This is a genomic window from Mycolicibacterium moriokaense, from assembly GCF_010726085.1.
GTDB classification, from domain to species: Bacteria; Actinomycetota; Actinomycetes; order Mycobacteriales; family Mycobacteriaceae; genus Mycobacterium; species Mycobacterium moriokaense.
In genome coordinates this window covers 2,560,486-2,791,171 of the sequence record NZ_AP022560.1, presented here as the reverse complement: position 1 = coordinate 2,791,171, position 230,686 = coordinate 2,560,486, and the positions used below count along the sequence as shown (strand labels likewise).

General features: G+C 66.4%; 201 protein-coding genes, 2 tRNA genes and 6 pseudogenes (2 of these 209 running past the window's edge). 98 read left to right on the top strand and 111 right to left on the bottom strand.

Annotated features, from left to right (window positions below; translation table 11 throughout):
• Positions 1-4,644, bottom strand: the 5' portion of a protein-coding gene (locus tag G6N43_RS13595) for a non-ribosomal peptide synthetase (protein WP_083155740.1). 453 nt of this gene lie to the left of the window's left edge; only the first 4,644 of its 5,097 coding nucleotides appear in the window; its start codon is at positions 4,642-4,644; its stop codon lies beyond the left edge, outside the window.
• 238 nt (positions 4,645-4,882) lie between these two features.
• Between G6N43_RS13595 and G6N43_RS13590 the strand changes: the two genes are divergently transcribed.
• Positions 4,883-5,743 (top strand): LLM class F420-dependent oxidoreductase, encoded by an 861-nt coding sequence (locus G6N43_RS13590; RefSeq protein ID WP_083155430.1) that lies wholly within the window; start codon positions 4,883-4,885, stop codon positions 5,741-5,743.
• Here G6N43_RS13590 and G6N43_RS13585 read toward each other — a convergent pair.
• Complete coding sequence (locus tag G6N43_RS13585) at positions 5,740-9,213, bottom strand: non-ribosomal peptide synthetase (protein WP_083155426.1); 3,474 nt, start codon at positions 9,211-9,213, stop codon at positions 5,740-5,742. The two genes, G6N43_RS13590 and G6N43_RS13585, sit on opposite strands and share 4 nt — an antisense overlap.
• A gap of 99 nt (positions 9,214-9,312) precedes the next feature.
• On the opposite strand from G6N43_RS13585, the gene G6N43_RS13580 reads away from it, so the two are divergent.
• Positions 9,313-10,965 carry a (2,3-dihydroxybenzoyl)adenylate synthase gene (locus G6N43_RS13580; RefSeq protein ID WP_083155423.1) on the top strand — a complete coding sequence of 551 codons (1,653 nt, stop codon included), beginning with the start codon at positions 9,313-9,315 and terminating at the stop codon, positions 10,963-10,965.
• Positions 10,966-10,970: 5 nt separating this feature from the next.
• Here G6N43_RS13580 and G6N43_RS13575 read toward each other — a convergent pair whose 3' ends face one another.
• The 6 genes from G6N43_RS13575 to hemW form a co-directional block, all read right to left on the bottom strand.
• The gene (locus G6N43_RS13575; RefSeq protein ID WP_163658088.1) at positions 10,971-16,130 is read right to left on the bottom strand and encodes a type I polyketide synthase; all 5,160 of its coding nucleotides are present in this window, start codon (positions 16,128-16,130) and stop codon (positions 10,971-10,973) included.
• 120 nt (positions 16,131-16,250) lie between these two features.
• Positions 16,251-16,808: a hypothetical protein gene (locus tag G6N43_RS13570; protein ID WP_133056540.1), complete on the bottom strand. Its 558-nt coding sequence runs from the start codon at positions 16,806-16,808 to the stop codon at positions 16,251-16,253.
• Between the two features lie 166 nt (positions 16,809-16,974).
• On the bottom strand, positions 16,975-17,271 hold the full coding sequence (locus G6N43_RS13565; RefSeq protein WP_133056541.1) for a hypothetical protein: 297 nt from the start codon (positions 17,269-17,271) through the stop codon (positions 16,975-16,977).
• Between the two features lie 125 nt (positions 17,272-17,396).
• Positions 17,397-18,104: an anti-sigma factor gene (locus tag G6N43_RS13560; protein WP_083150052.1), complete on the bottom strand. Its 708-nt coding sequence runs from the start codon at positions 18,102-18,104 to the stop codon at positions 17,397-17,399.
• Entirely contained in the window at positions 18,097-18,612 is a 516-nt protein-coding gene (locus G6N43_RS13555) for a sigma-70 family RNA polymerase sigma factor (protein ID WP_083150053.1), read from the bottom strand. The genes G6N43_RS13560 and G6N43_RS13555 overlap by 8 nt, the downstream gene beginning before the upstream one ends.
• A 124-nt stretch (positions 18,613-18,736) precedes the next feature.
• The gene (gene hemW, locus G6N43_RS13550) at positions 18,737-19,918 is read right to left on the bottom strand and encodes a radical SAM family heme chaperone HemW (protein ID WP_083150054.1); all 1,182 of its coding nucleotides are present in this window, start codon (positions 19,916-19,918) and stop codon (positions 18,737-18,739) included.
• Between the two features lie 137 nt (positions 19,919-20,055).
• Between hemW and G6N43_RS31045 the strand changes: the two genes are divergently transcribed.
• The 4 genes from G6N43_RS31045 to G6N43_RS13535 all read left to right on the top strand — a co-directional run bounded on the left by G6N43_RS31045 (position 20,056) and on the right by G6N43_RS13535 (position 23,345).
• Complete coding sequence (locus G6N43_RS31045) at positions 20,056-20,109, top strand: hypothetical protein (protein WP_407664912.1); 54 nt, start codon at positions 20,056-20,058, stop codon at positions 20,107-20,109.
• Positions 20,110-20,224: 115 nt separating this feature from the next.
• Complete coding sequence (locus G6N43_RS13545) at positions 20,225-21,904, top strand: nitrite/sulfite reductase (RefSeq protein ID WP_083150055.1); 1,680 nt, start codon at positions 20,225-20,227, stop codon at positions 21,902-21,904.
• A gap of 8 nt (positions 21,905-21,912) precedes the next feature.
• Positions 21,913-22,605 (top strand): phosphoadenylyl-sulfate reductase, encoded by a 693-nt coding sequence (locus G6N43_RS13540; protein ID WP_083150233.1) that lies wholly within the window; start codon positions 21,913-21,915, stop codon positions 22,603-22,605.
• Complete coding sequence (locus tag G6N43_RS13535) at positions 22,584-23,345, top strand: sirohydrochlorin chelatase (protein WP_083150056.1); 762 nt, start codon at positions 22,584-22,586, stop codon at positions 23,343-23,345. The genes G6N43_RS13540 and G6N43_RS13535 overlap by 22 nt, the downstream gene beginning before the upstream one ends.
• 4 nt (positions 23,346-23,349) lie before the next feature.
• On the opposite strand, the gene G6N43_RS13530 is transcribed toward G6N43_RS13535, so the two are convergent.
• Together G6N43_RS13530 and G6N43_RS13525 are read right to left on the bottom strand one after the other, a co-directional pair.
• The gene (locus G6N43_RS13530) at positions 23,350-24,117 is read right to left on the bottom strand and encodes a DUF1684 domain-containing protein (RefSeq protein WP_083150057.1); all 768 of its coding nucleotides are present in this window, start codon (positions 24,115-24,117) and stop codon (positions 23,350-23,352) included.
• Positions 24,118-24,134: 17 nt separating this feature from the next.
• Positions 24,135-25,205 (bottom strand): LLM class flavin-dependent oxidoreductase, encoded by a 1,071-nt coding sequence (locus tag G6N43_RS13525; RefSeq protein WP_083150234.1) that lies wholly within the window; start codon positions 25,203-25,205, stop codon positions 24,135-24,137.
• A 236-nt stretch (positions 25,206-25,441) separates the two neighbouring features.
• Between G6N43_RS13525 and G6N43_RS13520 the strand changes: the two genes are divergently transcribed.
• From G6N43_RS13520 to G6N43_RS13490, 7 genes are all read left to right on the top strand, one after another.
• On the top strand, positions 25,442-26,305 hold the full coding sequence (locus tag G6N43_RS13520) for an ABC transporter permease (RefSeq protein WP_083150058.1): 864 nt from the start codon (positions 25,442-25,444) through the stop codon (positions 26,303-26,305).
• Complete coding sequence (locus G6N43_RS13515; RefSeq protein WP_083150059.1) at positions 26,302-27,339, top strand: taurine ABC transporter substrate-binding protein; 1,038 nt, start codon at positions 26,302-26,304, stop codon at positions 27,337-27,339. The genes G6N43_RS13520 and G6N43_RS13515 overlap by 4 nt, the downstream gene beginning before the upstream one ends.
• Positions 27,323-28,132, top strand: coding sequence for an ABC transporter ATP-binding protein (locus G6N43_RS13510; RefSeq protein ID WP_083150060.1), 810 nt, complete (start codon positions 27,323-27,325; stop codon positions 28,130-28,132). The genes G6N43_RS13515 and G6N43_RS13510 overlap by 17 nt, the downstream gene beginning before the upstream one ends.
• Before the next feature lie 96 nt (positions 28,133-28,228).
• On the top strand, positions 28,229-29,668 hold the full coding sequence (locus G6N43_RS13505) for an APC family permease (protein ID WP_083150061.1): 1,440 nt from the start codon (positions 28,229-28,231) through the stop codon (positions 29,666-29,668).
• Positions 29,665-31,017, top strand: coding sequence for a glutamine synthetase family protein (locus G6N43_RS13500; protein ID WP_083150062.1), 1,353 nt, complete (start codon positions 29,665-29,667; stop codon positions 31,015-31,017). The genes G6N43_RS13505 and G6N43_RS13500 overlap by 4 nt, the downstream gene beginning before the upstream one ends.
• A complete protein-coding gene (locus tag G6N43_RS13495) occupies positions 31,014-32,060 on the top strand; it encodes an LLM class flavin-dependent oxidoreductase (protein ID WP_083150063.1) in 1,047 nt (348 codons plus the stop codon). The genes G6N43_RS13500 and G6N43_RS13495 overlap by 4 nt, the downstream gene beginning before the upstream one ends.
• A 13-nt stretch (positions 32,061-32,073) precedes the next feature.
• On the top strand, positions 32,074-33,309 hold the full coding sequence (locus G6N43_RS13490) for an acyl-CoA dehydrogenase family protein (RefSeq protein WP_083150064.1): 1,236 nt from the start codon (positions 32,074-32,076) through the stop codon (positions 33,307-33,309).
• A 108-nt stretch (positions 33,310-33,417) separates the two neighbouring features.
• On the opposite strand, the gene G6N43_RS13485 is transcribed toward G6N43_RS13490, so the two are convergent.
• From G6N43_RS13485 to G6N43_RS13460, 7 genes are all read right to left on the bottom strand, one after another.
• Positions 33,418-34,476, bottom strand: coding sequence for a sulfate/molybdate ABC transporter ATP-binding protein (locus tag G6N43_RS13485; protein ID WP_083150065.1), 1,059 nt, complete (start codon positions 34,474-34,476; stop codon positions 33,418-33,420).
• Positions 34,477-34,568: 92 nt separating this feature from the next.
• Positions 34,569-35,621, bottom strand: a complete 1,053-nt coding sequence (locus G6N43_RS13480) for a sulfate/molybdate ABC transporter ATP-binding protein (RefSeq protein ID WP_083150066.1) — start codon at positions 35,619-35,621, stop codon at positions 34,569-34,571.
• Between the two features lie 16 nt (positions 35,622-35,637).
• Positions 35,638-36,456 carry a sulfate ABC transporter permease subunit CysW gene (gene cysW, locus G6N43_RS13475; protein WP_083150067.1) on the bottom strand — a complete coding sequence of 273 codons (819 nt, stop codon included), beginning with the start codon at positions 36,454-36,456 and terminating at the stop codon, positions 35,638-35,640.
• On the bottom strand, positions 36,453-37,331 hold the full coding sequence (gene cysT / locus G6N43_RS13470) for a sulfate ABC transporter permease subunit CysT (protein WP_083150068.1): 879 nt from the start codon (positions 37,329-37,331) through the stop codon (positions 36,453-36,455). The genes cysW and cysT overlap by 4 nt, the downstream gene beginning before the upstream one ends.
• Positions 37,328-38,353 carry a sulfate ABC transporter substrate-binding protein gene (locus G6N43_RS13465; RefSeq protein ID WP_083150069.1) on the bottom strand — a complete coding sequence of 342 codons (1,026 nt, stop codon included), beginning with the start codon at positions 38,351-38,353 and terminating at the stop codon, positions 37,328-37,330. The genes cysT and G6N43_RS13465 overlap by 4 nt, the downstream gene beginning before the upstream one ends.
• 126 nt (positions 38,354-38,479) lie before the next feature.
• A complete protein-coding gene (locus G6N43_RS31040) occupies positions 38,480-38,572 on the bottom strand; it encodes an Ms4533A family Cys-rich leader peptide (protein ID WP_407664898.1) in 93 nt (30 codons plus the stop codon).
• 234 nt (positions 38,573-38,806) lie between these two features.
• Entirely contained in the window at positions 38,807-39,007 is a 201-nt protein-coding gene (locus G6N43_RS13460; protein WP_083150070.1) for a hypothetical protein, read from the bottom strand.
• 264 nt (positions 39,008-39,271) lie between these two features.
• Between G6N43_RS13460 and G6N43_RS13455 the strand changes: the two genes are divergently transcribed.
• A complete protein-coding gene (locus G6N43_RS13455) occupies positions 39,272-41,278 on the top strand; it encodes a glycoside hydrolase family 15 protein (protein WP_083150071.1) in 2,007 nt (668 codons plus the stop codon).
• Here G6N43_RS13455 and G6N43_RS13450 read toward each other — a convergent pair whose 3' ends face one another.
• Positions 41,279-42,541, bottom strand: coding sequence for a thioester domain-containing protein (locus G6N43_RS13450; RefSeq protein WP_083150072.1), 1,263 nt, complete (start codon positions 42,539-42,541; stop codon positions 41,279-41,281).
• Between the two features lie 352 nt (positions 42,542-42,893).
• Between G6N43_RS13450 and G6N43_RS13445 the strand changes: the two genes are divergently transcribed.
• Both G6N43_RS13445 and G6N43_RS13440 read left to right on the top strand, forming a co-directional pair.
• A complete protein-coding gene (locus G6N43_RS13445; RefSeq protein ID WP_083150073.1) occupies positions 42,894-43,817 on the top strand; it encodes a family 2A encapsulin nanocompartment shell protein in 924 nt (307 codons plus the stop codon).
• Positions 43,804-45,666, top strand: a complete 1,863-nt coding sequence (locus G6N43_RS13440) for a family 2A encapsulin nanocompartment cargo protein cysteine desulfurase (protein WP_083150074.1) — start codon at positions 43,804-43,806, stop codon at positions 45,664-45,666. Before G6N43_RS13445 ends, G6N43_RS13440 begins: the two co-directional genes overlap by 14 nt.
• Here the strand turns inward: G6N43_RS13440 and G6N43_RS13435 are convergent.
• Complete coding sequence (locus G6N43_RS13435) at positions 45,663-46,148, bottom strand: tautomerase family protein (RefSeq protein ID WP_083150075.1); 486 nt, start codon at positions 46,146-46,148, stop codon at positions 45,663-45,665. The genes G6N43_RS13440 and G6N43_RS13435 overlap by 4 nt on opposite strands.
• 130 nt (positions 46,149-46,278) lie before the next feature.
• Between G6N43_RS13435 and G6N43_RS13430 the strand changes: the two genes are divergently transcribed.
• A complete protein-coding gene (locus G6N43_RS13430; RefSeq protein WP_083150076.1) occupies positions 46,279-46,752 on the top strand; it encodes a winged helix-turn-helix transcriptional regulator in 474 nt (157 codons plus the stop codon).
• Positions 46,753-46,767: 15 nt separating this feature from the next.
• Here the strand turns inward: G6N43_RS13430 and G6N43_RS13425 are convergent, their stop codons facing one another.
• From G6N43_RS13425 to G6N43_RS13410, 4 genes are all read right to left on the bottom strand, one after another.
• Positions 46,768-47,817 carry a hypothetical protein gene (locus G6N43_RS13425; RefSeq protein ID WP_083150077.1) on the bottom strand — a complete coding sequence of 350 codons (1,050 nt, stop codon included), beginning with the start codon at positions 47,815-47,817 and terminating at the stop codon, positions 46,768-46,770.
• A 24-nt stretch (positions 47,818-47,841) separates the two neighbouring features.
• Entirely contained in the window at positions 47,842-49,074 is a 1,233-nt protein-coding gene (locus G6N43_RS13420) for an acyl-CoA dehydrogenase family protein (RefSeq protein ID WP_083150078.1), read from the bottom strand.
• A 42-nt stretch (positions 49,075-49,116) separates the two neighbouring features.
• On the bottom strand, positions 49,117-50,070 hold the full coding sequence (locus G6N43_RS13415; protein ID WP_083150235.1) for a LysR family transcriptional regulator: 954 nt from the start codon (positions 50,068-50,070) through the stop codon (positions 49,117-49,119).
• 75 nt (positions 50,071-50,145) lie between these two features.
• A complete protein-coding gene (locus G6N43_RS13410; protein WP_083150236.1) occupies positions 50,146-51,138 on the bottom strand; it encodes an isopenicillin N synthase family dioxygenase in 993 nt (330 codons plus the stop codon).
• A gap of 132 nt (positions 51,139-51,270) precedes the next feature.
• On the opposite strand from G6N43_RS13410, the gene G6N43_RS13405 reads away from it, so the two are divergent.
• The 3 genes and pseudogenes from G6N43_RS13405 (at position 51,271) to G6N43_RS13395 (ending at position 53,807) form a co-directional block, all read left to right on the top strand.
• Positions 51,271-51,546 carry an ANTAR domain-containing protein gene (locus G6N43_RS13405; RefSeq protein ID WP_083150237.1) on the top strand — a complete coding sequence of 92 codons (276 nt, stop codon included), beginning with the start codon at positions 51,271-51,273 and terminating at the stop codon, positions 51,544-51,546.
• Positions 51,547-51,699: 153 nt separating this feature from the next.
• Positions 51,700-52,524 (top strand): annotated as a pseudogene (locus G6N43_RS13400) (acyl-CoA dehydrogenase family protein); the annotation flags it as partial.
• A gap of 113 nt (positions 52,525-52,637) precedes the next feature.
• Entirely contained in the window at positions 52,638-53,807 is a 1,170-nt protein-coding gene (locus tag G6N43_RS13395) for an LLM class flavin-dependent oxidoreductase (RefSeq protein ID WP_083150080.1), read from the top strand.
• Positions 53,808-53,837: 30 nt separating this feature from the next.
• On the opposite strand, the gene G6N43_RS13390 is transcribed toward G6N43_RS13395, so the two are convergent.
• The 7 genes from G6N43_RS13390 to G6N43_RS13360 all read right to left on the bottom strand — a co-directional run bounded on the left by G6N43_RS13390 (position 53,838) and on the right by G6N43_RS13360 (position 61,914).
• Positions 53,838-55,073: an acyl-CoA dehydrogenase family protein gene (locus tag G6N43_RS13390; protein ID WP_083150081.1), complete on the bottom strand. Its 1,236-nt coding sequence runs from the start codon at positions 55,071-55,073 to the stop codon at positions 53,838-53,840.
• Positions 55,070-56,062 (bottom strand): GNAT family N-acetyltransferase, encoded by a 993-nt coding sequence (locus tag G6N43_RS13385; protein ID WP_083150082.1) that lies wholly within the window; start codon positions 56,060-56,062, stop codon positions 55,070-55,072. The genes G6N43_RS13390 and G6N43_RS13385 overlap by 4 nt, the downstream gene beginning before the upstream one ends.
• A gap of 31 nt (positions 56,063-56,093) precedes the next feature.
• Positions 56,094-57,329 carry an acyl-CoA dehydrogenase family protein gene (locus tag G6N43_RS13380; RefSeq protein WP_083150083.1) on the bottom strand — a complete coding sequence of 412 codons (1,236 nt, stop codon included), beginning with the start codon at positions 57,327-57,329 and terminating at the stop codon, positions 56,094-56,096.
• A complete protein-coding gene (locus G6N43_RS13375; RefSeq protein WP_083150084.1) occupies positions 57,326-58,891 on the bottom strand; it encodes an APC family permease in 1,566 nt (521 codons plus the stop codon). Before G6N43_RS13375 ends, G6N43_RS13380 begins: the two co-directional genes overlap by 4 nt.
• A 136-nt stretch (positions 58,892-59,027) precedes the next feature.
• Positions 59,028-60,413 carry an LLM class flavin-dependent oxidoreductase gene (locus tag G6N43_RS13370; protein WP_110810313.1) on the bottom strand — a complete coding sequence of 462 codons (1,386 nt, stop codon included), beginning with the start codon at positions 60,411-60,413 and terminating at the stop codon, positions 59,028-59,030.
• Positions 60,410-61,720, bottom strand: coding sequence for an NtaA/DmoA family FMN-dependent monooxygenase (locus tag G6N43_RS13365; RefSeq protein ID WP_083150085.1), 1,311 nt, complete (start codon positions 61,718-61,720; stop codon positions 60,410-60,412). Before G6N43_RS13365 ends, G6N43_RS13370 begins: the two co-directional genes overlap by 4 nt.
• On the bottom strand, positions 61,717-61,914 hold the full coding sequence (locus G6N43_RS13360; RefSeq protein ID WP_133056542.1) for a hypothetical protein: 198 nt from the start codon (positions 61,912-61,914) through the stop codon (positions 61,717-61,719). Before G6N43_RS13360 ends, G6N43_RS13365 begins: the two co-directional genes overlap by 4 nt.
• 338 nt (positions 61,915-62,252) lie before the next feature.
• On the opposite strand from G6N43_RS13360, the gene G6N43_RS13355 reads away from it, so the two are divergent.
• Positions 62,253-63,629 (top strand): FAD/NAD(P)-binding protein, encoded by a 1,377-nt coding sequence (locus G6N43_RS13355; protein WP_234810027.1) that lies wholly within the window; start codon positions 62,253-62,255, stop codon positions 63,627-63,629.
• A gap of 24 nt (positions 63,630-63,653) precedes the next feature.
• On the opposite strand, the gene G6N43_RS13350 is transcribed toward G6N43_RS13355, so the two are convergent.
• The 3 genes and pseudogenes from G6N43_RS13350 to lepA form a co-directional block, all read right to left on the bottom strand.
• Positions 63,654-64,364, bottom strand: a complete 711-nt coding sequence (locus G6N43_RS13350; protein WP_083150087.1) for a sensor domain-containing protein — start codon at positions 64,362-64,364, stop codon at positions 63,654-63,656.
• 63 nt (positions 64,365-64,427) lie between these two features.
• A complete protein-coding gene (locus G6N43_RS13345) occupies positions 64,428-65,141 on the bottom strand; it encodes a sensor domain-containing protein (RefSeq protein ID WP_083150239.1) in 714 nt (237 codons plus the stop codon).
• 13 nt (positions 65,142-65,154) lie between these two features.
• A pseudogene (gene lepA / locus G6N43_RS13340) lies at positions 65,155-67,097 on the bottom strand (translation elongation factor 4).
• On the opposite strand from lepA, the gene G6N43_RS13335 reads away from it, so the two are divergent.
• Complete coding sequence (locus G6N43_RS13335; RefSeq protein ID WP_083150089.1) at positions 67,098-67,688, top strand: type II toxin-antitoxin system PemK/MazF family toxin; 591 nt, start codon at positions 67,098-67,100, stop codon at positions 67,686-67,688.
• A gap of 103 nt (positions 67,689-67,791) precedes the next feature.
• Here the strand turns inward: G6N43_RS13335 and G6N43_RS13330 are convergent, their stop codons facing one another.
• Entirely contained in the window at positions 67,792-69,573 is a 1,782-nt protein-coding gene (locus G6N43_RS13330) for a hypothetical protein (protein WP_083150090.1), read from the bottom strand.
• A gap of 68 nt (positions 69,574-69,641) precedes the next feature.
• Between G6N43_RS13330 and G6N43_RS13325 the strand changes: the two genes are divergently transcribed.
• Positions 69,642-71,093, top strand: a complete 1,452-nt coding sequence (locus tag G6N43_RS13325) for a glycosyltransferase family 2 protein (RefSeq protein ID WP_234810028.1) — start codon at positions 69,642-69,644, stop codon at positions 71,091-71,093.
• Here G6N43_RS13325 and G6N43_RS13320 read toward each other — a convergent pair.
• Positions 71,090-71,704, bottom strand: a complete 615-nt coding sequence (locus G6N43_RS13320) for a GNAT family N-acetyltransferase (RefSeq protein ID WP_083150091.1) — start codon at positions 71,702-71,704, stop codon at positions 71,090-71,092. The two genes, G6N43_RS13325 and G6N43_RS13320, sit on opposite strands and share 4 nt — an antisense overlap.
• A complete protein-coding gene (locus tag G6N43_RS13315) occupies positions 71,697-72,125 on the bottom strand; it encodes a CBS domain-containing protein (protein WP_083150092.1) in 429 nt (142 codons plus the stop codon). Before G6N43_RS13315 ends, G6N43_RS13320 begins: the two co-directional genes overlap by 8 nt.
• Positions 72,126-72,309: 184 nt before the next feature.
• Between G6N43_RS13315 and G6N43_RS13310 the strand changes: the two genes are divergently transcribed.
• Together G6N43_RS13310 and G6N43_RS13305 are read left to right on the top strand one after the other, a co-directional pair.
• Complete coding sequence (locus G6N43_RS13310; RefSeq protein WP_083150093.1) at positions 72,310-73,329, top strand: aldo/keto reductase; 1,020 nt, start codon at positions 72,310-72,312, stop codon at positions 73,327-73,329.
• A 60-nt stretch (positions 73,330-73,389) separates the two neighbouring features.
• The gene (locus G6N43_RS13305; RefSeq protein WP_083150094.1) at positions 73,390-74,250 is read left to right on the top strand and encodes a ribonuclease Z; all 861 of its coding nucleotides are present in this window, start codon (positions 73,390-73,392) and stop codon (positions 74,248-74,250) included.
• Positions 74,251-74,348: 98 nt separating this feature from the next.
• On the opposite strand, the gene G6N43_RS13300 is transcribed toward G6N43_RS13305, so the two are convergent.
• The 3 genes from G6N43_RS13300 to G6N43_RS13290 are packed head-to-tail and all read right to left on the bottom strand — an operon-like array spanning position 74,349 to position 77,745.
• Positions 74,349-75,188 (bottom strand): transglutaminase family protein, encoded by an 840-nt coding sequence (locus G6N43_RS13300; RefSeq protein WP_083150095.1) that lies wholly within the window; start codon positions 75,186-75,188, stop codon positions 74,349-74,351.
• Positions 75,188-76,165: an alpha-E domain-containing protein gene (locus G6N43_RS13295; RefSeq protein ID WP_083150241.1), complete on the bottom strand. Its 978-nt coding sequence runs from the start codon at positions 76,163-76,165 to the stop codon at positions 75,188-75,190. The genes G6N43_RS13300 and G6N43_RS13295 overlap by 1 nt, the downstream gene beginning before the upstream one ends.
• Positions 76,165-77,745 (bottom strand): circularly permuted type 2 ATP-grasp protein, encoded by a 1,581-nt coding sequence (locus tag G6N43_RS13290; protein ID WP_407664911.1) that lies wholly within the window; start codon positions 77,743-77,745, stop codon positions 76,165-76,167. Before G6N43_RS13290 ends, G6N43_RS13295 begins: the two co-directional genes overlap by 1 nt.
• 288 nt (positions 77,746-78,033) lie before the next feature.
• Here G6N43_RS13290 and rpsT point away from each other — a divergent pair, with 288 nt between their 5' ends.
• The gene (rpsT, locus tag G6N43_RS13285) at positions 78,034-78,294 is read left to right on the top strand and encodes a 30S ribosomal protein S20 (protein WP_083150097.1); all 261 of its coding nucleotides are present in this window, start codon (positions 78,034-78,036) and stop codon (positions 78,292-78,294) included.
• A gap of 11 nt (positions 78,295-78,305) precedes the next feature.
• On the opposite strand, the gene holA is transcribed toward rpsT, so the two are convergent.
• From holA to G6N43_RS13270, 3 genes are read right to left on the bottom strand one after another with little or no spacing between them, the layout of a single operon-like run.
• Positions 78,306-79,280, bottom strand: a complete 975-nt coding sequence (holA, locus tag G6N43_RS13280; protein ID WP_083150098.1) for a DNA polymerase III subunit delta — start codon at positions 79,278-79,280, stop codon at positions 78,306-78,308.
• Positions 79,277-80,827: a ComEC/Rec2 family competence protein gene (locus G6N43_RS13275; protein WP_083150099.1), complete on the bottom strand. Its 1,551-nt coding sequence runs from the start codon at positions 80,825-80,827 to the stop codon at positions 79,277-79,279. Before G6N43_RS13275 ends, holA begins: the two co-directional genes overlap by 4 nt.
• Positions 80,824-81,639 (bottom strand): ComEA family DNA-binding protein, encoded by an 816-nt coding sequence (locus tag G6N43_RS13270; RefSeq protein WP_083150100.1) that lies wholly within the window; start codon positions 81,637-81,639, stop codon positions 80,824-80,826. Before G6N43_RS13270 ends, G6N43_RS13275 begins: the two co-directional genes overlap by 4 nt.
• Before the next feature lie 157 nt (positions 81,640-81,796).
• On the opposite strand from G6N43_RS13270, the gene G6N43_RS13265 reads away from it, so the two are divergent.
• Both G6N43_RS13265 and G6N43_RS13260 read left to right on the top strand, forming a co-directional pair.
• Positions 81,797-82,531, top strand: coding sequence for a hypothetical protein (locus G6N43_RS13265; protein ID WP_083150101.1), 735 nt, complete (start codon positions 81,797-81,799; stop codon positions 82,529-82,531).
• A 167-nt stretch (positions 82,532-82,698) separates the two neighbouring features.
• The gene (locus G6N43_RS13260) at positions 82,699-83,556 is read left to right on the top strand and encodes an alpha/beta fold hydrolase (RefSeq protein ID WP_083150102.1); all 858 of its coding nucleotides are present in this window, start codon (positions 82,699-82,701) and stop codon (positions 83,554-83,556) included.
• 4 nt (positions 83,557-83,560) lie between these two features.
• On the opposite strand, the gene G6N43_RS13255 is transcribed toward G6N43_RS13260, so the two are convergent.
• The 3 genes from G6N43_RS13255 to G6N43_RS13245 are packed head-to-tail and all read right to left on the bottom strand — an operon-like array spanning position 83,561 to position 86,804.
• Entirely contained in the window at positions 83,561-84,388 is an 828-nt protein-coding gene (locus G6N43_RS13255; protein WP_083150103.1) for a mycofactocin-coupled SDR family oxidoreductase, read from the bottom strand.
• 2 nt (positions 84,389-84,390) lie between these two features.
• On the bottom strand, positions 84,391-85,191 hold the full coding sequence (locus tag G6N43_RS13250; protein WP_083150104.1) for a mycofactocin-coupled SDR family oxidoreductase: 801 nt from the start codon (positions 85,189-85,191) through the stop codon (positions 84,391-84,393).
• Positions 85,191-86,804: a flavin-containing monooxygenase gene (locus G6N43_RS13245; protein WP_234810029.1), complete on the bottom strand. Its 1,614-nt coding sequence runs from the start codon at positions 86,802-86,804 to the stop codon at positions 85,191-85,193. The genes G6N43_RS13250 and G6N43_RS13245 overlap by 1 nt, the downstream gene beginning before the upstream one ends.
• A 129-nt stretch (positions 86,805-86,933) precedes the next feature.
• Here G6N43_RS13245 and G6N43_RS13240 point away from each other — a divergent pair, with 129 nt between their 5' ends.
• The 8 genes from G6N43_RS13240 (at position 86,934) to G6N43_RS13205 (ending at position 93,819) form a co-directional block, all read left to right on the top strand.
• A complete protein-coding gene (locus tag G6N43_RS13240) occupies positions 86,934-87,203 on the top strand; it encodes a 2Fe-2S iron-sulfur cluster-binding protein (protein ID WP_234810030.1) in 270 nt (89 codons plus the stop codon).
• 90 nt (positions 87,204-87,293) lie between these two features.
• Complete coding sequence (locus G6N43_RS13235; protein ID WP_083150106.1) at positions 87,294-88,472, top strand: acyl-CoA dehydrogenase family protein; 1,179 nt, start codon at positions 87,294-87,296, stop codon at positions 88,470-88,472.
• 3 nt (positions 88,473-88,475) lie between these two features.
• The gene (gene bphC, locus G6N43_RS13230; RefSeq protein ID WP_083150107.1) at positions 88,476-89,384 is read left to right on the top strand and encodes a biphenyl-2,3-diol 1,2-dioxygenase; all 909 of its coding nucleotides are present in this window, start codon (positions 88,476-88,478) and stop codon (positions 89,382-89,384) included.
• 3 nt (positions 89,385-89,387) lie between these two features.
• A complete protein-coding gene (locus G6N43_RS13225) occupies positions 89,388-90,851 on the top strand; it encodes an FAD-dependent oxidoreductase (RefSeq protein ID WP_083150108.1) in 1,464 nt (487 codons plus the stop codon).
• Positions 90,852-91,115: 264 nt separating this feature from the next.
• Complete coding sequence (locus tag G6N43_RS13220; protein ID WP_083150109.1) at positions 91,116-91,937, top strand: IclR family transcriptional regulator; 822 nt, start codon at positions 91,116-91,118, stop codon at positions 91,935-91,937.
• On the top strand, positions 91,934-92,872 hold the full coding sequence (locus tag G6N43_RS13215; protein WP_083150110.1) for a LipP1 family hormone-sensitive lipase: 939 nt from the start codon (positions 91,934-91,936) through the stop codon (positions 92,870-92,872). The genes G6N43_RS13220 and G6N43_RS13215 overlap by 4 nt, the downstream gene beginning before the upstream one ends.
• On the top strand, positions 92,865-93,212 hold the full coding sequence (locus G6N43_RS13210) for a hypothetical protein (RefSeq protein ID WP_083150111.1): 348 nt from the start codon (positions 92,865-92,867) through the stop codon (positions 93,210-93,212). Before G6N43_RS13215 ends, G6N43_RS13210 begins: the two co-directional genes overlap by 8 nt.
• A complete protein-coding gene (locus G6N43_RS13205; RefSeq protein ID WP_083150112.1) occupies positions 93,205-93,819 on the top strand; it encodes a Dabb family protein in 615 nt (204 codons plus the stop codon). The genes G6N43_RS13210 and G6N43_RS13205 overlap by 8 nt, the downstream gene beginning before the upstream one ends.
• A gap of 17 nt (positions 93,820-93,836) precedes the next feature.
• Here the strand turns inward: G6N43_RS13205 and G6N43_RS13200 are convergent, their stop codons facing one another.
• Together G6N43_RS13200 and G6N43_RS13195 are read right to left on the bottom strand one after the other, a co-directional pair.
• Positions 93,837-94,724: an SDR family NAD(P)-dependent oxidoreductase gene (locus tag G6N43_RS13200; RefSeq protein WP_083150113.1), complete on the bottom strand. Its 888-nt coding sequence runs from the start codon at positions 94,722-94,724 to the stop codon at positions 93,837-93,839.
• On the bottom strand, positions 94,721-96,643 hold the full coding sequence (locus G6N43_RS13195) for a flavin-containing monooxygenase (protein WP_083150114.1): 1,923 nt from the start codon (positions 96,641-96,643) through the stop codon (positions 94,721-94,723). The genes G6N43_RS13200 and G6N43_RS13195 overlap by 4 nt, the downstream gene beginning before the upstream one ends.
• 102 nt (positions 96,644-96,745) lie before the next feature.
• On the opposite strand from G6N43_RS13195, the gene G6N43_RS13190 reads away from it, so the two are divergent.
• From G6N43_RS13190 to G6N43_RS13165, 6 genes are all read left to right on the top strand, one after another.
• Positions 96,746-97,903, top strand: coding sequence for an acyl-CoA dehydrogenase family protein (locus G6N43_RS13190; RefSeq protein ID WP_083150115.1), 1,158 nt, complete (start codon positions 96,746-96,748; stop codon positions 97,901-97,903).
• Between the two features lie 10 nt (positions 97,904-97,913).
• Complete coding sequence (locus tag G6N43_RS13185) at positions 97,914-99,491, top strand: acyl-CoA synthetase (protein WP_083150116.1); 1,578 nt, start codon at positions 97,914-97,916, stop codon at positions 99,489-99,491.
• A gap of 27 nt (positions 99,492-99,518) precedes the next feature.
• Positions 99,519-100,001, top strand: a complete 483-nt coding sequence (locus G6N43_RS13180) for a polyketide cyclase (protein ID WP_083150117.1) — start codon at positions 99,519-99,521, stop codon at positions 99,999-100,001.
• Between the two features lie 6 nt (positions 100,002-100,007).
• Positions 100,008-100,868: an SDR family NAD(P)-dependent oxidoreductase gene (locus G6N43_RS13175; protein ID WP_083150118.1), complete on the top strand. Its 861-nt coding sequence runs from the start codon at positions 100,008-100,010 to the stop codon at positions 100,866-100,868.
• The gene (locus tag G6N43_RS13170) at positions 100,865-101,797 is read left to right on the top strand and encodes an alpha/beta hydrolase (protein ID WP_083150119.1); all 933 of its coding nucleotides are present in this window, start codon (positions 100,865-100,867) and stop codon (positions 101,795-101,797) included. The genes G6N43_RS13175 and G6N43_RS13170 overlap by 4 nt, the downstream gene beginning before the upstream one ends.
• 159 nt (positions 101,798-101,956) lie before the next feature.
• Positions 101,957-103,033: a hypothetical protein gene (locus G6N43_RS13165; protein WP_083150243.1), complete on the top strand. Its 1,077-nt coding sequence runs from the start codon at positions 101,957-101,959 to the stop codon at positions 103,031-103,033.
• A 101-nt stretch (positions 103,034-103,134) separates the two neighbouring features.
• Here G6N43_RS13165 and G6N43_RS13160 read toward each other — a convergent pair whose 3' ends face one another.
• The 3 genes from G6N43_RS13160 to G6N43_RS13150 are packed head-to-tail and all read right to left on the bottom strand — an operon-like array spanning position 103,135 to position 105,396.
• Positions 103,135-103,944, bottom strand: coding sequence for an SDR family NAD(P)-dependent oxidoreductase (locus G6N43_RS13160; protein WP_083150120.1), 810 nt, complete (start codon positions 103,942-103,944; stop codon positions 103,135-103,137).
• Between the two features lie 10 nt (positions 103,945-103,954).
• Positions 103,955-104,245 (bottom strand): ferredoxin, encoded by a 291-nt coding sequence (locus tag G6N43_RS13155; protein ID WP_083150121.1) that lies wholly within the window; start codon positions 104,243-104,245, stop codon positions 103,955-103,957.
• Positions 104,245-105,396, bottom strand: coding sequence for a 3-ketosteroid-9-alpha-monooxygenase, oxygenase component (locus tag G6N43_RS13150; protein ID WP_083150122.1), 1,152 nt, complete (start codon positions 105,394-105,396; stop codon positions 104,245-104,247). The genes G6N43_RS13155 and G6N43_RS13150 overlap by 1 nt, the downstream gene beginning before the upstream one ends.
• A 140-nt stretch (positions 105,397-105,536) precedes the next feature.
• On the opposite strand from G6N43_RS13150, the gene G6N43_RS13145 reads away from it, so the two are divergent.
• The gene (locus G6N43_RS13145; RefSeq protein ID WP_234810036.1) at positions 105,537-107,210 is read left to right on the top strand and encodes a 3-ketosteroid-delta-1-dehydrogenase; all 1,674 of its coding nucleotides are present in this window, start codon (positions 105,537-105,539) and stop codon (positions 107,208-107,210) included.
• Here the strand turns inward: G6N43_RS13145 and G6N43_RS13140 are convergent, their stop codons facing one another.
• The gene (locus tag G6N43_RS13140; RefSeq protein ID WP_234810031.1) at positions 107,211-107,879 is read right to left on the bottom strand and encodes a PadR family transcriptional regulator; all 669 of its coding nucleotides are present in this window, start codon (positions 107,877-107,879) and stop codon (positions 107,211-107,213) included.
• A 119-nt stretch (positions 107,880-107,998) separates the two neighbouring features.
• Here G6N43_RS13140 and G6N43_RS13135 point away from each other — a divergent pair, with 119 nt between their 5' ends.
• From G6N43_RS13135 to G6N43_RS13125, 3 genes are read left to right on the top strand one after another with little or no spacing between them, the layout of a single operon-like run.
• On the top strand, positions 107,999-108,583 hold the full coding sequence (locus G6N43_RS13135; RefSeq protein ID WP_083150124.1) for a PaaI family thioesterase: 585 nt from the start codon (positions 107,999-108,001) through the stop codon (positions 108,581-108,583).
• 31 nt (positions 108,584-108,614) lie between these two features.
• Positions 108,615-109,421, top strand: coding sequence for an SDR family NAD(P)-dependent oxidoreductase (locus G6N43_RS13130; RefSeq protein ID WP_083150245.1), 807 nt, complete (start codon positions 108,615-108,617; stop codon positions 109,419-109,421).
• Positions 109,422-109,431: 10 nt separating this feature from the next.
• Positions 109,432-110,484: an NAD(P)H-dependent amine dehydrogenase family protein gene (locus G6N43_RS13125; RefSeq protein WP_083150125.1), complete on the top strand. Its 1,053-nt coding sequence runs from the start codon at positions 109,432-109,434 to the stop codon at positions 110,482-110,484.
• A 73-nt stretch (positions 110,485-110,557) separates the two neighbouring features.
• Here G6N43_RS13125 and G6N43_RS13120 read toward each other — a convergent pair whose 3' ends face one another.
• Genes G6N43_RS13120 through G6N43_RS13095 form a run of 6 tightly spaced genes read right to left on the bottom strand, consistent with a single transcriptional unit; the run spans position 110,558 to position 114,582 of the window.
• Positions 110,558-111,391 (bottom strand): DegV family protein, encoded by an 834-nt coding sequence (locus tag G6N43_RS13120; RefSeq protein ID WP_083150126.1) that lies wholly within the window; start codon positions 111,389-111,391, stop codon positions 110,558-110,560.
• The gene (gene octT, locus G6N43_RS13115) at positions 111,382-112,107 is read right to left on the bottom strand and encodes a diglucosylglycerate octanoyltransferase (protein WP_083150127.1); all 726 of its coding nucleotides are present in this window, start codon (positions 112,105-112,107) and stop codon (positions 111,382-111,384) included. Before octT ends, G6N43_RS13120 begins: the two co-directional genes overlap by 10 nt.
• Positions 112,097-112,765 (bottom strand): glucosyl-3-phosphoglycerate phosphatase, encoded by a 669-nt coding sequence (gene gpgP, locus G6N43_RS13110; protein ID WP_083150128.1) that lies wholly within the window; start codon positions 112,763-112,765, stop codon positions 112,097-112,099. Before gpgP ends, octT begins: the two co-directional genes overlap by 11 nt.
• Positions 112,762-113,163, bottom strand: coding sequence for a ribosome silencing factor (gene rsfS, locus G6N43_RS13105; RefSeq protein WP_083150129.1), 402 nt, complete (start codon positions 113,161-113,163; stop codon positions 112,762-112,764). Before rsfS ends, gpgP begins: the two co-directional genes overlap by 4 nt.
• Positions 113,160-113,774 carry a nicotinate-nucleotide adenylyltransferase gene (gene nadD, locus G6N43_RS13100; protein ID WP_234810037.1) on the bottom strand — a complete coding sequence of 205 codons (615 nt, stop codon included), beginning with the start codon at positions 113,772-113,774 and terminating at the stop codon, positions 113,160-113,162. The genes rsfS and nadD overlap by 4 nt, the downstream gene beginning before the upstream one ends.
• A gap of 58 nt (positions 113,775-113,832) precedes the next feature.
• Positions 113,833-114,582 carry a GntR family transcriptional regulator gene (locus G6N43_RS13095; RefSeq protein ID WP_083150131.1) on the bottom strand — a complete coding sequence of 250 codons (750 nt, stop codon included), beginning with the start codon at positions 114,580-114,582 and terminating at the stop codon, positions 113,833-113,835.
• 136 nt (positions 114,583-114,718) lie between these two features.
• Here G6N43_RS13095 and G6N43_RS13090 point away from each other — a divergent pair, with 136 nt between their 5' ends.
• Genes G6N43_RS13090 through G6N43_RS13075 form a run of 4 tightly spaced genes read left to right on the top strand, consistent with a single transcriptional unit; the run spans position 114,719 to position 120,303 of the window.
• The gene (locus G6N43_RS13090) at positions 114,719-116,221 is read left to right on the top strand and encodes an amino acid permease (protein ID WP_083150132.1); all 1,503 of its coding nucleotides are present in this window, start codon (positions 114,719-114,721) and stop codon (positions 116,219-116,221) included.
• Between the two features lie 13 nt (positions 116,222-116,234).
• Positions 116,235-117,674 (top strand): FGGY family carbohydrate kinase, encoded by a 1,440-nt coding sequence (locus G6N43_RS13085; protein WP_083150133.1) that lies wholly within the window; start codon positions 116,235-116,237, stop codon positions 117,672-117,674.
• Positions 117,671-119,065 (top strand): NAD(P)/FAD-dependent oxidoreductase, encoded by a 1,395-nt coding sequence (locus G6N43_RS13080; protein WP_083150134.1) that lies wholly within the window; start codon positions 117,671-117,673, stop codon positions 119,063-119,065. The genes G6N43_RS13085 and G6N43_RS13080 overlap by 4 nt, the downstream gene beginning before the upstream one ends.
• Positions 119,062-120,303 (top strand): NAD(P)/FAD-dependent oxidoreductase, encoded by a 1,242-nt coding sequence (locus G6N43_RS13075; protein WP_083150135.1) that lies wholly within the window; start codon positions 119,062-119,064, stop codon positions 120,301-120,303. Before G6N43_RS13080 ends, G6N43_RS13075 begins: the two co-directional genes overlap by 4 nt.
• A gap of 6 nt (positions 120,304-120,309) precedes the next feature.
• On the opposite strand, the gene G6N43_RS13070 is transcribed toward G6N43_RS13075, so the two are convergent.
• From G6N43_RS13070 to G6N43_RS13060, 3 genes are read right to left on the bottom strand one after another with little or no spacing between them, the layout of a single operon-like run.
• A complete protein-coding gene (locus G6N43_RS13070) occupies positions 120,310-121,755 on the bottom strand; it encodes a vWA domain-containing protein (protein ID WP_083150136.1) in 1,446 nt (481 codons plus the stop codon).
• The gene (locus G6N43_RS13065) at positions 121,755-122,630 is read right to left on the bottom strand and encodes an AAA family ATPase (protein WP_083150137.1); all 876 of its coding nucleotides are present in this window, start codon (positions 122,628-122,630) and stop codon (positions 121,755-121,757) included. Before G6N43_RS13065 ends, G6N43_RS13070 begins: the two co-directional genes overlap by 1 nt.
• Positions 122,631-122,652: 22 nt before the next feature.
• Complete coding sequence (locus tag G6N43_RS13060; RefSeq protein ID WP_083150138.1) at positions 122,653-123,900, bottom strand: glutamate-5-semialdehyde dehydrogenase; 1,248 nt, start codon at positions 123,898-123,900, stop codon at positions 122,653-122,655.
• Between the two features lie 73 nt (positions 123,901-123,973).
• On the opposite strand from G6N43_RS13060, the gene G6N43_RS13055 reads away from it, so the two are divergent.
• The 4 genes from G6N43_RS13055 (at position 123,974) to G6N43_RS13040 (ending at position 126,721) form a co-directional block, all read left to right on the top strand.
• Positions 123,974-124,855: a ribokinase gene (locus G6N43_RS13055; RefSeq protein WP_083150139.1), complete on the top strand. Its 882-nt coding sequence runs from the start codon at positions 123,974-123,976 to the stop codon at positions 124,853-124,855.
• Positions 124,852-125,682: an enoyl-CoA hydratase/isomerase family protein gene (locus G6N43_RS13050; RefSeq protein WP_083150140.1), complete on the top strand. Its 831-nt coding sequence runs from the start codon at positions 124,852-124,854 to the stop codon at positions 125,680-125,682. The genes G6N43_RS13055 and G6N43_RS13050 overlap by 4 nt, the downstream gene beginning before the upstream one ends.
• Before the next feature lie 92 nt (positions 125,683-125,774).
• On the top strand, positions 125,775-126,092 hold the full coding sequence (locus G6N43_RS13045; protein ID WP_083150141.1) for an ArsR/SmtB family transcription factor: 318 nt from the start codon (positions 125,775-125,777) through the stop codon (positions 126,090-126,092).
• Between the two features lie 8 nt (positions 126,093-126,100).
• On the top strand, positions 126,101-126,721 hold the full coding sequence (locus G6N43_RS13040) for a methyltransferase family protein (protein WP_083150246.1): 621 nt from the start codon (positions 126,101-126,103) through the stop codon (positions 126,719-126,721).
• Here G6N43_RS13040 and G6N43_RS13035 read toward each other — a convergent pair.
• Positions 126,718-128,760, bottom strand: a complete 2,043-nt coding sequence (locus G6N43_RS13035) for an NAD(+) synthase (protein ID WP_083150142.1) — start codon at positions 128,758-128,760, stop codon at positions 126,718-126,720. The genes G6N43_RS13040 and G6N43_RS13035 overlap by 4 nt on opposite strands.
• 43 nt (positions 128,761-128,803) lie before the next feature.
• Between G6N43_RS13035 and G6N43_RS13030 the strand changes: the two genes are divergently transcribed.
• The 5 genes from G6N43_RS13030 to G6N43_RS13010 are packed head-to-tail and all read left to right on the top strand — an operon-like array spanning position 128,804 to position 133,688.
• A complete protein-coding gene (locus G6N43_RS13030; protein WP_083150143.1) occupies positions 128,804-129,343 on the top strand; it encodes a cysteine hydrolase family protein in 540 nt (179 codons plus the stop codon).
• Positions 129,344-129,378: 35 nt separating this feature from the next.
• Positions 129,379-131,709, top strand: coding sequence for a molybdopterin oxidoreductase family protein (locus tag G6N43_RS13025; protein ID WP_083150144.1), 2,331 nt, complete (start codon positions 129,379-129,381; stop codon positions 131,707-131,709).
• Positions 131,706-132,185 carry a hypothetical protein gene (locus G6N43_RS13020; RefSeq protein ID WP_083150145.1) on the top strand — a complete coding sequence of 160 codons (480 nt, stop codon included), beginning with the start codon at positions 131,706-131,708 and terminating at the stop codon, positions 132,183-132,185. The genes G6N43_RS13025 and G6N43_RS13020 overlap by 4 nt, the downstream gene beginning before the upstream one ends.
• Positions 132,186-132,208: 23 nt before the next feature.
• Positions 132,209-133,042, top strand: a complete 834-nt coding sequence (locus G6N43_RS13015; RefSeq protein ID WP_083150247.1) for an NAD-dependent protein deacetylase — start codon at positions 132,209-132,211, stop codon at positions 133,040-133,042.
• Between the two features lie 4 nt (positions 133,043-133,046).
• On the top strand, positions 133,047-133,688 hold the full coding sequence (locus tag G6N43_RS13010; protein WP_083150146.1) for a hypothetical protein: 642 nt from the start codon (positions 133,047-133,049) through the stop codon (positions 133,686-133,688).
• A gap of 51 nt (positions 133,689-133,739) precedes the next feature.
• On the opposite strand, the gene proB is transcribed toward G6N43_RS13010, so the two are convergent.
• From proB to G6N43_RS12950, 12 genes are all read right to left on the bottom strand, one after another.
• The gene (gene proB, locus G6N43_RS13005; protein WP_083150147.1) at positions 133,740-134,840 is read right to left on the bottom strand and encodes a glutamate 5-kinase; all 1,101 of its coding nucleotides are present in this window, start codon (positions 134,838-134,840) and stop codon (positions 133,740-133,742) included.
• Positions 134,837-136,282, bottom strand: a complete 1,446-nt coding sequence (gene obgE, locus G6N43_RS13000) for a GTPase ObgE (protein WP_083150148.1) — start codon at positions 136,280-136,282, stop codon at positions 134,837-134,839. The genes proB and obgE overlap by 4 nt, the downstream gene beginning before the upstream one ends.
• A gap of 75 nt (positions 136,283-136,357) precedes the next feature.
• Complete coding sequence (gene rpmA, locus G6N43_RS12995) at positions 136,358-136,627, bottom strand: 50S ribosomal protein L27 (RefSeq protein ID WP_083150149.1); 270 nt, start codon at positions 136,625-136,627, stop codon at positions 136,358-136,360.
• A gap of 13 nt (positions 136,628-136,640) precedes the next feature.
• Positions 136,641-136,964, bottom strand: a complete 324-nt coding sequence (gene rplU, locus G6N43_RS12990; protein ID WP_083150150.1) for a 50S ribosomal protein L21 — start codon at positions 136,962-136,964, stop codon at positions 136,641-136,643.
• A 158-nt stretch (positions 136,965-137,122) separates the two neighbouring features.
• A complete protein-coding gene (locus G6N43_RS12985; protein ID WP_110810315.1) occupies positions 137,123-139,843 on the bottom strand; it encodes a ribonuclease E in 2,721 nt (906 codons plus the stop codon).
• Between the two features lie 313 nt (positions 139,844-140,156).
• Complete coding sequence (ndk, locus tag G6N43_RS12980; protein WP_083150152.1) at positions 140,157-140,576, bottom strand: nucleoside-diphosphate kinase; 420 nt, start codon at positions 140,574-140,576, stop codon at positions 140,157-140,159.
• Positions 140,577-140,586: 10 nt separating this feature from the next.
• Positions 140,587-140,979 carry a DUF4233 domain-containing protein gene (locus tag G6N43_RS12975; protein ID WP_083150153.1) on the bottom strand — a complete coding sequence of 131 codons (393 nt, stop codon included), beginning with the start codon at positions 140,977-140,979 and terminating at the stop codon, positions 140,587-140,589.
• Positions 140,976-142,385 carry a bifunctional tetrahydrofolate synthase/dihydrofolate synthase gene (gene folC, locus G6N43_RS12970; protein WP_083150154.1) on the bottom strand — a complete coding sequence of 470 codons (1,410 nt, stop codon included), beginning with the start codon at positions 142,383-142,385 and terminating at the stop codon, positions 140,976-140,978. Before folC ends, G6N43_RS12975 begins: the two co-directional genes overlap by 4 nt.
• A complete protein-coding gene (locus G6N43_RS12965) occupies positions 142,382-145,036 on the bottom strand; it encodes a valine--tRNA ligase (RefSeq protein WP_163658086.1) in 2,655 nt (884 codons plus the stop codon). Before G6N43_RS12965 ends, folC begins: the two co-directional genes overlap by 4 nt.
• Before the next feature lie 92 nt (positions 145,037-145,128).
• Entirely contained in the window at positions 145,129-145,743 is a 615-nt protein-coding gene (locus G6N43_RS12960) for a DUF937 domain-containing protein (protein WP_083150156.1), read from the bottom strand.
• Positions 145,744-145,824: 81 nt separating this feature from the next.
• Positions 145,825-147,078 carry a saccharopine dehydrogenase family protein gene (locus tag G6N43_RS12955; protein WP_083150157.1) on the bottom strand — a complete coding sequence of 418 codons (1,254 nt, stop codon included), beginning with the start codon at positions 147,076-147,078 and terminating at the stop codon, positions 145,825-145,827.
• 10 nt (positions 147,079-147,088) lie between these two features.
• Positions 147,089-149,083 (bottom strand): alpha/beta fold hydrolase, encoded by a 1,995-nt coding sequence (locus G6N43_RS12950; protein ID WP_083150158.1) that lies wholly within the window; start codon positions 149,081-149,083, stop codon positions 147,089-147,091.
• Between the two features lie 64 nt (positions 149,084-149,147).
• On the opposite strand from G6N43_RS12950, the pseudogene G6N43_RS12945 reads away from it, so the two are divergent.
• Together G6N43_RS12945 and G6N43_RS12940 are read left to right on the top strand one after the other, a co-directional pair.
• Positions 149,148-150,302, top strand: a pseudogene (locus G6N43_RS12945) (FAD-dependent oxidoreductase).
• Positions 150,299-150,877, top strand: coding sequence for a VOC family protein (locus tag G6N43_RS12940; protein ID WP_083150159.1), 579 nt, complete (start codon positions 150,299-150,301; stop codon positions 150,875-150,877). The pseudogene G6N43_RS12945 and the gene G6N43_RS12940 overlap by 4 nt, the downstream one beginning before the upstream one ends.
• On the opposite strand, the gene G6N43_RS12935 is transcribed toward G6N43_RS12940, so the two are convergent.
• A complete protein-coding gene (locus G6N43_RS12935; RefSeq protein WP_083150160.1) occupies positions 150,843-151,370 on the bottom strand; it encodes a transglycosylase family protein in 528 nt (175 codons plus the stop codon). The genes G6N43_RS12940 and G6N43_RS12935 overlap by 35 nt on opposite strands.
• Positions 151,371-151,584: 214 nt before the next feature.
• Positions 151,585-151,905, bottom strand: coding sequence for a transglycosylase family protein (locus tag G6N43_RS12930; RefSeq protein WP_234810032.1), 321 nt, complete (start codon positions 151,903-151,905; stop codon positions 151,585-151,587).
• A 105-nt stretch (positions 151,906-152,010) separates the two neighbouring features.
• Here G6N43_RS12930 and G6N43_RS12925 point away from each other — a divergent pair, with 105 nt between their 5' ends.
• On the top strand, positions 152,011-152,361 hold the full coding sequence (locus G6N43_RS12925; RefSeq protein WP_133056543.1) for a hypothetical protein: 351 nt from the start codon (positions 152,011-152,013) through the stop codon (positions 152,359-152,361).
• Between the two features lie 573 nt (positions 152,362-152,934).
• Here G6N43_RS12925 and mobA read toward each other — a convergent pair.
• The 4 genes from mobA to G6N43_RS12905 form a co-directional block, all read right to left on the bottom strand.
• Positions 152,935-153,525 (bottom strand): molybdenum cofactor guanylyltransferase, encoded by a 591-nt coding sequence (gene mobA / locus G6N43_RS12920; RefSeq protein WP_083150163.1) that lies wholly within the window; start codon positions 153,523-153,525, stop codon positions 152,935-152,937.
• 10 nt (positions 153,526-153,535) lie between these two features.
• The gene (locus G6N43_RS12915) at positions 153,536-154,606 is read right to left on the bottom strand and encodes a 2-oxoacid:ferredoxin oxidoreductase subunit beta (RefSeq protein WP_083150164.1); all 1,071 of its coding nucleotides are present in this window, start codon (positions 154,604-154,606) and stop codon (positions 153,536-153,538) included.
• Entirely contained in the window at positions 154,603-156,552 is a 1,950-nt protein-coding gene (locus tag G6N43_RS12910; protein WP_083150165.1) for a 2-oxoacid:acceptor oxidoreductase subunit alpha, read from the bottom strand. The genes G6N43_RS12915 and G6N43_RS12910 overlap by 4 nt, the downstream gene beginning before the upstream one ends.
• Before the next feature lie 313 nt (positions 156,553-156,865).
• Complete coding sequence (locus G6N43_RS12905) at positions 156,866-157,870, bottom strand: LacI family DNA-binding transcriptional regulator (RefSeq protein WP_083150166.1); 1,005 nt, start codon at positions 157,868-157,870, stop codon at positions 156,866-156,868.
• Between the two features lie 159 nt (positions 157,871-158,029).
• On the opposite strand from G6N43_RS12905, the gene G6N43_RS12900 reads away from it, so the two are divergent.
• Genes G6N43_RS12900 through G6N43_RS12885 form a run of 4 tightly spaced genes read left to right on the top strand, consistent with a single transcriptional unit; the run spans position 158,030 to position 162,034 of the window.
• Positions 158,030-159,193 (top strand): phytanoyl-CoA dioxygenase family protein, encoded by a 1,164-nt coding sequence (locus G6N43_RS12900; protein WP_165761851.1) that lies wholly within the window; start codon positions 158,030-158,032, stop codon positions 159,191-159,193.
• A complete protein-coding gene (locus G6N43_RS12895) occupies positions 159,190-160,197 on the top strand; it encodes a Gfo/Idh/MocA family protein (RefSeq protein ID WP_083150168.1) in 1,008 nt (335 codons plus the stop codon). Before G6N43_RS12900 ends, G6N43_RS12895 begins: the two co-directional genes overlap by 4 nt.
• Positions 160,194-161,075: a sugar phosphate isomerase/epimerase family protein gene (locus tag G6N43_RS12890; protein WP_083150169.1), complete on the top strand. Its 882-nt coding sequence runs from the start codon at positions 160,194-160,196 to the stop codon at positions 161,073-161,075. Before G6N43_RS12895 ends, G6N43_RS12890 begins: the two co-directional genes overlap by 4 nt.
• Entirely contained in the window at positions 161,072-162,034 is a 963-nt protein-coding gene (locus G6N43_RS12885; RefSeq protein ID WP_083150248.1) for a Gfo/Idh/MocA family protein, read from the top strand. The genes G6N43_RS12890 and G6N43_RS12885 overlap by 4 nt, the downstream gene beginning before the upstream one ends.
• Here G6N43_RS12885 and G6N43_RS12880 read toward each other — a convergent pair.
• Entirely contained in the window at positions 162,031-163,221 is a 1,191-nt protein-coding gene (locus G6N43_RS12880) for a LuxR C-terminal-related transcriptional regulator (protein ID WP_083150170.1), read from the bottom strand. The genes G6N43_RS12885 and G6N43_RS12880 overlap by 4 nt on opposite strands.
• A 125-nt stretch (positions 163,222-163,346) precedes the next feature.
• On the opposite strand from G6N43_RS12880, the gene G6N43_RS12875 reads away from it, so the two are divergent.
• The 3 genes from G6N43_RS12875 to G6N43_RS12865 are packed head-to-tail and all read left to right on the top strand — an operon-like array spanning position 163,347 to position 165,177.
• Positions 163,347-164,582: a cytochrome P450 gene (locus G6N43_RS12875; protein WP_083150171.1), complete on the top strand. Its 1,236-nt coding sequence runs from the start codon at positions 163,347-163,349 to the stop codon at positions 164,580-164,582.
• A complete protein-coding gene (locus G6N43_RS12870) occupies positions 164,579-164,986 on the top strand; it encodes a nuclear transport factor 2 family protein (RefSeq protein ID WP_083150172.1) in 408 nt (135 codons plus the stop codon). The genes G6N43_RS12875 and G6N43_RS12870 overlap by 4 nt, the downstream gene beginning before the upstream one ends.
• Positions 164,983-165,177, top strand: coding sequence for a ferredoxin (locus G6N43_RS12865; protein ID WP_083150173.1), 195 nt, complete (start codon positions 164,983-164,985; stop codon positions 165,175-165,177). The genes G6N43_RS12870 and G6N43_RS12865 overlap by 4 nt, the downstream gene beginning before the upstream one ends.
• On the opposite strand, the gene G6N43_RS12860 is transcribed toward G6N43_RS12865, so the two are convergent.
• The 8 genes from G6N43_RS12860 to G6N43_RS12825 are packed head-to-tail and all read right to left on the bottom strand — an operon-like array spanning position 165,178 to position 174,503.
• On the bottom strand, positions 165,178-166,641 hold the full coding sequence (locus G6N43_RS12860) for an MCE family protein (RefSeq protein ID WP_083150174.1): 1,464 nt from the start codon (positions 166,639-166,641) through the stop codon (positions 165,178-165,180).
• A gap of 1 nt (position 166,642) precedes the next feature.
• Positions 166,643-167,758, bottom strand: coding sequence for a virulence factor Mce family protein (locus G6N43_RS12855; RefSeq protein ID WP_083150175.1), 1,116 nt, complete (start codon positions 167,756-167,758; stop codon positions 166,643-166,645).
• A 38-nt stretch (positions 167,759-167,796) separates the two neighbouring features.
• Positions 167,797-169,086 (bottom strand): virulence factor Mce family protein, encoded by a 1,290-nt coding sequence (locus G6N43_RS12850; RefSeq protein ID WP_110810327.1) that lies wholly within the window; start codon positions 169,084-169,086, stop codon positions 167,797-167,799.
• Between the two features lie 11 nt (positions 169,087-169,097).
• Entirely contained in the window at positions 169,098-170,414 is a 1,317-nt protein-coding gene (locus G6N43_RS12845; protein ID WP_083150250.1) for a virulence factor Mce family protein, read from the bottom strand.
• The gene (locus G6N43_RS12840) at positions 170,411-171,436 is read right to left on the bottom strand and encodes a virulence factor Mce family protein (RefSeq protein WP_179968002.1); all 1,026 of its coding nucleotides are present in this window, start codon (positions 171,434-171,436) and stop codon (positions 170,411-170,413) included. The genes G6N43_RS12845 and G6N43_RS12840 overlap by 4 nt, the downstream gene beginning before the upstream one ends.
• A gap of 45 nt (positions 171,437-171,481) precedes the next feature.
• Positions 171,482-172,849, bottom strand: a complete 1,368-nt coding sequence (locus G6N43_RS12835) for an MCE family protein (RefSeq protein WP_083150177.1) — start codon at positions 172,847-172,849, stop codon at positions 171,482-171,484.
• 4 nt (positions 172,850-172,853) lie between these two features.
• A complete protein-coding gene (locus G6N43_RS12830) occupies positions 172,854-173,663 on the bottom strand; it encodes an ABC transporter permease (RefSeq protein ID WP_083150178.1) in 810 nt (269 codons plus the stop codon).
• A gap of 54 nt (positions 173,664-173,717) precedes the next feature.
• Positions 173,718-174,503, bottom strand: coding sequence for an MlaE family ABC transporter permease (locus tag G6N43_RS12825; RefSeq protein ID WP_110810316.1), 786 nt, complete (start codon positions 174,501-174,503; stop codon positions 173,718-173,720).
• A gap of 502 nt (positions 174,504-175,005) precedes the next feature.
• Between G6N43_RS12825 and G6N43_RS12820 the strand changes: the two genes are divergently transcribed.
• Entirely contained in the window at positions 175,006-175,398 is a 393-nt protein-coding gene (locus G6N43_RS12820) for a limonene-1,2-epoxide hydrolase family protein (RefSeq protein WP_083150179.1), read from the top strand.
• Between the two features lie 148 nt (positions 175,399-175,546).
• On the top strand, positions 175,547-176,752 hold the full coding sequence (locus G6N43_RS12815; protein WP_083150180.1) for a TetR/AcrR family transcriptional regulator: 1,206 nt from the start codon (positions 175,547-175,549) through the stop codon (positions 176,750-176,752).
• Here G6N43_RS12815 and G6N43_RS12810 read toward each other — a convergent pair.
• From G6N43_RS12810 to G6N43_RS12790, 5 genes are all read right to left on the bottom strand, one after another.
• Positions 176,738-177,508, bottom strand: coding sequence for an SDR family oxidoreductase (locus G6N43_RS12810; protein WP_083150181.1), 771 nt, complete (start codon positions 177,506-177,508; stop codon positions 176,738-176,740). The two genes, G6N43_RS12815 and G6N43_RS12810, sit on opposite strands and share 15 nt — an antisense overlap.
• Positions 177,509-177,545: 37 nt before the next feature.
• Positions 177,546-178,640, bottom strand: coding sequence for a 3,4-dihydroxy-2-butanone-4-phosphate synthase (locus G6N43_RS12805; protein ID WP_083150182.1), 1,095 nt, complete (start codon positions 178,638-178,640; stop codon positions 177,546-177,548).
• 7 nt (positions 178,641-178,647) lie between these two features.
• On the bottom strand, positions 178,648-179,703 hold the full coding sequence (locus tag G6N43_RS12800; RefSeq protein ID WP_083150183.1) for an alpha/beta fold hydrolase: 1,056 nt from the start codon (positions 179,701-179,703) through the stop codon (positions 178,648-178,650).
• 23 nt (positions 179,704-179,726) lie between these two features.
• Positions 179,727-182,213 carry an FAD-binding oxidoreductase gene (locus tag G6N43_RS12795; RefSeq protein WP_407664910.1) on the bottom strand — a complete coding sequence of 829 codons (2,487 nt, stop codon included), beginning with the start codon at positions 182,211-182,213 and terminating at the stop codon, positions 179,727-179,729.
• Positions 182,214-182,284: 71 nt separating this feature from the next.
• On the bottom strand, positions 182,285-183,394 hold the full coding sequence (locus tag G6N43_RS12790; RefSeq protein WP_083150185.1) for an LLM class flavin-dependent oxidoreductase: 1,110 nt from the start codon (positions 183,392-183,394) through the stop codon (positions 182,285-182,287).
• 247 nt (positions 183,395-183,641) lie between these two features.
• On the opposite strand from G6N43_RS12790, the gene G6N43_RS12785 reads away from it, so the two are divergent.
• The 4 genes from G6N43_RS12785 to G6N43_RS12770 are packed head-to-tail and all read left to right on the top strand — an operon-like array spanning position 183,642 to position 188,531.
• Entirely contained in the window at positions 183,642-184,538 is an 897-nt protein-coding gene (locus G6N43_RS12785) for an enoyl-CoA hydratase (protein WP_083150186.1), read from the top strand.
• A 17-nt stretch (positions 184,539-184,555) separates the two neighbouring features.
• Positions 184,556-185,782, top strand: a complete 1,227-nt coding sequence (locus G6N43_RS12780; protein WP_083150187.1) for an acyl-CoA dehydrogenase — start codon at positions 184,556-184,558, stop codon at positions 185,780-185,782.
• A 1-nt stretch (position 185,783) separates the two neighbouring features.
• Positions 185,784-186,872 carry an acyl-CoA dehydrogenase family protein gene (locus G6N43_RS12775; protein WP_083150188.1) on the top strand — a complete coding sequence of 363 codons (1,089 nt, stop codon included), beginning with the start codon at positions 185,784-185,786 and terminating at the stop codon, positions 186,870-186,872.
• Between the two features lie 24 nt (positions 186,873-186,896).
• Positions 186,897-188,531 (top strand): AMP-binding protein, encoded by a 1,635-nt coding sequence (locus G6N43_RS12770; protein WP_083150189.1) that lies wholly within the window; start codon positions 186,897-186,899, stop codon positions 188,529-188,531.
• A 223-nt stretch (positions 188,532-188,754) separates the two neighbouring features.
• Here G6N43_RS12770 and G6N43_RS12765 read toward each other — a convergent pair whose 3' ends face one another.
• From G6N43_RS12765 to G6N43_RS12755, 3 genes are read right to left on the bottom strand one after another with little or no spacing between them, the layout of a single operon-like run.
• Positions 188,755-189,579 carry an ATP-binding cassette domain-containing protein gene (locus G6N43_RS12765; protein WP_083150190.1) on the bottom strand — a complete coding sequence of 275 codons (825 nt, stop codon included), beginning with the start codon at positions 189,577-189,579 and terminating at the stop codon, positions 188,755-188,757.
• A gap of 3 nt (positions 189,580-189,582) precedes the next feature.
• Positions 189,583-190,641 carry an ABC transporter permease gene (locus G6N43_RS12760; protein ID WP_083150191.1) on the bottom strand — a complete coding sequence of 353 codons (1,059 nt, stop codon included), beginning with the start codon at positions 190,639-190,641 and terminating at the stop codon, positions 189,583-189,585.
• Positions 190,641-191,624, bottom strand: coding sequence for a substrate-binding domain-containing protein (locus tag G6N43_RS12755; RefSeq protein ID WP_083150252.1), 984 nt, complete (start codon positions 191,622-191,624; stop codon positions 190,641-190,643). The genes G6N43_RS12760 and G6N43_RS12755 overlap by 1 nt, the downstream gene beginning before the upstream one ends.
• Positions 191,625-191,802: 178 nt before the next feature.
• Between G6N43_RS12755 and G6N43_RS12750 the strand changes: the two genes are divergently transcribed.
• Positions 191,803-192,576, top strand: coding sequence for a TIM barrel protein (locus G6N43_RS12750; RefSeq protein ID WP_083150192.1), 774 nt, complete (start codon positions 191,803-191,805; stop codon positions 192,574-192,576).
• Between the two features lie 18 nt (positions 192,577-192,594).
• Here G6N43_RS12750 and G6N43_RS12745 read toward each other — a convergent pair whose 3' ends face one another.
• A complete protein-coding gene (locus G6N43_RS12745) occupies positions 192,595-193,326 on the bottom strand; it encodes a GntR family transcriptional regulator (RefSeq protein ID WP_083150193.1) in 732 nt (243 codons plus the stop codon).
• Between the two features lie 153 nt (positions 193,327-193,479).
• Between G6N43_RS12745 and iolC the strand changes: the two genes are divergently transcribed.
• From iolC to G6N43_RS12710, 7 genes and pseudogenes are all read left to right on the top strand, one after another.
• Positions 193,480-194,451, top strand: a complete 972-nt coding sequence (gene iolC / locus G6N43_RS12740) for a 5-dehydro-2-deoxygluconokinase (RefSeq protein ID WP_083150194.1) — start codon at positions 193,480-193,482, stop codon at positions 194,449-194,451.
• Positions 194,444-195,325, top strand: a pseudogene (locus tag G6N43_RS12735) (Cgl0159 family (beta/alpha)8-fold protein); the annotation flags it as partial. The gene iolC and the pseudogene G6N43_RS12735, both read left to right, overlap by 8 nt.
• Before the next feature lie 65 nt (positions 195,326-195,390).
• Positions 195,391-196,257, top strand: a complete 867-nt coding sequence (gene iolB / locus G6N43_RS12730) for a 5-deoxy-glucuronate isomerase (protein WP_083150195.1) — start codon at positions 195,391-195,393, stop codon at positions 196,255-196,257.
• Positions 196,258-196,260: 3 nt separating this feature from the next.
• The gene (iolD, locus tag G6N43_RS12725; RefSeq protein ID WP_083150196.1) at positions 196,261-198,210 is read left to right on the top strand and encodes a 3D-(3,5/4)-trihydroxycyclohexane-1,2-dione acylhydrolase (decyclizing); all 1,950 of its coding nucleotides are present in this window, start codon (positions 196,261-196,263) and stop codon (positions 198,208-198,210) included.
• Positions 198,211-198,224: 14 nt separating this feature from the next.
• Positions 198,225-199,130 (top strand): sugar phosphate isomerase/epimerase family protein, encoded by a 906-nt coding sequence (locus G6N43_RS12720; RefSeq protein WP_083150197.1) that lies wholly within the window; start codon positions 198,225-198,227, stop codon positions 199,128-199,130.
• Positions 199,131-199,138: 8 nt separating this feature from the next.
• The gene (locus tag G6N43_RS12715) at positions 199,139-200,158 is read left to right on the top strand and encodes a Gfo/Idh/MocA family protein (protein ID WP_083150198.1); all 1,020 of its coding nucleotides are present in this window, start codon (positions 199,139-199,141) and stop codon (positions 200,156-200,158) included.
• Positions 200,159-200,218: 60 nt separating this feature from the next.
• Positions 200,219-201,712 carry a CoA-acylating methylmalonate-semialdehyde dehydrogenase gene (locus G6N43_RS12710; protein WP_083150199.1) on the top strand — a complete coding sequence of 498 codons (1,494 nt, stop codon included), beginning with the start codon at positions 200,219-200,221 and terminating at the stop codon, positions 201,710-201,712.
• A gap of 75 nt (positions 201,713-201,787) precedes the next feature.
• On the opposite strand, the gene G6N43_RS12705 is transcribed toward G6N43_RS12710, so the two are convergent.
• Positions 201,788-203,167: an MBL fold metallo-hydrolase gene (locus G6N43_RS12705; RefSeq protein ID WP_083150200.1), complete on the bottom strand. Its 1,380-nt coding sequence runs from the start codon at positions 203,165-203,167 to the stop codon at positions 201,788-201,790.
• 206 nt (positions 203,168-203,373) lie between these two features.
• Between G6N43_RS12705 and G6N43_RS12700 the strand changes: the two are divergent.
• The 4 genes and pseudogenes from G6N43_RS12700 to G6N43_RS12685 form a co-directional block, all read left to right on the top strand.
• Positions 203,374-203,784: pseudogene (locus tag G6N43_RS12700) on the top strand (rhodanese-like domain-containing protein); the annotation flags it as partial.
• Entirely contained in the window at positions 203,772-204,620 is an 849-nt protein-coding gene (locus tag G6N43_RS12695) for a sulfite exporter TauE/SafE family protein (RefSeq protein ID WP_407664909.1), read from the top strand. The pseudogene G6N43_RS12700 and the gene G6N43_RS12695, both read left to right, overlap by 13 nt.
• A gap of 67 nt (positions 204,621-204,687) precedes the next feature.
• Positions 204,688-204,957, top strand: coding sequence for a metal-sensitive transcriptional regulator (locus tag G6N43_RS12690; protein ID WP_083150202.1), 270 nt, complete (start codon positions 204,688-204,690; stop codon positions 204,955-204,957).
• A 36-nt stretch (positions 204,958-204,993) separates the two neighbouring features.
• Complete coding sequence (locus G6N43_RS12685) at positions 204,994-206,379, top strand: aspartate aminotransferase family protein (protein ID WP_083150203.1); 1,386 nt, start codon at positions 204,994-204,996, stop codon at positions 206,377-206,379.
• 73 nt (positions 206,380-206,452) lie between these two features.
• On the opposite strand, the gene G6N43_RS12680 is transcribed toward G6N43_RS12685, so the two are convergent.
• From G6N43_RS12680 to G6N43_RS12670, 3 genes are all read right to left on the bottom strand, one after another.
• Positions 206,453-208,627 carry a glutamine synthetase III family protein gene (locus G6N43_RS12680; RefSeq protein WP_083150253.1) on the bottom strand — a complete coding sequence of 725 codons (2,175 nt, stop codon included), beginning with the start codon at positions 208,625-208,627 and terminating at the stop codon, positions 206,453-206,455.
• Between the two features lie 327 nt (positions 208,628-208,954).
• Positions 208,955-209,746: an integrase core domain-containing protein gene (locus tag G6N43_RS12675; RefSeq protein WP_110810318.1), complete on the bottom strand. Its 792-nt coding sequence runs from the start codon at positions 209,744-209,746 to the stop codon at positions 208,955-208,957.
• Between the two features lie 146 nt (positions 209,747-209,892).
• Entirely contained in the window at positions 209,893-210,237 is a 345-nt protein-coding gene (locus G6N43_RS12670; protein ID WP_163658084.1) for a transposase, read from the bottom strand.
• 88 nt (positions 210,238-210,325) lie between these two features.
• On the opposite strand from G6N43_RS12670, the pseudogene G6N43_RS12665 reads away from it, so the two are divergent.
• The 4 genes and pseudogenes from G6N43_RS12665 to G6N43_RS12650 all read left to right on the top strand — a co-directional run bounded on the left by G6N43_RS12665 (position 210,326) and on the right by G6N43_RS12650 (position 216,621).
• Positions 210,326-211,731 (top strand): annotated as a pseudogene (locus G6N43_RS12665) (HNH endonuclease signature motif containing protein).
• 321 nt (positions 211,732-212,052) lie between these two features.
• Positions 212,053-214,410 (top strand): FdhF/YdeP family oxidoreductase, encoded by a 2,358-nt coding sequence (locus G6N43_RS12660; protein ID WP_083150206.1) that lies wholly within the window; start codon positions 212,053-212,055, stop codon positions 214,408-214,410.
• A complete protein-coding gene (gene fdhD / locus G6N43_RS12655) occupies positions 214,410-215,240 on the top strand; it encodes a formate dehydrogenase accessory sulfurtransferase FdhD (RefSeq protein WP_083150207.1) in 831 nt (276 codons plus the stop codon). Before G6N43_RS12660 ends, fdhD begins: the two co-directional genes overlap by 1 nt.
• Positions 215,241-215,316: 76 nt before the next feature.
• Positions 215,317-216,621, top strand: coding sequence for a nucleotide disphospho-sugar-binding domain-containing protein (locus G6N43_RS12650; RefSeq protein ID WP_083150208.1), 1,305 nt, complete (start codon positions 215,317-215,319; stop codon positions 216,619-216,621).
• Between the two features lie 204 nt (positions 216,622-216,825).
• Here G6N43_RS12650 and clpX read toward each other — a convergent pair whose 3' ends face one another.
• Positions 216,826-218,106 carry an ATP-dependent Clp protease ATP-binding subunit ClpX gene (gene clpX / locus G6N43_RS12645; RefSeq protein ID WP_083150209.1) on the bottom strand — a complete coding sequence of 427 codons (1,281 nt, stop codon included), beginning with the start codon at positions 218,104-218,106 and terminating at the stop codon, positions 216,826-216,828.
• 254 nt (positions 218,107-218,360) lie between these two features.
• On the opposite strand from clpX, the gene mmuM reads away from it, so the two are divergent.
• Positions 218,361-219,260 carry a homocysteine S-methyltransferase gene (gene mmuM / locus G6N43_RS12640; protein ID WP_083150210.1) on the top strand — a complete coding sequence of 300 codons (900 nt, stop codon included), beginning with the start codon at positions 218,361-218,363 and terminating at the stop codon, positions 219,258-219,260.
• Here the strand turns inward: mmuM and G6N43_RS30485 are convergent.
• The 5 genes from G6N43_RS30485 to G6N43_RS12615 form a co-directional block, all read right to left on the bottom strand.
• Positions 219,257-219,592, bottom strand: a complete 336-nt coding sequence (locus G6N43_RS30485) for a hypothetical protein (RefSeq protein WP_179968001.1) — start codon at positions 219,590-219,592, stop codon at positions 219,257-219,259. The genes mmuM and G6N43_RS30485 overlap by 4 nt on opposite strands.
• Positions 219,593-219,695: 103 nt before the next feature.
• The gene (locus G6N43_RS12630) at positions 219,696-220,355 is read right to left on the bottom strand and encodes an ATP-dependent Clp protease proteolytic subunit (protein WP_083150211.1); all 660 of its coding nucleotides are present in this window, start codon (positions 220,353-220,355) and stop codon (positions 219,696-219,698) included.
• Positions 220,352-220,954, bottom strand: coding sequence for an ATP-dependent Clp protease proteolytic subunit (locus tag G6N43_RS12625; RefSeq protein ID WP_083150212.1), 603 nt, complete (start codon positions 220,952-220,954; stop codon positions 220,352-220,354). Before G6N43_RS12625 ends, G6N43_RS12630 begins: the two co-directional genes overlap by 4 nt.
• 107 nt (positions 220,955-221,061) lie before the next feature.
• Positions 221,062-222,462 carry a trigger factor gene (tig, locus tag G6N43_RS12620; RefSeq protein WP_083150213.1) on the bottom strand — a complete coding sequence of 467 codons (1,401 nt, stop codon included), beginning with the start codon at positions 222,460-222,462 and terminating at the stop codon, positions 221,062-221,064.
• A 40-nt stretch (positions 222,463-222,502) separates the two neighbouring features.
• A tRNA-Pro gene (locus G6N43_RS12615) sits at positions 222,503-222,576 on the bottom strand.
• Positions 222,577-222,693: 117 nt separating this feature from the next.
• Here G6N43_RS12615 and G6N43_RS12610 point away from each other — a divergent pair.
• The 3 genes from G6N43_RS12610 to G6N43_RS12600 all read left to right on the top strand — a co-directional run bounded on the left by G6N43_RS12610 (position 222,694) and on the right by G6N43_RS12600 (position 224,887).
• A tRNA-Gly gene (locus tag G6N43_RS12610) sits at positions 222,694-222,767 on the top strand.
• 182 nt (positions 222,768-222,949) lie between these two features.
• Complete coding sequence (locus G6N43_RS12605) at positions 222,950-224,062, top strand: hypothetical protein (RefSeq protein WP_163658082.1); 1,113 nt, start codon at positions 222,950-222,952, stop codon at positions 224,060-224,062.
• A gap of 63 nt (positions 224,063-224,125) precedes the next feature.
• Positions 224,126-224,887 (top strand): hypothetical protein, encoded by a 762-nt coding sequence (locus G6N43_RS12600; protein ID WP_083150215.1) that lies wholly within the window; start codon positions 224,126-224,128, stop codon positions 224,885-224,887.
• Positions 224,888-224,964: 77 nt separating this feature from the next.
• Here G6N43_RS12600 and G6N43_RS12595 read toward each other — a convergent pair whose 3' ends face one another.
• From G6N43_RS12595 to G6N43_RS12585, 3 genes are read right to left on the bottom strand one after another with little or no spacing between them, the layout of a single operon-like run.
• Positions 224,965-225,759 carry an Fpg/Nei family DNA glycosylase gene (locus G6N43_RS12595; RefSeq protein WP_083150216.1) on the bottom strand — a complete coding sequence of 265 codons (795 nt, stop codon included), beginning with the start codon at positions 225,757-225,759 and terminating at the stop codon, positions 224,965-224,967.
• A gap of 2 nt (positions 225,760-225,761) precedes the next feature.
• A complete protein-coding gene (locus tag G6N43_RS12590; RefSeq protein ID WP_083150254.1) occupies positions 225,762-226,241 on the bottom strand; it encodes a ribose-5-phosphate isomerase in 480 nt (159 codons plus the stop codon).
• A gap of 51 nt (positions 226,242-226,292) precedes the next feature.
• Entirely contained in the window at positions 226,293-226,916 is a 624-nt protein-coding gene (locus G6N43_RS12585; RefSeq protein ID WP_083150217.1) for a mycothiol-dependent nitroreductase Rv2466c family protein, read from the bottom strand.
• Between the two features lie 172 nt (positions 226,917-227,088).
• Here G6N43_RS12585 and G6N43_RS12580 point away from each other — a divergent pair, with 172 nt between their 5' ends.
• Genes G6N43_RS12580 through G6N43_RS12570 form a run of 3 tightly spaced genes read left to right on the top strand, consistent with a single transcriptional unit; the run spans position 227,089 to position 230,515 of the window.
• A complete protein-coding gene (locus tag G6N43_RS12580; protein ID WP_165761852.1) occupies positions 227,089-227,472 on the top strand; it encodes a DUF732 domain-containing protein in 384 nt (127 codons plus the stop codon).
• 49 nt (positions 227,473-227,521) lie between these two features.
• The gene (gene pepN / locus G6N43_RS12575) at positions 227,522-230,107 is read left to right on the top strand and encodes an aminopeptidase N (protein ID WP_083150218.1); all 2,586 of its coding nucleotides are present in this window, start codon (positions 227,522-227,524) and stop codon (positions 230,105-230,107) included.
• 57 nt (positions 230,108-230,164) lie between these two features.
• Positions 230,165-230,515 (top strand): HNH endonuclease, encoded by a 351-nt coding sequence (locus G6N43_RS12570; RefSeq protein WP_244960518.1) that lies wholly within the window; start codon positions 230,165-230,167, stop codon positions 230,513-230,515.
• On the opposite strand, the gene G6N43_RS12565 is transcribed toward G6N43_RS12570, so the two are convergent.
• Positions 230,512-230,686 carry the 3' end of a DUF5130 domain-containing protein gene (locus tag G6N43_RS12565; protein WP_083150220.1) on the bottom strand. 308 nt of this gene lie beyond the right edge of the window, so the window shows 175 of its 483 coding nt (coding positions 309-483); its start codon lies off the right edge, out of view; its stop codon occupies positions 230,512-230,514. The two genes, G6N43_RS12570 and G6N43_RS12565, sit on opposite strands and share 4 nt — an antisense overlap.

The window sequence follows — 230,686 nt, the reverse complement described above, 5'->3', positions numbered from 1 at the left end:
GGTGACCTGATCCTCCTCGACGTGGTCGTATACGTCGCCGATGACGCCCACCCCGACGGCATCGCGCCAATGGTCGAGCACGCTGACGCCGGCCGCGGTGCTGAACCCGTACACCTCACGCCGTTCCTCGCGGTCGGCGATCAGGACGTCACGCAGCCTCTGGTCGGGATCGTCGGCGAACGCCGTCAACACCCGGCACAGCCACCGCACGTAGCGCTCCGCTGTGGAGCGCCGGTACAGATCGGTGCGGTAGATGACATGGCACCGGTAACCCTCGTCGACGGCGAAGAAGTTGACCGACAGGTCGGCGTGCGCGACGTCGAACGGCGGCTCGAGTGCGGTGAACATCGTGTCGCCGTCGGCGCTCGAGTCCACGAGATGGCCTGCGGGCAACGCTTCCCGTACGTGCACGACGACGTTGAAGAGCGGGTTGCGTGAGAGCGACCGCGCGGGTCGCACCGCGTCGACGACGTGGTCGAAGGGCAGGTCCTGGTTGGCGTACGCCTCCAGCGCGGTGTCGCGTGCCGCCTTCAGCACGTCGCGCAACGACGGGTTGCCGCTCAGATCGTTGCGCAGCACCACGATGTTGATGAAGAACCCGACCAGCTGATCGAGTGCCGCCTCTGTGCGGCCGGCCACCGGGGTGCCCAGCGGGATGTCTGTTCCCTCACCGGCTTTGTGCAGCGCGACGGCGACCGCCGATTGCAGCAGCATGAACTCGGTGATCCCGAGGTCCTGGCTCAGCTCGGCGAACTTCGCGCGGGTCGCCGCGTCGATCGTGAACTCGACGGCGTCGCCTTCTCCGCTCAACGTAGCCGGACGCGCGAAATCCGGTGTCAGGCCGATACCTTCCCGAAGTCCGGCGAGCTGCCTGCGCCAGTACTCGCGCTGTGCCGCGATGGGTCCGTCGGCGTCGGCCAGCAGCGCGGCTTGCCAGGCCGCGTAGTCCGCGTACTGCACCGGCATCGGCGCGAACTTCGGTGCCTCACCGGCCCGGCGGGCGCGATACGCCGTCAGCAGATCGTTGAACAACACCATCGCGGACCAGTGGTCGGCGGCGATGTGGTGGACCACCAGGGAGACCACATGCGCGTCGGGTGTCGACAGCACAGCGGCGCGGATCGGCAGGTTGCGTTCGAGCTCGAACACGTGCCGGCGTTCCTTGTCGAGTTCGGTCTGCAGCCACGCGTCGTCGGCACCGTGGGCCCGACGCACCGCAACCTCGCGACCCTCGTCGACGATCTGGTGTGGCACACCGTCGATTTCGCGGTAGGTGGTTCGCAGCACCTCGTGCCGGGCCACGACATCGCGCATCGCGTGCACGAACGCATCGGTGTCACAGGGCCCGGTGAGCTTGGCGGCGAACGGGATGTTGTTGACCGGATTCGGGCCGTCGACGCGGTATTGGAACCACATGCGCAGCTGTGACGCCGACATCTGCAGCGGGCCCCCGCGCGGGACGGCGACCAGCCGTGGCCGGCGGGATGCGACGGCCGAATCAGCGTCGATGCGTTCGGCCAGCGCTGCCACCGTGCCGAGCTCGAAGACCTCGCGGACGCCGACGTCGATGTTGAACTGGTCGCGCACCGCCGCAACCAGTTTGGTGGCCAGCAGCGAGTGGCCACCCAGATCGAAGAACGAATCGTCGGCGCCTACCCGATCCCGCCCGAGCAGTTCGGCGAACAGCTCGGCGATGCGACGCTGCGTGCCCTCTTCCGGCTCGCGGTACTCCACGCCGGAGCCGATGTCGGGTTCCGGTAGCGCGGTGCGATCGATCTTGCCGTGCGCGGTGATCGGGATCTCATCGAGCACGACGTACGCCGCGGGTGTCATGTACTCGGGAAGCGCAGCGGCAACACGGGTTCGGATGCGTTCGACGTCGACATCCTCGACGTCGTCGGCAGGCGTCAGATAGCCCACGAGGCTCTTGCCGAGGTTCGGCAGATCGCTGACGACGACGACCGCCTGGCCCACGCTGGGGTCCACGGAGATCGCGGCGGCGACCTCACCGAGTTCGATCCGGAACCCGCGGATCTTGACCTGCTCGTCGGCGCGTCCGACAAACTCGATGTCGCCGGCGGCGTCGCGACGGGCGAGGTCACCCGACCGATAGAGCCGGCCACCTGATGTGAAGGGGTCGGCGACGAACCTCTCGGCGGTGAGCGTCGGCCTACGGTGATAACCCTGCGCGACATGTGTTCCGCCGATGTAGATCTCGCCGATCACGCCGACCGGCACCGGCTGCAAGGATTCGTCGAGCAGGTGGATCTGGGTGTTGATCTTCGGCGTGCCGATCGGAACGATTCGGGTGCCCTGCTTGCCCTCGACCTTGTACCGGCTGGCGTTGATCACCGTCTCGGTCGGACCGTAGAAGTTGTGCAGCAGCGCATCGAACGTGGCATGGAACTTGTCGGCGAGCTCACCAGGCAGCGCCTCGCCGCCGATCGGCACCCGCTGCAGGGTCCGCCACTGATTGACACCGGGCAGCGACAGGAACAGACCCAGCAGCGAGGGGACAAAGTGCATCGAGGTGATGCCCTCGGTGTGCAGCAGCTCGGTGAGATAGCCGATGTCGCGCAGGCCGTCCGGACGCGGGATCACCAGGCGCCCGCCACATCCCAGCATGCCGAAGATCTCCCCCATGGAGACGTCGAAGCTCGGGGACGCCACCTGCAGTAGTCGTTCGTTCTCGTCGATCTGGTAGTCACCCTTGAACCAGACGAAGTACTCGGCGACGGGCCGGTGCGGCACGGGCACGCCCTTGGGCAGCCCGGTCGAACCCGACGTGTAGATCAGGTAAGCGGTGCTGTCCGGGCTCAGCGGCCGGACCCGGTCGGCGTCGGTCGGATTGTCGTCCCGGAAGCCGTCGAGTTCGGTGACGGCCTCGCGCAGCACGAGTTTCGGGTCGCTGTCGGACAGGATGAAGCTGAGCCGGTCCTCCGGGTAGGTCGGGTCGACCGGCAGGTACACCGCTCCCGCCTTGATCACACCGAGCGCGGTGATCACCAGTTCGGGTGACCGGTCGAGTAGCACCGCGATGCGGTCCTCGGTGCCGATACCCTTCGCGATCAGCCAGTGCGCGACCCGGTTCGCCGCCGCGTTGATCTCGCGGTAGGTGTAGTGCCGTCCTTCGTAGACCACGGCCACGGCATCCGGCGTGCGGGCGACCTGAGATTCCACCAAGGTGGCCAATGTCTGTGCATCAGCGGCGAATTCCTCGCCAGCCGATACCCGGCGCAGCCAGTCGATATCGGCGGGCGTCATCAGATCGAGTTCGCTGATCGGCTTCTCGGGATCAGCGAGGGCGCTGTCCAACAACACCGAGTAGTGCTGCACCATTTGTCGAACGAGTCCGGCATCGAGCAGCTCAACGAGGTATTCCGCCTCCACCTCGACCCCGGCGTCGTCGAACTCCACCATGAATCCCAGTGGCAGTTGGGTGAATTGCGCACGCAGGTCGGCACGACGACACGTGATGCCGGGCGGGTTGAAGCCTGCCCCGTCGGCGCCCCGCGCACCGAAGGTCACCCGGGTCATCCGCTCCGCGCCGTGCCTGCGGTCGGGGTTGAGCTCGCGGACCACGCGGTCGATGTTGACGTGCTGATGCGCGAACGCGCCGACCGTCGTCTCTCGGACATGGGCGAGGACATCGCGGAAGGTCTGGCGACGCTGCGGACGCAGCCGCAGTGCGACGGTGTTGCCGTAGTACCCGATGACGTTCTCGAGCTCAGCGCTGCGATTGAGCACCGGCGCGGCGACGAGGAAATCGTCGGAGTGCGTGTAGCGGTGGATCAGCACTCCGAACGCGGCGAGCAACACCATGTACGGGGTCGCACCGGACTCCTTGGCCAAGGCCGCCACGCGAGCGACCGTCGCGTCGGGCAACTCCAACGTGGTGCGCGCCGAACGCCAATTCGTCGGTATGGCAGAGCCGTTGGGTCCCGGAAGCTCGAGAGGCTCCGGCGGATCGGCCATCACCGTGCGCCAGTAGTCGAGGTCGTCAGCGGTCGCACTGTCCGCGTGGGACGGCACCGGAAGGGACGGGCCGAGGTCTTCACCGTTGTAGGCCCGGGTGAGATCGGCGAAGAACACCCGCCAGCAGCAGTCATCCCAGGCGATGTGGTGTGCGACCAGCAACATGACGTACTCGTCGGGTCCCGTGCGGACGAGCGTCAAGCGCAGCGGGGCATCGGCACTGAGGTCGAAGGGCGCGCTGAACTCTCGCTGCGCCAATACTTCCAGGCGCAACCGCTGAGGTGTGTCAGCCAGAGTGGACAGGTCGTGGAAGGACCAGCCGGGTGTGAGGTCGGGGTGCACGATCGGCTGCGGTTCACCGTCGGAATCGGCCGCGTAGGTGGTGCGCAGCAACTCATGGCGCGCCGACACGGCGTCGACGGCGTCCCGCAGCCTCGCCGCATCCAGTGCTCCCGTGATGCGGTACGACAGGCAGACGTTGAGCATCGCGCCGGTGGGATCGGCCATCTGAACGAACCACATGCGGCGCTGACCATCGGACATCTCGGCGCTGCGGGCGCTCTGCGGCACGGGGCTGATCGACTTCAATCCCCGTTCGGCCAACCTGCGGCGGATCAGCTCCAGCCGGTGCTCACCAAGCTCCTCGCGGGTGTCTGCGATGTCAGTCACGCGTGTTTCCACTCTCTCTGATCGTTCCGGGAATGAGACCGGCGATGCTCAGCCCCGGTGGTGTCTCGCAGCTGTGCCTGCACGCCAAACTTCCCCGAGCGTGAATTAGTGCAGGCTGTCCTAAGTAGGTGAGGTTACCCTAAATGGGCCTTTCGATGACCCCTACATGTGCCCCCGGGCGGATCGATTTTCACCGCCGGTAGCGTGGGCCGATAGTTCCCCGGGAAAGGATCGATACATGGATCTAGCAGGCATCGGTGTATGGAGTTCGCAGTTGCGCTACGGCGATCCCGGGCAGGCCGCCGAAGCCGCCGCGGAGTTGGAGGAACTCGGATTCACCGCCCTATGGATCCCGGACGTCGGCGGCCCGGTGCTCGATTCGGTCGCCAACCTGCTGTCGTCGACCAAGCAGGTGGTCATCGCCACCGGGATTCTGAATCTATGGATGCACGAGCCCGCGGAGGTGGCGGCGACGTACGCCTCGCTGACCGCTGAGCATGGGGAACGCTTCCTCTTGGGCATCGGGGTCAGCCACGCGCCGCTCATCGATTCCAAGGAGCCCGGTCTCTACCGCAAGCCACTCGCCGCGACGCGGGCCTACCTGGACGGCATCGATGCGACCGAGAACCCGGTGCCCGTCGCCAACCGCGTGCTCGCGGCGCTGGGACCGAAGATGCTCGAACTCGCCGCGACGCGGTCCCGGGGCGCGCACCCCTACCTCGTCACGCCCGATCACACCCGCTACGCCCGTGAGCACCTCGGCGAGGGACCGCTGCTGCTGCCGGAGCAGACCGTCTTCCTGACGAACGACCGCGAGGAGGCCCGCGCGGTCGGGACCAACTGGTTGCGGTCCTATCTGGCGCTGCCGAACTACGCCAACAACTTGTTGCGCTCGGGTTTCACCCAGGAGGAGCTCGATTCGGTCAGCGACCGGCTGTTCGACGCGTTGATCGCATGGGGTGACGAGGAGACCGTGCTGAACCGGGTGAACGAACACCTGCAAGCGGGGGCTGACCACGTTTGCGTCCAGGTGCTCACCGCGGACCCGCGGGAGTTCCCCCACGAGCAGTGGCGCCGGCTCGGTGCCGCGGTGAGCTAGCCGCTCGCCAGTTCGGACAGCACCTCGGCGCTCTCCATCCCGGCGACCTCCAGGTACACCTCGGCGACCATCGCGAGCCGGTCGGCGTCCGGTTCGCGTTCGACGAGTCGGTCGGCCAACTTCGAAACGCATCGCGCCGCGAACATGTCCGCGACCTTTGCCGTCGGTGTATCTAGCCAATCCCGGACCCGGGCGATCACCTGGGTCGCCAAGACGGAATCGCCACCGAGAGAGAAGAAGTCGTCGTCGACCCCGACCGTGTCGGTCGCGACGTCGAGTATCTCGGCGACAATGCCGACCAGCGCGGATTCCAGCGGCGTCGACGGGGCCCGATAGGCGTTCGCCGCAGGCGGTTCGGCTTGCGCGAGCTCTCGTGTGACGGCGTTGCGGTCGAGCTTTCCGTTCACCGTGTAAGGGATCCGGTCGGATACGACGATGATCTTGGGGATCATGTGCTCGGGCACCAGCTCGGTCAGCGCGGCGGCGACCGACTGCGAATCGAGGTTCGGATCATCGGTGCTCACAAGTGCCGCAAGCAGATCCGGCTCTCCCGGCAGCACCGCCGCGACCGCCCCGTCGACGTGCGGCACCCGCTTGAGCGCCGACTCGACGTCACCGAGTTCGACTCGGTAGTTACTGATCTTGACGCGGTGGTCGATACGACCGACGAAGTCGAGACTGCCGTCTGGCCGGTAGCGGACGAGATCGCCTGTCCGATACCACGTTCGGCCGTCGTACTCGACGAACTTCTCGGCGGTCAGGTCGGGCCGGCCACGGTAGCCGCGCGCGATGCCCCGCCCCGACACCCACAGCTCACCCGGCACCCAGTCCGGGCAGTCGGAGCCATCGGCGGCGACCACGCGGCAGACATTGTTGGGCAGCGGCGTGCCGTACGGCACCGCGGTCCACTCCGGCTCCGGATCCGCGACGTCGCAGATGGCCGCATGGATCGCGAGTTCGGTCGCTCCGCCGAGGCCGTGTGCGCGCACGCCGGGTGCGCACTTGCGCAGACCGCGGATGAGTTCGGGGCGTACCCAATCACCGCCGAGCAGCACCACGCGAAGCCCGGACAACCGCGAGCCACCGACAGGGAGCAGCATCTCCATCCAGCCGGGCATGAAATTCAGCATGGTGACGGAGTGACGTTCGACGAGCTCGGCCCACTTGTCAGGATCGCGCCGGTACTGTTCGTCGACCACGACGACCGCTCCCCCGGCGCGCAGAATCCCGAAAACGTCGACCACCGAGTGGTCGCATTCCAGCGTCGACAGCGCCAGGGTACGATCCGTCGCCCCGAGATCGAAACGGCGACTGACGAACTCGACGGTGTTCATCACCGCGTCGTGGGTCAGCTCGACACCCTTCGGCTCGCCAGTCGACCCCGACGTGAACAACACGTAGGCCAGGTCTCCTGGATCGACCGGGGTGGGTTCGGCGTCGATGTGAGCCTGCATCGCCGACGCGACGGTGAGGACCGGTGCGGTCGCCTCGGCGCGGCCGTCGCCGCAGAGCAGCACCGCAGCGACGTCGCTGGACTCGAGGATCCTGGCGGTCCGTTCGGCAGGCTGGTCGGCGCCGATCGGGAGATAGGCCGCGCCTGCGGCGAGGATGCCGAGCATCGCGGGGATCTGCCCGGCGCACTTGGGGCCGACGAGCGCGACCAGGTCGCCGGGCCGAACCCCATTGCGGCGTAACGTTTCCGCAATGGCGAGCGCACGCGTGCGCAACTCTGCATAGGTCAGGCAGCCGTCCTCGCTGAACACGGCGGGCGCATCGGGTGTCGCCAGCGCATTGCGGAAGAACCCGTCGTGGAGCGCCTCTCCACTTCGCGGCGCCGTCACGCTGTTCACCGCATGGCGCACCGCGCGTTGACTCTCGGGCACCGCGGGCGGATCGGAGGCGTCCCACGCCGCGTCGTCGGCGGCCAGCCGGGCCAGTTCCGCCACGTGGTAGGCGAACATCGCTTCGGGAACTCCTGGCCGAAACGCGGCGATGCGGACATCCCAGTTGATCATCAGACCGGTCGCCAGGGGTGTCGCCTGCGCGTCGATGAGTACCTGCGGGCCTTGGGAAATGGTCCACACCGGCGCACCGAATGCGTCGGTGACCTCACCGGCGAACAGGTCACCGAGCCCGAGCGCACTGGTGTACACGATCGGGGCGAGCGTCTGGGTGCCGCGGTGGCGGCCCAGGTCGCGCAGTACGGACAGGCCGGAGTAGCTCGAATGACGAGCGGCGTCGTGCAACGTCTGCTGCACCGCGCGGGTCCGCTCCGCGGGGGTTCTGGCCTGAGTCAGATCGATATCGAGCATCAACGACGAGGTGAAGCAGCCGACCAGCTTGTCGACATCGGGATGGAACGGCTCCCGGCCGAACATCGGCAGGTTGAGCAGGAACCGGGACCCGCTGGACCACCGCGCCAACGCATTCGAGTACGACGCGGCAACGGCCATCGCCGGCGTGCACCCACGCCGGTGCGCGGCCGCGAACAGCGCGTCGCGCGTGTCCACGTCGAAGACATGCCAGAGCCGGATACTGCGTCGGGGGTCGGCCTGTTCGGCAAGTGGAACCAGCGGCAGCGCAGGCGATTCGGGCAACTCGGGGATGCGGTCGGCCCACCACTGCCGGTCCTCGTCGGAGGGGCCGGGATCGGCGGCGGTGAGCGCGCCGCGGTATTGGCGGTAGGTGTAGCGCAGTTCGGGCAGTTCTCCACCGCGGTAGAACACCGCGAGGTCGGCCATGAAGTTGCGGTAGCTCACCGCGTCGGCGGCGTCCATGTCCATGTCGACGTGTAACCGCGTCCGCCCGTCCGGCAGCAGTGACAGGCTCAGCTCGAGCACATCGCCGTCGAGCATTTGATGCGATTTCTGGTGGCGCAGGTCTTCCAGCCGCTGCTCGGCCGCTTCCATGTCGAGTTCACGCAGGTCGTAGACGGTGACGGGTAGGTCGCGATCGCCGATCCGCTGGGTGCCGTCGGGCAGGATCTCCACACGCAACATCGGGTGCCGCGCAACGAGTTTCGCCGCCGCGTCGCGCAGGCGGTCCGGATCGACGCCGGCGCCGTCGAACTCGACGTACAGGTGGGCAGCAACGCCACCGAGTTGCTGATCGTCGTTACGGCCCAGCCACATCGCGTGCTGCATGGGCGTCAGCGGGAAGACGTCACCGTCATCTGCGTGGACGGCATCATCGACCTCGACGGATTCATCGGACGTGGACTGCCCCGCCACCAGCGCCGACCACGCGGCCACCGTCGGGGTCTCCGCCAATGCGGCGAAGTTGATGTCGATTCCCTGCTTCCGCCAACGCCCGGACAGCGACATCATGCGGATCGAATCGAGGCCGGACGCGATCAGGTCGGCGTGAGGGTCGACCTCGTCGGGCGTCACGCCGAGCAGCTCTGCGACCTCCGCGCGGACGGTGTCAAGAGAACGACCACCGCTGTTGTCTGCCCCGCCCGCAACACCCACACTGTCCTCCAAATTAGTAAAGGCTGCCCTAACTAATTCGGCGAGGCTACCTTATATTCGAGGCACCGAACACACCTACCTCGAGGGGTTACGGCACTCATGAGCACTGGTTTAGAGCCTCAGCGGAGCGATCTCACCACTGGCTTCGTGCCGTTCCCGCCCGAGCGCGCCCAGCAGTATCGGGAGGCGGGTTACTGGACCGGGCGACCGCTGGATTCCATCCTCGGCGACGCCGCCGCGGCCTGGCCGGACCGCGTCGCAGTGATCGATCCGAAGGTTTCGTACACCTTCGCCGAACTGCACGCGCGCGCCGACCGCATCGCTGCGGCGTTGGCGGATCGCGGCATCGCGGCCGGTGATCGAGTGCTGCTGCAGCTGCCCAACACGGCGCAGTTCGCCGTGGCGCTGTTCGGCCTCCTACGCGCGGGCGTGGTACCGGTGATGTGCCTTCCGGGCCACCGCTATGCCGAGCTGTCGCACTTCGCCGAAGTCAGCGGTGCGGTCGGCGTGGTCATCGCCGACCAGGTCGCCGGGTTCGACTATCGCGAACTGGCCCGCGAGTTGATGGCCGACAACCCGCGCCTGACCCACGTATTCGTCGATGGTGACCCCGGGCAGTACGAATCCTGGTCAGAGCTGGCCGATTTCGACGGCCCCGTCCCTGACCGCGCAGCCGCCGACACGAGTACGCCCGCCCTGCTTCTGGTGTCGGGCGGCACGACCGGACTGCCCAAGCTGATCGCGCGCACGCACGATGACTACGTCTACAACGCGACCGCCTGCGCGAAAGAGTGCGGACTCACCGGCGAAGACGTCTACCTCGTCGCCTTGCCCGCCGGCCACAACTTCCCGCTCGCCTGCCCCGGTCTGCTGGGGTCGATGACCGTCGGCGCGACGTCGGTGTTCACCACCGATCCCAGCCCCGAGTCGGCATTCGCGTTGATCGACCGGCACCGTGTGACGGTGACCGCGCTGGTGAACGCACTGGCCAAGGTCTGGACGCAGGCGTGCGATTGGGAACCCGTGCTGCCCACGTCGCTGCGTCTGCTCCAGGTGGGCGGTTCGCGGATGACCGCCGAGGAGGCGCGCTACATCCTGGACGGTTTGACGCCGGGACTGCAGCAGATCTTTGGAATGGCCGAGGGGATGCTGAATTTCACCCGCCCCGGCGACGATGTCGACGTCGTGGTCAACACGCAGGGCCGGCCGATGTCGCCGCACGACGAGATGCGCGTCGTCGACGAGGCGGGCCGCGAGGTCGCCCCCGGCGAGGAGGGTGAATTGCTGGTGCGCGGGCCCTACACCCTCAACGGCTACTACCGGGCCGACGAGGCGAACGCGCGGTCGTTCAGCCCCGACGGCTTCTACCGCACCGGCGATCGGGTGCGGATCTTCGCCGACGGTCCCAGGACGGGTTACGTCGAGGTCACCGGTCGCATCAAGGACGTCATCCACCGCGGCGGGGAGACCGTGTCTGCGTCCGATCTCGAGGAGCACCTGTTCGCCCATCCGGCGATCTATGCCGCGGCGGCCGTCGCCCTGCCCGACGAGTACCTGGGCGAAAAGATCTGCGCGGCAGTCGTCTTCAGCGGGCCTGCGATCACGCTCAGCGAGCTGAATCAGTTCCTCGACGAACGCGGAGTGTCGGCACACTCACGGCCCGACGTGCTTGTCCCGATGTCGACGCTGCCCAAGACGGCCGTCGGCAAGGTGGACAAGAAGAAGGTCGTGGCGCAGCTCGTGTCGTCCTGACGGTACTAGGGCACCGGAACTTCCTGCGAAACATCCGGCGCCGTCAGGAGTTCGGAGATTCGCTCTGAGACGGCCGCCGCGGTCGGGTACTCCCACAGCAGCGTCGGCGGCAGCGACAGTCCGGTCTGCTTCTCGAGTTGGCGCAGCAGCCCGACGGTCATGATCGAGTCGACACCGATCTCCACCAACGGCAGCGCGGTGTCCACGTCTTCCTCCGGCAGTCCGAGCTGGGCGGCCACCGCGGCGACCACCCGCTCGGCGACGCGCTTCGGATCGGGCTCGCCGTCGTCGCCGGCAAAGCTGTCCAACAAAGCATCCCGGATGTCCGAACCGCCGTCCTCGACTGGTGCCACGTCGGCGAGCATCGGCACCGCTGCGGCTTCCGGAAGGACCGGCAGCACAACGATGTTCGATTCGCCGTCGCGCATCGCCAGGTCCAGTGCGCGGACGGCTTCATCGGCGGCGATGGTGCCCATGCCGAGCGCGTCCAGTTGCGCCGCGACGAAGCCGGACGTCGAGCCCATCCCCAGCCCCCGCCATGCCGTCCACGCGATGCTGACGGTGCGGTCGCCGAGGCCTCGGCGGTGGCGCGCCATGACGTCGAGGAACGAGTTCGCGCACGCGTACGCCCCCTGTCCAGGGAAGCCTGCGAGGTAGCCGCACGACGAGAAGAGCACCATCCAATCCAACTGCTCCGGCGGGAACACCTCGTGCAAGGTCAACGTGCCGTCGACCTTCGGGTGCATTGCGGCCGCGAAGTCGGCGGGGCTCGTGTTGACAAGCAGCGCACCGGCTTCCACACCCGCCGCGTGGATGACACCGCGCACCGGCGGCAGATACCGCAGCGCGGCGCGTAACGCGTCGGCCGCGTCCGGCGCGCCGATGTCGAGCGGGATGATGTGCACCGACACCCCGCGCTCTTCCAACGCGGCCACGGTGCGGATCAACTCGGACTCCCCCGCATCCCGCCACTCGGCGCGTTCGAGCATGCCGGTGCGGGACAGCAACACCAGTCGTCGTGCACCGATGTCGGCGAGCCGTTGCGCCATGCGCAGACCGAGAACGCCTGTGCCGCCGGTGATCAGGTAGGTGCCACCCGCCGAACACTGCATGGGGGTACCGGTCCCCCGGCCTGCGAACGCCAGCCGCGCCACCTGAGCGACACCGTCGCGGAACACGACGACAGGATGGCCGTGCAGCGACGCCAATGCGCCGACGGGCAGGTGCGGCTCGCCGAGGTCGAGCACGCCGCCGAAGACCTTGGGGTGCTCGGCGGCAGCGACTCTGGCCAGACCCCACAGCGGCGCGTGGGCCACATTCTTGCCTTCGTGCACGCGTTCGGTCAGCACCCACATGCGCGCCTTCGCACCGTGGTCGAGGAGGTGTCTCAGCGTCCGCATCACCACATCGACCGACTGCTGGGGCGAGTCGTGGTTGCGGCACAGCACCAACACCACCGCACCGCGGTCCAACTCCGCGTCGGACGCGGCGATGTCGTCCGGACCGGCACACACCGCGTGCGGCACATCGGCGGCGACGAGATCGCGGGTCACGAAGTGCCGGGTGTCGGCATCTCCCCCGACGACGACCACGGATGACGGCCGGTCGTCGTCCCGCCACGGGACCGCGTGCCAGGTGATGTGGTGCAGCATGCGTGAAAGATCACTTCCCGCAGGGCTTTCCAGTTCCTCGAAGGACATACCCGTCAGCGACACGTGGACGGCCCCCGACTCGTCGGCGATCAGCACATCGGTCGTGGTGGTTCCCGGCCGCCGGCGCACGTGCAGGACCGCCACGGCGGGCGGGCGGCCGTACACCTGCACCCGTTCGATGCGTGCGGGCATGCGCAGTCGCGGCGGGCCGTCGAAAATGGTGGAGGCCGCAGACGTCGCCGCGTCCAGCAGCGGCGCCCATGTCGCAGGTGGCGTCAGGTAGCCGTCGCCGGCGACCCTGGCGATCAGCTCGCCCTCACCGCGGCGCAGATCGAGGATCTCCCAACCGAATCCCATCGCCGCCACGCCGAGTGTGGTCAGCGTGTCCACGACGTGGTTCGGTGTCAGCACTTCGGTGCACCGCGCTCGCGCGGCGGACTCATCGATCACCTGTCCCAGCAGATCCTCGATGTCGTCGTCGGCCGCGGCCACCGCACTGCTGTGGGTGATCCAGCCGCCGTCCTCGGCGTCGTCATCGTCCATCAGCCGTGTCGACAGAGTCAGAGCGCGGTCCTGCAGGACCACCTGGACATCGCGGGTACGACTGGGGGCGACGGGAGTGCGCAGCCGGACGTCCACGAGATCGGTACCGGACCGGTCGGAGCGGGTGTTCAGATCGGCTACGGCTCCGAGGAACGTGTTCAAAATGACTGCGGCAGGGACGATTTCCGTGTTCTGCACAGGGTGATCGCCCGGGTATGGCCGGGTGCTCATGTCCAGACGTGTCTGCCACATCGTGGACGCGACGGCTCCGGTCACGTCCATCCGCCCACCCAGCAGGGTGTGGCTGTCGACGTCGTGCACACCGCGGCCACCGGGTGGAGGTGTCGGCGTCCGCCAGAAACGGCGATGGTGCCATTGCGTGACGGGCAAGGCATCGGCCCATGGCGCGGACGCGTCAAACCCGTGCCGGACGCGAGCGCCGTTGCAGTGCAGGGTGCCCACCGCCGTGGCCACCGCGTGCAGTTCGTCGCGCTCGCGGCGCAGCAGCGGGACGACCGCGTGCTCGTCGACCCCGCTGTGCGTCAGCGTCTCGACGATTGAATGCGCGACCACCGGATGCGCGGACACCTCGAGGAACAGCCGGTGGCCGTCCTCGGCGGCGGCGGTCACTGCCTCCGCGAACCGCACGCGGTCGCGCAGATTGGCCACCCAGTAGTTCTGATCGCGCGGTGCCGTTGAGCGCGGATCGATCAGTGCTGTTGTGTACAAGGGGATCTCGGCGGGCCACGGGGTTGGCAACGCCGCGATGAGTCGACCGAGCTCGGCGGTCAGCGCGTCCATCATCGGGCTGTGAAACGCCACGTCGGTGTTGACCCGGCGGACCATCACGCCCTCGTCGGTCCAGACCCGGCAGACGTGTTCGACGGCGTCGACACTTCCGGACACCACGGTCGACGCGGGTGAGGCGCTGATGGCCGCAACCACGTCGCCGTGTCCAGTCAGCCGCCGTTCCGCTTCGGAGAACGGCAGTCGCACCAGGGCCATCGCGCCCTGGCCCGCCACCGACTGGAAGCCACGGGCGCGGTAGCACGCCACAGCGGCGCCGACCGTCAGGTCGAACACGCCTGCCGTCACGCACGCGGCGACCTCACCGACCGAGTGCCCGATCACCGCGGCGGGTGTGACGCCTCGCTCGCGCAGCACCGCGGCAAGGCCCACCTGCATCGCAAACGTCAACGCCTGCACCCGGTCTGTGCCGCCGAGCTCACCGCTGCGCAGCGCGTCGCGTGCGCTGAACCCCAACTCGGCACCGAACACCGGATCGATCGCGTCGATGACCGCGGCGAACGCGGGCACGCGTTCGAGCAGCTGACGTCCCATGCCCGACCAGTGCGACCCGTGCCCGGAGAACACCCAGACGGCGCCGTCGGCGAGCGCCCGGCCGGTCACGACGGACGGGTCGGCCTCATCGTCGGCCAGCGCGTCGAGCCCGGCCACCAGAGCGTCGATGTCCTCGGCCACCACGGCAGCCCGGACCGGCTCGTGGAAGCGGCGCGTCCACGCGGCGGCTGCCACGCGGTGGAGTCCGTGGTCGCCGGCGCGCAGGTGGTCAGCGAGCGCTCGCGCCTGCGTGCACAGCCGGGCGGAGGACCGCGCCGAAATCGGTATCACCCCCGGGGTTGCGATCGGCGAATCGACCGCTGACGCCGGCGGGGCCTCCTCGAGCAGGACGTGCGCGATCGTGCCGCCGTAGCCGTAGCTGCACACCGCGGCTCGGCGGGGCGTGCCTTCGACGCGCTGCCAAGGCTCCACCGTGGTGGGCACGCGCAGCCCGCTGGCGGCCCAATCAACCGCAGGGGTAAGGGTTTTCAGTCCAGCGGTCGGCGGGATGGCCTCGTGGTGCAGGGCCAGCGCCGCCTTGATGAGACCGACCACGCCCGCGCCGCCCTCGAGGTGGCCGACGTTGGGCTTCACCGAACCGATCCGACACGGCGCGTCGGCAGGCCGATCGACTCCGTAGACGGAGGCCAGCGCCCGCACCTCGGTGGGGTCTCCGGTCGGCGTGCCGGTGCCGTGCGCCTCGATGAAGTCCACGCTGCGCGGTGGCACGCCCGCCGATTCGCATGCGCGCGCGAACATGTGCGCCTGGGCGTCGCCGTTGGGCGACATGATGCCGACGGTGCGGCCGTCCTGGGCCACCGCTCCGCCGCGCACGAGCGCGATCACCCGGTCGCCGTCGCGCACCGCGTCGGACAGACGTTTGAGCACGACCACCGCAGCGCCCTCGCCGCGCCCGTAGCCGTCGGCGTCCGCGTCGAACGTCTTACACCGCCCGTCCGGCGCCGTCGCCCCGGCCTCGTCGAGTACCCGGGTGAGCCCGGGTCCGATCAGCGCGCTGACACCACCCGCCAGGGCCAGCGACGTCTCACCGGCACGCAGCATCTGGCATGCCTGATGCACCGCGACCAGCGACGCGGCACATGCGGCGTCCAGCGCGACGCTCGGTCCGCGGAGGTCGAGAAGATGTGACACGCGGTTGGCGATCCCGCACAGGGACGTGCCGATCCCGGTCCAGGCCTCGATGCCGGGCAGGTCCTCCATGATCAACTTGCCGTAGTCGTCGGAGTTGACACCCATGAGGACCGCGGTGTCGCTGCCCGCGAGCGTGCGCGGCGGCACCCCGGCGTGTTCGAGCGCTTCCCAACTCACCTCGAGCGCCAGTCGCTGCTGCGGGTCCATCAGTTCGGCTTCGCGCGGCGACACGCCGAAGAACTCGGCGTCGAAACCGGCGAGGTCGTCGAGGAAGGTGCCCCAGCGAGTGGTCTCCTTCAGGACGGCCGCGTTGCGAGGGTCCCGGCGCAGATACGGCTCCCAGCGCTCCTCGGGCACTTCGCGAACATCGCTTCGGCCCTCGGTCAGGAAGGTCCAGAACTGGGCGGGATCGGTGATGCCGCCGCCGAGGCGGCAGCCGATGCCGATGAGCGCGATCGGTTCGTTCGTGGCGGCCATGTCAACGAAGCCCCACACTTCCGGAAGCCTGGTCGTCTCCTACAGGCACCCCATACGGCAGTCGGGGTGGGATGAGTTCAGGCACAACCCAACCAACAGCACGCAAAAACGCACGAATAGTCATAGGAGCGCCTGCGCTTCGGCCGGCTTCACGCACCGCGAGCACTCAACCTTGCCGTCGAGCCGGTACCACTTCTTCGACCAGACCCGAACCGCCTCAGTCGCCTTCCCGCACAAACTGCTTGCCTTGAGGCTCCAACTACCATCGTCTTCAGCCCAGTCGATGACGCTGTCGTCCTCGGCCGCGGTCAGTGGAACTAGATGCAGCACACGCCCAGTACGGTTCGCGGCCCATGAGTCCCCGGGCGGAACCGGTGGCGGCATGAAGCCCCACTTCGGGCTGTGCGGGCAGTCATCGAACGGTATCTCCCGATGCTTCACCAATCTGATGTCAAAGCCACGTTCCTTGTCCCGCTTAATCATCTGGGCGTTGCCCGACATCTGCTTCCAGGCATCGTCGAGCGTGACGGTGTCGACTGTCATCACGCGCATCCCCGACACGCACCCGCATGACGCGAACATCGCCCAGCTGAGTTCACGGGCGGGAACAACCTCACCGTTCAGTTCAAAGCAAACGCCGGGAAGGAAATACGCATCTACTTCTGCGGCCCTGGTCATCAGCACTTCCCTCCGTGGCCCTCATGCAAAAGCTCAAACTTCAGTCGCCGCACCGCATCGGTGAATACTCGGTTTATTCCGCATACCTCACACCTGGACGGAAACCTTCGAGCAACCCGACCAGTGAACTGATCAACAAAACGAATCGACGGCACCGTTGAAGTAGTCATGACGCACCTGCCAGAGTGAGAACGGACAAACCCCAAATCGCGGCGGCCAGACCGCCAGCCACAATCACGCATGTCACCAGCGCCCCAATGAACGCCCCAGGGCCTATCAGGAACATGTAGACCGCCCCGGCAACGATGGGCAGGCAGCCCACGATGATTGCGATAACAGCGAGCGCAGTCATGCAACGCACCCACTTCTCAATAGCCGCCAACCGCAACCGGGCCTCCAAACGGCCCGCCTCAGCCGCAACACTAGCGAGGAGGATAGCCTTACCTAACAAATCTGAGGTCATGGCGGCCATCCTGGCACACCCGCCCCACTTTTTGAGGCCTACGCTCTGGCTACGCGGCGACGACGGGCGTGACACCCGTCACGTTTGGAAGTGCTTGCGCGGTAGTCATTTTCGCGGCAGCGGGCCTACAGGGTCTTGACCGCCAGCGGCTCGTCGGTGCCCGACACCCGGATGTCGACGCTGCGGATGTCCGAGGTGGGGATGCTCGTGGCCGCCGACAACCCGGTGGCCTCGTCGCCCGCCGGCCGCCAGGAACCGACGGTCGTCTGCGCCCCGTCCTTGGTCGTCACGACGATGTCGTAGCTCGTGACGTCACGCGACCAGGGCTTGGTGTACTGGCAGGCCCAGTGCAGCTCGGTGCCCCACTTCTTCTCCGTGACGGCGAGCTCGGCGGTCAGGCCCTCGCGGGCTCCTGGCTGCATTGGCGCCATCGCCACCGTCTGCACGGTCCCAGTCGTGCGCGGGAAGACCGTCGCGCCGACGACACCGCCGATGATCGCCAACGTCGCGGCGGCCGCGACGAACACGGCCAGTCCGGTGCGCCGCGAGCGCCGCTGTCGTGCCGCCGCCGCCGCGTAAGCCAGCGACGCGACGTTGTCACCGCGGGGTACCTCCGCGGGGCTGTCGACGATGTCGGTCAACGCGAGCGCCTCATCGCGGCTGAGGACGCTGAGAATGTCTGGCATCGCGGCGATCTCGTCGAGCTCGGCGTTCCGCTCCGGGTTCGCGGCGAGATAGTTCTCGAAGGTGCGCCGATCCTCCAGATTCAGCGCGCCGAGCACATAGGCGGCGTCCCATTCGGCGACGTCGTCGTCGGGTCGTTCGTCAGTCACGAGCAACCCCCCTTTCCTGCAACGCAATTCGTAACGCGCGCAGCGCGTAGTGAAGTCTGGATTTGATGGTGCCCTCGGGAACCTGTTCGTGGGCGGCGATGTCGGCCACGGTCTGGCCGAGGTAGTACGCGCGCACGATGGCGTTGCGATGGTCTGCCGACAGCGACTTGAGCGCGTCGGCGAGCACCCACTTGTCGACCGCGGGTCCGATCGCGTCCAGCGACGGCCGCTCCGGCAGGGTGTCGCTCTGTAGTTCGCGGGTGTAGCGGGCGCTGCGCCGGTCGTCGATGACGAGGTTGCGGGCGACGGTGAAGAGCCACGCGCGCGCCGATTCGCTCGGCTGCTCGAGAATCTCCGGCTTTCGCCAGAGCCGCAGCAGCGACTCCTGCACCACGTCCTCCGCGAACGGCATGTCACCCCTCGTCAAGCGCAGTACATAGCGCAGCAGATCCTGGCTATGGGCGTCGTGGATCGCTCGCAGTACCGCGGCTTGATCAGGATCAGTCATGTCCGATACACCCGCGTGTGCCTCGCTTTCCGTCGTCGTCGCACATACAACGGATGACCACCGCAAAAACGTTCACTGGCAATCGCAAACGCGGCTAACCGCACACTAGGTGCCGGAACCCCCGCTAATCAAGGAGAGTCCGGACCACCGCGTCGGCCAACAGCCGACCCGGGTCGGTGAGGATCAGACGGTCACCGTCGCGGGTCAGCAGCCCGTCCTCGATCACGGTCTGCGCCCGACGCCGCTCGGCATCGTTCAAGGCCGCCAGCGGCAGCCCGTCGCGCAGCCTCACCCGCAACATCACGTCCTCGGTGTGCTGCGCGCCGGAGTCCAGCTGCTCGAAGTCGGCGACCGGCAGCACGCCTTCGGCCAACGCATGCGCATAAGCGTTGGGGTGCTTGACATTCCACCATCGTGTCGCGCCGACATAGCCGTGCGCGCCCGGCCCGGCACCCCACCATTCGCCGCCGTTCCAGTAGCCGATGTTGTGTCGGCACTCGCCGCCGGGCAGGCACCAGTTGGACACCTCGTACCAACCCAGACCGGCCGCGCACAGCCGCGCATCGATCAGCTCGTAGCGGTGCGCGAGCACGTCGTTGTCGGGGGCGCTGATCTCGCCCCGGCGCACCCGGCGAGCCAGCGCCGTCCCGTCCTCCACGACCAGCGCGTAGGCCGACACGTGGTCGACCTGGGCCTCGATCGCGGCATCCACCGAACGCCGCAGGTCATCATCGGTCTCCCCCGGCGTCCCATAGATGAGGTCGAGGTTGACGTGGTCAAAGCCCGCCGCGCGGGCATCACGCGCCGCGTCGAGCGCCCGGCCCGGCGAGTGCACCCGGTCCAGCACCGCCAGCACATGCGGTGCCACCGACTGCATCCCGAGCGACACCCGGGTGAACCCGGCCGTGCACAGCTGCTCGAAGAGCTGCGGTGAGGTGGATTCCGGGTTGGCCTCAGTCGTGACCTCGGCGTCGGCGGCCAGGGTGAAGTGGCTGCGGACAGCGTCGAGCACCGACGCCAGACCCTGCCCACCGAGCATCGACGGGGTACCACCGCCGACGAACACGGTGTCGACCTCGGGCCGGGCGGACCCCAGCCGATCGGCGGCCAGGGCCAGCTCGGCGCGCAGGGCCGCCAGCCAGCTGTCGGGATTGGCGCCGCCCAGCTCGGACGGGGTATAGGTGTTGAAGTCGCAGTAGCCGCATCGGGTGACGCAGAACGGCACATGGATATAGATGCCGAACGCGCGGCCCGGCGTGAGCGCCAGGTCAGGCAGCTCGCGTGTCCCCGCGGTCCGGACTGTCATGCAGCCCAGTTTCCCAGATCGTGGGTTTCGCTCACCGTGAGCACAAATCTGGCCCGGTTAGGGCATTCGTCGCTGCCCATGGCACAATTGCGGGCGTGAAGTCCGGCCGCACCTATCCTCACCGCGTCTCGCTGGTGATGCGGCGTCATGTGGACTTCAAGCGCGTTTGTACGTGTTGTTGTCTGCCCTGACGCGCTGATTCTCGGACCCCAGCCCACCACCAACTTTTAGCTGGCCGCCGGATCTGCGCCGCCGGTCAGCCCACCGGTGACATGCGCGATCCGGCTCCACGGAGGAGCCAACCACATGACCACAGCCGAATCGAAGCCCAAGCCGGTCAAGCGTCCCCGCGGCGAGGGCCAGTGGGCGCTCGGCTACCGCGAGCCCCTGAACCCGAACGAGCAGTCCAAGAAGGACGACAACCCGCTCAACGTGCGCGCACGCATCGAGAACATCTACGCCAAGAACGGCTTCGACAGCATCGACAAGGGCGACTTGCGTGGCCGTTTCCGCTGGTGGGGGCTGTACACCCAGCGCAAGCCCGGGTACGACGGCACCTGGACCGGCGACGACAACACCGACATGCTTGAGGACTCCTACTTCATGTTGCGGGTCCGCTGCGACGGCGGTGCGCTCAGCGCGGCCGCCCTGCGCACGCTCGGCGGGATCTCGACCGAGTTCGCCCGCGACACCGCCGACATCTCCGACCGCGAGAACGTCCAGTACCACTGGGTCGAGGTCGAGAACATGCCGGAGATCTGGAAGCGCCTCGACGCCGTCGGCCTGCAGACCACCGAGGCGTGCGGCGACTGCCCGCGTGTGGTGCTCGGCTCGCCGCTGGCCGGTGAGTCGCTTGACGAGGTGCTCGACGCGACGCCCGCGATCAACGAGATCGTCAAGCGCTACATCGGCAAGCCCGAGTACTCGAACCTGCCGCGCAAGTTCAAGACCGCAATCTCAGGTCTGCAGGACGTGGTGCACGAGGTCAACGACGTCGCATTCGTCGGCGTCGAGCATCCCGAACACGGTCCTGGTCTGGACCTGTGGGTGGGCGGCGGCCTGTCGACCAACCCGATGCTGGCTCAGCGGGTCGGCGTCTGGGTGCCGCTCGACGAGGTGCCCGACGTCTGGGAGGCCGTCGTCTCGATCTTCCGCGACTATGGCTACCGGCGTCTGCGGTCCAAGGCACGGTTGAAGTTCCTGATCAAAGACTGGGGCATTGAGAAATTCAGGGAAGTACTCGAAACCGAGTACCTGAAGCGGCCCTTGATTGACGGACCCGCACCCACTCCCGTGAAGCATCCGATCGACCACGTCGGCGTGCAGAAGCTCAAGAACGGCCTCAACGCGGTCGGCGTATCTCCGATCGCAGGCCGGGTCTCCGGCACCATCCTGACCCAGGTCGCGGATCTGGCCGAGGCCGCCGGTTCGGATCGCATCCGCTTCACCCCATATCAGAAGCTGGTCATCCTCGACGTCCCCGACGACAAGCTCGACGAGCTGCGCGCCGGCCTGGACGCCATCGGCCTGCCGTCGACGCCGTCGCACTGGCGCCGCAACCTGATGGCCTGCACGGGTATCGAGTTCTGCAAACTGTCCTTCGCCGAGACGCGCAAGCGCTCGCAGGTCCTGGTGCCTGAGTTGGAGAAGCGGCTGGAGGACATCAACGCGCAGCTCGACGTGCCGATCACGATCAACATCAACGGATGCCCGAACTCATGCGCGCGTATCCAGGTCGCCGACATCGGCTTCAAGGGGCAGATGGTCGACGAAGGCAACGGCCCTGAGGAGGGCTTCCAGGTACACCTCGGCGGCAGCCTGGGCCTGGACAGCGGGTTCGGCCGCAAACTGCGCCAGCACAAGGTGCTGTCGAGCGAGCTGGGTGACTACATCGACCGCGTTGTTCGGAACTTCGTGAAACAACGTGAGGACGGCGAGCGTTTCGCTACGTGGGCGCTACGAGCAGACGAGGCGGATTTGCGGTGACGGAAACGATGTCGGAAGGCGACCTGATCGCATTGGCGGAGCGCGGCGCTGCCGAACTCGACGGCGCCAGCGCAGAAGAGCTGCTGCGCTGGACGGACGAGCACTTCGGCGGTAGCTATGTCGTCGCATCGAACATGCAGGACGCCGTGCTGGTCGATCTGGCCGCGAAGGTGCGTCCGGGCGTCGACGTGTTGTTTCTCGACACCGGCTATCACTTCGTCGAGACCATCGGCACGCGCGACGCCGTCGAGGCGGTCTACAACATCAATGTGGTAAACGTCACGCCGGAGAACAGCGTGGCCAAGCAGGACGAGTTGTTCGGCAAGGATCTGTTCGCCCGCGACCCCAGTGAGTGCTGCCGGATGCGCAAGGTCGAGCCGCTGTCCAAGGCGCTGCGCGGTTACTCCGCCTGGGTCACCGGCATCCGCCGGGTGGAGGCGCCGACGCGGGCCAATGCGCCACTGATCAGCTGGGACAAGGCGTTTGGCTTGGTGAAGATCAACCCGATCGCAGCGTGGTCCGACGAGGACATGCAGAACTACATCGACGCCAACGATGTACTCGTCAATCCCCTTGTCTTCGAAGGCTATCCGTCGATCGGTTGCGCGCCGTGCACGGCGAAGCCCATTGATGGTGCTGATCCGCGTAGCGGCCGCTGGGCGGGGCAGTCCAAGACAGAATGCGGGTTACACGCGTCGTGACGACGACGTTCACTGCCGCTCACGGGCCGCTTGTGCTCGCGGCCCACGGCAGCGTCGACCCACGTGCGGCGGCGGTGACGCACGCCGTGGCGGGCCGGATCCGGCGGCTGCGGCCTTGGCTCGACGTCCGCCCCGCCTTCCTGGAGAAGGCAGGTCCGAGTCTGGACGACGTGCTGGCAGACCTCCCCGCAGGTGTCGTGGTGCCGTTCCTGCTGGCCGACGCCTATCACGCGCGAGTCGACATCCCCGCGATGATCGACGCGTCGGGGTCGCGAGGCGAACAGGCCATCGAACAGGCTGATGTACTCGGAGAGGATCCCGCCCTGCTGTCGGTCGTGCGGCTGCGACTCTCGGAGATCGGGGTGTCCCCCGAAAGCGAGGGTCTCGGTGTGCTGGTCGTCGCGGTCGGCACGTCGAACGCTGCGGCCAACGCGCGGACGTCCACCGTGGCGCATGCCCTCAGCCGGGGCACGCGTTGGGCGGGTGCCGAGGTCGCATTCGCGACCGGACCTCAGCCCAGCGTCGCGGACGCCGCTGATCGATTGCGCGCCCGTGGCGCCCGGCATCTGGTGATCGCGCCCTGGTTCCTCGCCCACGGCATCATCACCGATCGCGTTGCGAATTATGCTTCGGCACAGGGCATTCCGATGGCCGAGCCGCTCGGGTCGCACAACCTGGTCGCCGCGACGGTACTGGACCGCTTCGACGCCGCGACTGCGACGTCAGCCCAGGCGGCCTGACGGCTTAGCGCGGGTTCTTCTCGCCGGCCTCGACGGGGACGGCCAATCTGTTCTCCGCCGGCGCTACCGGGCACGTCGCATAGTCGGTGAATGCGCACGGCAGGTTGGCGGCCCGGTTGAAGTCGAGTGTCACGGCACCGTCCTCGCCGGGCGCCGTGACCGAAAGCCCCCGGCATGCACGGTATGTCGTCACACCGCTGGTCGCGTCGGTGAACCGGATGTGCAGATTTCCGTCACGACCGGTGAACGCAAGCAGCTGCAATGGCACGTCGTCCAGTTTGAAATGGATGACCCCGACCGCCTGGTGGTGGTGCTCGAGGCCCTCGACGACGGCGCCGGTGGTCACCGGCATAGGACTGTCGAACGGCACGAATTGCCCTGGCACAACCCACTTCTCACTCGGCGGATACGCCGGAATTCCGTGATACGTCTGCAGGTGCGGCGAACGCGGGTCGTGCACGCGCAGCGCCGCAGAGCCGGTTCGGCGGATCACTTCGATGCGACGGTCGCCGTCTTCGACGAGCAACCCTGGCGCACCCTCGACCGGTTCGAGCCGTTCGGTGCCGTCGATCCCTTCGACGTACACCGCGTTCTCATCAGCGCGCCACCTACCCGGCAGGTCGCCGACGGTCTCGTAATCACCGGAGAGCCAATACAAACCGGTCAGGCTGACCCAGCCCAGCGGATCCCCGAAATACCGCTCCCGCTCACTGTGCCATTCCTGCCAGGCCGTCTCGAACGCCGATTCTGTGGCGTGATCAACCGTCGTCATCTGACATACGTCCCTTCTCAGGCCACGGCTTCTTGCCGGATGGCTTGCGCCGACAGCGGTCTGCTCGGCAGGTGTTGCCGAAGTACTGGGGCCGCCTCGGCCTGAAACAGCTCGAGACTGCGTCGTTTCTGCGCCTCGGTGACACCGTCGGTTTCGGCGCTGAGGTGGATAACCTCGTGCCCGAGCCGCGCGTGATAGCGGCTCACCTTGTCGATCACCTGCTGCGGGCTGCCGATCAGCGCCGAGCTGCGGTCGACGAAGTCCTCGATCGTCTCGAACACCACGGGAAGACCAGCGCTGCGCGCGAACGCAAGACGCGCCTCGAATGCGGGCCGATACTCCTCGATCGCCTGCTGGGAGGTCGGTGCGATGTGGAAGCCGGCGGTTCCCGCACCCACCAGGGCGTCGTTCGGGTCATGGCCGTAGAACTCCCACCTCTGCCGGTAGTAGTCAACGAGTTCGGCGTACGGCTCGATCGGATACGTCACATTCGCCGAGAAGATCGGATCGCCGTGCCGCGCAGCCAGATCCACCGAGTCCCTGCTGGTTGCGCTGCCGTGCCAAATGCGGATCTTCTTCTGTAGTGGACGGGGTAATGCCTTGGCGTCGACCAGCGGTGGACGGAAGCGACCCGACCATGTGACCCGCTCGCTGTCCCAGAGGGCCCGGAACAACTCGTAACCCTCGCGGTTGCGGTCCCACTGGTCGGCGGTCGTCACGTGGAACAACTCGGCCTGCGCCGCACCGTTGCCTTTGCCGATGATCAACTCCAGCCGACCGCCGGACAGGTTGTCGAGCGTCGAGTAGTCCTCGAACGCCCGCACCGGGTCGAGCAGGCTCAGCGTCGTGACCGCGGTGAACAGTCCGATCGTCGATGTGCGCGCGGCGATGTTGCTCAACACCACCGGCGGCGACGACGAGATGAACGGATCCTCATGGCGCTCACCGACAGCGAAGCCGTCGAAACCGAGCTCTTCGCCCAGTACCGCGTTATCGACGACCTCCTGCAACCGTTCGGCAGGACTCTTCGTCACACGTGTGCGCGGATCGCGACGATGCGCAATCAGCGTGAGCAACAAGAACTTCATCGGCATCTCCCGGCCGCGGGGATAGCTATCTCGATGGTAGCGAACGACATCGGCCACGATTTCATTCCCGAGCAGTACTTTTACGCCCCCGGCAAATAAAATTCTCCGTGATCACAGATATCCCACAGCTGCGGACCAGCCGGTACTAATACTCCAATGACCGCGCCGCTGTCTGACGACCCCTGCTGTCGCTAGCCCCTTTTCCGGTCCATCTCAGCAACAGAAGGTCGCTCACAGTGTCGGTGTTCGTAGATATCGCTCCCGACGAGCCGCAGGTCGGCTCGCCGGCCGCCGCCGCGCCTGCAGGCAAGTGGCGCGGACGGCTCACCCGCGCGGCACTGCCCCTGCTCTCGCTGGTCGTGTTCTTCATCGTGTGGCAGCTCGCGGCGGCCAGCGGCATCTGGAATCAGACCTTCGTGCCCTACCCCGCCACGGTGTGGCGCGCCTTCATCGACGTGTCCACCACGCATGACGGCGTCCGCGGATACGCCGGCTACCTGTTGTGGGAGCACCTCTACATGACCCTGCGTCGCGTGCTCGCCGGTGTCGTCATCGGCGTCGCCGTGGGCGTGGTGCTCGGCCTGATCATGGGTTCGATCAGCTGGGTCCGCAGTGTGCTCGAGCCCTGGCTGACATTCCTGCGCGCGCTGCCGCCGCTGGCCTACTTCTTCCTTCTCGTCATCTGGCTCGGAATCGACGAGGCGCCGAAGATCACGCTGCTGGCTCTGGCGGCCCTGCCGCCCGCCGCCGTGGCGACCACCGCAGCCGTCGTCGCCGCGCCGGTGGGTCTGCAGGAGGCCGCTCGGGCGCTGGGCGCTTCGCGCGCAGAGGTCATCCGCGACATCGTCGTCCCCTCGGCGCTGCCCGAGACGTTCACCGGCATCCGTCTGGCTGTCGGTATGGCGTACTCGTCGGTGGTGGCAGCCGAACTGTTCAACGGCATCCCCGGTGTCGGCGGATTGGTCAAGGACGCAAGCAATTACAACAACACCCCGGTGGTGCTCGTCGGCATCTTCGCGATCGGGTTCTCGGGGCTTGTCATCGACGGTCTACTTCGCGCCATCGAACGGCGCGCGGTCCCATGGAGAGGAAAGATATGAAATTCAAGGCCTTCAAAGCCGCAGTCGCCGCAGCGGCCGTCGCTGCGACAGCACTGACGGGTTGCTCCGTCGACAAGTCGGAGCAGCAGGCCGACAAGCCGACCATCCGGATCGGTTACCAGACCTTCCCCAGCGGGGACCTCATCGTCAAGAACAACCGCTGGCTGGAAGAGGCGCTGCCCGACTACAACATCAAGTGGACCAAGTTCGACTCGGGCGCCGACGTCAACACCGCATTCATCGCCAAGGAACTCGACTTCGGCGCGCTGGGATCCAGCCCGGTGGCCCGCGGACTCTCGGAACCGCTGAACATTCCGTACAAGGTCGCGTTCATCCTCGACGTGGCCGGTGACAACGAGGCGCTCGTCGCACGCGACGGCACCGGAATCGACTCCATCGCGGCGCTGAAGGGCAAGCGGGTCGCCACCCCGTTCGCCTCCACTGCGCACTACAGCCTGCTGGCCGCGCTGGACCAGAATGGCCTGTCCGCCAGCGATGTTCAGCTGATCGACCTGCAGCCTCAGGCGATCCTGGCCGCATGGGATCGCGGGGACATCGACGCCGCCTACACCTGGCTGCCCACCCTGGACGAGCTCCGCAAGACCGGCAAGGATCTGATCACCAGCCGCCAGCTGGCCGAAGCGGGTAAGCCCACGCTGGACCTGGCCGTCGTCTCCGACGAGTTCGCGGCCGCACATCCCGACGTCGTCGATGTGTGGCGCCAGCAGGAGGCCCGCGCCGCGAGCCAGATCAACGACGATCCCGCCGCAGCCGCGAAGGCCATCGCCGCCGAGATCGGTCTGACCCCCGAGGAGACCGAAGGTCAGATCAAGCAGGCCGTCTTCCTGACCCCCGAGGAGATCGGTTCGCCGGAATGGCTTGGCACCGACGGGAAGCCGGGCAACCTCGCCGTCAACCTGCAGAGCGCATCGCAGTTCCTGGCCGACCAGAAGCAGATTCCGTCGGCCGCACCGCTGGAGACGTTCCAGAACGCGATCTACACCAAGGGGCTGCCGGGTGTCCTCAGTCAGTGAGCTGAAGGACAATGCGCGGCAGGACAACACCCCGGCGATCCGCATCGCCGGGGTGTCCCACCGCTACGGCAGAGGACGCAACGAGGTCACCGCGCTCGGTCCGGTCGACCTCAGCATCGACCCCGGATCGTTCCTGGTTCTGGTCGGTGCGTCAGGCTGCGGTAAGAGCACACTGCTGCGCCTGCTCGCCGGCTTCGAATCACCAAGCGAGGGACAGGTTCAGGTGTCCGGCGCGCCACCCACTCCCGGCGTGACGGCGGGTGTGGTCTTCCAGCAGCCACGGCTGTTCCCGTGGCGCTCGGTCGGCGGCAACATCGACCTGGCGCTCAAGTATGCGAAGGTGCCACGGGAACGCCGGGCGGACCGGCGCGAGCAACTGCTGTCCCGGGTGGGCCTCGAAGGCACCGCCGACCGCAAGATCTGGGAGATCAGCGGCGGCCAGCAACAGCGCGTCGCGATCGCGCGCGCATTGGCGGCCGAGACGCCGTTGTTCCTTCTCGACGAGCCGTTCGCGGCGCTCGACGCGCTCACCCGCGAGCGGCTGCAGGAAGACGTCCGCCAGGTGAGCGCCGAATCGGGGCGCACCACGGTGTTCGTCACACACAGCGCCGACGAGGCCGCGTTCCTCGGCTCGCGGATCGTGGTGCTCACCCGGCGCCCGGGACAGGTGGCACTGGACCTCCCGGTGGACCTGCCTCGCACCGGGGTGGACGCCGACGAACTCCGCCGCTCCCCCGAGTACACGGCGATTCGTACCGAAGTCGGCCGCGCGGTCAAGGCCGCGGCGGCGTAATAAGACTCACGCTGACTTCAGATGTGGTGAAACGCCGGCCACCGGCCTAGCGTCCAACCGACCTATCGACTCTTCCCATCGAAGGATGGCCCCCTCATGTCCGAAATCACCGCAGCTCCAGATTCTTTAAAGGGTGAGCCCGACCCACCGGCACGCAAGCTGCGTGGCAACCTCGGCGTGGCGTCCATCGTCTTCATGGTGGTGGCCGCGGCCGCACCGCTCGGCGTGATCGGCGGTGTCGTGCCGCTGGGTCTCGCTGCGGGCAACGGCGCCGGCTTCCCCGCGACGTTCATCATCTCGACGATCATCCTGCTGCTCTTCGCGGTCGGCTTCACCGCGATGACACCCCACGTCGAGGAGGCGGGCGCGTTCTTCTCGTATGTGCGTAAATCGTTGGGACTCCCGGCGGGTATCGGCATCGCGTTCGTCGCGATCCTCAGCTACGTCGCCCTGGAAGCCGGCGTCTACGGGCTGCTCGGGCCGGCGGGTGCTGCGGTCGTCGAACTGTTCGACGGGCCGGCACTGCCGTGGTGGTTGTTCGCGGCGGCGGCCTTCGCCGTCGTGACCTTCCTCGGGTACCGCAACATCGAACTGTCGAGCAGGGTGCTCGGCGTGCTGCTGACCGCGGAGATCGCGATCGTCGTGGTTCTCGATCTCGTCATCATCGCCCGCGGCGGCGATCACGGGTTGTCGACCGGCATCGTCAACCCCAGCGCCATCGTGTCCGGATCGTTGGGCATCGGACTGCTTTTCGCAATCATCAGCTATGTCGGTTTCGAAGCGACGGCCATCTTCCGCGACGAAGCGCGCACCCCGGAGCGCACCATCCCCCGCGCCACCTATGTCGCGCTGATCCTGATCGGCGTGTTCTACGCCGTCACCAGTTGGGCATTGATCTCGGGCTGGGGTGATGACGCGGCCGTGGCGCACGCCACCGACAACGGCGCCACGTTCCTCGGCGACACCGCGGCGCGCTACATCGGCGTCATCGGCGCCGACATCATCACCGTGCTGTATTTCACCAGCCTGTTCGCCTGCATCCTGGCGTTCCACAACGTCTCTGCGCGCTACCTGTTCGCGCTGTCGCAGCGCGACGTGCTGCCCGCGTCGTTGAGCCAGCCGCACCCCCAGCACGGCTCCCCGCACCGGGCCTCGCTGTGGATCTCCGCCGTCGTCGCGATCAGCATCGCGCTCGCGGTCGTGTTCAAGCTCGACCCGGCCGCGCAGTTCTACACCTGGTTCGCCGGCACCACCACCGTCGGCATCATCGTGCTGCTCATCGCGACCAGCGTCGCGGTGCTGGTCTTCTTCGGCAAGGACAGGCGCGGTCTCTCGCAGTGGCGGGTGCGCATCGCGCCGGCGCTCGGCCTGGTCGGACTGCTCGTGTCACTGATACTCATCCTCTCCAACCTCTACACCCTCGTCGGCGGATCCAGCATCCTGGCCTGGGTCATCATCGGACTGCTCGTCGGGTCGTTCGTGGCGGGCGCCGTCGTCGGAACGAGGGTGCGCGACAACACGATTGCTCTGTCATGACGAACAGCGTGGACACAAAGACGTTGCGGCCCACCGCTTCTGCGGGCGAACGGGAGCTTCGCAAAGCACTCGGCGACGGTTGGCTCACCGAGATCGAGGTGGCGTGGAGTGATCCGTTCGGCCATGCACAGGGCAAGCGGATTCCCGCGTCGCAGTTCCTGGGCCGGGCGCTCGGCAGCGGATTCGCCTTCTGCGAAGCATCTTTGGGGTGGAACACCGAAGGCACGGTCGTCGAGTCGCTGGAACTCACCAACTGGGCCGGCGGCTACCCAGATGTGTTCGCCGTACCCGACCTCGCGACGTACCGGCCACTGCCGTGGCGTCCGCGTGTGGGTCACGTGATCTCCGATATCGTTGCCCACGATCGCAGCCCGTCGCTGCTCGACCCGCGCGCGGTGCTCAAGAGGGTGCTCGCGCGGCTCGCGTCGCTCGGTTACACCGCGAAGATCGGGGTCGAGTTCGAGCTCTATCTGCTCAACGCCGACGGCTCACCGTTCCAGGACGACATCCACGCCTACTCGCTGGAGAACGCCAACGCGCTCGACCCGTTGCTCACCGATCTCTACGAGACCTTGAGCGCCTTCACGCGTCTGGAGGGCATTCAGACTGAGTACGGCCCGGGCCAGATCGAGACCAACCTCGTCTACACCGATGCGTTGGAGGCCGCCGACGATGCGGTCCGGCTCAAGTACGCCGCCAAAGAGGTGGCGCGAAAGCACGGCAAGATCGCGAGTTTCATGCCGAAGCCGTTCACCGAACACTCCGGCAGCAGCCAGCATCTGCACATCTCGCTCTGGCGCGACGGCAAGGCGGCCTTCGCGCCGACGGACGGCGCCGAGAACGAGACCGCACTGCACGCGATCGCGGGTCTGCTCGAGCATCTGCCGTCCATCACGTTGTTCGGGGCGCACTCGGTCAACGCCTACCGGCGCTTCGTCCCCGACTCGTTCGCGCCGGCAACCGTGACGTGGAGCCGCGACAACCGCAGCGCCGCGGTGCGCTCGCTGGTCGAGGCCGACCCGTCGGCGACGAGGCTGGAGTTGCGCAGCGGCGCCTCGGACGCGAACCCGTACTGGTTGATCGCCGCCGCACTGGCTGCGGTGATCGCGGGGCTGGAGGCCAAGGCCACTCCCCCTCCCCTGGAGGGCGGCAACCTCTATACGCAGGGTGTTCCGCTGCCCGAATCACTTGGCGTGGCAGTGGAATTGGCGACCCGCGACGACACCATCGCCGAGATCCTCGGTGGCGGTTCGGTGCGTGACTTCGCGGCGCTGGCGCGCAGCGAATGGGTGGAGTACTCGAACGAGGTCAGCGACTGGGAGCGCAGGCGCTACCTGGCCCGCTCATGACCTCTCCGGGTCCCCATGTCGCCGGCCGTGCGGCTCCGCGCTTCGGCGTGTGGGCGCCGGTCTACGGCAACCACGGCGCACGCGAGCATCCACAGGACGCGCCCGACGCGAGCTACCGCCGCACCCGCGATCTGCTGCTGCGTGCCGAGGCGGCGGGCTTCGACTCGACCCTGGTGGCACAGCACGTCATTCACCCCAGCAATACCGAGGACGACGTGCTCGAAACGTGGTCGACGATCGCGGCGGTCGCGGAGGCGACCTCGCGCATCGAGCTGATCGGTGCGGTGAAACCCCTGCTGTTCAACCCGTTGGTGTTCGCGAAGATCGCCGCCAACATCGCCGACATCGCCGAGGGCCGGTTGTCCGTCAACCTCGTCACCGGATGGTTCCTGCCCGAATTGGAGGGTCTGGGACTGGATCCGCTCGATCACGATGACAGGTATGCGTATTCGCGCGAGTGGCTCTCGATCGTCACCGACCTGTGGGCGGGTAAGCACGTCGCGATCGGCGATCACGGTGGCCAGCCGGCCTTGATCCGGCCCGCACCGGCCGACCCGCCGCCGTTGTACGTCGGCGGCGAGTCCGAACCCGGCCGGGCGCTCGCCGCCGAAAAGGCCGACGTGTTCTTCATCAACGGTCGGCCGCTGCCCGACACCATCGAGGTCATCGAGGACCTGAGGGCCCGGCCGCGGGACGGCGCCCCGCTGCGATTCGGCTTGTCCGCGTTCGTGATCGCGCGCGATACGGAGGAGGAGGCGCTCGCCGAGCTGGACTATCTGCACGCTCTCGACGAGGCGGTGGACAGGCCCGAGATCTCCGGCGGCACCGACCCCAAGACCCAGATGTACAAGGTGCTCTCCGGCGCCAAGCGAATCGGCTCCAACGGCGGCACACTGGCCGGCCTGGTCGGCAGCTACGACCAGGTCATCGAGCGCATCCACGCGTTCCACGACGCCGGTATCGAGCTGTTCATGCTCCAGTTCCAGCCGATCGAGTCCGAGCTGGACCGGTTCGCGGACAAGATCATTCCCCACTTCCGATGACCATGGAGTCCCTATGACCCTCAGCCGCGAACCCGTCGCGCCGCGCTCACCGTTCACCACCGAGCCCCTCGGCGGGTCGGTGACCGAACGCTTGGCCAGGCTCCCCGAGGTCGTGGCGGCGCTGCGTCGCGAGGACCCAACCGCCGAGCGCGAGCGGGTACTGCAGTACGACGCCGTCGAAGTGATCCGGCGCACGGGTGTGCTCGCATTACGCGTCCCTACGGAGTTCGGTGGCCCCGGCGGCAGTGCGCGCGACGTGCTCAGTGCGGTGATCCAGATCGGCCGCGGGAGTTCCAATGTCGCGCAGGCGCTGCGGGCACACTTCGGCTTCTCCGAACGCCTGCTGAGTAACCGCGCGCTTCCCGCCGAACGTGCCGAGTGGTTCCCGCGCATCAACGCGGGCCTCGTCTTCGGCAACGCGATCACGGATGCGGCGGGCAGAGCGCCGTCGAGCGCCGACACCAAGGTGCTTCCCGACACCTCGGGCGTGCTACGGCTCAACGGCTACAAGTTCTACTCCACCGGGACGCTGTTCGCCGACGTCATCGCCGTGTCGGCATTGGACGCGGACGGCCGCGACGTGCAGGCCATCATCCCGGTCGATCGCGCCGGAGTCGAATTGTTCGACGACTGGGACGGATTCGGCCAGCGCACCACCGCCAGTGGCGGCACCCGTTTCACCGAGGTCGAGGTGCACGCCGACGAGGTCGTCACGGCTTCCGAGGGCAACACGCTCGGGCATGGGACCTCATTCCTGCAGCTGTACCTGGCGTCGGTGGCGGTCGGCATCGCCTACGCCGTGTTCGACGACGCGGTCGAGTATGTCCGCACCAAGGCACGCCCGGCGGCGCATTCGGTCGCGGACAGTGCGGCCACCGATCCCTTTGTCCTGCAAGCGGTCGGAGACATCTCTGCTGCCGCATACTCGGCAGAAGCCGTCGTCCTGACGGCAGCGGATGCGATCGACCGTCTGGTCGACGAGGGTCTGCAGCATGACCAGGACGCCGTCGCCGATGTCGCCGTCACGGTCGCCAAGGCTCAATTGGTGGCGGAACGGTTGACCGTCTCGGCGGCCGAGCGGTTGTTCGACACCGGAGGCGCGTCGGCCACCGCCCGCGCGCTGAACCTGGACCGGCACTGGCGCAACGTCCGCACCCTCGCCACGCATAGTCCGTTGGCGTACAAGGCATATGCCGCGGGCAACTATGCCGTCAACGGAGTCTTCCCGCCGGCAAACGGCTACTTCTGAGCGCCCCGTCACATCCGCGAGCAGACGCAAAAGCACCCTAAAACACGGCGTGTGGGGGGCCTTTGCGTCTGCTCGCGGATGTGGGCCCTGCTCACGACAATCACAGGCTCAGGCGTTCGTCAGTGACTCGTCGTCATCGGCGGCGTCTGCCACGGGAACCTTGGTGTCGTCGGGAAGTTCGGGAACCCGCGTCGCACGCACGTACACGGTGTCGCCCTCCTTCAACCCGAGGGCCTCGGCATCGCCACGGGTGATCTGCGCGGTGAACGGGGTGTTGTCCGCTGCGCTGATGAGCTCGACACGAACTTCGAAGCCCAGCATGACGATCCGCTCGATGGTGGCCCGCACCACGCCGGTGGCCTGGACGGACTGATCGCTGGTGGCGATCGCCATATCGGGATTGCGGCCGACGCGAATGTCATGCGGCCGGACCAGGGTGCCGTTCAGGGACGACACCGTGCCGAGGAACGACATCACAAACGCATTGGCCGGCTTGTCGTAAACCTCGGTGGGAGAACCGACTTGCTCGATGCGGCCCTTGTTGAGCACCGCGATCCGGTCCGCGACATCGAGCGCCTCGGCCTGGTCATGGGTCACCAACACGGTCGTCACATGAACCTCGTCGTGCAGTCGGCGCAGCCAGGCGCGCAGGTCTTCGCGCACCTTGGCGTCCAACGCACCGAACGGCTCGTCGAGCAGTAGCACCTCAGGGTCGACGGCCAACGCACGCGCCAACGCCATGCGCTGACGCTGCCCACCCGAGAGCTGGTTCGGGTAGCGACTCTGGAAGCCGCTCAGGCCCACCACCTCGAGTAGGTTGTCGACCCTGTCCTTGATCTCGTTCTTGGGCCGCTTGCGGATCTTCAGCCCGAAGGCGATGTTGTCCCGGACCGTCAGATGCTTGAAGGCGGCGTAATGCTGGAACACGAACCCGATGCCACGCCGTTGCGGCGGCACATCGGTGACGTCCTGCCCGTTGATGGTGATGGTGCCGGTGTCCGGCTGGTCGAGGCCGGCGATCGCGCGCAGCAGTGTCGACTTACCCGAACCGCTGGGTCCCAACAGCGCCGTCAGCGAGCCCGTCGGCACCTCGAAGTCGACGTTGTCGAGCGCGGCGAAGTCACCGTAGTGCTTATTGGCCCCCCGGACCACGATGGCGTTGGTCATATCATCTCCTCAGCTGGGAGCCTAGTTGCTCGTCACGCACGTCACTCGCCGGCGACTCCGGAAGAGGTGTCGACCGTCCAGTGTCACAGGCCTCAGCTGGTGAGCAGCCGCTCCGAGTCGCCGTCCTTGGTCACACGACTCTTGGACCCCAGCGGCGGGACCCGGGTGGCCCGGACGTAGACGGTGTCCCCCGCTGCGAGGCCCAATGCCTCGGCGTCGCCGCGGGTGATCTCGGCGGTGAACGGTGAATCGGTGGCGACGTCGGTGAGCTCCACGCGCACCTCGAATCCCAGCTTGACGACACGGTCGATCGTCGCCTTCACGACACCGGTTGTTTCCGTGCCGGCGTCGAAGGCGACGACGAGTTCGGGATCGCGGCCGACTCGAATGTCGTGCGGACGAACGAGTGCACCGTCCAGAGCCGACACGGCGCCGAGGAACGACAACACGAACTCGTTCACCGGCTCGTCGTACACCTCGACCGGAGACCCGACCTGTTCGATGCGACCCTTGTTGAGCACCGCGATGCGGTCGGAGACATCGAGCGCCTCCGCCTGGTCATGGGTCACCAGCACGGTGGTCACGTGCACCTCGTTGTGGAGCCGACGCAGCCACGCGCGCAGATCCTCACGCACCTTGGCGTCCAACGCACCGAACGGCTCGTCGAGCAGCAGCACCTCAGGGTCGATGGCAAGTGCCCGCGCGAGCGCCATGCGCTGACGCTGACCGCCCGAAAGCTGTGCGGGGTAACGGTCTTTGAAGCCGGCGAGACCCACGACCTCGAGCAGCTCGTCGACCTTCCGATTGACCTCGGCCTTGGGCCGCTTGCGGATTCGCAGCCCGAACGCCACGTTGTCGCGCACCGTCAGATGCTTGAACGCCGCGTAGTGCTGGAAGACGAATCCGATGCCACGCCGCTGCGGCGGTTCGTTGGTCACATCGCGGCCGTTGATCGTCACCGTGCCGGAATCGGGTTGATCGAGTCCGGCGATCGCACGCAACAACGTGGACTTGCCCGAGCCACTCGGACCCAGCAGCGAGGTCAGCGAGCCTTTCGGCACCTCGAAATCGACGTTCTCGAGTGCCGCGAAGTCACCGTAGTGCTTGTTCGCACCCCGCACCACAATGGCCAGATCGGTGGACATGCATCTTCTCCTGGGATCAATCGTCGGTCTTGGTGCGTTTGCGCTGAGCGTCCAGCACGATCTGGACCACCAGCACGGACACGGCCACTGCCATCAGCACCGTCGAAACGGTGTAGGCGCCATACGGATTGCCGAGCGTGTATCGGTCGTGGACAAGCAGCGTCAGTGTCTGCGACTTACCGGGCAGGTTCGACGACACGACCAGCACGGCGCCGAACTCGCCGAGAGTGCGGGCCACTGTCAGCACCACGCCGTACGTCAACCCCCAACGTATCGAGGGCAGCGTGACCCGCCAGAACGTCTGCCACCAACTGGCGCCCAGCGTGGCCGACGCCTCCTCCTGGTCCGTACCGATTTCATGCAGGACCGGCTCGACCTCGCGGATCACGAACGGGAGCGTCACGAAGATGCTGGCAAGCACGATCCCGGGGAACCCGAAGATGATCTTGAAGCCGAGGTTGTTCTCCACGAAACCGAACAGGCCTGCAGTACCCCACAGCACGATCAGCGCGACGCCCACAACCACCGGCGACACCGCGAACGGTAGATCGATGACTGCCTGAAGGGCGTTCTTGCCACGGAACTTTCTGCGCGCCAACACAATCGCGGTCGGCACACCGAAAACGACGTTCAGCGGCACCACGATCGCCACCACCAGCAGCGACAGCTGCAGCGCCGACTGCGCGGCGGGGGTGGTGATGGATGCCCAGAACTCGCCCAGCCCGGGACTGAACGACCGCCACAGGATCGCCCCCAACGGGACGAGCAGCAGTGCGAAGACGTAAGCGATCGCAAGGAACCGCAGCGTCAAACGGGTCGGTAGAGCGAGCTTCATCGTGCAGCCTGCTCCCGCTTCGCGGCGCGTGCGCCGAAGTACCTCAGGACGAAGAGGACGACGAACGAGATCGCAAGCAGCACAATTGAAACCGCTGCTGCGCCCGCACGGTCATCGTTCTCGATAAGCGTCCGGATCCACTGCGAGGACACCTCGGTCTTGCCCGGGATGGCACCGCCGATCAGCACGATCGAACCGAATTCTCCGATCGCCCTGGAGAATGCCAGACCCGCGCCGGACAGCAGCGATGGCGCCAGCGCCGGCAGGATGACCTTGACGAAGATCGTCAGGTTGTTGGCGCCCAGCGAGGCCGCGGCTTCTTCGACCTCGCTGTCCAACTCGAGCAGCACCGGCTGGACGGCACGGACCACGAACGGCAGCGTGACGAACGCGAGGGCCAACCCCACACCCCACGCGGTGTGCTGGATGTGGATGCCCACCGGGCTGCCGGGTCCGTACAGGGAAAGCAACACCAGGCTGGCGACGATGGTTGGCAGCGCGAACGGTAGGTCGATGACCACGTCGACCACCCGTTTGAGCGGGAAGTCGTCCCGGACCAGCACCCAGGCGATGAGGACGCCGAACACCACGTTGATCACCGTGACGATGACCGAGATGGTCAGGGTCACCCGGAACGAGGCCAGCGCCGACGGTGTGGTGACTGAGTTCCAGAACTCCGCAGGGCCGCCCTCGATCGAGGTCCACAGGATGGCGGCCAGCGGCAGCAGCACGATGAGCGACAGCCACACCACGGCGACACCCACCTGGAGGCGGGCCCCGTCGGGCCGCAGGACGCCGGCCCCCCGGCTCGGCCCGTTGTCGGAGCCGGGCTCGGGGCGGCTGGCTTCTGGATTCGGGTCGATAACCGAGGTCATCCCGTGGTTTCTGTGTAGATCTTGGTGATCGTGCCGTTCTTCTTGTCGAACAGCGCCGGGTCGACGTCGGCCCAGCCGCCGAGATCGGCGATCGTCCACAGCTTCTGCGGCGCCGGGTACTTGTCGGCGAACTGCGCCAGAACGGCGGGGTCAACCGGCCGGAAGCCGGCCTCGGCCCACAGCTTCTGACCTTCCGGGGTGAACTGGAAGTTCACGAACTCCCGCGCCTTCTCCTGGTGCTGGCTGGTGTTGACCACAGCCACCGGGTTCTCGATCTTGAAGGTCTGCGGCGGCGTGACGTGCTCGAGGTTGAAGTTGATCGCTTCGTTCTCGTACGCCAGCAGCACGTCACCGGTGCCCTGAGCGAACACGTCGGTGGCCTCACGACCCGAACCCGGGCGCAGCTTCACGTGCTGCCGCACCAGCTCGTCGACATAGGCGAGGCCGGCCGCGGGGTCCTGCCCGCCGTTGCTCTTCACGGCGTACGGCGCCAACAGGTTCCACTTCGCCGCGCCCGAGCTCAGCGGGCTCGGGGTGATGACCTCGATGCCCGGCTTCAGCAGATCGTCCCAGTCGCGGATGTTCTTCGGATTGCCAGGGCGGACGGCGAAGGTCACCACCGAACCGAACGGCACGCCCTTCTGGACACCGGCGTTCCAGTCCTCGTTGACCAGACCAGCCTTCACCAGCCGCGTGATATCGGGCTCGACGGAGAAGTTCACCACGTCGGCGGGCTTTCCGGACTCCACCGCACGGGACTGATCACCTGAGGCCCCGTAGGACGCCGTGACCTCGACACCTTCACCCTCCGGCGTGGCGGCGAATGCGGCGCTGGTCTTGCTCCAGCCCGGTTCTGGCACGGCGTAAGCGACCAGGGTCAGCGTGGTGTGCGCGTTGGAACCGCCACCCCCGTCACCCGCGACGTCGCTTGCGCCGCCGCTGCAGCCGGCCAGCACCGCCGCGGTTGCGGCGAGCGCGGCGGCTGTGCGCCAGCTCTTGAGGGGTTTGAAGGTGCTGAACATGGTGACCTTTCGTTCCTATTTCCAGGGGCGTTAGCGAGCAGTCCCGTGGCGACAGAACGACGAAGGATCGGTAGCAGGGCTCAAACCACAGCCGTCACCGACGCCATACCGCGCACGGGGATGGAGTCAGCAACAACAACAGACATCAGCGACGGCACTGAATCCCACGGCAATGAGGGCCAACACATGGCCACCCTTGTTGCCGGACGCCGTACGCATGGCGCGAAGAATAACAGAGTCTTTGCAGATGCTCAGCGTGGGCTCAGCCAACTTGCCGAGTCACCAACCACATCACGAGCACCAGGACCACCAGGATGACGAGCACCAACGTCACCCTCGACCGCGGCATCCCGCCCCTCATCGGCCGCCCTCGCTCTTCGCGCAAGCGCTCATCGGCCGCCCTCGCTCTTCGCGCAAGCGCTCATCGGCCGCCCTCGCTCTTCGCGCAAGCGCTCATCGGCCGTCCGCGTTCTCGTCGCTATGCCTCACCCGACGCAACACCCGTATCCCGTTACCCAGCGCGCCGTCGAGCACCACGGCGATTCCATACGCCAGCGCCAGCACGACCGGCATCACCACCGCGGTCTGCGCGACGAACGGCAGCCCGGAGAGCCACAGCTCCACCCCGTCCCACCAACTGAGGAAGCCGCCCATCCGGCCAGACTATTCGATGCGAAAACGGCCACGTTCCGGCTGAGACGGAGGTCCCGTGGGATCAACTTCGTCGCCGCCGCCGCGGCGGCCCACTCAGTGACCGGATATCTACGGATGGGCAGCCCCTCTACCAGGCATTTGACCGGCGTCCATCCATGGCGCTCGCGGTCCGCAGACCAAAGTCTGCCCGGCGTCGATCGCGCCGCGCCGGGACACGCAGGCGATGAGTGGACGCCGGGCATATCGGCAGTTGATGATGTCGGCATGGTTCTGCAAGACGCCGAGGCCTCCAGCGGGCCATCCAAGGACGAGTACGACGCGCCGTTGACCGTGACGGCCCCGGTGCCGTACACCTCGGGTGGGTCGTTGCGGAACCCGTTTCCGCCGATCGCCGACTACGCATTCCTGTCGGACTGCGAGAACACCTGCCTGATCTCCTCGGCGGGGTCGGTGGAATGGCTGTGCGTCCCGCGTCCCGACTCCCCGAGCGTGTTCGGCGCCATCCTGGACCGCCGCGCCGGTCATTTCCGTCTTGCGCCGTACGGGGTGTCGGTGCCCGCCGCACGCCGGTACCTGCCCGGCAGCCTGATCCTGGAAACCACCTGGCAGACCCACACCGGGTGGATCATTGTGCGCGACGCACTGGTCATGGGTCCGTGGCATGACCTCGAGACCCGCTCACGCACGCACCGCCGCACCCCGATGGACTGGGACGCCGAACACATCCTGCTGCGCACCGTGCGGTGCGTGAGCGGCACCGTCGAGCTGGTGATGAACTGCGAACCGGCGTTCGACTATCACCGCATCCCCGCCACCTGGGAGTACTCCGCGCAGGCGTACGGCGAGGCGATCTCGCGGGCCAGCCGCGACTCCGACGCGCACCCGACGCTGCGGCTGACCACCAATCTGCGGCTGGGGCTGGAGGGTCACGAGGCGCGGGCGCGCACGCGGATGAAGGAGGGCGACAACGTCTTCGTCGCGCTGAGTTGGTCCAAGCATCCGGCGCCGCAGACCTATGAAGAGGCCGCCGACAAGATGTGGCAGACCAGCGAGTGCTGGCGCCAGTGGATCAACATCGGCGATTTCCCTGATCATCCGTGGCGGGCCTACCTGCAGCGCAGCGCGCTGACCCTCAAGGGTCTGACGTACTCGCCGACCGGCGCCATCCTGGCCGCACCCACCACATCGCTGCCGGAAACACCTCAGGGAGAACGGAACTGGGACTACCGCTACGCGTGGGTGCGTGACACCACGTTCGCGTTGTGGGGCCTGTACACGTTGGGCCTCGACCGCGAAGCCGACGACTTCTTCGCCTTCATCGCCGATGTGTCCGGCGCCAACAACGGCGAGCGCCATCCTCTTCAGGTGATGTACGCCGTCGGCGGCGAACGCAGCCTCGTCGAGGAGGAGCTCCCCCACCTGTCCGGCTACGACGGTGCGCGGCCGGTGCGCATCGGCAACGGTGCGTACAACCAGATGCAGCACGACATCTGGGGCACGATGCTGGATTCGGTGTACCTGCACGCGAAATCGCGCGAGCAGATCTCCGACACGCTGTGGCCGGTGCTCAAGCAGCAGGTCGAAGAGGCCATCAAGCACTGGAAGGAACCCGACCGCGGCATCTGGGAGGTGCGCGGCGAGCCGCAGCACTTCACCTCGAGCAAGATCATGTGCTGGGTCGCGCTCGACCGCGGGTCCAAACTCGCCGAGCTACAGGGCGAGAAATCCTATGCGCAGCAGTGGCGTGCCATCGCTGAGGAGATCAAGGCCGACGTCCTCAAGAACGGCGTGGACTCGCGCGGCGTGCTGACACAGCGCTACGGCGACGATGCGCTCGATGCGTCGCTGCTGCTGGCGGTGCTGACCCGGTTCCTGCCCGCCGACGATCCGCGGGTGCGGGCGACGGTGCTGGCCATCGCGGACGAACTGACCGAGGACGGGCTGGTGCTGCGGTACCGCGTCGAGGAGACCGACGACGGGCTGTCCGGTGAGGAAGGCACCTTCACCATCTGCTCGTTCTGGTTGGTGTCCGCGCTCGTCGAGATCGGCGAGATCCACCGCGCCAAGCACCTGTGTGAACGGCTGTTGTCGTTCGCAAGCCCCCTGCACCTCTACGCCGAGGAGATCGAGCCGAGCACCGGACGGCATCTGGGCAACTTCCCGCAGGCGTTCACCCACCTGGCGTTGATCAACGCCGTCGTGCACGTGATCCGCGCCGAGGAGGAAGCCGACAGCTCAGGGGTGTTCGTGCCGGCCAACGCGCCGTCGTAGTCAGCCGACGAACGCCCGGCGGGACTGCACGTAGATCGCGAAGTCGACGACGAGCGGTGAGGGCACCGCGAGCGCGACGGGCGTCAGCCGACTGTGGGCCTCGTCGCGGGCGACACCGGTGATCACCCGTCCCCCAGTGCCGTTGGACGTCGCGGTGAGCAGGACGCCGTCGGTGCCCGGCCGGAGGCGAACGTAGAACTCCACACCCGCTTGTATCGCGCCGGCCAGTTCCGCACCGTCGGCGTCAACGAGGCTTCCCTGCGAAACTGCAAGGGCCACATCGTCTGCCGCCTCCAACCTCAGCGGGCCGACCAGACCGTCCTCATAGCTCGCGTCATCGGCGACGAGGGCAACCGCAGGCGACTGTCCGCGGGCGTCATGCGCCCCCTTGAGCAGGTAGTCGTAGAGGTGCACGATGCGATCGGGGTTGGCATAGGTGCGCGCCCCGTGGAGCCAGAAGCCGACGGTGCCGACCACCACCGGAGCGTCGCCGAGCACCACGAGCCGGTAGTACCGGTACCCGCGGCCCCCGCGGCCGTGCCGCGTCCGCGCCAGCGTCGAGCCGACGCCGAGCGGCTTACGGTATGTCCCGTGTCCCCCATGGACATTCAGACCGGACGCGGTCACGTCGCTCCACGTGACACCGTCGGACGATTTCTGCAGCAGCAGCGACACCGCCGTACGGGATACGAGTTCGACTGTGTAGCCGCCCAATTCGGGCTCGCCGTCGAACTCGAAGACGATGCCGTCGGCGCCGCGGCGCTCTGTCACCGGAGTATTGCGCGGGCGGTTGTCCAGCTTCAGATCGTTGGTGAAGCGCCAGATCGCCGCCTGCGTCGCGGCGATGGCCTCGTGTTCGGCGATGTTGGCCGCACCCAGCGGGTAGCCCGCCGCCCGCACGCGCCTGCTCAGTTCGCCGAGTGTCAACGTCGGATACGAGTTGCGCAGGATCCAGCCGACCTCGGCCTCATGGGAGCGGGTCCGCAGGTTCGGCACCGCGGCCCAGTCGGCCGCGCGGTAGTGCGACGGCCCGGTCGGGGCGTGGCCGGTGAAATCGAGCGAGTACGCGGCGATGTTCGGGTTGAGCCGGATGAGGTCGGTCCGCGCCGACGAACCGTCGGTGAACACGATGGTGTCGACGGTGTGGGAGTAGGTGCCGCCGCGGTAGCGCGTCATGCGCGAGATATCCGCCGCGTGCGCGCGGGCGTGCCGACGCACCGCCAGCGGTACGCGTGCGGGTCTTGGCAGGGAGACAACGGTCATGGCAGTCGACTTTCTGGGGTTCTGAACAGCGCGAATCGGCAAACCGCCAAGATCGGGCGGGCTTCAACGCAGGGAGAACGGCGTCAGAAAATCAACAACAACAGCAGCGCACGGCGAAGCGGTGCGCTAAGACTTGACGCTGAGGCGTCGGCTGTTGCATGCCCAATACCATACGGCATGCGCGCAAGCGGCAGTCCCCGGGTTTCGTACGCACGCCGCGCTAAACCCTGTCCGATGGCGTACTGAGCACTATTGTTGGCACGTGATACCCGGCGGGACCTCATCAGACAGCGGTCGATGTCATCGATGTTGTGGGTCCCGCCGTCCCCTCTTCAGCACCTGGAGGTAGACCATGACGTCGGCCCAGAACGAGTCACAGGCCCTCGGCGATCTCGCCGCCCGGCAGCTCGCCAACGCCACCAAGACCGTTCCCCAGCTCTCCACGATCACTCCGCGGTTCCTGTTACACCTGTTGAGCTGGGTCCCCGTGGAGGCCGGCATCTACCGGGTCAACCGGGTGGTCAACCCGGAACGGGTCGCGATCCACTCCGAGGAGGGGGCGGGTACCGAGGAGCCGCTGCCCGAGACCTACGTCGACTACGAGACCAGCCCGCGCGAGTACACGCTGCGGTCCATCTCCACCCTGCTCGACGTCCACACCAGGGTCTCCGACCTCTATTCGAGCCCGCACGATCAGGTCGCCCAGCAGTTGCGGCTCACCATCGAGACCATCAAAGAGCGCCAGGAGTACGAGCTCGTCAACAACCCCGAGTACGGCCTGCTCTCACAGGTGACCCCCGAGCAGACCATCCAGACACTGGCGGGCGCCCCGACGCCTGACGACCTGGACGCGTTGATCACCAAGGTCTGGAAGACACCGGGCTTCTTCCTGACGAATCCGCTCGGTGTCGCCGCGTTCGGCAGGGAGGCGACCTACCGGGGTGTGCCGCCGCCAGTCGTGAGCCTGTTCGGGGCGCAGTTCATCACCTGGCGTGGCATCCCGATCGTGCCGTCGGACAAGGTGCCCGTAGAGGACGCCAAGACAAAGTTCATCCTGGTGCGCACCGGCGAGGAACGCCAGGGCGTGGTGGGCCTGTTCCAGCCCGGTCTCGTCGGCGAGCAGGCGCCGGGCCTGTCAGTGCGGTTCACCGGCATCAACCGCTCGGCGATCGCGTCGTATCTCGTGACGCTGTACTCGTCGCTGGCCGTACTCACCGACGACGCGCTCGCTGTGCTTGAAGGCGCAGCCGTGGACCACTTCCATGAGTACAAGTGAGTACCGCTCGGTAGACGCTGAGAGCGACTTGCCAATCAGCGCAACCGAACTCGCCGCCTTGGCGTCTCAGCTCTTCGCTGCCAGTCTCCGTCCCGGACCCGACACTCCCCCGCAGGCGGCGCCGCTGTCGCCGCGCGGCAACGTGCCGGATGCGACGGCGGCGACGTCGACGGGCGCCACGGCGGCCGGCGCCGCACACCCTGCGACTCCGGCCCCGCCGTACCTCCCACTGACCGAGGTCTACATCCCTGCGCCGACATCACCTGAGCCCGACGGCATTCCGCAGACGGTTCCGGTGGCGCCTCGGGGCAATGCGCCCGATCTGACCACCGCCCCTTCGGGTGCGTACACAGCGCACAGCGTGCTGGACCCGTACGCGGTGCCGACCTCCGGGCTGGTGCCGACGATTCCGGGTGTGCTGGCGGGGTCGACACCGACGGCGCCGGTCGCCCCGCGCGGTTCGGCGCCCGGGTGGCTACCGGACGCCCCTACGGTCGGCGATCTCGGTTGGACGGACGCGCCTCCGGCGCCGACCGGTGACGAGGCGAATTACTACTTCCTTGCGCCCCGGGTGGTCGAGGACGTCAGCGCCGAGCCGGTGCCCGTTGCACCTGATGACCACGAGGTGTTCGACGTCAACGCGGTACGCGCCGACTTCCCGATTCTGCGCGAGACGGTCAACGGCAAGCCGCTGATCTGGTTCGACAACGCCGCGACCACGCAGAAGCCGCAAGCGGTCATCGACCGCCTGTCGTACTTCTACACCCACGAGAACTCCAACATCCACCGTGCGGCACACGAATTGGCCGCCCGCGCAACCGATGCCTACGAAGAAGCGCGGGATACCGTGCGCCGGTTCATCGGGGCGTCGAAGTCCGAAGAGGTCATCTTCGTCCGCGGCACCACCGAGGCGATCAACCTGGTGGCGTACGCATGGGGTGGCAAGCATCTCGGACCGGGTGACGAGATCGTCATCACCCATCTCGAGCATCACGCCAATATCGTTCCGTGGCAGCTGCTCTCGCAGCAGACGGGCGCGATCCTCAAGGTGGCGCCCGTGGACGATGCCGGCAATCTGTTGCTGTCCGAGTTCGAGGACCTGCTGGGCCCGCGGACCAAACTGGTTGCCGCCACGCATGTTTCCAATGCGTTGGGCACGGTCACACCGGCGAAGAAGATCGTGGAACTGGGGCATCGCTACGGTGCGCGGGTGTTGATCGACGGCGCGCAGTCCATTCCCCACATCCCGATCGACGTACAGGATCTCGGCGCCGATTTCTTCGTGTTCTCCGGCCACAAGATCTTCGGGCCCACGGGTATCGGCGTGCTCTACGGCCGCGAGGACGTGCTCGAGGAGACGCCTCCGTGGCAGGGCGGCGGCAACATGATCGCCGACGTGACGTTGGAACGCTCGCTTTATCAGGGGCCGCCCAACAAGTTCGAGGCGGGCACCGGCAATATCGCCGACGCGGTGGGACTGGGTGAGGCACTGCGATACGTGGAACGTGTTGGTATCGAACGCATCGCGGCGTACGAGCATGCGCTTCTGGAGTACGCCACGCCACGTCTGGCAGACATCCAGGGGGTGCGCCTGGTCGGCACCGCCGACGAGAAGGCCAGCGTGTTGTCGTTCGTGCTGGCGGGTCACGAACCCCTGGAGGTCGGCAAGGCGCTCAACGCGGAGGGCATCGCGGTGCGCGCGGGCCACCATTGCGCCCAGCCGATCCTGCGGCGGATGGGCCTGGAGGCCACGGTGCGACCGTCGTTCGCGTTCTACAACACCTTCGAGGAGATCGACGTGTTCATCAACGCGGTCCGGCGCATCGCCGAAGGCGAGGTCGCGGTCTAGGCAGGCACCGCGCGGCGCGCCGACAGGGTTTTCTCAGCGTACGCGCGGCCCACATCGGGGTCGCCCGTCACATAGCCGACGATGTCGGCGAGGGTGTTGATCCGCCCCGCGCCACCCCAGGTGCCGTCCGGGATCTCGTTGGTGAACACCCACACCCGGTTCGGGTCGGCAGGATATGCGCCGTTCTCGGCGCGCAGCACTGCGGAGGTCACGTCGGCGACGAGGGCGGCGCGCCGCGCGTCAGTGAACTGTCCTTCGGGCACAGATGCCACGAAGCGGTAGCGCGGTTGATCGGTGATCTCACCGGCAACGAACACCTCGGCGGGTCGATGCAGGAACACCCACGCGATCGCACGGGCGCGCTCATCGGTCGGGTCCGCGCCCTCGTGTCGCAGGAGAAGCTCGGTGAGCTCAGAGATCAGCGAGCGTTCGACGTCGGCCGCGAGTGCGCCGGCGGGGATATATGCGTCGAGCATGGGCATTGGTCCAGCCTCCTTGAGAAAGGTCCGCGAAAAGCCCTGGTAGCGGCCGGGTACGGCCACTCCGAGGCTAGGTTTATTTTATAAACTTACGATGCTGGGTTTTATTTGTCAACCCAGGTATCGTCGAAGCATGCACCCCGACCGTTTCCGCTACAGCGCCGCCAACTGTTCGATCGCCCGCACGCTGGCCGTGGTCGGCGAGAAGTGGACCCTGCTCATCCTGCGGGAGGCGTTCTACGGCCTCCGGCGGTTCGAGGAGTTCCAGTCCGCGTTGGGATGCGCGAGGAATCTGCTCGCTGCCCGCTTGAAAACACTTGTGGCACACGGTCTTCTGGAACGCATCGCCTATCAGAGCGAGGGCGGCCGAACCCGCCATGAGTATCGGCTGACCGACAAGGGCCGCGACCTGTTCCCGGCCGTGGTGGCCTTGATGCAGTGGGGTGATCGGTGGGAGGCCGACGAAGCCGGTCCCCCGGTGCACGTCGTGCACCGCGTGTGCGGCGAGCCGGTACGCGCACAGCTGACCTGCGCCGCCGGGCACGATCACCTGACGGCGCGCGACACCGAGGCCGTGCCCGGTCCGGGCGCACTCACCGTCGCGTGACGGCGGACCTCGAACTCAGCTGGCGGCGAGAGCGGGTTCGCGACTCGCGGCGTACTCCTGCCACGCGACGAGCACGGCCTCGAGCTGGGCCTCCGAATGCCTGCCCAGCCCGCACTCGGTCGATATCCCGAACTCGGGCAGGAACTCCGACGCCAGCGCCGCCCGCGCACGCGCTCCGGCGGCGCCGTCCTCGGCGTGCAGGAGACCCAGGTAGATCTCGGTGTCGGGTTCGAGTGCGAGGCCGCTCAGCGGCTGCCAGTGCGCGCGCTTGGTCCAGGCCGCAACGGTCGCCGCTTGAATCGCGTCGATGCGCCGCGACACGTGCCGGGACAGCCCGTTGGCCAGGGTGACGATGGCGGTCGCGTCACGCGGCAGGATATGCCGGCCGCCGCGGGCCGCCGCCTCCTCGTCGGGCGGATCACCCATGAACGGCGACGCACCGAACTTCGAATCGCCGTAGCACAGATGGAAAGTCAGCTCGGCGTCGTCCTGCACCCACGATGCCAGCCGTGCCGTCGCCGCGAAGATCGGCTCGAAACCACCGTACGGGTTGGGGAACCAGCCCTCGATCGTCGCCAGCTCGGTGGGCAGGTCCCATTGGATCGCGAGGTCGCGCGGAGGGATCGCCTCCTGCAGCGTCTCGACACTGTGGCGCAGCTGCTGTTCGTAGGCGTAGGCGACCTCGACCTGAGAATCCAACTCCGCGAACGAGTTCACCGCGTTGAACGGCGTGGGTATGGACACCAGGAAGCGCGAGTCGGGTGCCAGCACACCCCCCTCACGGGCGGCGATGAACCGGGCATACGACTCTGCCGCGATGGTGTGGTAGTCCAGAGCCCCGAAGGACACGGTCGAACCGGGACGCACCCGCACCTTGTTGTCGACGACGTCGACAGTCGGATTCTTGAGGAAATGGTCGGCCTGGGTCAGCACCCAGTTCGCCCGATCGCCGGGTTCGCCGTCAGGCACCCGCGTCGTACCGGGTTGCAGCCGCTCGCCGACGAGACGGAAGGCGTCATCGACGGTCGGGACGTTGATGCTGCCGGTGAGATAGAAGCCAGCCATGACGAACTCCTTTGTCGGACGGGGTCAGAGGAGGACACCGAGCCGGGGCGGCTTGGTTCCGTGCAGGGTGTAGTTGCCGAGGTGGACGTACTTCCAGCGGGCTGGATCGTGCAGCGAGTGCACCCGCACGTTGCGCCAGTGCCTGTCCAGCGCGTGCCCGCTGTCGGTCGCCGATGAACCCGCCAGTTCGAATATGCCGCTGGCGATTTCGACCGCGAACTCTTGAGCGAGCGCCTTGGCCGCGGCGACCTGCAGCGAGGCCGCGGCTGCGGACTCTCGGGTCAGCTCCGGCTCGGCAAGTGCGTCGTCGACCAGCTTGGCACCGTGCGCAAGCAGGGCCTCTAGCGCGTACAACCGGGCGGTCAACTCACCGAACCTGCGGATGACGTGCGGTTCGTCGGCGGCGCTGTCCACATTCGCCTCGAACCAGGGGCGCGTACGGGTCGTCACGAACCGCGCCCCGTCCTCCAGTGCCGCGCGAGCGATACCGATGTCGACGGCCGCGTGCAGGGCTTGGTCGAACGCACCGAGGACCGACGGCGGCGCGGTGACAGGATCGGGATCGGGCCCCTCGTCGATCACGAAAGCATCGTCGACGATGACGTGGTCGAAAACGACTTCGCCGCTGGCGGTTCCGCGCTGACCGAACGACGACCACTTGTCGAGGTTCAGCGTGACACCCGAATCCTCCGATCGGACGAACACCGTCGCGCCGTGCGACGGTTCGGTGTCGGGAATGCGGGCGGCGACGGCGATCCAGGTCGCACCGAGGGTGCCGGTCGCGTAGTACTTGGTGCCGTTGAGCACCCACGTGCCGTCCTGCTGACGCGTAACGGTGGTGAGCCTGTCGACACTCAGGCGCGTCCCCCGCTCGACGGTCGCATTGCCGAGCTGCGCGCCGGCGAGCACGTCGGCGTAGATGCGCGGCGCAGGGTCGTTGTTCTCCAGACCACTGATGGCGTGCAGGAGCACGAAATGTGCGAGCAGCAGCTGTCCGACAGCCGAATCCGCTTGCGCCAGAATGCGCAGCACTTCCACCGCGGTGGCGCGGGGCAGGCCCGGACCGCCGAAGGCGACGGGCACGATGATGCCGAGCAGACCCGATCGACCGATCTGCCGCAGTTGCTCTTCTGGCCAGGTTCCCGTGAGCTCGCGCTCGACCGCCCCCGCCGCGATGTCGACCGCCAGCGCGCGTGCGGTGGCCAGTGCCTCTTCGGACGAGGTGAGGACGGGAGTGGTGCTTTCGGTGGTGGTCATGGCGGGAACCTTAGGTTGAGGGGATATTTGGTGTAGCGGGCGTCAAGCGACGCTGAAGGGGCGTTCAGGAACGCTGTAAACCGCATCGGCACTGATGCGCGCGCTGGCCTCACGAATGAGGGAGACGAACGTCGCCAACGCGGTGCCGTCGGCGGGCCGATCGGCGGTCGCCAAGGCGATGCGGCGGACCGGCTGCCTTCCGGCCACGCGCCGCAATGCCACGTCGGTTCGGGCACCCGCCGCGGCGAGTGAAGGCACCAGTGACACACCCAGATTCGCGGCGACCAGGCCCTGCACGGTCGAGTAGTCCTCCGTGCGGAAGGTGACCGACGGGATGAAGCCCGCACTGCGGCACGCCCGCTGGAAGACCCGCACGTCGGGGCAAGCCCCAGATTCGGTGCTGACGATCCATTGTTCTCGCGCCAGCGCGGCGAAAGGCACTTCCGCCCTGGCGGCGAGACGGTGTCCCGCGGGGAGCACGACGAAGAACTCGTCGTCATACACGGGCACCGAGTGCACACCGGGAAACTCGGGGGCCTCCCCCGGCACCTCAGTGATCACCGCTGCGTCGGCCCCACCGGACGTCAACAGCTCCACGCCTTCTTCGGGGTCCGCGGATACCAACTCCACGCCGACACCCGGGCAGAGCGCCCGGAACCGCGCGATCGCCCGCGGCAGGATCGTGCCGGCGGCGCTGGCGAATGAGGCCACGCGCACCACTCCGGGATGTGCGGTGGCCAGGTGCTGGAGGTCTCGTTCCGCCGTCCTGATCGCGGCGAGGATCGTCTCTGCGTGCTCGAGCAGCCGGGTGCCCGCCGCGGTGGGCCGCACGCCGGTGGGACTGCGGACCAGCAGCGTCGATCCGATGTCACGCTCCAGCGCCGTGATCTGTTGGGAGACCGCCGACGTGGTGTAGCTCAGTGCCGTTGCGGCGGCCGACAGCGACCCGCAGCGGACGACTTCCTGCAACACCACGAGCCGGCGCACATCGAACACCCCGGCAACGTAACCGCCCGCGACGGCGTTGCCGAGGGTTGTGATCATGAGGATGAAATCGGCGTCAATAGCGCTTCAGTAGGCGCTGGCGACTCCCTTCGGGATGATGCCGTGGTGCAGTTCGGCCACGTCGGGATGTGCGCGGGTCCGCGACTTCCATGCGTTCTCGCCGTAGGTGTTGAAGATCGGGTTGTCTGGGTCGACCTCTACACCGCGCGACAGCGCCGCCAGCTCCGGGGGCAGCGTGATGATCGGCACCTTCGCGTCGAGGGAGGGATTCAGGAAAAACGGAATGGACACGCGATCGGTGTGCGGTGGTGGCGCGAGGACGCGGTGACGGGTGGCGCGTAGATATCCACCCGTGGCGACCTCGAGCAGCTCACCGATGTTGACGACCAGGGCGTCCGGCAGCGGCGGGACGTCGATCCACTGCCCCACCTCACCCTCGACCTGCAGACCGGTCGAGCCCTGCTCGAGCAGCAGCAACGTCAGCACGCCTGAATCCTTGTGCACGCCAACGCCTTGGGTCGTGTCGTTGGTGCCGGGATAGCGCACCACCTTCATCAGCGTGGCGGGCCGGTCGGCGAACGCCGCGTCAAATGTGTCCTCCGCCGCCCCCAGCGAAACGGCCCAATGGCGCAAGAGGCGGATGCCGACGTCCGACATCGTCACCGCCCAGTCTTCGAATGCAGTGCGGAACCCTGCGGGCGCCGTCGGCCACAGGTTCGGGCCCTGCAGCCGCCAATACCCCTCGGCGCCTTCGATCACCGACCGCTCGGGCCCGATGTCGATCTGCTCGCGCCAGTCGATCTTGCCGTTGGTGAGCTCTCCGCCGATGCGTGAATAGCCGCGAAACTGCGGACTTTGCAGCTGGCTGATCTTGTTCTTGGCATCGAGCGGCAAGGCGAAGAACTGTCGCGCCAACCCGAGAACGGTGTCCATCTTGTTACGCGGCACACCGTGGCCGACGAGGTAGAAGAACCCGTTGTCGTGCGCGGCTTCACGCAGCTGTGCACGGAACCGGGCCGGGTCTGCGTCGGACTCCGCGAGATCGAGAACGGGGAGCATCACGCCATTGTCGACCTGCGACACCCTCAATGCCATCTCCTTTAAACGACGCCGCACCGGCGTATAGAAACCGTTAAATCACCATGCGCCAATCTGTTGGCCGACGACTGCACACAGCCGAGCATCGTCACCATGAGTTACAGCAGCCGGCGAGCCAACGACACCTCGCGCAAGGTAATCGATACTGCGATCGGCGTCCTGGTCGGCCTACGTGGCTGCTCACCGGATCAGGCTTTCGCCGAGCTTGTCCGCGTCGTACACGATTCTGGAGTCGGGATCGGCACCCTCGCGGCAGGATTGGTCGCGCTCGCCGGCGGCGGGAGCTCGGCCGGCCACGCCGAAGCGTTCAGCGCCTGGGGCGAACTCGTGCGCCGTCGTCCTCTGGAACCCGTCGCCAACGCATCCTGACGAGATAGTCCGCGCCGCTGAAAGACTACTTCTGAGAAGAGTGGTTACTCGGTGACGCTCTCCAAGGCCACGAGGATCAACTCCGCGGCAGAGGCGGTATCGGTAGCGCACGACCTTGCGGTCGATTTCGCCGTGGGCGCGCTGACCGGGATCGTCGCCGACGTCACCACCACGTTGCGCCCGGTCGACGGCCACTTTCAGATCGACGGCACGAAGTTCTATTGCACCGGATCGCTGTTCGCGGATGTGTTCGCGGTACTGACGCGGCTCGACGACCCAGGAAACGAAAGTGGGCTGCCTCCGGACGATTACATCGCCTACGTCCCCGCGGACAGCGCCGGGATACGTGTCATCGACGATTGGGACGGCCTGGGGCAGCGGACGACCGGCAGCGGAACCGTGCGGTTCGACGGCGTCGTCGCGAGGCGTGATCAGCTTGTCCCCCGCGCCGGGGCAGTCAACGCGGCCACGGGATATGGAGCGTTTGCACAGCTGTTGCACGCGGCGATAGACGCCGGGATCGCGCGCGGCGCATTGGAGGCCGCCGCGCGCGTTGTCCGCGCACACAGCAGGCCGTGGTTCGAGGCGGGCGTGGCGCGCGCGATCGACGATCCGTTGTTGATCCAGCGGTTCGGCGAGCTCACCGTCGCCGCTGCCGAAGCCCAACTGGTCGCGGCGGGCGTTGCAGTGGATGCCACGATCACCGGTGGCGGGTCGGCGGACCCGGCCGCCGCATCGGCGAAGGCGTCACTCTCGGTCGCGACCGCCAAGATCCTCGCCGACAAAGCCGCCAACGAAGTGTCAAGCGGACTGTTCGAGGTCAGCGGGACCCGCAGCGCGACAGCCGGGTTGAACCTCGACCACTACTGGCGAGACGCCCGCACACACACCCTGCACGATCCGGTCCGCTGGAAGTATCAGCACATCGGTCGGGCGCAGCTGCACGGCGAGCCGCCACCGCTGCACGGAGTGATCTGACGCGCGTTTTGAATCGTGCCGAAGGTAAGCCGTGACCGAGTTCGGCGGTCCAACGAAGATCACGTCGTGACCGCAAGATCCGCTTCAATGCGTCCGGCCGCTAGAGTCTTCCCATGTCGGTGAAACTGCATTGGTTCCTGCCCACCTATGGCGACAGCCGGTTGATTGTGGGTGGCGGCCACGGCACTCCGGCAGGAGCAGCGCGCAGCGACCGCGACGCTTCGATCGACTACCTTGCGTCGATCGTCCGGGCGGCCGAGACGTTCGGCTTCACCGGGGCGCTGATTCCGACCGGAGCCTGGTGTGAGGACGCGTTCATCACGGCGGCACTGCTCGCCCGAGAGACGACGTCGCTGGCGTTCCTGGTCGCATTCCGTCCGGGGTTGGTGAGTCCCACCCTGTCAGCACAGATGGCGGCGACCTTCGCCAGGCACGCCCCCGGTCGCATCCTGCTCAACGTCGTGGTCGGCGGCGAGGCGCATGAGCAACGCGCTTTCGGTGATCACCTCGACAAGGATGCACGATACGAGCGGGCCGACGAGTTCCTGGAGGTCGTACGCAGGCTGTGGGCCGGCGAGACTGTGACGACTCACGGCATACACATCCAGGTCGATGAGGCATCCCTTGCCACGCTGCCGAATCCGTTGCCGCCGTTGTACTTCGGCGGAAGCTCTGCGGCGGCGGGTCCCGTCGCAGCGCGGCACGCCGATGTATACCTGACGTGGGGTGAGCCTCCAGACGCGGTGCAGGAGAAGATCGAATGGATCCGCGGACTGGCCGAAAAGCAGGGTCGCAACGTCCGCTTCGGCATCAGGCTGCACACCATCTCGCGTGACACCGCGGACGAGGCATGGTCGCAAGCGGACAAACTGGTCGACGCGCTCGATGAAGATACGGTGCGGTCAGCGCAGGCGGGTTTGAGCCGTAGCCAATCAGAGGGTCAGCGCAGGATGCTGGCACTTCACGAAGCCAACCGGGCCAACGGCACCTGGCATGACGCGCGCAGCCTCGAGATCGCACCGAATCTGTGGGCCGGCGTCGGCCTTGTCCGTGGCGGTGCCGGCACCGCATTGGTGGGCAGCCACACCGACGTCGCCGATCGGATTGCCGAGTACGCGAGAGTCGGCATCGACGAGTTCATCTTCTCGGGATATCCGCATCTCGAAGAGCTCTTCTGGTTCGGTGAGGGCGTAGTGCCGATTCTCCGCGAACGCGGACTGTTCGACGGTAGCCACCTCAACGCGGCACCCGCGTCGATACCTTTCGTCGGTGCGACCCGCTGACCTCAACCCGAAAATCGGGTTGGCACAGCGTTAGTTGCCCTGACCGCCGCGGCCCAGCGCTGCCAGATCCGGTACGGGGTCCTTGCCGTTGATCAGCCAGTCCCCAAGGATGCGCGCCTTGTATACCCGAGGGTTGTGCGATGCGAGTGTGCGCGCGTTGCGCCAATGCCGGTCCAGCGACCGGTCCTCTGAAACACCCGATGCGCCAAGCGCATCGAAGATTGCTGTGGTTGCCCGTAGGGCCGCGCCGATGATGACCAGTTGCGCCTGACTCACCGCTACCTCGGCGTCAATCAAACGCCGTTTAGCGGTTTCCTCGTCGTGTACGAGCCGCCCTTCGACGATATGGTCCAGGCTTCTCGCGCTCTGTGCGAGCGCCGCCTCTGCGGCGAACACGTCGGCCGAGACCTCCCCCACGACCTGCAGGAGTTGCGCATCCTCGGCGGGCACCGCCGTCAGCCCCTGCGGATAGTTGCGCTTGCGGTCGATCAGGGCCTCAGATCCATCCAGTAGTGCAGCCCGGGTGATCCCGGTGAGCACGGAAAGCATGGCGATCTGATAGAAGTGCGCCTGGTACTTGAACCTTTCGGCCGCTGGGAACACGTCACCGGCTTCGGCGCGGACGCGGTCATATCGAGCCGACCCGCTGGCGGTGGTGCGTTGACCGAAACCGCGCCAGTCGTCGATCAAGGTGACGCCCGGATCGTCGGCGCGCACGAGTGCGGTCACCAGAGCGCCATCGTCACCACGGCCGATCACATCCAGCCAGTCCGCGTAAAGACTGCCTGTCGCATAGAACTTCGACCCCGTGACGATCCAGTGATCGTCCTCGGCGGTCACCGTGGTTGCGATATTGGCCAGTGTCAGGTTGTTCGCCTCGGTCCATCCGCCGCCCACGAATGCACCGGAAGTAAACCGCGCGATCCACTGGTCATTGGAGTCCGACACCGGCGCGTTGAGTCGATCCTCGACAAAGGCCAAGTGGTTGCGCCAGATGTGGGACACGTTCGCATCCGCGGTCCCGAGTTCAGCGAGCAACAGAAACGTCTGTTCCAATGAGGCCCCGAATCCCCCTCGCTCAACAGGGATGCGCACCGTGCCGAATCCCGCATCGTTGAGCCAGCGGACCTGGTCGTGAGGAAAGACGCGGCCCTTCTCACGTTCCAGACTGCCCTCACCGATCTTTTCGAAGATCGGCTGAAACGTTCGTCTGAGGTCCTCGTAGCTGGCTGTGGGGCTCTGCAGGTACGTATGCGCGGTGGTCATCGCGTCTGTGCCGCGTCGATGCGATAAGCGGAACTGTTCTCGACGGCTACGTAGCCGAGGCGCTGATAGAGCAAATGGGCCTTGCTCTTGTTGTTGATATCCGTACCGAGCGAAGCGGCGCCCAGGCCACGGCGTAACGCTGCCAACCAGATTTTCCTGAGCAGGAGTTCGCCGATGCCGAGGCGACGACGATCCCGTCGCACACCGATGTAGTCGGTGTGTGCGCTGCGCTCTTCGGCGACCCCGGTACCTGCGGTGTAAGTCGACCCGAGCACATAGCCGATGACATCACCGTGGTCGTCGATCGCCGCGACACTGAAATCCGGTGCAAAGGCCCGACTCTGAATGTGGTGCGCCCACAACTCCGGTGTCTTCGACATGTTGCCGAAATGCTCCAGGAAAGTGTCGAACTGAAGTTGACGCACCTGCTCACCTAAGTCACGCTCGACTATCTCCGGCCAGCCGACCACGGTTATCCCATCGATTGCCGCGGCCTCCAACGCGTCGGGATCCTCGTCGTGCAACGGCTTGCGAGCACGAATGAATTCAGCTTCCTGATAAGCGCCCCGGCGAGTCAACGCGGAGATCGCCGACTGCTGATCCGTACCGATGATCGTCCGAAGGAACGAATCCGGTATCAACGGATTCTCTTCTGCGTAGCGCGCGACAACATCGCCGACGATGCCATCGACGAGATCTGGCGGGACGTTGGAATCGAATACGAAGTCGGCGAGAATCTCCGGCTGGACACCGTGGGGCTGATGAAGCACCGCGTATCCGCGTATCCGGCCTGTGGTATCCCGCACGACCGCGGCAGCGCCTGGGAACGCGCCGTCGAATTGTTCGGCGATGTCGCGCGAATCGGCTGCGAACTTCCGACCGCCGAGGCCTGGTGTGGTGGCGAGGAAGTCGGCGATCAAGGGATGGTCTTGTGCGGTGGCCGGGGTTGCCGTCCACTTGTCGACTTTGAGATCGTCAGCCAGCGTCACTCTGTCCTCCAGTGGGGCGCAATCGATATCGTCACGAGTAGAAGCCAGGGGACGGTGGGCTCCCGTTGAGCAGGTGGTCGCCGAGTTGTACGTGTTTGTAGTGCAACGGGTCGTGCAGGCTCAGCGTTCTGGCGTTACGCCAGAATCTGTCGAGCCCGTGTCTTGCGGCCGTCGACCGGGCGCCCGTGACTTCGAAGAGCCGACTGGAGACAGTGAGTGCGACGTCGCTAGCGTGCACACGCGCGGCGTTGACAGCCGATACCGCCTCCGCTCGTTCGCTCCACGACAATTGATCACCGCGTTGGCGTGCGGCCTCGACTGCCTGTGTCGCCCGATCCGTGAGCGACGTCGCCGACTGGACCTGCACCCACAGCTGTCCGAACCGTTCGAGGACGAGTGGATCTTCCACCGCGCTTTGATATTGCGATTCCACCCATGGGCGCCCCTTGCTGCGGGTGTAGTCGGCGGCTTCGTCGAGTGCACCGATGGCGATGCCGGTGAGAATCGAAGCGAACCCCGAGTACATGTACAGCACATCCAGACTGGCCGCCGGCGTGGACTTCTGGGCACCGTAGCCGTAGCCGATCACGTCCGTCGTGCCGACTGCGACGTCGGTCAGGGTGGCGCTTCCGCTGACAGTGAGGCGCTGGCCGACGTTGTCCCAGTCCTCGCCGAATGAGAGTCCGCGGGCCCCGCCCTCGATGTGGACTGTCGCGATCTGGCCCGAGACGTCTGCACCGGCAAGCCGGGTGCCCTCGTCGAAGACGACCCAGGCCAACAGGACATCCCCGAGTGCCGCGCCACTGGTGAACGGTTTGGTGCCGTTGAGTCGGAATCCGTCGCCGGTCTGCGTTGCCGATATCAGTGGTGGATACGCGGCTTGGGCAATGGTGCCGTGGAACAACTTGTGTTCTGCGATGCGGCGCGCCCGCTCCGTGCCGACAAATCCGTTCTCGCCGCGGGTACCGGCGAGGCTGCCGAAGTAGTGATACAGCAGCACGTGTGCAATGGATGGGTCCGCACTGGCGATCTCGCGGACCACCGCTGACACCGCTGTCCAGGAAGCGCCGCCGCCACCGAGCTCCGCCGGGATGAAGATGCCCAGCAGATCGGCGTCTCTGAGCCATCCGATCTCATCGACGGGCGTATCGCCTGCGCGGTCGCGCTCCGGCGCGGTGGCCTTGAGCTTCGCCGCCACCACGGCGGCGCTCGTCAGCCAATCCGCGGCGAGGTCGGACGACTGGTCATGCGACACGACAGCGGTCATGGGGCGACCGGCTCCTTTTCCCGTCGCGGCTCCGGGTCGTCGTCATCGGCACTGGCCGCGCTCGCGTCATCACGCTGATGTTGCAGCACCTCGACGATGCCCACCTCGGCGAGACGCTGCTGCTCGGCTTCCGACAGTGTCTGGATGGTGCCGATTCGATTGGCGACCTCAGGCCGGGTGCGCTTCAGGATCCAGTACCACGCGAGCCCTGCGAGCAGGATTGCGCCGAAGATGAACGGCAGGATGTTGAACGGGAATTCGGGCACCGGGTAGAAGTTGCTGAAGATGACGTATCCGAGGCCGACGGTCGCCCCGACCGACACCAACAGCCGCGCAGGTGTCAGCGCCTTGATCCGGTACAGCCATATCGGCGTTGCGATCACCACCAGCAGATAGCTGATGAGGAAGCCCCAGGTGGCGACGTATCCACCGTAGACGTCGAACACCAGCCGCCCGGCCGAGCTGAAGGTCGCCACCACCGAGAAGACAAGTGCCAGCAGCCCGATGAAAACCACACCGACCCAGGGGGTTTCATACTTTGGATGGACCTTGGTCAACGCACGCGGCAGTGCTCCCTCGTGCGCAAGGGTGAACAGCGACCGTGCGCCGGCGGTGGTTACCGCGGTGACGAACACGATGAATGCCACCGCGACAGCGGCACTGAGGACTTGGTTCACCCACGGCACGCCGACCACGTCCGCAAGCTGCGGCAGCACCGCCTTGTCGCCGTCGATGTCGTCGAAGAAGAGGATCTGTGGATACGTGGCGACGATGTAGAGGACTCCCAACAACAGGACCACCCGCAACAGCGATCGAGCGATGTTGCGGTGTGCGTCCTTGGCCTCTGCACCGAGCGATGCGACGCTCTCAAACCCCGCGTACGAACCCACAGCCGATACCGCCGCGATGAATGTCGCACTCACCGTGAGGTGCTTCGGGTTCCACTGTTCCCAATCGATGCTGAAGCCATACGTGATGTAGGCGCCGACGATGATCACCAGAATCGAGGTGATCGCGACCAGCTCGAAGATCAGTTCGCACTTCGCCGAAATAGACACGCCGCGGTACGGCAGATACACCGCTGCGGCCACGACGACGACCACGAGCAACAGCCTGAACCAATGATCCTCTGAACCCAGGCCGATCGAGGCGAGGAAAGAATCCAGATAAAGGACCCCGCCCAGCGTTCCTGTGGTGGCGAAGCCGATGTAGCCGATCAACAAACTGAACCCTGCAGCGTAAGCGAATCCAGGTCCGAGGCCGTTTCCGGTATATGTGCCCAACGAGCCACTGGAGACAGTGCGCTTGGCTTGGAAACTGATCGTGGCGGCAATGAGCACGACAATGGTCAGGCCGACCAAAACCGCCCAGGCCGCACCCTTTCCGGCGGCGACGAAGAGCGAGAACGGCACCACTGCGACCGCGACGCTGGGTGCGGCCGCCGCGAGGCCCTGCGCGAACACTCCCCAGAAGCCGACAGCATTGCGCTTCAGACCGATCTCCTGTGCCGAACCTAGTGCGCGACCCGAGAGCGCAACCTCCGGACGAATCGGTGTAGACATAAGAGGCCACCTCCTTGGCTCGAACTCTCGAGCCGCGCCGAGTTACCCGTGCGGCCGATTCAACTGGCGCACAGGTGATTAATGAGTTCGTTACTCAACAATCACGATGACGGAACACCGGTCATCTCGTGAGCTATCAAATCGACAGGATTCTATTTCGGCGAAACTGCGTGCCGGGGTGATCGTCGGGCAGCAGTGCCGAATCGCCGCCGAACAGGCGCTGGCGGAGAGTGGTCGACGTATCACCCTCTCGCGCGCGGCCGCGTCGCCGAAGCTCGGGCAGAACGTAATCCGCCACGTCGGCGAAGCTGCCCGGGGTCACGTGGTAGGCGATGTTGAACCCGTCCACTCCTGTGCGTTCCGCGTATGCCTCCAGCTCGTCCGCCACGGTGACAGGCGATCCGACGAACAGCTGGCCACCGAAACCACCCAGCCCACCGACGTAGTCACGCAGTGTGATTCGGTGCCGCGCGTCGGCATCATCGACGGCCGCGAGGATCGATCTGCTCGCATCGGTGTCGAACTGTTCGATGGGCCGGTCCACCCCGTACTGCGACCAGTCGACTCCGCTCAGGGCCGAGAGAAGTACCAAGCCGCCCTCGAGGTCGTGATACTTCGCGAGGTCATCGGCCTTGGCCTGAGCAGCCGAATCGGTGCTGTCGGTGACGATCTCGATCGAAGTGATGAATTTGACGGACTCTGGGCGTCGTCCGTGTGCGGCAGCACGACGTCGGACGTCATCGATGTTCGCCCGCAGCACATCCGGTCGCGGGTCACTGAGGAAGACAAGTTCGGCATTGCGAGCGGCGAACTCGCGGCCTGCGTCCGACGTTCCGGCCTGGAACAACACCGGGGTGCGCTGAGGTGACGGCTCAACGAGATGCGCACCCGGAACGGAGAAGTAGTGTCCCTCGTGGCCGATTGCATGGACCTTGGCGGCGTCGGTATAGACGCCGGCTGCGCGGTCCCGGACGACGGCATCGGTTTCCCACGAACCTTCCCACAGCTTGTAGGTGACCTCGACGAACTCCTGCGCGATGGCGTAACGCTCGTCGTGCGGAATCTGCCTGTCGCGTCCGATGATGTTGCGCGCCGCACTGTCGAGCAGCGATGTCACGATGTTCCACCCGATGCGGCCGCCGGTCAGATGGTCGAGCGTGCTGAACTTTCGCGCAAGCAGGTAAGGACTCTCGTAAGTGGTCGATACGGTGACTCCGAACCCGAGGTGGTCGGTCGCCGCCGCCATCGCCGAGACGGCGAGCAGCGGATCGGTGACCGGCGTCTGCACGCCACGGGTCAGCGCAGCAGTCGCGTCACCGCCGAACACGTCGAGCTGGCCCACGGCGTCCGCGATGAACAGTGCGTCGAAGCCGCCTGCGTCGAGCAGCTTGGCCAGGTCGACCCAGTACTTCAGATCGGTGTATTCGGAAGTGCGGTCGTGCGGATGGCGCCACAGGCCGAAGTTCCCGTGCGAAACGGTCGACATGGTGAATGCGCACAGCACGAATGGGTTCACGGTCATGCCGAAACGCGGTATCGATTGACCGGTGCGGCGAGCCCTAAGTGGTCCCGCAGCGTCCTACCCGTGTACTCATGCCGGAACAGACCGCGCTTGCGCAGCAATGGCACCACCTGCTCCACGAAATCGTCGAACTGCCCGGGCAACCCCGAATCCTGCAGCACGAAACCGTCCGCCGCCCGACCATCGAACCAGTCTTCGATGACATCCGCGAGGTGTTCGGGCGTCCCGACGACGCTTGCACCCCAACCATTCACGGTGCGGTACAGGAATTCGCGCACAGTCGGATTGCCCTCCTTAGCCAGGGCCCGGTAGCCGGCAAGCGCGGTTTGATGCGTCTGCGTGGTCTCCGGGAACGCGGAGTCCGGTACCGGGCCGTCCAGATCCGCGCCGGTGACATCAACGTCGACTTCGAGCAGCCAGCCGGCTTGGTACTCCGGGCTGAAGCATTCATATGCGGTGCGCTCGTTCCGGTGCGCTTCCTCCTCCGTCGAACCGACGATGAAGCGCAGCGATGGCGTGATGAGAGGCGCCACTCGTCCAAGCCGTTCGGCCTCGTCGTGGATCTGGCGGTAGAACTGTTGAGCGCGTTCACGATTGCCTTGTCCAGTGAAGATCACCTCGGCATGGCGGGCGGCGAAAGCCCTGCCGGTAGCCGACGATCCGGCCTGAAAGATCACTGGTTGCCCCTGCGCCGACCGCGAAGCCCCGAGCGGTCCGGTGACGTCGAAGTAGCGGCCGTGATGGTTGGGCACATGAATCTTGGTTATGTCGTGGAAGATTCCGTTGACCCGGTCCTCGATGATCGTGTCGTCGTCCCAGGAGTCCCATAGCTTCTTGACGACGTCGATGGCCTCTTCCGCTATCGCGTACCGCTCATCGTGGTCCACTACACCGGCGGCGCTGAAGTTGTCGGCCGCGGCGCGCGCGAAACTCGTCACCAGATTCCACCCTGCACGGCCACCGCTGAGGTGGTCGAGTGAGAGGAGTTGGCGCGCGAGGTGATAAGGCTGCTGCAACGTCGCCGAACCGGTGACAACCAGACCGATGCGCTCGGTGACTGAGGAGAGCGCCGCCGTCGTGGTCAGGGGCTCGAAGTCTTCCGGCGTTTTGTACGGCCACGTCGCAGACGGGCCGAAATTGAGGCCATCGGCGAAGAACACCGCGTCAAACGCACCGGCCTCGGCCGCCTGTGCACGGCTGATCAGTCCGCGACGAACCCCTGCGGTGCTGTTGTCGATGTCAGGATGACGCCACGGGCCAGCCGAGCGCGTGTTTCCGAACGCCAGCAGGTGCAGTTGCCGCGTCACGGCACCGCCTGTTGCGTCACTGACGGCTGCAATGTGCCTGCGGGATCGCCGTCCGCTTCATGAGAGAACACCAGACCGCCGAGAGCGATGATGACGACCCCGAGAAGCAGCACCACCCACGGCCAACTGCCGACAGGCTGCAACCAAGGAACGACCCCGCCTTCGGGAGAGGTCAACTCCACGTACTCGCTCACGCCTGCAGGCTAGGCGCGAACGCTCATCATGGAAGTCGCACCGCGGCGCGTGGTAGGCGAGACCGCAGGACGGCGATCGTGTTCCCTTTGAATCAGATTGGTCGCAACCGCGTGAAATCGCGGTAGTCCGTTAAAACCGCGCAGATTCTAAACAGGTCAGGTGATCCCAGCCCATCCGGCGGCAGCCGGACCTTGCCGCAGCGGACTACACTGGGATACTGGCGCTGCCGCTGGTTGAACCCCTCGGCGTAACACCGCACCGCGCCGAATGGGGACTCGTGGATCGATCGTCAGTACCTCGTCGGATCGCCGTCATCGGCGGAGGTTTCAGCGGGTCCATGAGCGCAGTGAACCTCGCACGACTGACCGACCATCCGCTGCACATCACCGTCATCAGCGACGAACCCTCGGTGGGACGCGGGGTCGCGTACCGTCTCCGGCGTCCGGAATACCTGCTCAACGTCGCGGCGCGGAACATGTCGGCGTTCCCCCACGAGCCCGATCATTTCCTTCAATGGCTGCGGACGCGATCTGAATTCGAGTCGGCCTCCGAGATCGACCTCCGCGAGCGCTTCGTGCCGCGCCAGATCTACGGCGACTACGTGCGGTCCATCGTCCAACATCATTTGCAAAGCCCCGGTGAGATGGCACCCGCATCGGCCGAGTTCGTCATCGGCTCGGCGGTCGACGTGGAACCAAGCGAATCCGGTTGTCTCGTGCGCCTCGCCGACGGATCGACGCTGAGTGCCGATCGCGTCGTGCTGGCCACCGGCAATGAGCCACCCGCGGCGCTGCCCGGAACCGAGAGTCTTTCCGAACATCCGGCCTGGGTCGGTAATCCGTGGCAGTCGTGGGAGGAACGTCTCCCGCCATACCACGGCAGCATCGTCATCCTGGGGACCGGCCTCACCGCGGTCGATGCGATCCTCACCCTTCGCGCCAAGGGATGGCTCGGCACCATCCACGCGGTGTCGCGTCACGGATGGTTCCCGCATTCGCATTTCCGCGGCATCAGGTATCCGGATTTTCCGCCGCCAGGGGTCGACGTCGCGACGCTGGGACTCGACAAGCTGCTGGCGCTCATCGAGGAGCACTGCGCAATCCTGCACGCGCGCAACGCCAATCCCGCGATCATCGTCGACAAGTTGCGGCCCCACACCCAACGCATCTGGAGCGGTTTCAGCCACGACGAACGTCTGACCTTTGCGAAGAAGCACGCGGCGCGGTGGAATGTGTTCCGCCATCGGATCGCTCCGGACATCTACTCACAGATCACCAGCGCACAACTCACCGGGCAACTGCGCGTTCATGCGGACACCATCGAGAAGTTGCGGGCATCCGCCGACAGGATCGTCGTCGACCTCGCCGGCGGTGCATCGCTTGAGGGCGACCTGGTACTCAATGCGACGGGTCCATCCACGAAATTCACTGCGACCCAATCGGTATTGCTGCAGAACCTGCTTCGGCGAGGTGCGATCGCCCCGGATTCCACCGACATGGGAATCCACGTGGACTCCGATCACACCGTGTTGACCGCGACCGGCGAGAGATCGCCCTGGCTGCTCGCCTTGGGCCCGATGCTTCGGGGCACGTATTGGGAGACCATCGCGGTTCCGGAGTTGCGCGTGCAGGCCAGACACGTCGCAGAGACGTTGCTCGGCAGCACGCACACCGAGGAGCCGGAAGGCCAGCTTCAGCTGGAATACATGATCTGACTGGTTGGTTCGCTCCGGTCAGAGCTACTTTTTGGTGACGTTGGCGACCACGTCGTTCACGATGGTCGCCGCTTCGTCGCCGATGTCGTAGCTGCACGCCCACACCTCGACGGTGATGTTGGAGACCGGCGAGAGGGCGTGCTGGCATCCCCACCCGTCCGCGTCGGATTGGATCGTGAGCTGGGTGATCAGATTGTCCTTTGCGGTGACCTCACCGAGTTCCCAGTCGTAGGTGTTGCCGCCGTCGTCCACCGAAACCGTGTAGTTGGCGCACGACTCCCATATCGCCTTGGACTTGTCGAAGAAGTTCAGCGCCTTGTCGGCCGATGGGTACAACACGAGGGTCTGTTCCACCCAGTGGTCGTTGTCATCGCCTTCTTCGCGCGCGATCTGGTCCAGCACCGCCTTCCAGCCGCTGCCGGCGTACACGGGTTCCTCGGCTCCGTAGACCGCGCCGAGGCACTCCGGCTCCGAGACCTGGTCCGAATGGTCGGTCATGTCTTCCAGTTCGCTGGTGACCTCCATGGTCCTCGCACCCATGATGGTGTTGACCTCACCGATCGTCAGCACCACGTCCTCGAGCTTCGACTCGTCCAGCGGAGCCACGTCGGCGCCCGGGTTCTGGGCCCGCGTCGCCGTGCCCGAGACGGTGGTCACACAGCCGGTGAGCAGGACGGATGCCGCGATCACGGCGAATCCGGCGGATACCCGGGTGGCTGTACCGATATTGGTCACCGCGTTATTGTGACCGACTTCCGGCCGATGCGTGCGCCACCCGACAATTCGGGGGCCAAGGCGTTACGCGGCGCCGACCTTCTCCAGCATCAGGCTCGCCACGCTCGCAGCCCCGTCCGGGCCGCTGAGACCGTTGGCGTCGGTAACCTCCACGTCCACAACACAATCCGCGGCCACCCCGAGCGCCCGCTGGGTCATCGAACCCGCGTCGTGCATGACCATCGCCGACACCATCCGGCCATCGACGGACACGTCGGTGACCCTGCTGGTTTCCTGCGCACCATGTCCGGCTTGGTCCAACACCAGCGTCTGTCCGTTGCAGCGGTGCCACCTTTCGGCCGCGGTGGCGAAGAACGCCTGCGCATCAGCCTCGGAGGCGAACTGCACGACGCCGAAGAACCCGGACACCGGTGGTTTGTCGAACGTTCCGCCCGCCCACGACTGACTCGCCACCCGCTGCACCGGACCTGCCTGGTAGACCACTCGCTGCAGCCGGTAGGCGGGGCTGACGCACTCGGCGGGGGTCGCGTCCGCTTCTCCCACGCTAGCCAGCAGCACGTCGGGGCCGCCCTGGACGCGTTGACTCATCATGCCGTTGGGGCCGAGGACGGCCAGTTCGTCGTGCGTGGGCAGGATCTCGTCCAGCGCCCTGGCCGGCGACGGTTGGACGGCTTCGGCGATGCGCACCGTCGGCCGCGCATCCTGAGTCGGTGCGCCGCACGCCGCAAGGACGACGCACGCGCTCAACGCACCCACTGTGCGAGCCGTTGAGCGCATCATTTTCAAGTACCTACTTCTTCGTCTTGTCCGCCGGGGCATCGGTGGACAGCGCCGCGACGAAGGCCTCCTGAGGCACCTCGACCCGACCTATGGTCTTCATTCGCTTCTTGCCCTCTTTTTGTTTCTCGAGCAGCTTGCGCTTGCGCGTGATGTCACCGCCGTAGCACTTCGATAGCACGTCTTTGCGGATCGCGCGGATGTTTTCGCGAGCAATGATCTTCGAGCCGATCGCCGCCTGGACCGGAACTTCGAACTGCTGACGCGGAATCAGCTCCTTGAGTTTGGTCGTCATCTTGTTGCCGTACGCGTAGGCGGAATCCTTGTGCACGATGGCGCTGAACGCGTCGACGGCCTCGCCCTGCAACAGAATGTCGACCTTCACCAGAGCCGCTTCCTGTTCGCCTGCCTCCTCGTAGTCGAGGCTCGCGTAGCCGCGGGTGCGCGACTTCAGCGCGTCGAAGAAGTCAAAGATGATCTCCCCCAACGGCATTGTGTACCGCAGCTCGACCCGCTCCGGCGAAAGGTAGTCCATGCCGCCGAGCTCGCCCCGCCGCGACTGGCACAGCTCCATGATCGTGCCGATGAACTCGCTCGGCGCGATGATGGTCGTCTTGACGATGGGCTCGTACACGGTGCGTACCTTGCCCTCGGGCCAGTCCGACGGGTTGGTGACGACGATTTCCGTGCCGTCCTCCTGCACAACGCGATACACGACGTTGGGTGACGTCGATATCAAATCGAGACCAAACTCGCGCTCGAGGCGCTCGCGGGTGATCTCCATGTGCAGCAGGCCGAGAAAGCCGCTGCGGAACCCGAAACCGAGGGCTACCGACGTCTCCGGCTCGTACGTCAGGGCGGCGTCGTTGAGCTGTAGCTTCTCCAGCGCGTCACGCAGGTCCGGGTAGTCCGAACCGTCCACCGGATACAGCCCGGAGTAGACCATCGGCCGCGGTTCCCGATACCCGGTCAGCGGTTCGGTCGCACCGTTGCGCGCGCTCGTGACGGTGTCACCCACCTTGGACTGGCGCACGTCCTTCACGCCGGTGATCAGGTAGCCGACCTCCCCCACGCCGAGGCCGTCGGACGCCTTGGGCTCCGGGGAGACGATGCCCACTTCCAGCAGCTCGTGGGTGGCCCCGGTGGACATCATCTTGATGCGTTCGCGCGGGATGATCTTGCCGTCGACCACGCGCACGTAGGTCACCACACCGCGATAGGTGTCGTACACCGAGTCGAAGATCATCGCCCGCGCTGGGGCGTCGGCATCGCCGGTGGGCGGGGGCACCTCACGGACGACGTGATCGAGCAGGTCAGCGACCCCTTCACCGGTCTTCCCCGATACCCGCAGCACGTCGGAGGGCTCACAGCCGATGATGTGGGCGATCTCGCCGGCGTAGCGGTCCGGGTCGGCGGCGGGCAGGTCGATCTTGTTGAGCACCGGGATGATGTGCAGGTCCCGGTCCAGCGCCAGGTACAGGTTGGCCAGCGTCTGCGCCTCGATGCCCTGCGCGGCGTCCACCAGCAGCACCGCACCCTCGCAGGCCTCCAGCGCCCGGGACACCTCGTAGGTGAAGTCGACGTGGCCGGGGGTGTCGATCAGGTGGAGAACATAATCGACACCGTTCACCTTCCAGGGCAGCCGGACGTTCTGCGCCTTGATGGTGATACCGCGCTCACGCTCGATGTCCATCCGGTCCAGGTACTGGGCGCGCATATCCCGTTCGGCGACCACACCGGTGAGTTGCAGCATCCGGTCGGCCAGCGTCGACTTACCGTGGTCGATATGGGCGATGATGCAGAAGTTCCGAATCTGCGCCGGCGCGGTGAAGGTCTTGTCCGCGAAACTGCTGATGGGAATCTCCTGGTGAGCGGTGTGATGGGCAGTACCAGGGTATCTAGCCGGGGCCCCGTCGACACAATCGCGGCAACCGGGCTTCGCCTAAGCTCGGGGATATGGCTCCGCCGTGGAAGACCTTCCAGAGGTTTGCGGAGAACCTGGTGTTCAACGAGGCGCCGAAGTTCATCCGCCAACAGCTGCAGTCCGAGACCGTCACACGCGGTATCCAGCAGGGCATCAGGCTCGGCATCGACGCCATCGTGGGCGCTTCGGACGAGGGGCCCCGCGCGATCACCGCGGGCCGTCCGGTGAGCCAGAACTTCGTCCCGACCGCCCACCGGGCCCGCAAGGTGGTCTACGCCCCCGACCTCGACGGCCGCGCCGACCCGGGCGAGATCGTGTGGACGTGGGTGGTCTACGAGGACGACCCGTCGAAGGGCAAGGACCGGCCGGTGCTGGTCGTTGGGCGCGACCGGGCCACCCTGCTCGGCCTGATGCTGTCCAGCCAGGACCACCACCGCGACGACCCCAACTGGGTGAGCATCGGCAGCGGGACCTGGGACTACGAAGGCAGGGCCAGCTGGGTGCGGCTGGACCGCGTGCTGGACGTGCCCGAGGAGGGCATCCGCCGCGAGGGCGCGATCCTGTCGCGCGAGACGTTCGAGGTGGTCGCCGCGCGGCTGCGCGCCGAGTACTCCTGGAGCTGACTTCCTCCCGCGAGCTGGGCCCACACCGTAGGTAAGGGAACGTGAACTCCCCCATTTCCGCGGCGTGTCGGGGGTATTAGCGTCTGCTCGCGGGGAGAAATGATCACCGTCGCAGGTAGACCGAACACGCCGAGAACCTGCAGTCGAACAACCGGACGAAACTGGGCAGGTCACGACGCACGGCCGCACCCGCGGCGGTGTTCCGCCCGACGAAGAGCAGCCGCACGTTGTCGTCGTGTACGAGACGGTCGGCAGCCTCGGCCGTCACGTCGTCGGGGATGCGTGCGGCGCTGCGGGACAGATCGGGCGGCCAGGCGTAGTACGGCAGCTCGAGCGTGTGGTCGAACAGCGTGATCTCGCCCGGGCCCACCTGCTCGACCGCGTCGATGAACTTCGTCGGCGGGCCTTCGGCCCCGACGGCTCGGCGGCGCTCGTCGTCGGTCATGCCGAAGTAGTCGCGCAGCGGGGGGCCCTCGCCGGTCAGCCCGGGATAGGCGACGTAGAGGCTGTGCGCGGCGACGAGTGCGACCAGGCCGAACACCGCGACACGCGCCGCTCGGCCGATACGCCGGTGGTCGAGCGCGGGCGCCGCGAAGGCCAGCACCAGTGCCGCGAACGGCAGGACGAAACGCGCCACCGCGGGGTCGGGCGTGGCGAGCGTCGAGGAGAAGACGAGCGCGACCAGTACCGAGCGGGTTCGGGCCGCGCGGAACAGCGCGACCGGCAGTGCTGCCAGAAACAGCAGACCGAGACCTCCGACACGCATGTCGAACGCCGGCACCGGAGGCCAGATCGTCGTCCACGAGGTGACGACGCGTTCGATGAGGTTGCCGCTCGCGCGCGGCGCGCCCGCCCCCGACGCCAGGAGTTCCGACATCGGATACCGGCCGGGCAGGTGAATCGGACCGACGTCGATCCGCACCGGCCACACCGGATTACCTTGTCGCACAATGTTGGTCACGTAGGTTTCGCCGCCGAGCACCAGCACGAGCAGTCCCGCGACGCCAAGCGTGCGCCATGAAGCAGCCCGCCACGCAACCACGACCAGTGCGGCGAACACGATGAGGGCCGCCACGGGTGTGCTCGGTTTCGAACCCACGAACAGACCGAGCGCGGTCGCCGCGAGGAGCATTCTGGTGCGGTCGACGGGCCCTAGCACGAACGCGATCGCGGTGAGCAACAGCGCCGCCGACGCGACGTCGACGTAGTTCGTCGGCAGTTGCAGAAACACCGCGGGCAGGGTCAGCCACGCCGCACCGGCCGCCGTCGCAGTAGCTGGCCGCGCCCCTTGCCCACGAGCGATCACCGCAATCGCCAGACCGCCGAGCAACCCGAACGGCAGATGACCGAGTTCGACCAGCCGGTCGTCGGGAAGCAGGGCGCGCCAGGCGACGAAGACGTTTTCGACGTTGTGCGGATAGGTGGATACGTAGGGAACATCGACGGGGACGTCGGCCAAAGTGCCGTGCTGCAGCGTGAAGTTCACGTACGGCAGGTGATAGCCCAAGGCATCGAACTGCCAGACCGGCAACAGGTAGGCCGCCATCGTCGCGATCGCCAGCCCGCCCCCGGCGACCAGCAGCACCGGCACCGTTTCGACGCTCACCGGCGGCCGCACCCGCAGCCACGGCAACCCCCGGATGTACACCGCCGCAACAACAGTCGCGGATACCACGACACCCGCACCGAGCACTACCGTCGTCGACAACGCCCCAATCGCGCCCAGGACCCGCACCCCGACAACCACGGCGCCCACGGTCAACAGCGCACCGCCCAGCAGCCGCTCACCTGCCGATGCTTTGGACGGAAACAGCAGCGCACCGAACCCGATCGTCGTGACGGCGCCCGACAGCACGGCGATCGACAGCACCGCCCACACCGTCATGACACCTGCTCGACGGTCATTCGTCCGAACCCTCCGCCACCGATCTTGAATGAATACAATCTCACGTGTTGTCTGAACAGCTCGCCTCCGCACTGCGTCGCTACTCATCAAGGCTCTCGCCGCCGCCGACGCCTGCCGTCAGCGTGCTGATCAACCTTGCGGTGCTTGCGGCTTGGGTGGCGCTGTTCCTCAACGCCTTCGGCAGGGGCGGGCTGTTCGCGTGGTCGGTCGGGGTGGCCTATCTCGCCTACGACACGCTGTTGGTCGCCTTCACGGCCTGGCAGATCCGCAATATCACCTCAGCGCGCGACAGCCCTCGCGAGACGGCCGTGCGTCTCAGCCTGTCGGTGCTGGTTGCCGTACACAACGAAGCGGCCGTGCTGCCCGCGACGGTGAAGGCGCTACTCGGCCAGGACGATCCACCCAACGAGATCGTCATCGCCGACGACGGTTCCACCGACGACACCGCCGACGTACTCCGCGCTGAGTTCGGACTGTTGCAACCGAATGTCGGCGCGAAGGCGACCGTGACGCGCGGGACGACGTCGATCGTCTGGCTCCGACTGCCCCGCGGAGGAAAAGCCCACGCCCTCAACGCGGCTCTCACCGCGACCGATACCGCCATCATCATCACCGTGGACGGCGACACACTCCTCGAAAGGCCGGCCATCGGCGTTGTGCGTCAAGCATTCTCGGCCGACCCGGACCTGGCCGGCGTAACGGGCATCATCACACCGGTGTGCCGGCCCACGGTCGTCGGGCGGATATGGCAGTTCTTCCAGACCTATGAATATGTCCGCAACTTCCTCGGCCGCTATGCCTTCATGCGCATCGAGTGCCTGCAACTGATATCCGGTGCGTTCGCCGGCTTTCGGCGCGACCACGTCATCGACCTCGGCGGCTTCGACGACGTCTGCATGGTCGAGGATTACGAACTGGTGCACCGGCTACGTCGGTACGCGGGCGAACACGGACTGCCGTGGAAATTCGAGGTTCTGGGCGGCGCGCAGGCCCGCACCGAGGCGCCGGGGTCGGCTGCGGCCTTCCTGCGGCAGCGACGACGGTGGTTCGGCGGATTCCTGCAGACGCAGTGGTGGTATCGCGCGATGACGGGCGACCGACGCATGGGTCGGTTGGGCACCGTGATGCTCCCCGTCAAAGCCGTCGACACCCTTGCGCCGATCTTCGGGCTCATGGCCCTCGGCCTGCTGATCGGGTACGCGGCGACAAGGCAAACCGACATCCTCGGTCCGGTACTTCTCGTCGTCGCGGGAAAGCTCGCCATCGACGTGGTTTTCGGCGTATGGGCCATGCGCCGCTACCGACGGTGGGTCGGCGATCCGAACCGCGGAAGCCTTGTCGGCATCGCGGCGATGACGATCGTCGAGCCGGTGACGTTCCGCCTGATGCTGCAATGCGGCGCGGTTTTGGGGTGGATCGCCTTCCTCGGCGGCGGGCAGCGCTGGGGGCGTCAACACCGGTTCGGGCTGCGAGGTTCCCACAGCGCGCCAGACGGCTAGCCCGACCGCGGCTCCCGCCACATCGGCCACATCGAGGGCCCACCATCCGGCAACTCGATCTCCCCCAACACCTCGAATCCGAATCGCAGATAGTAAGACTCGTTGCGCGGGTTGCTGTTCTCCAGATACGCAGGCACACCTTCGGCGTCGCAGCGGTCCAGGCGCGAACGCATCAGCGCCTGCCCGAAACCCGCACCGCGCACGGACGGGTCGCTGCCGATCACCATCAGATACCAATGCGGTTCCTCGGGATGGTGCTCTTCCATCAGCTCCATCACCTGCATGCTCGCCTGGGCCCGCGAGCGAAACGCCCACAGCATCACGGGCATCATCGCGAGCTGTTCAAACCAGCCCGCCTTGCGCTGACCCGGCGGATCCCACAGCGTGGCGCCACCAAGCGTGCCGTCGCGTCGGGCCACTTCCGACCCTGCGCGGGGCAGGAAATGATGGCGGGCAAGACCGGCGAAGGCTCGCGTCAGCGCCTTGAGCCGGGTCCGGTCGTCGGGCAGCATCCACGACATCACCGGATCGTCGTAGAACGCGCGGGCCAGCACCGTCGACACGTCGGCCACGTGGTGCCGCTGGGCGGGCTCGACCGCGATGTCAGCCACGGGTGATGTAGGCCTGCAGCTGCTCCTGCTGCGCTTCGAGCTCCTCCATCCGCGTCTTCACGACGTCGCCGATGCTCACGATCCCGGCGAGCCTGCCGTTCTCCATGACGGGGATGTGCCGGACCCGCTTGGTCGTCATCAGCGCGCTGAGGCTGTCGACGGTGTCGTTCGGACCGCACGTCGCCACGAACGAGGTCATGATCTCCGACACCGGCGCCCGCAGCAGCTCAGCCCCGCGCTTCTGCAGGGCCCGCACGACATCCCGCTCGGAGACGATGCCGACCACACCGTCGGGCGAAACCACCACCATCGCCCCGATGTTGTGCACGGAAAGCTCGGTGAGCAGCCCGGATACCGAAGTCTCCGGGGTGATGGTCGCCACCGACGCACCCTTGCTCCGCAATACGTCCGCGATCCGCATCGTTGCCTCCGCTCGTGACCTGCCTCACATCAGGCTAAGTCCGCGTGGCGCTGCGCGAAAGGTTTTGGCATCGGTGTCCCAAAAAACGCTGAAAGTCCCCTGTGTAGGAATAGAACGGTTGTATTCGCCGCTGCACCTGCTTGTCTCTCGCTTGTCATTCGACCGTCGACGTGAACGGAGAACCATGACGACCCCGCACTCTGCACCCACCGTCACTCTGGGTGACGAATTGGAGGTCAGTGCAATCGGTTTCGGCGCGATGGCGCTGACTCCGGTCTATGGCGAGGTGGATGACGCCGAGTCGCTGGCGACGTTGCATCGCTGCCTCGACCTCGGTGTCACCTTCATCGACACCGCCAATATCTACGGCAACGGCAACAACGAACTGTTGATCTCCCAACTTCTGGCCGATCGTCGCGATGAGGTGACGCTGGCGAGCAAGTTCGGCATCGTCGGCAATCCGGCCGATCGCGCAGCGGGCCAGCTCGTCGCGCGCGGCGACGCCGCCTATGTCCGCCAGTGCATCGACGAGAGCCTGCAGCGGCTGCAGACGGAGGTCGTCGACCTCTACTACATGCACCGACGCGACACGAGCGTGCCGATCGAGGAGACGGTCGGCGCCATGGCCGAATTGGTGACCGCCGGCAAGGTCCGCTACCTCGGATTATCGGAGGTGACGGCCGATGAGCTGCGGGCCGCCGTCGCGGTGCACCCGATCGCAGCAGTACAGAGCGAGTGGTCGATCTGGAGCCGTGACGTCGAGGTCAACGTCGTACCCGCGGCCGCCGAACTCGGTGTCGGGTTCGTTCCGTACTCGCCGCTGGGCCGTGGCTTCCTCACCGGAACCATCAGCGCCGTCGACGACCTGCCTGCCACCGACTTCCGCCGAAAGATGCCCCGGTTCAGCGACGACGCGTTCGACTCCAACCTGGCGGTCGTCGAGCTCGTGAAATCGGTCGCTGAACAACAGGGCGCGACACCGGCACAGGTGGCGCTGACCTGGCTGCGGTACCGCGCCAAAACCCTGGGAGTGACGGCCGTGCCGATCCCCGGTACCCGCCGGGCGGCCCGCGTCGAAGAGAACCTCGGCTCGCTGTCGGTGACGTTGACACCGCAACAGATCGAGGCGTTGGATGCCGCGGCGGACAAAGTGACGGGCCAACGCTTCGCCAACCTGGGGTGGGTGTCCGCCGGCCGCGAATAAGCGCCGTCGGCCTCGCCGTGTTGGTGTACCTGGTCCGGTGATTCAGGTATATCTAGCCCCATGATTGAGGTCACGCTCCTAGGTACTGGAAGCCCTATCCCCGATGCGAACCGGGCGGGCCCGTCCACCCTGGTGCGTGCCGGCGGTCAGACATTCCTGGTTGACTGCGGCCGGGGTGTGCAGCAACGGCTGACGGCCGTGGGAAGCAGCGCGGGCGCGCTGACGGCACTGCTGTTGACGCATCTGCACAGTGACCACATCGCCGATCTGGGCGACCTGATCATCACCCGCTGGGTTTCCAATTTCACGCCCGAGCCGTCCCCGCTGCTGATCATCGGTCCTCCGGGCACCGCCGAGGTCGTCGACGCCACACTCAAGGCGTTCGGGTTCGACATCGGGTACCGCATCGCTCATCACGCGGACCTCAACTCGCCGCCGCCGGTGGAGGTGCGCGAATACACCGACGGTCCGGTGTGGGATCAGGACGACGTACAGATTCGGGTGGCACCGACCGATCACCGTCCGGTGGCTCCCACCATCGGTTTTCGTGTCGAGCACAACGGCGCGTCCGTCGTACTGGCCGGCGATACCGTGCCGTGCGAAAGCCTCGACGCCCTGGCCTCCGGCGCAGGTGCGTTGGTGCACACGGTGATTCGCAAAGATCTGATCGACGCCATGCCGATGCAGCGCATTCGCGACATCTGCGACTACCACTCGTCGGTCGAGGAAGCGGCCGCCACCGCGGCGCGGGCCGGGGTGGGCATCCTGATCCTCACCCACTACGTGCCCGCCATCGCGCCCGGTCAGGAAGACGAGTGGCGCGCGTTGGCCGCCACTGCGTTTGATCGGCAGATCGAGGTGGGCGACGACCTGCACCGCGTCGAGGTCCACCCCGGGGTGTGCGCCAAACCCAGCAGCTAGTCCAGCTTCCTCAGCCGCCGAATCTGAACCTATGCCGCCGTTCCCCCGGAAATCCCGGCCATAAGTTCAGATTCGCGCCCGCACCCCACAACGCAGGGTCAGGCGAGCCGGGTGATCTCCACGACGACGTCGAGGTCGGTCGAATCTTCGCCGGAGTAGATGCCCTTGAGCGGGCTGACGTCCGAGTAGTCCCGGCCGACACCGACGCTGACGTACTGCTCGTTGATCTCGGAGTCGTTGGTGGGGTCGTAGTTCCACCAGCCACCTGTCCAGGCCTGCACCCACGCATGGCTCTGGCCGTCGATGGTTTCGTCGATCTTGGCCTTCTTGTTCGGATGGAGATATCCCGATACGTAGCGAGCGGGAATTCCCATGCTGCGCAGCAGGATCAACGTCAGATGCGCGAAGTCCTGGCAGACACCCTTGCCCTCGCGGTGCGCGTCCAGTCCGGACGAGTGCACACCCGTCGTCCCCGGCACGTATTCCAGTTCGCTGTACACCCAGTTCGCCGCCGCGATGACGGCCTCATGCGGGTCGTGATACTTGGCGATGCGTTGCCCCACCCGCGCGATCCGCTTACTGCTCGGCGTGTAGTCAGTCGGGCTCAGCACTTCGTCGAACTTGTCGACCACCGCCTCCGAATGCAGGTCGTCCCAACCCACTTCCTTCCTCGGTAGATCGTCGCGGTCGGTCTCCACCACCGACGACGACGTCACCTCCAACTCGGTATGCGGGGCGTGCAGGTCGAACGCTGTCACCGCGGTGCCCCAGTAGTCGACGTAACGGTATGACCTTGTCGCAGGGATGGTTTCGACGCGGTTGAGGATGACGTTCTGGCGCGAATCCGATCGCGGCGTCAACCGCGCCTCGTTGAACGACGCCGTCACCGGTGACTTGTATGCGTAGCCGGTGGAATGCACCACCCTCAGCCGCCACATCAGATTTCCCCCTCCTCGATGACCAGCGGGCCGTGGCGGCCTGCGTCTGTCCATGCGACCCACGGTGCGGAGTGGAAGTACTCCAACGCCAATGCATCTCCGACGTCGGCGCATGTCATCTGCAACCCCGCCAGGCGTTGTTCGAGCGATTCGAGGAGCATCCCCGGCTGGAGGAACTCCAACTCACTGCGCGCGCGGCCCAACAGCCGCTGCGTCTCCGCCGTGGCGCCCACGCGGTTGAGGGCGCGGTGATGCAGTTCGTCGAGGCTGTGCTCGGCCAGCCGCAACGAGTACATGACGGACCGCGGGAAAAGCCGGTCGAGAAGCATGAACTCGACGACCCGACCGGCGTCGAGCACACCCCGGTAGGTACGCAGGTAGGTGTCGTGCGCGCCCGCGGAACGCAGCACGGTCACCCAGGCCGGCGACGACGCGCTGTCGCCGACGCGCGCGAGCAGCAACCGCACCGTCATGTCGACCCGTTCGATCGCACGCCCCAGGACCATGAACCGATACCCGTCATCACGGCTCAGCGTCGAGTCGGCCAACCCCGCGAACATGGCGGCGCGTCCCTCGACGAACGACAGGAACTCGTGGGGCCCAAGACGTTTCGCGGCGCGCTCACGCTCGGCGAGCGCGTTGTAGGTGGTGTTGAGGCACTCCCAGATCTCGGTCGAGGTGACTTCGCGTGCACCGCGGGCGTTCTCACGCGCAGCAGAGATGGCCTCGACGATGGAACACGCCCCCTGCGTGTCGCGACCGAACGCGACGATATCGGTCAGCGACCACACGTCCAATTGTTGTGCGGGCGGCTCGATGCCCAGCACTCGCAGCAGCGTCCGCGACGTCTGGTCGGGGTCGACGCTGGAGTCTTCCAGCAGCTGGTGGACGGTCACGTCGAGAATGCGGGCGGTGTCGTCGGCGCGTTCGACGTAACGGCCGATCCAGTACAGCGATTCAGCGTTGCGGGCCAACATCATTGGCTCCTTGCCTGTTGCTGCTGTTGTTGCTGTTGACCCATCTGGGTGCCGTTCGTCGAAATCGTCGCCTGCGACTGTTGTTGCTGCTGCTGTTGTGAGCTCTCCGAACCGTTTTCGTTCTTCGTCGCCTTGGGCGCCTTCGGTAGTGACCGCACCACTTCGGCGGCCGCGAGTTCACGGTCGGCCACCGAGGCGCGCGAGGCCAGCACCCAGGTGTCCTTCGATCCCCCACCCTGGCTGGAGTTGACCACCAGCGACCCTTCCGGCAGCGCGACCCTCGTCAGGCCGCCGGGAAGGACCCAGACCTCGTCGCCGTCGTTGACGGCGAACGGGCGCAGGTCGACATGCCGGGGTGCCAGGGTGTCGCCGATCTGGGTGGGGACGGTTGACAGCTGAACCACCGGCTGAGCGATCCAACCGCGCGGGTCGCTGCGGATTTTCTTGATGATCGCGGCGCGTTCCTTTTCGGAAGCCTCCGGGCCGAACACGATGCCGTAGCCGCCGGACCCTTCGACCGGTTTGATGACGAGTTCGTCCACCCGGTCGAGGACCTCTTCGCGTTCGTCGTCGAGCCAGCAGCGATAAGTGTCGACGTTGGCCAGCAACGGTTTCTCACCCAGGTAGTACTCGATGATCGTCGGCACGTAGGTGTAGACCAGCTTGTCGTCGCCGACGCCGTTGCCCACCGCGCTGGAGATGACGACGTTGCCCGCGCGTGCCGCGTTGAGCAGACCCGCGACGCCCAGCACGGAATCGGGACGGAACTGCATGGGGTCGAGGAAGTCGTCGTCGATGCGGCGGTAGATGACATCGACCTGCCGCTCACCCTCGGTGGTGCGCATGTACACGGTGTTGTCGCGGCAGAACAAGTCGCGACCCTCGACGAGCTCGACGCCCATCTGGCGGGCGAGCAGCGAATGCTCGAAGTACGCGGAGTTGTAGACGCCCGGCGTCAGCACAACGACCGTCGGGTCGGCTTCGTTCGAGGCCGCCGCGTTGCGCAGCGCCCGCAGCAGATGCGACGAGTAGTCGCCGACCGCGCGCACCCGGTGGGTCGCGAACAGGTTGGGGAAGACGCGCGCCATCGTGCGCCGGTTCTCCATCACGTAGGAAACCCCCGACGGCGATCGCAGGTTGTCCTCCAGCACGCGGAACTGTCCCTGCGCGTCGCGCACCAGGTCGATACCGGCGACGTGGATGCGCACACCATTGGGCGGGTTGATCCCGGCGGCCTGCCGGTGAAAGTGCTCGCACGAGGTGACCAGCCGGCGGGGGATGACGCCATCGCGCAGGATTTCCTGCTCGCCGTAGATGTCGTCGAGGTAGGCCTCGAGCGCCTTGACCCGCTGGGTGATGCCCTTCTCCAGTCGGGTCCACTCGGCGGCGGAGATCACCCGCGGAACGAGGTCCAGGGGGAACGGCCGTTCCTGGCCAGACAGCGAGAAGGTGATGCCCTGGTCGATGAAGGCACGCCCCAGCGCGTCGGACCTGGCCGCTAACTCCGACGCGTCGGACGGTGCAAGCTCGGCGTATATGCCCTTGTAGGGGCCCCGAACGTTGCCCTGAGCGTCGAACATCTCGTCGAAGGCCTTGGCGTAGGACCCCAGATTGTTGTAGCCGCCGAAGACGCCTTCATGGCGTCGGGGCTTGGGGACACGGGCGCGCGGCGACCGAGTGCTGTCGGCTGGCAGGGTTCGGAGACTCACCTTTGACATGCTGCACCAACTGTCGCTTTCCGGCAGGCCAGCGGGCTCACTTTGGGCAATTACCCTTCACGCTGGTAATCTGAACCCTCGCTGCCCGCAGGTCGGGCGCCACACAGTCTTTGCAACAAGCCAACCTGGATTTACGAAGGAAAAACACGCGTGGCCAACATCAAGTCGCAGGAAAAGCGGATCAAGACCAACGAGCGCCGCAGACTGCGCAACAAGTCGGTGAAGTCGTCGCTTCACACGGCGGTCCGCGGATTTCGGGCGGCCGTCGAGGTCGGCGACAAGGACAAGGCCGGCGAGTTGCTGGTGTCGACCAGCCGCCAGCTCGACAAGGCCGCCAGCAAAGGTGTGATCCACAAGAACCAGGCCGCCAACCGCAAGTCGGCGCTGGCCCGCGCGTTCAACAAGATCTGACTTCGTCCGGCTCAGTCCTGGGCGAGCTCGGCGACCTTTCGCACCGCTGACTCCAGCGCGTAGTCGGCGTCTGCTGCTGCTCCCTTGACGTCCGCATTCAACGCTGCGACCAGTCGCACCGCCTCCGCGACCGACGCGCGCGACCACCTTCTGGCCTGCTTCTGCGCCTTCTGCACGCGCCACGGCGGCATGCCCAGTTCCGCGGCCAGCCGGTAGGGATCCCCGGACAGCGGCGCCACCCGGGCGATTGTGTGCACCGCCTCGGCCAAGGCATCGGCCAAGACGACCTGGGGCTCGCCGCTCATCATCGCCCAGCGCAGCGCCTCGGCGGCGCCCGCGACGTCACCCACGACCGCCTTGTCGGCGATGTCGAACCCCTTCACCTCGGCCTTGCCGGAGTGGTACCGACGCACGGCCGCGGCATCGACCTCGCCGCCGGTGTCGGCGACCAGTTGCGAGCACACCGACGCCAGGTCGCGGATGTCGGACCCGACGGCGTCGATCAACGCGGTGACCGTGTCGTCGCTGACCTTCACCTTGTATGCGCGGAACTCGCGTCGCACGAAGTCGGCGCGCTCGGCGTACTTCGTAATGCGGGCGCAGGGGTGGACTTGCGCGCCGATGCTCTTGAGCTTGTCGGCCAAGGCCTTGGCGCGGCCGCCGCCCGAATGCACGACGATCAGCACGGTTCCCGGCGGCAGGTCGGCGGCGACATCGGAAATGAGCGCGACGGCATCCTTGCCCGCCTCTGCGGCGGACTCCAGCACGACAACACGTTCCTCGGCGAACAACGACGGGCTGAGCAGTTCGGCGAGCTCGCTGGTGCTGACCTCGCCGGCACGCAGCCGGTCCACCGGGACTTGGGTCTCATGCGGGTCGGTGCCCGCCTGCTTACGGACGGCGCGGAGCACGCTCGACACCGCCCGTTCGACCAACAGCTCTTCGTCCCCGAGCACCAGGTGCAGGCGTACCGCGTCCTCAGTCACCCCACGATCGTGTCATGTCCGCCCGACACACCCGACACCGTCCACGCCAGCCCGGCCAGGACGGCCACGCATACGCCGATGCGTGTCCAACGCCACCGCCACAACACCACGACCGCCAGTCCCGCGGCCCCGACGATGACGGCGCCCGGCAGCCCGGACGGCATGGCGAGTGCGGCGCCCGGCACCTTCGCCGACCATCTGGCAACCGTTGACAGCCACCACAATTCGGGTCCGGTGAATCGGATCAGCAGACCCGCGCCAGCGGGCCACAGCGGGCAGATTGCCGCGGCCGCGGTCCCGAGGACGGTGATGGGTGGGATCACCGCGGCGGCGGCGAGGTTGGCGGCGATCGACACGACGCTGAACCTGCCCGACACCCCCGCGATCAGCGGGGCGGTCACGAGTTGGGCGGCGACGGCGATGCACACCGCATCGGCGAGCGGCTTGGGCCAGCCACGGTCGACCAGCCGCCGCGACCACGCCGGCGCGATGACGACCAGTGCCGCAGTCGCCGATACCGACAACGCGAAGCCGACGTCGACGGCCAGTTCCGGGGACGCGACCATCAGCGACAGGATGGTTGCCGACAACGCCGGAAGTGCTTGTCGGCGACGGTGTGACAGCACCGCCAACAACGTGACCGCACCCATGATCGCGGCGCGCAACACACTCGCCGACGGCTGGACGACGATCACGAATACGAGCAACGCGAACGCCGCCAGCACGGCCGCCGCGCGCGGACCGATCAACCCGGCACTCAACAGCACCGCACCGCACACGATGGTCACGTTCGCGCCAGAGACCGCGGTCAAGTGCGTCAGGCCCGACGTCCGGAACTCCGCGGTCGTCTGCTGCGACAGCGCCGACGTGTCCCCCAGCACCAGCGCGGGCAGCATCGCTGCCTGATCGGCCGGTAGCGCACGCCGCGTCGCCTCGGCGAATGCGGTACGGACTGCATGCGCGGCCCGGTACACCGTCGCCGCCTTGCCCCACACCGGTCGCCCTGTCGCCGACAGCACCGCAACGGTGAGGTCGGACCGCGCCGGTCGACCGATCCGGGCCCGGAAGACGACGGGACGGCCCGCGGCAAGCTCCGAAAAGGCCTGAGCCGAGCCGAACACGACGACCCTGCCGGTCGCGTCGCATCCGTCGAGTGTCCTCAAGGACGCGCGAAACATCGTGCGGTTGCCGCCCAGCGCGCGTGGGCTCTCGACAGGCGAAACCTCGACGGTGGCGAGCGTGCCGTACCGCTGGGTGATCGGATTGTTCCGCGCGGCATCGACGCGCAGCCCCACCGAGATCCCGAACGCGATGCCGACCACGAGGACCGCCAGCACACCCGCACCGATGGCGCGATCGTCGGCGCCCTCACCGCGGCCACGCCACCACCACCCCACTATGCCGGTGACCGCAACGGCCACCGCCAGCGTGAACACCAAACCTGTTACCTGCCAGAGAATTCCGGCTGCAGTGACCGACCAGCCGGTGAGCGCCGCCGGAACCAGACGCAGGTCGAGTCGTGCGACGCCCGCGTCCACCGGTGTCATACATGGACGCGGTCGCGCAGCTTGTCCAGCCGCGCCGGGCCGATGCCGTCGACGTCGCCGAGTTGGTCGACACTGGTGAAGCGCCCGTTCGCGTCACGCCAGGCCACGATCGCGGCCGCGGTCACCGGACCGATACCGGGCAAGGTGTCCAGTTGCTCGACGGTCGCGGTGTTGAGATCCACCGATTCCGTCGACGCGGCGGCGGTTCCGGACGTCGGCGGAGACTCCGCGGGCGACGCGGCCGGGCTGGCGCCGGGGCTGACCGAGCTGCCCATGACCGTCGGCTCTCCCGGTGCGGGCGCGATACCGACCACGATCTGCTCGCCGTCGGCGAGGCGTCTGGCCATGTTGAGATCGACCAGATCGGCGCCGTCGAGCGGTCCGCCCGCCGCGGTGAGGGCGTCCGCGATCCGGGCGCCCGGATCCAGCGTGACCAGGCCGGGCTTACCCACCAGGCCGACCACGCTGACGACCACCGGCTGGTCTGCCGCCGGTGGTTTCGGGCTTGCCGACGAGACCATCTGCACCGGCGGCAGTTTGGCAGAGGTCACGGGCGGAGATTCGTCGCGCGTCAGCGTGAACAGCGTCACCAGCACTGCGATGATGCCGACGCCACCCAGCGCGACGACGCCGGCGCGTCCGGGATCGGCTCGCAGTGCCGCCACCCAACTCGACGATCCATCCGACTTCGACTCTGGCAACCAACGGGACAACACCGAGTCAGGGGGAGGCTCGGCATCTGTGCCGGTATCGGGTTCGCTCTCGGCGCCAAGGCGGCGCTGGAGCCGCTCGGCGGGCAATTCCGTTCGCATGAGCCGAAGCTAGGCGCAGATGCCGACCGCATCTGCCGTGCTCGGGGACACGCGGGTCCTGCTGGGGATCAAATGGCGGTTGTGGATAACCGCGTTGTTTACGATGGGGTTCCGGCGTCCGCGTCACAGGGTCATCGCGGCACACAGGGAGTGCAGAATGGATCGTCGTACGCCGATGATCGCTGCTATTGCGTTCGCGGTGCTGTATGCCGTTGCGCTGCTGGCGATTCCAAAGTTTCCCGGCATCGACACACCGGGATACGACATCGTTTCCCACATCGATGAGCACTCCGGGGCGCTGCGGGCACAGGCACTGCTGCTGGCGTTCGGATCGCTGGCACTTGTGGTGGTGCTCGGGTATGCGCGCGAGCGGTTGACGGGCCCGTCCAGCTACGTGTTCACCATCGGCGCCGCGGCGGTGCTGATCCAGGTGTTCGTCGCGACGTGGTTCACCGCGGGGCTGGCCCTGCACCCCGGACAACTCGGCTCGGCGACCGCGCGCACGATCGCCGACATCGTGACCATGTGGGGTCCGCTGCGGACGATCGCGGGCATCATGGTCGCGATACCGATCCTGGTGGCTGCGAACGCCGGACACTTCCCACGTTGGCTGGGGACCGCCGCCGCGGTCTTCACGGTCGAGCAGCTGATCGAGACGATCACGATCATCGGTCCGCCCGGCAGTTTCATCTCGCCGGGCGGCCCTATGAACGTCTACCTCGGTGGGCCGCTGTTCATCCTGTTCTTCCTGGCGCTGGGCGTCGCACTGTCATTGGAGCAACAACGCGACGGTCAGCGTGCGATCGAGGCACCCCCGGGCTCGGGCGACGAACCGGGCGACAAACCGGAGGAGACAGCCGAACCGGAAACCGCCGAGGATCTGAAAAGGTGAACGAACCGGCGGAATGACTGCCGGCGGGCGGCACGAAATACTCAGGGTGAGGTGAACGCGCGAATCCCGTTGTCGCTCAAAGCCCACTCACCGGGACCGTGTCTGCGCCACCATGTGTCACGATGCCAGTATGGGCGACGGCCCAATGGTCGGCGACAGGATCGGTGATGACAGCGGAATTGACTTACGACAGCACGCTTCGCGAGATAACGACCGACGCGGGCGTCCTTCGTTACCACGAAGCCGGCGCCGGTTCACCACTGCTGCTGCTGCACGGCTCCGGTCCCGGAGTGACGGGCTGGCGTAATTACCGCGGCATTCTTCCCACCTTCGCCGAGCACTTCCGCTGCTTGGTGCTGGAATTTCCCGGCTTCGGGGTGAGCGACGACTTCGGCGGCCACCCGATGATCACGGCCTTCGGCGCGGTCGGCACCTTCGTCGACGCGCTCGGCCTCGACGCCGTCGACATCATCGGTAATTCGATGGGCGGTGGCGTCGGCATCAACTACGCCATCGGCCAGCCGGCCAAGGTGCGGCGGCTGGTGACCATCGGGGGGATCGGCACCAACATCTTCTCTCCGGGGCCGAGCGAGGGCATCAGGCTACTTCAGGAGTTCACCGAGAACCCGACTCGGCAGCGCCTGATCGACTGGTTGCATTCGATGGTGTTCGACCCCGCCCTCGTGACCGAGAAGCTGATCGAGGAGCGGTGGGCGTTGGCGACCGATCCGCCGACGTTGGAGAGCGCCCGACGGATGTATAGCAAGGCGGCGTTCACGCAGATGATGGCCGCGATGCGCGCATCCGACGCTCCCCTACCGTGGGCGACGATGCACAAAGTGGCCGCACCGACGTTGCTGACGTGGGGACGCGACGACCGGGTCAGCCCGCTCGACATGGCGCTCATCCCGATGCGCACAATTCCCAACGCCGAACTGCATGTGTTCCCCAACTGTGGGCACTGGGCGATGATCGAGGCCAAGGCCGCGTTCGAAAGCACCGTGCTGGCGTTCTTGAATCGCTGAGATCTCAGCGCTGGGTGCTCCCGGCATCGACCGGCAGCGTGACGGCGGTGATGTATCGGGCCTCATCCGAGGCGAGGAAAAGACACGCGTTGGCGACGTCGACAGGTTCGACCCATGGGATCGGCAGCATGTTCATCGGCCGCGCCGCCTCGGCGAATTCCTCGCGGCTGACATGCTCGAGGTCCGGCCTGAATGCACCGCGAACATGATCGTTCTGGATCATCGGCGTGTCCACATTGGTGGGATGCACGGTGTTGACCCGGATGTTGTGTGGGGCAAGTTCATTAGCGAGGGTGCGCATGAGACCGACGACACCGTGTTTGGCCGAGGTGTAGTGCGCCACCCCGACCAACCCCCGGAGGCCCGCGATCGAACTGATCAGAATCATCGACCCGGATCCGCGTTGGATGAGGTGGCCCGCGGTGGCGCGACAGGTGCGCCAGACGCCGGACAGATTCACGTCCAGCATTGTCTGCCAGGCGTTTTCGCTGAGTTCCACGGTCATCCCGCGTGACGTGATCCCCGCTGTCGCACAAACGATGTCGAGACCACCGAAGTGTTCGACGCCGCAGTCGGTCGCCGCCTGCACCGCGTCGGTGTCGCGGACATCGGCGACCTCGGTGACGATCCGGCCACCTGCTTCAGACACCAGCCGAGCTGTCTCGTCGAGGTCCTCCCGCGTGGCGGGCGGAATGATGACGGTGTCGACCGCGCCGCAGATGTCGAGCGCGATGATGTCGGCGCCCTCCTGCGCGAACCGCACCGCCTGCGCCCGCCCGATTCCCCTCGCCGCGCCTGTGATCAGCGCGACCTTGCCCTGCAATCGCCCCATGGTCACACCTTCTGCGTCAGGCCGGCGTCGACCACGAGTTGGGTGCCGGTGATGTACCGGGCTTCATCGGAGGCCAGGAACACGACTGCGTTGGCGATGTCGACGGGGTCGAGCCAGGGCACCGGTAACAGGTTGCGCGCCTGCAGGACTTTGGCGGCGTCGGCCGCCGTCGGGTTCGGCACGTCCGGACACAGACGTCGGAAGGTCGCCTCGTTCAGCACCATTGCGGTGCCCACCGCCCCCGGATGAACGGTGTTGACCCGGATGCGTTGCGGCCCCAGTTCATTGGCCAGCGTTCGGGACAGGCCCACCACCGCATGCTTGCTGGCGGTGTAGGCCGCGGAGTTGGCGGTACCGCGTAATCCGCTGGTGGAGCTGATGATCACCACCGATCCCCCGCCCTCGCCGATATGCGGCACCGTCGACTTCACGGTGTGCCACACCCCGGTCAGGTTGATGCCCAGCGTGTTCTGCCAGGCTTCCTCGGTGACCTCCCAGGTCGGTACGCCGGCGAGGTGGACACCGGCATTGGCGACGACGACGTCGAGCCGACCCAACTCGCCGACCGCGGCGTCGATCGCGGCTGACATCGCCTCGGCGTCACGCACATCGGCCGTCGCGGCGACGCATCGCCGTCCTCGCTTGCGCACCTGTGCTGCGGTGACGTCCAGCTCGTCGGCGACCTCAGCGGCGTCGAGAGCGATGACGTCGGCGCCCTCGTCGGCGAACCGTTGGCAGTGCACGCGCCCCGTTCCCTTGGCGGCACCGGTAACGACGACCACCTTGTCGTCGAGTCCCGACATCACGGCGCCTTCAGCAGGGCGAATCCCTTGTAGCCCGCGTTGACAACCTCGGTGCAGATGTCGAGGTAGGCCGCGAACCCGCCGATGAAGAGCATGAAAACTCGTGGTTTACCAGGCACATTCGCCCCCAGATACCAGGAGTTGGCCTTGGTGAACAGCGAGGCCTCGGCCCGCCGGTTCAGTTCGGCGTTCCAGTCTTCGACGGCATCGGCGGTCGCCTCGATCGCGGTGTACCCGTGGTCGTCGAGATAGGTGATGGCATCGGCGATCCAGTTCACATGGGCTTCCGCGTGCAGCACCATGTTGGCCAGCACGGCGGGTGCGCCGGGGCCCGACACCAGAAACAGATTCGGGAAGTCGTCGACGCACAGCCCTAGGTAGGTGCGCGGCCCGTCGGCCCAGTCGTCGCGCAACCTGTGGCCGTCACGCCCGACGATGTCAATCTTGGCCAGGGCGCCCGTCATGGCGTCGAACCCGGTGGCGAGCACAATCACATCGACTTCGAAACGTGCGTCGGAAGTGTTGATCCCGGTCGCGTCGATGCACTCGATCGGCGTCTTGCGCACGCTGACGAGTTTGACGTGCGGCCGGTTGAAGGTCTGAAAGTAGTTGGTGTCGGTACAGATTCGCTTGGTGCCGATCGGGTGATCGTTCGGGATCAGCAGATCGGCGAGCTCCGGATCGTCGATGACCGCACGAACTTTTTCCTCGTAGAACTTGCGTGCCTCCTCATTGGCCGCCATATCGGTCATCTGGTCGCTAAACGTCTTGGAGAACAGCACACCGCCTAGTTCCCAACGCTTTTCGAATGCGGCCCTACGCTCCTCCGGGGTCGCCTGCATCGTCAGCTTGGGATGCGCGATGTGCGGAGAGCCACCGCCACTGCGCCATGACAACCGCCGCCGCTCGGCATAGTTGGCCTTGTAATGAGCGACGTCCTCCGCGGTCAGCTTCCGATTGCCCGCAGGCACACTATAATTCGGGGTGCGCTGGAAGACGACAAGCGAGTCCGCCTGGTCGGCGATGATCGGTATCGACTGAATGCCCGATGATCCGGTGCCAATCACCGCGACGCGCTTGCCGGTGAAATCGACGGGCTCTTTGGGCCAGTGCGCGGTGTGGTAGATCTCGCCGGCGAACGTGGACAGACCAGGGAAGTCCGGTGTCAACGCCGCTGACAGCGGTCCCGTCGCCATCACGACGAACCGCGTGCGCACCGACTCCCCCGTGTCGGTCTCCACCGTCCACCGCGTGGTGGCTTCGTCGAACACCACCGACGTCACGCGGGTGTTGAACGTAATCCCGTCCCGCAGGTCGAGCACGTCGACGACCCAGTTCAGGTACTGCAGGATCTCGGCCTGTGTCGCGTATTTCTCGGTCCACGTCCACTGCTGCTGCAACTCGTCGGAGAACGAGTAGCAGTAGTCGACGCTCTCCACATCGCAGCGGGCACCCGGATATCGGTTGAAGTACCAGGTGCCGCCGACCTCCGGTGCCGCCTCGAACACCCGCGTCGTCAACCCCAGCGACCGGAACTTGTGCAGGGCATAGATTCCGGCGATCCCTGCACCCACAATGACGACGTCGATATCCGCGTCTGCCTCGTTGCTCACGACCACACGGTAGGTCGTCGGCCACCAAGAACCGGGTGAATTCCCGGTGACCGGACGCTCCCGATCTTTCCTCCCGGGCATCGGGCGGCCGGACATCGCACGAGGCGCCACCTTCCGACAATGACCCGCATGGCCAGAGCCGACGTGGACCTCGACGGGCAACTTCACCGCATCGAATGGCCACCGGAGTCCACGCTCGTCGACGTAATGCTCGCCGCAGGCATGGACGTCCCCCACTCATGCCGGGAAGGGCGGTGCGGCTCCTGCGTCTGCAGCGTCGTCTCCGGCGACGTCGACATGGCGCCCAATGACGTCCTCGACCCCGAGGACCGGCGGTCGGGCCTGATCCTGGCCTGTCAGGCCAAACCGCTGTCCGACACGGTGCACATCGAGTTCTGACAGGCGCGGTTCCACTGACCGGGAATGGCTGCGGTAGGCCGCCGCACTGAGGTAGACCATGAATCAGCCCACACAGCGTAAGGACGACAGATGACCGAGCGGGTAATCGACCGGGTGATGGAGATGGCCGCGCAATTGCGCGAGCAGGCCGCCGAGGCGGAGACCATCGGCCGGCTCACCGACCAGACGACCAAGGCGATGAAGGCGGCAGGCAACATCAGGTTGCTGCAGCCCGCCAAGTACAACGGCTACGAGGTTCACCCTCGCGAGTTCGCTGAGACCGTGATGGCCACGGCATCGCTCGACCCCGCCGCGGGGTGGATCAACGGTGTCGTCGGCGTGCACCCGTATCAGCTGGCGTACGCCGATCCCCGGGTGGCCGAGGAGATCTGGGGCAAGGACGTCGACACCTGGGTCGCGTCGCCGTACGCCCCACAGGGGGTGGCCAAGCCTGTCGACGGCGGCTACATCTTCAACGGACGCTGGCAGTTCAGCTCCGGCACCGACCAGTGCGAGTGGATCATCCTCGGCGCGTTCCTCGGTGACGCCGAGGGCGCACCGCTGATGCCGCCGCAGATGCTGCACATGATCCTGCCGCGCAAGGACTACGAGATCGTCGAGGATTCGTGGAACGTCGTGGGCCTACGTGGCACCGGTTCCAAGGACGTCATCGTGCGCGACGCCTTCGTCCCCGACTACCGGACGATGGATGCCACCGAGGTGATGGACGGCACCGCGCAGCGCAAGGCCGGCATGACCTCGGCGCTGTACTTGATGCCGTGGTCGACGATGTTCCCGCTGGGCATCACGTCCGCCGTGATCGGTATCGCCGAAGGTGCGCTCGCCGCCCACCTGGACTACCAGCGTGACCGCGTCGGCGCCTACGGCGCGGTCAAGGACGACCCCTATGTCATGTACGCCATCGGTGAGGCCGCCGCCGACATCAACGCGGCCCGCCAGGAGCTGCTGGCCAATGTCGACCGGATCTACGACATCGTCGACTCCGGCAGAGAGGTGTCGTTCGAGGATCGCGCCGCGGGTCGCCGCACGCAGGTGCGCGCGGCGTGGCGCGCCGTGACGGCCGTCGACCAGATCTTCGCGCGCTCGGGCGGCAACGCGCTGCGGATGGACAAACCGCTGCAACGCTACTGGCGCGATGCACACGCCGGACTGGCACACGCGATCCATGTGCCCGGCGTCCCCTATCACGCGTCGGCGCTGAGCTCGTTCGGCGTCGATCCCGAAGGCCCACTGCGAGCGCTGATCTGACCCATGAGCATCCTCAAGAGCCTCGGCTACATCACCGTTGCGGCCACCGATATCGATCGCTGGCGCCAATTCGCCTTCGACGTCCTCGGATTCGCCCAGGGCACCGGCCCCGATCCGTCTGCGCTGTACCTGCGGATGGATGAGCGGCCCGCGCGCATCATCATCAAACCCGGCGACGTCGACCGCGTCCTCACGGTCGGCTGGGAAGTGCGCGACCACGCCGCACTGGAGCAACTCAAGGCCACCCTCGACAGCGCCGGGGTGGTGTTCAAAGAGCTGTCCAACGCCGAGGCCGACGAGCGTCGGGTCGAGGAAGTGATCACCTTCGACGACCCCGCGGGCACGACGCTGGAGGTGTTCCACGGCGCGGTGCTCGATCACAGTCCGGTGATCACCCCATTCGGGGCGCGGTTCGTCACGGGTGACCAGGGGCTGGGCCACGTGGTGATGCCGGCGATGGATGCCAACGGTCTGTTCGACTTCTACACCGGCGTCTTGGGTTTCCGGTCGCGCGGCGCGTTCCGGGTGCCCGCACCGCCCGAGTTCGGCCCCATCCGCGTGCGGTTCCTCGGCATCAACGAACGCCACCACAGCCTGGCCATCTGCCCGGCGATGAACCAGGACAAGCCCGGCGTCGTCCACGTCATGGTGGAAGTCGACAGCCTCGACGCCGTCGGGCAGGCGCTGGACCGCGTCAACGTCGAGGGCTTCCAGGTCTCCTCCACGCTGGGCCGCCACACCAACGACAAGATGGTGTCGTTCTACGTCCGGGCACCGGGCGACTGGGACATCGAGTTCGGCACGGACGGCATGCGTGTCGACGAAAGGTACTACACCGCAGAGGAAATCACCGCCGACAGCTACTGGGGCCACCAATGGTTGGGCGACCCCCCAGCGGCGATCCGGATGTAGCCGATGGATACCGACGTTTACCCCAAGACGTTTGACGAGATCGACAGTTGGGACTATGAAGCCGATGTCGTGATCGCGGGGTACGGCATCGCCGGCGCCGCCGCGGCGGTGGAGGCCGCCTCGGCCGGCGTCGACGTGTTGGTCCTCGAGCGCACCGGCGGTTGGGGTGGAGCCGCGGCCATGGCGGGCGGGTTCATCTACCTCGGCGGCGGCACCCCCATTCAGAGAGCTTGTGGTTTCGACGATTCCGTCGACAACATGGCCGCGTTCCTCAACGCGGCCATGGGCCCGGGCGCCGACCCGAACCGGATCGGCGACTACTGCGCGGGCAGCGTCGACCACTTCGAGTGGCTGGTGCGCTGCGGGGTCCCGTTCAAACCGGTGTTCTGGGGTGAGCCCGGCTGGGAGCCACCCGGTGACGAAGGGCTGATGTTCACCGGCGGCGAGAACGCCTATCCGTTCAACACGATCGCGAAACCCGCTCCGCGCGGCCACATTCCGCAGATGTCCAACAAGAAGGCCGGCGAAGCCAGCGCCGGCTACATGCTGATGAAGCCGCTTGTGGACACAGCGACATCGTTGGGCGTGCGCGCGGTGTACGACGTCCATGCATCGGCGTTGATCGTGCAGTCCGACGGTCGCGTCGCAGGCCTCGTCGCCCGCCAGTACGGGAAATCCATTGCGATCCGCGCACGCCGCGGCGTGGTCCTTGCCGCGGGTAGCTTCGCCTATAACGACGCGATGCTGGCCCAATATGCGCCGCGACTCGTCGGCCGTCCCGCCGCATCGATCGAACAGCACGACGGTCAGGCGATCCGGATGGCTCAGGCGCTCGGCGCCGACCTGGCGCACATGGATGCCACCGAGGTCGCGTTTCTGATCGACCCGCAGCAGACCGTTCGCGGCATTCTCGTCAACGGGCGTGGCCAGCGCTACGTCCCGGAGGACACATACTCCGGGCGGATCGGGCAACTCACCCTCTACCACCAGGACGACACGGCCTACCTGATCATCGACGGTGACGCTCAGGAGGAGGCGATGGCCGCGACCTCCCCGACTCCGTTCCTGAAACGCCCGGCGACCTGGGTGTGCGAATCGGTGGCCGAACTCGAAGCCGAGATCGGCCTCCCCACCGGGGTGCTGCAGGACACCGTCCGCGTGTACAACGAGAACTCGGCCCGCGGCGAGGATCCGTTGCTGCACAAGAAGGCCGAATGGCTGAAGCCCATCGGCACGCCGGTCGGTGCGATCGATCTCCGGGGCAGCTGCGCCGGTTTCACGCTCGGCGGCCTGCAGACGACGCTGGACTCCGAGGTGTTGCACGTCAGCGGCGAGCCGATCCCCGGCCTGTACGCCGCGGGACGCTGCACCGCGGGCGTCGCGGCGTGGGGCTACGCCAGCGGGATCTCGCTGGGCGACGGCAGCTTCTACGGCCGTCGCGCCGGCCGCGCGGCCGCCAAGGCCTGAACGCTTCTCACTGCGCTCTGAGCTAATACGCCGTTTCGGTCCTAACACCGAGATTGAACACAGGGTTGTGCTCTGGATCCACAGCCCTGTGTTCAATCTCGCCCATAGGAAGCGCGCAAGACAGGCGCCCCCCACAGCGGACTCAGCGATCCACAGTTCCCGATACGACACGCCCCACAAATCCACGTCACTAGTGACACCCGGCACACACGTGTGCTACAAATAGGCATATTTCTATTAGTCATATGACCGCGAGGAGGCATCATGACTCGGGCCGTCGAAACCACACCCAGTGCTGTTATCGATAGGGTGTCGCTTGTACTGGATGCCTTCGACGGACCAGGACGTCTGAACCTGGCTCAGATCGTGCGCCGCACGGGTCTGCCGCGCTCATCGGCGCACCGGATGCTCGAGCGCTTGGTGGCGCTGCGCTGGCTGCGCCGCAACGGCCGCGACTACGAACTGGGGATGCGCCTCGTCGAACTCGGGTCACTCGCCGTGCACCAGGACCGGCTGCATTCCGCGGCGATCCCCCTCCTGCACGACCTGCACCGCGCCACCGGACTGGTGGTGCATCTCGCCGTGCTGGACGGCTCCGACGTGATGTACCTCGAGAAGATCGGCGACCGGATGATGGCCGCGATTCCCACCCGCGTCGGTGGTCGCCAGCCCGCGCACTGCGCGGCGGTCGGCAAGGCGATCCTGGCCTACAACAGTGATGCCGATGTCGTTGATCTGAGCACGCGCAAGACCAGATACTCGATCAGCACGCCGGCCCAGCTGCGCGACGAACTGGACAAGGTCCGCGCCCGCGGAGTGGCGTTCGACCGCGAGGAGTCGATCGCCGGATTCGGTTGTGTCGCAGCGCCGATCGGAGCTCCCGGCGAAGCCGTCGCGGCGGTCTCGGTGTGTGGCCCGATGAGCCGGATGATGTTCGACCAGCGTCTCGCCGCTCCGGTACGCATGACGGCGATGGGCATCTGGCGCGATGTGGAGGACGGACCCAGGCGGGTGGCGCCGACGCTGCAGCAGGCGCGTCCGCTTCGCGGCGCGGTACGCCCGGTCGGCGAGTTGCAGTACGCATGAGTCTGGACCCCCAGATAGCGGAGATCATCGAGGCGCTGGACGCCGGGTTTCCGCCCGTGCACACGATGTCCGGGGCGCAGGCCCGCGCCACGATTCGGTCCCGTTTCGTGCCCGCGGCCTCACCCGAAGAGGTCGGCGAGGTTCGCGACACCACGGTGCGCGGGCAGGGCGGCGGCATCGACGCGCGGATCTACCGCCCCGCGGAGATGCCCGGCCCGGTGCCGACGCTCGTGTACGCCCACGGCGGCGGATTCGTGTTCTGCGACCTCGACAGTCACGACGGGTTGTGTCGCGCGTTCACGAATTTGATTCCCGCCGTAGTCGTTTCGGTCGCTTACCGGCTCGCGCCCGAGCACCCGTGGCCTGCGGCCGCCGAGGATGTCTTCGCCGTGGCGCAGTGGGCAGCCCGCAACGCCGACGCGCTCGGTGGCGATGCGAACCGGATCGTCGTCGGCGGCGACAGCGCGGGCGGCAACCTCGCGGCCGCGGTCGCGTTGATGGCCCGCGATCGCGGTGCGCCTGCGCTGGCGGCTCAACTGCTGCTCTATCCGATGATCGCGCCGAACTTCGAGACGGAGTCGTACCACCTTTACGGCGAGGGCTTCTACAACCCACGCCCGGCGCTGCAGTGGTACTGGGACCAGTACGTGCCCTCCCCCGCCAACCGCGAACATCCTTATGCCACACCGCTCAACGGCGATCTGCGCGGACTCCCGCACGCCATCGTCGTCGTCGCCGGCCACGATCCGCTGCGCGACGAGGGACTGGCTTACGGCGATGCGCTCGAGAACGCAGGGGTCGCGACGACGCGCCTCGCCTTCGACGGCGGCGTGCACGGGTTCATGACGATGCCGATGCTGGACCTGGCTCAGCAAGCGCGTAAACAGGTGTGCGCACAGCTGGGAGCGGTCTTCGCCGGGGCGGCTCGTGGCTGACGGTGCGGTATACGTCATTGACCGGGTGGTGACGCGGCCAGGCTGCGCAAAGGCCTTCATTGATTCCTATCTTGCCGAGTACGCTCCCGGTGCCCGTGACCGCGGAATGTCGTTGCGGGACATCCTCGTAAGCCCACCGATCTGGTTCGACGACCAACCGAATACCATCACGATCACCTGGTCGCTTCCCTCCGCGCAGGCATGGTGGGAGATGACCTGGAAGGGTCGCCCCGACGCCCGTATCGGGAAGTGGTGGGACGGCATCGCCGAGCTCATCTCTGAGCGGACCCGCAGTGTCGCGGCCACCCACGATGACGTCGACGGACTCTGCGATGTTTAGTGTCACGCGGCTGATTCATCTCGCACCCGACGCCGATCCGCAGGCATTGATCGGGCAGCTACAGACGACCGCCGGCACATCACATGCCGAACGTGTCGTCATCGCACCAACCCTGGCGGGCAGCCGCAACGGCGGCGACATCCTGATGAATCTGCGGTTCGAAAGTGCCGCCGATTGGGCGACGGCTGCCGAAGGATTCGAAACCGCGCTGTCGGATCCGGCCATCACCCACATCGACGGCGCCGACTACCGCGGCACGGTCCACGACAACGAGACAGGTAAGCAGCCCACCGTTTTTCGGGCGCTCCTGCTGCGAGTGATTCCCGACACCGCCACCGCCACAGTCGAACGGTTCGAAGACGACCTGCAACTGCTGCCGCGCTACGTCCGCACCATCACCTCGTGGCAGCTGAGTCGCGTAGACAACGCGTTAGGCGCATCGCCGTGGACACATGTCTTCGAGCAGGACTTCACTGACGTCGACGGTCTGATGGGGCCCTATCTGATGCACCCGATCCACTGGGCCTACGTCGACCGCTGGTTCGACCCGGAGTGTCCGGAGGTCATCATCCGCGACCGGGTCTGCCACAGCTTCTGCCCGCTGTGACGCGGCCGAGCGTCGAACTACATTCCCGCAGGCAGAATATTCGGGTTGGCCGTCGCGGGCGGTTCCAACGGAGGCAACACTTCGGCGCCGTCCAGGCTGTGCACCACCAGCCCCTGAGACCAGGGATAGTGCAGGCTGAAGGCCACCAGCCCGGTGCGTTCGGCGGCCGGCCGGTGACACATCGCCAGCACAGTCTCGGCCAGATACTCCACCGGCTCGGTCGGGAAGGTCTCAGGGATCAGTTGCGCCGCACCAGGTGTGCGTACCGCTGTGGAAGGCCCGACACAGTTGACCGCGATGTTGGCGTCGACCAGCTCGGCGGCGACGCCCTGGGTGAACCGGTGCAGCGCAGCCTTCATCGATGCGTAGATCACATCACCCGAGGTCTTGTTGTACGCGCGGTACGGCCGCACCGGCGCCACTCCGGTCACCGATCCGATGTTGACGATCCAGCCGGCGCCCTGTTCGCGCATATGCGGGACGGCCGCCTTGGTGAGCTGGAACGGTGCGCGCAAGTAGTGTTCGACGGTGCGGTCGAAGGTGTCGAGCGACATGTTCTCGACCAGTGAATAGTCAGCGAAACCGGCGTTGTTGACGAGGATGTCGAGCCGGCCGATTTGGTCGACGGCCCGTTGCACCAGGCTGTCGCGCTCGTCGGCATTCTCGAGATCGGCTGCCATTCCGATCGCCTGGCCGCCGGCCGCCTCGATCAGCTCGATGGTTTCGCCGATGGTGCCGGGCAGCGCGGCGGCCGATCCCCCGCGCAACGACGGTGACGGCTCGAACGACCGGGCCGTCACCACCACCGTCGCACCCTCTGCGGCTAGGCGCTGCGCGATCGCCCGGCCGATCCCCCGGCTGCTTCCGGTGACGAGTGCCGTTCTGCCGCTGAGTAATTGGCTCATGCGAGGTCGAAATGCTCTTCGATCGGCGCGCGGTGCTGATGCCAGAGGTCGACCAGCCGATACGGCGTTGCGACCACGACCCGGCCCGATCCCGAGCGGTAGTAGGTGTGCGCATTCGGGGTGTGACACCAGACGGTGCCTGCCATCGCCTCGTCGATGCCCCGCACGTATTCGTCGTGGGCGTCACGCTTCACCTCGATGGTGCTTGCACCGCGAAGTGCCATCAGTTGCAGGCACTCGATGACGTAATGCGCCATCAACTCCATCGAGAAGTTCGCGCCCGCACCGTGGCCGGGACTGTAGTTCGGCGCTGAGTTGATGAACAGGTTCGGAAAACCAGGGACGGTGCCTCCGCGGTAGGCGCGTGGACTGTCCCCCCACTCGTCGGCGAGCTTGTGCCCGTTGCGGCCGCGAATATCCATGGTGGACAAGAAGTCCAGATGGTATCCGGTTGCGTAGATGATGACGTCGAGGTCGATGTGGCGGCCGTCCACCGTGACGATCCCGTTCGGGGTGACCGCCGCCGGCTCGCTGGCTTCCACGTCGACGTGATCGCGAGTCAGTGCCGCGTAGTAGCCGCCCGGGTCACGAACGATGCGTTTACCGTACGGCGCGAAGTCCGGCGTCACCTTCTTCGCCAGTTCTGTTCCCTCGCCGAAGGTTCGGTTGATGTAGTCCATGCACAACTGCAGGAGCACATCGTTGGCCTGCGAGATCGACAGGTGGTCCTTCGCCCATTCCGGATCCTGCAAGATGACCGGATAGTTGTTGTCCGCGGTGCCCCAGTAGGACTTCAGTCTGTTCCAGTTCGCGTAGTACGGCAGGTGACGGCCCAGATAGCGCCGATAGTCTGGCACGTCGTCGGACGCCCGCTTGCGTGGCGCCACCCAGTGGGGCTGCCGTTGAAACACCGTCAAATGCTCCACCTGCTCAACGCAGGCATCGACGATCTGGACCGCAGTGCAGCCGGCACCGATGACCGCGACCCGCTTACCTGTGAGATCCAATGAGTGATCCCATTGCGCGGAGTGAACGCTGATGCCCGCGAACGTCTCCCGTCCCGGGACCTCCGGCCACCGAGGACGGTTCAGGTAGCCGGCCGCGGTGACGACGACGCTGGCGAACGTGATGTCACGATTGCCGTCGCGGTCGACCGAATGGATCTGCCACTGGCGCCGGTCCTCGTCCCACCACAAGGCCGTGACCTCGGTGTCGAATCGAGTCCGCTCGCGCAGCCCGTATTTATCCGCAAGCGCCGTCAGGTAGGCCTGGTACTCGCCACCCTGCGGGTAGTAGCTGGTCCAATCGGGGTTCACCTCGCGGGACAACGAGTAGTAGGCCGATGGCGTGTCGACTCCGATGCCTGGATAGGTGGTGGTCAGCCACGTGCCGCCGACTTCGGAGTTGCGATCCAAGAGTTGGTACGAGACCCCCGCATCTGCGGCGGCGAGCGCCGTGATGATGCCTGCCAGGCCCGCTCCCACGATGGCCACGGTCATCGTCGGTGGAATGGGCGTCGTCCGCGGCAGCGTGGGCTGCGACAGCTGGAAACCGCCCTGCTCCAGCAGCAGCGGGACGAACTCGTCGTCGACCGCGGAGCCCAACGCCAATGGCAGCACCCGTCTGAACAGTTCGGGGTCGTCGGCGGCGAGCGCATCATCGGGCCGCGGGCGTTCGAGCGCCTCGATGACAGCCTGCACAAGCGCTTCCGCCGTATCGGGATCGGTGACGCCTGCCCGTTCGGGCGGATCGGGCACATGGGAGATCGCCGGCCCGAACCGGTCGATCACCGCGGTGTCGCCGGTGATCTGGGCTAGTACCGCCACCAGCACGCCGGGGTCGGCCTGGCGCAGGTTGGCCCGCAGTTCGTCGGGATCCGCGCGGTTCGGGGCCGCCGTGGTGTCGGCATCGGTCGTCACGACTGTGAAGTATCGAGGCGTGCGCCGGTGCCGGCGATGCGACTGTCTACTGAGCGGGACACGTGTAGATACCCAAGCGGCGGGCCTGCCTACGCTTCGGCGATGCAACGGGTGCACTACGACGCCGACCACCACGCCTTTGCCGAACTCGCGGGCGATTTCGCGGCCAAGGAGGTCGCTCCGCACCTCGCCGAATGGGACGCCGACGGCATCATTCCGCGGGAGGTGTTCGCCAAGGCCGGTGACATCGGGCTGCTGGGCTTCGCGGCCGACGAACGCTTCGGCGGGGTCGGCGCCCGCGACTTCCGCTACAACCAGATTCTGATCGAAGCGTTCATGGACGCCGACTGTGGTCCGGTGGGGCTGAGTTTCGCCGTCCACAACGACATCTGCCTGCCATACCTCGCCGATCTGACGACACCCGAACAACAGCAGCGATGGCTACCCGGCTTCGTGAACGGCACCCTGATCGCGGCCATCGGTATGACCGAACCCGGCGCCGGATCCGACGTTGCCGGGATCCGCACATCCGCCGTCGACGCCGGCGACCACTTCGTCGTCAACGGCGCCAAGACATTCATCACCAACGGGCAGAACGCAGACCTGGTCATCACCGCGGTACGCACTTCACCGGACCGGCACCGTGGCCTGACGCTGATGGTGCTCGAGCGCGGTATGCCCGGCTTCGAGCGGGGACGCAACCTGGACAAGCTGGGACTGCACTCCCAGGACACCTCCGAACTGGTCTTCACCGATGTGGCGGTTCCCAAGAGCAATGTGCTCGGCGGGGTCGGCAGCGGATTCGCGTACATGATGAAAAACCTTCCGCAGGAACGCATGCAGATCGCCGTCGGCAGCTTGGCGCGGGCCCGTGCAGCGTTGCGCTGGACCGTCGACTACGTACGCGAACGCACCGCCTTCGGCAAGCCGATCGGTGCGCTGCAGAACACCCGCTTCGTGCTGGCCGACGTGGCCACCGAAGTGTCGGTGGCGGAAGCGTTCATCGACCGGTGCGTGACCGAACTCAATGCGGGTCGGCTTTCGCCGACCGATGCCGCCAAGGCGAAACTCTGGGCAACGGAGATGGAGTTCCGTTGCCTGGACTCCTGCCAACAGCTGTTCGGCGGCTACGGTTACATGCGCGAGTACTCGATTGCCCGCGCGGCCATCGACGCCCGGGTCACCCGGGTGTACGGCGGCACGTCGGAGATCATGCGGGAGATCATCGGCCGCGACCTTGCCCTGGTACCCACCGACTGAGGATCACGACATGCAGGTTCGCAGCCACTCCCTGGGCGACATCCCGCGCCGGTCAGCGCGTCGCTGTCCCGACAAGACAGCGATCGTGGACGGCGATGTCAGGCTGACGTTCGCCGAATTCGATGACCTGGTCGATCGCGCTGCAGCCGCGTTGCGGGACAACGGTTTCGCGCAGGGTGATCGACTTGCACTGCTGGCCCGCAACTGCTGGCAGTACGCCGTGCTGGCATTCGCGACCGCGCGCGCCGCGGTCGTGCTCGTGCCGATCAACTTCATGCTCACGGCCGAGGAGATCGCCTACATCCTCGGTCACAGTCAGGCGCGCGGTCTGGTCGTCGAGCATGACTTCGTTTCCACTGCCGCGCAGGCGATGACCCGCGGTGGCTCGGTGACGACGAAAGTGGTGTTGACCACTGGCGAACAGCGCGCTCCGGCCGGGTGGGACGAGTTCGCGCTCTGGCTCACCACAACGACGCCCGCGCCGGACCTCGAGATCCACGACGATCAACTGCTGCGGCTGATGTACACCAGCGGCACGGAGTCCCGGCCGAAGGGTGTGATGCACTCCAGCCGCAGTCTGATGGCGAATTACGTCAGTTCAATCGTCGCCGGGTCGATGACGTCCGACGACGTCGAGATCCACTCGATGCCCCTCTACCACTGCGCGCAACTGGACAATTTCCTCGCCACCGACATCTACCTCGGTGCGACCAGCATCATTCTTCCCCGCCCCGATCCGGAGCTGGTGCTGCGCGGCATCGAGGCCCACGGGGTGACCAATTACTTTGCCCCGCCGACTGTTTGGATCTCGCTACTCCGGTCTCCGATCTTCGACCAGGTTGATTTGAGCAGCCTGCGCAAGGGGTATTACGGCGCATCGGCGATGCCGACGGAGATACTCAACGAACTCCAGGAACGGCTGCCGAACCTGCGGCTCTGGAACTTCTACGGCCAGACGGAGATGGCACCGCTCGCCACCGCGATGGGACCCGAGGACCAGCGTGAGCACGCCGGCGCCGCAGGCAGACCCGCGGTCAACGTCGAGACCGCCGTCATCGACGACAACGACCAACCCGTGCCGCCGGGCACGGTCGGCGAGATCGCCCACCGCGGGCCCCATCTGATGCTCGGCTACCTCGACGATCCGGTCCGCACGGCAGAGGCGTTTCGCGGCGACTGGTTTCACTCCGGCGACCTCGGCTACTTCGACGAGTTCGGGCAGCTGCACGTAGTCGACCGCAAGAAGGACATGATCAAGACCGGCGGCGAGAACGTCGCCAGCCGCGAGGTCGAAGAGGTTATGTATCGGCACCCCAAGGTGGAGGAAGTCGCCGTATTCGGCATTCCGCACCCGGTGTGGGTCGAGGCCGTGGTGCCAGCGGTCGTGATACGGGACGGGGGCACAGCCGACGAGGACGAACTCATCGCGCACTGCCGCAGCCACCTCGCCGGGTACAAGACTCCCAAGCAGGTCTTCTTCGTCGACAGTCTGCCGAAGAACCCCAGCGGCAAGCTGCTCAAACGCGACCTCCGTACCCGGTTCGGCTCAGAGAATGCGTTCCACTCACCGGACACTTTCGCGCCGTAGGGCAACCGGCGGCTGTTGACTGACGCCATGAGCGACGCGATCACGCTGCCCGAGGCACAGGAGTTCATCGCCGGCTTCTGGTACCACTACGACCAGGGACATTTCGACGAGTTGGCGCTACGCATCGGCGATGAGATGGAATACCTCAGCCGATCCGAGTCCGGTGCCTGCCCGTTCGAGGAACTGCTGGCGGCCGAGCTGCATGGCGGCGCCGAAACTCTGGCGTGGCTGACCCAGCACCGCAACGAGAACCCCTACCCGCTGCGCCATCATGCGACGAACATATTCCGGACCGGGGTCGACGGCCCCGTGACCAACGTCCGCTTCTACCTGTTCGTCAACCAGGTCACCAACGCGTTGCCGTTCGCCGTATCCAGCGGTGTCGTCGACGTCGGCATCCGCCCAGCCGACCACGGCCTCGTATTCACGTCGATGAAAGTCATTCTCGACGCTGAGGATTCGGTGCCGCTGGCGGACTACCGCAGCGCGGCCTCCGCGGCCGGCTCCTAAGCGGGTATGTCCGCTCGCGACACCTTCGGCGGCGGTGTTGCCGTCATCACCGGCGCGGGTGCAGGCATCGGTGCGGGTCTGGCGCGCTACGCCGCCGGGCTGGGAATGACGGTCGTCCTCGTCGATGTCGACGCCGCCGCGGTCACCCGACTGCGGGACGAGCTCGGGGGCACTGGGGCCAATGCCGTCGCCGTGGAGTGCGATGTGCGCGAGCCTGATTCGATGCAGGCGCTGGCCGAGCGCACCTACCGCGACCACGGTCCGGTCCGGTTGCTGGTCAACAATGCCGGTGTCGAGCAGTTCGGGTATCTGTGGGACACCCCGGTCGAGAACTGGAAACGGCTGGTCGACATCAACGTCAGTGGCGTCTTCTACGGCGTGCGGGCGTTCCTCCCGCCGATGATCGCGGCCGGGGAACCGGCGTGGGTGTGGAACCTGTCGTCCATCGGCGGCGTCGCCGCCGTGCCCCTGCAGACGCCCTACATCATGAGCAAGCACGCGGTGTTGGCACTCACCGAGTGTCTGCGACTCGAGGTCGAACTGGCCGGCCACGATCACATCCACGTGCAGGCGGTGCTGCCGGGAGCCGTGGCGTCCAACATCTTCGAGTCCGCCGGCGGTGTCGATACCGGCGACGTCGCCGCGGCGGAGTCGCAGCGCAGCGCGATGCTTGACATCAAGGCCGACGCGATGGATCCCGTCGCCGCCGCGGAAGTGGTATTCGATCAGGCCGCGGAGGGACGCTTCTACCTGCTGACCCAACCGGAGTATGTCGGCTCCGCGATGGCCGAACGCGCAGAAATCCTTGCCTCCCAACGGCCACCGGCACTACGCAAGGGCCGTCGCTTCGACCCGTCGCGCCAATGAGACTCGACCCCGACGCCGCCGCCCGAATCGCCTCGTTCGGTGAGGTGCCGCCGATGCGGGTGCGGGGCCTCGCGGCCGTGCGCGAGGCGATCGAGTCCGCACCGCATCCGGACGGCATGCCGTCGATGGCGCATATCGAGGACTGCGCGATCCCCGGCCCCGCCGGTGAGATTCCCGTCCGGATCTACCGCCCCTCGACCGTGTCGGAAGCACCCGTTCTGGTCTACTTGCACGGTGGTGGCATGGTGATGGGGTCCAACCATTCGTTCGAGCCACTGGCGAGAACGCTTGCCGCACAGTCCGACGCCACTGTGGTGTCGGTGGAGTACCGGCTCGCTCCGGAGTCTCCCGCACCTGCCCAGTTCGACGACGCGTATGCGGCCACCGAATGGGTCGCGGGTCACGCCGATCAGGTGGGCGCCGACCCCACCCGACTGGCGGTGGTGGGCGACAGCGCGGGTGGCTCGCTGGCCGCGGCGGTGGCCCTGGCGGCGCGGGATCGCAGCGGCCCCGCCATCTGCTGCCAGGTGTTGCTGTATCCGGGTCTCGACCGCGACATGGAAGCGGAGTCGATCGTCGCGCTGACAGATGCGCCAATGCTGCGTCACGACGACATCCTCTACATGCATGAGCTCGCCGATGCCAGCGGCGGCCCCCACGACGAATACCGTTTTCCTGCCTATGCAACGGATCTGAGTGGTCTGCCGCCCGCGATCGTCGTCACCGCAGAGTGCGATCCGATCCGCGACTGGGGTGAGCGCTACGCGGCACGGCTGCGCGACGCGGGCGTCCAAACCACCGTCACCCGCTATCCGGGCGCGTATCACGGGTTCTTGATGCGCTCGGATGCGACCGCACGCGGGAGGCTCGCGATCGCGGAGATCGGCGGACTCCTGCGCGCGAAGTTCGCTCACCCACTCCCGTTTTAGCGCGAGCAGCAGACACAAAGTGTTCCTACTTCTCGGCGTGTCGTATCACTTTCGGTCTGCTCACCAAGAAATAGACCTCCCGATCACCGGACGGCCACGACCCATGAGGCCCCCGCCGACAGCACACTCGACCCAACGACGACACCCTTAGGAGTGGACATGCTCACCGAAGAACGCCGGATGGAGCTTTCCGACATTCTGCGACCCGTGTCACCGCCTCGCGAGATCGACGGTGTGTACACCGACGATCAACGGGATCGGCTGCTGGACGTCGTCCGCACCCAGGGGCCGTGGCGGCTGATCATCGCGCAGCATTTCGCGTCCGCCGAGGAACTGATCGCCACGATGAGCGGCATGTTCCCCGAGGGCTTCGAGCCGTCGCTGGACTTGTTCCTCACGCCGACCTTTCGCGGCTACCTCGCCAACTACGGCACGGTGCTCTATCCCGAACTGCACGACTGCTTCTACAACCAGCGGTTCGTCGACCTCGCCAAGAGCTATTGGAGCGCCGTATACGCCAAGCCGCAGATGATGCTGTTCAACATCAACGGGCCGTGCGCCAACCGCGACCCCGGCCATCTGGACTCCCCCAGTTTCCGCGGCGTGCGCCACGAGAATGCGCCGACATGGTTGACCAGCGTGATGGGCAAGTCCGGGTTGTTCCGCGACTACCTGATCAAGATGGCCCAGGTGATCACCTGGTTCTCCCACGACGAGGGCAGCGGTTTCACCTACTGGCCCGACGGCCCGCTGAAGGAGCCGCAGCGCGTCAAGCCGCCGATCTACAACCGCGGTGTGCTGGTCCAGAACGAGATGATGGTGCACCGCGGCGAGGCCAACGGCCCGTTGGAGCAACAGATTCCCGCCGGGCTGGCGTTCGACACGGTGTTCACCGGCGATCCCGCCGACCGCGACCATTGGCTGCTCAAGAACGGCGATGACGTGATCGCCCGGCACCACACCGACGAGCTTCGCTTCCTCGTGCATTGGTCGGCTGAGGTGTTCGAGGACTTCGACGAGCTGAAGAAGAACATGGACGGCTCCGACGATCTGACGATCGACAAGGCGATCGACATGCTCGTCGACAACGCCGGCAAGAACGGCGTCAGGCTCGACATTCCCAGTGAGCCGCTACACGATCCGCAGTTCATCATGGCGCTCAACGCAGCCTATGATCTGGGCGGACCGGCGACGTATCCGGACGAGGCACCGATCAGCGCGTTCCAATTGGCCTAGCGTCTACGGCGGTCGCCGAGACTGCGGGCAGATCGCGAATCTTGCTGAAAGCGCGATCTCTCTGGGCCCCGCGAAGCTGGGGACAGGCCCGGCGTTTGAACCTAGCGCACGATCACCGAGCTCGGCTCCCGCGGTGCGCCCATCATGTCGCGGTGCGACGGCGGTTGTCTGCCGTCCTCGTCGGTGATGCCATACCGCTGCGCGATCTCGGCGCCGATCACGGTGTGACCGGACAGCTGTGCGATGTCGGGATCGCGGTACAGCGCGTTGATTACATGGCCGGTGAATTCGGGGGTTTCTGCGTGCTTGGCCGTCTCGGCCAACCCCTCGGGATGGCCGTCGAAGGCACTGCGGATGCGTTCGGTAAGCAGGATCCCCATCCAGATCGACACCGTCGACACCCCGGTGTCGCGGAAGTCGACGGCCATGTCGGCGGCCATCTTGTCGACGCCCGCTTTCTGTGCGCCGTAGGCGGGGCCGTGCATGTAGCACACCGATCCGGGCGACGACGTGAACGCGATCAGCCCGCCGCCTCCGCGCACCATCAGCGGTGCTGCACACCAGGACGCCACATACGCCGACCGCAGGCCCACGTCGAGAATCTCAGCCAACTCGAGAGGCTTCTCCCAGAACGGTTTTGGGCTGACCAGCGCGTCGTGAACGGCCGCGGCGTTGTTCACCAGTAGATCCAGCCGGCCCTGCTCGTCGTTGACTAGCTCGAACAGGGCGGCGACGGCGTCGTCGTCACGGTGGTCGACGGGTACGGCGATCCCACCGTCTCCCGGGTCGCTCACGGTTCTGCCCGTGAGGTACACCCGCCACCCGTCGGCGATGAGCGCGGCGGCGATGCCGCGCCCCGCACCACGACTTGCCCCTGTCACAACCGCCACCGGCGGCTCAGTGTGTGTCACACAGTCGAAGCTACGTCGTCACCCGCACCGATTCATCGACGACGGGCAGATCGCCGCTGCGGACCGCGTCGATGATCGAGGCGGTCAGCGCTGAGCAGCCCAGGAACACTGGACGAGTCGAGTGCGCGGCCAGGCGCTGCGCCTCGCGCCGCTCCAGGCAGGACGCCTGCGCCTGGGCGTTCCACTGGACGCTGGTCTGGTTCCAGCTGCTCTTGCGAGCGGACACGCAGGCTCCACATATGCGGCAGGACACCGGCACCATTGGCGAGTCGGCAAGGCGGTTGTCGGGCCGGACGGCCATCAGGAGCTTCCCGGCCCCGCCGCTTGCGCCCCTTGAGCCTCCAAGTTCTCCTCGACGATCTTCATCCATTCTTCGAGGGGACTGGTGGTGTCGAGCTCGTATTCGAAGCGGTCCACCATGTCGGGCTCGATGTCGGCGACATCGACGTAGAACTGTTCGTACCACCGACGCAGCTGGTAGACCGGCCCGTCCTCCTCGCACAGCAGCGGATTGTCGATGCGCGCCTTGTTCTTCCAGATCTCGACGTCCTGCTCGAAGCCCATCTTTACGAAGTCTCCGAGGGCGATCGCCGTCTGCAGCGCCGCATCGCCGGGTAACGTCTCCGACTTCTTCACGATGATGCCGTACTGCAGCACAAAAGAATTCGCGTCGATGGGATAGTGGCAGTTGATCAGTATCGTCTTGTGGTCGGTGTCCTCGTAGTGGTAGGTCAGGTCGTCGATCATGAACGACGGCCCGAAATACGATGCCACCGAGGTGGTTCCGAGGAGCCGCGTCTCGCCGGGTTCACCCAGATCGGGGCGGCCTCGACTGTTCATGTACTGGGTCGCGACGTGGCCCTCGAAGATGTTCTTGAAGTGCGTCGGCAGCGATCCGTGGATGTAGAAGAAGTGCGCCATGTCGACGACGTTGTCGATGATCTCGCGGCAGTTGGTGTTGACGACAGTGGTGTACCAATGCCAGTCGGTCCACTCATCGCTCGTCGCGCCCTCGATCCGGGGGATGGCAACCTCGGGTGGCGGCGGGTTGCCCTCGGGGTCGTTCCACACGAACAACATCCCGTCCTGTTCGAGGGTGGTCCACGTCGCGGTGCGGGCCAGCCTCGGCGTCCGCTTGCTGTAGGGCACGTTCTTGCATCGGCCGTCGCCGCCCCACCGCCAGTCGTGGAACGGACACGCGATCTCGTTGCCCTTCACCGCACCCTGGCTGAGGTCCCCGCCCATGTGACGGCAGTAGGCGTCGAGCACGTTGATCCTGCCGTCGCCGCTGCGGAACACCACCAGCTTCTGGCCGAAAGCGCGCACGGAGTGCGGTTGGCCGTCGCCGAAGTCCCTGGTCAGGCCCAGGCAGTGCCAGCCGCGGGCGAATCTGGTCGGCGTCGCTGAAGCTTCGATCTGCCGAACCGCATCGGTTTCCGACTGCAACGTCATGGCCTGTTTCTACGTCGGCTGCAGTGCCGATGGAGGCGATCGTCCCGCTGGGAGGGAAACTCCCTACCACCGCGATTGGCCCGACCTAATGTCGAGGCGTGACGAGTGCTTTTCAGGCGACCATCCCCGCGGGCCTGCCGATGACCGATACGACCGTTGATCTGCTTGTCGTGGGCTCCGGTACGGGCATGGCGGCGGCGCTGGCGGCCGCTGAACGTGGGCTGAAGGTGCTGATCGTCGAGAAGTCGCCATATGTGGGTGGGTCCACGGCGCGCTCCGGTGGTGCACTGTGGTTCCCTGCAAGCCAGGTTTTGGCGGAGAACGGCGCGGGTGACACCGCCTCGCAGGCGCGCACGTATCTGGAGTCCGTCGTCGACGGCACCGCGCCCGCGCAGCGATCGGAGAGTTTCGTCGCCCACCTTCCCGAAACGGTGGCGATGCTGCGGCGCACGACACCGCTGAAGTTCATGTGGGCAAAGGAATACTCCGACTACCACCCGGAGCATCCCGGCGGAAGTGCGGTGGGGCGGACCTGTGAGTGCAAACCCTTCAACACCTCGGTGCTCGGCCAGTACGGCTCACGGCTGCGTCCCGGGCTGATGGAGCCAACCGTGCCGATGCCCACCACCGGGGCGGACTATCGCTGGATGAACCTGATGGCGCGGGTTCCCCGAAAAGGCTTGCCGCTCATCGCCAAACGGCTGGCGCAGGGCGCAGGTGGCCTGCTGATCGGCAGGCGCTACGCCGCGGGCGGTCAGGCCCTGGCCGCCGGCCTGTTCGCCGGGATCCTGCGCGCCGGCGTCGGGGTGTGGACGGAGACCGCGCTGGTGCGGTTGATCACCGAGGACGGCAGGGTTACCGGAGCCGTCGTCTCGCACGACGGTCACGAGATCGCGGTCAACGCGCGACGCGGAGTGATCCTGGCGGCCGGCGGATTCGACCACAACATGGACATGCGGTGGAAGTTCCAGTCCGAGTCGCTCGGCGAACACACCAGCCTGGGCGCCGAGACCAACACCGGCGACGCGATCCGGATCGCCCAGGATGCCGGTGCGGGAATCGCTCTCATGGATCAGGCGTGGTGGTTTCCGGCGGTCGCTCCGCTTCCCGGGGGCGCCCCGCTGGTCATGCTGGCCGAACGAGCCCTGCCGGGCTCGCTGATCGTCGACCAGACGGGCAGCCGGTTCACCAACGAGGCGGCCGACTACATGTCGTTCGGACAGTGCGTCCTCGAACGCGAGCGCTCCGGTGATCCGATCGAAACAATGTGGATCGTCTTCGATCAGCAGTACCGCAACAGTTACGTCTTTGCCGCGGATTGCTTTCCACGCCAGCCACTTCCGCAGTCGTGGTACGACGCCGGCATCGCCCACCGCTCATCCGATCTCGGCGAATTGGCCCGAATGATGAACGTGCCGGAAGGACAGTTCGTGGCGACGGTATCGCGCTTCGACCAATTGGCCCGCGCCGGTGAGGATTCCGACTTCGGCCGCGGGAGAAGCGCGTACGACCGATACTACGGCGACCCGACCATCACGCCCAACCCAAACCTGCGCCCGCTGGACAAGGGCCCGTTCTATGCGGTGAAGATGACGCTGAGTGACCTCGGTACGTGCGGTGGCCTGCGTGCTGACGAACGTGCCCGGGTGTTGCGCGAAGACGGCACTGCCATCCCCGGCCTGTACGCCATCGGCAACACCGCGGCGAATGCGTTCGGAGCGACGTACCCCGGTGCGGGCGCGACGATTGCGCAGGGTCTGGTGTACGGCTACATCGCGGCCACAGAAGCGGCGACCGAGGCGGCAGCGACATAGTCACGCGTCGTCGGCTTCGGCCTTCTTCTCGATCTCGTACCAGTAATCCGGTGCGGGCCACGGGATCTTCCCCTGCCCGCCGTCGCCGGCCCGCGGGAACTGGGCCTCCGCCTCGTCGAGTTCCTTGATCATCTTCAAGGTCAGCTCGCGCTCGTTGGCGTAATACCGTTCGGCCCATTGCAGCGCCACGCGCGCATATGCCCATGACGGATCAGCTTTGGCCCACTTCGCGTCCTTGGCCGCGCTGCGGTGCATTTCATCGGCGTAGGCCAGGTGCTCCTGCAGCATCTCCTTGAGCCTGGCCGGAGTGGTGAGGTGCCCGAACGTCACCCTCAGCAACGGGCTGTGCTTGAGCACCGGCGGGTCCAGGGGCGATTCATTCGCCCACCGCGTGAGGGCGTCCATCCCCGCCTCGGTGATTTTGTACAGCCTGCGATTGCGGGTCCCGCCGTCCTCGACACGCGACGTCACATAGCCGAGCTGCTCGAGCTTGCGGAGTTCGGAGTAGATCTGGCTGTACGCAGGGCTCCCGTAGAAGAACCGCATGCTCCAGTCGATCCATTTGCGGATGTCATAGCCCGACAGCTCGTATTCGTAGGAGAGCATGCCCAACAACGCCCAACTGGTCGCCGCGAGGTTCGACTTCCCCTGCTGGTCGCTGCCTTTCACCTGTTCAGCCTAACAACACGGGTCACCCCCGAGTGCGGACTAACCGCTGGGCGGGACGTGTGGTTGCGGCCCGACCGGTGCAGCGACCAGAGTTGCGTGCACCCGACCCGAGGAAGTGAATGACCACAGCTCAGGAACGGCTGGCGGAGTCCGTGCGCCGACTGATCGACGTCACCATCCGCACCGAGGTGGATGACGCGGCGGTCGCCGCGGTGACCGAAAAGATCGATTCGGCGACAGCGCAATTGAGCGATTCGCTCGTGCCCGGATCATTCGGCGTGCGGACGGGACCGGACGGACAGTCCATCGCATTGGGCAACGTCGTCATCGGGTTGCGCAACCCCGTCGCTCCTCCCCTGACCATTCGGCACGACGCCGACGGCACGGTACACACGGAATTCACGCTGGGCGCCGCGTATGAGGGGCCGCCAGGCCATGTCCATGGCGGTGTCTGCGCGTTGATCCTCGACCACGTTCTCGGCGCCACCGCGCATCTGCCCGGCAAACCCGCCGTCACCGGCACCCTGACACTGCGCTATCTCCGTGGCACACCGCTGGGACGGCCACTGCGCGCATCGGCGCACGTCGATCGGATCGAGGGCGCGAAGACGTTCGCCGTCGGCCACATCGCCGGCCCCGACGGCGTCACCGTCACGGCCGAAGGTGTCTTCATCCATCCGAAAGGAGGTCAGCGAGATGGCTGACAATCCGGGCCCGGCACAGCAGGATCTGCGTATGGCATCCCTTCAGCGATTTGCGGACCGTCGAGTCCTGATCACGGGCGGCGGCTCGGGCATCGGCCAGGCGACCGTCTTGCGGCTACTTTCCGAAGGCGGCCGGGTGGCCGCGGCAGACATCAGCGAATCCGGCCTCAAGGACACCGTCGCGAAGGCCGAGTCGCACAGCGACCGCCTGACAACGGTGGTCCTCGACGTCGCCGACGAGGAGTCCGTCAAACAGGGCGTGGCCGGCGCCGTCGAGGCCCTTGGCGGCCTGGACGCTCTCGTCAACGCCGCGGGCATCCTGCGGTCGGTGCATTTCCTCGAGACCACGCTCGCCGACTTCGAGCACGTGCTGCGGATCAACCTCGTCGGCACGTTCCTCATGACGCGGGAGGCCATCCCCGCGCTGCGCAACGGGACCCACCCGGCCGTCGTCAACTTCAGCTCGACGTCCGCGGCCTTCGGCCACCCCTACATGTCCGCCTACGCGGCGTCCAAGGGTGGGATCCAGGCGATGACGCACACGCTCGCGCTCGAGTTCGCCAAGGAAGGGATCCGGTTCAACTCGGTGCAGCCCGGCTCCATCTCCTCCGGAATGACCGACGGCACCGGCGAATCCAAGCAGAGCATCGGCCCCGGACTGCCTGCCGATGCCGACTTCTCGCTGTTCGGCAAGATCACGCCGATCCTGCCCGTGGACGGCGGCGGGATGTTCGCCAAGCCGGACGCTGTCGCCGCGGTGGTGGCGATGCTCGCCTCCTCGGACGCCTATTTCGTCACCGGCACCGAAGTCCGGGTCGACGGCGGCACCCACATGTAGATTGCGTCGAATGACGACCCTCGATCGGCCTATTCGCGTCATTCAGTGGACCACCGGAAACATCGGCCGCCGGTCGCTGCACGCGATCATCGGCCGCGACGACATGGAACTGGTCGGCGTGTACGCCCACGGTGCGGACAAGGTGGGCGTCGACGCCGCTGATCTCTCGGGCTGGCCCGAACCCACCGGCATCAAGGCCACCAACGACATCGACGCGCTGCTTGCCGCCAAGCCCGACGCCTGTTGTTACAACCCGTTGTGGCCCAGCATCGATGAGCTTGTCCGGCTACTCGAAGCCGGCGTCAACGTCTGCACCAGTGCGGCCTGGATCACCGGCGGCAAACAGACACCCGAGGACCTCGAGCGCATCCGAAAAGCCTGCGAGAAGGGCAATTCCACCATCTTCGGCAACGGCGCCCACCCCGGCATGACGAATATGGTGGGCATGGTGCTGTCCGGCGCGTGTGAACGGGTCGACGAGATTCGCATCACCGAGTCGGTGGACTGCTCGACCTACCAATCGGCGGGCACGCAGACCGCGATGGGTTTCTCGCAGGACCCCGACACCCCCGGTCTGGCCGAGAGCGTGCGCCGCGAGAGCGAGGTGTTCGCCGAGTCCGCCGCGATGATGGCCGATGCGATCGGCGCCAAGCTGGACAGGATGACGTTCGACGTGACGTTCACGCCGGCGACCGGCCATAGCGATCTGGGCTTCATGCAGATTCCAGAGGGCACCGTCGGCGGCGTCATGGGGTATCACCGCGGCTGGGTCGGCGACAAGAACGTCGTCAGCGTGGGGTTCAACTGGATCATGGGCAACCACGTCACCCCGCCGAAGCCGCTGGAACACGGCCACGTCATCCAGGTGTTCGGATTGCCGAATATGCGGACGGTGCTGCACTGCCTGCCGCCCAGGGACTGGACCGAACCCGGGTTCATGGGCCTCGGCATGATCTACACCGCGATGCCGGTGACCAACGCCGTGCCTGCTGTTGTCGCGGCGGAGCCGGGCATCGTCACGCTGAAGGATCTGCCGCCGATCACCGGCCGCGTCGGACCCTAACCTGCGCCGACTGCACGCTTCTTGACACAAACCGCGAGTAGACGCGCGAACAAGCGTGCACTCGGCGACGGGATTAGGCCGTCTGGACCACCACGCCGACGGCGCCCGCGCCCAGGTGGATCGACAGCACCGGGCCCATATCGCAGACGGTGAGCGATTCGATCTGCGGCAGGCGCGTCGTCAGCGCGGCACCCATTTCGTCGGCGCCGTCGTGATTGTCGACGTGGTGGATGGCGATGCTCGCGCGGCCCTCACCGACGATCTCGGCGACCCGGTCGACCATGGCCGCATGCGCCTTGGTGATCGTGCGGATCCGCTGATCCAGCACCAGCCGACCATCCATGTCGAGGGTCAGCAACGGCTTCAGCGACAGTGCCGTGCCTAACCACGACGCCGCCGTTCCGATCCGCCCGCTGCGCCGCAGGTTGTCCAGGCGGTGCACGACGATGAACGCGTGGGTGCGCGGGACCGCCGAACGCGCCGCGGCCTCAACGGCTTCCAGATCCGCTCCCGTCTGCGCCGCCTCGGCCGCCGCACGCGCGACGAACCCGACACCCATGGCGGCGCTGCGCGAGTTGACGACACGGACCGACGGCCCGAACTCGCGCGAGGCCTGCACGGCGGTGCTGAACGTGCCCGACAGCGCGGCCGAGAGATGGACCGCGACGACGCCGTCACCGTCGCTGTCGGCCAACGCCTGCTGGTACGTCTCGATCAGCTCGGCAGGCGATGCACCCGAGGTCGTTGCGCGCACCTTCTCGTGGACGTCGTAGGGCACGTCGTCGACGCCGTCGCGCAGGTCGACGCCGTCGATGAGGACGTGCAGCGGCACCTGTCGAATGTCGTGCTGCTTCAGCTCATCTGAATGCAGCCGCGACGACGAGTCCGTCACCACGATCACGGACACGACACGCCAGCCTCCGCGAGCGCCTTGAGCATCAGATCGGCGACCGCCTGATGCGCTTCGAAATTCCAGTGGATGCCGTCGGGATTGCCCCGGCCGCTCATGACCTCTTCACCGACGGCGGCCTTCAGGTCGACCAGCGGGATGTCGTGCTCGGCCGCCCACGCGGTGATGGCCTTCACCGTGGGCTCGCGGCCGTGGTGTGCCCGTCCGTACGTGTCCGCGATGTGCACCGACGGCAGCGACGCCACCACGGGTATGCCGGGTCGGTTGAAATCGATGGCACCGCGGGTCATCTCGAGGTACTCCACCGTGACGTGCGGCGGGAGCGCCGACCGCGACACCGGGGACAGTCGGGGCTGTAGCCAGCCGTAGCCGTCACGCACCCAGCGGCGAAGCCAGGCCGGACGGATGTAGCGGATCAACTCGCGCAGCGCCGTCGGCAACGGCGACGGCAGCGAATCCATGCCGCCCGTCGCGAACACCACCGCGCCCGCTCGCGGCAGCGCCGCCCACGCCCGCGGATCCTGAGTCGCCGCCCACCAGACGTCGCGGCACGTCCAGCCGATGCGCCCGATGAGTTCGACATCCCAACCCAACTGCGCGGCAACGATATTGGGCCAGATCCGCGGATCATCGGACGGCAGGCCGCCGGTCGGGCCGTAGTACGACAACGAGTCGCAGAACAGCAGCAGAGTAGGCCTCGTATCAGAGGACATCGTTAGCCACCTGCGCCGAGGCGTTCCAGACATCGAGTCGCCAGCGGATATCCGTTGTCGGGGCGTCGATTTCGCTGTGCGCCGATAGCTGCACCCAGCTGCAGTTGCCCATGCCACCGAGGATCGGCCAGTTGTCGACGGGCAGCCCGAGCAGCGCCGCGGTCAGCGCCGCGATCAGTCCACCGTGCGTGACGAGCACGACGGGGCGATCGGGTTCGTCGACACCCCAGTCCGGGTGTTGATCCAGAAGCTCCTGCACCAGCGGCACGCTGCGCGCGGCGACGTCGACCCGGCTCTCTCCCCCGTGCGGCGCCCACCGGGCGTTCTCCCGCCACGCCAGCCGCGCACCCGGCGCCTCGGCGTCGACCTCGAGATGGGTCATTCCCTGCCAGTCACCGAGGTGGGTCTCGCGCAGCCGGACGTCCACCTCCACCGGCATACCGGCGCGCTCACCAAGGCTGATCGCGGTGTCCAGCGCGCGCCGCAGATCCGAGGACACGATGAGCAACGGCTGGCGCTTGGCCAACACCTCGGCCGCGGCGACGGCCTGGTCCCTGCCGAGATCGGACAGGTCGGTGTCGAGCTGGCCCTGCATTCGGCTGCCTGCGTTGAACTCGGTCTGCCCGTGCCGGAGCATGACCAGGCGACGGAGCCTCACGAGCCGGAGTCCTCTTCTCTTTGCGCAAGCGGCTCATCGACGTCCAGGTCCACGGGGACGGTCGGGCAGTCGCGCCACAGCCGGTCGAGGGCATAGAAGTTGCGCTCGTCCTGATGCTGGATGTGCACCACGATGTCGACGTAGTCCAACAGCGTCCACCGGCCCTCGCGCGCGCCTTCGCGGCGGGCGGGTTTGTGCCCGGCGATGCGCATCTTCTCCTCGACCTCGTCGACGATCGCGTTGACCTGTCGCTCGTTGGACGCCGACGCGATCACGAAGCAGTCGGTGATGACCAGCTGCCCGGACACATCGATGACGACGACGTCGGTCGCCAGCTTGGAGGCCGCCGCCTGCGCGGCGACGGTCGCCATGCCGATCGCCTCCTCGGACGCGCTCATCGGGTGGACTCCTCGGTAACCAGCGAATGGGCTTGGTAGAGCTTGCGTTTGGCCACGTACTGGACGACGCCGTCGGGGACCAGGTACCAGATGGGCCTGTTCTGCTCGGCGCGCTTGCGGCAGTCGGTCGACGAGATCGCGAGCGCAGGCACCTCGACGAGGGTGAGCGCATCGTTGGGCAGTTCGGTCAGGGCGGTCTTGATGTGCTGACCGTCGAGTTCGTAGCCGGGCCGGCTGACCCCCACGAACTTGGCTATCGAGAACATCTCCTCCCAGTTCTGCCAGGACAGGATCGACGCCAGTGCGTCTGCTCCGGTGATGAAGTACAGGTCGGCGTCCGGGTTGAGGGCATGCAGGTCGTGCAACGTGTCCTTGGTGTAGGTCGGTCCGCCGCGGTCGATGTCCACCCGGCTCACCGAGAACATCGGGTTGGATGCTGTCGCGATCACGGTCATCAGGTAGCGGTCCTCGGCGGCGGTGACGTAGCGCTCGCGTTTCTGCCACGGCTGGCCGGTGGGCACGAACACGACCTCGTCGAGCTCGAACAGGTCGGCCACCTCGCTGGCCGCGACCAAGTGACCATTGTGAATGGGATCGAACGTCCCACCCATCACGCCCATCCTGCGTCGAGAAGCCACGGTCTGCCAGCTTACGGGAGCGTTATCGCACCTAGACGGCCGAGAGGCGGTGCGCTCCGAGCATTTCGGACACCTCGAAGGACGCGCGGTCGGCCCGGTAGACGTCTCGAGCGTATTCAACACAACGGCCCGTACCGTCCTCGGTGCGGCGAGTGAGCAGGGTGCCGGCCGATCCGGCACGCACACCCAACTGCGCACTTGAAGCGTCGTCGAGGACGATCGACTCCAGTACCGCTGTGGACTTGGCCAGGTCGAGCCCGTAGCGGTCCCGCAGCACGGCCCACAGCGACCCGTCGTCGGAAATGTCGAGAATGCCGGGCGTCAGGTCGGCGGGGAGAAACGTCGTTTCAAGTGCGAACGGGACGTCGTCAACCGTGCGAAGCCGGTGAAAGACGTTCACCATTGCCTGGTCGTCCAGCCCGAGCGCAATACGCACAGCGGGCGTCGGATGCTGGTGCTCCGCCCACAACAGGCGCGCGGCCGGCCGCCGGCCCAGCCGCGACACCTCCTCCGAGAAGCTGCCGATGTGGAACCGCACGCGAGGCTCCGCGACGAAGGTCCCACGCGGCGGCTTTCGGTAGACCACGCCTTCGCTCTCGAGCAGTGAGAGTGCCTGGCGTGCGGTCATCCGGCTGACGCCGTGCCGTTCGGCCAGCTCCCGCTCGGACGGCAGGAGCGTATGTGGTCCCAGCTGCTCAGTGGCGATGTGGTCGCGCAGCAGTGCCGCGATCGCGATGTATCTCGGGGTGGTTGCTGGCCCTTTCCGAGCAGAGGGAGGCATGGCTGCAGAGTAGCCGCCCGAGCGAACCAATTGGTCTATGCCATCAGTGTGTAAACAGTTTGTAATCGCGCTTGACGATGTTCCACGTCACACCCATACTCGGTTCAACCACATGGTCTATACCACTGGAGGATCGATGACAGTCCCGCAGCTTCCATCCGGTAGCGACGCCGCCGACCTGGAGAAATTCGGCTACAAGCAGGCGCTCGAGCGTCGCACAGGCAAATTCGCGTCGTTCGCGGTGGCCTTCGCTTTCGTCTCGATCGCCACCGGTATCTTCACCACCTACGGCGCGGTGCTGAACTCGTCGGGCCCGGTCGGCATCTGGACCTGGCCGATCGCCACGGTCGGGCAGCTTGCGGTGGCCTTCGTGCTCGGCGCGCTCGCCGCGCGCATCCCAGTCACCGGCTACCACTACCAATGGATGTCGCGGCTTGCCAATCCGATCCTCGGTTGGATCCTCGGTTGGATCTCGTTCACATTCCTGGCCATCGTCGTCGTCGCGGTGGACTACACCATTGCGTCGACGATCTTCCCGGTGCTTCTCAACTACGAAGGCACGGCGACGATCGCATGGGTCGTGACCGGGATCGTGCTCTTGATCCAGGCCCTCCTGGTCGGGGGATCGACACCGTGGGCGGAGCGGGTGAACAACACCTTCGTCTCCCTCGAACTCATCGGCATGGTCACACTGACCGTGCTGCTGCTGGTCGTCGCCGCGGTGCGGGGCGACATGAACTTCTCGAACCTGTGGAGCAAGGGAGCCATACCCGCGGAGGGCTTCTGGAGCTTCGGCGATCTGACGACGGCGGGTCCCTGGATGCTCGGCTTCCTGCTCGGCGCCTTCACCATCGTCGGCTTCGAGTCCGCGGCCAACCTGGCCGAAGAGACCAACGACCCCGAACGTGTTGTGCCGCGCGCGATGTGGCAGGCCGTGCTGGCTTCCGGTGTGCTCGGGTTCATCTTCATCGTCGCAGTGACGCTCGCGGCCGGCGACCCGGTGGCCCTGGCCGAATCGGGCACCCCGATCGCCGATGTCATCGACAAGACCCTCGGCTCAGCAGTCGCGACGCTCCTTCTCCTGCTTGTGGTGCTGGCGATATTCGCCTGCGGGCTGGTCATCATGATCACCGGCGTGCGGCTGACCTGGGCGATGTCGCGCGACCAACGCTTCCCCGGTTGGCAGCAGTGGAGCCAGATCTCGCCCAAGTTCCATACGCCGCTCAAGGCGACGCTGCTGTACGTCGTCCTCGCCGAACTCATTCTGGCGGTCTTCTCGCACTCGGAGACCGCGCTCTTCACGCTGTTCGGCGCCGCCACACTGCTGCCCGCGGTGATGTACGCCTCGACGGTGGTGCTGTACTTGATCAAGCGCAAGTCGTTGCCGGTGAGCGATAAGTTCAACCTCGGCGCCTGGGAGATCCCGATTCTGATCGTCGCGGTCGTGTGGCTGGCGTTCGAACTCGCGTTGTTCCGGGACTCGAGCTTCAAAGAGGCATGGGCGTACGTCATCGTGATGGTCATCATCGGTGCGTGCTACCTCGGATACCTGCTCGCTACCCGCGGCAAGGCCGGCCTGACGATGCCGGGCATGCAGTCGATCGATGCCGAGCTGGAGGCGGAGGCTGCCAAAGACTGATGGAGATCGACTGATGCAGCACTACCTGGCGATCGACCAAGGCACGTCCGGCACCAAGGCCATCGTGGTCGACGAAGTCGGGCGCTTGGTATCGATCGCCGAGGTGGGCGTGCGGGCCGAGTACCTTCCGGGCGGCGGCGTCGAGCAGGATCCCGAGGCGTTGTACGACTCTGTCGTGTCTGCGGGACGACAAGCCTTGGCGCAGGCGGGTGTTGGCGTGTCCGCAGTCGCCATCGCCAATCAGGGCGAGACGGTGCTCGCGTGGGACCGCGATACCGGTAACCCCTTGACACCCGCCGTCGTCTGGCAAGACCGGCGGGCCGAGTCGATCTGCGCCGGGCTGTCAGCTTCCGCGGAAGCCGTCGCGCAACGCACCGGCCTCGTGCTCGACCCGTACTTCTCCGCACCGAAGATGTCCTGGATCCGTGCGAATCTGACCACCGCGGGCGTCGTCACCACCACCGACACCTGGTTGGTGCACCGCCTGTGCGGTGCGTTTGTCACCGACGCGTCGACCGCCAGCCGCTCGCTGCTGCTCGGGCTCGACTCCGTCGAATGGGACGAGGAACTGCTCGAGCTCTTCGGCCTGGCCGACGAACAGCTGCCCGAGATAGTCGGCAGCGACGAGATCGTAGGCAGCACCGACGCATTCGGACCGTCGATTCCGGTCGCCGGCCTCATCGTCGACCAACAGGCCGCCCTGCTGGCCGAGAGCTGCCTGACCCCCGGTGACGCCAAGTGCACCTTCGGCACCGGCGCCTTCCTGTTGGCCCAACTCGGCGGCAACCCCGCCCGGTCGACAACGGGATTGACCACCTCCGTGGCGTGGCGGCTGCGCGGACGCACGTCGTACTGCGTGGACGGTCAGGTGTACACGGCGGCGTCCGCGGTGCGCTGGGCCGTAGATCTCGGGCTTGTGCCAGCGGCCGATCAGATCGACACGGTGGCAGCCGATTCCAGCGACGGTGTGTTGTGTGTGCCTGCGTTGGCCGGGCTGGCTGCGCCGTGGTGGGACTCTGCGGCGACCGCGTCCTTCAGTGGGATGACGTTGTCGAGCGGTCGCGGACAGTTGGTTCGCGCGCTGCTGGAGGGCATTGCCGCGCAGGTAGCCGCGCTGGCCGATCTCGTCGCGACGGATCTGGGGCAGCCGCTGACCCGATTACGGGTGGACGGCGGCCTCACGCAATCGGCGGTACTGATGCAGGCGCAAGCGGACCTGGCCCGCATTCCCGTCGACGTCTACCCGTCGCAGCACGCCACCGCCCTCGGCGCGGCGACCTGTGCGCGGCTGGCGCTCGACCCGGACGCAGACACCATGGAGGCGATCAGTGACTGGACGCCGCAGCACACCTACGAACCGGTCTGGACCGACGATCGCGCCGCCGAATATCTGTCGCGATGGCAGCGGGCAGCGGAATCTGTTCTGGCACAGAGGGAGACGACGTCCACATGAACACAGCTTCCGATGTGGCCGACGTCGTCGTGGTGGGTGGCGGCATCGTGGGTTGCGCAATCGCGCGCGCTTTGGCGGGCACCAGCCTTTCGGTAACGCTCGTCGAAGCGCGTGACGACATCGGCGACGGCACCAGCAAGGCGAACACGGCACTGTTACACACCGGCTTCGATGCCACCCCGGGAACGCTCGAATCACGTTTGGTCGCACGCGGTTACGAACTACTCGGCGACTACGCGCAGCAGACCGGGATTCCCGTCGAGCGCACTGGGGCGCTCCTGGTGGCATGGACCGACGAAGAGGTCGGCGCTCTTCCAGGACTTAAGGAAAAAGCCGAGCGAAACTCGTATCACCGCTGCGAGATCGTCAGCTCCGACGAGGTGTATCGCCAGGTTCCCGATCTCGGCCCCGGTGCGCTGGCCGGGCTGACGGTGCCGGACGAGTCGATCATCTGCACCTGGACGACGAACCTGGCGTTGGCGACCGACGCCGTGACGCGTGGCGCGCGGCTGCTGTGCGGTGCCCGCGTAACGGGGGCCGTCGTCGGCAAGGAGCACACCACGCTGCACACCACCCGCGGTGCGATCCACGGTCGATGGGTTGTCAATGCGGCGGGACTCGGTTCGGACTACCTTGATGCCGAGTTCGGCCACCACCGCTTCACCGTCACGCCGCGGCGCGGCGAACTCTTGGTTTTCGACAAGCTGACCCGACCGATGGTTCCCGTCATCGTGTTGGCCGTGCCGTCGTCGCGGGGTAAGGGCGTGCTGGTCAGCCCGACGATATACGGCAATGTGATGGTCGGTCCGACTTCCGAGAACCTCGACGACCGCACCGCCACAGGCACTTCGGAAGAGGGCCTGGACTTCCTGGTGTCCAAGGGACGCGCATTGATACCGCCGCTGTTCGAAGAGGAGATCACCGCGACCTACGCGGGGCTGCGTGCGGCGACCGAGCACAACGATTACCTGATCGAGGTCGACTCGCAGGCCCGCTACGTGTTGGTTGGCGGCATCCGGTCCACCGGTTTGACATCGGGAATGGCCATCGGCGAGTACGTGACCGAACTCCTACAGGGCGCGGGCGTCGATGTGACACCCCGGCCGGATCTGCCTCCACCACCGAGCATGCCGAATCTCGGTGAGCACGTGGGTATCCGGCCCTACCAGGACGGTGACCGCATCGCGGCCGACGCCGAATACGGGCGCATCGTCTGCTTCTGCGAACGTGTGACTGCTGGCGAGGTTCGCGACGCGTTTTCCTCGCCGATCCCACCCTCCGACCTCGACGGGCTGCGTAGGAGAACCCGCGTGATGAACGGTCGCTGTCAAGGGTTTTACTGCGGAGCGCGCACCCGCGCACTCCTCGACGCGCAATGCGGTGCCCAATGACCGGACAACATGTCGCCGTGGCGATAGTGGGGGGCGGTCCGTCGGGTCTGACCGCGGCTGCCACCGTGGCAAGACAGATCGACGGCGAAGTCCTGGTCATCGAACGCGAGGCCGAAACAGGTGGAATCCCCCGCCACAGCGACCATCTCGGCTACGGCATGCGCGATCTCAAACGGTTCATCTCCGGGCCCGCCTACGCTCGGCGGCTGACGGCCATGACCCAGGAGGTCGGCGTCACGTTGGAGACCGAGGCAATGGTCACCGGCTGGGTGGGTGAGAGAGCGCTGCAGATCACGTCGCCGCGCGGCGTACGCACGGTGACCGCTGACGCGGTCGTGTTGGCCACGGGGGCGCGAGAGCGGCCGAGGCCCGCGCGTCTGGTGCCCGGTGACCGGCCGGACGGTGTGTACACCACCGGCCAGTTGCAGAACCTCGTGCACCTCCATCGCGCGAAAGTAGGCAGCCGAGCAGTGATCGTCGGTGCTGAACTCGTCAGCTGGTCGGCGGTACTGACACTGCGGGAATCCGGCTGTGCCACAGTCGCGATGGTCAGCGCCTATCCGCGCGCCGAGGCCTATGCGGCGTTTCGGTTTCCTGGAAGGTTATTGATGAAGGGCCCGCTGCTCACCCGGAGCCGGGTCGTCGACATTCGCGGCAAAGACCGGGTGCGCGCCGTCGTGGTGGAGAACATCGAAACGGGTGTCCGGGAGACCATTGACTGCGACACCGTCGTGTTCACAGGCGACTGGGTTCCAGACCACGAACTGGCACGAACCGGCGGTCTCGACATGGATCCCGCGACCCGTGGGCCGCTCGTCGATGCGTCGCTGCGCACCAGCCGTGCCGGGGTGTTCGCCGTCGGCAATCTGCTGCATCCCGTCGACACCGCCGACGGTGCCGCCCTCGACGGTCGGCACGTGGCCGGTACCGTCACGAAGTGGCTGCAAGGCCGGGACGAGCCCGCCAAACCCGTCCGCATCCGTGCTGTTGGACCCCTCAGATGGGTTGCGCCGCAGCTTGTCTCCCCAGGGTCGGGCGCGGCACCGCGTGGCGACCTGTTGTTCTGGGTCGACGAATACCGGCGGCTTCCAAGGTTACGTGCGGTGCAGGACGGCCGGACACTGGCGACCAAACGTACGCCGTGGCCTGCTGCACCCGGCAGGGTCTACCGCGCACCCTGGTCGCTGGTCGAGGATGCAGATCCGAATGGCGGCGAGGTCGTTGTTTCGTTGGTCTGACGACGCTCAGACCGGCAGCAGCGCATCGATGACCGAGGCCAGCTGCTTGGCGGACCGACATTCGTGCATGGTGATGACGTCCTGATAGCGCGGCACCGCGGAGTCACCGCTACCCCACAGGTGCCGGGGCTCGGGGTTGAGCCAGTGCGCGTGCCTGGCGGAGTTGACCATGTGGGCCAGCAGCTCCGTCTCGGGGTTGCGGTAGTTGTTGCGCCCGTCGCCGAGTACCAGCAGGGAGCTGCGCGGCGACAGCACGTTCGGCCAGGACTCCATGAACGACACGAACGCGTGCCCGTAGTCGGAGTGACCGTCGCGGGTGTACACCCCGGCCTCACGAGTGATGCGCTGCACGGCGACTGCCAGGTCAGCGTCGGGCCCGAACAGCTCGGTCACCTCGTCGGTGGTGTCGATGAACGCGAACACCCGAACCCGGGAGAACTGCTGGCGCAGCGCGTGCACGAGCATCAACGTGAAGTGGCTGAAGCCGGCCACCGATCCGGACACGTCGCACAGCACCACCAGCTCGGGGCGGGCCGGGTGCGGCTTCTTCAGCACCACGTCGATCGGCACGCCGCCGGTGGACATCGACTTGCGCAGCGTCTTGCGCAGGTCGATCTCACCCCGCCGCGACCGTCGCCGCCGCGCCGCCAGCCGCGTCGCCAACATGCGCGCCAGCGGCTTCACCACGCGTTGCATCTGGCGCAGCTGCTCGCCGGAAGCGCGCAGGAACTCCACGTTCTCGGCGAGCTGCGGCACGCCGTACATCTGCACATGATCGCGGCCCAGCTGCTCGGCGGTACGGCGCTTGGTCTCCGCCTCCACCATGCGGCGCAGTTGGTTGATGCGTTGCGCCGCCATGGCTTTCGCGATCTGTTCCTGCGTCGGCGTCGGCTCGTCGCCGTAGGGGGCGAGCAGGCCCGCCAGCAGCCGGCCCTCGAGATCGTCGAGATTCATCGCCTTGAGCGCCTGATACGACGAGTACGACGGACCGCGGCTCGAGTTGTAACGGCCGTACGCCTCGACGATCTGGGCGATCATCCGCTGCAGCCGCTCGTCCAGATTGGCCAGATCCTCGTTCTGCTCCAACAGGTCCAGCAGCGCCTGACGCATGGCATCGACGTCCTCGGGTGGCAGCCCCTCGTCCGAGCCCTCCGCCTCGTCATCCTCGAGCGTGATCGTCTTGGCGCCCAACGCGGCTGGGAACCACAGGTCGAACATCGCGTCGTACGTCTCGCGGTGGTCTGGGCGACGCAGCACCGCGCATGCGATGCCCTCCCGCAGCTGTTCGCGGTCCCCGAGGCCGAGCACCGACATCACCCGTCCGGCGTCGACGGTCTCGGAGGGGCCCACCGAAATCCCGCGCCCGCGCAGCGCTTCGACGAACTCGACCAGGTGGCCGGGGATTCCGTGCGGCGCCAATGGTTGCGGCGGGCGGGTTCGGCGGACGGCCATCAGTTCAGCCTTAGCTCGCCGGACGCCTTGATCTGATCGGACTGATGTTTGAGCACCACCCCGAGGGTCGCGGCGATGGTCTCGTCGGTGATGGTGTCCAGCCCCAATGCCAGGATCGTGCGCGCCCAGTCGATGGTCTCCGCCACCGACGGCAGCTTCTTGAGCTGCATTTGACGCAGCACGCCGATGATGCGCACCAATTCCTCGGCGATGTGCTCGGGCAGCTCCGGCACGCGCGACAACAGGATGCGCCGCTCCAGGTCGGGATCGGGAAAGTCGATGTGCAGGAACAGACACCGGCGCTTGAGCGCCTCGGACAGCTCGCGCGTCGCGTTCGACGTCAGCACAACGAACGGCTTGCGCTCGGCGGTGATGGTGCCCAGCTCCGGCACGGTTACCGCGAAGTCGCTGAGCACCTCGAGCAGCAGACCCTCGATTTCGATGTCGGCCTTGTCGGTCTCATCGATCAGCAGGACCGTCGGCTCGATTCGTCGGATCGCGGTCAGCAGTGGACGGCTCAGCAGGAATTCCTCGCTGAAGACATCGGTTTTCGTCTGATCCCAGTCGCCGGAACCGGCCTGGATGCGCAGGATCTGCTTGGCGTGGTTCCACTCGTAGAGTGCCCGCGCCTCGTCGACGCCTTCGTAGCACTGCAGCCGAACCAGGCCCGAACCGGTGGCCTGGGCCACCGCGCGGGCGAGTTCGGTCTTGCCCACACCCGCGGGACCCTCGACTAGCAGCGGCTTACCGAGCCGGTCGGCGAGGAATACCGCTGTGGCGGTGGCGGTGTCGGGCAGGTAGCCGGTTTCGGCAAGCTTGTTCGCGACATCGTCGATGTCGGCGAACAGCGGTGCCGGGCGTGCGGGGACGCTCACTGAGTTTCTCCTCGGGTCATGGTCACGCGGGCCGGGTGTGGCCGTCTCCCCACACGATCCACTTGGTCGATGTCAGTTCGGGCAGGCCCATCGGGCCTCTGGCGTGCAGCTTCTGGGTGGAGATGCCGATTTCCGCGCCGAAACCGAACTGCTCGCCGTCGGTGAACGCGGTCGATGCGTTCACCATCACCGCTGCGGCGTCCACCCGTTCGGTGAATCGTTGTGCAGCAGCAAGATTGGTCGTCACGATGGCTTCGGTGTGCCCGGTGCCGTATTCGTTGACGTGGTCGATCGCGGCGTCGAGACCGTCGATCACCGCGACGGCGATGTCCATCGACAGGAACTCCGCGCGCAGCTCATCCTCGGACGGGTTGTCGTGCACTGTCACGCCGGCGTCCTGCAGCGCCTTCGTCAGCCGGGGCAGCGCGTGGTCGGCGATCGCGGCGTCGATCAGCAGCGACTCGGCGGCGTTGCACACGCTGGGCCGACGCGTCTTCGCGTTGAGCAGAATGCGTTCCGCGACATCGAGATCGGCCGCTTCGTGGACGTAGACGTGGCAGTTGCCGACACCCGTCTCGATGGTAGGGACCTGCGCGTCGCGCACCACGGCGTCGATGAGTCCCGCTCCCCCGCGCGGGATCACGACGTCGACGAGACCGCGGGCCTGGATCAGGTGCGTCACGCTGGCGCGGTCGCTGCTGGGCAGCAGCTGTACGGAGTCCGGTTCGAGCCCCTCGGCGGCCATCGCGCCACGTAGCGCGGTGACGAGCGCGTCGTTGGACTGCGCCGCCGACGAGCTGCCGCGCAGCAGCACCGCGTTGCCGGACTTCAGCGTCAGCCCGAACGCGTCGACCGTGACGTTCGGCCGTCCTTCGTAGACGATCCCGACCACGCCGAGCGGCACCCGCTGCTGGCGCAGCTGCAGACCGTTGGGCAGCGTGCGGCCACGCAACACCTCACCGATCGGGTCGGGTAGGCCGGCGACCTGACGCAGCCCGGCGGCGATGCCGTCGATGCGCTGGGGGTTGAGCGCCAACCGGTCGAGCATGGCTTCCGGCGTGCCCGCAGCCTTGGCGGCCTCGAGATCGCGGGCGTTGGCGGCGAGGATTCCGTCCACGTTCGCGAGCACGGCGTCGGCGGCGGCGTGCAGCGCGCGGTTCTTGGCTTCGGTGCTCAGGGTCGCCAGAGTGCGGGCCGCGACGCGGGCCCGTCGAGCGGCATCGTGCACCTGCGAGCGCAAGTCGGTGAGCACTGGGGCTTGCACACTCATTAAGCCAGCGTATCGAACCTCTCTCCATCGTTCGACACGTGTCAGGTAGCACGGCTGAGCTAGCTTGACAGTTATGACCGCGCGGGTCTGTGTCGTGGGCAGTGTCAACGCCGATCTCACGTTCACCGTGGACGCCATGCCGCGGCCCGGCCAGACCGTTCTGGCGTCGTCGCTCCTGTCGTCACCCGGCGGGAAAGGCGGCAATCAGGCGGTGGCCGCCGCCCGGGCCGGGGCGGCCGTGCAGCTGATCGCCGCGCTGGGCAGCGACTCCGAGGCCGAGCGGCTTCGCGCCCATCTGATCGCCAATGACGTGGGCCTCGACGGCGTGGTCACGGTGCCCGGGCCTAGCGGGACGGCGGTCATCGTGGTGGACGCCGCGGCCGAGAATTCCATCGTGGTCGCGCCGGGCGCCAACGCGCAGTTGTCCGTCGGCTCGGACGACGTCCGCAGCGTCATCGCCGACAGCGACGTCGTCCTGCTGCAACTTGAGATCCCGGTGAGCACGGCGATCGCCGCGGCGCGTGTCGCGCGCACCGCGGGTGCGACCGTCATCGTCAACGCGTCACCTGCGGGTGCGCGGCCGCACGATCTGCTCGCCCTCTCCGAACTGGCCGACGTCGTCGTCGTGAACGAGGCGGAGGCGCGTGAATGGCACTGGCCCGTAGCGCATCTCGTGATCACCCGGGGCAGGCGCGGCGCCAGTTACCTCGGTGAGGACGAGCGCTTCGACGTGCCGGCACCGCGCGTCACGCCGGTGGACACCACGGGGGCCGGCGACGTCTTCGCCGGCGTGCTGGCCGCCTCATGGCAGGACGGGCACGAGCCCGCGCTGCGGCGGGCGTGCGCGGCGGGCGCGTTGTCGACGCTGGTGCCGGGGGCAGGTGATTGTGCACCATATGCCGAAGCCATCGACGATGCGGTGGCCAACAGGAAGGCGAGCGAGGGACATCTATGACAACCGAGACGACGAACGCACCACGACCCCCGGAGGGCGACTGGCTGGGTACGCCGTACCTGCGCTTCACCCGGGAAGGCGCGTTCGGCGTCTGCACGCTGGACCGGCCGCAGGCCCGCAACGCGATGACGCCCGCGATGTACTTCGGGATCCGCTACGCCGTCCGCCACGTTGACGCCGACCCCGACCTGGCTGGTCTGCTGATCACCGGTACGGGGGACGTGTTCGCGCCCGGCGGCGACATGGGCGGCGGCGACGGCAGCGACAACTGGCTGACGTTCGGTTCGGCGCTGGGGATGGACGTGACGCCGTTCGAGACGCTGCGCCAGTCGGTGAAGCCGGTCGTGTCGGCGGTGAACGGGTTGTGCCAGGGCGGCGGGCTGCAGATCGCGCTGTGCAGCGACATGGCGGTGGTCAGCGACCGCGCGACGTTCCGGGTCCCCGAGCTGCTGCGCGGGATCGCCGACACGTACTACAGCCAGATGTTGACGCGCCTGATCGGGCCGGTCCGCACCCGCGACCTGATGTTCACCGGCCGGACGCTGACGGCACAGGAGGCGCAGGAGTGGGGCATGGTCGCGCGGGTCGTCCCACATGACACGCTGCTCGACGAGGCGCGCGAGGTGCTGGCGCAGTGCTGCCGCACCGCCCCCGCGGCCAGGGGCGTGGTGAAGTCCAGCCTGGACAACTATCTCGGCCTGTTCGATCGCATCGCGATGCAGGCCAGCTACTCGTCACCCGAGGCGCTGGAGGGCTTCCGAGCGTTCAAGGAGCGGCGCTCGCCGGAGTGGGTGCACCCCGAATTGCGCGTCGAGGGGCGGCTCTGAAATTGCGATTTCGGCGTGCTCAGTCTCGCTGAGCGTGACCCAACACGCCGAAACCGCTCGGAATAGTACAGATTCTGCTGTACTATCGGGGCATGGAGACCGACGCGCTCTCCCGCTTCGGGTACGCGCTGTCCGACGCGACGCGCGCCGAGATCCTGTTGACGCTGCGTGACGGCCCCGGCTATCCGACCGAACTGGCCGACAAGATCGGGGTTTCGCGCCAGATCCTGTCCAACCACCTCGCGTGCCTGCGCGGATGCGGCCTGGTGGTGACGCAGCCCGAAGGGCGTCGCAACCGCTACGAACTGGCCGACGAGCGGATCGCCCACGCCCTCGACGACCTGATCGGCCTCGTGCTCGACGTCGACCCCGCCTGCTGCCCCACCGCCGAGACGGACGGCTGCTGCTGATGTCTGTCATGAATTCAGCAGCCACTACGCCCATCGCCGCCCTTGTGCTGTTCGTGGTGTTCGCGGCGCTCGGATTTGGTTGGCGCAGTTGGGAACAGCGTCGCCGCACCGGATCCACCGGGTTCCACGGGATCAGCGGCCGCCCGGGTTCACTCGAATGGTTCGCCGGGGTCGGATTCATCGTCTCGATGGGCGTGGCTGTGTTCGCGCCGATCCTTCAGTTGCTCGGCGTCGTGTCGCCACTTCCGTTCCTGCACGCGCCGTGGATCCAGATCGCCGGCACCGTCATCGCGGTGTTCGGCATCGCTGCCACCGTCTATTCCCAATTGGACATGGGCGAGTCATGGCGGATCGGCGTCAACAAGTACGAGACGACCACGCTGGTGCGCACCGGCGTCTTCGGATGGGTGCGCAACCCGATCTTCACCGCGATGATGGCCTTCGGACTCGGATTCGCGCTGATGACACCGAATCCGGTGGCCGTCGTCGGCTTCGTGCTGCTCGTCGTGACGATCGAGTCGCAGGTCCGCGCCGTCGAGGAGCCCTACCTGCTTGCCACCCACGGTGATTCGTACCGCGAGTATCTGGCCGGCGTCGGACGCTTCGTCCCCGGCGTCGGACGGCGTTAGTCCTCGGGGATTTCGCGCTCGATCTCGTCTAGCCAGATGCGCGCAGACATGTCCGACGGCGCCCGCCAGTCACCCCGCGGCGACAAGGATCCGCCGGCTGACACCTTCGGGCCGTTGGGCATCGCCGACCGCTTGAACTGGGCGAACGAGTAGTATCGCTGCGCGAATACTTGCAGCCAGTGCCGAATCTCCTTGAGCGAGAATGCCGGTCGCTTGTCCTCGGGGAAGCCCACCGGCCAGTCACCGCGCTCGGGATCGCTCCACGCGTGCCACGCCAAGAACGCGATCTTTGACGGCCTGAAGCCATAACGCAGCACGTTGAACAACGAGAAGTCCTGGAGCACATACGGTCCGACCTTGGCCTCGCTGCTCTGGATCTCCTCGTCCTCGCCGGATGGCACCAGCTCGGGGGTGATCTCGGTGTCGAGCACCGACTGCAGCACCTCGTTGACGGTGTCATCGAACTGGTGCGACGAGATGACCCAGCGGATCAGATGCTGAATCAACGTCTTGGGCACACCGCCGTTGACGTTGTAGTGGGACATCTGATCGCCGACGCCGTAGGTGGACCAGCCGAGCGCGAGTTCGGAGAGATCGCCTGTGCCCAAAACGATTCCACCGCGCTGATTGGCGAGGCGGAACAGATAGTCGGTGCGCAGACCCGCCTGCACGTTCTCGAAGGTGACGTCGTAGACCTTCTCGCCGCGTGAGAACGGGTGCTCCATCTCCTTGAGCATCAACTCCGCGGTCGACTTGATGTCGATCTCTTCGAACGTGACCCCGAGCGCGCTCGCCAGCCGGGTGGCGTTCGTCTTGGTGCGGTCACCGGTGGCAAAGCCCGGCAACGTGAATGCCAGAATGTCGCTGCGCGGCCTGCCTTCCCGATCCATGGCGCGGGCGGCGACGATCAGCGCGTGCGTCGAGTCGAGACCACCGGAGAGCCCGAGCACCACCTTCGGGAAGTCCAGGGCACGCAGCCGCTGCTCCAGACCGGAGACCTGAATGTTGTACGCCTCGTAGCAATCCTGTTCCAGCCGTGACGGATCCGCCGGTACGAACGGAAACCGCTCGACCTCACGCAGCAGCCCGATGTCGCCACCCGGCGGATCGAGCACGAACTCCACCCATCGGAACGAGTCCGTATCGAGACCGTGATGGATGCGGTTGTCGTCGAACGTGCCCATCCTAAGACGCTCGGAGCGCAGCAGTTCCAGGTCGACGTCGGCCGTCGAGCGCCGCTCCCCCTTGGGGAAGCGTTCCGACTGCGCGAGGCATACGCCGTTCTCCCACACCATGGTCTGACCGTCCCAGGCGAGGTCCGTCGTGGATTCGCCCTCCCCGGCCGCCGCGTAGACGTATGCGGCGAGGCATCGCGACGAGGCGGAGCGGGCCAGCAGACAGCGGTCGTCGGCACGGCCGATCGTGATGGGGCTGCCCGACAGGTTCGCCAGCACCGTCGCCCCCGCGAGCGCGGCCTCCGCACTCGGCGGCACGGGCACGAACATGTCCTCACAGATCTCGACGTGCAACACGAACCCCGGCAGGTCGGTCGCGGTGAACAACAGGTCCGGACCGAACGGCACCGCCGACCCACCGACCCGGATGTCGCCGCGCACCAGATCGCCCGCGGCGATCTGGCGTCGCTCGTAGAACTCGCGGTAGGTCGGCAGGTACGACTTGGGCACCACGCCCAACACGCGGCCGCGGTGGACGACTACCGCGGTGTTGTAGATCCGGTGCGCATATCGCAGCGGCGCGCCGACCACCAGGACTGGCATCAGCTCGGCCGAGACCTCGACGATTTGCCGCAGCGCGTCCTCGACCGAGTCGAGCAGCGTGTCCTGCAGCAGGATGTCCTCGATCGAATAACCCGACAGCGTGAGCTCGGGAAACACCGCCAGCGCGACGCTGTCGTCGTGGCAGTCGCGGGCGATCCGCAGCACCGACTCCGCATTGGCCGCAGGATCGGCGAGGGTCGTGTGGTGCGTGCAGGCCGCGACGCGGACGAAGCCCTGGCGATACGCCGAGTAAAACTCCATGCCACATTGTTGCCCGAAAACAGATCGGGGTATGCAAGTCCCCATGAGTCAAGCTGCGCTGCTGGTCATCGACATGCTCAACACCTATCAACACGAAGACGCCGACGTCCTGGCCAAAAACGTCGCCGGCATCGTCGATCCGTTGGCCGCACTGATCTCGCGGGCCCGCGACCGCGACGACATCGACGTCATCTATGTCAACGACAACTACGGCGATTTCAGCGCCGACTTCGAGGAAATCGCCGACGCCGCGCTCAACGGCGCGCGGCCGGATCTCGTGACGCCGATCGCCCCCGACAAGGACAGCCTCCGTGTCCTCAAGGTGCGCCACAGCGCGTTCTACGCCAGTTCGCTGGACTATCTGCTCGGCCGGCTGGAGCCCGAGCAGCTGATCATCACCGGTCAGGTCACCGAGCAGTGCATCCTCTACAGCGCGCTCGATGCCTACGTGCGCCACTACTCGTTCGTCGTCCCGCCCGACTGCGTCGCACACATCGACCCCGAACTCGGCGACGCCGCGCTGACCATGATGCACAAGAACATGCACGCCGAGATCACCCCCGCGGAGAAGTGCCTTGGCTGACGTTTCGCTGGTTCATAGACGGGTAGGCACCCGGGGTGTCGACCGACCGCATTGCCGACCCCTGGGGCGACCGAACCCCGTACGGCGCGGGCCAGCACTGGCCAAGCCGGATTGACACCTACCTCGCAGACGGGCTGCGTTCCGACGACGTCGACCGCTGGGTTCAGTCGGCCACCGTCCTCCACTCCAACGGTGACGCGCTGGACATCGCGGTCAAGGATGGTCGGATGGTCGGGGTCCGCGGCCGCGAGAGCGACCGCGTCAACCACGGCAGGCTTGGTCCGAAGGATCTGTTCGGCTGGCAGGCCAACGCCGCCGCTGACCGGCTCACCGCCCCGCTGATCCGCGCCAATGGTCAACTGGCCCAGACTGATTGGGATACCGCCATGGCCGCGGTGGTACGAAAGAGCCAGGAGCTGCTCGAGGAGTTCGGCCCCTCGGCACTCGGCTTCTACACCTCGGGTCAGCTCTTCCTGGAGGAGTACTACACCCTCGGGGTCATCGCGCACGGTGCGATCGGCACCAATCACGTCGACGGCAACACCCGGCTGTGCACCGCAACCGCAGCCGAGGCGTTGAAGGAATCGTTCGGATGCGACGGCCAGCCAGGCAGCTACACCGACGTCGACCACGCCGACGTGCTCGCGCTCTACGGCCACAACGTGGCCGAGACGCAGCCGGTGTTGTGGATGCGCATGCTCGACCGTCTGAACGGCACGGATCCGCCGGCAATAGTCTGCATCGATCCACGCCCGACCCCGGTCGCGCAGCATGCGACCGTTCACCTGGCTCCGCTGCCCGGTACCAATGTCGCGCTGATGAACGCGCTGCTGCACGAGATCGTCGAAAACGACTGGGTCGATAACGGCTACATCGATGCACACGCCGTCGGATTCGATGAGTTGACGAAGCGAGTTTCGGAGTTCCCGCCGGAGCGTGCGGCCAAGATCTGCGATGTGTCCGCCGACGACATCCGCGCAGCCGCACGTCTGCTGGGCAACGCACAACGGCTGTTATCCACCGTGCTGCAGGGTTTCTACCAGTCGCACCAGGCGACGGCGGCTGCCGTGCAGGTCAACAACATCCATATCGTCCGCGGCATGCTCGGCAAGCCCGGTTGCGGTGTCTTACAGATGAACGGTCAACCGACGGCGGAGAACACCCGCGAATGTGGTGCCGACGGGGATCTCGCAGGGTTCCGCAACTGGTCCAACGATTCCCACGTCGGCGAGCTCGCCGACCTGTGGAACATCGATATCTCGCAGATCCCCCACTACGCGCCTCCGACGCACGCGATGCAGATGTTCCGCTATGCCGAACAAGGCACGCTGCGGCTGCTGTGGGTGAGCGCGACCAATCCCGCAGTGTCGCTGCCCGAACTGCACCGCATCCGTGCGATTCTCGGGCAACAGCGGTTGTTCCTGGTGGTGCAGGACATCTTCCTCACCGAGACGGCCGAATTGGCGGACGTGGTGCTGCCTGCGGCCGCGTGGGGCGAGAAGACCGGCACGTTCACCAACGTCGACCGCACGGTGCATCTGTCCGAGAAGGCGATCGACCCACCGGGGCAGGCCAGGCCGGACCTCGACATCTTCCTTGACTACGCACGCCGCATGGATTTTCGCGATCGCGACGGCAAGCCCCTGCCCGCGTGGACGGACCCGGAGTCCGCGTTCGCCGCATGGCAGCAGTGCAGTTCCGGCCGGCCGTGTGACTACAGCGGCCTCAGCTACGACAAGCTGCGCGGCCCCAGCGGAATCCAATGGCCTTGTAACGCAGAAAATCCCGACGGAACCGAACGCCTCTACTCCGACGGCAAGTTCTGGGCAGCACCGGACTATTGCGAGGCCTACGGCAAGGACCTGGTGACCGGCGCGCCGCTCGAGCCGACGGAATATCGCGCGATGAACCCAGCGGGCAAAGCCATCATCAAAGCGGCCGAATACCTGCCCGCACACGAGATGCCAAGTGCGGAGTATCCCTTCGCGTTGATCACCGGCCGCACGGTCTACCACTTCCACACACGCACGAAAACCGGGCGGGTGCCCGAACTGCAAGCGGCCGCGCCCGATGTCTGGGTCGAGCTGTCCGGAGCGGACGCGCCGCGGCTGGGCGTCACGGATGGCGACTTCGTGACTGTGCGCACGCCGCGCGGTTCGGTGACCGCCGAGGCACGCATCACCGCGATGCGCCCCGGTGTGGTCTTCCTTCCGTTCCACTACGGCTACTGGGACGTCGACGACGCCGAGGGAAACCACCACCGCGCAGCCAACGAGTTGACGCTGACCGATTGGGACCCGGCGTCCAAACAGCCCATATTCAAGACGGCCGCGGCTCAGGTGACACTTACGCGGAGGATGTCGTGAAACTCGGGCTGGCATTGCGGGAGGTCCACCGGTCGGAACTCAGATTGGCACGCGCTCTGGACGCCATCGCCGCACGTCACCATAGTGACCACGGCATCCACCACGTCGCCCTTGACCTAGCCGTGTGGTCGCGTGAACACGTCGCGTTGACCGCCGAAATCGCAGACCAGTACGGCGTGCGACTACGGGCGCATCCACGCACGGCCGCGGCCACCCGCCAGGTGCAACGGTGGATGAGCGACCGCGCGGGTGGCCGACCTGAACCGTCACTGCTGCTCCTTGCCGACCTGAGGCGGCTACATCGCCTTGCCGCCGGGGTGTCCCTCGATTGGGAACTGCTCGCCCAGGGCGCCCAAGCCGCCAAGGACGACGGACTGCTCGCGTTGACCAATCGTTGCCATCCGCAGGCATTGCGGCAGATGCGGTGGGCTAACGCCATGCTCAAGGAGTTGTCACCGCAGGCGTTGGCAACGTGATCGGTGTCGCTACCCTCGATGGCGTGGACGCCCCCGAACTCGTAGCCCTGCTGCAGGGGCGTCGCGTAACCGTGTTGACCGGCGCGGGAATGTCGACGGATTCGGGTATTCCCGATTACCGCGGCCCCGACTCGCCGCCGAGCAACCCGATGACGATTCGGCAGTTCACCTCCGACGCGAAGTTCCGGCAGCGGTACTGGGCGCGCAATCACATCGGCTGGCTCCACATGGACGAGACGCTGCCCAACGCGGGACATCGGGCGTTGGCATCGCTGGAACGCGCGGGCGTGGTAGCGGGACTCATCACTCAGAATGTCGACCTGCTGCACACCAAGGCCGGCAGCAGTGCCGTCGTGAACCTGCATGGCACGTACGCCCAGGTGATCTGCCTGGACTGCGGCTTCACCATGCCGCGCGCCGAGCTGGCCGATCTGCTGGAAGCCGCCAACCCGGGCTTCCTCGAGCGCGCGGAGGCGGTCGGCGGTATCGCGGTGGCCCCGGATGCCGACGCGGTCGTCGACGACACCGAATCGTTCACGATCGTCGACTGTCCCCGCTGCGGCGGGATACTGAAGCCCGACATCGTGTACTTCGGTGAGAATGTGCCCAAAGACCGTGTGGAACAAGCGTATTCATTCGTCGATGAGGCGGACGCCCTGCTGGTGGCCGGCTCGTCGTTGACGGTCTTCTCCGGTTTACGGTTCGTCCGCCATGCCGCCGCGCTGGGCATTCCCGTCGCGATCATCAACCGTGGGCGCACACGCGGCGACGACTACGCGGCGGTCAAGGTCGACAGCGGCTGCTCGGAAATGCTCACGCTTCTGGCTGATGAACTGCCCGCGGTCGCGCTGAGATGAAGCCGTGAGCACCGACGACGCCTCGTGGCTGCGGTCGCTGCTGGAGAGCCACAGACCTCCGCCTGGACCCGTCTCGGGCCGGTGGGCTCTCGGCGTCGGCGACATGATGGCCAATCACTCGCTGACGCCGGACAAGCTGCGCGGACTGGTCCGCAAGCTCAACTACTTCGGCGGTGTCGCGATCAGCGAGGAAGCCGTCGAGTTCGACGGGGACAAAGTCAAGTGGGCCGACGTGGAAGAGGTCCGCACCCGCAGCCTGATCGAGTACATGTTCACCGGCGGCCTGGACAGCCAGATCGACAAGCTGCCGGTGCCGTGGTTTCCCTTCCGCCGAAAGGTGCTTGGCGCGATCTCGCGCGCGGCGCTCACGCTGCTGTTGGCCGCCGCGAAGCAACAGCTCGAGGGCGGCGCGATGGACATCCGCATCCCCGCCGACGTGCACTACCGCGCCACGCTGTTCAACCGTGAGCTCGCGCCGGGGATGCTCGCCGCGGTGATACTGGCCGACCCCGCCGTCCGCGCGTGCTTCGAGGCGACCGCGCAGGCCAACGACGTGACGGTGGTCCCCGCCGAGGACGACGTCATGCATGACGCCGACGAGCGCGCCGAACAGATCAAGGCGATGCTGGCCAAGCTGCGCCAGTGATTTGTGTGCGTTTAGGAGCGCTCACCGCTCTCGATTGCACACAAATCGCAGTTAAACGGCGACCAGATCGTCGGCGTGGACCGCGGGACGGCGCATATCCGCAGGCAGATCCGACGTCGAGCGGCCCAGCATCTTGGCCAGCTCGGCATGGTCGTAGGCCACCACCCCGCGCGCCACCATCGTCGCGTCCTGCGAGCGCAGCTCGACGACATCGCCGCCGTAGAAGCGGCCCGACACCGCGGTGATGCCCGCGGGCAGCAGCGACCGCCGCTGTCGCACGACCGCCCGCACCGCGCCGTCGTCGAGCGTGAGCGCCCCAGATGCCTCGGCGGCGTAGCGAACCCAGAACCTGCGCGCCGACATGCGTTCGGGCCGCGGCGCGAACACCGTGCCCACCGACGCGTCCACGAGCGCCGTGGCGGCGTCGGACGCCGCGGCCAGCAGCACCGGCACGCCCGCGTCGGCCGCCAACAACGCCGACGACAGCTTCGACGCCATCCCACCGGTACCCAGGTGACTGCCTCGTCCCGCCACCACGCCGTCGAGATCGTCCGGCCCGGCGACCTCAGGGATGAAGCGTGCGTTGCCTTTTCGCGGATCCGAGTCGTAGAGGCCGTCGATGTCGGACAGCAGCACCAGCCCGTCGGCGCCAACCAGGTGAGCCACCAGGGCCGACAGCCGGTCGTTGTCGCCGAACCGGATCTCGTTGGTGGCGACGGTGTCGTTCTCGTTGACGATCGCCACCGCGTGCAGGACCCGCAACCGGTCCAGCGTCCGCTGAGCGTTGGTGTGCTGCACGCGCATCGAGATGTCGTGTGCAGTCAGCAGCACCTGGCCGACGGTGCGGTTGTAGCGGGCGAACGCCGTGTTCCACGCGTTGACCAACGCGACCTGCCCGACGCTGGCGGCGGCCTGCTTGGTGGCCAGATCCGCAGGACGCTTGGACAGCTTGAGCGGTTCGATGCCGGCGGCGATTGCGCCCGACGACACGATCACGACGTCCGAACCCGCCTTCATGCGCGCCTCGATCGCGTCGGCCAACGTCGCCAACCGGTCGACGTCGAATACCCCGGACGGCGTGGTCAGCGCGGTGGTCCCGATCTTGACGACGACGCTTCGCGCGGTCCGGATCGCCTCGCGGTGCAGGCTCATGACTCACCACCGGGGCGTCGGCGCTCGCGGCGGGCGGCCTTGCGTTCGGCGGCACCGGCGCGATCCGTCTGCTCCAACCGCGCATCGGTGCCGCGGCCGGACAGCGGCACGTCGACGCCGGCCGGGGTAAGCGGCTCCCAGTCGAACGTCACGTCGCCGATGGTGACCGCGCAGCCGGGTTTGGCGCCGAGGCGCAGCAATTCGTCCTCCACGCCGAGCCGGGCCAGCCGGTCGCCGAGATATCCGACGGCCTCGTCGTTGGTGAAATCCGTTTGGGCGATCCATCTTTCAGGGCGGGTACCGCGCACGATGAAACCACCCTCGCCGTCGGATTCGACGGTGAATCCGGTCTCGTTCACCGGGACGGGTCGGATCACCGGCCGACGCGGCACGACGGCCGGTTGCGCATCGCGATATGCGGACACCATGTCCCACAGCGCGAACGTCAACGGCCGCAAACCTTCTCGCGACACCGTCGACACCTCAAAGACGGGCCAACCGAATCGGCGGGCGACCTCCTCGCGGACGAAGTCGGCGAGTTCGCGCGCATCGGGCACGTCGATCTTGTTGAGCACCACCGCTCGTGGCCGCGTGGCGAGGTCGCCGAGTGTCGAATCACCCTGCAGCGTCGGCGTGTACGCAGCCAGTTCGGCCTCGAGGGCCTCGATGTCGGAGACCGGGTCGCGGCCGGATTCCAGCGTCGCGCAGTCGACGACGTGTACCAACACGGCGCATCGCTCGATATGCCTGAGGAATTCCAGCCCGAGGCCGCGTCCCTCGGAGGCTCCGGGAATCAGGCCGGGCACATCGGCGATGGTGAACGTGTTCTCCCCCGCCGACACCACGCCCAGGTTGGGCGTCAGCGTGGTGAACGGATAGTCGGCGATCTTGGGCTTCGCCGCCGAGATGGCCGACACCAGCGACGACTTGCCTGCGGACGGGAACCCGACCAGGCCGACGTCGGCGACCGTCTTCAGCTCGAGCGTGAGGTCGCGGACCTGACCCTTCTCGCCGAGCAGCGCGAAACCCGGCGCCTTGCGCGCCCGCGAGGCCAGCGCCGCGTTGCCGAGCCCCCCGCGACCACCTGCGGCCGCCTCGAATCGGGTGCCCGCACCGACCAGGTCGGCAAGGAGGCGGCCGTGCTCGTCGAGCACGACGGTGCCGTCGGGCACCTTGACCTCCAGGTCGGCGCCCGCCGCCCCGTCACGGTTGCCACCCATGCCCTGCTTGCCGGACGGCGCGACCACATGGGGGTGGAAGTGGAAATCGAGGAGGGTGTGGACCTGCGGGTCGACGACGAGTACGACGCTTCCGCCGCGCCCGCCATTGCCGCCGTCGGGTCCACCGAGCGGCTTGAACTTCTCGCGGTGGACGGAGGCACAGCCGTTACCGCCGTTGCCCGCCTTCGCGTGAATCACGACGCGGTCGACGAACCGTGGCATTTCGGTAAACCTCCGTTTGTAACGTCATGGCGGGAAATGGCTCGCGATCCCGCCCTGTCGTTACAGTCGCGGAGCCTAGGCCTCCGAGGAGACGGGCGGTCGCACGACGCTGACCGTCTTGCGTCCGCGCTTGCTGCCGAACGTGACGGCACCGGGGGCCGTGGCGAACAGCGTGTCGTCGCCGCCGCGCCCGACGTTCACGCCAGGATGGAAGTGCGTGCCGCGCTGGCGGACGATGATCTCGCCAGCCTTGACGATCTGGCCGCCGAAGCGCTTGACGCCGAGCCGCTGGGCGGCGGAGTCGCGACCGTTACGTGAGCTGGAAGCGCCCTTCTTGTGTGCCATCTGTCGCCTCCTACTACTTGATTCCGGTGACCTTGAGGACCGTCAGCTGCTGACGGTGACCCTGCCGCTTGTGATAGCCGGTCTTGTTCTTGAACTTGTGGATGCGGATCTTGGGGCCCTTGGTGTGCTCGAGCACCTCGCCGGTGACGGCGACCTTCTCCAGCGCCTTGGCGTCGCTGGTGACCTTGGCACCGTCGACGACCAGAGCGACGGGCAGCGACACCTTCGCGCCGGGCTCTGAGTCGAGCTTCTCGACCTTCACGACGTCGCCGACCGCGACCTTGTACTGCTTGCCGCCGGTCTTGACGATCGCGTACGTGGCTTTCTCGGCTGCCATCAGGTCCTTCTTCTTCTCGTCTCTGGGCGCGCGCTACTGGTGGCTGCGCATGTCTGGGTTTCCGGGTCCTTCTTGGTCGCCGGCCGCAGCCTGGCGACAACTGCTCAAGGTTACTTGAGCCGCGCAGCGAGGGTCAAATCACCGCAGGTCACGCATTGTCACTGCTCGTTGATGGGCGGTCCGGCGGGCCTGGCGGCGGCGCGCCGCCGGTGCCGACCGCCCGGCGGGGCTACCCGGACCGGCTCGACGTCGTCGTATTCGTCGTCGGAGTCGTCCTCCTCGGAGTCCTCATCGTCCAGGTCGGGGTCGTCCTCATCGTCGTCCTCATCGGAGTCGTCCTCATCGGAGTCCTCATCCTCGGACTCGTCATCATCGTCGTCGTCGGACCCGATGACCTCGATGTCGTCGTCTTCCTCGTCATCGTCATCGTCGAGGTCGATGTCGTCCTCATCGGACTCGTCGTCCTCGGTCTCGTCGGTCTCGTCGGTGTCGTCGTCCACCGCCTCGGCGACGGCCTCGCGGATGGTCTCCGAATCGACCTCGGCGACCTCCTCGGCGGTCTTCTCCGCGTCCGTGCCGTCCTCGTCGTCCTCGTGGCGACCGTTGGCCGCGGCCATCGCCTTGAACATCGGGTGCTCGCCTGCGGGATGCGGCGGCACCTTGGCGACGGCGACGTCGTCGGCCTTACCGCCGCGTTTGCCGCGCTTGCCGCGCCGTCCGCCCGACTCGGTCTTGCGCCCGCCCGTGGCCGTCGAGTCCACCGGATCGCCGTGCAGCAGGATTCCCCTGCCGCCGCATTCCGCGCAGGTCGTGGAGAACGCCTCGATCAGACCCGTGCCCAGACGCTTGCGCGTCAGCTGCACCAACCCCAGCGACGTCACCTCGGAAACCTGGTGGCGGGTGCGGTCCCGCGCCAATGCTTCGGTCAGTCGGCGCAGCACCAGGTCGCGGTTGGACTCGAGCACCATGTCGATGAAGTCGATGACGACGATGCCGCCGATATCGCGCAGCCTCAGCTGGCGCACGATCTCTTCGGCGGCCTCGAGGTTGTTGCGCGTGACCGTCTGCTCGAGGTTGCCGCCTGAACCGGTGAACTTGCCGGTGTTCACGTCGACCACCGTCATCGCTTCGGTGCGATCGATGACCAGCGTGCCGCCCGACGGCAGCCACACCTTGCGGTCCATGGCCTTCGTCAGCTGCTCGTCGATGCGGTGCACCGCGAACACGTCCGGCGCGTCGGGCCCCGCGGGCTCGTACTTCGTCATGCGTGGAACGAGTTCGGGCGCAACCGAATTCACATACTCGTTAATGGTGTTCCACGCCTCGTCGCCGGACACGATGAGGCCGGTGAAGTCCTCGTTGAACAGGTCGCGGATGACCTTGACCAGCACGTCGGGCTCTTCGTAGAGCGCGACGGCCGCGCCAGCCGCCTTCTCCTTGACCTCGGCGGCCTTCTGCTCGATCTGCGCCCAGCGCTCCTGCAGCCGATTGACGTCGGTGCGGATGTCTTCTTCCTTGACGCCCTCGGATGCGGTGCGGATGATCACGCCCGCCTCCGGCGGCACGACCTCGCGAAGGATCTCCTTGAGGCGCTGCCGTTCGGTGTCGGGCAGCTTGCGGCTGATCCCCGTCGACGACGCGCCGGGCACGTAAACGAGGTACCGCCCGGCCAGCGACACCTGAGTCGTCAACCGTGCGCCCTTGTGCCCCACCGGGTCCTTGCTGACCTGGACGACGACGTAGTCGCCGGGCTTGAGGGCCTGTTCGATCTTCCGGTTCGCACCGCCGAGACCGGCCGCCTCCCAGTTCACCTCGCCCGCGTAGAGCACGCCGTTGCGGCCACGGCCGATGTCGACGAACGCCGCCTCCATCGACGGCAACACGTTCTGCACGATGCCGAGATAGATGTTGCCGACCAGCGACGCCGACGCCGCCGACGTCACGAAATGCTCGACGACGACGCCGTCTTCGAGCACGGCGATCTGGGTGTAGCGCGCCCCCTCGTGCGGTGGTTCGGTGCGGATCTTGTCGCGCACGACCATCATCCGCTCGACGGCTTCGCGCCTGGCGAGGAACTCGGCCTCGCTCAGGATCGGCGGACGACGACGTCCCGCGTCCCGGCCGTCGCGACGACGCTGGCGCTTGGCCTCCAGGCGGGTCGATCCGTTGATGCCCTGGATCTCGCCGTCGCCGTCCTTGCCGTTCTTGGTCTTGCGCGGCTCGCGCTCGTGGACGACGGTGTTCGGCGGATCGTCGGACGATCCGTTGTCATTGTCGTCGCCCGCGCCCGACTTGCGGCGGCGACGGCGACGTCGGCGGCGCGTACCGCCCTCACCCGTCGCGGTCTCGTCGTCGCCGCTGTCCTCGTCGGAATCGTCCGATTCGTCCGATTCATCGCCGGAGTCCTGACCGGCGTCGCTGTCGTCGGAGTCGTCGTTCTGCTCACCGCGACCCCGGCCACGTCCGCGGCGGCCTCGGCGCCGACGCCGGCCGGACGGCCGGTCGGCCTGCTCGTCGTCGGAGTCCGGCCCGGAATCGTCGGTGTCGTCCTCGTCGTCGTCCTCATCGTCGGTGTCGTAGTCGATCCGAATCGGCTGAGGAGCCATGAACAGCGGCTGGTAATCGGCCCGCTCGGGAGCGGCCGGGGCGGTAGCCTCGAGCATCAGCCGCGATTCGGGTTCGTCCCCGTCTGCGCCGGCCGAGGGTTCCTCGTCGGCCTCGGATTCAGCTTCAGCGACCGTCGAAGTCTCCGGCCCCGCATCGGGGACGGACTCCTCAGGCTGCTGCGCCTGCACCGCGACGGTCAGCTCTTCAGGCTGAACGTCCTCCGCGGGCTGAGTTTCTTCTGATAGGGCTTCTGTTTGGGCATCGTCGGCCACGTAGTCTCCTTTAGCCCCCGGGCGCGTCGTGTTTGACGCGGCCACGCGAGGGCTTCCGCTATTGACTCGGGCCAACTACACCCGAGCTTGTTATGGTCTCGCCCCGAGCAATCCCCTGGTTGGAGACCCTCAGTGCCGGTCTGAATGATGGCTGGACGGTCGGCGCCGCACCGCGCGTGGCGATGGTCGCGCACGTCTAAGTCTTCATTCGGGCGTCCGCCCCCCTGGTTAAAAAGGGCCGTTACCCGTCCCCAGTATCCCACATCACGCCGCTCCGCCCGACCACGTCGGACGAGCAGGCCATTTACGGCCCCTAAGCGCCGGGGAACCAGAGCTCGATTTCACGCGCGGCGGACTCCGGAGAATCCGACCCATGCACCAGGTTGTCCTGGGTGATCAGCGCGAGATCGCCGCGAATCGTGCCCGGCACCGCCTTCTCGACGGGGTCGGTTCCCCCCGCGATCTGGCGAAACGCGGCGATAGCCCGCGGGCCCTCCACGATGGCCGCGACGACCGGCCCGGAGGTGATGAACTCCAGCAGCGAGCCGAAGAACGGCTTGCCGTCGTGTTCGGCGTAGTGCTTGCGGGCCAGCTCGTCGCTGACGTCCTTCAACTCCAGGGCCGCGATGGTGAGGCCCTTCCGCTCGATTCGGCTGAGAATTTCGCCGACCAGGCGCCGCTTGACGCCGTCGGGCTTGATCAACACGAGGGTGCGCTCAGTCGGCTCAGTCACGGCGCACAGCCTAGTCGGGGGGTTGTTGCTGGCCGGGCAACAGTCCACGCTTCTGCCGGCGCAGCACCTCGAAACGCAGGTAGGCGATCAGCAGCCAGACACCGAGGAAGACCAGGCCGATGAACCCGATCGCGCCGTGCACGACGACGCCGGCGATCACCACCAGCTGCAGCGCTAGGTTCGCCCAGATGGCCCACGGCCGGCCCTGGATGCCCGCGAACAGCACCAGGATGACGGCGAGCCCGATGACGTATCCGCCGCTGGCCGCCGTCAGTCCCCCGCCGATCCGCGCCACCACCGGCAGCGCGAGCAGCACGACGATCGCCTCCAGGATGAGCGTGCCTGCCATCACCCCGCGGAAGCTCTTCCACGGGTCGGGCGGGGCCTGCGGCTGCTCGGTCATTCCGGCTCCTTGCCGAATAGCGTCCGCGCCGCGCCCGCCGTGACGACCGAACCGGTGATCACCATGCCCACTCCACCGAAGCCGTCGCCCTCGGCGCCGGCCTCTTCGACCAGCGCGGTCGCGGTCTCGATCGCATCGGGCAGCGTCGCGGCGGTGATCACGCGTTCCGGGCCGAACCGCTCCTCGGCGCGCATCGCCAGCGCGTCGACTTCCATTGCCCGAGGGGAACCGTTGTGGGTCACGACGATCTGGTCGAACACAGGCTCCAGAGCATCGAGGATCCCGTCGACGTCCTTGTCGGCCATCACCGAGATGACACCGACGAGGAACCGGAAGTCGAATTCCTCCTGCAGCGCTTGCGCAAGCGCGACGGCGCCGGCCGGGTTGTGCGCGGCGTCGACGAAAACGGTTGGGGCACTGCGCAACCGCTCAAGTCGTCCGGGACTGGTGACCGATGCGAAGCCCGCACGTACCGTCTCGATGTCCAGCTGCCGTTGCGCACCCGCCCCGAAGAACGCCTCGACGGCGGCCAGCGCGACGACGGCGTTGTGCGCCTGATGCTCCCCGTGCAGGGGCAAGTAGATGTCGCTGTAACGCCCACCGAGACCCTGCAGCTCGAGAAGCTGTCCGCCGACCGCGATCTGCCTGCCTAGCACGGCGAACTCCGAGTCCTCACGGGCCACCGCGGCGTCGGCGCGGACCGCTTGCGCCAGAAGCACTTCCATCGCCTCCGGCAACTGCCGGGCGATCACCGCGACGGTCTCGGTGGGGACCAGCGACTCCTCCTGCTTCTTGATGACCCCGGCCTTCTCCCCTGCGATGTCGGCGACCGTGTCACCCAGATAGTCGGCGTGGTCCACCCCGACCGGCGTGATGACCGCGACCGGAGCGTCGACGACGTTGGTGGCGTCCCATCGTCCGCCGAGCCCGACCTCGACAACGGCCACATCCACCGGCGCATCGGCGAACGCCGCGAACGCCATGGCGGTGACGACCTCGAACTTGCTCATCGCGGGACCGCCGGTCGCCTCGGACTGCTGGTCGACCAGTTGCACGAACGGTTCGATCTCGCGGTAGGTCTCGACGTACTTCGCCGGGCTGATCGGCTGTCCGTCGATCGAGATGCGTTCGACCGCCGACTGCAGGTGCGGGCTGGTCGTGCGGCCGGTGCGGCGGCTGAACGCGGTCAGCAGCGCATCGACCATCCGGGCCACCGAGGTCTTGCCGTTCGTCCCCGCGATGTGAATGGACGGGTAACCGCGCTGCGGCGACCCGAGCAGCTCCATCAACGCGGCGATGCGGGTCGTGCTCGGTTCGAGCTTGGTTTCCGGCCAACGCTGATCGAGCAGATGCTCGACCTGCAACAACGATGCGATCTCGTCCGGGGTGGGGACGGGCTCGGTCATCCGTTGAGCCCGGCGAGGCGTGCCGTGATTCGGTCCACTTCCTCGCGCGCCACCTGCTGGCGCTGACGGATCTTGTCGACGACCTCGGCGGGCGCCTTGGCGAGGAACTTGTCGTTACCGAGCTTGGCCTCGGTGCCCGCGAGCTCCTTCTGCGCAGCGGCGAGATCCTTCTCGAGGCGGCGACGCTCGGCCGCCACGTCGACGGTGCCCGACGTGTCGAGTTCCACGACGACGGTCGCCTGCGACAACCTGACCTCGACCGCCGCCGACGCGTTGAAGCCGTCGTCGGCATCGGTCAACCACGCCAGGGCGCTGACGGCGGGCAGCTGCGCCTCGAGATCCGCCTTGGCCACGTCAGACAGGCGTGCGGGCACCCGCTGGCGGTCGTTGAGTCCCTGGTCGCTGCGGAACCGGCGCACCTCGGTGATCAACTTCTGCATGTCGGTGATCCGCTGCGTCGCAACCTGATCCACCGCGAACCCGGAGGGCTGCGGCCAGTCGGCGATCACCAGCGACTCACCGCCGGTCAGCGTCTTCCACAACACCTCGGTGACGAACGGCATCACGGGATGCAACAGCTTCAGCAGAGTGTCGAGCACCGCGGCCAGTACAGCGGTTGTGTGTTCGACACCGTCCGCGAGCTGAACCTTGGCCAGCTCGACGTACCAGTCGCAGAACTCGTCCCACGCGAAGTGGTAGAGCGATTCGCACGCGCGGCTGAACTCGTAGCTGTCCAGCGCCGAATCCACTTCGGCGCGAACCTCTTCCAGCCGGCCCAGGATCCACCGGTCGGCGTCGGTCAGCGAACTGGTCTCGGGCAACGGAGCGGGAGCGGCGCCGTTCATCAACGCGAAGCGGGTCGCGTTGAACACCTTGGTGGCGAAGTTGCGCGACGCGCGGGCGTGGTCTTCACCGATGGACAGGTCGCCACCGGGGCTCGCGCCGCGCGCGAGCGTGAACCGCAACGCGTCGGCGCCGAACTTCTGGACCCAGTCGAGCGGGTCGATGCCGTTTCCGCGGGACTTGCTCATCTTGCGGCCGAACTCGTCGCGGATCAGCCCGTGCAGGAAGACGTTCTCGAACGGCACCTGCGGGCCGCGCCTGCCGTCGCAGGTGATCGCGGGATCGTCGGCGACGAAGGTGCCGAACATCATCATCCGGGCCACCCAGAAGAACAGGATGTCGTAGCCGGTCACCAGAACCGAAGTGGGATAGAACTTTTCGAGATCGGGCGTGTAGTCGGGCCACCCCATCGTGGAGAACGGCCACAACGCCGACGAGAACCACGTGTCCAGCACGTCGGGGTCCTGCTCCCAGCCCTCCGGCGGGGTCTCGTCGGGCCCGACGCACACCATGTCGCCGTCGGGACTGTGCCAGATCGGGATCCGGTGGCCCCACCACAGCTGACGCGAGATGCACCAGTCGTGCATGTTGTCGACCCAGGCGAACCAGCGCGGCTCCAGGCTCGGCGGGTGAATCACCGTGCGGTGCTCGCGCACTGCATCCCCGGCGGCCTTCGCGAGGGACTCGACCTTGACCCACCACTGCAGCGACAGCCGTGGCTCGATCGGCTCCCCGCTGCGCTCTGAGTGGCCGACGCTGTGCAGGTATGGGCGCTTCTCCTCGACAATGCGGCCCTGCTGGGCCAGCGCCTCGCGCACCTTGACGCGTGCCTCGAAGCGGTCCAGGCCGTCGAATTCCGTTCCGGTATCGGCGATCCGGCCTTTGGTGTCCATGATCGTCGGCATCGGCAGCTGATGCCGCATGCCGATCTCGAAGTCGTTGGGGTCGTGCGCGGGGGTGACTTTGACTGCGCCCGTGCCGAACTCGGGGTCGACGTGCGAGTCGGCGACGATCACCATCTCCCGGTCGACGAACGGGTGCGGCAGGGTCTTGCCGACCAGGTGGCGGTAGCGCTCGTCGTCGGGATGCACCGCGATCGCGGTATCACCGAGCATCGTCTCGACTCGGGTGGTGGCGACGACGATGTGCGGTTCGTCGTCGCGCAGCGAACCGTAGCGGAACGACACCAGCTCACCCTCGACGTCCTCGTACTTGACCTCGAGGTCGGAGACCGCCGTCTCCAGCACGGGCGACCAGTTCACCAGCCGCTCGGCCCGATAGATCAACCCGGCGTCGAACAACCTCTTGAAGATGGTGCGGACGGCCCGGGACAGGCCCTCGTCCATGGTGAAGCGGTCGCGGCTCCAGTCGACACCGTCGCCGAGGGCCCGCATCTGCCAGCCGATGGTGCCGCCGGACTCGCGCTTCCAGTCCCACACCTTGTCGACGAACAGCTCGCGACCGAAGTCTTCCTTGGTCTTGCCGTCGACGGCCAGCTGCTTCTCGACGACGCTCTGGGTGGCGATACCCGCATGGTCCATGCCCGGCAGCCACAACACCTCGTAGCCCTGCATGCGTTTGCGCCGAGTCAGCGCGTCCATCAGCGTGTGATCGAGCGCGTGGCCCATGTGCAGGCTGCCGGTGACGTTCGGCGGCGGCAGGACGATCGAATACGCGGGCTTGCTGCTCGCGGCGTCGGCCTTGAAGTAGCCGGCATTGACCCAGCCCTCATAGAGGTCGGTTTCGACCGCGCCTGGATCCCAGGATTTGGGCAGGGCGTCGAGGCCGGGGCGGGGGGTGTCGGTCACCCCGCAAGTCTAGAAACACCGCGCGAGCAGACGGAAAAGACCCCGACACGCTGGTCGGACGGGGCACTTTGCGACTGGTCGCGCAGAAAAAGTTACTTCTTGCCGCCGAGCAGGCCGCCGAGGATCTCGCCGATCGGGTTGTTCTGACCACTGCCGCCGCCCAGCACGCTGCCCAGGATGCTGCCCAACGGGTTGTCGCCGCCCCCGCCGCCCCGGCCGCCACCACCGGCGCCGCCGAGGATGCTGCCGAGGATGTCGCCGAGCCCGCCACCGCCGCCGGCCTGCTCGGCGGGCGCCGAGCCCTTGGACAGTTGCTTGCCGATGTAGGCCAGCACGATCGGCGCCAGGATCGGCAGCAGCTGCTTGATCAGGTCGCCGCCGCCCGCGCCCTTGTCGGCCAGCGCGGAGGCGACGGCGCCGCTGTCGTTGCCGCCGAAGATCTTGGCGACGTACTGGTCGCCCTGCTTCGCGTCGACCTGGTCGACGCTGACTCCGCCGTCAAGCAAACCGCTCGCGCCTTGCTGAGCAACGGCGGATTCGAGGTCACTCGAGTCGATCTGGTTGGCCTGAACGTTCTCGGCCAATCCACCGACCAGCGCGGGGACCAGAGTCCGAATCGCGTTGTTCACTTCGCCTTCGTCGGCGCCGACCTTCTTGGCAATCTCGCTCACCGGGATTTGCGCGTACAGATCATCGAGACCAGCCATGGTTCCCCACCTTCATTGCTGGGATAATTCAACAACGCTAGTCGAAATGCACTTGGCGCACAGTGTTTTTACGCGCGCGGCTCATTTCAGGCGCGTCGTCTCCAGCAACACTTCCGCAGCGGGGAAGCGAGCCAGCAACGCATCGCCCATCGCCGCCGCGGGTGTCAGGACGCCACGCAGATCCGAGAGCCGGTCGCGGTCGAACGCGAGCGCCAGACCGCATTCGCCCAGCAGTACCGACGTCGCCTTGTATCCGTAGTCGCCACGCTGTGAGAACCGCGCCCGGTAGTGGGCGCCCGTCGTCGTGGTGGTGTAGGTCTCGACCGTGTAGCGCCCGTTCTCGCGCACCCTCTCGCTGGGGCCGGTGCCCGGTTTCGGTGCGATTCGGTCGATGAGGCTGCGCGGGATGCGGCGAAAGTAGCGGCTGCCCAACTCCATCGCCGCGACGTTGCCGGCGGTGGCCAGTGCCGCGACGACCGGTGCCGCCACGGAGCGGCCCATGCTCATCAGCTCGCCGTACTCGAGCTTCCTGCCGTAGGCGTATCCCAGTAAAGCGTTGCTGCGCCTGACGATTCGGGAGTTCGGCCCGGCCATCACGAACGGCGCCAGCCAGTATCCGTCGAGCGCGTCGTCGACCTCGCTGCCGCGCCGCCACCGAATGTCGGGCTGCCCACCGAGTTCGGGCTCGGCTGCGCGGTCGGGCGAAAGGGTGTAGGGATCGTTCATCGCCCGTCGCGCCTCGGGGTCACTCGAGACCGTGCTGAACACGTCGATCATCGACGCGACGGTGCCTCCCGACACCCCGCCGACCATCTCCCGCACGACCAGGTTGGCATCGGTCAGCTCGCCCGCCTGGTCCTCCTGGATACGCCGATACAGCGCGAACACGCTGAGATCCGAAGGGATCGAATCGAATCCACACGAGTGCACGATGCGCGCACCGGTATCTGCGGCCTGCTTGTGGTACTGGTCGATGCTGTCGCGGATGAACAACGTCTCGCCCGTCAGGTCCGCGTAGTCGGTCCCCGCGGCCGCACACGCCGCCACCAGCGGTAGCCCGTAGCGGGCGTACGGCCCGACGGTGGTCACCACCACCTGGGCCCTGGCCGCCATCGCGTCCAGCGTCGACGGCTGCGACGCATCCGCAGCAATGATCGGCCAGGACTGCGCCTTCTCCCCCAACGATTCCCGTACCGCCAGCACCTTGTCGTGCGACCGGCCCGCCAGTGCGATGCGCGCGTCACCACCGGCTTTGGCCAGGTATTCGGCGGTCAGCTTTCCGACGAAGCCGGTCGCGCCGTACAGGACGATGTCGAACTCACGTTGGCCGCTCATGTCCGCGACGCTACCCGAGCGTCGTCGGCAGCTCGATCTCCTCACCGAGGACGTGACGGCTCAGGAACGCGATGACCACCTGGTACCAGACCTTGGCGTGCTGAGGGCTGAGCACCCAGTGATTCTCCGACGGGAAGAACAGGAACTGGTGCGGACTGTTGCCGTCCTCGTCGGCAGGCAGGCGCGATTCCGTCAGCAGCTGGTACCAGAGGCGCAGCGCCTCGCCGATCGGCACGCGATAGTCCTTGTCCCCGTGGATGACGAGCATCGGGGTGGCGATCTGGCCGACGTGCTGGTGCGGTGAGTTCGCCGCGGCCATCTCCGGTGTCATCTCGCGGACCCAGTAGTACGCCGCGTCGGTGGTGACGCCGAACTGCTCGAGGGCCCACAGGCTCGCATGGGTGACGATCGCGTCGAATCGATCGGTGTGTCCGGCAACCCAATTGGCCATGTAGCCGCCGAAGGATCCGCCCATCGCCGCGGTCCGGTCGGCGTCGATGCGGGGATGCGCGCACGCAGCGTCCGTCGCGGCCATCAGATCGTCGTACGGCGCGCCGCCCCAGGCGCCCCATCCCCGCTGGATGAAGTCCTGCCCGTATCCGGTGGACAACCCGGGATCGGGGAGCAGCACCGCATAGCCCCGCGCGGCCAACAACCACGGATTCCATCGCCACGACCAGACATTCCAGCTGGAGAGCGGGCCGCCGTGAATCCACAACAGCAGCGGGGCGGGCGCATCACCATCCGGCAACACCAGCCATGAACGCACGCGCGTGCCGTCGGTTGAGGTCGCCTCGAGGTCGGTCAGCGTGCCAGGAAGGCGAGGTAAATCGATGCAGGGCAACTCCGTGACGGCGCCGTCGCGATCGATGCGCACCGGATGTGGCGGCGCGGCGTAGGAGGTGCGCAATGCGTAGAGCACGCCGCCGGGCGCGGCGGCGACGTCGGTGTAGGCGTGGTCGTCGAACGTCAGTTGCGTGACGGTGCCGTCGGCGGGGTCGATGCGGAAGATGGGAGCCCGGCCGTCCTGGTCGGCGGTGACGATCAACGCGGACCCGTCGCGCGACCACGTCACCGACGTCGGCCAGCGATCCCAGCCGAGCGCCACGTCGACCGGACTATCGCCGAAACGCATGCAGCACAACGTGAAATGGGGCGCCCTCTGCGGCGTCGACTGCGCCTCACGGATGTATGCGACGGACAGTCCGTCCGGCGCGATCGCCGGATCCCACAGATCGGCGTCGGGATCGTCGGCGATCACAGTCCGCTCACCGCTGTCGGTGTCGATGCGTACCAGGACAGCGCGCTTCGAGGCGCGCGGCGCGGGCACCTGCCAGCTGGTGACCACGAAGGTTCCGTCGGGGCTGACGTCGAAATCGGCGTTCCACAACGCACTTCCGGGAGACGGGCTCAGGTCCTTCGGCTCGCCACCGTCGAGGTCGGTGCCGAACAGATGAGGTTCGCCCGGCCCAAGATCCTTGTCCCAGTAGCGGATCGGATATCCGGTATGCAGGATGGCGGTGATCTTGTTGTCCTTGCGCAGATCCCAGATGCGGCGGTCGTCGTCCATGCTGTGTGCCGATGGCATCATCGGTCCGCTCACGACCGCCATGTCGGCGTAGCTCGCGGTGCGCACCGACTCGACTCCGCCGGGCAACGCCAACGCCTCGAACGCCTCGCCGCCCGCCGCAGGCAGGCGCCACAACGACGCGGGCGTCTTGTCGTCGCCGTCGGTCGGCCGCTTCGCGACGAACAGCACGTCGCCGCCCGCGGTGAACACCGGCGACGACTCGCCCTTGGCGCCCCGGGTCAACCGCCGCGCCGGCTGCACGCCCGCGGGGTCGACTTCCCATACCGCGCTGATGTACTCGGTGCGCTTGTCGTTGAGCTCCGCGCGGGTGACCACCACGCGAGTGCCGTCGGGCGATACCGCCAGGCCCGTGACGCGCGGCAGCGCGAGGTAGGCATCGAGGTCGTCGAACGGCGTCGGGTCGGTCATGCCCATTTGGTAGCACAGCCGCCAAACCTCCCCGCCGGGACAGGCTCGGCGGAGGCGCTACGTTCGAGACATGTCGAAGCGGATCCTGGTGATCGGGGCGGGCATCGCCGGGCTGGCGACCGCCAACGCGCTACAGCAGTAGGGCCACGACGTCACGGTCATCGAGGAGCGCACCGACACCTCGTCGGGCGCGGGCATCAGCATCTGGCCCAACGCGCTGGCCGCGCTCGACGAGATCGGTCTCGGCGACGCCGTCCGCGCCGCCGGAGGCCGGATCACCGCGGGTGCGGTGCGCTGGCGCGACGGCACCTGGCTGCGTCGCCCGTCGCCGCAGCGACTGGTCAAGGCGTTGGGCGAACCGCTGGTGGTGATCCACCGAAACACCCTGACCTCGGTGCTTGCCGGAGCGCTCGCCGACGGCACATTGCGATACGGCGTCGCGGCCGAGTCCATGGTGGCGACCGCCGACGGTGTGCGGGTGAGCCTCTCGGACGCCTCGACCACAGACGTCGACGCGGTCGTCGGCGCCGACGGCACGAATTCGATGGTGGCCCGGCACCTCAACGGACCACTCGCCGGCCGCTACGTCGGCTACACGGCGTGGCGCGGTGTGGCGGACTGCCGCATCGATCCCGACGTCGCGGGCGAGGTCCTCGGCCCCGCCGTCGAATTCGGTCACGTGCCCATCAACGGGAACAGCACCTACTGGTTCGCCACCGAACGAACGCCCAAGGGAGGCACCGCGCCGGAGGGCGAGCTGAACTATTTGAAGCACAAGTTCGGCGCCTGGGTCGATCCCATCCCGGCCGTCCTCGATGCGACCGACCCGGACCGCGTGCTGCGCAACGACCTTTACGACCGCGAGCCGGCCCGGCAATGGTGCAGAGGGCCGATCGTCGCGGTCGGCGACGCTGCCCATCCGATGCGGCCGCATCTGGGTCAGGGCGGTTGTCAGGGAATCGAGGACGCGGCGATCCTGGCGTCGTTCGTCGCACGCACGGATGACCTGGCCACCGCTTTCGCCCGGTTCGCGGCATTCCGCCGACCCCGGGTGCGCGCGCTGATGCGCGAATCGAAGCTGATCGGCCAGATCGTGAACCTGCCGCCGTTGCTCAGCGCCGCGCTGAGCCGCGCGACCGTGCTCGGTCCCGAGGCCGTGCTCACGAGGCACTTGGCCACGGTGGCCGCCCGGTCGGCGTTCGTACTGCCAACGGACCCCGCATGACGATCACCCTCGGCCCGCTGCTCGTGGAGGCCGCTGATCCGGCGGTTATGGAGTCGTTCTGGACAGGTGCGCTAGGCGCATCCGCCCACCTGTTGAAGTTCCGCTCCGAAGAGCGACCGAAAACCGTGAAGAATCGGGTGCACCTCGACCTCTATGTCCGCGACATCGCACCGTTGGTGGATCTGGGTGCCAGGGTGCTGGCCGAATTCCCCGACTGGGTCACGCTCGCCGATGTCGAGGGCAACGAGTTCTGCGCGTTCCACGATCCGCAGCCCGATGCTGGGCCGCCGGGGCGAGCCTTCGCGGTGTGTACCGACAGTGACCGGCCGGAGGAACTCGCCGCGTGGTGGGCCGAGGTGGTGGGCGCAGAGGTTCGAGCCGGACCGGACGGCACTCCCCGCTGGCTTTACGGCGCCTCCGGCTGGGAGTCCCTCATCTGGAAGTTCGTCCGCACCGACGATGAGCGTGTGGCGCCCAACCGCTGGCAGTGGACGCTGCGCTCATCTCCAGGTGTGCGGGTCGATCCGCAGGGCAACGAATTCAGCGTGTGGTCGCCAGGGTGCCCATCGGGTTGAGCAGCGCGGTACACATCTGACGCGGGTTGATGAAGCCGAACAGTCCGCTGGAGGGCATCGAAGCGCAACCGGTGGCGGTCGAAGCGGGCATTGAGGATGAGGCGGTTGTAGCAGGCATAGACGGCATCGAGGTGCCCGGATTCCGCCAGATGGCCGGCTGGGCGCCACGGGGGCCGCACTTCGGCCAGGCCTTGAGGCCCTGGGTGCGCAGGACGTTCTCGGCGACGCGGATCTGCTCGGCGCGCGAGGCGTGCGCGGGGTTGCCGACACCACCGTTGGCTGTCCAGGTCGCCTGCTTGAACTGCAGCCCGCCGAAGTGGCCGTTGCCGGTGTTGATGTTCCAGTTGCCGCCCGACTCGCACTCCGCGATGGCGTCCCAGTTCACCGAGTCCGCGTTCGCGGTAGCCGTGGACAGTGCCATTCCGACGATCACCATCGCCCCGGAGATCACGGCGGCCATCAGGCCTTTGGTAACAGCCTTACGAATCTTCATCACTGCGGTCCTTCCCCGACCGTTTGAACTCAAGGCCCGCGTGAAGCGCTTGCTTCGATGCGGCTATCCGGTGTTTCGGGCGGGAGAAGTCGCGTGTTACCAGAGCGTCAAAAGTTTTATTCGTTACTTATCTGGTGTAAGAGGCTTCTGAGAAAGAAGAGGCGGTGTCCAGGTATTTCGCCTGGACACCGCCTCGAAGGGGTCCTAGTCGTGACTAGCCACGACGACCGCAGGACGGCCATGCGCCGATCCCCTGCGTCTTCAGAACGTTCTCCGCAACGCGGATCTGCTCCTCGCGGCTCGCGGTATGCGGCGAGCCGCTGCCACCGTTGGCGTGCCAGGTGCCCATGGTGAACTGCAGGCCGCCGTAGTAGCCGTTGCCGGTGTTGATGGACCAGTTGCCGCCGGACTCGCAGGCCGCGACGGCATCCCAGTTCACGCTGTCCGCGCTAGCGGTGCCGGCCATCGCCAGCGGAGCGATGGCGAGCGTGCCTGCGAAGGTTGCCAGACCAAGCGTCTTGCGGATGTTCTTCAATTTCGATCCTTTCGACGAGCGCGCACCACCGACACCCGTGCGCGGACGCATGGGCACATGCCTGGTCACCAGGCCATGGGTTAAGGGCCGCACCGTCTCGGTTAGGTGCGGCAGCGGGAGGAAAGAAGCCTCACCGGGCGAAGCCACCCGGCGGCCATCGGCGGCGTGATCACCGCACTGGCCCCACTCACACGCAGGTTCGTGGTTTTTGAATTATTTGCTCCGTCAGAAGCCGTTAGGGACCGTACAAACCGATTCGCCGAAAGTCATTTCGGTGAAGAACGTGTCGCGGACAGATCACGGAACGATCACGACGGACCATCGCCAACGTCCACGCAGGTCATCCGTGCGTTTGACGGCGCTGTGGATTTCGCCGAGCAGAAGTGGATCCGTGAGTCATCTCACTACGATTTTGTGACCCAGCCCACCGATCTGGCGGTCGGCAAACACGTTTAGGCGCTGGTGAAACGCCCAGCGCACGTGGAGGAATCGCCCCAAGCGCGCCTTCTCGACGATTCTGTTCGCCAGCGAGACCCGAATCTATGGCACCCGCGGTGACTACTCAATCCCTCTGTCCCGCTGGGTATTTCAGCAGTGAATGCCGAGTTCAACCCCGACACCCCCAATTGGCGACTCAGGTGTCACTGCTGACTGAAAGTGCTGTGCACCAAGGGATTAACGACCAATGATGCGAAGGCTCAGCGGCCAGTCGGCATCCGGGTGGGTTCTGCCCGATGACCAGACCGGTAACGACGGGACATCAAGGGCAACAATCACCTTTCCCATGCCTGCCGCAGAGAGAAATTGGTGCAGAATCAGCGCCCGAACGACCACGAACCCCGACGAGGCATGCCCGAAGCTCTTGTTGCACAGCATCATTCAGACTGCACCCTTCGGACCGGCGCAGACGCATTCCAGTCCTGAACCGGACACTCAGCGTCGTCTATCACCGAAAATATCGACACAATTCGGTGTCGCGAATTCAGCACAAACCGCAACAAATTCGGTGCAATTACATTTGCGAATTTGCTACGCAATTCGCCGGGACGCCGCGTCCCGCAGCTCCGCGATGGTGTTGACGTTGGTCAGCGCCCGCTGCTCCGGCATGACGACCCGTTGCGTATCGACGGTGTCCGCGAGCGCCCGCATGCTGCGCTCCCCCGCGTCAACGAGCGCCGACACCCGTTCGTGCAGGTCGGTGCGGTAGATCCCGGTCAGGTAGTGGGTGCGGCCATCCCACGGCAGCACCACGTCGGCGCCGAGGCGCACCGCCGGCCCGATGAGCTCGTCGATCAGATCGGCGGACAGGAACGGCATGTCGACGGCGCACACGAACGCGTACTCCCGCCCGGCCTCCGCGGCCGCCCGCAACCCGCGGCCGGTGGCCAACAACGGACCGACCCCGCGAACCTCGTCGCGCAGGATCTCCGCCTCGAGACTCGGCAGCGGCTGACCTGGCGCGGCGACGACGAAGACGGGCGCACATCGAGGGCTGACGGCGGACACCGTCCGCTCGACGAGCGTCTTGCCTTCGAAGACGGCAGTGGCCTTATCGCGGCCCATCCGGCGGGAAGCCCCGCCGGCCAGAATGATCGCAGCTACCGGAACCAGGGACGTCACGTCAGTGAGATTAGTCGACGGTCCAGGTGTCTTTGCCCCGCAACAGCGACTGCAATGCAGCCGTGTCGTGCGGCTTGGCGTCCCGCGCCGAGGCGATCTGCTGCCGGGCGGCGTCGTCGTAGGTCGGCTTGCTGACCTGACGGAAGATGCCCATCACCATGTGATCGAGGTTCTGCTCGGACAGCCGCGACAGCGCGAATGCGTACGCCGGGTCCTCGAGCTGTGCGTCATGGACCACGATCTCGTCAGCCGACACGTCCGCGGTCTTGGCGACCTCGAGGCCATAGCCCGACTTCACGACGCAGTACTCGCCGTCGGCGCCGAAGGTGATCGGCTCGCCGTGGGTCAGGTTGATGAGGCGCTCCTCGGCGCCTTCCTTGCGCAGCGCGTCGAAGGAACCGTCGTTGAAGATCGGGCAGTCCTGCATGATCTCGACGAGCGCGGCACCGCGATGCTGGGCTGCGCCGCGAAGCACCTCGCTCAGGCCCTTGCGGTCGGAGTCCAGCGCGCGACCGACGAACGTGGCCTCCGCACCCAGCGCCAGCGACACGGGGTTGAACGGGTAGTCCAGCGAGCCCATCGGCGTGGACTTCGTGATCTTGCCGGTCTCCGACGTCGGCGAGTACTGCCCCTTCGTCAGGCCGTAGATCCGGTTGTTGAACAGCAGGATCGTCAGGTTGACGTTGCGCCGCAGCGCGTGAATCAGGTGGTTGCCGCCGATTGACAGCGCGTCGCCGTCACCGGTGACGACCCACACCGACAGGTCCGGACGGGCCAGCGCCAACCCGGTCGCGATCGTCGGCGCGCGGCCGTGGATCGAGTGGAAGCCGTAGGTCTGCAGGTAGTACGGGAACCGGCTCGAGCAGCCGATGCCGCTGACGAACGCGATGTTCTCGCGACGCAGGCCGAGTTCGGGCAGGAAGTTGCGAATGGTGTTGAGGATGACGTAGTCACCGCAGCCCGGGCACCAACGGACTTCCTGGTCGCTGGTGAAGTCCTTCGACTTCTGCGGCTCGTCCGTCGTCGGAACCAGGCCGGTCCCGGACGTCAGCCCGAGATCCACACCAATCAGGTCAGTCATGCGATTGCTCCCACACCAGTCGCTTCGGTTTCGATGGTGGCTGCCGCCAACCGGGCGAACTTGGCCTTGTCAGTTTCCTTGTCACTCAGCGTTCCGTCGAGCGCAGCGTCGATGATCCCCTCGACCTCGTCGGCCAGGAACGCCATGCCCTCGACCTTGGTCACCGACTGGACGTCGACGAGGTACTTGCCGCGCAGCAGCAGTGCCAACTGGCCGAGGTTCATCTCCGGCAGCACCACCTTGGGGTAGCGCCGCAGCACCTCGCCGAGGTTGGCGGGGAAGGGATTGAGGTTTCGCAGGTGCGCCTGGGCCACCTTGATGCCCTTGCGGCGCGCGCGACGGCACGCCTCGCCGATGGGGCCGTAGCTGCTGCCCCAGCCGATCATGAGCAGCTCCGCGTCGCCGGACGGGTCGTCGACCTCGAGGTCCGGCACCTTGATGCCGTCGACCTTGGCCTGGCGCAACCGCACCATCAGGTCGTGGTTCTTCGGTTCGTACGAGATGTTGCCCGAACCGTTGGCCGCCTCCAGTCCGCCGATGCGGTGCTCGAGTCCCGGGGTGCCGGGGATGGCGAACTGACGGGCCAGCGTCTCGGGATCGCGCGCGTACGGCTGGAACGGCTCACCCGGCTTGGCGAAGGTGTGCTCGATCTTCTCGTAGGTGGTGACATCCGGAATCTGCCACGGCTCAGAGCCGTTCGCGATCGCGCCATCGGAGAGGATCACCACGGGCGTGTGGTAGCTGACGGCGATACGTGCGGCCTCGACCGCGATGTCGAAGCAGTCCGACGGCGACCGCGGCGCCAACACCGCCACCGGGGACTCGCCGTTGCGCCCGAACAGCACCTGCAACAGGTCGGCCTGTTCGGTCTTGGTCGGCAAGCCGGTCGACGGTCCGCCGCGCTGCACGTCGATGACGATGAGCGGAAGCTCGGTCATCACCGCGAGGCCGATCGCCTCCGACTTCAGCGAGATGCCGGGCCCGGAGGTGCTGGTGACGCCGAGCGCGCCGCCGTACGACGCACCGATCGCGGCGCCGATACCGGCGATCTCGTCCTCGGCCTGGAAGGTCAGCACGTTGAAGTTCTTGTGCTTGGACAGCTCGTGCAGGATGTCCGAGGCCGGGGTGATCGGGTAAGTGCCCAGCACCACCTGCAGATCACTCAGGTGGCCCGCGGTGACGATGCCGTACGCCAGTGCGGTGTTACCCGAGATCTGGCGGTACTCACCGCTCTTGAGCTTGGCGGGCGCGACCTCGTAGACGATGCCCGCGAAGGCCTCGGTGGTCTCGCCGTAGTTCCAGCCGGCCTTGAGCGCCAGCACGTTGGCCTCGGCGACATCGGGCTTGCGGGCGAACTTCTCGCGGATGAACGCCTCGCTGTGCTCGAGCTCGCGCCCGTACATCCAGGACAGCAGGCCGAGGGCGAACATGTTCTTGGCGCGCTGACCGTCCTTCTTGGACGCGCCGATCTCCTCGACCGCGCCGAGGGTGAGGGTGGTCATCGGAACGGCCTGCACGACGTAGTCGCTCAGCTCGTCGTTCTCCAGCGGGTTGCCTTCGTAGCCGACCTTCGCGAGGTTCCGCTTCGTGAACTCGTCGGAGTTGGCGATGATCAGCCCGCCACGAGGCAGGTCGGACACGTTGGCCATCAGGGCGGCCGGGTTCATCGCGACGAGTACGTCGGGACGGTCGCCGGCGGTCAGGATGTCGTAGTCGGCGATCTGAATCTGGAACGACGACACACCGGGCAGCGTGCCCTGTGGCGCGCGGATCTCGGCAGGGTAATTCGGTTGTGTCGCAAGGTCATTGCCGAACAATGCGGCCTCAGAGGTGAACCGGTCACCGGTGAGCTGCATACCGTCGCCGGAGTCGCCGGCGAATCGGATGACGACCTTCTCGAGCTTCTGCCTAGTGCCCGGGCTGACCCCGTTGCCGTTGGCCCCCACTGCGACCGCCTTCCGTTCTGTCCGAGCTATCCGGGCGAACGTCTTTCCGAGTCGCGGTCGTGGCGACGCGCCGTCGTTGGACGTCCACTGAAATTTGATGTCACTGGCGGTACCGATTATTGCACTTCTCTTAGGCAGGCCTTCGCACGACTCGCTGATTGCGCGCAGGTGTCCACTTATTGAATCCGCTGCTCAGCGCCAGTGTCGGCCCGCCCCACGAGACAGAATTGTGTTTTGCGTCACGTGGCACTCGGTGCCATTAATAAGGAAATTGCTACCGATCAGTAGCCCCGTGCAAGCACTCGTCGTCGCCTCACGGCGGCAGGTTGTACGGAGTGATGACTTGGATGGGCACGGGCCGCGCCGCCTCGGCCGGCAACGCACCCTGCTGCTGGAGGATCAGCCGCATCGCCAGACGTGCATCGGCACGTAGATCGTTATGCAGGACCACCGAGATACGGCCGTCACGCAGCAGCTTTCTGTTGTCGGCGTCCAGGTCGTGGGCGACGAAAACCCGGCAGGGGCGCCCCAGCCGCTCGAAGGCCGCAATGGTCGCGGTGTTGCCCCCGCCCACCGAATAGACGGCCTCGACATGCGGATGCCGCTCGAGCGCCTCGAGCACCAACCGCTCATTGGTCGCGTCGATGCCGTCGCTGTCGGTGACTTCGACGATCGTTCGGCCCGTACCGCGCATCGCCGACCGGAAGCCCACCTCACGCTCCCCCTCGCCGCGGAACACCGCGCGGCTCAAGGTGATGAGGATGTCCGAGGGCGCCTGGCCGAGCCACTCGCGCATCAGGTAGGCCGCCGTCACCCCCGCGCCGTGGTTGTCGATGCCGACGTAGGCGCAGCGCGCGCTGGCGGGGATGTCGGTCGTGTATGTCACCACTGGCACACCGCTTTCGACCAGGCGGTCCACGGCCTCGGCCACGGCGGGGTCGTCCTGCGCCTTGAGGATCACTCCGTGGCTGCCGCGAACGCGGCCCAACGCCTCGACCATCTGCTCGGTCGTGCCCGACTCCCATAGGCGGAAGCGGGCCCGCAGCATGGCAGGCGCGAACGCGGGCAGTTCGGCCTCGACGGCGGCCCGGAACGCGTCCGAGAACCGCGTAGGCGTCTGCATGATGACGTCGATGAGGTAGCGACGGCCGTTGAGGCGCAGCTGGGCCCGCTGTTTGTCGAGGTCAGCGATCGCCTGCTCGACCTCGGCCCTGGTGTTCTCCCGCACGCCGGCACGCTTGTTCAGGACGCGGTCGACCGTCGCTTCGCTGAGCCCGCTCTGCTGAGCGATCTCGCGGATCTTGTAGCGATGCGCCATCGGCTCGGTCCTTCATTCCCGATTCCCGCGAGCAGACGTGAAGGTCCCGCGACACGCCGCGGAACGGGGCAGTTTGCGTCTGCTCGCCGACATTCTTGAGGTGTTTTTGATGGGTTTTTGGCGTTGATTGCGGTCAGTATCACAGCAAGACTAGCTGGCATGGCCGCACCGGTGACGACGACTCACGCACCGTGGATCGACGAGTCCGACTGCCGGCTCGACGACTTTCGCGCCCAGGTGCTTCGCGACACGGATCGCGCCGACTACCCGAACGCCGGCGATGTGCGAAGCGACGTGCCGGTGTACTCCGCAGAAGCGGTGGCGGGCGCCGACCGGCGCGAGGTGCAGGCCGAGCTGATCCGCGCGCTCGCCGACGGCCCCGGCGTGGTGGTGTTCGAGAACGCCTTCTCCCCCGGCGTCGTCGACCGAGCCAACGACGCCTTCTTCTCGATCATCGAAGCCCAGCGCGACACCGGCGCCGCCGCGGGCGACCACTTCGGCACGCCCGGCGCCAACGACCGGATCTGGAACGCCGCGCAGAAGCTCGCGCTGCACGCACCCGACGTGTTCGCCGAGTACTACGCCAACGACACCCTCGCAATCGTCTGCCAGGCCTGGCTGGGCCCGCGCTATCAGGTCACCTCGCAGGTCAACGTCGTCAATCCCGGTGGCACACAGCAGGTTCCGCATCGCGACTATCACCTCGGCTTCGTCCCCGACGAGCACCTCGCGCAGTACCCGGCACATCTGCACCGCACGTCACCGGTGCTGACGCTGCAGGGCGCCGTCGCGCACTGTGATATGCCGGTGCAGAGCGGCCCGACGATGCTGCTGCCGTATTCACAGCGGTTCGCCGGCGGATACGTCGCCTTCAATCGGCCAGAGTTCGTCAGCTTCTTCGCCGACCATCACGTTCAGCTGCCGCTGCAGAAGGGCGATGCGGTGTTCTTCAACCCGGCGCTGTATCACGGTGCGGGATCGAATGTTTCGAGTGACATCCGCCGGATCGCGAACCTGCTGCAGATCTCCTCACCGTTCGGCCGGGCGATGGAGACACTGGACCGCACGGCGATGGTCCGCGCGATCTATCCGTCGCTGCTCGCGATGAAGGCCGCGGGCCGCCCGTGGCGAGACCTCTATAACGCGGTGGTCGCCACCGCGGAGGGCTACGCCTTCCCCACCAACCTCGACAGCGATCAGCCCATCGGCAGCCTGGCCCCGCCCAGCCAGGTCGACACGGTGCTGGCGGCGCTCGCCGACGACCTCAGCGCAGACGAACTCGACGTCGTCCTACGCGCCCATGAAGAACGGAGACTGCCATGACCACCCTCGGCGTGATCGGATTGGGCCGCATCGGGGCCTTCCACACCGACACCCTTTCGGGGCTGGAGAGCATCGACGGGCTGGTCGTCACCGACGAACGGCCCGAGGTCGTCACCGCCGTCGCGGCCAAATACGGTGCGAAACCGGTTGATTCGGTGGACGCGCTGCTTGCGTCCGGCGTGGACGGCGTCGTCGTCTCGGCCGCGACGCCTGCGCATGCGGAGCTGACGCTTGCCGCGGTCGCCCGCGGACTGCCCACGTTCTGCGAGAAGCCGATCGCCTCCACGGCGGCGGAGAGCGCACGGGTGGCCGACGTCATCGCACGTTCGGGCGTGCCGGTTCAGGTGGGCTACCAACGGCGGTTCGACGCCGCGTTCGCCGCCGCCAAACGTGCGGTCGACGACGGTTCACTGGGCGCCCTGCACACCGTGCGCAGCACGACCATGGACCCGGCTCCCCCGCCGATGGAGTACATCGCGGGTTCGGGCGGGATCTTCCGCGACTGTGCGGTACACGATTTCGACGTGCTCCGCTGGATCACCGGGCAGCAGGCCGTCGAGGTGTACGCCACCGGCAGCGTTCAGGGTGACCCGAAATTCGCCGAGTTCGGCGACGTCGACACCGCCGCCGTCGTCGTCACTTTCGAGGAAGGCACGCTCGGGGTGGTGTCCGCGGCGCGGTACAACGCACACGGGTACGACTGCCGTCTCGAGGTGCACGGGTTCCACGACACCGTCGTGGCGGGCTGGGATCAGGGCGTGCCCGTGCGGAACGTCGACCCCGACAACGACTTTCCGCACGGCCCGGCGCACCACTTCTTCATGGACCGCTTCACTGAGGCGTTCCGCGCGGAGCTCAGCGCGTTCGTCGACGTGGTCAAGGGTGAGGCCGCCCCGGCATGCACGGTGGCCGACGCGGTCGAGGTGGCCTGGTTGGCCGAAGCCGCCACCGAATCACTGCAGCGCCGAGTTCCGGTGAGCATCAAGGAGGTCAAGTCACGGTGACGACACTGAAGATCGCAGGCGCACCGATTTCCTGGGGAGTGTGCGAGGTACCCGGCTGGGGTCATCAACTCGACGCCGATCGCGTGCTCACCGAGATGCACGACGTGGGCCTGTCCGCCACCGAGCTGGGGCCCGAGGGCTTTCTGCCGTCCGATCCCGGCGAGCTGACCGCGCTGCTCGCATCGCACGGTCTGCGCTGCGTCGGCATGTTCGTGCCCGTGGTGCTTCACGACACGAACCATGATCCGGTCGCCGACATCGCGGCTCCGCTCGACGCGCTGATCGCCAGTGGGGCCGACGTGCTCGTGCTGGCGGCGGCGACGGGCGCCGACGGTTACGACTCGCGGCCGACGCTCAACGACGGCCAATGGGCCACGCTGCTGGCCAATCTCGACCGGCTCGCCGATGCGGCCGCCGAGCGCGGGGTGCTCGCGGTGCTGCATCCCCACGTCGGGACCATGGTCGAGACCCGCGCGGAAGTGGACCGGGTGCTGTATGGCACGCGTATCAAGCTGTGCCTGGACACCGGCCATCTGCTGATCGGCGGGACGGATCCGCTCGCGTTGACCCGTGAGGTGCCGGACCGGATCGCCCACGCGCATCTCAAGGATGTCGATGCGGCACTCGCCGCGCGCGTCCAGGGCGGCGAGCTCACCTACACCGAGGCGGTGCGGCAGGGCATGTACACGCCGCTGGGCAAGGGCGATGTCGACATCGCGGGTATCGTTACCGCGCTGCGCAGCAACGGTTTCGACGGCTGGTTCGTCATGGAGCAGGACACCATCCTCGACGGCGAGCCCACCGACGAGGGCCCGGTGCGCGACGTGCGGACCAGCGTGGCGTTCATCCACGACGTGTGCGGCCGCGTGCCGGCATGAGCCTGCGCATCGGCGTGCTCGGGGCCTCCCGTATCGCCGAGTCGGCAATCGTCGCTCCCGCACACGAATTGGGCCACCGGCTGGTGGTCGTGGCGGCTCGCGATCCGCAACGCGCGCAGGCGTTCACCGAACGACACGGCGTCGAACGTTTCGCCGCTACATACCAGGACGTGATCGACGATCCCGAGGTCGATGTCGTCTACAACCCGCTGGCCAACGCGCTGCACGCGCCGTGGAATCTCGCGGCGGTGGCGGCGGGCAAGCCGGTGCTCACCGAGAAACCGTTCGCCCGCAACCAGAGTGAGGCGATACGCGTCGCCGAGGCCGCCGATGCAGCCGGTGTGACTGTGATGGAAGGCTTTCATTACCTGTTCCACCCGGTGACGCGTCGCGCCCTGGAACTGGCCGGTGACGGCACTCTGGGCGACATCACCCGCGTCGAGGTGCACATGGCCATGCCCGAACCCGCCGCCGACGACCCGCGGTGGTCCCTCGAGTTGGGGGGCGGCGCGCTGATGGACCTCGGCTGCTACGGACTACACATCATGCGGCGGCTCGGGCATCCGTCGATCGTGCGGGCGCACGCGAAGGAGCACCGCCCCGGCGTCGACGCGTGGTGCGACGTCGAACTCACCTTCCCGAACGGCGCGACGGGCCTCAGCACCAACTCGATGGTCGCCGACGACTACGCATTCACAATCCAGATCGTCGGCACCACGGGAGATGTCCACGTGCACAACTTCATCAAGCCCCACGAGGACGACCGCGTCACCGTCCGCACGCCCGCGGGCACCACCGTCGAACATCTCGGCACCCGCCCCTCGTACACCTATCAGTTGGAGACGTTCGCCGGGCACGTGCTTGATGGCGCGCCGCTGCCGATCGACAACGCAGACGCAGTGGAGAACATGGCGTACATCGACGCCGCGTACCGCGCGGCAGGTATGGATCCGCGCTAGGCGCCCGGCTGCGGCACGCTGGCCAGTCGCACGTACGCAGAAGCCGCCTCGGCGCGATTCGTCGCATGTAGCTTCCTCAGCACCCGTTTGACATGAGACTTCACCGTCCCCGCGGAGATCACGAGCTCATCGGCGATCTGCTGATTGGTGCGGCCCGCCGCCATCAGCCGAAGCACCTCGATCTCGCGACGGGTCAGCATCGACATGACCCGCGTCTGTACCTCGGCCAGCGACTGCGCGGCCGGGCTGCGTTCGACCGGCTCGATCTTCGCGAGGTCCAGATCCGCGTCCTGTAGCGCGCGGGCGGCCTCGTCGGCAGATGCCAACGCGCGCCGGACTTCTGCGCGCTGACGACGCATCCGTTCGAGCAGCACGGTGCGTTCGTACGCATACCCGAAGCCCTCCGCGAACGCCCACACGGTGTCGCGGTCGATCTCGTCGACCGTGCGGCCCGAGTAGAGCCGGTCGGCGTGTAGGAATCCGATCACCTTGCCGGTCGGCATCACCGGTGCCGCCACATAGGAATGCGTCAACGAGAAATCGACGATCGGCCGGTTGACGCGTGGATCGTTGCGGGCGTCGCGCACGATCGCAGGCGCGTGGCGGCGGATCATCTGCGTCTCCAGCAGCATGTGGTTCAGCGGTGGCGCCACCGACTGCGCGAAGGCGACCATCTTCTTCGCGCCCTCGTAGTCGTCGCCGAAATACGCTGACTCCATGACCATCCGGCCTTCGTGAACGCGAAACAGCACGGCCCGGTCGAACCCGCACGACTCCACCAACTCGCGCGGCGCACGGTCGACGATCGTCGCGACGTCGTCGATGACCCTCAGCTTGCTCAGACCTTCCTGCACAGCCAACAGCGCGAAGGTGCGCCGCCTCGCACCGTCCTCGATCAACTCGCGCTCCAGGGCGACCAGGTCGAGCACCGCGTCGAGCGCGTTCAGTGCGTCCTCGTCACCCACCCCTTCCAGCGAATTGCGCACCAGCGTCGCCTTGGCGTCGACCGCCTCGGCCACCACTGCCAACGGGTCGTCGGCGGGGTCGATCTCGCAGCCCTCGAACGTCTCCCGGTATCGGCGCGCCGCCTCACTTTCCTTGGCCGGGCGAGATGCCCAACCCGGGTGATCACCGTCGGTCAGCGTGCCGAGCTCGGGCGTGTCGGGCGGTTCGGTCACAGCACTCACGCCCTTGACTGTCCTCTCAACGATGCGCGGCTGCGGTCGGATCGGGCAATTAGCCTCGTACGGGGGTACGAGTCCTCCCCAACGGGGGATCGATTTGCCCAGGTCGCTGGCACAGGCTATTTGCCATGTCATCAACGACCGTTTCGGCCCTCGAGCTGCTCACCACACCTGCGGGCATCGCCAATCCGTATCCGCTGTACGACCAGCTCCGGGCGCTCTCGCCGGTCGCGGGCTACCGTGACTGGCCACCTGGCACGATCCCCGGAGCCGACGAACCGGTCACCGCGTGGGCGTTGTTCCGCTACGACCAGGTCTTCGAGGCGGCACGCGACAGCGCGACGTTCTCGTCACGCGATCCCCTGCAGGAGGCGTCGTCGGCGCCGAGCCTCATGCTGGTCAACACCGACCCACCCAAGCACGAAGTCGAACGAAAGCTGGTCAGCCAGGCCTTCTCGCCGCGCCGCGTCAAGCGCCTCGAGGGCTGGCTGGACGAACTGGTGCCGCAACTGCTCGACGACCTGGGTGAGGGCGATGTCGAGGTGATGGAGTTCGCCGCCGAAATCCCGACCCGTGCGATGGTGCGGCTGCTCGGATTGCCCGACGGCGATCACGTCCGCTTCCGGCGCTGGGCGAACGCGTTCATGCTGTCGTCGTCGCTCACCCCGGAGGAACGCATCGCGAGCAATGAGGAGATGGTGGCGACGTTCGCCACCCGGCTGGCCGAGCACACGGCCCGGTTGGCGGAGCGCACCCCCAACGACGATGTCGAGGACGCCGAAGACCTCATCTCGGCGCTGCTGCGGGCCGCCGTCGACGGGCAGCGCCTCACCCCTGAGGAGATCGTGCGCTTCTGCGTGACGCTGGTGGTGGCAGGCAGCGAGACCACCACGTTCCTCATCGGCAATCTGTTGCATGCGATGGCGCGCGAACCCGAGATCACCGCGCGGCTGCGTGACGACCGCACACTGGTGAACGTCTTCGTCGAAGAGGCGATGCGGGTCGACGGGCCGCCGCAGCGCCTGTTTCGCATCGCCACCCGCGACGTCGAGGTCGGCGGCAAGTTGATCCGCAAGGGCGACTGGGTCGCACTGTTCTTCGGCTCGGCCAATCGAGATCCCGACGTGTTCGAGGATCCCGGCAAGCTCGACATCGACCGGCCCAACATCCGCCAGCAGCTGTCGATGGGGCACGGCCTGCACTTCTGCCTGGGTGCATCACTCGCCCGCCTCGAGGTCGTGGCGGTGATCAACGCGGTGCTCGATCGGTATCAGACGATCGCGCTGACCGACGACCCCGGCACCAAGCAGACGGCGAGTCTGCTCACCCATGCCTATGTTCGTCTCCCCCTTCACCTTTCATGACTCCCGACGAAGCGACCAACATCGCGACGACGAAGGCCATCTACGCCGCGGTGCCCGCCGGTGATCTCCAAACCGCTCTGGATCTCCTCGATCCCGAGGTGCGGATCACTTACTACGGGACCGAGGGGATTCCGTACGCGGGTGACTACCGGGGTTTCGACGAGGCGGTGAAGTTCTTCACGCGGGTCGGCGAGTCGATCGCCATCACCGAGATGGAGGCCTGGAAGTTCATCGCCCAGGGCGACGACCTGGCGACGTGGGGTTACCAGCGATTCCGGCGTCTCGACAACGGCTACGAATGGGAGTCGGAGTTCGCGCACATCATCACGCTGCGCGCCGGACGCTGGCTGTACTTCCGCGACTTCATGAACTCGGCGCTGACCCTGCAGGCGTTCTCTCGATGAGAATCGCGGGTGACCGTGAAATCTGCATGGCCGCAGGCGTTTGCGTGATGACGGCTGGCGCGACGTTCGATCAGGACGCCGACGGCATCGTGGTACTCGCCTCAGATCATGTCGCGGCCGGCGAGGAGAAGGTCGTCCGTAACGCGGTCCGGATGTGCCCGTCCGGCGCGCTTCGCATCGTTTCTGACTGATCAGTTCCCGGTCGGCGGCAGCAGCATCGTCTGCCATGTCTTGTCGTTCTGCGCACCCGCAGCGAGATCCGTTTGGGTGTACCGCCGTCCGTCAGGTCCGATGAAACTCCCTGTCGCAGGGTCGTATTCGGCCGCGGCGATCGGGGGCGGCATCAGCGACGGCACGGCGGGGGCCGGTGCCGCGGGCGGCGCGGGCGGCAACTGCGGGACCGCCTGACCCGACAGCGTGGCGTTCGGATCGCCCTTCCAGTTGAACCCCTCGTTGAGCGGCACGTATACCTCGTCGCTCTCGCACAACTTGACCGTGGCCGCACGTTTACCCGGCACCGTCTCGCACGGGATGTTTCGGGCACCGCGCACGTTGAACTGCGAGTCCTGCGGAATCCGGCAGTAGAGATCGCCGGGCGGGCGCTGCGGATAGTCCTCGAACGACGCCACGCGCTGTTGCTGCGCAGGCAGAAACCCGGTGGTGCACGGCGGCGGCAGATTGAGGTTCAGGTTGAAGCTCAGGTACTGGCCCTTGTAGTCCTGTTTGGTGTTGAGGTTGGCGATGATGCCTGCCTGTCCCGCGGCGATGGCTTGCGGGAACACCACGAGCAGCTGCTCGATGTCGTTCTGGTAGGTGAGCGCGACCTGCCCGACGCTGACGAGATTGGCCATCAGTATCGGCAGGGTGGGCTGTACCCGCTCGATCAGTTGGCGCGCCTGCGCGGCCGCCGGCCCGCCTTCGTCGATGACCCTGGCGACGGCCTCGTCGTGGGTCTGCAATTCGGTGGTCACCCTGGCCACCTGCGCTGCCCACGTCTGGATCGCATCCGAGGTGTTGGTCTGCGAATCCAGCACCGGATCGGCCTTGTCGATCAGCGTGGTCAACGGATCGAGATTCCGGCGCGCGTCGATGGCCAGCGTTGATGCGCCTTGGACGACGCGCGACAGCTCCGGCCCAAGCCCGCCGACCGCCGTGTAGGACTCGTCGATCACGGTCTTGAGGTTGTCGCGGGGTATGGCCAGCAGGCCGGTGTTCGCAGCGGCGAGCAGAGCGTTGACGTCCGGCGGCACCGACGTGTCGGCCAGCGGGATCACGTCACCGTTCTTCAACGGCGGCGACGTGCCGTTGCGGGGCAACAACAGGACATAGGATTCGCCGACCGCCGACTGACTGTGCACCTCGGCCTTGAGGTCGGACGGGATGTCGATGCCGGACTGCAGCGACAGCACCGCCTCGACGCCGGTATCGGTCAACCGCACCGCCTCGACCCGGCCGACTTTGGTCCCGCGATAGGTGACGTTGCCGGATTCGTACAGCCCACCGGATTTCGGCAGTTCCATCGTCACGGTGTACCGGCCGACGCCGAACATCATCGCGGGCAGGTTGATGAAGTGCAGCACGATCATCCCGACCGCGGTGAGCGCCACGACCGTGAAGATTGTCAGCTGGATCCAGGTCCGTCGGTTCAAATGCACGCTAGGGCCCCTGATCCCATCGGTAGGGAATCGCCAGCGGATTGCCGGGGGTGTTCGGTCCGCCGGACATGCAGGGGCTGGGGAACTGACCGATCGTTCTGCCCCACTGCAGTTCGAGCCACGTCAGATCGCACTCCCATCGCGTGCCGGTGAAGATTCCTTGGTCGATGCGGCTGAGCGTCAGGTCGACGACGGCGGTCAGATTGGCATAGTCACCGCGTTGGAAGTTCTCGAAGGTCTCGTTCGGAAAGGGGAAGGTGGCAAGCAGACTCAGGGATCGCGTCAAACTGGGGCCGGCGTTGGCCAGCGAGTCCAGCACCGGACCGACCTGCCGCAGTTCCTTCACCAGGTTTTCCTTCGTCTGGTTCACCGTGTCCACGGTCAGTGCGCTGAACTTGCTGAGCTGATCGGCGGCCTGCACCAAATTGTCGCGTTCTCTGTTGAGCACCTCCAGCGCGTCGGGGACGGTGGCGAGCGCCCTGTCCAGAACCGGTTGCTGGGCACTGAATTTCCCGACAAGGCGGTTGAGACTGTCGGTGGCGGCGATGATGTCGCCGGTCTGGTCGTTCAGGTGGGCGGTGAACTCGTTCAGCTGCGTGATCAGGCTCCGCACATCCTGTTCGCGGCCCCGGAACGCGGTGGAGAATGCCTCGGTGATGTCCTGCACCTGGCCCAATCCGCCGCCGTTGAGCACCATCGACAGCGCCGCCAGCGTCTGCTCCGTGCTCGGGTAGGCGCCGCCCTGCGACAGCGGGATAAGTGATCCGTTGTGCAGCTTGCCTTTCGGCGTTTCAGTCGTCGGTGGCGCGAGCTCGATGTGCAGAGATCCCAGCAGGCTGGTGGTGCCGATCTTGGCGGTCGCGTTGGCGGGCAGGTCGACATCACCGTTGAGCCGCATGGTCAGCAACGCATGCCAGCCCTGGCGCTCGACCTTGGTGACGTGCCCGACGGTGACGTCTCCGACGCGCACCCGCGAGTTGGGTTCGATGTTGTTGACGTCGGGTAATTGTGCCTGGATGAGGAACGACCCCGGGCCGGTGCCCTGCGTGCCGGGCAGCGGGAGGGAGTTAAGTCCGCGCCAGTCGCACCCGGCCAGCGCAGCCATGATCAGGACCATCGCCAGGTTGGCAGCGACACGCTGCCAGCGCCGTCGGCTCACGGGGCACCTCCCGCAGGCACCATCATGCCTCGCAGACCGTCGTTCGGGTCCGTGGGCACCGGCGATGCTTCGGCGGCCAACGGGGCACCCGGCGGCGGTGGGGCGGCCGGCGGCACGAAGTCCGGTCGCATCCAGGGCTCGCTGTAGGTGACTTCGTTCGGGCGGGTCTGCGTGCCGACGAACAGGTTCTCCCCCAACGGCGGGAAGTTGTACTGGCGGTTCTTCACGATGGGCGCCAGGTATTGCACACACAACTTCGCCGACTGTTCGGCGTTCAGCCGCGACGCGGCCTGAATTGCGCCGCACAGGAACGAGATCGGGTTCGCGAAGTTGTTGATGGCCAGCGCACCGGTCAATGAGCCGTTGGCGGGCTCGTAGATGTTGTTGTAGTTCTGCAGCACCGTGGGGGCGATGTGCAGCGTCTGCTTGATGTCGTCGATGCTGTCGACCAGCGCCTGGGTGACCGAGGCCATCTTGCCCGATGCCGTGCCGATGGCCTCGGTGTTGTCGGCGGCGAAGTCCTTCACGTGGGCCACGACCGCGTTGAGGTCCTCGACTGCGCGACCGACCTTGTCCGGGTCGTCGGCGAGCAGCGAGCTCACGGCGGCCAGGTTGTGGTTGAGCGCTTCGAGCAGATCGGCGCTGTCACTCAGCGCCGATACCAGCGTCGAGAGGTTCTTGAAGGTGGCGAAGATGTCGTCGCTGTGGTCGCCGAGGATCGAAACCGCCTGCGACAGTTTGATGATCGTGTCGCGAATGGTGGGACCCTGCCCGCGCAGATTGTCGGCGGCGGTGTTGATCAGCGCACCCAGCGTGCTCACCTCTCCGGGCGAGGTGGGCTTGAGCAGTTCGGTCAGCCGTTCGAGTTGAACGCGTAGGTCGTCCCATTCGACGGGTACCGCAGTGCGGTCCTTCGGGATCACCGCACCGTCGGCCATCGTCGGCCCACCGGTGTAGGGCGGGGTGAGCTGGATCGTCCGGCCGGTCACCAACTGTGGCGCCAGGATCACCGCCTTGGCATCGGCGGGCACCTTGTACTTGCTGTCGAACCAGAACGTGACCTTGGCGCGCTCGGGCTCTGGTTCGATCGCCTCGATCTTGCCGACGGGCACGCCCCGGATGAGGATGTGGTCACCCGCGAACAACCCTGTGCTGTTTTCGAAGTAGGCGACGACGGTCGTGCGCGCGATGCGCGCGGGCATGCGTGCCGCGGCGATCAGACCCGCACCCAACACCGGGATCAGCAGAGCCGCCACGACGACACGGGCGGTGCGCCGGGACCTCATCTGCTGCGAATTCATGGGCGGCCTTCCGTTTGCGCGACGGGGGGCGCCTCACCCGGTGCAGGCATGAATATCGATGACGGAACCGGTTCGGGCACCGACGCCATCCCGGGCGGCGGCGCCGCGGGCGGTCCAGGAGGCGGGCCGCCTGGCGGCGGCGCCGGAGGCGGTTCACGGTAGGGATAGCGCGGATCCCCGGGTTTACCGGTGATCGCGTCGGGCAGATACAGCCTCGGCTCCCCACCCTGACCGGTGCGCGGATACGGCGTCGGCATCCCAGGCGTCCCCGGTTGACCGGTCTGCGGATCGGTCAGCTCTGAGGGCAGCAACGTGGCCGGATCCAGCCCGAGATCCGAGAACGCCGCGTCGACGAAGGGTTGCACGAACTGACCCGGAAACAGGTTGACCACATAGGCTTTGAAGAACGGGCCGGAGGACAGCGATTCACCGAGTGACATGACGTAGGTGTTGATCAACTTGATGGACTGCTGCACACGCTCCTTGCGGTCATCGACGATCGCCAGCACATCGTTGAGCTTGTCCAGTGCGGGCTTCAGCTGCTCGCGGTTCTCGGCAATGAACCCGTTCAGCTGACGCGACACCGCCGAGATGTTGGCCCAAATCTGGTCCAGCGCAGCACTTTGCGTCCGCAGTGCCGCCAGTAGCTGATTGGTTTCCTTCACCAGACTCACGATGTGGTCGGTGCGTTTGGCCAGCACCCCCGTCGCCTGGGCCGCGTTGTCCAGCAGCTTGCGCAGCTGGGCATCGCGGGTGTCGAGGACCTGCGCGAACCGCGCCACGCCCGCCACCGCGTCCTGCAGCGCAGGCGGGGTCCCCGAAAAGGTTTTCGCCAGGGTGGCCAGCGAGTCCGACAGCTGGTCGGTGTTCAGTCCGCTGATCGTCGTGGCCAGGTCACCGAGAGCGTCGGGCAGCTGGTACGGCGACGCCGTGCGGTCGAGCGGAATGGGGCCGTCGAGTGCTCCGCTCCCGCGCGGTGTCACGTCGACGATCTTGGCGCCCAACAAGCTCTTCGTCTTGATCGCGGCCTCGGTGCGGTCACCCAGACGCACATCGGAGTCGATCGTGAACTTGACGAGCACACCGGTCTCGTCGAGTTCGATGGACGACACGTTGCCCACCACGAAGCCGGAGACCTCAACGCCGGCACCGGTGTTCAGCCCGCCGGCATCGGCGAAATACGCCGAGTACTGCCTGCCCGAGTTGAGGAACGGCAGGTTCTGATACTGCAGCGCGCCCACCACCATGACGGCGACGGTCACGATGCCCGCGGCGCCGATGGCCAGGGGACTGCGCTCGGAGAATGACTTCACTTGGGCGCGCACCGCCCCGTGCTCTGCCCGGCCACCTTCACGTACACCGGCTGACCGCCCTTTCCATTGAGCTTCAGCACGACATCGCACAGGTAGAAGCTGAAGTAGTCGCCATACATCCCCTGCCGCACCAACGCCTGGTATCTGTCGGGCAGGGTATTGAGCAGGTTGTCGAGATAATCGTGGTCGTCCACGGCTATCTGGGCCACCCGATCAGTCTGTGCGACAACCTCTTTGAACGGTTCCCGCGCCTGAGCCAACAGGTCGGCGAGCGATTCGGTGGCGGCCTTGGTGTACGCCACAGCGTTGACGATCTCGGTCCTGCGTGCGTTCAGTCCGCCGATCAACTCAGAAAGCGATGTCACGGCTTTGTCCAGCCGTTCGCTCTGCCCGCCGAGCGTGCCCAGCACTACGTTGAGGTTGTCGATGACCTGTCCGATCAGCAGATCGCGGTCGGCCAAGGTGTTCGTCACCACCGCGGCCTGTTGCAGGAAGGTCCCGATCGCGGGCCCCTGCCCCTCGAACGCCTCGATCAGCTGCTGCGTGAGGTCGTTGACCTGCTCCGGGTTCAACGCCCGGAACAGCGGTTTGAAGCCGCCGATCACCGCGTCCAGATCCAGCGCGGGTTGGGTGTTGGTCAGTGGAATCGTCTGTCCGGGACTCAACCTCTCGACTCCTCCGGTGCCTTCCTCCAGTGCCAGATACCGGTCGCCGAACAAGTTGTCGTATCGGATCACGGCCCTGCTGCCTCGCGTCAGCACGACCGATTTGTCGGCGAAGAACTGCACGCGCACAGTCGCATCGGGGTTGATGGAGATGTTCTCCACCTTGCCGACCTCCACCCCGGCGATCCGCACGATCGTGCCCTTCCTCAGGTTGGAGACGTTGGTGAACTCGGCGTAGTAGGTGTTGCCTGCACCGAAGCGGAACTGCCCGAAGACCGCCAGCGTCAGGAACGCAACGAACGCGCACACGGTCAGGAAGATGCCCAGCCGCCAAATGGTCCGCCTGAAGTCAGCCACAGCACCTCCCCTCCCCGAGTCCGACGGTCGCCAAAGCCACGGCGATCACGGTGGGCCCTGCCCGTTGTGATCGAGTGGCGCAGGCGGCGGGGCCGGGGGCACCCCCGGCCACAACGGCACCCCGCCGGGCCCGTACAGCGGCGCACCATAGGGAGGTGCCCCGGGATAAGGAACCGGTCCGATCGCCGGGCCCGGAAGGCACTGACGAATGCTGGGTGGCTCCGGCACGGCGCGGGTCACCGGGAAGTAGTTCGCCCAACACGGATGCCCGATACCGGGATTCGGCCGGATGTCCAGCCCGGTCCCCCAACCGGTGTTGGTGATCAGCTGGCGCACCGGGAAGTTCTTGGTCGCGTCCGGAAGCGACCCGCACCCGGGTGTTCCGCCGGGCCCGCCCTTGGCGGCGACGATCGGCAGGTTGTTCGGAAACGCGTAGGGATCGTTACCAAGCAGCAGTGCGACGTCGAGCGTAAGCGTGCGGCCATCGCCGCCCCACGCCGCATAGCCACCGTTTTCCAGATACCACGTGGTGCCCTTCAGAAAGCACGTGTAGACCGGATTGTGTTGCAGCAGCAGGTTCGTCGTCGGCTCGAGGACGTTGACCGCCCGGATGAGATTGTCCTTGCTCGTGGCCAGCAGGTTCGTGCCGGCCGTCGACAGTCCGGTCACGTTCAGCAGCAATCCGTCCAGCTCGCTCGCGTGCTCGGTGATGGTTGTGCTGGTGGTGCTGACGGCGTCGAGGATCGACACGATGTCCTCGGCGGCGGCGTCATATGTATCGGTGAAGTCCTTCAGCGAGCGCCAGTTCTGCGCCATGGTGTCGGCGCGCGCGTTCAGCGCCTTCAGTACCTCGTTGAGATCCGTTGCGGCTTGGCCCATCCGGGGTCCCTGCCCGCGTACACCCTCGGCGACGGCTGTCAGCACGGCGTTGAGCTTCAGCGGGTCGACGAGCTTGAGCAGCTCGACGACGTTCTCGAAGACGGTGTTGATCTCTGTGCTGACGTTCCTCGAATGCAGCACCGCACCGGCCGCCAGTCGCCTGGGGCTCGGATTCGGCGGAGACACCAACTCGACGAACTTGGTGCCGAACGCGGTCGTCGCACTGATCTGAGCTTCCACATTGGCGGGGATGTAGCGGATCTGCTCCGGATCGATCTCCAGCTTCAGGCTGGCTTTGTCTGTCCCACCGCCGATTTCGCTGACTCGACCGACCCGGACACCACGCATCATCACATCGGAGTTGGTCTCCATCACCAATCCGGCGCGATCCGATGTCAGCGTCACAGGCACATAGGAGCGGAACGTCTCATCGAACGACGCCGCGGTCACGGCCAGAAACGAGACGATCGCCACCAACAAGATCACCGTCCACCAACCGGTGGCGATGCGGTAGGTCCCTGCCCTGCGCTTCATGCGACTAGCCGGCCAAGTGGAAGTCGCCGGATTTGCCGTAGATGGCCAGCGTCATGACCAGGATCAGGACCGACGCGATCACCATCGAGGCGCGCACGGCCCGGCCGACGGCTTCACCCACCCCCGCGGGCCCACCGCGTGCGGTGTAGCCGTAGTAGGTGCACAGCAACATGATCATCAACGCAACCGCGGCCACTTCGCCCAGTGACCACAGGACGTCGGAGGGGCTCAGATAGGTATAGAAATAGTGGTCGTAGACACCCGAACCCTGGCCGTAGATGGCGGTGGTGCCGATGCGGGCGGCCCAATACGCGGTCATCAGCCCGATGCAGAACAACGGAATCGCCACGATCACCCCGGCCAGCACCCGGGTGGACGCCAGATAGCTCACACTGCGAATCCCGATGGCCTCCAGCGCATCGATCTCCTCGTTGATCCGCATCGCCCCCAATTGGGCTGTGCTGCCGGCGCCGACGGTGGCGGCCAGCGCCACCATCACCGTTCCCGGTTGGATCTCACGGGTGTTGAAGAACGCCGACGCGAACCCCGTCAGTGCCTCCACACCCACCGACGCCAACTGGTTGTAGCCCTGCACAGCGACGATCGCGCCGGTGGTCATCGTCAGGAAGGCGACGATCACAACAGTTCCGCCGATCACCGCGAGAGCCCCGCTGCCCAAGCCCATCTGGGCGACGACCCGCAACAGCTCGCTGCGGTAGTTGATGACGGCATCGGGAATCCCGGCCACTGTGGTGGCATAGAACCGCGTCTGCGCACCGACCTGATCCCAGCCGGACACAACGGCATTCCTCATCCGCTGCAACCGGGGATAGAGCCCGCTGGGAACACTCAACGTCACCACACCACCTCACGACACCATGAAGGGGACGCCGACCGCGGTGACGATGATGTTGATCAGGAACAAGACGAGGAAGGCGAACACCACCGTTTCGTTCACCGCCCGGCCCACACCTGCGGAACCGCCACCCACCGAAATGCCTTGGTAGCAGGCGATCAATCCCGCCATCAACCCGAACAGGGTCGCCTTGATCATCGAGATGATCACGTCGGCCATGTGAGTCAGCGTCGTGAGTCCCGCCACCCACGCACCTGCCGAAACGTCCATCAGGTACACCGAGCAGATGAACGCGCCGACCAGACCCGTCATGATCACGACCGAGCTCAACGCCAGTGACACCGTGGTGGCCGCGAGCACGCGCGGAACCACCAGCGCCTGAATCGGGTTGATGCCCATCACCCTCAGCGCGTCGAGTTCCTCGCGTATGGTCCGCGCACCCAGGTCGGCGCACATGGCCGTCGCACCCGCGCCGGCGACCACCAACACCGTCACGATCGGGCCGCTTTGGGACACCGTGAATATCGCCGCACCGGTCCCGGAGAAATCGGCGGCACCGATGTCGGCCAACAGGACGTTGAAGAGAAACCCCGATATCACCGCCCACGGAATCGTCATCAGCACTGCCGGCAGCGTCGACACCCGTGCGACGAACCAGCACTGCGCCAGGTATTCGCGCCACGCGAACGGCGGCTTGAACATCAACACGAAAGTGTCGAGCGCCATGGCGAAGAACCCGCCGACCGCCCGGACCGGTTTCGTCGCCGTTTGCGTTGAGATCACCATGTTCGCGCCCATCGCGCTGTTGCCTGCCGACGACGGGTCGTCGGGACCAGGCGCCTTTGCGGGAAGTCGTCATCGCCGGACGGCATAGGCGGAACGCTATCGACCCCGGCGGGGCGGTTGCTGCTTCCAGAAAGAGGTATAAGTCTCTCCCGTACGAGGCATAGACCGCCGTACGGAGGCCTTCCTACCGTTTGCTGCGGAATGCTCGGAGATGCTGCCACCGCGAATGGCGGCGCCTGCGCGGACCACATGGGTGCGACGGCGCGACGACGAGTGGAGCAGCTCATATAGGCCATCCGGACAGGTCGAAGTCGGTCGGTGACAACCGAGAGGGTACGCGGCCCTGGCCACCTATGTCCATAGTTAATACGCTTATCTGTACAACATAAGCAGGCATATCACGATGAAAATCGATACTTGTGCTTGAAGATGTATCTTGATAGTACTGTTTGATACGTCACAGTCGAGGTGCTGAGCGCAAAGCCGCCTCATATCGACACCGAGGAGGCACGCCATGATCTCCACCAAGCAGGCCAGCGAGAAACTCGTCCGCGATTTCCTCGGATCGTGGGAGGGCCGCGACCTCGACACCATTTGCGGTGCCTTCGCCGACGACGCCGTCTACCACAACGTGCCCGTCAAGCCGATCGAAGGCATCGCAGGCATCCGCGCGATCTTCCAGGCCTTCCTCGACGCGTTCGCCGAAGCCAAGCTCGACATCATCACGCTTGCGGCCGAACCCGGTCTGGTGCACGCCGAGCGCGTCGACTACTTCACGATGAATGACGGCAGGAAGGTCGTGCTGCCGGTCACCGGCGTGTTCGTCGTCAAGAACGATCAAATCACCCGCTTCTCCGACTATTTCGACCTCGCGGACTTCGAACGCCAAAGCGGATTCAAGCTGTAGAGCGCTCGACGGCCCCCGGCTCGATGCTCTCGCTTTCGCCATGACCCGCAATTCGTCCCCTGCGCCGGCGCAGGTCGCGTCCGCACAGAAACGGAGGCGTCTGGCAGGATTTGGTGATCCGAGCAAGCCAGAAGGGGGGCAACGCGCGGTGGAGCCCGCGGTCTCAACCGTCAAACGCAGGCCGAAGGACCGGAAGCAGCAGATCCTGGAGCAGGCGGTCCGGCTCTTCATCGATCGTGGCTTTCACTCGGTGAAGCTCGAGGACATCGCCGAGGCGGCCGGCGTCACCGCGCGCGCGTTGTATCGCCACTACGACAACAAGCAGGCGTTGCTCGCCGCGGCCATCCGGATGGGCCAGGAGCAGTACCAGAGCGCCCGCATGGACGCTCAGGGCGACACACCGTCGACCCCCAAGCCGCTGAGCGCCGAGCTGGAAGACCTGATCGCCGCTGCCGTCGCGTCTCGATCGCTGTCGGTGCTGTGGCAGCGCGAGGCCCGCTATCTCGACGAGACCGAGCGGGCCGAGGTGCGCCGACGCATCAACGCGATCGTCGCCGGGATGCACGAAGGCGTCCGGCTCGAGACCGGTGATCTGAGTCCCGCCCACACCGAGCTTCGCGCCTGGGCGGTGGCCAGCACCCTGACCAGCCTGGGCCGCCACAACCTGACCCTGCCGAAAGACGAGCTGTCAGACCTTCTGTCGCGGGCGTGCATGGCGGCGGCTCTGACCCCGCCGGTTCGCGATTTGGAGCCGCTGGATGCAGCGCCGGACCAGACGCGTGCGCTGTTCTCCCGGCACGAGACCTTGCTGGCCACCGGCGCACGGCTGTTCCGCGCGCAGGGCTACCCGGCCGTCAGCACCAGCGAGATCGGCAAGGGAGCGGGGATTGCGGGTCCGGGCCTGTACCGCACCTTCTCGTCCAAACAGGCGATCCTGGACGCGCTGATCCGGCGCCTCGACGAGTGGTGGAACCTCGAGACCATCCGCGCATTGCGCAGTGATCAGGAACCGGCTGAATGCCTGCGCAGTCTCATCGAGGGCCGCACCCGTATCAGCCTCGACGATCCCGATCTCGTTTCCGTGTCGATCACCGAGCTGTCGCACGCATCCACTGAAGTGAGCGACGGCTACACGCGAAATCAGGCCGACCGCGAGGGCGTTTGGATCGACCTCATCCGCAAGCAGGTACCGCAGACCACCGTCCCCCAGGCACGGCTGCTCGTCGCGGCCGCGACCAACTTCATCGACGACGTCGTCCGGACCTGGCATCTGCGGCGTTATGCCGGAGTCGAGGACGAGATCACCGCCCTGGTGCTGGCCATCCTGACCAGCAGGGGCTCACCACAGCGCTGAAAGCGTTCCGCCATCCGCGATTTGAGCGGTTCCGCTGACCATCGATGCATCGTCCGACAACAGGAACGCCACCACGCTCGCAATCTCCTCGGGTCCGGCCATCCGGCCCTGCAGCCGTTCGATCATCGTGGTCGCTCCCCCGGCACCAAGCGCCTCGTCGAACATCGTAATCGCCGTCTGCTGCATCGCGGTGTCGACGAAAGCGGGCAGCACGGCGTTGGAACGCACGTTGCCTGAACGCAATTCGGCCGCGGTGATGCGGCTGAGATGGATGATCCCCGCCTTGGACATGCCGTACGCGGCAGAGCCGGCGGCAGCGATCTGACCGGCCAGCGACGACATGTTGACAATGGCGCCGCCGCCACGCTCGATCATCTTGGGTGCCGTATGTTTGGTGCACAGCCAGGCACCGCGAAGGTTGACCCGGATGACGCGGTCGAAGTCGTCGACTGTCGTCTCGACCAGCGGCGCGAAATGGACGATGCCCGCGTTGGCGACAAGCTTGTCGACACCACCGAATTCGGCGACGCAGGCCTCGACCATGCCGATCACCTGGTCCTCGTCTGCGACATCGACCTGGTGACCGACGGCGCCCCGCCCCAGTTTCTGCGCTGCGGCGTCGGCGGCACCACCGTCGATGTCCGCACACAGCACACGGCAGCCCTCGTCCGCGAGTCGCAACGCGATGGCGAGGCCGATCCCGGCGCCGGCCCCCGTCACGATGGCGGCCTTGCCGGCCAGGTCTGGATGGGTCATGTGTTACCTCGCCAATCGCTATGCGTCATAACGGCTCTCACCCTGCAACCGCCAGTGGCGTGACATCGCCGACGACGTGCAGGCCGTGTTCGCGGATCGCCCCGAACATGACGAGCCCGAACCCCGGTGCATCATCGGAGAGTTTGACGGTGTGCACGCCGAGGTCGCGCAGGATCCACGCCACGGTCTGCGATATCGACTCCGCCGGCGGCTTGTCGTGAGCGGACAGGCCGCACGCTCGCAGGGGCCCGGAGGGCCGCAGGTACACAATCATGCCGCTGCCACGCGCCCGCATGGTCGCCAGTGCGCGGTCCAGTTCGCCGCCGCACCGGCACGCCGTCGAGCCGAACACATCCCCGGTGACGCACTCGACATGGACGTGCAGCAGCATCGGCACCCTCGCCCCCGCCTCGCCGATGATCATCACCAGGTGCTCGCCGCCGTCATGCACATCGCGGAAGCCGATCACGCGGGAGGCGCCCATTGCGCTGGGGATCGTCGTCTCAGCCGAGCGAACCGCCTGTGGTTCGGTGCGACGTCGATAGGCCACCAGGTCATCGATCGACACCATGCTCAACCCGTGGGTCTTCGCGAATTCGGCCAACTCGGCGCCGCGAGCCATGGCGACGGGGTGTTCGCGGGAGACGATCTCGCACAACGCCGCCGCCGGCCGCCGTCCGGCCAACCGCGCCAGATCGACGGCGGCCTCGGCCGGTTCCGGATGCCTGAGTACCCCGCCATCGCCGGCGCGCACCGGGACCACGTGACCGGGACGTCGGAAGTCGGATGCATCGGACGTCGACGTCGCAAGCGCTGCAATGGTGGCAGCGCGGTCGGTCGCCGAGATACCGGTGCCGGTGCCGCGCCAGTCCACCGCCACCCGGTCGGCGGCACTCGTGCCGGCGCACAAGGGCGGCAGGTTCAGCCGGTCGCATTCCGAATTCGGAAGGGCGACACGGACATAGCCAGAGGTATGCCGAACGGTGAATGCGAGCAGGCTTGGAGTCGCCGCGTCCGCCGCGAGCGCGACGTACCCTTGTTCGCCGCGCGCCGTGTCATCGGTGACGACGACGGGACGGCCCGCCGCCACCGCCGCGATCGCGCGCCGCACCCGGACATCGGTGGTTCTCATCGGAGTGCTAGCGCAATCCGTGCAGGAAGTCGAGCAGCAGCCGGTTGATCTCCTTGGGCTCTTCCTGCTGAATCCAGTGCCCGACATTGTCGACCATGTGGGTGCCGGTGTAGTTCGGCATCACCTCGTCGGCGCGTGCGATGGCCTCGAGACCCCACGTCGTGCCGACGTCGTACTGCCCGCCGATGAACACCGCGGGCGGGGTCAGCGGCTTGCCTTCCTGGTCGGCCAGGTCGTGCCAGTCGTTGTCGATGTTGTGATAGAAGCTCAGCGGCCCACCGAAGCCGGAGCGCTCGAATTCGCCGGTGTAGAAGTCGACGTCCTCTTCGGTGAACCAGTCCGGCAACTTCTCCGGATAGACAAAGGCGTCCTTGAGCCGCGCCCCCTCGTCCATGCACAGCGGCCCGGCACGGATCACGTCCAACGGATCCATCGACGCCAGGTCGACGCCCGCCGCCTCGGCCGCCCGGGTGGCGGCGATCATCCCGTCACCGGAGACCGTGTAGGTGAGCCCGACCAGCCAGCCGCGCAGATCCTCCTCGATCTCCGCGATGATGCCGTCCTGCGCCGAGAAGTAGTCCTGGTACCAGACCTTGCCCGGCCCAGCGATCTCGAGGTGATAGTCGTTGGGCCGCCGCTCCCCGAACGGGCTGCCGGGCAACGCGATCACGCCCCGTCCCGCGAAGGGACAGCTGAGTCCCGCCACCCCCGCACACCGTTCCGGATGCAGCCACGCGAATGTCCACGCCACCGGTGCGCCCCAGTCATGACCGACGACAACGGCCTGCTTCTCACCGTACGCGTCGATCACCCCGAGAATGTCGCCCGCCAGCTCCTTGATGCGGTACGCCTTCTGCACCCGGTACTTCGACGAACGCCCGTACCCACGCTGGTCGATGGCGACCGCCCGGTAGCCGGCCTCGGCGAGGGCGGGAAGCTGGTGCCGCCACGAGTACCAGGACTCCGGGAACCCGTGGATCAACACCACCAGCGGTCCCTCACCCTCCTCGACAGCGTGGATCCGCGTGCCCCGGCAGTCGAGCATCCGGTGAATCTGGCCCATCGTGGTCGCCTCTCTTCTCGCGTTCAGTGGGTGGGAGTGCCGGCCAAACCGACTGCCATTTCGTCGGTTCGGGCCAGATGGTCGACGACGGGAACCGTGCGGTCCTCGTAGTTGCGCTCAATCAGGGTCTTCTGCCCCGACAGTTTCGTGCGCGCCCACTTACCGAGCACCCGGCCGGCGACCTTCGGTTTCATCAGGGCCGCAGGGGGTTTCACCAGGTGGACGACCGCGAGGAATTCGCGGTAGGTGTCGAGGTCGTCGTGGACCAACTCGAGGACCCGATCCATGTACCAGGTCAGCGCGCCGAAGTAGAACGGGCGCTTGGCACGCACGTCCTTGATCCAGTCGAAGCGCAGGTTCTGTTCGCGGATCACGAACCAGGCCGTGTCGGCCATCTTGCTGATCTTGCGGTAGTAGCGGCGCGGCAGGTCCGGGTGCCCCGGTCCGTACTTGGCCAGCAGGAGCTGGATCTCACGTACTTCCTTGAGCGCCAGGCTCATGCCGAGGCCCGACACCGGATCGGCGCTGGTGTAGGCATCGCCGACCACCAGCAGCGCGCGCGGGAGGTTGTGCTTCTTCTCGTACCGGAGCCGAAGCATGTTCGGGTAGCGGAAGTTGTAGATCGGCGAGGCCGGTTCCAGTCCGTCGATGTTCTCACCGACGACCGGTGACGGCATCAGGTCGGCGAACTTGCGGAACTCCTGCGCGGTGCGCGGCGGCGAGTAACAGTTGTACGCGACAAGCGAAGTGGACAGGATGGTGCGCGAGCTGTCGGTGTAGTACTGCGCGGCGTAGGTGTCCTCGTAGGGGCGGTATGCGTAGCAGATCACCATCACCTTGTCCTGCCACTGCCGCTCCGGCGGCACATGGTGCTGCATGGTGGAGTAGAAGCAGTTGATGATGTCCTGCTCGACCTCGGGTGCGCCGATCCCGATGCGGTCCAGGAACTCCGGGATGCGGGTGTTCTTGCCGGAGGCGTCGAGGACGAACTCGGCGGGCACGACCTCCAATTCGCCATCGCGGTCCACGGCGACGCCGATCACGGTGTTGCTCGCGCGGTCGTAGACGAGGTCGCCCACCTCGGACTCGTAGCGGAACTCGATGCGGGGTTCGTCGTCCAACCGGCGTCGCACGCACCATTCGAGCAGCGGCCGTCCAGCACAGACGATCTGAATGTCGCTGGTGCCGGGCTTCTTCCAGGTACCGCCCAAGCGAATGCGGTATTGGGCGGCCATGTCCACCTTGAACGCGCCCTCGCGCACCATGTCGTCCACGATGCCGGGGAAGATCCGCTCCAGTTCGATCTGCCCCGCGGTGAGCAGGTGGTGTAGATGCCAGCCCTGGGCGGCACCGGGTCGGCCCTCCCGACGCGAGTGCCTGCCGTCCTTTTCGAGGACGATCACCCGCTCGAACGACTCGGTGAGCACCTTGGCCGCTGCGATTCCCGCGATACTGCCGCCGACGACAACCGCGGTGCCTCGGCCACGCTGGCGCACATCCGCCAGGTCGAGCTGTCCGTAGTCCAGGTAGGGAGGGGTTCGCCGCCGCACGGCGCCACTGGGCACGAACTTCTCGTAGTACAGGCCGACCCGGTGAATACCGTTGTTGTCCAGCCAGTTTCGGGTGGCCTCGACCATCGCCGCCGGACCGCACAGGTAGATGTCGGCGTCGCCGTCATCCAGCATGCTCGCGTCCAGCAGGTCGGTGACCAGTCCGACCGGACCGTCCCACTCCGGGGCCGGCTCCGACACGATGATGTGCGACGTCAAACCGGGGATGCGCCTGCTGAGCTCTTCGATTTCGTCGAGCTTGCAGAGATCCTCGTAGGTCGTGACGCCGTACAGCAGGTGGACCGGCTGCCCGATCCCGGGGTCGAGGCTCTGGGCCATCGCCAGGATCGCCGACAGACCTGTACCGCCTGCCACCAGGATCACCGGTCGGACGACGGGGCGCAGGTAGAAACCACCCTTGCTGCACCGCAACGCGATACGGTCCCCCGGCTGCGCCCGGTCACGCAGATAATCCGACATCACCCCGTCGGGCAGCAGCCGGACGATGAACTCCAGTTCGTCGCGGCCGTCGCTGGGATGCGCATAGGAGTAGTTGCGCCATACAGTGGTGCCGGGCACCTGCAACTGGGCGAACTGGCCCGCCTTGTACATGATCGACTCAGTCATGCCCGAGACGTCAACGCGCAGAATCGCGGTCGTCGCCGACACCTTGTGCACGGCGCTCACCACACCGTGCCCGGTCACCAGCCGGGCCGCGTTGTCGTCGACCGGATACTGCAGGTCGATCTGGCAGTCCGACTCGGCAAAGGTCTGGCACGTCAGGATCTTTCGCGCCGCCCGCTCCACGTCGGACAGCCCCTCGGTACGCCCCATGTCGTACTTTCCGGAGACGCACGTCGCGACACAGGTACCGCAGATTCCGCTCTGGCACTCGTTGACGATGGCGACGCCGTGCTCCTCGGCCGCCTCCAGGATCGACTGATCCGGCTGCGCCGGCATCGTCTTCTGCGTGCCGTCCGAATATCGGACCGTGATCTGATGAGCGTTCACGTCAGCTGCCTTTCCTGCTCTCAGACGACCGCGGTTGCCGGCTTCTTCGCGATTCGCGCGTTGAGCCGGGGCATGACCTCCTCTGCCAGCAAACGCATCGAGTCCTTCCACGGACCCGGGTTCTCGCTGTAGTCGAACCCGAGGATCAACAGGTGGCCGAACCCGCCGACCTGGTCGTAGGTGGCCTCCAGCTTGTCCACCACCGTCTCGACCGAGCCGACCACGAAGGTGTTCTCCGCCAGGTATTCCGGCGTGACGTCGGAATCGGGTACGGAGGCGTCGTGTTTGTAGAACTTCGTCATGCCCATCGTCTTGAAGGTCGGTAGCACGTACTCGCGCATGTTCCGACCGAGCATGCCGTCGACGGCGTAGCGGAACGCCTTCTCGTCCGTCTCCGCGACGACGACTTCACGTACCAGTCGCCACTCGCGGCGATCGGGGGTGCGGCCGCTGCGTTCGGCCCCTTCGAGCACGGCATCCCAGTGCGTCGCGACGTAGTCGGTGTTGAGGTCGAGGCTCATCGGTATGTAGCCACGTTCGCCTGCGAGCTTGAGTGTTTCGGAGCCCGCGCTGAATCCGGTGACACCGATGGGCGGGTGCGGCGCCTGGAACGGCTTGATGTGACGGCGCATCAGGCCGTCGTACATCGGCGCAATCCCGTTGGCGTTCCAATACTTTCCGCGATGTTCCCATGGTCCGTCCTCGGTCCAGACGCGCAACATGATCTCCAGAGCTTCGCGCGTCATCTCGCGGTGCTCACCGTTGTGCCCGTCCACGTCGAACAAGGCCCAGTCGCCCGGGATGCCGCTGGCGCCGACGCCGAGCATGAAGCGGCCCTGGGCCAGGTGGTCGAAATACGCGACGCGGTGCGCCAGCTCCACCGGGTGATGGTAGGGCAGCAGGTGAGCGCCGGGCGCGAGCTTGATGTTCTTCGTGCGGAGCAGTGCCTGCGCCAACAACAGGTCGGGCGCACAGATCGGCTCCCACGGCACGGTGAAGTGCTCGCCCACCCAGGCCTCGACGTAACCCAGTTGGTCGGCGAGCTCGATGACGTCGAGGTCCCATTGGGTCGCGTCGTAGAGGCTCCGCTCCGGCGGGTGCGCCGGCATGAGGAAAATTCCGATCTCCATTTCAACCCTTCTGACGTCGTGCCGCGCTTCCCGAGTGCGATGTACAACACAGTACTAGCAAGATACATCATGGAACGCAAGATGCAGTTTTCTTCGTGATTTGCCTGATCATCGTTTCTGATTCTGCGTATTGCTTATGGACATATTGGGTTCTGGCCGCGTAATCTCAGGCCCGTCATCCACCCGTGACCTCGCACACCGCGATCAAGCACCGTGCGGCCAGTTCACTCCTGGAAGGGAGCCATTCGTGCCGGATTTCGACTACATCGGCTACGAGGTCATCGACGAGGGCCGGATCGCGGTCATCACCCTCGATCGCCCGAAACAACGCAACGCGCAGAACCGCGGAATGCTCGTGGAGTTGGGCACGGTCTTCGAGCTCGCCGAAACGGACGACGACGTACGGGTGGTGCTGCTGCGGGCCGCAGGCCCGTCGTTCTCCGCGGGCCACGACCTCGGCTCCTCCACCGACGTCCGCGAACGCACGCCCGGGCCGGACCAACACCCCACCTACCAGTGCAACGGCGGCACGTACGGCGGGGTGGAGTCCCGCAACCGGCAGGAGTGGCACTACTTCTTCGAGAACACCAAACGATGGCGCAACCTGCGCAAGATCACCGTCGCCGAGGTGCACGGAATGGTGCTTTCCGCCGGCCTGATGCTCGCCTGGTGCTGCGACCTCATCGTCGCGGGCGAGGACACCGTCTTCGCCGACGTCGTCGGCACCCGGCTCGGCATGTGCGGGGTGGAGTACTTCGGTCATCCGTGGGAGTTCGGGCCGCGTAAGGCGAAGGAACTCCTGCTGACCGGGGACTCGATCGGCGCCGACGAAGCGCACTCCCTTGGAATGGTCAGCAAGGTCTTCCCCAACGACCAACTTGCGGAGTGCACCCTCGAGTTCGCCCGGCGCATCGCCAAGCTGCCGACCATGGCGGCATTGCTCATCAAGGAATCGGTGAATCAGACGGTCGACGCGATGGGCTTCTCGACCGCACTCGACGCCTGCTTCAAGATCCACCAGCTCAATCACGCGCACTGGGCCGAGGTGACAGGCGGCGCGCTGTCCTACGGCACCGTCGACTACGGACTCGAGGACTGGCGCATCGCCCCGGAAATCCTGCCGGCTGTCAAACAGCGGCCGTGACGATGGACGCCTTCTAAATGGACACCGATTACTCACCCGAGGCCGAAGCGTTCCGGACCCGCATTCGGGCATTTCTTTGCGAGCACCTGCCGGCCGGCTGGTCCGGCGGCGGAGCGCTCCCACCCGACGAGCGCAAGGCGTTCGCACATAAGTGGCGAGCCATCCTCGCGAGCCACGGACTGATCGCAGTCTCGTGGCCCAAGGAGTACGGCGGGGCGGGGCTGTCGGTCATCGAGCAGGTGGTGCTGGCGGAGGAATTGGCCCACGCATGCGCACCCGAACTGCCCGAGAACGACCGGTTCGGCATCGAATTGATGGGCAACACGTTGATCGCGGTCGGCTCTGAGGAACAGAAGAAGCATTTCCTGCCCCGCATCCTGTCCGGCGAAGATCGCTGGTGCCAGGGCTTTTCGGAGCCCGAGGCCGGTTCCGACCTGGCTTCGGTACGGACCAGAGCCGTGCTCGACGGCGACGAGTGGGTGGTCAACGGCCAGAAGATCTGGACATCTGCGGGCCCCACGGCCAACTGGATATTCGTCCTCGCCAGAACCGATCCGAACGCCCCCAAACACAAGGGGTTATCGCTGATCCTCGTGCCGATGGACCAGCCCGGCGTCGAGGTCCGCCCGATCGTCAACGCCGCCGGGCACGCCTCGTTCAGCGAGGTGTTCCTGACGGATGCGCGAACACCGGCCGACAACGTGGTCGGCGGGATCGGCGGTGGGTGGTCGACGGCGATGACGCTGCTCGGTTTCGAGCGCTCGTCGCAGGTCACCACCGCGGCAATCGATTTCGGACGAGATCTGGCGCGGTTGTGCGAACTCGCGACCGACCGGGGACTGAACACCGTGCCGCACATCCGCGACGAGTTGGCCTGGTGCTATTCGCGGGTACAGATCATGCGGTATCAGGGCTACCGCGGTTTGACGTCGCTGCTCAACGGTGCCCGCCCCGGCGCCGACGCGGCGATCAGCAAGGTCGTCTGGAGCGAGTACTTCAGACGGCACACCGAACTCGCCGTCGAGATCCTCGGCCTCGAAGCGCTGAGCCCCGAGGGGCCGGGGAACGGCGCGGCGCTGATCGTCCCCGAGGCGGGCACGCCGAACTCCGCGGCGTGCTGGCTCGACGAACTGCTGTACGCACGCGCCGCGACGATCTACGCAGGCAGTTCGCAGATCCAGCGCAATGTGATCGGCGAGCGGCTCTTGGGGCTGCCGAAAGAACCAGTCGACGTCGGACGGTGAGATGGATTTCCGTTACAGCACAGAACAAGACGACTTCCGCACCTCATTGAGCGGCTTACTGCAGGATGCCGCGCCGCTCGCGCGAGTGCGGGAGGCCGGCGGCCACGACGCGCAGGTGTGGCAACGACTGTGTACCGAGATGGAGCTACCGGGGCTGCACATGCCGGACGAGTACGGCGGTGCCGGTGCGACGTTGGTCGAAACCGCGATCGCGTTCGGCGAACTGGGCCGTGCGTTGACACCGGTTCCGTTGGCGGCCACCACATTCGCCATCGAGGCGATCCGGCGCACCGGTGACGAGGAGCAGCGGACGAGACTGCTCAAGGGACTGCTGCGCGGTGAGCAGATCGGTGCGTTCGCCGTCGCCGGGCCTCGCGACTGCGAACCGTCCGAGGCGCCGGTGCACGCCCACAGTGACAGCGGCCGCACCGTACTCACCGGAGTGTGTGGCCCCGTCCTGCACGGCCATATCGCCGACCTGTTCATCGTGCCTGCGGTCGTCGACGGTGAGGTCATGCTCCACGTGGTGGCGGCCGACGATCCCGGGGTCACCGTCGTGAGCCTGCCGTCGTTCGACATCACCCGACCCGTCGCCAGGCTGGAGTTGACACACGCTCCCGCCGAAGCGCTGACGGCGGGCTCGGCCGACGCCATCGATCGGACGCTGGACGTCGCGCGGGTGTTGCTGGCCGCCGAGATGCTCGGCGGCGCCGAGGCGTGTCTCGCCATGGCCGTCGAATACGCCCGCACGCGCAGGCAATTCGGACGGCCGATCGGCTCGTTCCAGGCGGTGAAGCACGCCTGCGCCGAGATGCTGATCGAGGTCGACGCCACGCGCGCGGCGGTCATGTACGCCGCGATGAGCGCAGACGACGATCGCGAACTGCAGATCGCTGCTCCGCTGGCGAAGGCGCAGGCCGCCGACACCTTCACCCTGTGCGCAGGTTCTGCCATCCAGGTACACGGCGGTATCGCCTTCACCTGGGAACACGACGTGCACCTGTTTTTCCGGCGTGCCACCACCACCAGGGCACTCTTCGGCGGCAGCAGGCACCACCGTCGACTGCTCGCCGATCGCGCGGGCCTTTGATCCGTCATTGGTAAGGAGCCAGCGATGACCGCGTTCAGCGACGGGGCCGAATCGTATGCGGCCGGCCCCACCGACACTCCCCTCCTCGACGAGACGATCGGCGCGAACCTCGAACGCACCGCGTCGACGTATCCCGACGCCGAGGCGCTCGTCGACGCGTCCAGCGGAAAGCGCTGGACATACGCCGAGCTGAACGACGAGATCGACCGCGTGGCAAGGGCTCTGATGGCCAACGACATCCAGCGCGGAGACCGCATCGGCATCTGGGCGCCCAATTGTCCGGAGTGGACCATTCTGCAGTACGCGACAGCCAAGATCGGGGCGATCCTGGTGGCGGTCAATCCCGCCTACCGCACCCACGAATTGGCCTACGTGCTGCGTCAGTCGGGCACGCGGCTGCTGGTGTCGGCGACGACGTTCAAGACCTCCGACTACCGCAGCATGGTCGACGAGGTGCGCCCCGAGATCCCAGACCTCGCCGAGGTTCTCTTCCTGGGCACCGACGATTGGGATCGCCTGTGCAGTCGCGCCGACGAGGTGTCCGCGGCCGAGCTGCGTTCACGGATGGACAGCCTGCAACCGAACGACCCGATTAATATCCAATACACCTCGGGCACAACCGGTTCGCCCAAAGGCGCGACGCTGTCTCACCGGAACATCCTCAACAACGGCTTCTTCGTCACCGAGCTCATCAAGCTCGGCCCCGGGGAGCGGCTGTGCATCCCGGTGCCCTTCTACCACTGCTTCGGCATGGTGATGGGCAACCTGGGCTGTACCACCCACGGCGCCACGATGGTGATCCCGGCGGCCGGCTTCGACCCCGGCGCGACGTTGAACGCCATCGAAAAGGAGCGCTGCACAGCCGTTTACGGCGTGCCGACGATGTTCATCGCGATGCTCGGGCACCCCGATCTGGCTGAGTGTGATCTGTCGTCGCTGCGTACCGGGATCATGGCGGGGGCCACCTGCCCGGTGGAGCTCATGAAACGCTGCGGCAGCGAGCTGAACATTCCCGAGTTGTCGATCGCCTACGGCATGACGGAGACCTCGCCGGTGTCCTGCCAGACCCTCATCGACGACGACCTGGACCGGCGCACCGCCACGGTGGGACGGGTGCATCCGCATGTGGAGATCCGGGTCGTCGACCCCGACACCGGCAAGACCGTGAAACGTGGTCAGCCGGGCGAGTTCTGCACTCGCGGGTACTCGGTGATGCTGGGCTACTGGAACAACGAGGAGCGCACCCGCGAGGCCATCGACGACGAGGGCTGGATGCACACCGGCGATCTGGCGGTGATGCGGGATGACGGCTACTGCATGATCATCGGGCGCATCAAGGACATGGTGATCCGCGGCGGCGAGAACGTATATCCGCGCGAGGTCGAGGAATTCCTGTACACCCACCCCGACATCGAAGATGCCCAGGTGATCGGCGTCCCCGACGAGAAGTACGGCGAAGAGATCTGCGCGTGGATCAGGATGCGCCCGGGTCGCACCCCACTGGATGCCGACGCCGTGCGGGAGTTCGCGTCGGGGAAGCTCGCGCACTACAAGATCCCCCGCTACGTCCACATCGTCGACGAGTTTCCGATGACGGTGACCGGCAAGGTACGCAAGGTGGAGATGCGGACCGAGACGGTGCGACTACTGGGGTTATGACCTCTCGGCCGCTTCGCGTCGCTCATGCCACCGCAGACGGAGCAGCAGCAGCCCCCGGTGCGCACGCCACCCCGCAGACAGCGGGTCACGCCAGACCGGCGCGTGGCGCCTCGGTTGGGGTTCGGTATGCACCCAACCATTGTGCAGACAATCTCAGAACCCGGCCATCCACCACACGGCCGCGCAGGTGAACAGTGGTGGAACAGTGCGGTTGGGCTGTCGATTATGCCCCTTTACCTCGCAGTTCGTGGGACAGCGCCTCGAGTTCGTCCCCACCCGCCATCTCCTGCGTCAGGTGCTCGAGCGTGATGTCGTCATATGTGCAGTCCAGCTTCTGCCGACCACGGTTGAGCAGCACAAAGTGGTCGCCGACCATGTGGGCGTGGTGCGGATTGTGTGTGATGAACACCACGCCGAACCCGGCCTCTTTGGCCGCGCTGATGTACTTCAGCACCACCCCCGACTGCTTGACGCCGAGCGCGGCCGTGGGCTCGTCGAGGATCAGCACCCGCGCCCCGAAGAAGACCGCCCGCGCGATCGCCACGCACTGGCGTTGACCGCCGGACAGCGACCCGATCGGGACGTCGACGTCGGGCAGATCGATGCCCATCTTCGACAGTTCGCTCAGCGTGGTGGCACGCATCGCATTCGAGTCCAGCGAGAACGGGAACGACTTCTTGCGGATCTCCTGACCGAGGAAGAAGTTGCGCCACACCGGCATCAGCGGCACGACGGCCAGGTTCTGATACACGGTCGCGATCCCCTTGGCCAACGCGTCCTTGGGTGACGCGAAGCGGGCGGGTTCACCGTCGACCAGGAGCTCGCCCTCGCTCGGCGGGTGATAGCCGGCGATGATTTTGATCAGCGTCGACTTGCCCGCGCCGTTGTCGCCGAGGATGCCCGTCACCTCGCCGGCGTGGACACGCAGTGAGATGTCTTTCAGCGCAGTGATGTTGCCGTACATCTTGCCGACGTTCTTGAGCTCGACCAGCGGCACCTTGCCACCCGACGGTGCTTCTTCGACGGCGTGATCAACGGTTGCGGTCATGGGTCACCTCTTCGCGGCGTAGTTACGGAATGCGTTGTTGGCGATCACCGCGAACAGCAGCATCACGCCCATGAAGAACTTGAACCAGTCCGGTTCCCAGCCCGCATAGACGATGCCCTGCTGCACCATCCCGAAGATGAACGCACCGATCGCGGCGCCGATGGCCGTGCCGTAGCCGCCCGTCAGCAGACATCCGCCGATGACCGCCGCGATGATGTAGATGAACTCCTGACCCACGCCCTGGCCGGACTGAACGGTGTTGTAGGAGAACAGAAGGTGCATGCCGGAGAACCACGCTGAGAACCCGACGAACATGAAGAGGCCGATCTTTACCGCAGTGACCGGCACGCCGACCGCACGCGCACTCTCCGCGTCGCCACCGACGGCGAAGATCCAGTTGCCGATCCGCGTCTTGAACAGCACGTAGGTCGCGACCAAGGTGAACAGCAGCCACCAGAGGACCGTGATGCGCACCGGCACACCGAAGATCGTCAGCGTCGACGCGAACACCGCACGCGCGGACTCCCAGCCCTCCATATCGTTGACGCTCGGTGTCGCGACCGCCCCCGCAACCCATTTCGTCACGGCGATGTTCGCCCCGGTCAGCATCAGCAGGGTGCCCAGGGTGATGAGGAAGCTCGGGATCTTGGTCTTCATCACCATGTACCCGTTGAAGAAGCCGACACCGAGCGACAGGATGAGCGCCAATCCCGCACCGGCCCAAAGGTTCAGATGGAAGTTCCACGCCAGCATGGACGCCGCAAGCGAACCCGTGGTGACCGCGACACCCGCCGACAGGTCGAACTCGCCGCCGATCATCAGCAGCGCGACCGCGCACGCCATGATGCCGATCGTCGAGCTGCCGTACAGCACAGTCGCCAACGACTCGGCCGACCGGAACGGCGGAGCCATGATGAAAAAGAAGATGAAGATGACGACCGCACCGATCAGGGCGCCCATCTCAGGGCGAATCAGCAGTCGCTGTACGCGGTTTCGCTCCTTGACCCGTTCGTCGTGGACAACCTTGCGTTCGGCTAGGTCGACTCCGGTGCTGGTACTCATCAGCGTGTCCCGCCCTTCGCATACTCAGCCACCGCATCGATGTTCGACTTGTCGATGAACGCGGGCCCCGTCAACGTCTCTTTACCGCCACCGATCACGTTGCCGTTGTTGAGGTACAGCCACAGCGAGTCGATCGACAGGTAGCCCTGCAGGAACGGCTGCTGGTCGACGGCCCATTGCACATCGCCGGATTTGATCGCGTCCACGAGCGCGGCGTTGGTGTCGAACGTCCCGATCCTGGCGCTGCTGCCCGCGTTCTTCGCCGATTGCACCGCGGTCAGGGCGAACGGCGCGCCCAGCGTGACGTAGTCGATGCTTCGGTCCTGCTGCAGCTTCGCGGTGATCGTCGACTCGACCGACGGCATGTCCTTGCCGTTGACGTTGAGGTTCTCGGTCGCGGGGAAGGTGCTCTTCACTCCGGCACAACGGGATTCGAGGCCAACGTGTCCCTGTTCCTGGATGATGCACAGCACCTTCTTGGCGCCGTCCTGCTTGAGCCGGTCGCCGGCGGCCTGGCCGGCGATGAACTCGTCCTGGCCGAAGAACTCCTTGACGCCCATCTGCTGCCAGGCGTCGCCGCCGGCGTTGAATGCGACGACGGGAATGCCCTTCGCCTCTGCGGCCTCGACGGCGGCGCGCATCGCGTCAGGCTTGGCGAGTGTCAGCGCGATGCCGTCCACACCGCTGTCGATCGCGGTCTGTACGAGGTTGGCCTGGTTGGGCGCCTCGGGGTCGTTCGAGTAGCGCAGCTCGATGTTGTCCTTCCGCGCCGCCGTCTCCGCACCCTTGCGAATCAGGTCCCAAAACGAGTCACCCGGCACTTCGTGGGTGATCATCGCGATCGTCGCGCGGGGCGTGTCGACGGTGCCGCCGCCCATCCCCCCGCCGCTCTCCCGCGGCTTGCCGCCGGTCGATGAACACGACGCGATTCCCAGAACGAGCACCGTCACCCCGGTGGCCGCCACGAGCCGACTGAAACCCATCTCTCCTCCGCTCTTCGCGCGAGCACTCACCGGAGCTTCACGCTCGTCGTCCACGTGCAGCGCAGCACGCCTCATGGTCGATGTAATACGGCTCACAGCGGAAAGTCAATACTTTGTCCTGACATTAGGACTGCATGTCAAATGTTAGGGTGCCGTCAGCGAAGGAGGCGATGCCGCCATGACGGACTTCGAGCTTGCGGTCTGCGCCGAGATGGTGTTCACCGAGCTACCGATCGTCGATCGCGTGCGCCGCATCCATGACATGGGCTTCGCCGTCGAGATCTGGAGCTGGCACGACAAGGATCTGGCAGCGCTCGCGGCCACTGGTGCGAAGTTCACGTCGATAACGGGATACCTGCACGGCGACCTGATCGATTCGGCGAGCGCCGACGAGGTGGTGCGCACCGCGGGGCTGTCCATCAAAGCCGCTGAAAAACTTGGGGTTTCGCGGTTGAATCTGCATACCGCCGAGCTGATCGACGGCAACGCCCCGCGGCCGCGGCATCGCGCGACGGGTGAGATGTGGCTGACCGCCTTACGCACTTTGGAGCGCCTCGGTGAGCTCGGGGCCGATGCCGGCGTGCAGTTCTGCGTCGAGAACCTCAACACGATCGTCGACCACCCCGGTGTCCCGCTCGCCCGCGCGAAGGACACATTGGCACTGGTCGAAGGCGTCGCACATCCCAACGTCAAGATGATGCTCGACCTCTACCACGCCCAGATCGGCGAGGGGAATCTCATCGAGCTGATCCGCCGCAGCGGCGACGCCATCGGCGAGATACAGGTCGCCGACGTCCCGGGACGATGCGAACCAGGAACCGGCGAGATCAACTACCCCGCCATCGCGAAGGCGCTGCGCGACATCGGGTTCAACGGCACCGTCGGCATGGAGGCGTGGGCATCGGGCGATAGCGTCGCCGCGCTGGAAGCGTTCCGAGCCGCGTTCACTTAGCCGCGAGCTGGGCAACAGTTACCGGTCGACCAGTGTCGTGTCGAAGTAATAGCGAGATGCGCGGTAGCAATGCGTGCCGTACTCGACCGCTTTGCCGGAGTCGTCGAATGCGGTGCGGGTCATGGTCAGCAGCGGCGCGCCGGCCTTCTCGTCGAGCAGCCGCGCCTCCGACCGCGTCGCGCCACGCGCTCCGATTCGCTGCCGCGCCAGCCGAATATGCACGCCGCGTGACCGCAACGACTGATACAGGCCCGAGTTTTCCAGCTCACTCGCGTCCGGCGCGATCTCGACGGGCAGATGGTTGATCATCACCGCGAGCGGCTCGCCGTTCGCACACCGCAGCCGGTGAATGGAGACCACGTCGCGGTCCTGGGGGATGCCGAGCTCACGCGCGACCTCTTCGTCGGGCCGCCCGACCGTGTAGTCCAGCAACTGCGTCGTCGGCTCCTGCCCGGCGCGGGCGAGGTCGTCGAAAAGGCTTGTCAGCTCGACGCGTCGATGCACCGGGCTCTGCACGACCTGCGTCCCGACACCGCGCTTGCGGACCAGCAGACCCTTGTCGACGAGTTCCTGAATCGCACGCCTCGTCGTCGGCCGCGACAGCGTCAATCGCTTCGCCAAAGCCAGCTCGTTCTCGAAGCGGTCGCCAGGCGCGAGTTCGCCATCGCGTATCGCCGCCTCGATCGCCTGCGCGAGCTGATAGTAGAGAGGAACAGGGCTTGACCTGTCGAGCTCCACTGCCAGGGGCACGTCGTCTCCGATCTCGGGATGGACCAGACAAACAGTAGCTGAATCCTAGCATTCCATGATCGAAAGATAGAATGTCAGGACAAACTATTGACACGATTGAGTGGTGACGGGCACAGTCATAGTCAGCCGCCCCTACCCCGTGGAGAGCCGACCGTGACGACTACACAGCCACATGACGTCCTCGCCATCGGGCGCTGCGGTGTCGACGTCTATCCCCTGCAGGTCGGCGTGGGGCTCGAGGACGTGGAGACCTTCGGCAAGTTCCTCGGCGGCAGTGCCGCGAATGTCGCCGTCGCGTCGGCGCGGCTCGGCAATCGCTCGGCGCTGATCTCCGGCGTGGGCGCCGACCCGTTCGGAAGGTTCGTCAGCGCCGAACTCGCGCGGCTCGGCGTCGACAACCGCTTCGTGGTCACCAACGACACGTACCCGACTCCCGTCACCTTCTGCGAGATCTTCCCGCCCGACGACTTCCCGCTGTACTTCTACCGACGTCCCAGCGCACCCGACCTTCAGATCAGCGCCGACGATATCGACGCCGACGCCGTTCGGTCCGCGCGGCTGTACTGGTCGACCGTCACCGGCCTCTCCGAAGAGCCAAGCCGCAGCGCACATTTCGCTGCCTGGGAGGCCCGCGACCGCGCGCCGTTGACCGTGCTCGACCTCGACTACCGCCCGATGTTCTGGGACTCCCCCGCCGCGGCGACCGAACAGGTGCGACGCGCGCTGGCGCATGTCACCGTCGCGGTCGGCAACCGCGAGGAGTGTGAGATCGCCGTCGGAGAATCCGACCCGGACAAGGCGGCCGACGCACTGCTGGACCTCGGCGTCGAGCTGGCCATCGTCAAGCAGGGACCCCGTGGTGTCCTCGGCAAGACCAAGCAGAGTTCGGTGACGGTTCCGCCGAACCAGGTCGACGTCGTCAACGGGCTCGGCGCCGGAGATGCGTTCGGCGGCAGCCTGTGCCACGGCCTGCTGCACGGCTGGTCGCTGGAGAAGACGCTGCGCTACGCCAACGCCGCGGGCGCGATCGTCGCGTCCCGGCTGGAGTGCTCGACCGCGATGCCGACCGCCGCCGAAGTGGCCGAGCTCGCCGAACGGACCGCAGCGGAGGCCGCCAATGCCTAGGCCACCACTGTGCACCGACTATGCGGCCATCACCGAACTGCGCGCCACCGATCCCGGCGCCATCGCCCGCGCTTGGCAGAACCGCGTCACGCGGCCGACCATCCGGGGCAACGGTCGCCTGATGATCGTCGCCGCCGACCACCCCGCCCGCGGCGCACTCGCCGTCGGCTCACGTCCGACCGCGATGAACAGCAGGACCGACCTGCTCGACCGGTTGCGCGCCGCCCTCGCCGATCCCGGCGTCGACGGCGTCCTCGCCACCACGGACATTCTCGACGACCTCGTGCTGCTAGGCGCCCTCGACGACAAGGTGGTCCTCTCGTCGTTCAATCGCGGTGGGCTGGCGGGCGCGTCGTTCGAACTCGATGACCGGATGACGGCCGCCACGGCCGCGTCCACCGCGGCGGCGAAGATGAACGGCGGAAAGATGTTGTGCCGCATCGACCTCAACGATGCGGGAACCGTCGCGACCATGGCGGCGTGCGCACGCGCGGTCGACGAACTGGCCGCGCACGGCCTGATCGCGATGCTCGAGCCGTTCATGTCGTCCCGCGTCGACGGGAAGGTCCGCAACGACCTGTCACCCGACGCCGTCATCAAGTCGATCCACATCAGCCAGGGCATCGGCTCGACATCTGCGTACACCTGGCTGAAGCTGCCGGTGGTCGACGAGATGGACCGCGTGATGGAGGCGACGACGTTGCCGACGCTCCTGTTGGGCGGCGATCCGACCGATCCCGACGTGGCGTTCGCGAGCTGGGAGAAGGCGCTCGCGCTGCCGTCGGTGCGCGGGCTCATCGTCGGACGCACGCTGCTGTATCCGCAGGACGACGACGTCACCTCCGCCGTCGCCACCGCAGTGTCGATGGTGCGAGCCGGGGCAAGCACTGGGGGCACCACCCGCGCGCAGCGCGGGGGAACGACAGGAGGAAGGTAGAAGTGCACAGCAAGCTTTACATTCCCGCCCGCAGCGCCACCCCGCCCTACACAGTCGACATCACGCCGGAATCCGCGGGGTGGAGCGAATCCTCGCTGCAGGTAATAGAACTCGACGAGGGTCAGCGAGTAGAGATCAGCACCGATGGCATCGAGGTGATGATTCTGCCACTGGCCGGCGGCGGCACCGTCGAATGCGACGGTGAGACATTCGAACTGGCGCCACGGGCCTCGGTGTTCGACGGCCCGTCCGACATGGTGTACATCGGCCTTGACCGGACCTACGTGCTCGGCGGCGAGGGCCGCTTCGCCATCTGCGGAGCCCGCGCCAAGAACTCATTCCCCAACCGCCGCGTCGCCGCCGCCGACGTTCCCGTCGAACTGCGCGGCACCGGCAACTGCAGCCGGCAGGTCCACAACTTCGGCACCGCAGGCGTTTTCGATGCCGACTCGCTGATCGCATGTGAAGTCATCACCCCCGGCGGCAACTGGTCGAGCTATCCCGCGCACAAGCACGACGAGACCACGCCCACCGAGACCGAACTCGAAGAGATCTACTACTTCGAGATCGCAGGCGGTCCCGACGGATCACGCGGATTCGGATATCACCGTGTCTACGGGACGCCGGACCGTCCGATCGAGGTGCTCGAAGAGGTGCGCACCGGCGATGTGGTGCTGGTGCCCCACGGGTATCACGGCCCGTCGGTGGCGGCGCCGGGATATCACATGTACTACCTCAACGTCATGGCCGGACCGGGCGCCGAACGCGCCTGGAAGATCGTCGACGACCCGGAGCACGCCTGGCTCCGCAGCACCTGGCCCGACCAACCCGTCGACCCCCGCCTCCCTCTGCACCAAACAGGAGCGTGACCCGTGGTCTCCACCGCACCCAAGCGCGCCGAGAAGACACCTGACCCCGAGAGCACCGTCCGACTGACCGTGGCGCAGGCGACGATTCGCTTCCTCGCCAACCAGTACGTCGAACGCGACGGCGAGCGCACCAGGTTCTTCGCGGGCGCCTTCGGCATCTTCGGACACGGCAACGTCGCAGGCCTCGGCCAGGCCCTCCTTCAGGACGAGGTCGAGGCGGTCGAGGCCGGCAGAGAGCCGGCACTGAAGTACGTGCTGGGTCGCAACGAACAGGCGATGGTGCACAGCGCAGTCGCGTACGCACGGCAGAAGGACCGGTTGCAGACGTGGGCCGTCACCGCCAGCATCGGCCCCGGGTCGACGAATATGCTGACGGGCGCCGCACTCGCGACGATCAACCGCCTTCCGGTGCTGCTGCTGCCCGCCGACACGTTCGCCACCCGCGTGAGCGCACCGGTGCTGCAGGAGTTGGAGTTGCCGTCGTCCGGCGATGTGACGGTCAACGACGCGTTCAAACCGCTGTCCCGCTACTTCGATCGGGTGTGGCGGCCCGAGCAATTGCCCGCCGCCCTGCTCGGCGCCATGCGGGTGCTCACCGATCCCGCCGAGACCGGCGCAGCGACGATCGCCCTCCCCCAGGACGTGCAGGCAGAAGCCCATGACTGGCCGGAATCGCTTTTCGCCGAACGCACCTGGCACGTCGCGCGACCGCTGCCCGAGAAGGCCGTCATCGCACGGGCGGCCGAGATCATCAGCACGGCGCGAAAACCGCTGATCGTCGCCGGCGGCGGCGTCGTCTACTCCGGCGCCACCGAGGCACTGGCCGCGCTGTGTGAGAAGACCGGCATTCCCGTCGGCATGAGTCAGGCCGGCAAGGGCGCGCTGCCCTACGACCACCCGCAGTGCGTCGGCGCCATCGGGTCGACGGGTACAACGGCCGCCAACGCACTGGCCACCGAGGCTGACGCGGTGATCGGAATCGGCACGCGGTACAGCGATTTCACGTCGGCATCGCGCACCGCGTTCAACAACCCAGACGTGCGGTTCGTCAACATCAATGTGGCGTCGCTGGATTCGGTGAAGCAGGGCGGCGTCAGCGTGGTGGCCGATGCCCGAGAGGCGATCGAGGCGCTGGCTACAGCGTTGGGCGACTACCGGGTCTCTGACGACTACCGCAGTCGCACCACGGCGCTCGCCAAGGAGTGGGACGACACCGTGTCGGCCGCCTATGCGGTCGAGGATGGGGCGCCGCTCAACCAGAGCCAGGTCATCGGCCTGGCGAACACATTGAGCGAACCGCGCGACGTCGTCGTCTGCGCCGCCGGTTCGATGCCCGGCGACCTACACAAGCTTTGGCGGACAAGGGATCCCAAGGGCTACCACGTCGAGTACGGCTACTCATGCATGGGCTACGAGATCGCAGGCGGTCTCGGGGTACGGATGGCCGACGAAAGCCGCGACGTGTTCGTATTGGTCGGCGACGGCTCCTACCTGATGATGGCCACCGAACTGGTGACCGCCGTGCAGGAGGGCGTCAAGCTCATTGTCGTCCTGGTGCAGAACCATGGCTTCGCGTCGATCGGTTCGCTGTCGGAGGCGTTGGGATCTCAGCGTTTCGGGACCGCGTACCGCTACCGCAGCGACAGCGGTCGACTCGACGGCGACAAGCTGCCGGTCGACCTCGCGGCCAACGCGGCGAGTCTCGGCGCGGATGTCATCAAGGTCACCACCGCCTCGGACTTCGCCCATGCCGTCAAGGTCGCCAAGGCCAGCGATCGCACCACCGTGATCCACGTCGAAACGGATCCGCTCGTCAGCGCTCCGGACAGCGAGTCATGGTGGGACGTACCGGTGTCAGAGGTGTCGACGCTGGAATCCACACAGTCGGCATACCAGGCCTATCAGGACTGGAAGAAGATTCAGCGCCCCCTGATCCGCCCCTCCGATTCCTGAGAGACGAAAACTCCGTGAGCACAATTCTTGTCGGTTCTGCCCCTGACTCCTGGGGCGTCTGGTTCCCCGACGATCCCGGGCAGACCCCCTACACCCGCTTCCTCGACGAGGTCGCGGAGTCCGGCTATCGGTGGATCGAACTCGGACCCTACGGATACCTGCCGACGGATCCCCAGCAGCTATCAGACGAACTGAATGCGCGCAACCTGAAGTTGTCGGCGGGCACGGTGTTCGAGCACCTACACCAGGACGCCTCATGGGACGCCGTGTGGGCGCAGGTCGAGGACGTCGCGAAGCTGACCGCGGCAGTCGGCGGCAAGCACGTCGTCGTCATCCCCGAGATGTGGCGCGACCCCGCGACAGGAGCCGTGCTCGAGGACCGCAACCTCACCCCCGAACAGTGGCGCAAGAAGACCGAGGGCATGAACGAGCTCGGCAAGGCGATGTTCGAGAAGTACGGCGTCCGTGCGCAATACCACCCGCACGCCGACAGCCACATCGATACCGAGGAGAACGTCTACCGGTTCCTCGACGGGACCGACGGCGAGTTCGTCAACTTGTGCCTGGACACCGGCCACATCAGCTACTGTGGCGGCGACAACCTCGCGATCATCCGCCGGGCACCGGAGCGCATCGGATACCTGCACCTCAAGCAGGTCGACCCCGAGGTACGCGCGAAGGTGGAGGCCGAGGATCTACCGTTCGGCGAGGCCGTCAAGCTCGGCGCGATGACCGAACCGCCGCTTGGCATTCCGGAGATGCCGCCGCTACTGGCCGAGATCGGGCGACTCGGTATCGACGTGTTCGCGATCGTCGAGCAGGACATGTACCCCTGCGATGTCGACGCTCCCCTGCCGATCGCCAAGCGCACCCGCTCCTATCTCGGTTCATGCGGCGTACCGACCATCCAATTCAGCTAGGAGAGCTCGTGACCGATTTGCGTGTGGCCGTTCTCGGCGTCGGCGTGATGGGCGCCGACCACGTAGCCCGACTCAACTCCAGGATCTCGGGAGCAAGGGCCGCCGTCGTCAACGACTACGTCACCGAGAAGGCCGAACAGATCGCGGCGACGATCCCGGGCTGCCGCGCCGTCGTCGACCCGCTCGATGCGATCGCCGATCCGGATGTCGACGCCGTCGTCCTCGCCACTCCCGGCCCGACGCACGAGAAGCAGCTTCTCGCTTGCCTGGAGCACGCCAAGCCCGTGTTGTGCGAGAAGCCGTTGACGACGGATGTCGAGACTTCGCTGGCGGTGGTGAAGCGGGAGGCCGAACTCGGCAAGCGGTTGATCCAGGTTGGCTTCATGCGGCGGTTCGATCACGAATACGCCCAGCTGAAGGCGCTCCTGGACGGCGGCGAACTCGGCCGCCCGCTGGTGTTGCATTGCGCACACCGTAATCCCGCGGTGCCACCGACGTTCGACAGCGCGATGGTGGTGCGCGACTCGCTGGTGCACGAGGTCGACGTCACCCGCTTCCTGTTCGACGAGGAGATCGCATCGATCCAGATCATCAAACCCGCGGCGAACCCCGGTGCACCGCAAGGCCTTGCCGATCCGCAGATCGCGATCATGCGCACCACGTCGGGCAAGCACGTCGACGTCGAATTGTTCGTCACGACCGGTGTGGCCTATGAGGTGCGCACGGAGGTGGTGGCCGAAAAGGGCAGCGCCACCATCGGACTCGATGTCGGACTCATCCGCAAGAGCGCCCCGGGTCACTGGGGCGGGGAGATCGCGCCGGGCTTCCGGGAACGCTTCGGCCAGGCCTATGACACGGAGTTCCAGCGCTGGGTCGACGCGGTGAACGCAGGTGTCAACCTCGACGGCCCGGGTGCGTGGGACGGATACGCCGCGGCCGCGGTGTGCGAGGCCGGCGTCGAGTCGCTGAACAGCGGGCTCCCTGTCGAAGTCAAGATGGTGGACCGCGCATCGATTGACGGAGCCTGAGATCATTCGCTACCAACTGAAGACCATGACCGACTACGTCGCGAAGTACAGAAAGTAGATATGAGCAAGATAATCAGCCACTGGATCAACAACGCGGCGTTCGCGGGCGCCGGCACCGCCACGGCCCCGGTGACCAACCCTGCCACCGGCGTCGTCACCGGTGAGGTCGCACTGGCCACGGTCGAGGACGCCCGCGCGGTGAACGACGCCGCGGCCGCCGCCTACCCCGCGTGGCGCGACACGTCGCTGGCCAAGCGCACGCAGATCCTGTTCAACTTCCGCGAACTACTCAACGCGCGTAAGCAGGAACTGGCCGAGATCATCACCAGCGAGCACGGCAAGGTCGTCTCCGATGCGCTCGGCGAGGTCAGCCGCGGTCAAGAGGTCGTCGAATTCGCCTGCGGTATACCGCATCTGCTCAAGGGCGGCTTCACCGAGAACGCGTCCACCAAGGTCGACGTGTATTCGGTCCGTCAGCCCTTGGGCGTGGTGGGCGTGATCAGCCCGTTCAACTTCCCCGCGATGGTGCCGATGTGGTTCTTCCCCATCGCGATCGCGACCGGCAACACCGTCGTGCTCAAACCGTCCGAGAAGGATCCGAGCGCCTCGCTGTGGCTGGCCGAGCTGTGGGCCGAAGCCGGACTGCCGCCTGGCGTTTTCAACGTGCTGCAGGGCGACAAGACCGCCGTCGACGAACTCCTGACGAACCCGACCGTCAAGTCGGTGTCCTTCGTCGGCTCAACGCCGATCGCGAAGTACGTCTACGCCACCGGCACCGCGCATGACAAGCGGGTGCAGGCGCTCGGCGGCGCGAAGAACCACGCGGTGATCCTGCCCGACGCCGACCTGGATCTGGCCGCCGACGCGATGGTCAACGCGGGCTTCGGTTCCGCAGGCGAGCGCTGCATGGCGATCTCGGCATGTGTGGCCGTCGGGCCGATCGCCGACGACCTGGTCGCGAAGATCGCCGAGCGTGCCGCGAACATCAAAACCGGCGATGGTACAAGGGATTCCGATATGGGACCGTTGGTGACCAAGGCACACCGCGACAAGGTCGCGTCGTACATAGATGCGGGTGAGGCCGACGGTGCCAAGATCGTGGTCGACGGCCGCAACGTGAAAGTCGACGGCGCCCCGGAGGGCTTCTGGCTCGGCCCGACGCTGATCGACAACGTCACGCCCGAGATGAGCGTCTACAAGGACGAGATCTTCGGCCCTGTGCTGTCGGTCATCCGCGTCGAAAGCTATGACGAGGCACTGGACTTGGTGAACTCAAATCCGTACGGCAACGGGACGGCGATCTTCACCAACGACGGTGGCGCCGCGCGCCGCTTCCAGAACGAGGTCCAGGTCGGGATGGTGGGCATCAATGTGCCCATTCCGGTTCCGATGGCTTACTACAGCTTCGGCGGATGGAAGGCGTCGCTGTTCGGCGACAGCCATGCCCACGGCATGGACGGCGTGCAGTTCTTCACCAGGCAGAAGGCGATCACCAGCCGCTGGCTCGACCCCAGCCACGGCGGTATCGAGCTGGGCTTCCCGCAGAATCAGTAGGCCCGCCGCGAGTGCACGGTTGTCGTACGCATCGGCCGAATGGCCGCGTCAACAACCGTGCACTCGGCGCATCGGTCAGGCGTTTTGGATGACTTCCTCCCAGGCGCCGAAGCCGCCAAGGATGTCGCTCACGTCGGCGAAACCTTTCTGCCTCAACAGGCTCGCCGCCACGGACGAGCGGTACCCACCGGCGCAGTACAAGACAGTCGGCCTGGCGGGGTCCAGTTCACCGAGTCGCTCGGGCAACTGGCCCACTGGAATCGAGATCGCGTTCGGAATCTTCCCGGCGTCGACCTCGCCCGGATTGCGGACGTCGACGATCTGGAGATTGGTCAGCGCCGATGCCCGCTCGGTTAAAGCCTTGGCCGTCAACCGCGATGCCACCGCGACATCGTTCTGATGGGCGAACATCGCCTCGTACGGATTGGCCAGGTAGCCGATCACGCGGTCGAATCCGATCCTGGCGAGCCGGTTCTTGCCCTCCAGCTCCTCGCCGGGCTCGGTGAACAGCACAATGTCGACATCGGACGGCAGCACTGACCCCGCGAACTCGGCGTAGCGGCCTTCGAGTCCGATGTTGAGCGCACCACGCAGGTGGCCCTGCGCGAACTCTTCGGGGGTGCGTCCGTCGACCAGAACCGCACCACCGTCGACGGCCTCGCGGACTTCTTCGTAAGTCATCGCCGTCGGCATCTCGGTCTCGTCGAGCAGCTCGTGGTCCTTGCGGTTGAGGATTGCGTCGTAGACGAAATAGCCGGGCGCGGGTGGCTGGCCCGAGGTGACGAGGTTCATGAACGTCTCCTTGTCGGGCGCCCGCAGCGCGTAATTCGTCGCCTTCTGGTCCCCGATCGTCGACGACCGATCGGTCGACAGGTTCTTACCGCACGCCGACCCCGCACCGTGCGCCGGGTACACCCGGGTGGCGTCGGGAAGAGTCATCAGCTTGTCGTGCAGCGAGTCATACAGCTTGTCCGCCAGTTCCTCGCGGGTGTAGCCGATCGATGCCAGGAGATCCGGGCGACCCACGTCACCGATGAAGAGCGCATCGCCGGTCAGAACGCCATATGGGACCTCGTCGTCGGCATGCTCGTACACCACGATGCTCAGCGACTCCGGAGTGTGCCCCGGGGTATGGCGGAACTCCAGCATGACGTCACCGAGCGAATACCGTTCGCCGTCGGCAACCCCCGTGGACTCGAACTCGGTCTCGGCGATCGAAGAGTAGACGATCTTGGCGCCGGCCGCCTTCGCGAGTTCGAGATGGCCGGACAGGAAGTCGGCGTGGAAGTGCGTTTCGATGACGAGTTCGATCGTCAGACCCAGCTCCTTCGCGTCGGCCAGATACTCGGCGATGTCCCGCTGCGGGTCGACAACGACTGCGCGTCCAGTGGTTTCGTCGGCTACTAGGTACGACGCGTGCGAAAGACAGTCCAGGTAGTACTGGATGAATTTCATGGTGTGAGACCTTTCGTTCAGTCGAGACTTGCCATCCTGGCATATACCCCTATGGGTATGTCAAGTACCCTAGGGGGTATCTCATTCCCGTCTTGACAATACCCATGGGGGTATGCTCCCATTAGTCCCAGGCACATACCCCCGGTGGTATTCAGGTCCTCAGCGGCTTTCGTCACCGCCGGACCCCCGGAAAGGACCCGATCGCCATGACCGCTCCCGCCACTATCGACTCGCAGGACCTCAGCGATCGCCTCAGTTCGGCTGCGCCGCCGCGGGTTCTCGACGTCCGAACTCCCGGCGAATTCGAGACCGCCCACATCGCCGGCGCCTACAACGTCCCGCTGGACCTCCTCCGTGAGCACCGAGACGAGATCACCAGACACCTCGATGAAGAGGTCGTACTGGTCTGCCGTTCCGGGCAGCGGGCAGCTCAAGCCGAGGAGACTCTCAGGGCCGCCGGGCTGGGGAATGTGCATATCCTCGACGGCGGGATCGTCGCCTGGGAGGCCAAAGGCTTCGCCGTAAACCGCGGCGCCACCCGTGACGCCCAGACGGTCGTGTCTCAATTGGTCGGATCATGATTGCTCTGACCGTTGTCCTGGCAGTGTTCGTCGGCGTCGCGTTGGGCCTGCTCGGTGGCGGTGGATCGATCCTGACAGTCCCACTGCTCGCTTACGTCGCAGGCATGGACGCCAAACAAGCCATCGCCACATCTCTTCTGGTGGTCGGCGTTACCAGTGCGGTCGGCGCCGTCTCACATGCACGCGCCGGGCGAGTCCAATGGCGCACCGGCCTGCTCTTCGGCGCGGGGGGTATGACCGGCGCCTACCTTGGGGGCATGCTGGCCCGGTTCATACCGGGCTCGGTGTTGCTGATCGGCTTCGCCGTGGTGATGATCGCCACCGCGATCGCGATGCTACGCGGACGGCGAAGCAACATCGAATCCGTTGACGTGCAAGGATTTCCCGTTGTCAAGGCGGTGAGCGAAGGTGTCGTGGTCGGGCTGGTGACCGGACTCGTCGGAGCGGGCGGCGGCTTCTTGGTGGTACCGGCGCTCGCGCTCCTCGGTGGATTGCCGATGCCCGTCGCCGTTGGCACCGCGTTGACTGTGATCGCGATGAACTCCTTTGCGGGACTGGGTGGCTATCTTTCGAGCGTGCAGATCGACTGGGCCATGGCACTTACGGTTGCCGCCGCAGCAGTGATCGGGGCACTGATAGGCGCAAAGTTGACGGCGATGGTCAATCCCGAGGCCCTCAGGAAGGCGTTCGGTTGGTTCGTCCTGGGAATGTCCGCGGTGATCCTGGCAGAGGAGATCCACCTTGCCGCGGGCTTGGGCGCCGCGGCCCTGATGACAGTCGGCGCGGCGATGTACTTCGTGTGCGGTCGAACTCGGTTCTGTCCGTTGCGGCGGATCATCGGCGCTCCCCCAGTGAGGGCCGCGACCGCGTGACCGGCATCGCCATATACCCCGGAGGGTACTATGAAGACAACCGATTCATCGAACGAAGGACGGTCCAATGGTTGGTGACCAGGACAGCATCGCCGCAGTGCTGAACCGACTGCGTCGTGCACAAGGACAGCTCGCCGGGGTCATCTCCATGATCGAGGAGGGCCGGGACTGCAAGGATGTCGTCACCCAATTGGCCGCTGTGTCAAAAGCACTCGACCGCGCCGGATTCAAGATCGTCGCTACCGGCCTACGGGAATGTATGACCGGTTCTGCCACCGACGGAGGCTCGCCCATGAGTGAAGCGGAACTCGAGAAGCTGTTTCTAGCCCTGGCCTGACCGGGGCTTCCCCCAACACCAGTAGGCTTCCCTGCCATGACAGAGGCCACTGGCTCGGAACTGCTGCCCAACGGGCAGGATCTCGCGGCGGCGATAGCCGAGGGCGTACGCGCGCACGAACTCGACCGCGCCCACGTTTTCCACTCGTGGTCAGCGCAGGCAGCGCTGAAGCCGATGACCGTACTCGCCGCTCAGGGCTCCTATGTCTGGGACGGCGAAGGCAACAAGCTGCTGGACTTCTCGTCGCAGATGGTCAACACCAACATCGGCCATCAACATCCGAAAGTCGTTGCCGCCATTGCTGAACAGGCCGCAAAGCTGTGCACAATCGCGCCTGCACACGTCAACGCCGCCCGGTCAGAGGCCGCGCGCCTGATCGCGGAACGAACACCTGGGGATCTGAACCGGGTGTTCTTCACCAATGGCGGAGCGGACGCCGTCGAACACGCCGTTCGCATGGCCCGGCTGCACACCGGCCGGTACAAGGTGCTGTCGCGCTACCGGTCCTATCACGGTGGCACCGATACCGCGGTGAACCTGACCGGCGACCCGCGTCGCTGGCCCAACGACTACGGCACCAGCGGCGTCGTGCACTTCAACGGCCCCTTCCTGTACAGATCGTCGTTTCATTCCGAGAACGAGGAGCAGGAGACGCAGCGGGCGCTCGAACACCTCGAGCGGCTCATTCAGATGGAGAATCCGCTGTCGTTCGCGGCGCTGATCCTCGAATCGGTACCAGGCACCGCCGGCATCATGGTGCCGCCACCCGGCTACATGCGGGGTGTTCGGGAGATCTGCGACCGGTACGGCATCGTCTTCATCGCCGACGAGGTGATGGCGGGCTTCGGACGCACCGGAAAGTGGTTCGCCATCCAGCATTTCGACGTCGTGCCGGATCTGATCACGTTCGCCAAGGGAGTCACGTCGGGCTACGTACCGCTTGGCGGTGTCGCAATCAACGATTCGATCGCCAAGACCTTCGCCGACCGGCCCTACCCGGGCGGGTTGACCTACTCCGGACATCCCCTGGCGACCGCCTGCGCGGTGGCCACCATCAATGCGATGGAGGACGAGGGCATGGTCACCAATGCCGCGCGTATCGGCACCGACGTGCTCGGCCCCGGCCTGCGTGAGCTGGCGGCCAAGCACCCATCGGTCGGTGAGGTGCGCGGCCTCGGCGTGTTCTGGGCGATCGAGCTGGTGACCAATCAGCAGACACGGGAACCGCTGGCGCCGTACGGCGGATCCAGTCCTGCGATGGGCGAGACTCTCGCGGCGTGCAAGGCCAACGGCCTGCTCCCCTTCGCGAACTTCAACCGGATCCACGCGGTACCGCCGTGCAACGTCAGCGACACCGAAGTGGCAGACGGGCTGCGCATGCTGGACGCGGCGTTGGCAGTCGCGGACGGTCACACCATCTGAGCGCGCCGAGTGTGGGGGCTGCGGTTACCAGAGCCCGAGCGACTCGGACTGGACCCCCACACCCGGCGTCGTCTTAGAGGATGTAGAGCATCTCCTGGTAGGTGGGCAGCGGCCAGAGGTCGTCGGCCACAACGCCTTCCAGCGTGTCGGCGGCCTCACGCACCGCGGCCATCGCGGGCAGGATCGTGTCGCGATAGTAGAGCGCCTCTTCGAGCGCGCCCTCGACGTGGGCTGCCAACGCCGACTTCAGATCACTGAGCGCCTTCGTCAGATCGGCGATCGGCGCCGATACCCCTTCGAGCAGCGTCGTGTCGGCCTCGACGCCGGCCGCCTTCAATGCGGCGACGTTCTGGGCGAGTTCGGTCTGGTACCGGATCGCCGCAGGCAGGATCACCGTCGAACCGAGCTCCAGGGCCAGCTTGGCCTCCACCGCGATGGTCAGGACGTACTGCTCCAGCCTTACCTCATAGCGGCTGTGCAGCTCGCGCTCGTTGAACACTCCGTACTTCTCGAACAGCGCGATGGACTCCGGCTTGATCAGCTCGGGGATCGCATCGGGCGTGGTCTTCAGGTTGGGAAGACCACGTGCGGCGGCCTCGATCTGCCAGTTCTCTGAGTAGCCGTCGCCGTTGAAGACCACCGCACCGTGCTCGGTGATGATGTCGGTCAGCAGCTTCTGCACCGCGGAGTCGAAGTCCTCACCATCGGCGACGGCCTTCTCCAGCACGGTCGCCATGTAGTCGAGCGAGTCGGCCATGATCGTGTTGATGATGATCATCGGCACCGCGACGGTCTGACCCGAGCCCGGCGCGCGGAACTCAAACCGGTTGCCGGTGAAGGCGAATGGGCTGGTGCGGTTGCGGTCGCCGGGGTCGGTCGGCAGCGCAGGCAGCGTGTCGACGCCGATGTGCATGACGCCCTTGCCCTTCGACGATGTCGCGGCTCCCTTGGCGATCTGCTCGAAGACGTCGGCGAGCTGCTCACCGAGAAAGATCGAGATGATCGCAGGCGGAGCCTCGTTGGCACCCAGCCGGTGATCGTTGGTGGCCGAGGCCACCGAAACCCGCAGCAGGCCACCGAATTTGTGCACCGCGCGGATCACCGCCGCGCAGAACACCAGGAACTGCGCGTTCTCGTGCGGGGTGTCACCCGGCACCAGCAGGCTGCCGAATTGCGAGTTGCCCACCGAGAAGTTGACGTGCTTGCCCGAGCCGTTGACGCCGGCGAACGGTTTCTCGTGGAACAGGCACTCCATGCCGTGCTTGTGTGCGATCGTCTTGAACACCGTCATCAGCAGCTGCTGGTGATCGGAGGCGATGTTGGCGCGCTCGAACATCGGCGCGACCTCGAACTGCGCGGGCGCGACCTCGTTGTGTCGGGTCTTGGCGGGGATGCCGAGCTTGAACAGCTCGCGCTCGGTATCCATCATGAAGCCCAGCACTCGCTCGGGCACCGCGCCGAAGTAGTGGTCGTCGAACTCCTGGCCCTTGGGCGGCTTGGCGCCGAAGAGGGTGCGGCCGGCGTTGATCAGGTCTGGGCGGGCCAGGAAGAAGTGGCGGTCGACGAGGAAGTACTCCTGCTCCGGGCCACAGAACGAGACGACGTTCTCAAAGTCCTTGTGGCCGAACAGCTTCAGGATCCGCGCGGCGTGGTTGCCCATCGCCTGCTGGCTACGCAGCAGCGGCGTCTTGAAGTCGAGGGCCTCGCCGGTCATCGACACGAAGACCGTGGGGATGCACAGCGTGTTGCCGTTCGGGTTTTCGAGGATGTAAGCGGGACTGGTGACGTCCCACCCGGTGTAGCCGCGCGCCTCGAAGGTGCTGCGCAGGCCGCCGGACGGGAAGCTCGATGCGTCGGGCTCACCCTGAATCAGGGTCTTGCCTGCGAATTCGGCCAGGGTCTGTCCGTCAGAGATCGGCTCGAGGAAGCTGTCGTGCTTCTCGGCGGTGAGGCCGGTCATTGGGTAGAAGACGTGCGCGTAGTGCGTAGCGCCCTTCTCGAGCGCCCAGTCCTTCATGGCGACGGCAACGGTGTCAGCGACCGCGGGGTCCAGCTTGACGCCCTTCTCGATCGTGGCGATGACCGACTTGTAGACCGACTTCGGCAACCGCGCCTGCATCTCGGCCTTAGTGAACACGTTCGATCCGAAGATCTCGCCCGGCTCCTCACCGGGATCGAAGCTGACCGCAGGAGGCTCGTAGGCCTCGACGTTGACGATCGCCTGCAGGCGCACGGCATTTCCGCTCAATGAAGTTCCTATCACTGCGAGTCCGCACCCTTTGCGGACGATGACCGGCCCACACTAGGAACCTCGCGTTCCAGGATTGTTACGCCGCCGTCAACGACAGAATGCGTTTGCTCGATCTGCAGACGCCGGCATATCAACGTGCCAACCCTGATGTCTCAGGACATCGCTTACACGTCTGTCCGCATGCCCCCGTGGGCGATGCCGGGGATATGTCTATGTGCCAACCTCGTAGCGACAGAGTCGCTCGGCGGGCGGCTACGCCGTTCACTTGAATCCGTTGTGTCACTTTGGTTTCAGTGGCCACATCCGGGGCTGGACTGTCTTGAGTCAAGAAGTTGGCAGGTTTTTGCTGTCGAGGTAGGCCTGTTTGGGGGTCCGGTCGGCCAGGGCTTGGTGGGGTCGGATGGTGTTGTAGATGATGCGGAAGCGGTGGGCCTCCATGTCGAGGGCATCTCCGTCGCCGATGTAGCCGCGGAACAGATGCTCGTATTTCAGGGTCTCGAAGAACCGCTCAATGACGCCGTTGGTTTGTGGTGATCGGATTCGGGTGCGGATGTGGCGCAGGAGTGGGTCGTAGCCGGTGAACAGCGTCCGGAAGTCTTTCCCGCGGTAGCAGGAGCCGTTGTCGGACACGATGGCGATGGGAGCCGGCGCGTGGCCGATGATGTTGTCTTGGTCGTCGAGGACGTCCATGAGGCCGCGGTCTTGGCGTAGGTCGGCAAGATTGAGGATGCGGGTGGCTTCTTCGACGGCTAGACGTATGCAGTGCACGGCGTCGCGGCCTCGGCTGGTGGGTGTGATGGTGATGGCGAGGCAGTATTTGGTGACGTAGTCGATGACTGCGCTGATGCGCCAGATCCCGCCGTGGGCGGTTTCGAATTCGGAGAAATCGGTCTGCCAGACCCGGTTGCGTTCGGTTGGTGGATCGTGGAAGACGCGGCGGCGCAACGCCGACCATGACTTTCGGTCGGCGCGAAAGCCTTGCGGCAGTAGCAGGCCGCGGCGTCGTAGGGCTCGTTGCACCGAGGAATTGGTGACCTCGTGGCCATCGGCGCGCATTAGAGCCGCGATCTTGCGATAGCCCCAGGCTGGCCACTGTTCGGCGTATTTGGCGGCCATCTCCTCGATGCGGTCAACGACCGGCGATGGCCATGGCCCCTTCGGCGGATCGCCAGCACGCAGCCGGGCCAGTCGACGCCGGTAAGTCCGTTCCGGGATGCCGGCTAAGAAGGCGAACCTCGAAACCGGCAGACCTGCTGCTTCTCTTAGGGTTTCGAGGTCCTGGAAGGGACCTGATCGGCCAAGGCAGCGCCGCGCTGCCAGATCCGCAATTGGACTGTGGCTTCAGCCAAGGCCAGTTTGAGCTGTTCGTTCTCCATCCGTAGCCGACGCTGCTCAGGGCTGCCGGCCGTGTGCGCGGCGCCGCCGGGCACTTCCTGCATGCGCTCGGCGCCGGCTTCGAGGAACTGATGCTTCCACTTGATGACCTGATTCGGGGTCACCCCACACCGCCTGGCCGCTTCAGCCCCGCTCATCTCCCCGGCCAGCACGGCCAACACCAGTCGGGTCTTCTCTTCGGCAGGAATCTTCGTTCGCCGTGATCTAGCCATGCCCCACTCAACCTCCTCAACATCGGCAGCGCTGTGGATAACGCGACCCTGCCAAAAAGTTTGAGTCAGTGGATTTGTCGGAGCTCGAATGTATGTTCGAATCATGTTGGCAACGCCGGTGCAGGTAGCGCTCAGTGCGCTGCGCGACGCCCACGACACCCTCGCCGGCTGCGACCTCGATTCCCTGACCCACCGCGAACTCCTCGGTGTGCTCGACGAATTGGAAACCCTGACCTGTCAACTACCTGCGCAGTGGCATCGCGCCCTGGCCCGACTCCAGACCGAAACCACCCCCAAAGAACTCGGTGCCAAGTCGTGGAAAGACGTGCTGCGGATCCGGTGGCGGATCTCGGCGAGCGAAGCCCACCGCCGCCTGGCCGAAGCCGAGGTGTTGGGACCGCGGCAGGCACTCACCGGTCAGCCGTTGGCCCCCGTTCTGGCGGCGACGGCGGCCGCTCAAGCCGCCGGACGCATCACCGCCGAGCATGTGGACAAGATCCGCGACGCCATGCAGCACCTGCCCGGCTTCGTCGACACCGCCACCCGCGACCAGATCGAAACCGACCTCGTCCGACTCGCCACCGGGGTCGGACCGACTGAACTGAAGAAGGCCGCCGACAAAATCCTGTTCCTGCTCGATCAGGACGGCCCCGCACCCGACGACACCGAACGCGCCCGCAGACGCGCCCTGGTGTGCGGCCCGCAAGGCCGCGACGGCATGGTCCCGATCAAAGGCCACCTCACCCCCGAAGCCTGGGCGATCTATGAAGCAATCTTCGCCAAGATGGCCGCACCCGGAATGTGTCACCCCGACGATGAGAGCCCTGCTTCACCGGCACGCCGTCTCAAGACCAGATCGACACCGATCAACGCAGCCTGGCCCAGCGTCAACACGACGCGCTGATCGCTATCGGCCGCAACGCGCTGGAATCCGGCGAACTCGGCCAACACCACGGGCTGCCGACCTCGCTCATTATCCGCACCACCCTGCAAGACCTCGAGTCCCGCGCGGGGGTGGGCACCACCGGCGGCGGCACCACCCTGCCGCTGCCCGATCTGATCCGCCTGGCCGGGCGGGCCAACCACTGGCTGGCGGTCTTCGACGGCGCCACCGGGCACGCGTTGGACCTGTTTCGCGCCAAACGCACCGCCACCGCCGCGCAACGGCTCATGCTCATCGGCCGCGACGGCGGCTGCACCAAACCGTCGTGCCCCGTGCCGGCCTACGGCACCCAGGTCCACCACGCCCGCGCCGATTGGGCCGACGGTGGCAACACCAACGTCGACGACCTCGCCCTGGCCTGCGGACCCGACAACCGCCTTGTCGACAAGAACGGCGGCTGGAGGACCACCATCAACGACTGCGGCGACGTCGAATGGCACCCCCCACCCGACCTGGACACCGGCCAAACCCGCATCAACTACTACCACCGCCCCGAACTACTCCTGCGCCCACCAGAAGAACCAGACGAAAACCCCGAACGTGGACCATAGAGAGCGCCCCGCATCGCGTGCTTGGAGCTGGAGCATGGCTCAGAGTGGTCGATCCGTCGACAGGCTAGGCGGTGAGCCCCGCCAACCGTTGCCCCACTTCGGTTGGGGCACGATTCCCGACCAGTACGGCCGAGAGTCGGCCAAGATGACGACAAGACGCCCGACCCACAGCTGCGCGACCTCCCTCCACTCATCGACTGGTGACGAAGGTGACCGACACGGAAGCCGCATCGCATGTCGGTAGCGCTGCTCGGGTAGACCTGTAGTGGTCGGCGACGGAACCGCCGACGTCCCCGTTCACCTACGACCTAGGCTGGGCATATGCGGTTAGGCAGGCGACGCGACGTCACCCGCGATTTCGATGCAAGTTACGACGAGCATGCGGTCGTGACGACCGGCCCCGAGCGCGAGGCGGCCGGCCTCAAAGCCGTGATGGTGTCGCTGCAGCGCGGGCTCAAATCCATGGGCGTGTGGCGGACCGGCGCATCCCTCGTGCGGCTCAATCAGCGACACGGCTTCGACTGTCCCGGCTGCGCATGGCCCGAGGAACACGGCGGCCGCAAGTTCGCCGAATTCTGCGAGAACGGCGCCAAGGCCGTCGCCGAGGAGGCGACCAAGCGCGTCGTCACCCCTGACTTCTTCGCGCGGCATTCCATCGCCGACCTCGACGGCCGACCCGAATACTGGCTGTCCCAACAAGGCCGACTCACTCACCCGATGGTCCTGCGACCCGGCGACGACCACTACCGACCGATCGACTGGGACGACGTCTACCGCCTGATCGCCGACGAACTACGCGCTCTGGACGACCCCAACGAAGCTGTTTTCTACACCTCAGGACGCACCAGCAACGAGGCGGCGTTCCTCTACCAACTGATGGTCCGCAGCTTCGGCACCAACAACCTGCCCGACTGTTCCAACATGTGCCACGAGTCCTCGGGTACCGCGCTGATCGAAGCGATCGGCGTCGGCAAGGGCTCGGTCACCGTCGAGGACATCTCCAAGGCCGATCTCATCATCATCGCCGGCCAGAACCCGGGCACCAACCATCCCCGCATGCTGTCGGTGCTCGAGAAGGCAAAGGAGAACGGCGCAAAGATCATTGCCGTCAACCCGCTGCCCGAGGCGGGACTGATCCGGTTCAAGGATCCGCAGAAGGTGCACGGCGTGATCGGCCATGGCATCCCGATCGCCGACGAATTCGTCCAGATCCGTATCGGCGGCGACATGGCCCTGTTCGCCGGACTCGGCCGGCTACTACTGGAAGCCGACGATCGAGCACCGGGTTCCGTCGTGGACCGCGACTTCATCGCCGAGTACTGCGCGAACTTCGAAGAGTACGAAGCCCAAACGCGCGCCGTCGACCTCGACACCGTCCTGGAGGCCACCGGCATCGAGCGCGCGCAACTGGAGAAGGTCGCGCAGATGCTGATCGACTCCGAGCGCACCATCGCATGTTGGGCCATGGGACTCACCCAGCACCGTCACGCCGTACCGATGATCTCCGAGATCACCAACGTGCTGCTGATGCGCGGCATGATCGGCAAACCCGGCGCCGGATTATGCCCCGTCCGTGGGCATTCCAACGTCCAGGGCGACCGCACGATGGGCATCTGGGAGAAGATGCCCGAGAAGTTCCTCGCCGCCCTGGACAACCACTTCGGCATCGTCAGTCCTCGCAAACACGGCCTCGACACCGTCGACGCCATCCGCGCCATGCGCGACGGCAAGGCCAAGGTCTTCATGGGCATGGGCGGCAACTTCGCCACCGCGACACCCGACACCACGGTCACCGAGGCTGCACTGGGCAACTGCTCCCTCACCGTGCAGGTCTCCACGAAACTCAACCGCAGCCACGTGGTGCACGGCCGCACAGCGCTGATCCTCCCGTCGCTCGGCCGCACCGACCGCGACCTCCAGCGAGGCGTCAAACAGCAAGTGTCCGTCGAGGATTCGATGTCGATGGTGCACCTGTCGCGCGGCAGTCTGCACCCGCCCAGCGACCAGGTGCGCAGCGAGGTCGCGATCATCTGCCAGCTGGCCCGCACCCTCCTGGGACCGGACCACCCGGTGCCGTGGGAGGCGTTCAACGACGACTACGACAGGATCCGCGACGCGATCGCCGCCGTGGTTCCCGGCTGCGACAACTACAACGCCAAAGTGCGTGCGCCCGACGGCTTCCAGTTGCCGCACGGCCCACGCGATTCACGCATATTCCCCACCAGCACAGGCAAAGCCAACTTCGCCGTGAACCCGCTGCAGTGGGTGCCCATCCCGGAGGGCAGGCTGATTCTGCAGACGCTGCGCAGCCACGACCAATACAACACCACGATCTACGGCCTCGACGACCGCTACCGCGGTGTGAAGGGCGGCCGTCGCGTCGTGTTCGTGAACAAGGCCGACATCGACCGGTTCGGACTCCGCGAGGGCGACCGCGTCGACCTGGTATCGGAGTTCGGCGGCAGCGACGGCGAAATGCAGGAGCGGCGGGCCAAGGACTTCATGGTCGTGCCCTACGAGACCCCAGTCGGCAACGCGGCGGCCTACTACCCGGAGACCAACCCGTTGGTTCCCCTCGATCACGTTGCGGAGAAGTCGAATACGCCGGTGTCGAAGGCCGTGGTGATCCGACTTGAGCGTTCCGCCGGTGTGCGGGACGAAGATCGGGTGATCAGCTAGTGGGGCGTGTGACGGCGCGGCGCCGGGTTCAACACGTCACGGCCGACCAGGCCGTCGCGCGACCGGAGACCCTCGTCGTCGAGGAACCGCTGGAGATCCGCGTCAACGGCACGCCGCTCACCGTCACGATGCGCACCCCGGGCTCGGATATCGAACTCGCCCAAGGCTTTCTGCTCACCGAGGGCGTCATCGCCCACCGCGACGACGTGCTCACCGTGCGCTACTGCAAAGGCGCCGGCCCCGATCAGGTCAACACGTACAACGTGCTCGACGTGACGCTCGCACCGCACGTACCGCCGCCGGACGTCGATGTCGCACGCAACTTCTACACGACGTCGTCCTGCGGGGTGTGCGGTAAGGCCTCGCTCGAAGCGGTGCGGACCATCAGCAAGCACGGCCCCGGCGACGATCCCTCGACCGTCTCCGCCGAAACGCTGTCCGCGCTCCCCGACCGCCTGCGCGACGAGCAGAAGGTGTTCGCCAGCACCGGCGGACTGCACGGCGCCGCACTGTTCGACGTCGACGGCACCACCCTGGCCGTCCGCGAGGACATCGGCCGCCACAACGCCGTCGACAAAGTCATCGGGTGGGCGCTGGAGAACGACCGCATACCGCTGAGCGCCACCGTCCTGTTGGTCAGCGGGCGCGCGTCATTCGAGCTCACCCAGAAGGCCGTGATGGCCGGCATTCCGGTGCTCGCCGCGGTGTCGGCGCCGTCGTCACTGGCCGTCGACCTCGCCAGCCAGTCGGGGCTGACCCTGGTGGCGTTCCTGCGCGGCGATTCGATGAACATCTACACCCGACCGGATCGGGTCGTCCAAGCCCACTAGCGACCTACTTGCGATCTCCACCCGATCTCCACGAAACCTCCAAGCTTTCGAGCCCGGGGATCAAGAGCATCGGGGTATGCCAGAAATCCTCATCGCCTCGCTGTCGCCGACCGGCCACATCTCCCCGCTGCTGACGGCCGCGCAGGGTCTGGTCGACCGCGGTGACCGCGTCACCGTCCTGACCGCGGCCCAGCACGCTCGCAAGATCCGGGCGATCGGAGCCACGCCCGTCGCGATCCCGCCCGAGGCAGACTTCGACATGACCCGCCTCGACATCGACCTGCCCGGCCGCACCGACACGTCGGGCATCAAGCGGGTCAACTTCGACATCGTGCGCATCTTCCTGCAGCCGATGCCGCTGCAGACACATGCGCTGTCGGAGTTGATGGCTCAGACACGCTTCGACGCGGTTCTTTTCGACTCGGGTTTCTTCGGCACCCTGCCGTTCCTGCTCGGCGATCCCGCGGCCCGCCCGCCGATGCTGAGCTACAGCACGATGCCGTTGATGCTGAGCAGCCGCGACACCGCTCCGTTCGGCATGGGGCTGGCGCCGTCGTCGACCATGCTGGGACGGCTGCGCAACCGCGCGCTGACAGCGCTGTCGCAGCAGGTGCTGCTGCGTGAGACGCAGAACGTCGCCAACCATCTTCTCGACCGCATGAACAGCCGCCAGCTGCCCACGTTCGTCCTCGACTCCGGCAAGCTCGCCGACCGTTACATCGCGCCGACGGTGCCCGAATTCGACTATCCCCGCAGGGATCTGCCTGCCAACGTGCGCTACGTCGGCGCCGTGCACCCGGGCCCGTCACGCGGATTCCGTCGCCCGCCGTGGTGGTCGCAGCTCGACGGGGATCGTCCCGTCGTGCATGTCACACAGGGCACCATCGACAACGCGGATCTCGGCAGGCTGATCGAACCGACCATCGAGGCGCTCGGTGGCGAGGACGTCGTCGTGGTGGCCACCACCGGCGGTCGCGACGTGTCCCAGCTGAAGGTTCCGCTGCCGGCCAATACCTATGTCGCCGAATACATCCCGCACGACCTTCTGCTGTCCAAGGTCGACGTCATGGTCACCAACGGTGGGTACGGTGCGGTGCAGCGGGCATTGTCGATGGGTGTTCCGCTCGTGGTGGCGGGCAACACCGAGGACAAGCCGGAAGTGGCCGCGCGCGTCGGGTGGACCGGGGCCGGCATCAACCTCAAGACGGGAACGCCGAGGCCGGGCGCGATCCGCGGCGCGGTGCGCAAGGTGCTCGCCGACGGTCGGTATCTGCGTTGCGCGCGGAACCTCGAAATGGCCTTCGCGCGACGAGACGGCGTGGCCGAGATCGCGGCGCTGATCGACGAGGTCATCGCCGAGCGTGAGGCGGTGAAGGCATGAGCTCGTGTGCAGATCCGTTCGGTCGGCCGCCTACGCCGGCACCCAAAGTCGAAGCGATCGGATGGCGTAGTCGCCTACGCGTGCCCCTGTCGAACTTCCGGACCACGGTGGAGCCATGGTTGACACGCTGCAATACGTCGCGATAGTCGGTTACCTGGCCTGGTGCCTCATCAGCTCGCTGGCCAGTACGCTGCGGCCCTGAGGCTACGCGCTCTTGTCGCGCCTCTCGGTGCGAGCCGGCTTGCGGGGAACGATCGTCGGAAGCACGTTATCTTCGACGGTCTCCTTGGTGACGACCACCTTGGCGACGTCGTCGCGGCTCGGGATGTCGTACATCACCGGCAGCAGGACCTCTTCCATGATGGCGCGCAGGCCGCGGGCCCCGGTGCCACGGTGGATGGCCTGATCGGCGATGGCCTCGAGTGCGGCGTCCTCGAACTCCAGCTCGACGCCGTCCATCTCGAACAGCCGCGTGTATTGCTTGACCAGGGCGTTCTTCGGCTTGGACAGGATCGTGACGAGCGAATCCTTGTCGAGGTTGGTCACCGAGGCGACGACCGGCAGACGGCCGATGAACTCCGGGATCAGCCCGAACTTGATCAGGTCTTCCGGCATGACCTCGGCGAAGTGGTCCTGGGTGTCGATCTCGGCCTTCGAATGCACCTCGGCGCCGAAGCCCAGGCCGCGCTTACCGACGCGGTCGGAGACGATCTTCTCCAGACCGGCGAATGCCCCGGCGACGATGAACAGCACGTTGGTGGTGTCGATCTGGATGAACTCCTGGTGCGGATGCTTGCGTCCGCCCTGCGGAGGCACCGAAGCCTGCGTGCCCTCCAGGATCTTCAGCAGCGCCTGCTGGACGCCCTCACCGGAGACATCACGCGTGATCGACGGGTTCTCGCTCTTGCGGGCGATCTTGTCGACCTCGTCGATGTAGATGATGCCGGTCTCGGCGCGCTTGACGTCGTAGTCGGCGGCCTGAATCAGCTTGAGCAGAATGTTCTCGACGTCCTCGCCGACGTAGCCGGCCTCCGTCAGCGCGGTGGCGTCGGCGATTGCGAACGGGACGTTCAGCATCTTCGCCAGCGTCTGCGCGAGGTAGGTCTTGCCACAGCCGGTGGGACCCAGCATCAGGATGTTCGACTTGGCCAGTTCGACGGGCTCGGAGCGCGAATCGCGCATCTTCTCGCCGGCCTGGATTCGCTTGTAGTGGTTGTAGACGGCCACGGCCAGCGTGCGCTTGGCGGTGTCCTGGCCGATGACATACCCCTCGAGGAATTCGCGGATCTCTGCAGGCTTGGGCAGCTCGTCGAGTTTTACGTCGTCGGCATCGGCGAGTTCCTCTTCGATGATCTCGTTGCAGAGGTCGATGCATTCATCGCAGATATAGACGCCCGGACCCGCAATGAGCTTCTTGACCTGCTTCTGGCTCTTTCCACAGAACGAGCACTTCAGCAGGTCACCGCCGTCTCCAATGCGCGCCATCTGGTGAGGTCCTACTTTCGTGTCAGCAAAAGGTCTTGAGTCAATTCACCCCGGGTGTTGGACCCGACGCTACCCGCTTGTTCCGGCGCGAGGCGACCGATAAAGCCGAATCGCGTGGTTGGTATTCATCTGTGTGCGCAGAACATAACGCCTGACAACCCCCGTAACCGCTGGAACGCGCCACCGTGTCCCTGGCGTGTCGCCGCCGTTATGAGACTGAGAAGGTCGTCGCGAAGGCACCGTAGAGTTGCACAGTGGTCTTCGCCCTGCCCAACGATACCGTGCTCATCGGTGACGGCGGGCTGGCCACCGCGCTCGAGACCCGCGGCCACGACCTCTCGGACGACCTGTGGTCGGCCCGACTGCTGATCGACGCACCAGACGAGATCGTTGCTGTGCACAGCGCTTTTTTCCGCGCCGGTGCCGCGTTTGCCACGACGGCGAGCTATCAGGCCTCCTTCGACGGTTTCGCTGCACGCGGAATCGACAGGGCGCACGCCACACGCCTACTCCAGCGCAGCGTCGAGCTGGCAAAGACCGCCCGTGACGAGAGCGGCGGGCATCGCTACGTCGCCGCGTCGGTTGGGCCGTACGGTGCGGCACTGGCCAACGGCGAGGAGTACGTCGGCCGATACGGCCTGTCGGTCGCACAGCTGGCCGCCTGGCACCGACCTCGGTTGGAAGTGCTCGTCGACGCCGGCCCGGACATACTCGCCGTCGAGACCGTGCCCGACGCCGACGAGGCCGAGGCGCTGGTCGGCCTGATCCACGAGTGCAAGACACCGGCATGGCTGTCCTACACCATCGACGGGCTGACGACTCGCGCCGGGCAACCGCTGACCGACGCCTTCGCCGTCGCCGCCGATGTACCGGAAATCGTTGCCGTGGGCGTGAATTGCTGCGCACCCGACGACGTGCTGACGGCCGTCGAGATCGCTCGTACGGTCACCGGCAAGCCAGTCATCGTCTACCCCAACAGTGGTGAGACCTGGGACGGGCCCCGTCGAACATGGGTCGGAGACTCGAAATGGTCAGCCCACCTTGCACCGCAGTGGGTGGCCGCCGGTGCGTGCATCGTGGGTGGATGTTGCCGGGTTGGGCCCTCCGACATCGCCGCTCTGGCAGCGACGGTGACGTCGCCTAACGTCCCCTAGCGACGACCGGGGCCTGCGGGTCCCGGCCCCGCCGGACCCGGGCCTACCGGACCGGGGCCCACAGGACCTGGCCCCACGGGCCCGACGACCCCACCGACGCCGACTGGGCCTGCGGGTCCGACCACCGGGTTCGGCGGGTTGACGTAGACGGTCGCATCGACCGGGACGCATTGGAGGGTGTAGACGTCCCAGTACATCCCGTACGGGCAGGGCTGTGGTGGGGGCGGCGGCGGTGGTGGCGGTTGAGCGCTACTGATCGCCGTCGATCCCAGCCCCAATACGCCGCCGGCCAATGCCAGCGCCGCGACGCCAAGCCGAAGACCCACCTTCATGACCCTCCCTTGTCACCGTGCTCGTCGGTTTCGACAGCTTGCCATGCACGGCGGCCGCGGAGACGCGGTTTTGGATGCATTGCCGATCAAGGCAACGGTCAGGTCAGGCGGTCTGGGCGGAGAGCTTGCGGTACTCGAGCACCGTGTCGATCACGCCGTACTCCTTGGCCTCCTCGGCCGTCAGGATCTTGTCGCGATCGGTGTCCTTGCGGATCTGCGCGGCATCCTTGCCGGTGTGATGCGCCAGCGTCGTCTCCATCAGCGTGCGCATGCGCTCGATCTCCTTGGCCTGGATCTCCAGGTCGGAGAATTGGCCCTGGATGACGCCGGACAGCGCGGGCTGGTGGATCAGGATGCGGGCGTTCGGCAGCGCGAGCCGCTTGCCGGGCGTTCCGGCGGCCAGCAGCACCGCGGCGGCCGACGCAGCCTGCCCGAGGCAGACGGTCTGGATGTCCGCGCGGACGTACTGCATGGTGTCGTAAATGGCCATCAGCGACGTGAACGAGCCACCCGGCGAGTTGATGTACATGGTGATGTCGCGGTCCGGATCGAGCGACTCGAGCACCAGGAGCTGGGCCATGATGTCATTCGCCGACGCGTCGTCGACCTGCACTCCGAGGAAGATGATGCGCTCCTCGAAGAGCTTGTTGTACGGGTTGGACTCCTTGACGCCGAAGCTCGAGTGCTCGATGAACGACGGCAGGATGTAGCGGGCCTGGGGCGCCAGGCGGGGGTCAGTCTGGGGATGCAAGCGGTCGGTCATTTGTCTAGTCCTGCTCCTGGTCCTGAGCCGTTGACGCTGGCGCTGGTGATGATGTGGTCGACGAATCCGTATTCGAGGGCTTCCTGCGCGGTGAACCAGCGGTCGCGGTCGGAGTCGGCCTCGATCCGCTCGATGGTCTGCCCGGTGAACTCGGCGTTCAGTCGGAACATCTCCTTCTTGATGACCGCGAACTGCTCGGCCTGGATCGCGATGTCGGCGGCAGAGCCGGTGACACCGCCCAGCGGCTGGTGCATCAGGATCCGCGCGTGCGGCAGGGCATAGCGCTTGCCCTTGGTGCCCGCGGCGAGCAGGAACTCGCCCATCGACGCGGCCATGCCCATCGCGTAGGTGGCGATATCGCACGGCGCGAGAACCATCGTGTCGTAGATCGCCATGCCTGCGCTGATCGAGCCGCCCGGCGAGTTGATGTAGAGGTGGATGTCCTTGCTGGGGTCTTCGGCGGACAGCAGCAGAATCTGCGCGCACAGCCTGTTGGCGATGTCGTCGTCGACCTGTGATCCCAGGAAGATGATGCGCTCCGACAGCAACCGCTCGTAGACAGAGTCGACGAGGTTGAGACCGGGCGATGCACCACGCATGTCAGTCACGACTGGATACCTGCTTTCTTTCAAGGCCTAACACTCACCGACACTAACCAACCAGCACCGGCGCGCACTCCCTAGAGGGAGCGCTTTCGCTCACAGCGTCACTCGGCGTCGGCGGTTTCCTCGTCGGAGGCTTCATCGGCCGGTGCCTCGTCCGTTTCAGGAGCAGCCGTCGCCGGACCCGTCCGCGAGAAGAACTCCGAGGTGTCCACCACTTCACCATTCGAGTCGGTGACGGTGGCGTTCTCGACGATCTCCGCCACAGCCAGCCCACGGCGCACGTCGGCGAACAACGCAGCCAGCTGGTTGTTCTCCTGCAGCGCAGCAAGCAGCTGCTGGGGCTCCATGCCGTACTGCTGCGACATCAGGATCAGCCGCTGGGTGATGTCGTTCTGGCCGACCTGGATGTCGAGCTTGTCGGCGATCGCGTCCACCAGCAGCTGGGTCTTGACGGCCTTCTCAGCGTTGGCGCGGTTCTCCTCGTCGAACTTCTCCCGGCTGCTGCCCTGCGCCTCGAGCGCCTCCGCGAACCGCTCCTCGTCGTGGTCCAGGCCGTGGATCGCGTTGTGCAGCGCCTCGTCGACCTGCGCCTGCACGATGTTCTCGGGCAGCGGCACCTCGACCTGCTCGAGCAGCGTCTCCAGCACCTTGTCCCGGATCAGCTCGGCCTGCTGTACGCGCTTGAGCCGCTTCACCTGCTCGGTGAGGCTGTTCTTCAGCTCCTCGATGGTGTCGAATTCGCTTGCCAGTTGCGCAAATTCGTCGTCGGGCTCGGGCAGCTCGCGCTCCTTGACCGACTTGACGGTGACGGTCACCTGAGCGTCTTCGCCGGCGTGCTCACCCGCGACGAGCTTGGTGGTGAAGACGCGGGTCTCCCCCTCCTTGAGGCCGACGATCGCCTCGTCGAGGCCGTCGATCAGCTGGCCGGACCCGACCTCGTGCGAAAGGCCCTCGGTGTTGGCTTCGGGGATCTCCTTGCCGTCGACGGTGGCCGACAGGTCGATCGAGACGAAGTCGCCGTTCTGGGCCGGGCGGTCCACACCGGTCAGCGTGCCGAAGCGCGCGCGCAGGGACTCGAGTTCGGCGTCGACCTCTTCGCCGGTGACCTCGATGGCGTCGACTGTGATCTCGAGCGCATCGAGATCAGGGAGTTCGAGATCGGGCCGCACGTCGACCTCGGCGGTGAACTCGAGATCCTGGCCGTACTCCTTCTTGGTGACCTCGATCTCGGGCTGACCGATCGGACGGAGATCCGAGCTGGTGACCGCCTCGCTGTAGCGACCGGGAAGGGCGTCGCTGACGACCTGGTCCAGCATCGCCTCGCGGCCGAAGCGGGCCTCGAGCAGCTTGCGCGGCGCCTTGCCGGGCCGGAAGCCGGGCAGCCGCACCTGGCTGGCCAACTGCTTGAAGGCGCGATCGAACTCGGGCTCGAGCTCGGTGAAGGGCACCTCCACGTTGATGCGAACCCTGGTCGGGCTCAACTTCTCGACGGTGCTCTTCACGATCGTGCTCCTTGTTGTTCTGGTCTATGGACGGGTGCAGTCGGGGTGACAGGATTTGAACCTGCGGCCTTCCGCTCCCAAAGCGGATGCGCTACCAAGCTGCGCTACACCCCGCGCCGATGGCCGCCTCCGAACGCAGAACGACCACGCGAGATACTACGGCCTGGACACGCGATGCCCTTAATTGGATTTGATTCCGTCGGCGCCGGTACAGTGCCTGGTGCAACATACGCGGGCGTAGCTCAATGGTAGAGCCCTAGTCTTCCAAACTAGCTACGCGGGTTCGATTCCCGTCGCCCGCTCCAATGACCGCCTCGGTGAACGTGTGTTCGATCACCGGGGCGTTTCTTTTCGGTGGCTGTTACGGTGCCGTCCGGAACTCGCCGGGCGCGTCACGCGGCGCCTTTCCGAGATGTCAGGCACGGGTGCGCGATGTGGTTGAGAATGCAGCGGACGCCCGTCGCGGCACGACATTCCGAAAGGTGACATGGCAGCCGAGGAACAAGTGCGCACAGCCGTGGTGGTCGTCCACGGGATGGCTGAGAAGCGTCCGATGGAAACGTTCGACGACTTCGTGCGGACTGCACTGCATCCGCACGACGATCAGTGGGACCACCGCCCGCGGCCGACGGTGGTCGCCGAGACCTACGAGGCGCGCCGATACGTCGGCCCTCGGCAGGTTGAATTCTTCGAATATCACTGGCCATTCCTGATGACCGCAGGCAAATACGCCGGCGTTGCGCCGACAGCGTTGCGGTTGTTCGTACGTCGACCGAGCAATGTCCCCGATGCCCTACTCGGAGTCTGGCGCCTGGTGTGGACGACCGTGCTGGTGATGCTGTCGGTGATCCCCGTGCTGTTCGTCGCCGGGTATGCACTGAATTCCGATGTTCCGGTGTGGATCATCGGTTTGGTCACCAGCGCGGTCGTGCTGATCTTCTGGTTCGGCCTCTACCGAATGCTCGCGCGTGCGGTGGTGAACAAAAAGACCGCACCTCTCGTCGACTCCGCCCGCTACCTGGAACCGTCGCCACACTCATATGCCGCGCGACGGGCCATCCGCGGCGGCCTGGCGAACCTGCTGCGCGACCTCCATGAGGATGGCTACACGCGAATCGTCCTGGTGGCCCACGGCGTCGGCGCCTTCATCGCCTATGACGCGCTGATGCTGTCGCGTTCGCACAGGCCCTGGGGCATAACCGATTTCGTCACACTCGGCGCACCGTTGGTGTACGCGGACCTCCTGTTGACGCGGGCGCCGCTGCTGAGCGGATTGAAAGCTTCCGACAGCACACACCGACGTGAGCTGTTCGAAGGGCTGCTGCGCCGCGGCGTCCTCGCCGAATGCAACGACGAGCCCTTCGCGGCCACCCGCTGGACGAACTTGTGGTTTCCGGTGGTTCGCGGCAGCCGTCGCGGCGACTGGTTCGGCGGAGCGTTGGCTCCGTTGTTCGGAGCCGGAATCCGCGACATCGAAATCACCGGCAATGAGCCCGAACGATTCAAGCGCGGGTCGGCGCACACGGAGTACTTCAGCCATCCCGACAAGAGCGCCGATGGCGACATCGCCTGGCACCTCCGCGAAATCCTCGCGCTGTAGGCCTCTGCTCACGGCGTAATCGCGGCACTGGTCGCGGACTTTCCTCTCGGTAGGCTGGGCGCCATGAACGGCGTGCTGCTCGTCCTGGTTGTCCTGGTGGTCGTGGCGCTCGGCGTGGTCGTGTACGGGGCGATGAAGGCCTCCGATCGACGCAACGCCGCCTCACTCGAAGACGCGAAGGCGGACGCTCGTCGTGTGATCGAACGTCTCGGCGGCCAGGTGATCAACCTGACCGGCAGCGACGACGCGTCCAAGCAGGCGCTGGCCGACGCGTCCGAGCGGTACACCGCCGCGGGTTCGCAGATCGAGCAAGCGACCACCGCCAAGCAGGCGCTGCTCGCAAAGGAGAGCGCACTCGAGGGCCTGTACTACGTCCGCGCCGCCCGCGTCGCGATGGGCATGGACCCTGGACCGGAACTGGAAACGCTGGCAGGCCAGCGCGCCGCGGGCACGGTGACCGAGGACCGGCGGGTCAACTTCGACGGCCGCGAGATCGAGGCGTCGCCGACCCCGTCGGAGCGCACCCCGAACTACTACCCCGGCGGTCGCGTGGCCGGCCGGCCGGTCCCCGCGGGCTGGTACTCGGAGCCGTGGTGGAAGCCGGCGCTGGTCGCGGGTGCGTGGGGCGTCGGATCGGTGCTGCTGTTCGACGCGCTGTTCTCCGGCATGCACGGCAGCGGATACGACCAGGGCTTCGCACAGGGATACGACCAGGGGTTCGATCAGGGCCAGGACTTCGGCGGTGACTACGGAGGCGACACCGGCGGCGACTGGAGTGGCGGCGACTGGGGCGGAGACTTCGGCGGCGATTTCGGCGGCTTCTGAGCCTCGCGATCCTCGTTGACTCTGCGTGCAGGCACACTTTTCGGCCGAATCAACGCCCTGAGCGCAGAGTCAACAACTCATTTCTGACAGGTCGGACACCAGAACAGGTTGCGTCCCTCCAACACCGCGGTGCGGATCTCGGTACCGCACACCCGACATGGTTCGCCGGCCCGCCGGTACACGTAGGTCCGCGGCCGCCCGGGCGCATATGACGGCGGCCCGTGATCGTCCTCGGGCCGGACGACGATGATCTTTCCCCGCCGCAGACCGACCTTCATCAGCTCGACGAGATCGGTCCACATCGCCTTGAACTCGTCCTCGTCGATGGACGTACCCGGCCGGTAGGGGTCGATACCGTGCCGGAAGAGCAACTCGTTGCGGTACACGTTGCCGACACCGGCGATCACCGTCTGATCCATCAGCAGTGCGCCGATAGCCCTGCGGGACTTACGAATTCGCTCCCACGCCAGCGAGCCGTCGGCGTCGCGGCGCAACGGGTCAGGACCGAGCCGGGCCACGATATCGCCGATCTCGGGCTCGGTGATCACCTCACACACCGTCGGGCCGCGCAGGTCGGTCCCGTACTCGGCGCCGATCATCCGCATGCGCACCTGTCCGACGGGCAAGGGTGGCGGAAGGTGAAATTCGGTGAACGTGCCGTACAACCCGAGATGCACGTGTACGACGCGGCCGCCCTCGTAGTGGTGGAACAGATGCTTACCCCAGGCGTCGGCCTTCTTCAGGATGCGGCCGTTGACCGCAGCGGCGCCTTCGGCGAATCGTTCCTGCGGGCTGGACACCAGGACCGGTGCACGCCCGAAACGACGCTGATGCAGCCGGGCCAGCCGGTGCAGTGTGTGCCCTTCGGGCATCCCTAGCTCGGGGCGCCGGGCACCGGCGGCGCGATGTGCGTGCGCTCGTACTCAGACAGGATGTCGATACGCCGTTGGTGGCGTTCGGCTTTCGACCACGGCGTGGACAGGAACGCGTCGACGATCTCGAGCATCTGCTCCTCGGTGTGCATGCGCCCGCCGATGCCGATCACCTGTGCGTTGTTGTGTTCGCGCGCGAGTTTCGCCGTCTCGACGCTCCAGGCCAACGCGCACCGCACACCGGGCACCTTGTTGGCCGCGATCTGCTCACCGTTGCCCGAGCCGCCGAGCACGATGCCGAGGCTGTCGGGGTCGGCGACGGTTTTCTCCGCGGCGGCAATGCAGAACGCCGGGTAGTCGTCGTCGGCGTCGTACGTGTACGCGCCACAGTCGACGGGTTCGTGGCCCTTCGACTTCAGGTGCTCGATGATTCGCTGCTTGAACTCGAAGCCCGCGTGGTCGGCTCCCAGGTAGACGCGCATGGCGGTCATTCTCGCAGAGCGGCAGGACCCGTCAGTGCACGGTCGACGAAGTCAGTCGAATACAGGTGGCTCGGTGCGGGTGCGCTTGAGCTCCCAGAAGTGCGGATAGGACGCGAACGTCACCGAGGCATCCCACAGCTTGCCCGCCTCTTCCCCGCGCGGAATCTTCGACAGCACCGGGCCGAAGAAGGCGACCCCGTTGACGTGGATCGTCGGGGTGCCGACGTCCTCGCCGACGGCATCCATGCCCTGGTGGTGGCTGTTGCGCAACGCCTCGTCGTACTTGTCGGTGTTGGCCGCCTCGGCGAGCTCGGCGGGCAGCCCGACCTCCTCGAGGGACTCCTTGATCACTTTCTCGAAATCTTGGTCGAAGTCCCGATAGCCCTGGTTGTGGATCCGCGTGCCCATCGCGGTGTACAGCGGCGCGAGGATCTCGTTCCCCTTCGCCTGCTCGGCGGCGATGGCCACGCGAACCGGCTTCCATGCCTGCTTGAGGCCTTCGCGATACTGCTCGGGCAGGTCTTCCCTGTTCTCGTTGAGCACGGCGAGGCTCATTACGTGGAAGTTCACCTCGATGTCGCGCACCTTCTCCACCTCGAGGATCCAACGCGAGGTGATCCAGCACCACGGGCACAGCGGGTCGAACCAGAAATCGGCGACAGACTTCTCGGGCATGAAATACCTCTCGGTGGTGGTTCAGACGACTCTTTGGACAACCGTGCACCCCGCGCGGGTGTTCCCGCTGCCAGGTTTTCCCAGGCAACGCCGAACACGACACGCATAGTGTGCAAACGGTTATAAAACCGTGCTGCCGATGTGACAGTTGTCAATCAGTGTTTCACCTGTGATGAAAGCGAAACGCACGGCCACCATGACACTGGTCGGCGTCGCCACGGCATTGAGCCTCGCGGCACCGGCATCCGCCGAACCCGTCGACACCAGCTTCCTCAACGCGTTGAACGACGCCGGCATCGGTTACGGCGATCCGGTGAGCGCCGAGAAGCTCGGCCAGTCGATCTGCCCGATGCTTGTCGAGCCGGGGAAGAACCTGGCGTCGGTGTACTCGACCGTGTCCGACAACGGCATCAACCCCGACGTGGCGGCCTTCTTCACCGGCATCGCCATCTCGGCGTACTGCCCGTCGATGATGGCGCAGATCGGCAACGGCACGATCCTCGAGGGACTCAACGGGATCCCCGGGCTCAGAGCGCTGGGACTACCGGGGTTCTAACGAGCCCCACAACGAGCCCCACAACGAGCCCGACCACTAGGTTGGACTCGTGGCACTCCCCAATCTCACTCGCGACCAGGCGGTCGAACGCGCCGCCCTCGTCACCGTCGACAACTACCGCATCGAACTCGATCTGACGGACGGCGCCGGCAAGCCCGGCGAGACCACCTTCCGCTCGCTGACGACCGTCGAGTTCGACGCGCTGGCCGGTGCCGACACCTACATCGACATCGCCGCCGACCGCGTACGCAGCGCCGTCCTCAACGGCCACGACATCGACGTGTCGGGCTACGACGAGTCGACCGGCATTCCGCTGACGGGCCTGGCCGCTCACAACGTCCTCGTCGTCGACGCCGACTGCCGCTACTCCAACACCGGCGAGGGCCTGCACCGGTTCGTCGACCCGGTGGACGACGAGGTCTATCTGTACTCACAGTTCGAGACCGCCGACGCGAAGCGAATGTTCGCGTGCTTCGACCAGCCCGACCTCAAAGCCACCTTCGAGGTGACGGTCACCGCCCCGGCGCATTGGGAGGTCGTCTCCAACGGCGCCACCGCTGCTGTCGAGGACGCGGGGAAAGCCAAGCGGCACACCTTCGTCGTCACCCCGCGGATGAGCACCTACCTGGTGGCGCTGATCGCCGGCCCGTACACCCGCTGGGACGACAACTACAGCGACGAGCACGGCGACATTCCGCTGGGCCTGTTCTGCCGTGCATCGCTGGCGGAGTTCATGGACGCGGAGCGACTATTCACCGAGACGAAACAGGGATTCGCGTTCTACCACAACAACTTCGGCGTCCCGTACGCGTTCGGCAAGTACGACCAGCTGTTCGTGCCGGAGTTCAACGCGGGCGCGATGGAGAACGCCGGCGCCGTGACCTTCCTGGAGGACTACGTCTTCCGCAGCAAGGTGACCCGGGCGTCGTACGAGCGCCGCGCCGAAACGGTGCTGCACGAGATGGCCCACATGTGGTTCGGCGACCTGGTCACCATGCAGTGGTGGGACGACCTGTGGCTCAACGAGTCGTTCGCGACGTTCGCATCGGTGCTGTGCCAGGCCGAGGCGACCGAATACAAGCAGGCGTGGACCACGTTCGCGAACGTCGAGAAGTCATGGGCCTACCGGCAGGACCAGCTGCCGTCGACGCATCCCGTCGCCGCTGACATCCCCGACCTGGCCGCCGTCGAGGTGAACTTCGACGGCATTACCTACGCCAAGGGCGCAAGTGTGCTCAAGCAGCTCGTCGCCTATGTCGGGCTGGAGGAGTTCCTGTCGGGGCTTCGGGATTACTTCCGCGACCACGCTTTTGCGAACGCGACGTTCGGCGATCTGCTCGGCGCACTGGAGAAGGCGTCCGGGCGGGATCTGTCCGGCTGGGGTCGGCAGTGGCTGAAAACCACCGGGCTCAACACACTTCGCCCCGAGTTCGACGTCGACGCCGACGGCCGCTTCACCCGCTTCGCGATCTCACAGAGCGGAGCGCAGCCCGGCGCCGGAGAGACACGGGTGCACCGTCTCGCGGTCGGGATCTATGACGACGACGGCAACGGAAAGCTGGTACGGACCCACCGCGAGGAGCTCGACGTCGAGGGCGATACCACCGAAGTTACTGCATTGCAGGGAGTTTCGCGCGGCAAGCTCATCCTTGTCAACGACGACGACCTTACCTACTGCTCGCTGCGGCTGGACCCGCAGTCGTTGCACACGGTGCTGACCCGGATCGCGGACATCGCCGATCCCCTGCCCCGCACGCTGGCGTGGTCGGCGGCATGGGAGATGACGCGCGACGCCGAACTGAAGGCCCGCGATTTCGTCACACTGGTCATCAGCGGTGTGCACGCCGAATCCGAAGTGGGTGTGGCGCAACGCCTGCTGCTGCAGGCGCAGACCGCGCTCGGCTCCTACGCCGACCCGACGTGGGCGGCCGAAAACGGCTGGCCGGCGTTCGGAGACGCGCTGCTGGACCTGGCGCGCGAGTCGCAGCCGGGCTCGGACCACCAGCTGGCGTTCGTCAACGCGCTGTGCGCATCGGTGCTGTCGCCGAACCACATCGCCGTGCTGTCGACGCTGCTGGACAACGAACCGGCCGCGGTGAACATGCCGGGCCTCGTGATCGACACCGACCTGCGGTGGCGGATCGTCACCGCGCTCGCGACTGCCGGAGTGATCGACGCCGACGGACCCGAGACACCGTTCATCGACGCTGAGGCCGAACGTGATCCGACGGCCGCAGGTGGGCGGCACGCCGCGCAGGCTGAGGCGGCGCGGCCGCAGTTGGCGGTGAAGGAGGCGGACTGGCAGGAGGTCATCGAGGACGACACGTTGGCCAACGCCACCGCCCGCTCGATCATCGCCGGCTTCGTGCGCCCGGGTCAGGAGGAACTGCTGAAGCCGTTCCGGGACAAGTACTTCGGCGCCATCTCCGGTGTCTGGCAACGGCGCTCGAGCGAGGTTGCCCAGACCGTCGTCGTCGGACTGTACCCGTCGTGGGACATCAGCCAGGAGGGTCTGGACGCCGCGGACAAGTTCCTGTCCGACCCGGATGTGCCGCCGCCGCTGCGTCGACTCGTGCTCGAGGGCCGTGCCGGTGTGGAGCGCTCGCTGCGCGCAAGGAAATTCGACGCCACGTAACCGACACGCCGCAGTTCTGCGGGAGTTTGCGCACGCCGGCGCTGCATGATTTCCCATGTGGCGGTCAATCGCAGTCGACGAGCGCGGGCGGCTCGTAAGCGCAAACGGCGGATGGCCGCCGTCGAGCATGACCTGACCGCCCAACAGTGGGCGGCCATCAAGGCGGCGTGGAACGGCTGCGCCTACTGCGGCGCGAACGACGGTGCACTCCAGCGCGACTGCGTCATGGCCATCTCGCGCGGCGGCCGGTACACAGTCGACAACGTCGTGCCTGCCTGCGCGAAGTGCAATACCAGCAAGTGCAATGACGAGGTCACCGGCTGGATGCGGCGCAAACGACTCGACGAGCGCAGGTTCCTCGAGCGCTACATCGAGATCCGCGGGATGCTGACGGCCGACGTCAGCTAGTGCGATGCGGGTGTGACGCCGGCGCTCATCACCTCGACAGCCTTGATCAGCCCGGGGATCAGCTCGCCGTTCTTGAAGTGCTCCGCGGCGGCGGCCACACCCTTGGGTGCGGACTCCTCGATGCCGCGGCCCTTGACGTCGCTGCCGTACACGACCTCGATCGCACGCTGA

Bases quoted from the DNA above. Each gene is read 5' to 3' on its own strand.
- G6N43_RS13590 (WP_083155430.1), top strand. From the start codon at position 4,883: ATGGATCTAGCAGGCATCGGTGTATGGAGTTCGCAGTTGCGCTACGGC.
- G6N43_RS13580 (WP_083155423.1), top strand. From the start codon at position 9,313: ATGAGCACTGGTTTAGAGCCTCAGCGGAGCGATCTCACCACTGGCTTC.
- G6N43_RS13575 (WP_163658088.1), bottom strand. From the start codon at position 16,130: ATGGCCGCCACGAACGAACCGATCGCGCTCATCGGCATCGGCTGCCGC.
- G6N43_RS13570 (WP_133056540.1), bottom strand. From the start codon at position 16,808: ATGACCAGGGCCGCAGAAGTAGATGCGTATTTCCTTCCCGGCGTTTGC.
- G6N43_RS13565 (WP_133056541.1), bottom strand. From the start codon at position 17,271: ATGACCTCAGATTTGTTAGGTAAGGCTATCCTCCTCGCTAGTGTTGCG.
- G6N43_RS13555 (WP_083150053.1), bottom strand. From the start codon at position 18,612: ATGACTGATCCTGATCAAGCCGCGGTACTGCGAGCGATCCACGACGCC.
- hemW (WP_083150054.1), bottom strand. From the start codon at position 19,918: ATGACAGTCCGGACCGCGGGGACACGCGAGCTGCCTGACCTGGCGCTC.
- G6N43_RS13545 (WP_083150055.1), top strand. From the start codon at position 20,225: ATGACCACAGCCGAATCGAAGCCCAAGCCGGTCAAGCGTCCCCGCGGC.
- G6N43_RS13540 (WP_083150233.1), top strand. From the start codon at position 21,913: ATGTCGGAAGGCGACCTGATCGCATTGGCGGAGCGCGGCGCTGCCGAA.
- G6N43_RS13535 (WP_083150056.1), top strand. From the start codon at position 22,584: ATGCGGGTTACACGCGTCGTGACGACGACGTTCACTGCCGCTCACGGG.
- G6N43_RS13530 (WP_083150057.1), bottom strand. From the start codon at position 24,117: ATGACGACGGTTGATCACGCCACAGAATCGGCGTTCGAGACGGCCTGG.
- G6N43_RS13525 (WP_083150234.1), bottom strand. From the start codon at position 25,205: ATGAAGTTCTTGTTGCTCACGCTGATTGCGCATCGTCGCGATCCGCGC.
- G6N43_RS13515 (WP_083150059.1), top strand. From the start codon at position 26,302: ATGAAATTCAAGGCCTTCAAAGCCGCAGTCGCCGCAGCGGCCGTCGCT.
- G6N43_RS13505 (WP_083150061.1), top strand. From the start codon at position 28,229: ATGTCCGAAATCACCGCAGCTCCAGATTCTTTAAAGGGTGAGCCCGAC.
- G6N43_RS13500 (WP_083150062.1), top strand. From the start codon at position 29,665: ATGACGAACAGCGTGGACACAAAGACGTTGCGGCCCACCGCTTCTGCG.
- G6N43_RS13495 (WP_083150063.1), top strand. From the start codon at position 31,014: ATGACCTCTCCGGGTCCCCATGTCGCCGGCCGTGCGGCTCCGCGCTTC.
- G6N43_RS13490 (WP_083150064.1), top strand. From the start codon at position 32,074: ATGACCCTCAGCCGCGAACCCGTCGCGCCGCGCTCACCGTTCACCACC.
- G6N43_RS13485 (WP_083150065.1), bottom strand. From the start codon at position 34,476: ATGACCAACGCCATCGTGGTCCGGGGGGCCAATAAGCACTACGGTGAC.
- G6N43_RS13480 (WP_083150066.1), bottom strand. From the start codon at position 35,621: ATGTCCACCGATCTGGCCATTGTGGTGCGGGGTGCGAACAAGCACTAC.
- cysW (WP_083150067.1), bottom strand. From the start codon at position 36,456: ATGAAGCTCGCTCTACCGACCCGTTTGACGCTGCGGTTCCTTGCGATC.
- cysT (WP_083150068.1), bottom strand. From the start codon at position 37,331: ATGACCTCGGTTATCGACCCGAATCCAGAAGCCAGCCGCCCCGAGCCC.
- G6N43_RS13465 (WP_083150069.1), bottom strand. From the start codon at position 38,353: ATGTTCAGCACCTTCAAACCCCTCAAGAGCTGGCGCACAGCCGCCGCG.
- G6N43_RS31040 (WP_407664898.1), bottom strand. From the start codon at position 38,572: ATGCGTACGGCGTCCGGCAACAAGGGTGGCCATGTGTTGGCCCTCATT.
- G6N43_RS13460 (WP_083150070.1), bottom strand. From the start codon at position 39,007: ATGGGCGGCTTCCTCAGTTGGTGGGACGGGGTGGAGCTGTGGCTCTCC.
- G6N43_RS13455 (WP_083150071.1), top strand. From the start codon at position 39,272: ATGGTTCTGCAAGACGCCGAGGCCTCCAGCGGGCCATCCAAGGACGAG.
- G6N43_RS13450 (WP_083150072.1), bottom strand. From the start codon at position 42,541: ATGACCGTTGTCTCCCTGCCAAGACCCGCACGCGTACCGCTGGCGGTG.
- G6N43_RS13445 (WP_083150073.1), top strand. From the start codon at position 42,894: ATGACGTCGGCCCAGAACGAGTCACAGGCCCTCGGCGATCTCGCCGCC.
- G6N43_RS13440 (WP_083150074.1), top strand. From the start codon at position 43,804: ATGAGTACAAGTGAGTACCGCTCGGTAGACGCTGAGAGCGACTTGCCA.
- G6N43_RS13435 (WP_083150075.1), bottom strand. From the start codon at position 46,148: ATGCCCATGCTCGACGCATATATCCCCGCCGGCGCACTCGCGGCCGAC.
- G6N43_RS13430 (WP_083150076.1), top strand. From the start codon at position 46,279: ATGCACCCCGACCGTTTCCGCTACAGCGCCGCCAACTGTTCGATCGCC.
- G6N43_RS13425 (WP_083150077.1), bottom strand. From the start codon at position 47,817: ATGGCTGGCTTCTATCTCACCGGCAGCATCAACGTCCCGACCGTCGAT.
- G6N43_RS13420 (WP_083150078.1), bottom strand. From the start codon at position 49,074: ATGACCACCACCGAAAGCACCACTCCCGTCCTCACCTCGTCCGAAGAG.
- G6N43_RS13410 (WP_083150236.1), bottom strand. From the start codon at position 51,138: ATGCTCCCCGTTCTCGATCTCGCGGAGTCCGACGCAGACCCGGCCCGG.
- G6N43_RS13405 (WP_083150237.1), top strand. From the start codon at position 51,271: ATGAGTTACAGCAGCCGGCGAGCCAACGACACCTCGCGCAAGGTAATC.
- G6N43_RS13395 (WP_083150080.1), top strand. From the start codon at position 52,638: ATGTCGGTGAAACTGCATTGGTTCCTGCCCACCTATGGCGACAGCCGG.
- G6N43_RS13390 (WP_083150081.1), bottom strand. From the start codon at position 55,073: ATGACCACCGCGCATACGTACCTGCAGAGCCCCACAGCCAGCTACGAG.
- G6N43_RS13380 (WP_083150083.1), bottom strand. From the start codon at position 57,329: ATGACCGCTGTCGTGTCGCATGACCAGTCGTCCGACCTCGCCGCGGAT.
- G6N43_RS13375 (WP_083150084.1), bottom strand. From the start codon at position 58,891: ATGTCTACACCGATTCGTCCGGAGGTTGCGCTCTCGGGTCGCGCACTA.
- G6N43_RS13370 (WP_110810313.1), bottom strand. From the start codon at position 60,413: ATGACCGTGAACCCATTCGTGCTGTGCGCATTCACCATGTCGACCGTT.
- G6N43_RS13355 (WP_234810027.1), top strand. From the start codon at position 62,253: ATGAGCGCAGTGAACCTCGCACGACTGACCGACCATCCGCTGCACATC.
- G6N43_RS13345 (WP_083150239.1), bottom strand. From the start codon at position 65,141: ATGCGCTCAACGGCTCGCACAGTGGGTGCGTTGAGCGCGTGCGTCGTC.
- G6N43_RS13335 (WP_083150089.1), top strand. From the start codon at position 67,098: ATGGCTCCGCCGTGGAAGACCTTCCAGAGGTTTGCGGAGAACCTGGTG.
- G6N43_RS13330 (WP_083150090.1), bottom strand. From the start codon at position 69,573: ATGACGGTGTGGGCGGTGCTGTCGATCGCCGTGCTGTCGGGCGCCGTC.
- G6N43_RS13315 (WP_083150092.1), bottom strand. From the start codon at position 72,125: ATGCGGATCGCGGACGTATTGCGGAGCAAGGGTGCGTCGGTGGCGACC.
- G6N43_RS13310 (WP_083150093.1), top strand. From the start codon at position 72,310: ATGACGACCCCGCACTCTGCACCCACCGTCACTCTGGGTGACGAATTG.
- G6N43_RS13305 (WP_083150094.1), top strand. From the start codon at position 73,390: ATGATTGAGGTCACGCTCCTAGGTACTGGAAGCCCTATCCCCGATGCG.
- G6N43_RS13300 (WP_083150095.1), bottom strand. From the start codon at position 75,188: ATGTGGCGGCTGAGGGTGGTGCATTCCACCGGCTACGCATACAAGTCA.
- G6N43_RS13295 (WP_083150241.1), bottom strand. From the start codon at position 76,165: ATGTTGGCCCGCAACGCTGAATCGCTGTACTGGATCGGCCGTTACGTC.
- G6N43_RS13290 (WP_407664911.1), bottom strand. From the start codon at position 77,745: ATGTTCGACGCTCAGGGCAACGTTCGGGGCCCCTACAAGGGCATATAC.
- G6N43_RS13275 (WP_083150099.1), bottom strand. From the start codon at position 80,827: ATGACACCGGTGGACGCGGGCGTCGCACGACTCGACCTGCGTCTGGTT.
- G6N43_RS13270 (WP_083150100.1), bottom strand. From the start codon at position 81,639: ATGCGAACGGAATTGCCCGCCGAGCGGCTCCAGCGCCGCCTTGGCGCC.
- G6N43_RS13265 (WP_083150101.1), top strand. From the start codon at position 81,797: ATGGATCGTCGTACGCCGATGATCGCTGCTATTGCGTTCGCGGTGCTG.
- G6N43_RS13260 (WP_083150102.1), top strand. From the start codon at position 82,699: ATGACAGCGGAATTGACTTACGACAGCACGCTTCGCGAGATAACGACC.
- G6N43_RS13255 (WP_083150103.1), bottom strand. From the start codon at position 84,388: ATGGGGCGATTGCAGGGCAAGGTCGCGCTGATCACAGGCGCGGCGAGG.
- G6N43_RS13250 (WP_083150104.1), bottom strand. From the start codon at position 85,191: ATGTCGGGACTCGACGACAAGGTGGTCGTCGTTACCGGTGCCGCCAAG.
- G6N43_RS13240 (WP_234810030.1), top strand. From the start codon at position 86,934: ATGGCCAGAGCCGACGTGGACCTCGACGGGCAACTTCACCGCATCGAA.
- G6N43_RS13235 (WP_083150106.1), top strand. From the start codon at position 87,294: ATGACCGAGCGGGTAATCGACCGGGTGATGGAGATGGCCGCGCAATTG.
- bphC (WP_083150107.1), top strand. From the start codon at position 88,476: ATGAGCATCCTCAAGAGCCTCGGCTACATCACCGTTGCGGCCACCGAT.
- G6N43_RS13225 (WP_083150108.1), top strand. From the start codon at position 89,388: ATGGATACCGACGTTTACCCCAAGACGTTTGACGAGATCGACAGTTGG.
- G6N43_RS13220 (WP_083150109.1), top strand. From the start codon at position 91,116: ATGACTCGGGCCGTCGAAACCACACCCAGTGCTGTTATCGATAGGGTG.
- G6N43_RS13215 (WP_083150110.1), top strand. From the start codon at position 91,934: ATGAGTCTGGACCCCCAGATAGCGGAGATCATCGAGGCGCTGGACGCC.
- G6N43_RS13205 (WP_083150112.1), top strand. From the start codon at position 93,205: ATGTTTAGTGTCACGCGGCTGATTCATCTCGCACCCGACGCCGATCCG.
- G6N43_RS13200 (WP_083150113.1), bottom strand. From the start codon at position 94,724: ATGAGCCAATTACTCAGCGGCAGAACGGCACTCGTCACCGGAAGCAGC.
- G6N43_RS13190 (WP_083150115.1), top strand. From the start codon at position 96,746: ATGCAACGGGTGCACTACGACGCCGACCACCACGCCTTTGCCGAACTC.
- G6N43_RS13185 (WP_083150116.1), top strand. From the start codon at position 97,914: ATGCAGGTTCGCAGCCACTCCCTGGGCGACATCCCGCGCCGGTCAGCG.
- G6N43_RS13180 (WP_083150117.1), top strand. From the start codon at position 99,519: ATGAGCGACGCGATCACGCTGCCCGAGGCACAGGAGTTCATCGCCGGC.
- G6N43_RS13175 (WP_083150118.1), top strand. From the start codon at position 100,008: ATGTCCGCTCGCGACACCTTCGGCGGCGGTGTTGCCGTCATCACCGGC.
- G6N43_RS13170 (WP_083150119.1), top strand. From the start codon at position 100,865: ATGAGACTCGACCCCGACGCCGCCGCCCGAATCGCCTCGTTCGGTGAG.
- G6N43_RS13165 (WP_083150243.1), top strand. From the start codon at position 101,957: ATGCTCACCGAAGAACGCCGGATGGAGCTTTCCGACATTCTGCGACCC.
- G6N43_RS13155 (WP_083150121.1), bottom strand. From the start codon at position 104,245: ATGGCCGTCCGGCCCGACAACCGCCTTGCCGACTCGCCAATGGTGCCG.
- G6N43_RS13150 (WP_083150122.1), bottom strand. From the start codon at position 105,396: ATGACGTTGCAGTCGGAAACCGATGCGGTTCGGCAGATCGAAGCTTCA.
- G6N43_RS13145 (WP_234810036.1), top strand. From the start codon at position 105,537: ATGACCGATACGACCGTTGATCTGCTTGTCGTGGGCTCCGGTACGGGC.
- G6N43_RS13135 (WP_083150124.1), top strand. From the start codon at position 107,999: ATGACCACAGCTCAGGAACGGCTGGCGGAGTCCGTGCGCCGACTGATC.
- G6N43_RS13130 (WP_083150245.1), top strand. From the start codon at position 108,615: ATGGCATCCCTTCAGCGATTTGCGGACCGTCGAGTCCTGATCACGGGC.
- G6N43_RS13125 (WP_083150125.1), top strand. From the start codon at position 109,432: ATGACGACCCTCGATCGGCCTATTCGCGTCATTCAGTGGACCACCGGA.
- octT (WP_083150127.1), bottom strand. From the start codon at position 112,107: ATGTCCTCTGATACGAGGCCTACTCTGCTGCTGTTCTGCGACTCGTTG.
- rsfS (WP_083150129.1), bottom strand. From the start codon at position 113,163: ATGAGCGCGTCCGAGGAGGCGATCGGCATGGCGACCGTCGCCGCGCAG.
- nadD (WP_234810037.1), bottom strand. From the start codon at position 113,774: ATGGGTGGGACGTTCGATCCCATTCACAATGGTCACTTGGTCGCGGCC.
- G6N43_RS13095 (WP_083150131.1), bottom strand. From the start codon at position 114,582: ATGCCTCCCTCTGCTCGGAAAGGGCCAGCAACCACCCCGAGATACATC.
- G6N43_RS13090 (WP_083150132.1), top strand. From the start codon at position 114,719: ATGACAGTCCCGCAGCTTCCATCCGGTAGCGACGCCGCCGACCTGGAG.
- G6N43_RS13085 (WP_083150133.1), top strand. From the start codon at position 116,235: ATGCAGCACTACCTGGCGATCGACCAAGGCACGTCCGGCACCAAGGCC.
- G6N43_RS13080 (WP_083150134.1), top strand. From the start codon at position 117,671: ATGAACACAGCTTCCGATGTGGCCGACGTCGTCGTGGTGGGTGGCGGC.
- G6N43_RS13075 (WP_083150135.1), top strand. From the start codon at position 119,062: ATGACCGGACAACATGTCGCCGTGGCGATAGTGGGGGGCGGTCCGTCG.
- G6N43_RS13070 (WP_083150136.1), bottom strand. From the start codon at position 121,755: ATGGCCGTCCGCCGAACCCGCCCGCCGCAACCATTGGCGCCGCACGGA.
- G6N43_RS13060 (WP_083150138.1), bottom strand. From the start codon at position 123,900: ATGAGTGTGCAAGCCCCAGTGCTCACCGACTTGCGCTCGCAGGTGCAC.
- G6N43_RS13055 (WP_083150139.1), top strand. From the start codon at position 123,974: ATGACCGCGCGGGTCTGTGTCGTGGGCAGTGTCAACGCCGATCTCACG.
- G6N43_RS13050 (WP_083150140.1), top strand. From the start codon at position 124,852: ATGACAACCGAGACGACGAACGCACCACGACCCCCGGAGGGCGACTGG.
- G6N43_RS13045 (WP_083150141.1), top strand. From the start codon at position 125,775: ATGGAGACCGACGCGCTCTCCCGCTTCGGGTACGCGCTGTCCGACGCG.
- G6N43_RS13040 (WP_083150246.1), top strand. From the start codon at position 126,101: ATGAATTCAGCAGCCACTACGCCCATCGCCGCCCTTGTGCTGTTCGTG.
- G6N43_RS13035 (WP_083150142.1), bottom strand. From the start codon at position 128,760: ATGGAGTTTTACTCGGCGTATCGCCAGGGCTTCGTCCGCGTCGCGGCC.
- G6N43_RS13030 (WP_083150143.1), top strand. From the start codon at position 128,804: ATGAGTCAAGCTGCGCTGCTGGTCATCGACATGCTCAACACCTATCAA.
- proB (WP_083150147.1), bottom strand. From the start codon at position 134,840: ATGAGCCTGCACCGCGAGGCGATCCGGACCGCGCGAAGCGTCGTCGTC.
- obgE (WP_083150148.1), bottom strand. From the start codon at position 136,282: ATGCCACGGTTCGTCGACCGCGTCGTGATTCACGCGAAGGCGGGCAAC.
- rpmA (WP_083150149.1), bottom strand. From the start codon at position 136,627: ATGGCACACAAGAAGGGCGCTTCCAGCTCACGTAACGGTCGCGACTCC.
- rplU (WP_083150150.1), bottom strand. From the start codon at position 136,964: ATGGCAGCCGAGAAAGCCACGTACGCGATCGTCAAGACCGGCGGCAAG.
- G6N43_RS12975 (WP_083150153.1), bottom strand. From the start codon at position 140,979: ATGACCGAGCAGCCGCAGGCCCCGCCCGACCCGTGGAAGAGCTTCCGC.
- folC (WP_083150154.1), bottom strand. From the start codon at position 142,385: ATGACCGAGCCCGTCCCCACCCCGGACGAGATCGCATCGTTGTTGCAG.
- G6N43_RS12960 (WP_083150156.1), bottom strand. From the start codon at position 145,743: ATGGCTGGTCTCGATGATCTGTACGCGCAAATCCCGGTGAGCGAGATT.
- G6N43_RS12955 (WP_083150157.1), bottom strand. From the start codon at position 147,078: ATGAGCGGCCAACGTGAGTTCGACATCGTCCTGTACGGCGCGACCGGC.
- G6N43_RS12950 (WP_083150158.1), bottom strand. From the start codon at position 149,083: ATGGGCATGACCGACCCGACGCCGTTCGACGACCTCGATGCCTACCTC.
- G6N43_RS12940 (WP_083150159.1), top strand. From the start codon at position 150,299: ATGACGATCACCCTCGGCCCGCTGCTCGTGGAGGCCGCTGATCCGGCG.
- G6N43_RS12935 (WP_083150160.1), bottom strand. From the start codon at position 151,370: ATGAAGATTCGTAAGGCTGTTACCAAAGGCCTGATGGCCGCCGTGATC.
- G6N43_RS12915 (WP_083150164.1), bottom strand. From the start codon at position 154,606: ATGACTGACCTGATTGGTGTGGATCTCGGGCTGACGTCCGGGACCGGC.
- G6N43_RS12905 (WP_083150166.1), bottom strand. From the start codon at position 157,870: ATGGCGCATCGCTACAAGATCCGCGAGATCGCTCAGCAGAGCGGGCTC.
- G6N43_RS12900 (WP_165761851.1), top strand. From the start codon at position 158,030: ATGGCCGCACCGGTGACGACGACTCACGCACCGTGGATCGACGAGTCC.
- G6N43_RS12895 (WP_083150168.1), top strand. From the start codon at position 159,190: ATGACCACCCTCGGCGTGATCGGATTGGGCCGCATCGGGGCCTTCCAC.
- G6N43_RS12885 (WP_083150248.1), top strand. From the start codon at position 161,072: ATGAGCCTGCGCATCGGCGTGCTCGGGGCCTCCCGTATCGCCGAGTCG.
- G6N43_RS12875 (WP_083150171.1), top strand. From the start codon at position 163,347: ATGTCATCAACGACCGTTTCGGCCCTCGAGCTGCTCACCACACCTGCG.
- G6N43_RS12870 (WP_083150172.1), top strand. From the start codon at position 164,579: ATGACTCCCGACGAAGCGACCAACATCGCGACGACGAAGGCCATCTAC.
- G6N43_RS12865 (WP_083150173.1), top strand. From the start codon at position 164,983: ATGAGAATCGCGGGTGACCGTGAAATCTGCATGGCCGCAGGCGTTTGC.
- G6N43_RS12855 (WP_083150175.1), bottom strand. From the start codon at position 167,758: ATGGTCCTGATCATGGCTGCGCTGGCCGGGTGCGACTGGCGCGGACTT.
- G6N43_RS12850 (WP_110810327.1), bottom strand. From the start codon at position 169,086: ATGAGGTCCCGGCGCACCGCCCGTGTCGTCGTGGCGGCTCTGCTGATC.
- G6N43_RS12835 (WP_083150177.1), bottom strand. From the start codon at position 172,849: ATGAAGCGCAGGGCAGGGACCTACCGCATCGCCACCGGTTGGTGGACG.
- G6N43_RS12830 (WP_083150178.1), bottom strand. From the start codon at position 173,663: ATGAGGAATGCCGTTGTGTCCGGCTGGGATCAGGTCGGTGCGCAGACG.
- G6N43_RS12825 (WP_110810316.1), bottom strand. From the start codon at position 174,503: ATGGGCGCGAACATGGTGATCTCAACGCAAACGGCGACGAAACCGGTC.
- G6N43_RS12820 (WP_083150179.1), top strand. From the start codon at position 175,006: ATGATCTCCACCAAGCAGGCCAGCGAGAAACTCGTCCGCGATTTCCTC.
- G6N43_RS12810 (WP_083150181.1), bottom strand. From the start codon at position 177,508: ATGACCCATCCAGACCTGGCCGGCAAGGCCGCCATCGTGACGGGGGCC.
- G6N43_RS12805 (WP_083150182.1), bottom strand. From the start codon at position 178,640: ATGAGAACCACCGATGTCCGGGTGCGGCGCGCGATCGCGGCGGTGGCG.
- G6N43_RS12800 (WP_083150183.1), bottom strand. From the start codon at position 179,703: ATGGGCCAGATTCACCGGATGCTCGACTGCCGGGGCACGCGGATCCAC.
- G6N43_RS12795 (WP_407664910.1), bottom strand. From the start codon at position 182,213: ATGCCGGCGCAGCCGGATCAGTCGATCCTGGAGGCGGCCGAGGAGCAC.
- G6N43_RS12790 (WP_083150185.1), bottom strand. From the start codon at position 183,394: ATGGAGATCGGAATTTTCCTCATGCCGGCGCACCCGCCGGAGCGGAGC.
- G6N43_RS12780 (WP_083150187.1), top strand. From the start codon at position 184,556: ATGGACACCGATTACTCACCCGAGGCCGAAGCGTTCCGGACCCGCATT.
- G6N43_RS12775 (WP_083150188.1), top strand. From the start codon at position 185,784: ATGGATTTCCGTTACAGCACAGAACAAGACGACTTCCGCACCTCATTG.
- G6N43_RS12770 (WP_083150189.1), top strand. From the start codon at position 186,897: ATGACCGCGTTCAGCGACGGGGCCGAATCGTATGCGGCCGGCCCCACC.
- G6N43_RS12765 (WP_083150190.1), bottom strand. From the start codon at position 189,579: ATGACCGCAACCGTTGATCACGCCGTCGAAGAAGCACCGTCGGGTGGC.
- G6N43_RS12760 (WP_083150191.1), bottom strand. From the start codon at position 190,641: ATGAGTACCAGCACCGGAGTCGACCTAGCCGAACGCAAGGTTGTCCAC.
- G6N43_RS12755 (WP_083150252.1), bottom strand. From the start codon at position 191,624: ATGGGTTTCAGTCGGCTCGTGGCGGCCACCGGGGTGACGGTGCTCGTT.
- G6N43_RS12750 (WP_083150192.1), top strand. From the start codon at position 191,803: ATGACGGACTTCGAGCTTGCGGTCTGCGCCGAGATGGTGTTCACCGAG.
- G6N43_RS12710 (WP_083150199.1), top strand. From the start codon at position 200,219: ATGAGCAAGATAATCAGCCACTGGATCAACAACGCGGCGTTCGCGGGC.
- G6N43_RS12705 (WP_083150200.1), bottom strand. From the start codon at position 203,167: ATGAAATTCATCCAGTACTACCTGGACTGTCTTTCGCACGCGTCGTAC.
- G6N43_RS12690 (WP_083150202.1), top strand. From the start codon at position 204,688: ATGGTTGGTGACCAGGACAGCATCGCCGCAGTGCTGAACCGACTGCGT.
- G6N43_RS12685 (WP_083150203.1), top strand. From the start codon at position 204,994: ATGACAGAGGCCACTGGCTCGGAACTGCTGCCCAACGGGCAGGATCTC.
- G6N43_RS12675 (WP_110810318.1), bottom strand. From the start codon at position 209,746: ATGGCCGCCAAATACGCCGAACAGTGGCCAGCCTGGGGCTATCGCAAG.
- G6N43_RS12670 (WP_163658084.1), bottom strand. From the start codon at position 210,237: ATGGCTAGATCACGGCGAACGAAGATTCCTGCCGAAGAGAAGACCCGA.
- G6N43_RS12660 (WP_083150206.1), top strand. From the start codon at position 212,053: ATGCGGTTAGGCAGGCGACGCGACGTCACCCGCGATTTCGATGCAAGT.
- G6N43_RS12650 (WP_083150208.1), top strand. From the start codon at position 215,317: ATGCCAGAAATCCTCATCGCCTCGCTGTCGCCGACCGGCCACATCTCC.
- clpX (WP_083150209.1), bottom strand. From the start codon at position 218,106: ATGGCGCGCATTGGAGACGGCGGTGACCTGCTGAAGTGCTCGTTCTGT.
- G6N43_RS30485 (WP_179968001.1), bottom strand. From the start codon at position 219,592: ATGAAGGTGGGTCTTCGGCTTGGCGTCGCGGCGCTGGCATTGGCCGGC.
- G6N43_RS12630 (WP_083150211.1), bottom strand. From the start codon at position 220,355: ATGACCGACCGCTTGCATCCCCAGACTGACCCCCGCCTGGCGCCCCAG.
- G6N43_RS12625 (WP_083150212.1), bottom strand. From the start codon at position 220,954: ATGCGTGGTGCATCGCCCGGTCTCAACCTCGTCGACTCTGTCTACGAG.
- G6N43_RS12605 (WP_163658082.1), top strand. From the start codon at position 222,950: ATGGCAGCCGAGGAACAAGTGCGCACAGCCGTGGTGGTCGTCCACGGG.
- G6N43_RS12600 (WP_083150215.1), top strand. From the start codon at position 224,126: ATGAACGGCGTGCTGCTCGTCCTGGTTGTCCTGGTGGTCGTGGCGCTC.
- G6N43_RS12595 (WP_083150216.1), bottom strand. From the start codon at position 225,759: ATGCCCGAAGGGCACACACTGCACCGGCTGGCCCGGCTGCATCAGCGT.
- G6N43_RS12590 (WP_083150254.1), bottom strand. From the start codon at position 226,241: ATGCGCGTCTACCTGGGAGCCGACCACGCGGGCTTCGAGTTCAAGCAG.
- G6N43_RS12585 (WP_083150217.1), bottom strand. From the start codon at position 226,916: ATGCCCGAGAAGTCTGTCGCCGATTTCTGGTTCGACCCGCTGTGCCCG.
- G6N43_RS12580 (WP_165761852.1), top strand. From the start codon at position 227,089: ATGAAAGCGAAACGCACGGCCACCATGACACTGGTCGGCGTCGCCACG.